Origin of the sequence: Sphingopyxis sp. H073 (genome assembly GCF_001468395.1) — a bacterium.
Classification (GTDB): Bacteria; Pseudomonadota; Alphaproteobacteria; order Sphingomonadales; family Sphingomonadaceae; genus Sphingopyxis.
In genome coordinates, this window is record NZ_LNSG01000004.1 from 1 (window position 1) to 226,789 (window position 226,789).

Consider the following 226,789-nt stretch of genomic DNA (forward strand, 5'->3'; position numbering starts at 1 on the left):
TGCCTTTGGAATGCTGGAGTCGTCGACGCATAGAGTCGACCCATAAGTGCGCGCAGAGACGCTTAGCGTATATCTGTGCCCGTTCTATGTCCTGACCCCGACTTGCCATATCAGCCGAACAGATACGCAGATTTGGGCATCGCGCCGCCCGCCGCGTTGTTGAGAATGGCCCAGTGAACCGCTTCGTCTGTGCTAAGTTGCGCGAAGAGATGTGCCAGCTTGTGGTCCTGCAACGCAGCGATCTGGCCGACATAGGCGTTCGTCGCGCCCTGTTCGAGGCCGGCAGCAAACTTAATGACATCGCCTTCTGACTTGAGCGCGCCGATGTTAAGTGCCGAAATATACTCGGCATCGGTCTTGGGTTCGACAGGCTTTGCACCAGCCGTCGCGATCAGCTTGGCAAGTGAATCGCGGTGCCCCTCGTGATGGCCGAGGAAAACCAACGCAACGTCGAGCACGCCTTTGCTGAGCAGCCCGCTTCCGCCGGCAATGCGATACGCAGCGATACCTTCATGTTCAAGTGCAAGAGCACCCTGCATCACGCCGACATCTGAGCTGACGGTATCGCCGCGGCGCGCTATCTTGCGTGGCGCGGCCAGCAACGGTGCGTTAAGGGTGGCGAGCCCAAACCCAGCCGCGGCAATTCCAGCTGAACGGAACAGGGCACGGCGGGACTGGATGGCAACTTCATTTTCATTGGACATGAGATTTCCCTCTGTTGGAGTAGTAAATTACCCGCCCGCTGTGCGCCGGGATTCAAGTCGAAACGGAGCCAATCGGGTCGCCCGAGATCAGGCCTGGGTGTAGTATTTTTCTGAGACGATCTTGCCGTCCCGCCAGGTGCGCACGAGCGTTTCGTGCCAGATGATCGGGCTGCCATCATCGGCCGTCATCTTGAACGTCCATTCGCTCGCCGAGAAATTGTCCCCGACGGCCTGGCCGTGCAACGTCGCGCTTTCGAAGCTCTTCAGGCTCGCGAAAAAGCCTTCAAGATGTGCGCGCTCTGCAGCCTTCGAAGTGCGGCTTGCGCCATCGGGTTCGATGAATACGCAATTGTCGGCATAGTACTGGTCGATCGACTCAAGGATTCTGCCCTGAGCGGTGAGCGCGTTTGATGCGCTTTCGGCAGCTTCTATTGGATTGGTCATTGGCTTTTCCTTCGGATTGAATGTGATTGAAGACTGAGTTGGGCCGGTTCGCTGGGGGCGGCGAACCGGCCCGTTCGGGTCGCCTAAACAAACAAGGCGCTCCGCGAACGCATCAGCGGGAGATCATTTTCGGTCCCCGCGATATGGTTGAAGTAGTTCGTGAAAATGCTGAGTGTGATGTTCGCGACAGTCTCGACACCGGCCTCATGATCGAAACCGGCGTGGTGAGCGTTGCGAGTTGAGCTGCCGTTGTCTGGCCACGTAGGCGAACGACTTCGCATGTGACGCCCGACAGAGCGGCGGTCTTGGGATATGACGATCTGCCAATCAAATTCCTGGCCATTTCGTCGGACGAAAGACCTGCTCCCTTGCCGCATCCCGTATGCACCGAAGCGCAATAATCGCACACATTGGCACCGGCGACAGCGAGCGCAATCTGCTTGCGGTTCACATTTGACAGGCTTCCTGCGGCGAGTGCCCCGGCAACTCCAGGACAACCACTGCGCCCGGCCGGTGATTGCGCCATGGTGGCAAAAATTTTTGGCAAGCCGCCCATCTGCTTCTTCACCGCATACAGCAGGTCTTGGGTTTTCGACGGCGCAGACGCGGCATCAGTCTGGGGAATGGTCTCCACTACAAATCTCCGGGGCGGTTCCTGGCGAAGGGTTAGCAGTTCCGTCGATGCTTGGTTGCGCTTCGGTGGGAGGTAACGCAATGCCGTGGCGCGATTTTACGATTTCTGGTCAATTCATTGGGATGACCTGCAACGTTTCACGAATAGTCTTGCGGATTTAGCGGACGCCGGTGCTATGCAACCAGCATGACCGATGTACTCAGCGACGTGCTCGACACAGTAGCACTGAAAGCCGCAATTTACTTTCGCACCGATTTTTACCCGGCGTTTAGTATCGCCGTCCCTAGCTACAGGCGTGCAGCGCGCTTTCACCTGGTGGTACAAGGGACGTGCTACGTCACCCTCGCCGATGGGACGCGCACAAAGTTGCGAGCTGGCGATCTTGCCCTTGTTCCCGGCGGCGCTGGCCATTTGCTGTCGAGCAGCGAAACCGTTGAAGGGCAACCGCTTGGCGATGTCATACAGCAAGCAGGCTTCACGGGCTCGGGGCCGTTCATCGTCGGGAGCGGCGAAGCCGGCGAATCCTGCCAAATGGTATGCGGCCATTTCTCCTTTGCCGATGGTGCAGACCACCCGTTGCTGCGTTCGATACCGGACTTGTTGCATGTTACCGCAGCGGACCGTGCATCACGGCCCATGCTTGACGACGTTCTGCGCCTGCTTGTGCGCCGCATGTTTGAGGGCGAACCGGGAGCCACAGCCAGCGTCAGCCGCCTGTCCGAGGTGCTGTTCATCGAGGCGATACACGCCGGCATCGCGCAGGCGCCCGAAATCAGCCGTTTGATGTCCGCTGTCTACGATCCTCAGATCGGCAAAGCACTCAGCCTTATTCACGGTGATGTCGCCCATGGATGGACTGTCGAAAGCCTAGCGGCGGCCGTGGGGATGTCGCGCAGCCGCTTTGCCGAGCGCTTTCGCGAGCTGGTTGGCAGTGGCCCGATGGCCTATATAGTGGACTGGAGGCTTCAGCGTGCGCTCAACCTACTCGCGGAAAGCAATGTCCCGATAAAGACGGTTGCCAATCGCGTTGGCTATCGCTCGGCTGCCGCTTTCACGCGCGCGTTTTCAGAGCGCTTCGGCTGTTCGCCCAAAGAGCGAAGGATGAGCAGCAACGCAGCGTAGAAGTGGCGAAGCCATCGCGGTCGACCGCATAAACTAATTCTTGCTTTTGCTTTATCAACTCGTCGAGCCTGTTCATGACTTTTAGAATATTGATGTATTTTCCCGAATTCAAACTATTGATAGGCGATCTAATCAGCCGGTGACGAAAGATACGGCAAATGCTGTATCTGAGCAATAGGGTGGTGCATGGGCGTCAGACCTGAATACGCCTAGGGTCCCGCATCCTCGAGCAATTCCAGTCGCCGCGTGAAGTTATCAGGCTCCCCGTCATGCAACTCGAGAAAGCGATTGGCCTCTTTGACAATCCGCGCCACTACCACCGCTTCGCGGTCGATTTTTGCCTGGGCGTGGAGCCACTCGGTGACTTCCAGCCAATCCCAGAGAGGACTGTTGGAGGTGACGCGCGCAACCGGATTGGGGAAGCCCGAGCCACGTTCCGCCTTGGTGTAAAGCGAGATCGCCTGACGGGTGAGGCCGGAACGCTCGGCAATGTCACTGAGGTTCACCAGATAATCCGGCTCGACCCGTTCGATCTTGGCACCCGTTTTGAGCATATCCCTATAAGCGGTTACAACAGCTTTGGAAAATGACACAGCTTCACGGGCGAACTCGGCGATAATCACGCCCTTCTGGAACGAAAGAGTCGCGTCGTCGCAACCGGCCTCGAAGAAGCGGTCTTCGTAGCCGTCCGCCTCGGGATCGAGGCCGGAGGCGACAATCGTGAACTCATGCGTCTTCATCTCACTCACTCCGCTTGCCCGTGCGGGCACCGCGCCACATCCCGTCGTATAGCCTTGGCATGGTTCTCCGCATTGCGCGGCGTGCTCCACACCGAGACCATGCAACCGTCCGGGTCAGCCCAAGCGCAGTAGAGCCGCCCCCAGGCGTGGCCACTGATCGGAACGACCCGCCAGCCCAGCGTTTCCGCATGGGCAACAGCCGCTTCAATCTCCTTGTTCGGATGGCGTGGCCTAGCCATTCAACCGACTTCCTTATCGTCTAACTGTTGACAAATGTCAACGGTATTTGCGGTACCGCTTTGGTTGCACTGCCGTGCTGCTGCGCTACGTTCGTCACGGGCCGAGAGGCGAAGCAAGCCATGCTCTGGAATCAGACCCTGCGTCTCATTGGCCTATGTCGACAGGAGGGACCGCAACTTCGCGTCCCAAGCATCGAGAGCGGTGCGCTTCTCATCGTCATATCTGTAGCGGTTGTAGATCCCCGCGACCCCTGCCCTTGTTCCGCTGATATGGTTGAGCACGCTTTCTGTCACCTCGACGGGGACTCTCAACGACTGGAGATGGGTTGCGCCGGTTCGGCGGATATCGTGCAGCCGCCAGTTTGGAACCTCCACCTCTGCTGGGTCACCGCCCTCCTCGACCTGCTTCGCCTTCAGATATGCAATCATGTCCTTATGGAGCGCCGCCCTTCCCTTAAAGAATCCCGAGACGGGGGTCGTGCCAGTGGTCGTGAACACGAGGCCCTTGCGCTTCGGGCCAAGCAGCTGCAGCTCTGCCAAAGCGAGGCTTGTCAGCGGTATGACATGTTCCTGGTCATTCTTGGCCCGATCGGCCGGCAAGGTCCATCGGCGCGCATCGATGTCGATTTCGGACCAGTCCATCTCTGCAACTTCCTGACGCCGTTGCATCGTCAGAATCAGCATCCGGACAAAGGGTCCCCAAGGCCATCCCGAATTCTCGGTCGCCCTCCACAGGGCGACAATCTCTTCGTCACTGAGCACCCGACGGCGCGACGGGACGGCCTTTGGAGCTTTCATCCCGGCCAGCGGCGAGACATCGATATCCTGCCGGTCGGTTGCCCAGTTGAAGAACTTGCGCAGGAGCGAGTGGATCTCTTTGCGCCTCGCCGGGCGATCGGAATACTCGTCCAGTACCTTCACGATATCGGCGCGGGTGATCTCATGGACAGGTCGGTTGCCCCAGCGTGGAATAAAAACATTGTTGATCGTGCATTGCGCCGAGCCCCACGTCCCCCGCCAGTTTGGCTTGAGATAGAGCTCCACGAACCTCTCGCTGTAGGTCCGAAAGTTCAACGTCTCTTTTTTCCGCTTTGCTTCACGCTTGGCTTCGACCGGATCGATCCCTTGATAGACCTGGACCAGCAGCCGCTCGGCTTCCTTGCGCGCAGTGGCAGGCGTCCATGGACTGCCGACAGGCCCGATGGTCTTGCGGCGGGCTGGCCCGCCATCGACCCGATACTGGAACACAAAGGACTGTGCTCCTCTTGGCGTGATGCGAAGTCCGAAGCCCTTCAGCCGGGGGTCCCACACGTAAATGTCGCGGTGCGGGTCCGGTTTGACTGACTGGATTGTTCGCAGTGTGATTGACTGATTCGGCATGATCTGGCGCTCGTCCACGTAATCGCCACGTAATCAGATGTCGGGATTACGCTGGCGTAGCGAAGGGTAATCCACGGCGGATTTATTCCAACCGTTTCAAGCCTTTGAGCGTAGTCTGGCGTAGTATTGGAAAGGAACGAAAAGGGCACAAAGCTCCGCTCTTAATCAGCGGGTCCTAGGTTCGAGCCCTAGTGCGTCCACCATTTTTCAATAACTTGATCGTTGGCTTAGATTGACGCCGGCCAAGAGCTTGAGCCTCGGCGGCTCCGAACTGTGACCATTTTTGTGCCCTCCCCGCGAAACCGCGAATGAAGGGCTTCTTCTGCTGCCCTCCATCCCTGACGACCGGAACGGCGGCGACGCATTCGTGGCGCGGCGGCTTGGCAGCGGCCGCTCGTTGCCGGCTATCGCATCCCTATCCAGCATGGATGCGCCCCGCCTTCACGGCCCGACGGATCGTGACGGCGGGGGCACGGTGGCGCAATTCGCCGCGGCAAGGTTGGAAGGCCGTACCCCCTCCCCGCCCCCTCCCGCGACATCGTGGTCAGTGCCGGCCGAGTTCGTCGCGGCCGACGACCATGTAATGGACCTCGTCGGGACCGTCGGCGAAGCGCAGATGACGCACATCGGCATAGAGCTCGGCAAGCGGGGTCCAGTGCGAGATGCCCGTCGCGCCGTGGATCTGGATCGCCTGGTCGATGATCTGGCAGGCGCGCTCGGGGATCATCGCCTTCGCCATGCTCACCCAGACCCGCGCCTCGCGGTTGCCGAGCAGGTCCATCGCCTTGGCGGCCTTGAGCACGATCAGGCGCATCGCTTCGATATCGCAGCGCGCTCGCGCGATGACTTCCAGATTCTTGCCGAGCTGCGACAGCGGCCTGCCGAAGGCAGTGCGCGAGTTGCCGCGCTTTACCATCAGGTCGAGCGCGACCTCGGCCTTGCCGATGGTACGCATGCAGTGATGGATACGGCCCGGCCCCAAGCGCATCTGCGAAATCTCGAACCCCCGGCCCTCGCCGAGCAGAATATTCTCGCGCGGCACGCGGACATTGTCGAACCGCATGTGCATATGTCCCTGCGGCGCATGGTCGGCGCCGAACACGCGCATCGGGCCGAGCACCTGCACGCCCGGCGTGTCCATCGGCACCAGGATCTGCGAATGCTGACCCTTGCGTGATGCTTCGGGGTTGGTCTTGAGCATGCAGATCAGGATCTTGCAGCGCGGATCGCCGGCGCCGCTGATGAAATATTTCTCGCCGTTGATCACCCATTCGTCGCCGTCGAGTACCGCACTCGTTTCCAGATTGCTGGCATCCGACGAGGCGACGCCGGGTTCGGTCATGACATAGGCCGACCGGATTTCACCATTGAGCAGCGGCTTAAGCCAACGCTCCTTCTGCGCGGGAGTACCGACCATTTCGAGAACTTCCATATTGCCGGTGTCGGGCGCCGAGCAGTTCAGCGATTCCGATGCGAGCGGCGACTTGCCGAGTTCGGCCGCGATATAGGCATAGTCGAGGTTGCTGAGCGGCGTTCCCGTGTCGCCGTGCGGGAGGAAGAAGTTCCAGAGGCCCGCGGCCTTTGCCTTGTTCTTCGCCTCTTCGAGCAGTTCGAGCTGGCCCGGCGCCCAGCTCCAGCGATCAGCGCGATTCTCGCCCAATCGGAAGAATTCTTCGGTAATCGGGTCGACGTTTTCTGCGATATGACGTTTCACAGCGTCGAAGAGCGGCTGAGCATCCTTCGACATACGCAGGTCGTTAAGTTCCGCTTGAAGTTCGATTTCGGTCATGGACGGCTCTCCGCTGAAGCTGGCGCGATGCTAGTCGCGCTCAACCATCGATCAAAATGATAGGTCGGAATATATGGTATTCGTCTGACGAATAGTCAGTCGGGCTTGGCCATCTCGTTGATGATGATCCTGCGTAGCCATTCGAGCGCCGGGTCGGCCTGCGCCGCCTGATGCCAGTAGAGGTAGGTTCCGCCCCGATCGACCGGCAGCGGCAGGTCGAGAAGTTGCATCGGCCACACCGCGTCGAGCACCTCGGCATGCGAGCGCGGCAGCGAATAGAGCATGTCGGATCCGGCGATGATCTGCCACGCGGTAATCGCATGTTGGCAGCGCACGGCTACCCGGCGGCCAAGCCCCATCCGCTCCAGCGCCATATCCTCGATCCCCGGGCCGTGCGGACGCGCCGTCGCGACGACATGATCGAGCGCCAGATAGGTATCGAGGTCGATCGCGCCATCGACTCGGGGATGGCCCCTGCGTGCGACGACGACGAGCGGCTCCGTGCCGAGAAAGTGGCGGCACAGCCGCTCGTCGGTCGGAAGCGCAACATCGAGCGCGAGGTCGAGATCACCGTTCGCAAGCGCCGTCACCAGGTCGCGGCGGCGGAAGGTCACGCTGGCGAGCGCGACGTGCGGCGCATCATGCCGTACGCGGCCAACCAGCGACGAGAAGCGCGGCATTTCGCCCGACAAGCGGACGCCGATGCGGAACTCGCGCGTCGACTGCACCGGATCGAAGGATGCCGCCGCATCGAGCGCCGCGTCGAGCCCGCGCAGCGCCTCGCGCACCGGCCCGGCGATCGCCCGCGCCGCGGGTGTCGGCACGAGCTTGTTACCCTGCCGTACGAACAGCGGGTCGTCGAAGGCGTCGCGCAGCTTCGCGAGTGCATGGCTGATCGCGGGCTGTGACAGGTTGAGGTGGCGCGCGGCGGCCGATACGCCGCCTTTGGAATGGATCGCGTCGAATATCTGCAGCAGGTTAAGGTCGAAGCGTGCCAGCCGCCGCATTATTTCACCTGCCGTTTCTCGAGCTTCCGCGCCAATGTGCGACGATGCATCCCCAGCCGCCGCGCGGCCTCCGAAATGTTGAAATTTGCTTCGACCAGCGTCTGATGGATATGTTCCCACTCGACGGTCTTGATCGACGACGGCCTGGCATCGAGCGGCGCATCGACGTCGCCTTCCGCTCGGTCGAACGCCGCTTCGATATCGTCGGTGTTCGACGGCTTGGCGAGATAATAGGACGCCCCCAATTTGATCGCCTCGACCGCGGTCGCGATGCTGGCGAAGCCGGTCAGCACCACAATACGCATCGCGGGATCGACTGCGCGCAGCATCTGGACGCAGGCAAGCCCCGAAGCATTGCCGAGTTTCAGATCGACGACCGCAAAGCCCGGCTGCCAGTCGTCAAGCAACGCCGCCGCCGCCTCGGGACTCGACGCGACCCGCACTGCATAGTCGCGCTTTTCGAACGAACGCTTCAGCGTCCGCGCGAAGACATCGTCATCCTCGACGATCAGCAGTTGCCGCCGGCCACTCACACCGCCTCTCCTTCGGCGGCGACCGCCGACAGCGGCAGGACCACGCGCACCACCGCGCCGCCGGCATCGCGGTTGGCGACGCTAGCGCTGCCGCCAAGCTTGCGCAGCACATTGACGAGCAGGAACAGTCCCAGCCCGCCGCCCGGCCGCCCCTTGGTCGAGCTGTAGGGTTGGCCGAAGCGCTCGATCATCTCGTCGCTGAATCCCGGCCCGCGATCCGAAATCTCGATCACCGCCATGCCGCCGTCGCGCGACGCGGTGAGGGCGATCCATTCGGGCGAGACTTCGGAGGCATTGTCCAGCACGTTACCGATCACCTGCCGCAAGGCAGGGTCCGAGATGATCGCGAGGTCGGCACCGAACAGGTCGTTGAATTCGACCGTCCCCGGCATTCGCCCCGCCCGCGCCTCCTCGACCAGGGCAGTCAGAAAGGCGCGCATCGTCGTGACCTGCGGCGCCTCGCCGCGTGCCTCGCCCGCCGACATCAATATGCCGCTGACGATCGCCTTGCAGCGCCGCACCGCCGCATCCATGTCGGCCAGATCCTGTTGCAAGTCGGTATCGCGGGCGATCGCCGGCGCCGTCTTCCAGTCACCGATCAGCACCGACAAGGTCGACAGCGGGGTGCCGAGTTCATGCGCCGCGCCCGAGGCGAGCAATCCCATGCGCACGATATGGTCCTCCTCCACCGCGCGCTGGCGACTCGCGGCAAGCGCAGCGTCGCGCTCGCGCAAATTGCGGCTGATCCGCGTCACGAACGCGACGAGCAGCACCGCGATCAGAAGGAAGCAGACGAGGCTGCCTTTGAGGTAGAGCCCCATCGGATCGGCGGCATAGGGAGGGGGCAGCAGGAGCGGCGTCGGGTCGACCGCAAGCACCCCGATGGCCGCCAGTGCTGCGACGACAATCGCCCACGACGATGCCGGGGTCAGCAACATCGCGCCGATCACGACCTGCAACAGGAACAGCGAGGCGAAGGGATTGGCCAGACCGCCGCTGTGATGGAGTTGCCAGCCAAGCGCGGCGACGTCGAAGAGCAGCACGGCCGTCAGTTCGGCGTTCGTCACCGCGCGCCCGCGGCGGAGCAGGGCGAGACTGGCGAAATTGATCGCGATCAGGACAAGGACTGCAGCGAGCAGCGGCGCCCGCTGAAGCGAAATTCCCATCGGCCCGGTCACGATACCGATCGTCGCGAGTTGCCCGCCCACGGCGAGCCAGCGGAGCTGGATCAGCAGCGCCATGTTGCGGCGGCCGGCATTCGCTTCGGCGGGGGCCTCGGCCGCCACGGTCGGCAGGGTTGCGGTACTGGTCATCAATCCCGGATACGCCACAGCCGCCACGCAAAAAAGAGGCTGAGCGCGCAAAGCGCGAACCATGTCAGCGCATAGACCAGGTGATTGTCGGGAAAGCCGACGATGGTGAGCCCGCCAACCGGGTAGCCGCCACGGTTGGGCGCGCCATCGGCATCGACGAAATAGGGCGCGGTCTCCCCAAGCCCCCTCGCCTTCGCGATCGCTGCAACGTCGCGCGAATACCAGCGGTTCGCGGCGGGATCGTTAGTGCGCAGGAAGGCGCCGCCCGGTTCGGTCACGCGGAGCAATCCGGTAACCTCGACCTCGCCGGGCGGATTGCCAGTCGCTCGCGCCGCGGTTGCTTTGCGGTCCTTCGGCACAAAGCCGCGATTGACGAGCAAGGTGAAGTCCGGCGTCTCCAGTGGCGTCAGCACCCAATAGCCCGCACCGCGCTCCGTAACCGCCTGTACCAGGGTTTCGCGGTCGTGAAGGAAGCGCCCGGTTGCGCTCACGCGTCTGTAGGCGTCGTCCTTCGCATTGATCGTCGGCCATCGACCTGGACCGGGCGCCGCAACCGGCGGTGCATGAATGCGCGCATCGACCGCCGCGACAAGTTCATGCTTCCACGCCCGCCGTTCGACCTGCCAGATACCGAGCGCCGCGAGGCACGCCGCCGCAACCAGCGCCGCGGCGGCGAAGGCCGCCCGGCGGGGGCGCGTCACGGCAATTGGCTCACATCGTGCGGCGGCATCATGTTGGTGTTGAGATGGTGCATCACCCACAGCGAGCCCGCGAGCATGATCACCACGACGATGATCGTGAAGGTCAGCGAAGTGATCGACCAGCCGCCCTCGGCCTTCGGAGACATGTGGAGGAAATAGACCATATGAACGACGATCTGGATCGCCGCGAACGCCATGATGATCGCCGCGGTTGCTCCCGCCGAGAACGGCCGCTCCATCACCAGCCAGAAGGGAATGGCGGTCAGGATCACCGACAGGACGAAGCCGATCACATAGTCGCGCATCGACGCGTGCGGCAGCTCGATCTCGTCATGACCGGCGGCGTGGGGATCGGCGCTCATCGCAGCACTCCCATCAGATAGACAATGGTGAAGACGCCGATCCAGACGACGTCGAGGAAATGCCAGAACATGCTGAGGCACATCACGCGGCGCTTGTTCGCGGCGATCAGACCATGCTTGCCGAGCTGGACCATCAGCACGACCAGCCAGACGATGCCGAAGGTGACGTGCAGCCCGTGCGTGCCGACCAAGGTGAAGAAGCTCGACAGGAAGGCGCTGCGCTGCGGCGTCGCGCCGATCTCGATCAGGTGATGGAACTCGTAAAGCTCGATGCCAAGGAACGCGAGGCCGAAGAGACCCGTGATCGCGAGCCAGAGCTGGACGCCCTTCACCTTGCCCTGCTGCATCTGCAGCACCGCAAAGCCGTAGGTGATCGACGAGAAGAGCAGCATCGCGGTGTTGAGCGCGACGAGCGGCAGGTCGAACAGATCCTTCGGCGCCGGGCCGGCGGCATAATTGCCGCCGAGCACCGCGAAGCAGGCGAACAGGATCGCGAAGATGAGGCAGTCGCTCATCAGGTAGATCCAGAAGCCCAGCATCGTGCTGTGCCCCTCGGGATGGGCGTGCTCGTCGAGGTCGTAGAACCGGACAGAATCGCCCGCAGTGACGGTGTTTGCGCTCATCGGATCAGGCTCCGGCCGCCAGCTGGCGGGTGCGCGCCTCTTCGACTGCGGCGACCGTGGCCGCCGGAATGTCGAAGTCGCGCTTGTAATTGAAGGTGTGGAAAATCGCATAGGCGATGGTCGCGGCGAAGCTGGCGATCACCAGCCACCAGATATGCCAGACCAGCGCAAAGCCCATCGCCAGGCAGAAACCGGCAAGGATGATCCCCGTCCCCGTATTGCTCGGCATATGAATATCGCGGAAGCCGCCGACCGGACGTTCGTGCCCGCGCGTCTTCATATCGTGCCACGCATCGAGATTGTGGATCACCGGCGTGAAGGCGAAATTATAGTCGGGCGGCGGCGAACTGGTCGCCCATTCGAGCGTCCGGCCGTGCCAGGGATCGCCGCTGTCGTCGGCCAGTTCCTTGCGCTTCCAGATGCTCACGCCGAACTGGATCAGCATCGCGGCGATTCCGCAGGCAATCACCCCCGCACCGATCGCGGCAATGACGAACCATATCTGGAGACCCGGGTCGTCGAATACGCGCATCCGCCGCGTCACACCCATCAGGCCGAGGATATAGAGCGGCATGAAAGCGAGCCAGAAACCGACCACCCAGCACCAGAAGCTGACCTTGCCCCAGAAGACGTTCAGCTTGAACCCGAAGGCCTTCGGCCACCAATAGTTGATCGCCGCGAATAGTCCGAACAGCACGCCGCCGATAATCACGTTGTGGAAATGCGCAATGAGGAACAGCGAATTGTGCAGCACGAAGTCGGCGGGCGGGACAGCGAGCAGCACGCCGGTCATGCCGCCGACGACGAAGGTCAGCATGAAGGCGATCGTCCACATCATCGGCAGTTCGAAGCGGATGCGGCCGCGGTACATGGTGAAAAGCCAGTTGAAGAGCTTCGCGCCCGTCGGGATCGAGATCACCATCGTCGTGATGCCGAAGAAGCTGTTGACGCTGGCGCCCGACCCCATGGTGAAAAAATGGTGCAGCCAGACGAGGTAGGACAGGATGGTGATGCACACGGTCGCATAGACCATCGACGTGTAGCCGAAGAGCTTCTTGCCCGAGAAGGTCGAGGTGACTTCGCTGAACACGCCGAACAGCGGCAGGATCAGGATATAGACCTCGGGGTGTCCCCAGATCCAGATCAGGTTCACATACATCATCGGCGAGCCGCCGAGATCGTTGGTGAAGAAGTTCGTGCCCGCATAGCGGTCGAGGCTGAGCAGCGCGAGCGTCGCGGTCAGGATCGGGAAGCTCGCAACGATCAGGATGTTCGAACAGAGCGAGGTCCAGGTAAAGACCGGCATCTTCATCAGGCCCATGCCCGGCGCGCGCAGCTTCAGGATCGTCACGATCAGGTTGATGCCCGACAAGGTCGTACCGACCCCCGCTATCTGAAGCCCCCAGATATAATAATCGACCCCGACATTGGGGCTGTAGGCGATCCCCGACAACGGCGGATAGGCGAGCCAGCCGGTCTGCGCATATTCGCCGACGAACAGCGAGACCATCGTCAGCGCGGCGCCCGCGGCGGTCATCCAGAAGCTGAAATTGTTGAGGAACGGAAAGCTGACGTCGCGCGCGCCGATCTGCAGCGGGACGATATAGTTCATCAGGCCCGTAATGAACGGCATCGCCACGAAGAAGATCATGATCACGCCGTGCGCGGTGAACACCTGGTCATAATGGTGGGCGGGCAGATAGCCTTCGGACCCGCCGAACGCCATCGCCTGCTGCAGGCGCATCATGATCGCGTCGGCGAAACCGCGCAGGAACATGATAAGGCCAAGGATCATGTACATGATCCCGATGCGCTTGTGGTCGACGGTGGTGAACCAGTCCTTCCACAAATAGCCCCACAGGCGATATCGGGTGATCAGGCCTAGGACGACGAGGCCGCCGACGGCGACGCCGAGGAAGGTAAAGATCAGGATCGGTTCGTGCAGCGGCAGCGCCGCGAGCGACAGCTTGCCGAAGACGGGATCGGTCGGGGGAAGCGGAGGCGGGGTCATGACAATCTTGGCTGCCTTCAGGACATCGGTCGGGGGGTAGATGCGTTGAGCGCCGTGCGCTCGGCTTCGCCGGGGCGCGAAAGCCCCTCGCCCTTCAGCGGCGCGGGGTTCACCGGCCTGGCGTCGGGGCGGTCGGCCGACTTCATCTGCTGGCTGCACAGCGCCGCGACATAGCGCACGCTCCAGCCCGCGAGGTTGCCGGTGCCGCGCGCGGCAAACTTGTCATAGGCGACCGACCGGACATTCTGGATGCCCGCAATGCCCGCGCCGCCCCGGGCGTCGATCGCCATCATGTCGTGCATGCACATCTTGCCCGGTTCGACGCACATGTTGACCACCGCGTCGAAAAGCTGCGGGTCGACGGTGGCGAAATGGCGCACCGGCTCCTTCTCGCTGGGCACTTCGAGCTTGAGATAGGTCGCGCGATCAAGGCCGCCATCGGTCGACGCCTTGGCATCGGCGACCCATTTGTCGAAATCGGCGGCCGGCAGGCTCTTCACTGCGAAGCGCATATGCGAGAAGCCCGCGCCCGAATAATTGGCGGAAAAGCCTTCATACTCGCCGGTCTTGTCGAAAATTCCGTGCAGCTTCGTTTCCATGCCCGGCATGGCATAGATCTGCCCCGCGAGCGCCGGGATGTAGAAGCTGTTCATCACCGACGAGGCCGAGATGCGGAAGCGCACCGGGCGATTGACCGGCAGCGCCAATTCGTTGACCGTCGCGACGCCCTGTTCAGGGTAGATGAATAGCCATTTCCAGTCGAGCGCGACGACATTGACGTCGAGCGGCTTGGCGTCGGCCGCAACGACCTGTTCGGGCGTCGTCGCAAGCGGGCGATAGGGGTCGAGCAGGTGCGTCGCGACCCAGGTCAGCGCCCCGAGGCAGATGATGATCAGCAGCGGCGCCGACCAGATGACCAGCTCGAGCTGGGTCGAATGGTCCCAGTCGGGCTTGTAGGTCGCCTCCTTGTTGTTCGCCCGGTAGCGCCACGCGAAAAAGATCGTCAGGGCCATGACCGGAACGATGATCAGCAGCATCAGCACGGTCGAAATGACGATCAGATTGCCTTGCTGGCGCGCGATGTCGCCCGCGGGGTCAATGACGACCAGACCGCAGCCCGAGAGCAGCGGCAGCGCGGCGAGCGGCGAAAACCGAAGTATCCTGGCGAAGAAACGAGGGAGATTGCTTGGCATGACGCGCGCCTAGGCCTCCTTTGTTGCACTGCACATAGGACATTTTGTCCAATCCCGCGAGCGCCGATCATCGCGCAGGGGCAATTTCATAACGGGCGCTTTTGCCCTATGATCGACTCGCGCCGCAAACCGGCGCCAGCAGCAGGACGCCAACTATGTCTGCCGAAACCGCGCCTTCGACGACCCCGGCCGAACGCGATGCCCGCGCGCTTCACACCGACGGCCATCCGATTTCTCCGGCCGAAATCGCTATCGGCGTCATCATAGGCCGAACGTCGGAATTTTTCGACTTTTTCGTTTATGCGATCGCGTCGGTTCTGGTGTTTCCCAAGCTGGTGTTCCCGCATCTCGACCCGCTGGAAGGCACGCTCTGGTCGTTCGCGATCTTCTCGCTCGCCTTCCTGGCGCGGCCGGTCGGCACCTTCATCTTTTCGTGGATCGACCGGACTTATGGCCGCGGCGCCAAGCTGACGATCGCGCTTTTCCTGCTCGGCGGGTCGACCGCAGCGATCGCTTTCGTGCCGAGCTATCATTCGGCAGGCATCGGCGCGGCGCTGCTGCTCGCGCTCTTCCGCATGGGTCAGGGCGTCGCGCTCGGCGGGTCGTGGGACGGCCTCGCCTCGCTGCTCGCGGTCAACGCGCCCGAGGGCAAGCGCGGCTGGTACGCAATGATCCCGCAATTGGGCGCGCCGCTCGGCCTGATCGTCGCCAGCCTGCTTTTCATGTTCCTGATCGCCGCCCTGCCTGCCGAGGATTTCCTCGACTGGGGCTGGCGCTATCCCTTCTTCGTCGCCTTCGCGATCAACGTCGTCGCGCTGTTCGCGCGGCTGCGCATCGTCGTGACGCCCGAATATGCCGAACTCTTTGAAGATCGCGAACTCGAACCCGCGACGATCACCGACACGGTGAGATCCGAATGGCGCGTCATCGCGGTGGGCGCCTTCGCCCCGCTCGCCAGCTTCGCGATGTTCCATATGGTGACGGTGTTCCCGCTGTCGTGGGTCTTCTTGTTCACCGAGGAAACGCCGATCCGCTTCCTGATGATCGAGGCGATCGCGGCGGTGGTCGGCGTGCTGTCGATCATCGCCTCGGGCTATCTCGCCGACCGTATTGGCCGCCGCACGCTTCTGGGCGGCACGGCGGCGGCGATCGCGGCGTTCAGCGGGTTCGCACCGCAACTCCTGGCGGCGGGCGAGGCCGGCGAAGCGGCATTCATGATCCTCGGCTTCCTGATCCTCGGCCTGTCGTTCGGCCAGTCGTCGGGGGCGCTGTCGTCGAATTTCTCGCCGCGCCATCGCTATACGGGTTCGTCGCTGACCTCGGACCTCGCCTGGCTGTTCGGCGCGGGCTTCGCGCCGATGGTCGCGCTGTGGTTGTCGAGCGAGTTTGGCCTGCTTGCGGCAGGCGGCTATCTGCTCTCCGGCGCCATCGGCACGCTCGTCGCGCTGTGGCTCAACCGCGAACTGGCGCGCACGATTGACTGACGGGCCCAAGACACGAACCGCCGGCGTCGTCCTCGCCGGCGGCCGGTCGGAACGCTTCGGCAGCGACAAGGCGGCGGCGCTGTGGCGCGGACGCTCGCTCGTCGACTGGTCGGTCGCGGCGTTGGCGCCTTACTGCGATATCATCTTCATTTCGGGACGCGATCATCCCGCGCACGTCCGCGTGCCCGACCGGCCGGAACCCGGCCTCGGCCCGCTGGGCGGCCTTGCCGGAGCGTTGTTCGCGGCGCAGGAACGGGGCTGCGACCGCATCCTGTCGCTTCCTTGCGACACCCCCGAAATACCGGCAGGATTGCTCGACAGGCTCTGCGCGCAGGATAAGGCCGCATATGTCGATTCCTGCCCCGTGATCGGCATCTGGCCGGTCGCCGACGCTGCGCGGCTCGAAGGCTGGCTGGCGTCCGGGAAGCCGCGTGCAATGCGCGCCTGGACCGATGAAATCGGCGCCATCCCCGTCTCCGCAGGCGGTCGGATCGTCAACGTCAACCGCCCCGCCGATCTCGCGCATCTCGATCGCGGCTGACCGGTTGCCAAGCCTGCAGGCGCCCGATAGGGGCTGGTGCAGTGAACAGCAGCATCGAAATCGGAATCGACGAACGGGGAACCGCGGTTCACGTCAACGTACAGGAACTGCTCGCGACGCGCCTGCTCGTGCAGGGCAATTCGGGGTCGGGCAAGTCGCACTTGCTGCGCCGCCTGCTCGAAGAGAGCGCGGGGCTGGTCCAGCAGGTCGTGATCGATCCCGAGGGCGATTTCGTGACCCTCGCAGACCACTACAGCCACATCGTCGTTAACGCGGGCGACTATAGCGAGCGCGAGATCGCGGCGATGGGCGCGCGCATCCGCGAGCATCGCGCATCGGTGATCCTCGCGCTCGATACCCTCGATATCGAGGCGCAGATGAGCTGCACTGCGATCTTCCTGAACGCGCTGTTCGACGCCCCGCGCGAGCACTGGTTTCCGGCGCTGGTCGTCGTCGACGAAGCGCAGATGTTCGCCCCCAGCGCGTCGGGCGACGTGTCCGACACGGTCCGCCGCGCGAGCCTTGCCGCAATGACCAACCTGATGTGCCGCGGACGCAAGCGCGGCCTCGCCGGCGCGATCGCGACGCAGCGGCTCGCCAAGCTCGCGAAGAATGTCGCGGCCGAGGCAAGCAATTTCCTGATGGGCCGCACCTTCCTCGACATCGACATGGCGCGCGCCGCTGACCTGCTCGGCATGGAGCGGCGGCAGGCCGAGGCGATCCGCGACCTTGAGCGTGGCCATTTCCTTGGGCTTGGCCCGGCGATTTCGCGGCGGCCGGTCGCGGTCAAGATCGGATCGACGCAGACCTCTACGCGCGCCGGGACGCACGGCCTGCTCCCGCTCCCGAGCGCCGAGCCACAGGATATGCGGACGATGCTGTTCGCCGAGTTGGAGACGCAGCCGCTGCCGACCCCGGCTGTTGCGCCGCAACCCGTTGCGGCGCAGGACCTGATCCGCCAATTTGCCGAACAGGAGGCCGACGACGAAGCGCCCGTGGCCGCGCCCACATTGTTTCCCGAGGTCGAGGCGCTCGACGCCGAACCCGCGATCATCGCCGCGCTCGAGGAAATGCTCGCCGATCCCGACTGCGCCTTTCATCCCGAATCCTTTCTGTATCAGGACTTTTCGGTCCGTTGCCGGATGCAGCGGCTCGGCCGCGTGCCGCTCGACCTGCCGCAATTCCGGCGGCGCTTCGCGCTCGCCAAGGGCGGCGTGTTCGATCCCGCCGACGCCAAGTGGCGCGAACTGCTCGAGGCCGCGAGCCGCCTCCCCGACGACATGCTCGCCCCCTTCGTCCAGATCGCGCGTGCGGCGATGGAGGGCAGTCCCTGCCCCGACGACGACGCGCTCGGCCGCGCCTATGGCACGCGCTCGCCGGGGCGCATCCGGCGGCTCGTCGAATATATGGAAAAGCAGGGCGCGATCGTCGTCCGCTCCGATTTCGGCGGCCGGCGTTCGATCGGCATCCCCGAACTGGGGCTGAGCACCGAGGCGGAGTAATCGAGACAGCGGGCCACCGCGAAGGGTCAGCCGATCCAACCCGCCGTCTGCGCGAGCACCCAAAGGCCGATGACCAGAAACAGGGCCGCCGCCGCGATCCGGACCTTCGCGAGATCGACGCGTCTCAGCAGCGCATTGCCCAGGAACACCGCCGGCACATTGGCGATCATCATCCCCAGCGTGGTACCCGCCGTCACCAACGCCACATTGTGATACTGCGCGCCAAGCGCGACGGTCGCGATCTGCGTCTTGTCGCCCATCTCGACCAGAAAGAAGGCGACAAGCGTCGTCAGGAACGCCCCGAAACGCGGCTTTGGCGCGTCCTCATCCTCGAACTTGTCGGGGATCAGCGTCCACGCCGCCATCGCCACGAACGACAGGCCGACCGCATAGCGAAAAACCGGGCTATCGAGGAAAGCCGCCGCCTGTGCGCCCAGCAGCGCGGCAAGCGCATGATTGGCAAGCGTCGCGACCAAAATTCCCAGGATGATCGGCAGCGGACGGTTGAACCGCGTCGCGAGCAGCATCGCGAGCAACTGCGTCTTGTCGCCGACTTCGGCGAGAGCGACGATCGCGGTCGAGGTGAACAGGGCTTCCATGAACAGACTCCGGGGCCGGGCGGCAGGCAATTCCAACGGACATCGTTCCCCGCCGCCCGGCCCGGACGGAAGGTTCGATGCCATTGGTCTCGCCCAAGCGGTGATCCGCTTCCTCCGCACCACGGCCTCTCGACCGAGTATGTTGACGCGGTGGCCCGTCCGATACCGGACGGCTGGCTACTCCCCAGATGACGGGCGCGCGTTAGACGGCTTTGCTGCCTCTGGCAAGGCTTGCGGTGTTTCGTCGGACGCGGCGGCCGCTCTGTCTGCCTCGGCGATATCGGCGTCCATCCGCTTTGCCCGCGCCTCGACCTCCTTCGCCGCCTTGTCATAGCGCTCGTCGAAGCTCGGCTCGTCATGGCACGCCGCCAGCAGGAGCATTGGCAGAAGGACGAGCCCCCGCATCAATAATCCTTCCGGTAGCGGATGCTGACGTTCGTCTGCCCCGACCCGCCTGCCTGGCTGAGCAGCGACAGCGCGCGCGTCAGGCTGATCTCGAGCTGCGTCGCGGTATAGCCGCGCGCGTCGGTGATCACCTCCAGATAGATGTCCTTGGTGATGTACTGCCCAGCGGCAAGCGCGGTCCCGCGCCCCGTCACATCGTCGGGACCGAGCACGCGCAACCGGTCGATTCCCGCCGCCGACTGCAGCGCACCGAGAGGGCTGAGGCCCCCGCCTCCGCTGCTCAGCGCGTTGAGCGATGCCGCGAGTTGAACCGCCTGCAGCGGCGACAGCGACGTGATCGAATCGCCGAACAGGATCCGCGACACGATCTCGTCCTGCGGCAGCCCCGGGACACTGGAAAAAGCGACCTGCGGATTGCTCGCGCGGCCGGTGACCGCGACGGTCACGGTTACATTGTCGAAAGTGTCGCTCGCGAGCAGGCGCAGCGCGGGGTCGAAGGCGTCACCGGTGGGGAAGGTCACGCGCCCTTCCTCCAGCTCGAACGAGCGCCCTGCGAAATCGAGCGTCCCGCGCACCAGTTCGATCTCGCCGTTGACGCGCGGCGCGACCGTCGTGCCGCCGAGCTGGACGTCGGCCTGCCATTCGGATTCGAGCCCCATGCCCTTGACGTAGATCTGGTCCTTGGCGCGCATCCGGATATCGAGCCGGATCAGATCGAACAGGCTGCCCCCGACCGCCGCGAGCCCGTCGCCGCTGATCCGCCTGCGCCCGGTCGGCAGCTTCCGGCGCACGCCCGTCAGCACCGGCACGCTCGCCGCGCCTTCGCGCACGATGCGGTAGCGCGTCTCGGGAAGGCGCAGATCGCCCGAGAGCAGCGCGGCCTGTCCCGCGACCTTTTCGAGACGCAGCGTCCCCGTCGCGCGCGCGGCGATATTCTCGCTCTTCGCGAGCCGCGCATTGTCGAGCGTCGCGCTGATATCCATCGGGTAGCCGTCGGCCTGCGACAGGCTGACGAAGCCTTTCGCCTGCACCGTCCCGTCGCCTGCCTTCGCGGTCAGTTGCTCGATTTCCAGCCGGTTGCCGGTGAAACGGCCGTTCACGACCATGTCGGTCAGGCGCGTACCATAGGCCTGGTTTTCATAAACCATCGCGTTGCCGCGCACGACGCCCTGCAAGCAGGGATCGCTGAGCTGGCAGCTGAAATCGGCGGCGACCGCGACCGGCCCCGATATACCCTGGTTGGCCGGTCCGGCGAAGGAGTAGAGCGTATCGGCAGGGCCATTGTAGCGCAGCCCGCCGCTCAGCGGCGCGGCACGCAGCCGCGTCAACCAGTCGCCAGCGCCGGGTCCGAGCGGACGCAGCGATGCCTGCAACCGTCCGATCACGCTGCCGCGCTTGCGCACGACCGCGCGCGCTTCGCCGCCGTCGCTCAGCAGCTTACCCGCGAAATTGATATCGACCGGCTGGCTGACCGAGGCGGCGGTTGTGCGTGTGAAGCCGGTGACGGTCAGCCGAGCATCGGCGCGCGGGAAAGCGTCGGTGTGCGCCTGTTCGAAATCGATACTCCCCGTCGCGCGGCCGCCGAGCCCGAGGCCGGGATAGATGGCGTTGACGATCGCCATATTTGCGCGGTCGAGACGGCTCTGGATCATGATCCCCTCACCGAAGCGGCCGGCGATGCGCGCGCTGCTGCCGCGTTCGAGCGCGACCGTCGTCGGCAGAAGTTCGTAATAGTCGCGATGCGGAACGATGCGCGCGGGCGAGGTGGTGCGGAAATCGACGCCGGTCGCACGGCCGACGACCGACGCGCGCCACAATTCGGGCTGGAGGTCGGCGTTCGCGGCGATGCGGAACGGCACCCCGCTCTCCCCCTCGACCAGCGCCTGCGCTTGCCCGCGCCCGTCGCGATAATCGATCTTCACGCGTCCGACGGCGATGTCATATTGGCGGATCTGCGTGTCGGCGACCTGGATGTCGGCGACGATATGCGGCTTGTCGTAGAGGACGATATCGGCGTCGACGACCGCCGAACCGACCGCGAGATTTGCGGCGCCGGGCAGAACGACGTTGTTCGCGCGAACATTGACCGCGGCCGCCTGATATCGCCCCTGCCCGCTCAGCCGGACAAGGCCGCCAAGCCCCTGTCCCGACGCGTCGAGCCGCCCGACGAACGGCCCCGCCGCGCTCTTTTCCAGCCGCCCGCTGAATCCGATCCCCGACAGATCACCGCGTTCGATATCGATCGTCAGCGGCCCTGCCGCCGTGAGCAGCACGACGTCGGCCGAGAGCGGGCCATAGTCGGTCTCGCCCGTCGCGGCGAGGCGATATCCGTTCGGCGCGCCGGTGATCCGCGCAACCAGCTTCGCGAGCCCGATGCCCAGACCCGGCCGGTCCGCGGTCACGACCGCGCGCGGGTCGCTGACCGTCCCGGCAAGCTGGACCCCGACCGGTCCATAGTCGGTCGAATGCGCCCGCGCCGCGAGCTGGATCCGGCCACCCGGCGCATAGGTCCCCTGCCCGCCCGTCACGCGGAGCTTCGGCGCCGTCAGCCGCAGATTGGCGAAGCGGACGATCCCGTCGGTGCCATAGCGGACGTCACCCGACGCAGTCGCATTGCCGCCTAGGAAATCGCGCACTCCGGAATTGAAGAGTTTGGTCGAACGCGCCCGGACGCGGCCGGCGATCTCGAACCCGCCGCGCGGCGCGGTCTTGAGGTCGGCGTCGGTATCGATGTCGAAGAGGCCGACGCTCTCGATCCGATAGTCGTTCACCCGCCCATCGATCGCGCCGGTGTAGAACCCCTTGTTCAAATCGGCGATGACGATTGCCTTCGCGTCGATGCGCGGCGAGCGCAGGCGCAGATTGTCGCTGAGGATACGGCCGTCCTTATAGGCAAGGTCGCCGTCGAGCCGCACCTGCACCAACGTCCCGCCCGCGACGGTGTCGAGCCCGCGGATCCGTACCGCGCGCCCCGCCACGGGCACGAAAATCTGGTCGGCATCGACGCGCGCCTTGCCCGCCAGGCTCAGCGTTTCGACAACAATATCGTTGAACGCGAGACTGTTGGCATTCGCCTGATACGCCACCGTCGGCAGCGCGAAGGCGCCGTCAAGCGCAGCGGTCGCGCGTAGCCCGCTGCCACGCACCGATTTCGCAAGCGCATCGGGGCGCAAAATGTTGAGCGCGAGCCTCAGATCCTCGTACCGGTTGTTGCCCAGATCGACGCCCCCGCTGACGCCGAGCCGGACAGCGTTCGACGACAGCCGTCCGTCGATGTCGGCCTTTCGTTTGTCGAGCCGCGCGGTCAGGTCGATCGCGGTCTCGGGGCCCAGCAGCACCGCCGTCTGCCCCGCGAACAGCCGCGACGCCTGTGTCACACCTTTCATCGCCACCGTCCCGTCGCGAGCCGAGAGCGCGAGGTTGGCGAGCGGTCCGGCGCCGAGATTGGCGGTCAGCGCACCGTCCCAGCGCTTCCAGTCGCCGCGCCCGTCGAGCTTCGCGGTCAGCGTCTCCTTGAACCCGCCCATCGCCGCAAGCACGCCGCCCGCCGGAGCATGGAGGTCGAGCGTCATCGCCAGCCGGTTCTTGTCGGGCACGGCATCGAGAACGAGCGCGAGCTTGTCGCCCTTTGCCGCCCGGCCGATCGTCTCTGCGTTCGCCGTCACCTGCGCGCGGCGGTCGGCGATTGCGATCTTGCCATCGATCGTCGCGACCTGCCGCTCGCCGGTGATCGCCGGCTCGAACACGAGCCGGTCGACGCGCACCTTCCGCACGTCGATATCAATGTCGGGCAGCAGGGGCTCACCGGTGTCGGGGACCGGCTTGAACGCGGGCAATCGCTCGACCACCAGCGTCTGCGCGGTCGCCGAGCGGATGTCGATATGATTCTTCAGATATTTGAACGGCCGCCAGTCGATCCGCACTTCGGGCGAGCGGAGGAATATGCCCTTGGGATCGCCGAGGGTGAAGTCGCGGATGACCATCTCGCCGAACAGCGATCCGTCGAGCCGGCCGATGCCGATCTTCATCCCGTTCTCGAACCGATATTTCTCGACCTGGTTCGCGACGAAGCGCCGCCCCGCATCGCTGTTCAGCCCGGCAAGGAACAGGCCGACGAGCACGACCAGCCCGAGCAACGTCAGGCCGATCCATTTGGCGATCCACAGCGGCCAAGACCGGGTCGCCGTCTTGGGCGCCTCCTCCTCGCCCGCGATGATCGCGTCGTCGCCCATCAGAACGCCTGCCCGATCGAGACATAGACGGTGATCCGCGCCTCGCCCGGACGCCGGTTGATAGGCGTCGCGAGGTCGAGCCGCATAGGCCCGAAATTGGTATAGAAGCGCCCGCCTATCCCGGCGCCGAAGCGCAGGTTCGAAAAATCGGGGGTGGAGCCACGATAGACCTGCCCGGCGTCGAGGAAGCCGACGACGCCCCAATTGCCGAAGCGATAGCGCGCCTCGACCGCCGCCTCGTTCAGGCTGCGCCCGCCGATCGGATCGTCGTTGGGATCCTTGGGACCGAGCTGCAGATAGCCATAGCCGCGCACCGACCCGCCGCCGCCGGCATAGAAACGCCGCGAAGGCGCCAGCCGCTCGCGCGCCGCGCCGATGATCGACGCGACACGAACGCGGCCAGCCAGGACGATGCTGTCGGTCACCGGATAATAGGCGCTGCCGTCGATTTGCGTTCGCGCATAAGGCGAGAAGCGGCCGGCGAGCGAGCCTTCGGGCTGGACGAGCGCGGTCAGGCGAAAGCCCTTCGTGGGATCGAGCAGGCTGTTGCTACGGTCGATGCCGACCTGCCCGCTGACCCCGAAGATCGTGTAGAAATCATTTTCGCGCACGCCGCGCGTAAAGTCATAATCATCTTCGCGCGTCGCGATCAGTTCGGCGCCGAGGGCATAGGTCAGCTTCTTCTGCCAGATCGGCGTCGAATCATAGCTCATCCGCGCCGCAACGCGCCCGGTGATCGCGTTGAACGCGTTATAGCGGCTGCGCGTCGCTTCGGTGATCAGCTCGAACGTCCGGTCGCGCTTGCCCGCGTTCGAGCGCCGCAACGTGACGCCGACGCCCTGTTCCTTCGTCCCGATCACCCCGCGCGCGATCAGCGCCCCTTCGGGCGGGAACAGGTTGCGGTGTGTCCAGCTGCCCTCGATCCGGATGCCCTCGCCGGTCCCGTAGCCCGCGGTCGCGGCGATCGTGCGCGGCGGTCCCTTTTCCTGCGTGACCAGCACCGTCACATATTCGGTGTCGTCCCCGGCGCTTTCACCGGTCGGCTGCGGTTCGACCGACACGGCGGCGAACAGCCCCGTCGCAACGAGCGCCTGCCGCAGATCGTCGGCCATCCGGCTGTCGTAGAGATCGCCACGCTTGAACCGCGCCAGCACGCCGACATGCTCGCCGTCGAATGCGAGCTTGCCCGTCGTCTCGATGCCGCCGAAGCGGCCGCGCGGCCCGATATCGACCGGCAATGTATAGAGCCCCTTCCCCGTATCCCCGTCGAGAAGGACGTCCCGCTGCCCCACCTTGGCAAAGGGATAGCCTTCCTCGGGCAGCTTGAGGGCAAGCGCTGCCTCCGCGCCCTGCACGCGCTGCGCAACGATTGGCTCGCCGACCGCGAGCGGGAAATTATCTTCGATCAGCTTTGGCGGCACCGTCGGCTTCGCATCGATGACGATGTCGGAAAAGCTGTACCGGACCCCCGGCTTGACGTCGATGAGCGCGGTAATCGGTTGGCTGCGCGCCGCCTCGACCGCCGCCGCATCGCTGCGGTCGGGCCGATCGCCGCGATCGATCCGCGTATTCACGACTGCATCGTAATAGCCTTCTGACGCCAGGATGCGCGACATCAGCTCGGCGTCGGCGGACAATCGGGCACGCAGCATCGCGATGTTGTCGGCCTTTCCGTCGCCATCGTAGAGAGCGGACAGATCGCCGAACAGGTCGGCGAGATCGGCATCGGTGCTGTCATCGGGCGCCTCGAGCCCGGTGACCTTCACCGCATAGGCGATGCTGCGGCTTTCGCTGGCGTCTTCGGGCTCGGCGAATTCCACCGGGGTGACATCGAAACTGTCGAGCGGTGGCAACGGCGCTGCCAGCTCGGCGTCGCTGATCGGCGCGTCGCCAATCGCCTCGATGCTGTCTCCGTCGGCGAGCGCAGGCACCGGGGCGCCATCGACCTTCGGCACGTCGCCTTTGCTCGCAGCCTCTTTGTCCGAGCTCTCGCGCGCCTTCGCAGCCTCGGCCTGCCGCCGCTCGAACTCGGCGATCGATTCGAGCGGCTTGTCGAGTTCGGGATCGTCCTCGGCGCTGATCGGCGGGATCGACGCCTTGAACTCCTCGTCCGAAATGATCGGCGCGACCTCTGGCAGCGCGACGTCGGCAGGCGGCGGGGTCGGCGCTGCAATGTCGGGAACCGAAGGTTTGTTCTCGACCTTTTCCGCAGCGGGCTGTGCCGCTGCGGTCGTTTCCGCCTGCTGCGCATTCGCCGCATTCGCCGCGGCGACGCAAAGCAGCGGCGCCGACAGGATCAGGAGCCGCCGGGCCGCCACGGACGAAGATGCGCCATATTCGCGAGTGTTTTCAATCTGTGGCATCTGTTTCCGGCCGATGCCGACTTTTGGCTTGCGTGATGTGGCTGCGCAACCCAATTCTCCCCTTCTGCACAGCCAACGCTCCGCTTATGGGACAGTTCCGGCGAGGCCTCTCGCCTCACCGCAAATTGCTACGGCATTTCAGGCGTCTGCGCCGAAGAGGTCGCGGCTATAGACCTTGTCCTCCACATCCGCGAGGTCGCTCGTCACGCGATTGGCGATGATCACGTCGGCCTCGGCCTTGAAGGCATCGAGGTCGCGGATGACGCGCGAGTTGAACAGCCGGTCCTCCTCTATCAACGGCTCGTAGACGATGACCTCGATCCCCTTCGCCTTGACCCGCTTCATCACGCCCAGGATGCTGCTCGCTCTAAAATTGTCGGACCCGGCCTTCATCGCGAGGCGGTGAATGCCGACGACGCGCGGTTGCCGCTTGATGATCTCCGACGCGATGAAGTCCTTGCGCGTCGTGTTCGACGACACGATCGCCGCGATCAGGTTTTGCGGCACGTCCTTGTAGTTCGCCAGCATCTGTTTCGTGTCCTTGGGCAGGCAATAGCCGCCATAGCCGAAGGACGGGTTGTTGTAGAAGCTGCCGATACGCGGGTCTAGGCACACGCCCTCGATCACCTGCCGCGAATCGACGCCGTGCGTCGCGGCATAGGTGTCGAGTTCGTTGAAGAAAGCGACGCGCATCGCAAGATAGGTGTTGGCGAAAAGCTTGATCGCCTCGGCCTCGGTGTTGCCGGTCTGGAGGAGCGGTGTAGCGGGTTCGAGCGAGGCGTCGAGCAGCAGCCGGGCGAATTTACCCGCGCGCGGATGCGTGTCGCCGACGATGATCCGCGACGGATGGAGATTGTCGTACAGCGCGCGACCTTCGCGCAGGAATTCAGGCGAAAAGACGATCGCATCGCTGCCGAGTTCCGCGCGCATCCGGTCAGTGAAACCCACCGGAATCGTCGACTTGATCACGATCAACGCCTGCGGGGCGAACTTCAGCGCGTCGGCGATCACCGCCTCGACCGTGCTGGTGTTGAAATAATTGGTGTCGGGATCATAGTCGGTGGGGGTCGCGACAATGACGAAATCGGCACCGGCATAGGCCTCTTCGCGATCAGTCGTCGCCACCAGGTCGAGCGGCCGGGTCGCCAGATACTCCTCGATCTCGGGGTCGGCGATCGGCGAGGTCTTCGCATTGATCATCGCGACCTTGCGCGCATCGATGTCGAGCGCGACGACGCGATTGCGCTGCGCCAGCAGCACGGCGTTGGAAATTCCGACATATCCCGTGCCGACGACGGTGATCTTCACTGATCTTGGGGGCAAGGCTTCGTCCTCTAGATGGTGCCGCGGCGTCCCTAGCAATTGCGATCCGGTCGCTCAACCGAACTCGCCGTCATCGGGTGCAATCGATATCTCGGGCTCCAATTATGCCCGATTCGTAGCAATCTGGGGCAGAAATGCCGGTGGCCAGGCCCGACTTTTCAATTGGCCTGCCATTTTCCGGACGGTAAGGCCCCCATATGGTTCCTCTAACTGGCCGGTTTTCATCATGATTCCGCAATTGGTGACGCCCCGCCGTTTCGGCGACGACAGGGGATGGTTTTCGGAGACTTACCACGAGCAGCGCTTGCGCGACCTCGGGGTGACGGCAAAGTTCGTGCAGGACAACCACAGCTATTCGAAACAGGCGGGAACGATCCGCGGTATCCATTTCCAGCGCCCCCCACACGCGCAGGCGAAACTCGTTCGCTGCATCCGCGGGCAAATATTCGACGTTGCAGTCGATTTGCGCCGGGGGTCGCCGACCTTCGGCCGCTACGTCGCCGCCGAACTTTCAGCAGACAATGGGCGCCAGCTGTTCGTCCCGGTCGGATTCGGACACGCCTTCCTGACGCTCGAGGCGGATTGCGAGGTCATCTATAAGGTGGACGACTATTATGCTCCCGAAACCGAGGGCGGCATATGCTGGAACGATCCATCGATCGCGATCGCGTGGCCGGGGATTGACGGCGCGGAAACCTTTCCGATGCTATCCGCCAAGGATGCAGCCCTGCCCTTCCTGTCGGACGCCGATTTCGATTTCCCCTATGACGGCACGCCGCTCGCACCATTGTACGAATAAGGAACACGCACGGGCATGACTGCTTCCAAGACCATATTGATCACCGGCGGCGCCGGCTTCATCGGCTCGGCGCTCGCGCGGCACCTGATCGAGGAGAGCGGCCATAGGGTCGTCGTGCTCGATGCGCTGACTTATGCGGGCAACCTGTCATCGCTCGCGCCGGTCAGCGGCAGCGACCGCTTCCGTTTCGTGCGCGGCGACATATGTGACCGCGCGCTCGTCGAAAGTCTGATCGCGGACGTGCGACCCGACATCATCGCCCACCTCGCCGCCGAAAGCCATGTCGACCGGTCGATCGACGGCCCTGCGGCCTTCATCGAGACCAACATCGTCGGCACCTTCACCATGCTGTCGGCGGCAACCGATTACTGGCGCGCTCTTCCCGATCCAGACAAGGCCGGCTTCCGCTTCCACCACATCTCAACCGACGAAGTGTTCGGCGCGCTCGGCGACGAGGGCTTCTTCACCGAGACCTCGCCCTATGACCCGCGCTCGCCCTATTCGGCGTCGAAGGCGGGGTCGGACCATCTCGTCTCCGCGTGGCACCACACCTATGGCCTGCCGACGCTCGTCACCAATTGCTCGAACAATTACGGGCCCTATCATTTCCCCGAAAAGCTGATCCCGCTGATAATCATCAAATGCATCGCCGGCGAGCCGTTGCCGGTTTACGGGCGCGGCGACAATATCCGCGACTGGCTGTTCGTCGACGACCATGTCCGCGCGCTGCGCACCGTGTTCGAAAAGGGCGTCGCGGGCGAAAGCTATATGGTCGGCGGCAACAACGAACGCACCAATTTGCAGGTGGTCGAGGTCATCTGCGACACGCTCGACGGCATCGAACCGCGCGCCGACGGCCGCAGCTACCGGGAGCAGATCAGCTTCGTCGCCGACCGGCCGGGACATGATTTTCGCTATGCCATCGACGCGGGCAAGCTGCAGTCGGAGCTCGGCTGGGCGCCGCGCGAGAATTTCGAGAGCGGCATGGCGCGGACGATCCGCTGGTATCTCGACAATCGCGACTGGTGGCAGGACATATTGTCGGGCCGCTATCGGGGCGAGCGCCTGGGAATCGCGAAGTCCGCCTGATGCTGGACTTGCCGCTGCTGATCACCGGAGCCAATGGGCAGGTCGGAGGCGCGGCCGCGCGGTTGGCGCGCGAGCGCGGTATCGCGTGCGAAACACCGTCGCGCGCCGCGCTGGACCTGGCCGACGCGGCGTCGATCCACCGCTACATGGACGGCAGGCGCTGGCGCGCCATACTGAACTGCGCCGCCTATACCGCGGTCGATCGCGCCGAGAGCGAGCCCGAGCTGGCCCACGCCGTCAACGCGGTAGCCCCGGGCATTCTCGCCGACCACGCCGCCCGGCAGGACTGTCCGATCGTCCATGTCTCGACCGATTATGTCTTCGACGGCACCAAGGCCGAGCCCTATGTCGAAACCGACCCCGTCGCGCCGCTCGGCGTTTATGGCGCGTCAAAAGCAGCGGGTGAGGATGCGGTGCGCGCCGCCGCGCCCGTCACGCATGTCATCGTCCGCACCGCCTGGGTGTTGAGCGCCGGCGGCGCCAATTTCCTCAACACGATGCTGCGCCTGGGCGCCGAGCGCGACCAGCTGGGCGTCGTCGCCGACCAGCATGGCTGCCCGACCAACGCCGACGACCTCGCCGACGCGCTGCTCGCGATGCTGGACAGGGATCGCGCCCCCGGAACCTGGCACGCGGTCAACGGCGGCGAGACGACATGGCATGGCCTCGCCTGCCATATCTTCGGTCGCGCCGCCGCCGCCGGGCTCAAGGTGCCCGAGGTCCGCGCGATCGCGACCGCCGACTATCCGACGCCCGCGCGTCGGCCGGCGAACAGCCGGCTCGCGACCGGAAAATTGCACGATGATTTTGGCCTGACGCTGCGCCCATGGCAGGATGCGGTCGACGCGATCCTGGCCGAGCGGCTGGCACGATAGGGGGAAGACAAGATGCGCGGAATCATTCTGGCCGGCGGATCGGGAACGCGGCTTCACCCGGCGACGCTCGCGATCAACAAGCAGCTCCTGCCGGTCTATGACAAGCCGATGATCTATTATCCGCTGTCGACGCTGATGCTCGCCGGCATTCGCGAGATATTGATCATCTCGTCGCCCGAATATCTCGACAATTACCGCCGCCTGTTCGGCGACGGCAGCGACCTCGGCCTCGCGATCGAATATGCGCTGCAACCGCGCCCCGAAGGGCTCGCGCAGGCGTTCCATATCGGGGCCGACTTCATCGGCGACCAGTCGGCGGCGCTCGTCCTCGGCGACAACATCTTCTTCGGTGCCGGTTTCCAGAAACTGCTCGCGAATGCCCGCGACCGGCAGCAGGCGGCCACCGTCTTCGCCTATCAGGTCGCCGACGCCCGCGCTTATGGCGTCGTCGAGCTCGACGACGACGGCCGCGCGCTCAGCATCGAAGAAAAGCCGGCGCAACCGCGATCGAACTTTGCCGTCACCGGCCTCTATTTCTATGACAACCGGGTCGTCGACCTCGCGCGGCAGATCCGTCCCTCGGCACGCGGCGAACTTGAAATCACCGACCTCAACCGCCTCTATATGGAGGCAGGCGACCTTTATGTCGAACAGATGGGGCGCGGCTATGCCTGGCTCGACACCGGCACCCACGACAGCCTGGTCGAGGCATCCGAATTCGTTCGCGTTGTCCAGAAGCGCACAGGCCAGATGATCGGCTGTCTCGAGGAAATCGCCTACAGGCAGGGCTTCATCGATCGCGACCAGCTGATCGAACGCGGCAAATTCTTCGCGAAAACGACCTACGGCCAGTATCTGCTCGAGCTCTCCGAATAAGCCTCCGCCTCAAGTACCGCAAAAGGTCTTGTATGGGCCGAACTCGGCTGGCGCCGGCGCCTCGAACAGCGACCATTCGGGACGGCGCGCATAGGGGTGGCGCACCACTTCCAGCAATTCGGACCATGGCGCAAGATCGCCCGCCTCCGCCGCGCCGAGCGCCGCCTCGATCAGATGATTGCGCGGGATATAGAGCGGGTTCTCGCGGTCCATCGCGTCGGCGCGGTCGAGCGGGCTGCCGCCGCCCTCGATCCGTTCCCACCATTCGGCGATCCATGGCGCCATCGCATCGGAGGCTGGAAGAAGCCCCTCCAGCGCCCTGCCCTCGCCGCGCAGCAGCATCGCGAGCGCGCGAAAGAAGGAGGTGAAATCGATCCTATGCTCCTCGAGCCGGTCGAACAGCGCGTCGATCAACGCGCCATCGTCGGCGGCGATGCCCTCCAGCCCCAGCTTCGCGCGCATCCGCGCGTGCCATTCGGCGCGAAAGCGCTCGGGGATCGCGTCAACCAGCTGTTTCGCGCGTTCGACATCGTCGGGGTCGACCGCGTGGATTGCAGGCAGCAGCGCTTCGGCGAAGCGCGCCATGTTCCAGTGCATGATCTGGGGCTGGCGGCCATAGGCATAGCGGCCGTTCGCGTCGATCGAACTGAACACGGTGTTGACCGAGAAACGGTCCATGAAGGCGCAGGGCCCGTAGTCGATCGTCTCGCCGCTGATCGCGACATTGTCGGTGTTCATCACCCCGTGGATGAAGCCGACGCCGAGCCAGCGCGCGACCAGATTGCATTGCAAGCCGATCACCCGGTCGAGCAGCGCGAGATGGGGGTTTGGCGCAGCGCCCAGGTCAGGAAAATGCCGCCGAACGCTGTAGTCGGAGAGTTGCACGACATGGTCGACACCGAAGTGCGCGGCGAAGAACTGGAAGGTGCCGACGCGGATATGGCTGCTCGCGACGCGCGTCAGCACTGCACCCGGATGCGCCTGCTCGCGCTGCACGCGGTCCCCGGTTGCGACCGCGGCGAGCGACCGGGTGGTCGGGACGCCCATCGCGGCCATCGCCTCGGATATCAGGAATTCGCGCAGCACCGGTCCGACCGCGGCCTTGCCGTCGCCGTTGCGCGAAAAGGGCGTCGGTCCCGACCCCTTGAGCTGGATATCGAAGCGCGCGCCATCGGGCGCGACCAGCTCACCGAGCAACAGCGCGCGCCCGTCGCCGAGTTGTGGCGAGAAATGGCCGAACTGGTGCCCGGCATAAGCGAGCGCGAGCGGGTTGGCGCCGCCGGGCATCTCCTCGCCCGAAAAGAGCCGCGCGAGTTGATCATCGCTCGCGTCGGAGACGTCGATACCGAGCCGGTCGGCGAGCGGCCGATTGAAAACCAGCAGCCGCGGCGCCGATGGCTTCGCGGCTTCGGCGGGGGCGTAGAAGCCTTCCATGGAATCGTGAAAACTATTGTCGAACGCAATATCCATGGCGCCTTGTCGAGCGTTGACGTCCCGAATGCAAGTGGCCGGGCGGCACCTCATGCAGCCCGGCCAGCCTGGCCGTCAGCCGTCGATATCGAGGCCGAGCGCGAGACGTCCCGCAAGCTCGAGCTGCGCTGGCTCCTGCAACGGATGGAAGCGCGCGCCCTGGATGTCGCGGAAGGCACGCTCGATCGGCGACTTGCGATAGAAGGCGCCGCCGCCCCCCACTTCGAGCGCCAACTCCACGGTGCGGATCGCGGCGCGACCCGCGACGGTCCGACCGGTCATCACGCGGCTCGTGGTCTCGGGGCCCGGCTGCGCGGTCGCGGCGGTCGCTATCATCGCGGCGAGCGCGGTCTCGGCGGTCCAGACCGCATTCTGCATCTCGCCGGTCAGCGAGACCAATCCCGCATTCGCCGGTTTCTTCCGCGCCATCTCCAGCGCCGCGTCGCGTGCGCCTTCGGCAACGCCCAGATAGGCCGAATAGATCAGCGGGAAGGCGATCATGCTGATGATGTGGAACAGCGGATGCCATTTGCCCTGCGGGCGGCGGCCCGACACCGCCGCGTCGGCGACGAACACCGCCTTCAGCTCGACATCGTGCGATCCGGTGCCGCGCATCCCCATCGTGTCCCAGGTGTCGAGGATCGTTACCCCTTCGGCCGAAAAGGGAATGGCGAAATGCAGGACCGTCGCGCCCGCTTCGGGATCGTCATAGACCGCGCTCGTCATCAGCAGACTGCCGGCTTGGCACCCGCTCGAAAAGACCTTGCGCGCGTCGATCCGGAAGCCGCCCTCGACCTTCGTCGCGGTCCCCGCCCCCTGCAGCCAGTCCGATCCGCCGCTCGACACGAGCACGAGATTCTCGGCCGCAACGCGCCGCAGCAGCCCATCGGTCGGCGCCTGTGTATGCTGCCAGCGCCACGCCGCGACCGCGACCTGATGACAGTGCATCGAAAAGGCGAGCGCGGTCGATCCGCACGCCCGGCCGATCCGCCGCACCACGCCGCACAGCGTCGCGTGGTCCATCCCGTCGCCGCCAAGCTCGACGGGCACCGCCGCGCCGATCAGCCCCGATTCGCGGAGCAGGTCGTAATTCTCGGCGACAAAACTGCCATCGCGATCGTGCGCGGCCGCGGTCTCCCCGATCTTCGCGGCGATCCGGTCCGCGATGCCATACCAATATTCCGGGGTCTTTTCTTCAGTCGCTACCAACATGTTCATCTCCATGAATGTCCCTTGATGGCGACGGGTAATGACGGCTCGCGGCGATCGGAGATAGTTCAGGAACTGAATCGCCCCCGGTACAGAAACTGAACTCGCGCCGAACACGACTCCTGCGATATGATGCGTACAGGAGGAGCATAGCATGGCGAACGCCAGTTACGGTCAATTCTGTCCGGTCGCGATGGCGGCCGAGATATTGTGCACGCGCTGGACGATCGTGCTGGTCCGCGAACTGGCCGCAGGTTCCACGCGTTTCAACGACTTGCGCCGCGGCGTCCCGCGCATGTCGCCCGCGCTGCTGTCGCAGCGGCTGAAGGATCTGGAGGCGGCGGGGATCGTCCACCGCACGCCGGTCCATGGGGAATCGGGTGTGTTCGAATATCGCCTGACCCGCGCCGGACAGGAGCTCGCGCCGGTGGTCGAGGCGTTCGGTATCTGGGGCAAGCGCTGGATCGACGGCGACCTCTCGCTCGAGAAGCTCGATGTGCAGCTTCTGATGTGGGACATGCGCCGCGGGCTCGTCCTCGATCCGATGCCCGACCGCAAGACGATCGTCCAGTTCCGCTACACCGACCTTCCCGCCGACCGCCGTTCATGGTGGCTCGTCGTCGAGCCCGGCGCCGAAACCGAGCTCTGCTCGGTCGATCCGGGCCACGACGTCGACCTTTATGCCGCCACCGACCTGCGCACGATGACCGCGATCTGGATGGGCTATGATTCGGTTGCGGCGGCCACGGCCGATCGGCGCCTCCTGCTCACTGGTGACGACGGACTGACTGCCAGCATCGAGGCATGGCTCGGTCTCAGCCCCTTTGCCAAGACCCGTCCGGTCGAGGTCATCGCTGCGGGCTGACGCCGGCGATCTTCATCTTTTCGTGTTCTTTGAGCTATATGGGCGGCGCTCGAAGGATCGGCAGCAAAACACGGGCGCATCGAAAGGAACGTGAATGAAGGTGTTCGTAACCGGCGGGGCTGGCTATATCGGCAGCCACACGCTGGTCCAGTTGCTCGCCGCCGGGCACGACGTCTGCGTCTTCGACAATTATTGCAACAGTTCGCCGGTCGCCCTCGCGCGCGTCCGTCAGCTGACCAATCGCGACGTCGCCATGGTGGAGGGCGATATCCGCGACGCCGACGCCCTGACCGCCGCACTGGTCGATTTCGCGCCGGACGCCGTCATTCACTTCGCGGGGCTGAAGGCGGTCGGCGAATCGAACGAAAAGCCGCTTCTCTATTACCAGACCAACGTCACTGGTTCGACCAATCTGCTGGCGGCGATGGATGCCGCAAACTGTCGGCGCATCGTCTTCTCCTCGTCCGCCACCGTTTACGGCGAAGCGCAATATCTGCCCTTCGACGAAGAACATCCGATCGGTCCGACCAATCCTTATGGGCGCACCAAGGCAATGGTCGAGGGGATCATCAGCGACTGGGTCCGCGCGACGCCCGACGCCTCGGCGGTTCTGCTCCGCTACTTCAACCCCGTCGGTGCGCATGAATCGGGCAGGATCGGGGAGGATCCGCAGGGCATTCCCAACAATCTCATGCCGTTCGTTGCGCAGGTTGCCGTCGGTCGGCGCGCAAAACTCTCGATCTTCGGCGACGACTATGACACGCGCGACGGCACCGGCGAGCGCGACTATATCCATGTCGTCGACCTCGCCGACGCGCATCTGGCGGCGCTCGACTACACCGGCCGCGCGATGGGGTGCGAGGCGATCAACGTCGGCACCGGGCAGGGCGTAACGGTCAAGGAACTCGTCGTCGCCTATCGGCGAGCGAGCGGCCGGCCCATTCCTTTGGAGATCGTCCCCCGCCGTCCCGGCGACGTCGCCAGAAGCTACGCCGCGACCGCCAAAGCCGAAAAGCTGCTGCACTGGCGCGCGGCGCTCGACGTCAACGCGATGTGCGCCTCCTCATGGCGCTGGCAGTCGGACAATCCGCAGGGTTATCCCATGGCAGGCGAGGTCTGACCATGGCTATCCTGGTCACCGGTATCGCAGGATTCATCGGAATGCATGTCGCGGCAAGGCTGCTCGCGCGCGGAGAAACTGTCGTAGGCATCGACAATTTCAACGATTATTACGCCGTTGCCCTGAAGAACGCCCGCATCGCAGAGTTGGAACGCTGCGGCGCCGACCGGCTCACCGTCCACACCGCCGATATCGGCGACGAGGCGGCGCTGGCGTCGGCGCTTGGGACTGTGAATTTCGACCGGATCGTCCATCTCGCCGCGCAGGCAGGGGTGCGTTATTCGATCGACAACCCCGCTGCCTACGTCCGTTCGAACCTTGCCGGGCATCTCAACATCCTCGAACTCGCGCGTCATCGCAACGTGGCGCACCTCGTCTATGCCTCCTCTTCCTCGGTCTATGGCGCCAACAAGAGCATGCCTTTCAGGGTCGAAGACCGCACCGACCATCCGATCTCGCTTTACGCCGCGACGAAGCGCGCCGACGAATTGATGAGTGAAACCTACGCGCATCTGTTCCGCATCCCGCAGACAGGGCTGCGCTTCTTCACCGTCTATGGCCCGTGGGGACGCCCCGACATGGCGCTGTGGAAATTCACGGCGAACATCCTCGAGGGCAAGCCGATCGACGTCTACAATCACGGCGATATGCAGCGCGACTTCACCTATATCGACGATATCGTCGACGGTGTGCTGCGCAGCCTTGATCATCCCCCGGCCGACGACGGCAAGGAAAAGGCGGGCGGCTTTACCACCCCGCACCGAATCTATAACATCGGTAACAACCAGCCCGAGCCTCTGATGGATCTGATCGCGACGATCGAGGCGGCGTGCGGACGCAAGGCGGCGCTCAATTTGCTGCCGATGCAGGATGGCGATATCTCCGCCACCTATGCCGATATTGACGCTATTGGCGCCGATCTCGGCTTTGTGCCGTCCACCGGCATCGAAACCGGCGTACGCAACTTCGTCGACTGGTATCGAGCCTATTCGGGCGACTGATTAAATATCAAATATATCACGGATAATACTAATTTTATTTACATTTTCCATGCCGAGCAGCAAGGGTGGAAAACGAGTGCGCGATCCAGATGTTCCTCGGTAGCCAAGCGATCGGGCCTGTGCTAGACGCGCGCCGCCCAGTGGAGTTTTGACTGAATGTTCCTACGCTTGATTCCTGTTTTTCTTTTGATTTCCCTAGCAGGATGCGCGGGGGTCCGTCCGCTTGGCGGGCCGGAAGGGATCAAGGTTGTTCAAGCGTCCGACCTGCCGCCACCACCGGGGATCGAACCCGGCCAGCCGGTCCGGCCGTATCGGGTCGGCGTCAACGATGAACTGCTCGTCGATGTTATCGGCTTCGAGGAATTGCAGGACCGCAAGTTCGTCGTGGATTCGACCGGCCACATTTCTGTACCGCTCGCTGGATCGGTCATGGCCCTTGACCGGACACCCCGTGAAATTGAGGATGAACTGGTTGACCAGTTGCGTCGCAATCATGTGCGCAGCCCGATTGTAGCGGTCAACATGTCGATCAACCGCAGCCGGCGCGTGACGGTCGACGGACAGGTCAAGGAACCCGGCCTCTATCCCGTCTCCGCCAGGTTGACGCTGATGCAGTCGGTAGCGCTGGCCAAGGGCGTCGAGGAATTCGCCAAACAGGAAGATGTTGTGGTTTTCCGCACGGTCGGCAACGAACGGATGGTCGCGCTGTACAATCTGGCTGCCATTCGGCGCGGCGCCTATCCCGACCCTGAAGTCTTTGCCGACGACGTCGTCGTCGTCGGCGAATCGCGCGCTCGGCGCCTCTTCCGCGACATCATCCAGAGTGCGCCGCTCCTCGTGAGTCCGCTCGTGGCGATTCTGAACGACAATAATTAGGATGGACCACTCCGCGCCTGAATCCTCACGATTCGCATAGAGCTGTCTTCGTACCCCTAGATTTTTACTGAGTGGCTGCCCCGGCGGTAAGCATTTTCGAGATTGAACGACGATCATGAATTACGTGAAAGACATGCCAACCGCCGCGACCGACACCGGAGCCGCGATTCCACCGCTCCTGCATTATTGGCGTATCTTCATCCAGCGCCGCTGGATCATCCTCGCCATCGTCAGTTCGACGCTGATCGCGGCCATTATCTATACCCTGCTTTCGACGAAACTCTACACCGCGACGACGCGGATCGAGGTGGCACGCGAGGAGGCGAAGGTCACGAACGTTCAAAGTGTGCAAGCTGACGTCAGCAACGACGATCTCGAATTCTACCAGACGCAATACAGCCTTCTGGAAGCGCGCTCGCTTGCCGAACGTGTGGCCCGCGAGTTGAAGCTCGCGCGGAACAAGGAATTCATCAAAAACGAGAATATCCGCCTGTCGGGAATCGACTTTTTCAGCGACGTCGATCCTGCCGAACTGACGCGGGCGCAGCAGGAGGAACTTGAGGCGAAGATCGTGAAGGCGCTGCGCAACCGCCTGTCGATCAGCCCGATCCGCCAGTCGAGCCTGATCGACATCAGCTATACAAGCAACGATCCGGAGCTTGCGGCGCTGATCGCCAATACTTGGGCCAAACAGTTCATCGCGTCGAACCTCGACCGCCGCTTCGCTTCCACGGCGGATGCGCGACAGTTCTTGCAAACGCGGATCGACGAGCTTCGCGAGCTGCTCGAACGGTCGGAACGTAGCCTCGTCGGCTATTCGGCGGATAAGGAAATCATCGCGCTGACCAGCGAAGAAGGCAATGACGGCAGGACGCGCACGTTGAAAACGCTCGCCTCGGCGAATCTGGAGGCGCTGAATAACGCGCTTGCCGAAGCGACCGCGGCGCGCGTCGAAGCAGAGAGTGCGGCGAAACAGTCGGGGATCAACACGGCGACGCTGACGAACCTCGCGCTCAACGGCATGCGCGAAAAGCGCGCGCAGGTCGCGTCCGATTATGCACGCGTCCTGGTCCAGTTCGAGCCCGACTACCCCGGAGCAAAAGCGCTGAAATCGCAGATCGATGCCCTCGACCGCTCAATCGCGGCCGAAGAGCGCCGGATCCTGTCCAGTTCCAACACAACCTATCGTCAGGCGTTGCAGCGCGAGAATGACCTGCGTGTCCGCGTGAACAAGCTGAAGGCGGCGCTGATCGACCAGCAGCGGTCCGGCATCCAGCTCAACATCATCCAGCGCGATGTCGACACCTATCGCCAGCTCTATGACGGCCTGCTCCAGCGCTACAAGGAAATCGGCGTTGCTGGCGTGGGGCAGAATAATATTTCGGTGATCGATCGTGCCAAGGTGCCCGACAAGCCGTCGCGCCCCAGCATGCCGATCAACCTTGCGTTGGGCCTGCTTGCCGGCCTGCTCCTGTCGGGCGGCGTGATCTTCGCGCTCGAACAGATCGACGACAGCATCCAGGATCCTTCGGACGTCAGCCGCAAGCTAGGTCTCCCTCTGCTCGGGACCGTTCCGGCGCAGGACGAGGATACGCTGCGCGATGATATCCGCGATCCCAAGACAGACATTTCCGAGGCGGTATTGTCGTTGCAGACGAACCTGTCCTTCCTCACCGATCACGGCGTACCGCGATCCTTCATGCTCACCAGTTCGCGAGCGTCCGAAGGCAAGTCGACCACCTCGCTCGCGCTGGCAATTTCGCTGGTTCGCATCGGTCGCAAGGTTCTGCTCGTAGATGCCGACATGCGATCTCCCTCTGTCAACGAATTGCTCGAGCTCGCCAACGATCACGGTCTCAGCAACTTTCTGGCCGGCGCCGACGACTGGCGGGCTCTGATCCAGCCGACCGATATCACGGGTCTTTCCGCGCTGACCGCCGGGCCGATCCCCCCCGCTTCGGCCGCCTTGCTCGCAACGCAGCGCTTCAACGGGCTCATCGCAGAGGCTTCGGGTGCCTATGATCATATCGTCATCGACGCCCCGCCGGTGATGGGTATGGCCGACGCGCCGCTGCTGTCGCAGAAGTGCGAAGGCGTGATCTTCGTGATCGAATCGGGTGGCGTCCGCGTCCGTGGCCTCCAGAATGCCATCGGTCGCCTGAATTCCGTCAACGCAAAGCTCTTCGGCGCTGTCGTCACCAAGCTGGACGTTCGCAAGCAGGGTCTGCTCTATGGCTATGGCTATGGCTATGGATACGGCTATGGTGCGGATCGCTGGGAAGAGGACGACCGCGACTGATGCTCGGCATCCGCCCAACGGGACGAAGCAAGATTCAGGTTGGACATGTCAAAAATCACTAGATTCTGGCCCCTCCTCCCCGCCATATTGCTGGCGGCGGTGGCAGGATCGAATTCGGTCTCCAATGTGTTCAAGCGTTCCTCTCCCGAACTCGCCATCGCGGCGTGGCCGGGACAGGCGGTCGCCTACAACAGCATCGCCGATCGGTTCGGAGAGACCCAAAAGCCATCGCAGGCCCAGCTGCGCCGCAGCGTTTCGGCCGCCCGAAACGCGCTGGCCATCGAGCCAAGCAACGCCCGCGCGCTCCGGACCATGGGCTTGCTTGCCGAGCGCAAGGCGGTCGATCTCGACCCCAAGCGCCTGATGTCGCTCGCTTCGCGCTATTCGCGGCGCGATCTGGCGACGCAGATATGGTTGATCCAGGATGCGGCAAAGCGGCGTGATTATGCTGCCGTGGTCTCGCATGGCGACGCCGCGCTCCGTACCAACGAGGGCAGCCGCAAGCTGATCCTGCCGGTATTTGCCGCGGCCTTGGCCGACCCCAATATGGCGCCTCCCATTGCCGCGCGCCTGCGCCGTCCCACGACCGATTGGGCCCAGCATTTCTGGGCAACCGTTCCCAAGACGCCGCAAAGCTTTTCCAATGTTCCGGCGTTGCTGCGCTCGCTGAAGGCGACCAATGCCCTCCCCGACCCCGGCCTGTTGGCGGACATCGTTGCCGCGATGATCTCGCGCGGACAGTTGGCTATCGCCGCCGATACGGTCGAAGCCGCGCTGCCGGGCAAAAATATCATCGTACGCAGCGGCATGAACGACCGCCAGTTCGCGCCGGGCAAGGGGCCTGCACCCTTCGAATGGCAATATGTCGAGACCGGCCAACTGGATGCGAAGCCCGTCCGCGACGGCGGCCTCTTCATTGACGTTTCACGCAGTGGCGGCGGCATGGTCGGCCGGCGACTACTCGCCTTGCGCCCGGGCCTCTATACGCTGCGCGCAGAAATCAAGGCGGAAGACGCGCCGCAAAAGGAAGTGCCTTTCATCCGGCTCCGCTGTGCCGAGGGTCGCACGGCTCGCGACTTCGCCTTCACCAACGACAAGGGCCGCTTGCTTGTGAATAGCAAGGTCGATGTCGCGCCGGAGTGCCGTTTCCAATGGCTGGAACTGCAGTCGCCCGCCGTCGAACGTATCGACATCCGGTCCAGCGAACTGGTCCATCTGGAGATCCGCCGTGCTAGCTAAGCGCAAGACCCGAGGCACGATATTTCCGAAACGGGCGCCCGGAACGGCGATCCCGAAGCAGTGGCGCAGCTTCCTGCTTGTCGGACTGTTTCTGTTTTTCATCTTTCTGACCGGCGGAGCATCGCGAAGCGAGGTCATGTCGCTTCCCTTCCTTCGCGGCGTCAGCGCACTCGTCATCGGTTTCGCGCTTGTCGGCATTTCGCGCGACGAGCTTCAGTCGGTGCGCCAGCCATTGATGCTATGCGGCCTCATGGCGGTGTTGATTGCACTGCAACTGGTTCCGTTGCCGCCGGAAATTTGGAGCAGTCTGCCTGGACGCGCCCCGCTTCTTGATACTTACGCGGCCCTTGGAACCGAACCCGGCTGGCGGCCGCTGAACATGGTTCCCTATCTGGGCTGGAACAGCCTGTTTTCGCTGGTGGTCCCCGTCGCGGCGCTGCTCGCCTTCGCTCGGCTCCACTGGATCGATCGGCGGCGCGTCCTGCTCGTGATCGGCGCGATCGCGCTGGTTTCGGCGCTTTTTGCGGTGATCCAGATCAGCGGCGAGCCAGGCGGTCCTTTCTATCTCTATGCAATCACCAACCCGACCACCGGCGTTGGCCTGTTCGCAAACCGTAACCACCAAGGCTTCCTGCTCGCGACAACGATCCCCATTCTCGTTGCCTGCTGGCAGCTTAGCCGGGGAAGCAACGGAATGCCGCGCTTCCATATTTCGGTCGTGGCCGGGCTCGTCATCTTCCTGTTCGTTTTGCTCATGGCGACCGGCTCCCGCGCAGCGTTGCTGCTCGGCGGCGGCGCCCTCTTGGTTGCGCTCATGCTGGTCGAACCCTCGGCCCGCATCCTGACGATCGGCAAGAAAAACCGACAGCGCAGGATCGACTTGCGCATCGCCGTGCCCGTTGCCGCCATCATCCTCGCCGCGACGCTGACCCTGCTGACCGGACGGACCGAAGCAGTGGACCGTCTCGCCGGGCAGAGCTTCGACGAGGAACTGCGCTTTGCCCTATGGCCGCCGATAGGAGACATGCTTCACGCATCATTCCCGTTCGGTTTCGGCGTCGGCACCTTCGCCGAAATGTATCGCTGGTTCGAACCCGAACCCCTGCTTCGCCTTTCCTATGTCAACCAGGCGCACAATGATCTCTTCGACCTGTTCCTGTCTTTCGGACTGTTCGGGGCCCTGCCCCTTCTCTTCGGACTATTCTGCTGGTTCCGCGCGTTGCCGGCTGCCCTGCGCGGCGCCACCCCCAACGATACGTTCGACGACATGCTGATGCGCCGGCTCGGCCTGCTTCTGATTCTGATCCTCGCGGCGGCGTCGCTGGTCGACTACCCGCTCCGCATCCCGTCGCTAATCACGCTGTTCATGCTGGCAATGGCCTGGGCAAGCGGCGCGGCATCGAAACCCGTCAACGGTCTGGGCCGGTAAGGATGATGCAACAGCCGGGGATCGAGGCCACCGCCACGCCGCCGACGGCTTCTGTCATAACCGCCGGCAAGCGCTGGAGCACAATGCAGCCCTTTCGCGACGCCCTTCTCGTGCTGCTCGTGTCGCCCTTGTTGCTACCCCTCGCGATTGCCACCGGCATCGGGGTTGGTCTCCGGCTCGGACGCCCGATCCTGTTTCGTCAGGAACGGCTCGGCCTGAATGGAGCGCCGTTCCACATCGCCAAGTTCCGGTCGATGAGCGACGCGCGCGATGCGTCGGGTGCGCTCCTCCCCGACTCGCAGCGGCTCGACGCCTTCGGGCGCGCGATCCGGCGCTTCCGGGTCGACGAGCTCCCTGCCTTTTTCCAAATTCTGTCGGGCCGCATCGCCCTCGTCGGCCCGCGCCCACTTCCCGCTTCATCGATTGACATCCATCCGCTCGGCCACCTCCGCCTTGCGGTGAAGCCCGGCTTCACCGGTCTCGCCCAGATTTCGGGCAACACCCTGCTCGACACTGACGAGAAATTTGCGATCGACTGCCTCTATGCGGCGAACCAGAGCCTCGCCGGGGACGTTCGAATCCTGTTTATGACCGTCGTCACCATCCTGCGCGGAGAGCGGCGCGACGAGCTGGTGATCGCCGAAGCGCGGGCAAAGTTTCCGGATTTTTTCGGCGGGGACGAACCGCGATGAAGAGTGTAGTCATTGGCGCAGTCGAATCCACAAGGATCACGCTGGAGTCGTTGGCCGCCGCGGGTACTCCGGCATCGCTGCTGATCACCCTGCCCCACACGCTTGCCGCCAACCACAGTGACTTTGTCGATCTCGCGCCTACCGCGGCGGCGGCGGGAACGCCGTGTCTTCGCGCCGCCGACGTAAACGCTGACGACATAATTGCCGAAGTTGCGGGGATCGCGCCCGACATCATTTTCGTGGTCGGCTGGTCGCGGCTGGTCAAGGCGCCGTTGCAGGCTTTGGCTCGTACCGGGGTCATCGGCTATCATCCGACGTTGCTGCCACTGATGCGCGGGCGGGCAGCCCTTGCCTGGACGATCCTGCTCGACGTTTCGACGACCGGCGGCACGCTGTTCTGGATCGACGATGGCGTCGACAGCGGCGACATAGCCGCCCAACGCGAGTTCGCGCTGTCGGGACGAGAATATCTCGGCGACCTGATGACGATGCAGATGGACGCGCTCCGGTCGATGTTGGAAGAGCTGGTACCGCGCCTCGCCGAGGGCGAACGACCGGCCCGCGCGCAACATCATGAACTCGCGACCTACCTCGCGCATCGCCGCCCCGAGGATGGACTGATTCTGTGGGACCAGCCGGCCGAAACAATCTGGAGGCAGGTGCGCGCCGTGTCGCGCCCATACCCCGGTGCCTTTACGCGCGTCGACGATGGCGTCATGAAGATCTGGCGGGCAAGGGTCGCCGACCATCCCGAATGGCACGCGCAAACAGGACAGATTTTCATGACAGTCGACGATTGTCCCGTGGTGCGCTGCGGCGACGGGCGCGACCTGGTGATCGAGGAATTGGAAATGGTGCGCGCGAAGAAGCCGATCGGTCAGAAACGATTGGGGCGCCCGTGACGGACCACGTGCGCCGATCGCTCGTCATCGCCCCGCATGCCGACGACGAAACGCTGGGGATGGGCGGAACGATCGCACGAAAGCTCGCCGCTGGCGAAGTGGTGACGGTGGCCGTCATGACCGGCCACGGCGACGCGCCGCACCCGCTCTGGAAACCCGAATTGTGGGATGCCATCCGTGCCGAAGCCGCACGCGCGATGAGCGCGCTCGGCGGCGCCAGACTGGTCTTCCGCGAATTGCCCGCGTCCTGCCTGTCCGAACATCCGGCACATGCCATCAACGCCGCGGTCGCCTCGGTGATCGCCGAGGTCCGGCCGCACGAACTCTACCTGCCCTATTACCACGACTTGCATCAGGATCATGGGGCGCTTTGCTATGCCGGGCTCGTCGCGGCGCGCGCCTATCTCCCGGCGAGCCGGGAGATCGCTCTCGTCGCCATGTACGAGACCCCGACCGAAACCCACTTGATGCCTGCGAGCCTCGCGCCGCCCTTCACACCCAATCATTATGTCGAGATTGGCGCAATGCTTGACAAAAAGCTCGCCGCCTGGCGGCAGTACGAAAGCCAGCAGCAAGAAGGACCCGCGCCCCGATCACCCGAAGCGCTCACGGCACTGGCGCGCTGGCGCGGCGCGGAAATCGGCGTCGATGCGGCAGAAGGCTTCATGATCGTCCGCAACGTCCTGCGGGCGGATTGAGGAACTTCGCAGCGCTGCGTTCTACCGCTTCGCTTTCTCCAACACCGTTGTAACCACTTCGAGGATCCGCGCGAGTTGAGCATCGGTGATCGTGGGATGTGTCAGGAACATCAGGCTCGTCTCGCCGAGTTCCCGCGCAGCAGGCAACCTTTGGAGCGGACGCAGGCCGGTATCGTCGAAGGCCTTTTCCAGATAGACTTCTGAGCAGCTGCCGTGAAGCAGCGGAACGCCCATTTCGACGACCTCCTGCACGATGCGATCGCGGGTCCAGCCGGTCGCCAGCGCAGCCCCGTTCACATAGGCATATTGGCGGTAATAGGCGTGCGAATGTCCGGCCGGGGGGACCGGCACCCGGACGATATCGGCAAAGGGCGCGAGGGCGTTAGCGATCGCTCCGCCGATCGCGCCGCGACGCGCGGACCATTGCGGCATCCGCCCCAGTTGCAGGCGACCGATCGCCGACTGCATCTCGAGCATCCGCCAATTGGTACCGAAACTGTCATGCACCCACCGAAACCCCGGCGAATGCTGCTTCTCATAGACCGAGGACCAGTTCTTCCCATGATCCTTGTACGACCACATCAGGCTCCACAATTCCTCGTCATCAGTCGTCACCATGCCGCCTTCGCCGCCGGTCGTCATGATCTTGTCCTGGCAGAAGGACCAGGCGCCAATACGGCCGAAGGTGCCGACCGATTTGCCGTGGATCGCAGCGCCATGCGCCTGCGCGCAATCCTCGATCACCGCGATCCCGTGTGATTCGGCAAGGTCCATAATGGCGGGCATGTCAGCAGGCCAGCCGGCAAGATGTACGGGAATGATTGCCCTGGTCCGCGGCGTGATCCGCGGCGCGATCGTCGCGGCGGAGATATTGCCACTGTCGCGATCGACATCGGCGAAAACCGGGATGGCGCCCGCCGTGACGACGCACGAGATGGACGCGATGAAGGTTCGGGGGGTAACAATCACCTCGTCCCCGGGTCCGATGCCGAGCGCACGAAGGGCAAGATCCAGCGCCAGCGTGCCGTTGGCGACAGCAACCCCACGCCGCGCGCCACACCAGTCAGCGAACTCGCGCTCGAAATGCCGCCCTTCTTCGCCCGTCCAGTAATTGACCCGGTTCGACAGCAGGACGTCCCTGACGCGATCGGCTTCCTCGCTGGTGAAACTCGGCCAAGGTGCGATGGTCGTATTAAGCAATGATTTCCCTATCGTGGTTGTCGAACGCCCCCCTCGCGGCGCGTTAGCGAAGTGACGGGATCGAGGCAATCGCAATGGCGACCTGTCGCCGCCTACCGCTTGTCTTCGCCCACCCTGTGCGTTAACGGGCAGCTTCGCTTTTAATGGCCGCTGCGCCGATGCCCGTTCCCATCCAGGAAATGATGATTTTTTATGAAGATAGCGATTATTACTGGAATCACCGGACAGGATGGCGCCTACCTGGCCGCATTGCTTCTTGAGCGCGGTTACAAGGTCGTTGGCACGTTCCGCCGGGCAAGCTCGACGAACTTCTGGCGCATCGAGGAATTAGGGATCGCGCAGCACGAAAATTTCGAACTTGTCGAATTCGACCTGACCGATCAGGGGTCAGCTATCCGACTTGTGTCGAAATACCAGCCGGACGAACTCTATAATCTTGCGGCTCAAAGCTTCGTCGGCGTTTCGTTCGACCAGCCAGCGACGACGGCCCACATCACCGGTGTCGGTGCGCTCCATCTGCTTGAGGCGATCCGGATCGTGAAGCCGAATACGCGCTTCTATCAGGCATCGACCTCGGAAATGTTCGGCAAGGTGCAGGCGATTCCGCAGAATGAAGCGACGCCCTTTTATCCGCGCAGCCCCTATGGCGTGGCGAAGCTATTCGCGCACTGGACAACGATCAACTACCGGGAATCATTCGGGATATTCGGATCGTCGGGTATCCTGTTCAACCATGAATCGCCGCTTCGAGGGCTCGAATTCGTGACGCGCAAGATCACCGACGGGACAGCCCGGATAAGTGCTGGGAAGCTCGACTGCCTCGAACTCGGCAATCTCGATGCCGAACGTGACTGGGGCTATGCCAAGGATTATGTCGAAGGCATGGCGGCTATGCTCCAGCATCCTACGCCGGGCACCTATGTGCTTGCGACCAACCGAAAGGCCAGCGTGCGCGATTTCGTGACGATGAGCTTCGCCGCAGCGGGGATCGAACTCGCCTGGTCCGGATCCGGGATCGAGGAGACCGCGCGCGATACCGCGAGCGGTGAGACGCGCGTCCGCGTCAATCCGAAATTCTACCGCCCCGCCGAGGTCGAGCTGCTGATCGGCGATCCCGCGCTCGCCCGTAACGATCTCGGGTGGCAGGCCAAGACCTCGCTCGACGAATTGTGCCGCCTGATGGTCGAGGCCGATATCCGACGGGTTGGCGAGGGTCGGAGTTTCTAGGATGCGTGTCGTCCTGACCGGCGCGTCGGGGTTTACTGGGCGCCACCTGATCGAACGGCTGAAGCGCAAGGGCAGCGAAGTCTTCGCGCTGGGCATGGAATACGTCGACGGCGTCGAGGGGAATCTGGTCGCCGATCTTCGCGACCACGACCGCATGGCGGCATGGCTAAAGGATGTCCGGCCGACGCATATCATCCACCTCGCCGCACTCAGCCATGTCGAGGGCGATGCGCTCGATTTCTACCGCGTCAATGTGATCGGCACCGAAACATTGCTGCTCGCCGTCAAATCCGCAGAGCTCACGCCCGACAGGGTCGTAATCGCGAGCAGTGCCAATCTGTACGGCAACTCACGCCACTCGCCGATAGCCGAGACCGCGCCGGTCAATCCGGCCAATCATTATGCAGTGAGCAAGGCGGCGATGGAATTGACCTTGCTACGCTATCGTGACCGGTTGCCGATCATTGTCACGCGGCCGTTCAACTATACCGGGCCCGGCCAGTCCGAACGGTTCGTCTATGCCAAGATAGCGCGCACCTTTGCGCGCCGTGACCCGGTACTCACGCTCGGTAACATCGCGGTGGCGCGTGATGTTTCAGACGTGCGCGACGTGTGCGAGGCCTATGCGCGCCTCCTCGATGCGCCAGTCGACAATCTGCCAGTGAACATCTGTTCGGGAACTTCGCTCTCGCTCGAACGGACGATCGCGATCCTGCGTGACATCACCGGCCACAGCCCCTCGATCGAGGTCGATCCGGCGCTGATACGCGGCTCGGACATCCGCGAACTCACCGGCGATCCCAGTCGTCTTTATGAACTTGTCGGCAGCTGGGATCGGGTCGACATCCGGCAAACGCTCGCCGACATGCTGGCGGACTGACCCCGATTCGGGGTCGGTAAGGGTCGACGATCATGCGCATCTGCTTCTTCGCCAATCTTTCGCAGCACGCCAACTGGCGAGAAATGTTCGAGAAAGTCGAATTCTATCGGGTCGACATCGAACTGCTCCGCTCGCTGGGGCACGAGGTCGTTCTGGCCGGGACGCCTAGAGGAATTGACTGGTCGGCCGACCTCTATTACGGCTGGTGGTGGGGGCACGCCCCCTTCCTCCTCCCTCCCGCGAAGCTGCGTCGCCGTCCCCTGATCGTGACAGGGGCCTTCGATTATGCGACCTGCCGCGAGGAACTGCCAGGGCTCTGCTATCTGGATCGCCCGGCGTGGCAGCGGACGATATTGTCGTCGATGCTCCGCCTTGCTGACGCCAACCTGTTCATTTCACAATATGAATTCAATGAGGTGACCGACAATCTGAAGGTCCGCAATCCCGTCTCGGTTCCGCTGGCGATCGACACCGATCTCTGCATCGTCGACGATGCGGCGTCTCCGGGCGACTATTACTTCACCGTATCGCTGCAAAGTCGGGAGAATGCGGTCCGGAAAGGTCTGCCACAGGCGATCGAGGCTTTCGCCAGGGTTGCACGCCAACGCCCCGAAACGCGGCTAATCATCGCCGGCAAGCGGGGCGATTATACCGCGACACTCGCCGCGCAAGCGGAGGCGCTCGGTGTAGGCGACCGGGTAGAATTCCCGGGCATGATTAGCACCGAAGACAAGCTGCGCGCCTTTCGCGAATGTATCGCCTACGTCCAACCGACGCTCTATGAGGGCTTCGGGCATGCGGTCGGCGAAGCCTTGGCCTGCGGGGCCGACGTCGTCGCCGCGAGCCGCGGGGCGGTTCCCGAAGTGACCGGCGGTCTCGCCCAAATAGTCGACCCGAAGGATGTTGACGCGATTGCCGATGCGATGCTGGCCTGCGCCGCGAACCGGGCCGACGGCGCGACCCGTCACGCGCGGCACAACTGGATCGTGTCGAATTTCGGCATGAACGTCCGGCGCGAACGACTGCGCCGCGTCATCAGCGACGTGACGGGGCGATAGTGCGCAATCTCCTGCAACGACTGCCGGCACTGTGGCAGAGCGAATATGCGGCTCTCCTCGTCCTGATCGTTTCGATTCAGGGCACTGTGCTCGTCAGCCAAGCGGTCGCCGCGATCTTCTTCGATCCGGTTTTCATTGGCAAGATCCGGACCTTTGAAAGCGGCTTTTCGGTCATGCTGCTGATTGCCGGGTTCGGGGCTCCCGGGCTCGCGATCCGTGAACTCGCCGCGTCCCGTCACGACCCCGAACTCGCAGGCACGCAGTTTCGCAATCTCATATTGCTGCCGGTCATGGGCGCTGTGATCGCGCTCGTCGTCGCCGTTCCGCTACAGCACGTCGCCCACCCAGCCTTTTCGATCGGTTTCCTCTCGCTTGCCGCGGCAGCGTTGCTTCTCGCGCTCGTCAACACCGTGCGCCTGCTGAGCGCGGTCGGCCAGGCGATAGGCGCAACGCGAACTATAGCCTTCGCGGTGCTCGTCGGCGCGATGCTCAGCGGCATGGCGCACCTCGCCGGTGCGCTGGGTGGGACGCTCGAAAGCTGGCTCATGGGCCGCGTCGCGGGAGAGACGATTCTGCTGATCTTTCTGATCATGTCATTCCGCCGTTTCCTTCCGACGAGCGCGGGCTGGCGCTTTCACTCGACCCGCTTTCTCCGGCTTATCGCACGATCGACGACGGTGAATCTCGGACTGATTACGCGAATGGCGGCCGATAGCGCGCCGATCCTGATGTTGGGCTTCGCTGTCGCTGCGGCCGTCCACGCCGGGACGGGCGACGAGATCGCGCTAAGATCCAATGTCGGCTATTTCGGCATCGCAACCCTGCTTTTGTCGCTCGGCATGCTTCCGATTTCGGTTGTCTGCCAGCAGGCGATTCCTTACCTCACCCGCGCCGAATCCGGCGATGACCGCCTGACAATTCGGCGCGCAACCTTGCTCCGCGCGGTGGCGGTCGCACTGTCGGGAGCGTGGCTCATCGGAATGGCACTGCTCATCCTGACCTTGGTGGGACTAGTGGACTGGGCAGCAGCCTCGGCGGCACTGGCGCTCCTGCCATCGCTGTTCCTCAAGGCGATCGCGGCGACCTGCGGAAGCGTGCTGCTCGCGTCCGACCGCCTGTCTCCGCCTATGTGGGTCAACTTGGCCGAACTCGGTGCGATCGCAGGCGTTTTCGCTTGTGCGGACCAAGCTTATGGTGTTTCGGTCGCCGTCGTGGCGACCTTGATTGGCAGCGTAATCTCCGCGGGCGGCATGCTGATGATCGAGCTTACCGGAGCGAAGAAATGAACCGTATCGACTGGCTGTCGCCCAAGCCATTGTTCTTAATCATTCTGCTCCTCGGCGTCTATGTTCCCGCCTACGCGTTCCTCAAATATGACGACTGGTTCAGCAAGATCTGGCCGTTCCTGTTTTTCAACAAGCTGAAGACGACGCTGGAGGTGATGGGCATTTATGCCGCGGTCGCCGCAACGTTCGTCGTCGCGCATCGCCGCGCCGTCCGAAAGCCGTACACCGGAGCGATCCGGCCGATCCAGCACCACATATTCCACCGCCTGAACTTCATCCTGATCGGGGCCGGGCTCGGCACCATCGGATTGATCCTGTTCTTCGTCGGCGGCATCGGCGGCCTGCTTGAGGGCGCGTCGGACCGGACGCGCGCCTTCGCTGGCATCCAGGGGCTGTTCCTGTTCCTCAACACCCTCGCCTCTGCGATCATTGTCTGGTCGCTGCGCCTGATGACGCGGCCGACTCTTCTGTCGGAAAAGGTCTCTTTTCTCGGCTTTCTGATGGTGGCGCTGCTCATCCTCGCGCTTCAGGGCCAGAAGAGCACGCTGTTCATCCTGATTGCCGCGGTGGGCATCATCTTCCATGTCCGGATTCGCCGCTTCACCCTACCCGAAATCCTGATCGCGACATTCGCGCTCTATTGCGCGCTGATGTCCTACCACATCTACAAGCAAGAATATCTGGTCCTTGGCCGCGTCGTGTCGCTGTCGAGCGGCGGGCAGTTTTGGGACACCTTCTACCAGTTCCTGAACCAGCAGTTTTTCGGCAACTTCATGCAGTTGCAGACGATGGCGGTGCTCGTCGAAGGCATGCCGATCCCGCTGCAATATCAATATGGCGCGACCTATTGGGCGGGCATCACGCTGTTGATTCCGCGCTCGCTCTATCCGGACAAGCCGCTGCCCTCGACAGGGACGTTCACCGAGGCATTTTGGCCTGACGCATGGCGCGCAACGGGAACGACGCTGCCAGCCGGGGTCTTCGGCGAAGGCTATATGAACTTCGGCATCGCCGGGGCGCTGTTCGTCGCGTGGATCGCGGGCACATTTTACGGACGGATCGAATGCCGTCGCAAGGCCGATGTCGATGATGATTTCGGTCTGATCCTCTACGCCGTGATGGTCGCAGCGATGCTTCACTATTTCCGCGGGGAGCTCGCATCGGTGACCTATACCGCGCTGTCGATCGTGCTGCCCTGCATCGTCGTCACACGCCGGTTGAAGGCGGCCGCCTGAAACCCGTCAGCCATGCGAGCAGCTGGGCCGCATCGGTCCGGCGGGATTGCCGACGACAGTGGCAAAATCGGGAACGTCGCTGACGACCACCGCGCCCATGCCAACGGTCGCCCCGCGCCCGATCCGGATATTCTGACGGATCAACGCGCCCGACCCGATATAGGCATGATCCCCGATTTCCACCCCGCCGTTACAGCAGGCTGCGGGCGCGAAAGTCACAAAATCGCCGATCCGACAGTCGTGCGCGACATAGGCGTACATGTTGCACTGGAACTGCCGCCCGACCACTGCCGCCGCGTTGATCATCGTGAAATCGCTCACCAGCGCCCCTTCGCCAAGCGTCGCGAACGGGCTGACCAGCGCGGTCGACGCAATCATCGATCCGATACGGCACCCCATTGTGACCAGTCGCCGCTCTATTTCTTCCCGCGCGCTGCCGCTTCCGACCGCGATATAGATCGTGTCGTCAGGCCCCAGTTCGGCAGAATCGAGGACGGGCAGGTCGAACATCGCGCCGCCGCCGCCGTCGGTCGCAAAACAGATGGTCTCGCTGGCTGCAAGCCTACGCCGCAGCATGTCCGCGACTTCCCTGCCGTGTCCGCCATTCCCGAAGATGATGTGCCGCATGGACAGGGCATGCTTCAAGGCGAATTCTTCGTCAAGTTCAGGCGCCTGAGGTTGCGCGGCAGGGGCAGGATCGCTAGGGCACGCCCCGGATCAATCAGGAGAATCTGCCTTGTGCGGGATTTATGGAGTGCTGGGTCAAACCAGGCACCCCGAACGCGGGCTTGCCGCCATTCGCCGGCGCGGCCCCGATCAGGCAGGACGCTGGTTCGACGGCGAGGCGGCGATATGGCTCGGCCATCGCCGCCTTTCGATCATCGATATTTCCCAAACCGGCGCCCAGCCCATGCATTCCCCCGACGGCCGCTACGTGATGGTCTATAATGGCGAGGTCTATAACTATCGCGAACTGAAGAGCGAACTGGAGGCGGCGGGCGAACGCTTCGCCGGGACGAGCGACACCGAGGTGGTGCTGCGACTGTTCCAGCGCGAAGGGCGCGCGGCGCTGACGCGCCTCAATGGAATATTCGCTCTCGCCATTTGGGATCGGGCGGAAAGCCGGTTGACGCTGGCCCGCGATCCGATGGGGGTCAAACCGATCTATCTTGCCCGCACCGCCGACGGCGGCATCGCCTTCGCCAGCGAAATCAAGGCGCTGGTCCGCGCGGGCGACGTCACACCGACGCTGAATAACAGCGCCGCGCTGCACCATCTCGGTTTCCTATGGTCACCGGGACGCCAAACGATCATGGGCGGAGTGGACAAGCTGCTGCCGGGCGAATTTCTTGAAATCGAGCTCGGCCGCGAACCGCGGATCGAAACCTATGCCGATCCCTCATTACCCGATCCCAAAGCCCCTCGCATTGCTTCGGTGGATGACGCCGTCTCGGCGGTGCGATCGGGGGTCGAGGAGGCCGTCAAGCGCCAGCTCGTTGCCGATGTGCCTCTCGGCAGTTTTCTGTCGGGCGGCCTCGATTCCTCGGCGATCGCCACCTTCGCCTCGCGGCATCGCGATGGCCCTGGCGCGTTGCAATGCTTCTCGATAGAGATTGCGACCGGAGATCTCGGCAGCGAGGGCTTCGCCGACGATCTCGGCTATGCACGCCGCGTAGCGGACCATCTGGGGGTCGATCTGCACATTGTCCAGGCGGGGACCGACATGTGCGACCGGCTGCGCGAGATGGTCTATTTCCTTGATGAGCCCACCGCCGACCTCGCCGCGCTCAACACGTTGCTGATTTCGGAGCTGGCCCGCGCGAACGGCATGACGGTTTTGTTGTCGGGATCGGGCGGCGACGACATCTTCACCGGCTATCGCCGTCACTTCGCGCTGTCGCAGGAGAATTATTGGGGCTGGCTGCCCCGCGCTGCGCGTGCCGGCTTGCGCGCGGGCAGTAGCCTGTTGCCTAAAGACCGGCCGTTCGCGCGCCGCGTCGCCAAGGCGTTTCAATACGCCGACAGCGATGCCGATGAACGGCTTATATCCTATTTCTACTGGATCGACCCCGACCATGCGGCGCGTCTGTTACATGCCGACCGCCGTGGTGGGTTTGGCGCGGCCGCGATGGCCGCCCCGATGCGCGAGACGCTCGCCCGTATCCCCGCGGGTGCGTCGCCGCTCGAGCGGATGCTCTATCTCGAATGCCGACATTTCCTGACCGACCACAATCTCAATTATGCCGACAAGATGGGGATGGCGGCAAGCATCGAAATTCGCGTGCCGCTGATTGACCTCGATCTGGTTCGCCTCGCCGGGCGCCTGCCCGACGCGATCAAGCAGCGCGGCCGCGTCGGCAAATGGGTGTTCAAGAGGGCGATGGAAGGGTTGCTTCCCGACGACGTTATCTATCGGCCCAAGACCGGCTTCGGCGTTCCGCTGCGGCAGTGGATCGTGGGCCCGCTCGATCCGCTGGTCCGCGAAGCGCTGTCGCCGGCAAAAGTCGCCGCGCGCGGCCTGTTCGATGCCGACGAGATCGCCCGGTTGATCGACGCGAACCGCGTCGGCCGAATCGACGCCTCCTATACCATCCTCTCGATGTTGTGCCTCGAAATCTGGTGCCAGCAATTTATCGACGGCGATTTCGCAGTCGATCCCGACATCGACGCGCATCGAGATGCGCCCGTTTCCAATACCGAATGTGAGCGAGCATGAAGCAGATCGTACAGAACCTCAGCAGCGGCGAGACGAGCATCGTCGATGCGCCTGCGCCGTCCGTCACGCGGGGCACCGTGCTGATCCGCACCACGACCAGTCTCATTTCGTCCGGAACCGAGCGAATGCTCGTCGATTTCGGCCGTGCATCGCTGTTCCAGAAGGTTCGCAAGCAGCCGGAACGTGTCCGCCAGGTTCTCGACAAGGTTCGTACCGACGGCCTTGCGACGACCTATGAAGCGGTGCGCTCGAAACTCGAGCAGCCGATCCCGCTCGGCTATTGCAACGTTGGCGAGGTGATCGATGTCGGCGCGGGCGTGACCGAGTTCACCGTTGGCGATCGCGTCGTTTCGAACGGCCCGCACGCCGATGTCGTCCGCGTCCCCCGCTTATTGTGCGCGCGTATCCCCGACGGAGTCGACGACGAAGCGGCGGCGTTCACCGTCGTGGCCAGCATAGGCCTGCAAGGCATCCGCCTCGTCCAGCCGACCATCGGCGAAACCGTGGTGGTAACGGGCGCGGGCCTGCTCGGTCTCCTTACCGTGCAACTGCTACGCGCTGCTGGCTGCCGGGTTCTCGCGATCGACTTCGACGAAAGCAAGCTCGCGATCGCTCGCGAGCTGGGCGCCGAGACCTGCAATCCCGGCGGGGGTGCCGACCCCGTCGCCGCAGGTCTGTCGTTCAGCCGCGGCGCGGGAGTGGATGCGGTCATTATCACCGCGTCGACCGACAGCAGCGATCCCGTGTCGCAAGCGGCCAACATGTGTCGCAAGCGCGGACGGATCGTCCTGGTCGGGGTGACCGGGCTCACCCTCAATCGTGCCGACTTTTATGAAAAAGAATTGTCGTTCCAGGTCTCATGCTCCTACGGCCCGGGCCGTTACGACCCGGGCTATGAGGAAGGCGGTAACGACTATCCGCTGGGATTCGTGCGCTGGACCGAACAGCGCAATTTCGAGGCTGTTCTCGATATGCTCGCCAGCGGGGCGCTCGATACGGCGCCGCTCGTCAGCCACCGTTTTGCCTTCGAAGACGCGCCCGGCGCCTACGACGTGCTGACCACCGACAAGTCGGGCCTCGGGCTGATCCTTGAATATCGCAGCGAAAACGAAAGCCGGCTTGCCCGAAACATCAGCTTCGTTCCCGCAGCGACCATACCCGCAGCGCGTGTCGACGGCGCCCCTCGCTTCGCTATGATCGGTGCCGGAAACTACGCTTCGCGCATGCTGATCCCGGCGCTTCGCGGCGCGGGTGCGATAATGGCAACGCTCGTCAGTTCGGGCGGCTTATCGAGCGCGCTCCACGGTTCGAAGAACGGTTTCGAGCAGGCAAGTACCGATCGCGCCGCGGTTCTCGCAGACCCCGCGATCGACGTCGTCGCCATTGCGACTCGCCACGATACCCATGCGGGCTTTGCGATCGACGCGCTCGACGCGGGCAAACATGTCTTCGTTGAAAAGCCACTGGGCATCACGCGCGAGGAAATCGATGCGGTGGAGGCGGCCTATCGGGCAGCGCAGGACCGCGGCGCGGCGCGCCAGTTGATGCTTGGCTTCAACCGCCGGTTCGCGCCACATGTCGTGCGGATGAAGCAACTCCTCGCCACCGTGGCGGAGCCGAAAAGCTTCATGATGGTGATGAACGCCGGTGCAATTCCCGCCGACCACTGGACACAGAATCCGAATGTCGGCGGCGGCCGCATCATTGGCGAAGCATGTCATCATATCGACCTGATGCGTTTCCTTGCCGGAGCGCCCATCACGTCGGTGCGCGCGCAGCGGATCGGCGATTCCGGGGGACTGGCGGTGACCGAGGACAAGGCCGCAATCACCCTCGGTTTCGCTGACGGGTCTTTCGGTACGATCCATTATCTCGCAAACGGCTCCGCAAGTTTCCCAAAGGAGCGGATAGAGGTCTTCGCCGCCGGCCAGGTGCTGCAACTCGACAATTTCCGCAAGCTCAAGGGGTTCGGCTGGCGCGGCTTCCGGTCGATGAACATGTTCCGCCAGGACAAAGGCCAGGCCGATTGCGCAAAGGCTTTCGTTTCGGGGCTCTCCACCGGCACACCGGCGATCGCCGCCGAAGAGATTTTCGAAGTGGCACGCGCCACGATTGAGGCAGCGGAGCAGCTTCGCAGCCAATGAGCCGCCTTGCGACCAGATTCAGAACCCTGCGCGCGCTGGGTTTCGGCAATATCCTGCGGGTGCTGTCCTATCGGGCGCAGCTTCGCCTTGGCCGCTATCCGGCCGAGCCGGCCTCGGGCACCATATTGCCGACCGGTCCGATGTTCCTGCCCCCGGCGCTTCCTCCGACCGGCCTCGGCGCCCCGCACGACTGGACGAACGAAGGTCTGCTGTTCAGCCACCACCCCTTCCCGCTAGGCGACGCCCCCCCCGCCTGGCTGGTCAATCCTTTCACGGGCGAAGATTTCCCGGATCGCGGCCGCCCCTGGTTCCGCATCGGCGATTTCGATCCGCGTTTCGGTGACATCAAACTGGCATGGGAATTGTCACGTTTCAGCTGGGCTCTGCCGATGGCCCAGCGCGCGCGCGAGGGGTCGGGCGACGATTTCGACCGGCTCAATCGCTGGATTGACAACTGGACGTTCGAGAACCCGCCCTATCGCGGTCCCAACTGGAAATGCGCGCAGGAAGCCGGCATCCGGGTGATGCATCTCGCGATGGTGTCGCTGTTGCTGGGGCATCGCGACGCGACGCCGCGGCTCGCTGGGTGGCTCGACTGGCATTTGCGGCGCATCGCCCCGACGATGGCTTATGCGCGCGCGCAGGACAATAATCACGGGACGTCGGAGGCCGCGGCCCTGTTCATCGGCGGGGCGTGGCTGGCGCGGTCGGGTCATCCGCACGCCGAAGGGTGGGCCCGCAGGGGCCGTGCGGCGCTGGAAGAACGCTGCCTCGCGTTGATCGCGCCCGACGGCAGCTTCAGCCAGCATTCACTGACTTATCACCGCATGATGCTTGACACGCTGTCGATGGCCGAACTGTGGCGCCGCGCGCTCGACCTGCCCCCGTTCAGCGCGTCGCTGACCGATCGTGCGACCCGCGCCGCCGGGTGGCTGCACGCGATGATCTTCTCGCCGGATGGCGATGGCCCGAACCTCGGCGCGAATGACGGGGCACAATTGCTGCCGATGTCCGATACACCCTATCGCGATTTCCGCCCGTCCTGCGCATTGGCGCTAACCTTGTTTGCAGATGCAGACGCTTTCGGGGGCGACGTCGCCCGCCACGCCCGCTGGTTCGGCATCGACACGCCGTCCGGCAAGGTGGCGGCCGAACCGGCGCACCGACTGTTCGATGCGGGAGGCTATGCCGTCCTGCGGCAGCAAGGCGCCGTCGCTCTGCTGCGCTACCCCCGCTTCCGCTACCGTCCAAGCCAGGACGATGTGATGCATGTCGACCTCTGGATCGATGGCGAGGCTATCCTGCGAGACGGCGGCACCTACAGCTACAACGATGGCGATGCGTGGATCGACTATTTCGGCGGGATCGCGGGGCATAATAGCATCGAGTTCGACGGCCGCGAGCCGATGCCGCGGCTCGGCCGCTTCCTTCTCGGAGACTGGCTCGACGCGTCGGAATCCGAAACTGGAATAGATGCCGCAGGCCGCCCCGTCGCCCGTGCGGCGTATCGCGACCGACACGGCGCGCTGCATCGCCGTATGATCACCCTGGCGCCCGGCGAAGCGGTGGTGGTCGACGAAGTCTCGGGACTCAGCAACGATGCGACGATCCGCTGGCGCCTGCGGCCCGGCGAGTGGCATCCCATCGCCGGCGGCGTCGCGGCGGGCGGCCTCTCGATCACGATCGAAGGTGATTTCCGCGACGCGCCACGCATCGTAGCGGGCCATGAATCGCTCTTCTATCGCGAAAAACGCGACGTTCCCGTGCTAATCGCGACCGCGGCCGACGCAGGGACGATCCTTACGCGGCTAAGGTGGCCAGCATGAGGATAATCTATCTACACCAGCATTTTTCGACGCCTAAGGGATCCGCGGGCAACCGCTCATATCAGATGGCCCGCGCGCTGGTTTCCGAAGGTCATCAGGTGACGATGCTGTGCGGCAGCTATTCGGGCGGCACCACTGGCCTGACAGGCAATTTTCAGCGGGGCATCCGCCGCGGCATCGTCGACGGAATAGACGTCATCGAATGCAACCTCCCCTACTCGAACGCCACCGGCTTCCTTAGACGGTCATTGCTGTTCCTGCGCTTCATGCTGCGCACGATCGGCTTTGTCCTGACCGAGCGATACGACATCCTGTTCGCCACGACCACTCCGCTGACCGTCGGGGTTCCGGGAATCATCGGCCGCTGGCTGCGCGGCAAACCTTTCGTGTTCGAAGTCCGCGACCTGTGGCCCGAATTGCCGAAGGCGATGGGAGCGATCCGCAATCCAGCCGTGCTTCGGGCGCTCGCCATCCTCGAAAAGGCGAGCTACAGGTCGGCGGACCGACTGATCGGCCTCTCGCCTGGAATCGCCGAGGGGATTGCGCGCGTCGGCGTCGACAAGGAACGGATCGCGATGATCCCGAACGGCTGCGACCTTGAGATTTTCGCGACTGACGCGCCCGAACGTCCGGAGGGCATCGCCGCGTCCCACTTGCTCGCCATCTACGCGGGCACGCACGGTATGGCGAACGCGCTCGACAGTGCGCTCGACGCGGCGGCCGTCCTTCGGCGCCGCGGGCGGGACGACATCAGGATCCTGCTGGTCGGCCAAGGCGGGCAGAAAGACGCGCTTGTCGAACGCGCGCGTCGCGAGGGACTGGACAATGTCCTTTTCCACGCACCGGTTCCGAAGGAAAAGCTTGCGTCGTTCATGGCAGGAGCCGACGTCGGGCTTCAGCTTCTGGCCAATGTGCCTGCCTTTTACTACGGAACATCGCCCAACAAATTCTTCGACTATCTGTCGGCGGGCCTGCCCGTCCTCTGCAATTATCCCGGCTGGGTCGCCGACATGATCGAACGCGATCATATCGGTTTCGCTGTCGCCCCCGACGATCCCGAAGCCTTTGCCGACGCGCTCGAACGCGCGGCGGCGGCAAAGGCCGAGCTGCCGGCGATGGGCAAACGGGCGCACTCGCTCGGCCAACGCGAATTCGACCGGCCCCTGCTCGCCCGCCAGTGGGTCGATTGGGTCACCGGCACCGTTCGTTGAAGGGCCGGGGCAAATGCGACATGCGCCGACAACCGGTCTTTGCCTTCGCGGCGCAACGGCGATAGGAGCGCCTTCCACTTTTCGTCATGGGAAATAGTTAATGGCCGCGAGAAAGATATTGATCGTTTTTGGAACCCGTCCCGAGGCGATCAAGATGGCCCCTGTCGTCCAAGCCCTCGCGGCGGATCCGGCGATCGACGCACGTGTATGCGTGACGGCGCAGCATCGGCAGATGCTCGATCAGGTGCTCGAGCTCTTCTCAATCCGTCCGGAATATGATCTCGACATCATGCGGCCGGGCCAGGGGCTGTACGACATCACCAGCAATGTGCTGCTCGAATTGCGTCCGGTGCTTGAGGCTTTCCGTCCCGAGGTCGTGCTGGTTCATGGCGACACCACGACGACATTAGCGGCGAGCCTTGCGGCCTATTATCAGCAGATCGCGGTCGGCCATGTCGAGGCTGGGCTCAGGACAGGGAACATCTATTCACCATGGCCAGAGGAAGTGAACCGCAAGGTTACCGGCGCAGTCGCGACGCTCCACTTTGCGCCGACTGAAAAGGCGGCAGCGAACCTCCGCGCCGAAGGTGTCCCAAACGACCGCATCTGGGTCACCGGCAATACGGTGATCGATTCGTTGCAGCACGCCGTCGAACTGATCCGAACGCAGCCGGAACGCGAGCGCGAACTTGCCGAGCGCTTCAATCTCGACCCGGCCAAGCGCATGATCCTGGTCACCGGTCACCGCCGCGAAAGTTTCGGCGACGGTTTCGAACGCATCTGCATTGCACTGGCGCGCCTCGCACAGCGCCAGGATGTCGAGATTGTCTATCCGGTTCATCTCAATCCAAACGTGAAGGGGCCGGTCGAAGCCAATCTCGGCAATCTTGCCAACGTCCACCTGCTCGCCCCGCAAGACTATTTGCCATTCGTCTATCTGATGGATCGCTCGACGATCATCATCACCGATTCGGGCGGCGTGCAGGAGGAGGCACCGTCGCTGGGCAAGCCGGTACTCGTGATGCGCGACACCACCGAACGGCCCGAGGCGGTCGAGGCCGGAACCGTTCGCCTCGTCGGGACCGATGTGGAGGCGATCTTGTCCGAAGCGAGCTTGCTGCTGGACGACGCGGAAGCCTATGCAGCCATGTCGCGTGCGCACAATCCCTATGGCGACGGAAAGGCAGCCGGACGGATTTTGCAGGCTCTGCGCGGTCTCGATCGCGCCTGACGTCATCAATATTCAAGGACAATTTCATGGCTTTCGAAACGATTTCGGTCATTGGTCTCGGGTATATCGGCCTGCCCACGGCAGCGATGTTCGCGTCGCTGAAGCGCAAGGTGATCGGGGTTGACGTCAACCCGAATGCGGTCAATGCGATCAACCGCGGAGAGGTACATATCGTCGAGCCCGATCTCGATATCGTCGTGCGGTCATGCGTGTCGGAAGGCATGCTGCGCGCGACCGCGACGCCCGAACCTGCCGACGCATTCCTGATTGCAGTGCCGACGCCCTTTACCGGTGACGATCACCAGCCTGACCTTGCCTATATCGAAAGTGCGTCGAGGGCGATCGCGCCCGTCCTCAAGGCTGGCGACCTTGTCGTTCTCGAATCCACTTCCCCGGTCGGTGCGACCGAGCAGATGGCGGCATGGCTTGCGGAAGCTCGACCGGACCTCCGTTTCCCGCAAGACGCGGGCGAAAACGCAGACATCAATGTCGCCCATTGCCCCGAACGCGTACTCCCCGGCCGCGTGATGCACGAGCTGGTGTGGAACGACCGTGTCGTCGGCGGCATGACCGCGCGCTGCTCCGAGCGCGCCACCGCGCTGTACAAGCTTTTCGTCCGCGGCGAGTGCGTAAAGACCAACGTCCGCACGGCCGAACTTGCCAAGCTGGCCGAAAACAGCTTCCGCGATGTCAACATCGCCTTCGCGAACGAATTGTCGATGGTGTGCGACAAATTCGGCATCGACGTCTGGGAACTGATCTCGCTCGCCAATCGCCATCCCCGTGTCAACATCCTCCAGCCGGGCCCGGGCGTGGGCGGCCATTGCATCGCAGTCGATCCCTGGTTCATCGTCGCCGGCGCGCGCGACGAGGCGAAACTCATCCGCTCCGCCCGCGAAGTCAACGATGCCAAGCCGGGCTGGGTCATCGACAAGATAGAGGCGGCGATCACCGCAGCTGGCGATACCGCGGCGATCGCCTGCTACGGACTTGCCTTCAAACCCGACATCGACGACCTGCGTGAAAGCCCGGCGCTCGAAATCACCCGCGAACTAGGGACGCGTTATCCGGGTCGCGTGCTAGCGGTCGAGCCCAATATCGATGCCCTGCCCGCCGCGCTCTCGGGCATCCAGCTGGTTTCGCTGGCAGAGGCGCAGGTGACGGCCAAGGTCCATGTGATGCTCGTCGATCACCGCGAGTTCAAGGAAGCCGGGGTTCCGACGGGCGAGCTCGTCGACAGTAAGGGCGTCTGGAAGAGCTGACGGGGCAGCAGCCGAGCCGGGGGGGCCCGCGCCATCATCCGTGGGCCAGCAGCTCCGTCACGGTTCCATTCTCAATCTTTGCGGTGCGATACTCGGGGACGAGCTTTTCCATCAGCGCGAGCGCCGCCCCAGCGTCCCCGGCTTCAAGCCGGTCGTGCATCGCTGTCAGGACCGCCTCGAGCGCGGGCCAGGGCAACATCGTTTCGTGGGCGCGAATGATTCGCTCGTGGCCGGTCGGCTGAGGATCGTCGCCGATCAGCAACTCCTCATACAATTTCTCGCCGGGACGAAGGCCAATTTCGACGATCTCGATGTCGCCGGCCGGGTTGTGCGCCGAACGTTCGGTCAGACCGCAAAGCCGGATCATCGAGACCGCAAGATCATAGATGCGAACCGACTGCCCCATGTCGAGAACGAACACCTCGCCGCCCTTCGCCATCGCGCCGGCCTGGATCACCAGCTGCGCCGCCTCGGGAATCGTCATGAAATAGCGCGTGATCCGCCTGTCGGTCAGCGTGATCGGACCGCCGGCGCGGATCTGTTGTCGAAACAGCGGCACGACCGAACCGCTCGAACCCAGAACGTTGCCGAAGCGGACCATCGAAAACACGGTTGCCGAACCGGCGGCCGCGCGAGCCTGAAGGACGAGTTCGCAAATGCGCTTCGACGACCCCATGACATTGGTCGGGCGCACCGCCTTGTCGGTGCTAACCAGAATGAAATGGGATACGCCCACAGCCTCGGCCGCCAGAGCCGTGTGAAACGTACCGAAAACATTATTGCGCAGGCCGGAGATCGGATTCGCCTCGACCAGCGGAACATGCTTGTATGCTGCGGCGTGAAAGGTGGTGTCAGGGCGATACTTTTCAAAGATGCGACGGATCGAGGCCCGATCGGACACGTCGCATAACTCAGGCACCACCTCCGAACCCAGCCCGCCACGAAAGGCCACCGACGAAAGCTCGCGCTCGATTTCATAGAGGCCAAGCTCGGATTGCTCGACCAGGATCAGCCGCGAGGGACGGCACGCCAATATTTGCCGGCACAATTCGCTACCGATCGATCCGCCAGCCCCCGTTACCAACACGACGCGGCCGGCAAGCGTCTTGCCCAGCAACAGTTCGTTCGGCGCAACGGGGTCGCGACCGAGCAATTCTTCGATCTGGATTTCGCGCAGATCGGAAATAGACACTTGGCCTTCGATGATGTTGCCGACGCTGGGCAATGAACGGACGGCGACTCCGCGCTCGGAAAGATCCTCGATGATCTGGCGGCGACGCGAGCGCGCGGCACTCGGAATCGCAAGCAGGACTTCGTCGATCCGATATTCATCGATCAGGGCAGGAAGATGCGCCGACTCATGGACTGGAATACCATCGAGCAGTTGTCCTCGCAGCCGGGGATCGTCGTCGATGAACGCGACTAGTTTCATCTGCGGTTCGTGACGAAGCGCCATCGCAAGCTGCTGCCCGGCCCGGCCCGCGCCATAGATGCAGATACCGTGCCGCTCGAACTGCTTATTTCCGGTATGCAAAAGGTCGACCACAATGAAACGCAGCGCCAGACGGCTGAAGCACAGGAGTGCGAGGAAGGTCATCGGGTATAGCAGTCCCATCGTCCGCGGAATGCCGGGAAACGAGACAAAGGACAGCATGATGACCATCGGCACCGTGAAGATCGCGCATGCGACGGCGAGGCTCATCATCGTACGGCCGCCCGAAAAACGGATCAGCGACGAATAGATATTGCGCGCCCAAGCGATTGGGAACCAGAAACTCGCCCCGAACGCGACGAGCATCCCGAAATAGGGGCCCCAGATGAACCACTTCCCGGTACGGAGCTGGAGCGCAATGATCGCTGCCACGACCAGCAGTCCGGCGTCGATGACCACCGCCATCCATCGCCGTTCAGACCGGGGCCGACCAGCAAGCCGGGTAATCGCTGCCAGCAGCATTTGCTCGCAACGCTCCAATATAGTCACCGCAATCTCCTCGCCGACGGATCGTCAGAGCGTGAAACACCGAAACGGGACCGGAGTTGCGCGCCGCCCCCGGGCGCGACGGGCGTCCCGCCGGGACGGTCTAGGTTGTCAGAAACCATTGTTGGTCTCCTTCGAGTCCGACCGCTGTGAGCCTTCCGGTATAATAAGCGCCCGTGTCGATCCCCAACCGGTTGGGATGAAGATCGATCTCTTCCTTGATCGTATGGCCATGGATGACGAAAAATCCGTGGTCGCGGGCATCGTCAAGAAAGGGCTGGCGGATCCAACGAAGGTCCGATGCCTTCTGATCCATCAGCGCGACGCCCGGTCGGATGCCCGCATGGACAAAAAGATAGTCGCCTTCGCGCACCCAGCTTTCGCCGGTTTCCAGGAATTGGCGATGCGAGGCGGGAACGAGGGCGGCCAAAGCGTCCGAAAGTTCGGCAAGGCTCATCCCCCGATACGCGTCAGGCGCAACGCCATAGCTGAGGATAGTCTCCTCGCCGCCGATCCGGCAAAAAAATTTCAATGCCTCGGAATCGCCCGCCAGAACCTTTGCGAAGACTTCTTCGTGATTCCCCGTAAGCCAATGAAAATCAGTCCATTCCTTGCTCGCTTTAACTGCCGTGTCGAGAACCGCGGCAGACGAGGGACCGCGATCGATCAGGTCGCCGAGCAGGATCAGAACCGTTTCCGCCGCCCCACGTGCGCGATCGTCGGCCCTTATCATATCGAGTAGCGCGACGAGCAGATCGTTCCGGCCGTGGATGTCGCCGACGGCGTATACGCGGCGCCCCGCTTCGACGCGGGGTCGCACCGCCGCAGCGGCCGGGGCACGTCGCCCAAAGAAATTTAAAAAAGACATTTGCACTTAAGCACTAAAAAATTAAAGATTTTTCGGAAATTGGGCGCGACGGGGCGGTGATGGACCAATGTGTACCGTTGGTCAAGGATTAGACCGCGTCTAGATACCCCCGTTACCGGACGAACAAGGGCAAGAAATGCTGAGTCGCTTGCAGACCATCGTAGTAGAAAAACCATGGGGTCGCACCGACATTCCGAGCGAGTTTGGCGACTTCGGCGACAGGCGTATCGGCGAAATATGGTTCGCGCATCCGAACGGCGCTGCTGCGCCGATCATGGTCAAATTCCTCTTCACCTCCGAACGCCTGTCGATCCAGGTCCATCCCGGCGACGAGGCGGGGCGCGCCGCCGGCTATCCGCGCGGCAAGGAGGAGTGTTGGCTGGTACTTGAAGCCGACGCCGGAGCGGAACTGGGGGTAGGACTTATCGGCGAAGCGACGCGAGACGTCCTCCGCAACGCCGCTATCGACGGGTCGATTGTCGACATGATCGACTGGCGACCGGCGCATGCTGACGATTTCGTCTATAATCGGGCAGGCACGATCCACGCCATCGGCGCGGGGCTGACGGTTGTCGAGGTGCAGCAGAACGTCGATTGCACCTATCGGCTCTACGACTATGGTCGCCCGCGCGAACTGCATCTCGACGCGGGCCTCGCGGTGGCCGCGACCAGGCCACACGCCGATCCCCGCGACCGCCGCGTGGCTGCGACCGAGAATTGCCTGCTCGTGGATGGCCCGAGTTTCCGCCTGCTCCACCTGTCCGGCCCCGACGCTTCCGCCTTCCTGCCGCAGGACATCGCGGACTTCACTTTCACTCCGCTGTCGCAAGGATGCAGCCTCGCCGGCGAAGATGTGCGGCTGGGCGAATGCGTCGCCACGGATCGTGCCGACCGGATCGCACTTGCTCCCCGTGCACGTGCGCTGCTCAGTTGGCCCGTCTGATCTCATCCCCAAAAGGTCCGGAAATGAACATGATCGTCCCCGTCATCTTGTCCGGCGGTTCCGGCACACGCCTGTGGCCCGTATCGACCGGCACCGCGCCAAAGCAGTTCCAGCCGCTGACCGGGAAGGGGAGCATGTTCTTGCAAACCCTCGAACGCGCGGCCGATCGCGGACGCTTCGCCCCGCCGCTCGTGGTCTGTGGCCCGGCACACGTCGCGCATGTCGAAGCAGACCTCGCAGCGGCGGGCATCGCCGATGCGCGCATTATTATAGAACCGGCGGCGCGCAACACCGCCCCCGCGATCGCATTGGCGGCGCGTGTCGCACTTGCCGACGACCCTGCCGCAACGATACTCGTCATGCCCGCCGATCACGTCATGACCGACGTCCCCGCCTTCCTCGCCGCGATCGAAGCCGCACTTCCGGCAACCGACGCGGGCGCACTGGCGACGTTCGGCATAGCGCCGTCCCATCCGGAGACGGGCTATGGCTATATCGCGATGGGCGATCCGTTTCTCGGCGCGCCGGGCGTTTACCGAGTCCGGCGCTTCGTCGAAAAACCGCCCCGCGACAGGGCCGAGGCGATGCTGGCCGAGGGCGGTCATTATTGGAACGCGGGCATCTTCCTTATGCGTGCCGACCGCTTCCTAACCGAACTCGAACGCCAACAACCCGCAATGGCCTCGTCCTGCGCAACCGCGGTTGCAAACTCGCGCGAGGATGGCGCGCGGTGCCATCCGGACGCCGAAGCCTTCCTTGCCAGCCCGTCGAACTCGGTCGACTATGCCGTGATGGAGGGCGCCGAACAGGTGGTGGTCGCTCCGGTTGATCCTGGCTGGTCCGACGTCGGCGGCTGGGCAGCACTGCACGAGCTTGGAGACAAGGACGAAAGCAACAACGTCCGGCTCGGCGATGTCATCGCGATCGACGCGAGGGGCAATTACCTCCGTGCCGACGGCGGCAAGCGCGTCGCCGTAGTCGGGGTCTCCGATCTGATCGTCGTCGCCCATGGCGAAGACATATTGATCATCCCGAAAGACCGCGCGCAGGAGGTCAAGGCGATCGTCGAATATCTGGCCGCGAACCCGCCGCCGACAGCCTGACGTCACCTCCCGCAGGCGCGTCCCTTGCCCCTCCCCTTGCGGCGCACCGACCCATCGCCCATATCCGGCGCATGACCAATCCCCATGCGCAAAGTGCCGCACCCTGGCACGGAACCACCATCCTTTCCGCCCGCAGTGCCGACAAGGTCGTCGTGATCGGCGACGGCCAGGTATCGATGGGCCAGACCGTGATGAAGCCGAACGCGAAGAAGGTGCGCCGCCTTCACGACGGCCGCGTCATCGGCGGTTTCGCGGGCGCGACCGCCGACGCCTTCACGCTCTTCGAACGGCTCGAGGCCAAGCTCGAACGTCACAACGGCCAGCTCCTCCGCGCCGCGGTCGAGCTGGCCAAGGACTGGCGCACCGACAAATATCTCCGCAATCTGGAGGCGATGATGATCGTCGCCGACAAGGAGGTGACGCTCGTCATCACCGGCAACGGCGACGTGCTCGAACCCAAGGGCGGGATCGCCGCGATCGGCTCGGGCGGCAATTTCGCCCTCTCCGCCGCGCGCGCGCTTGCCGACTATGAAAAAGATCCCGAGGTGCTGGCCCGGAAGGCGATGGAAGTCGCCGCCGACATCTGCGTCTATACCAACGACCAGTTCACCTCCGAAACCATCGAAATCCGGAAATAAATATGAACAAGGATCTGACTCCGAAGGCCATCGTGGCCGCCTTGGACACGCATATCATCGGCCAGGCCGCCGCCAAGCGAGCGGTTGCCGTCGCGCTTCGCAACCGCTGGCGCCGCCAGCAGCTCGCGCCTGACCTGCGCGACGAGGTGAGCCCCAAGAATATCCTGATGATCGGCCCCACGGGCTGCGGCAAGACCGAGATCTCGCGCCGCCTCGCGAAGCTCGCCGACGCGCCCTTCATCAAGGTCGAGGCGACCAAATTCACCGAGGTCGGCTATGTCGGCCGCGACGTCGAACAGATCGCCCGCGACCTCGTCGAGGAAGCCGTCCGGCTCGAAAAGGACCGCCGCCGCGAGGCCGTGCGCGCCGCCGCCGAGGAGGCCGCGATGGAGCGGCTGCTCGATGCCCTCACCGGCAAGGGCGCGAGCGAGGCGACGCGCGAAAGCTTCCGCCAGCGCTTCCGCGACGGGCATCTCGAACAGAGCGACGTCGAGATCGAGGTCAGCGACGCGCCGTCGATGCCGTTCGAACTCCCGGGGCAGCCGGGACAGGTCGGCATGATCAACCTCTCCGACATGCTCGGCAAGGCGCTTGGCGGCGGGCCGAAAAAGCGCCGCCGCATGAAGGCGATGGAGGCGTGGAAACGGCTGCTCGAAGAGGAGCAGGACAAGCGTCTCGACCAGGATGATGTCGCGCGCGTCGCGCTCGCCGATGCCGAAGCGAACGGCATCGTCTTTCTCGACGAGATCGACAAGATCGCGGTCAGCGACGTGCGCGGCGGCTCGGTGAGCCGCGAGGGCGTCCAGCGCGACCTCTTGCCGCTGATCGAAGGCACGACCGTCGCGACCAAATATGGCCCGATGAAGACCGACCATATCCTCTTCATCGCCTCGGGCGCGTTCCATGTCGCGAAGCCGAGCGACCTGCTCCCCGAACTGCAGGGCCGGCTGCCGATCCGCGTCGAGCTCGGCGCGCTGACCGAGGAGGATTTCGTCCGTATCTTGAGCGAAACCAAGGCGGGCCTCCCCGAACAATATGCTGCGCTGCTCGGCACCGAGGGGGTGACGCTGAACTTCAAGCCCGAAGCGATCGCGCGCGTCGCCAGACTGGCCGCAGACGTGAACGAAAAGGTCGAGAATATCGGCGCGCGCCGCCTCCAGACGATCATGGAGCGGCTGGTCGAGGAAATCAGCTTTACCGCCGAGGACGCTCCCGGCACGACGCTCGACATCGACGCCGCCTATGTCGACAAGCAGCTCGCCGATGTGGTCGGCGACACCGACCTCAGCAAATATGTGCTGTAGCGTGGGGTGACCGATTTCGGTCGGAAGCTGCCATAAGATCCTCCCCATCGACTTGCGATGGGGAGGGGGACCGCCGCGAAGCGGTGGTGGAGGGGCGGCGAGCGTTAGCGAGCGCTGCGCGCTCGGCCCCTCCGTCAGCCCTGCGGGCTGCCACCTCCCCATCGCAAGTCGATGGGGAGGACCATAACGTCCGCTCCCCACCCCATTTCGGCCGTCCGCCGCCAATCTGGCGGCGATGACCGGAATCGACCGGTTTCGGACATTCGTTCCTCCCTGTGCCGTGGGCATGGGGAGGTGGCAGCGCGAAGCGCTGACGGAGGGGCTTTTGCGCCGACGTCGCGGCCCCTCCACCACTCGCTTCGCGAGCGGTCCCCCTCCCCATGGCTACGCCACAGGGAGGATAATTCCCTCTTCGTCATCCCGGACTTGATCCGGGATCCATCCCCGCGTCGAAGTCGTGGACCCCGGAGCAAGTCCGGGGTGACGAATGTCTGGAAACCACCCCTTTCCGGACCTTCAACAAGCCATATCGATCTTCGCTGCCCTTCCCCAAACGCCATGCCCAAAAACCGCTTTCCTACAATATCCAGTCATGCTTCAAGCTGGCGGACGAACAGTCCCTTCCCGATCCGCCACGCCACCCATTCGTCCGCACCCCGCGCGGCACAGATTCGACGGGTTCGCCATTGGGCTGACCTTTCCTGAACTTTGACGGGTCGGTGTCGGCGGCGTGATGCCCCTTTCGCAGATGCAGCATTTGGGTTAAACGCGCCGCCGATCCAGTTTTCCCCTACGGAGTCTCATGCCATGACCGCCACCGATCCCGTCGTCTTCCTCTCCTATGCCCGCACCCCGATGGGCGGCATGCAGGGCGCCCTGTCGGACGCGAGCGCGACCGATCTCGGCGCCACCGCGGTCAAGGCGGCGGTCGAACGTGCTGGCGTCGCCGGCGACGATATCGAGCGCATCTATATGGGCTGCGTGCTTCCCGCCGGCCTCGGCCAGGCGCCGGCGCGTCAGGCCGCGATCAAGGCCGGCCTGCCGAAGTCGGTGCAGGCGACGACCGTGAACAAGGTCTGCGGCTCGGGCATGCAGACGGTGATCATGGGCGCCGAAGCGCTCGCCGCCGGCAGCGTCGATGTCGTCGTCGCGGGCGGCATGGAATCGATGACCAACGCTCCTTATTTGCTCAAGAAGCATCGCTCGGGCGCGCGCATCGGCCACGACACCGCCTATGACCATATGTTCCTCGACGGGCTGGAAGACGCCTATGAAGCCGGCCGCGCGATGGGTACCTTCGCGCAGGATACCGCCGACGCCTATCAGCTCAGCCGCCAGGCGCAGGACGAATATACCCTCGAATCGTTGAGCCGCGCCAAGGCCGCGATTGCCGATGGCGCCTTCGCCGCCGAAATCGCACCGGTCACGATCGCCGGCCGCAAGGGCGACGTGATCGTCGACACCGACGAAGCCCCCGGCAAGGCGATGCCCGACAAGATCCCGACGCTGAAGCCCGCCTTCGCCAAGGACGGCACGATCACCGCCGCAACGAGCTCGTCGATTTCGGACGGCGCCGCAGCGGTGGTGCTGACGCGCCAGTCGGTCGCCGACGCCAAGGGCGCGAAGCCCGTCGCAAGGCTTGTGGCGCACGCCGCGCATGCGCAGGAACCGAAGGACTTCACCGTCGCACCGGTCGGCGCGATCAACAAGCTGCTTGCCAAGGCGGGCTGGTCGATCGGCGACGTCGACCTGTTCGAGGTCAACGAAGCCTTCGCCTGCGTCGCGATGTTCGCGATGCACGACCTCGGCATCCCGCGCGAAAAGATCAACGTCCACGGCGGCGCGACCGCGCTCGGTCACCCGATCGGCGCCAGCGGCACGCGCATCATCACGACGCTGATCGCCGCGCTCCAGCGCCACGGCAAGACGCGCGGCATCGCGAGCCTCTGCATCGGCGGCGGCGAAGCGACGGCGGTGGCGGTCGAGCTGGTCTGAACCGCTTTCGGCGAAAGTTCCGGGGCGTCGTCGCAAGACGGCGCCCTTTCGTCGTTTGGGGCGCGACAAATTGCGACACTAATGACCTGAAAATAAACGCGTCATTCCGGTTTGGTTCAAACCGGCGCGCCTATTCCATGCTTGTCATCGGGCAGATCCCCTCCCCCTGACGATGCAAAGGAATGGCACAATGAAGAGCAAAATTCTCACCGCCGGCCTGATCGCCGCGATGATGGTCCCGGCGATGGCACAGGCCCAGACCGGCGAACTCCGTCGCGACCGTCAGGACATCCGCCAGGAACAGCGCGACCTGAACCACGCCAAGCGCTACGGCGATCGCGGCGACGTCCGCGATGCGCGTGACGATGTGCGCGATGCGAAGCGCGAATATCGCGAGGACAAACGCGACTGGCGCCGCGACGCGCGCTATCAGAATTATCGCGCTCCGTTCCGCTACCAGCAGTTCCGGGTCGGACAGGCGCTGCGTCCCACCTATTACGCCCCGGCCTATCGGCCCGCATGGGACCGCCGTTGGGGCGTGCCGCGGGCGGGTGCGGGCCTGACCTATGTCCGCCACTATAACGATCTGCTGCTGGTCAACGTGCGAACCGGCAAGGTGGTCAAGGTGTATCGCAACGAGTTCCGCTGGCGCTAAATGACGGCGGATCGGGAAGGGCCGGGCGCGAAAATCGTCCGGCCCTTTTCGCATTTGCTTGCCGCGTCGATCGGCGTAGCTTCGCCTCACCTTGGATGGGGAGAGGTCCGATGAAGAAAATCGTCCTGCTGGCTGCGCTTTCGATGCTCGCCGCCTGTTCGCAAAAGACTGAAGAGAAAAAGGAAACGCCTGCCGAACCGGTCGCCGAAGCGGCGCCGGCACCGGCAGCCGACTCGGGAACGGCTCCGGGCACCTATGACGTGAAGATGGCCGACGGCACGATGGGTACGACCACGATCAACGCCGACGGCACCTATGTCGACACCGATGCCAAGGGCAAGCAGGTGAAGGGACTCTTCGCCGCCCACGACGGCAAGGATTGCTTCGATCCCGAAGGCGACGAGATGGGCATGTGCTGGGCGGTTTCGAAACCCGCCGCCGACGGCAGCTTCACCGCCACCGCCGACGACGGCACGGTTGTGACGGTGACCCCGAAGAAGCAATGACGAGGCGCGCCTGAGGTCTGCCGCAGGGGCGCGATCAGTCGCCCCAGATATGGTCGGTCTGGATCCAGCCCTTGCGGCCACCGACGTTGAACAGGCACCAACCTTTCTGGCAGTCGGTGATCCGGCCGACGACGCCCGGCTGCGCGCGAAAGGCGACCGCGGCGGACGTATCGGGCTCCTCGCGCATCGGACGGATCTCGCCGGTCACGATCGCGGTGCGCGTGCGGCTCAGTAGCCGTGCCGCCATCCAGCCCTGTGTGCCGTCGGGATCCTCGATCTTGCGCCAGGTCTCGTGCCGCGCGATCACCTTCACCGGCAGATCCTTGCGCCGATATTCCCAGGTGACAGGGACGTCGGGCGACGGCCCCTTGCGCATCCGCGCCTCGTCGACGCTGATCGACGCCCAATAGGGCAATTCGACGTCGGATTGCGCGGCGGCCGGTCCCACGGCGGCAAGCAGCATCAGGCTGGTCAGGATCTGGCGGCTGGTCATACCCCTGCCTTGTCAAAGTCGTGCCGGCATTTCAACCGTTCGCCGCGCAAAAGGATGCGTTCGTCCCCAGCCTTTTCGCGCCGCCCCCTCTTGACCCCCGTGCCGCGGCGCGCTCTACCCGCGGCCATGCCCGATTCATCCCGCCCGAAGCGCCCGCGCGTCATCGTCACCCGCCAGCTGATGCCGCATGTCGAGGCGCGCATGGCCGAATTGTTCGACGCCCAGCTTTCGGCGCACGATCACGCCTTCACCAAGGACGAATTGAAAGCCGCGGTCGCGGACTGCGACGTGCTGGTGCCGACGGTGACCGACGAGATCGACGCCGAAGTGATCGGCGCGGCCGGCGAGCGGCTTAAGCTTATCGCCAATTTCGGCGCCGGCGTCGACCATATCGACCTTGCCGCCGCGCGCGCGAAAGGCATCATGGTGTCGAACACCCCGGGCGTCTTCACCGAGGACACCGCCGACATGACGATGGCGCTGATCCTCAGCGTTCCCCGCCGCCTTGCCGAGGGCGAGAAGCTGATGCGATCGGGCAAATGGGCCGGCTGGGCACCGAGCGCGATGCTCGGCCACCGCGTCGGCGGCAAGCTGCTCGGCATCATCGGCATGGGGCGGATCGGGCTGGCGGTCGCGCACCGCGCCCGCGCCTTCGGCTTGTCGATCCATTACCACAACCGCCGCCGCCTGCCCGAAGCCATCGAGGAGGAACTGGGCGCGAGCTACCACGCCAGCGTCGACACGCTGCTTCGCATCAGCGACGTGGTGACGATCCATTGCCCGCATACGTCCGAAACGCACGAGCTGGTGAATGCCGCGCGGATCGGGGCGATGAAGCCGACCGCCTACCTGATCAACACCGCACGCGGCGAGATCGTCGATGAAAAGGCGCTGATCGCGGCGCTCCAGACCGGCCGTATCGCGGGCGCGGGGCTCGACGTCTATACGCACGAACCCGCGGTCGACCCGGCGCTGCTCGCGCTCGACAATGTCGTGCTGCTGCCGCACCTCGGCTCGGCGACGATCGAGGGCCGCGAGGCGTCGGGCGAAAAGGTTATCGCCAACATCCGCGCCTGGTGCGACGGGCATCGCCCGCCCGATCAGGTGCTGGAGGGCTGGGCCTGAGCCCAGCCTCGCGGGGGGGCGCAAGACCGCTCTGGATTGCTTCGCTTCGCTCGCAAGGACGGGGGAGATCAATCCCCCGTCAAAATCCGGTCGACGAGCTGCTTCACCGTCGGGGTGAAGTTGTTCGAATAAAAGGGATCGGTCTTGAAGTTGAACGCGGCGTGGCCCGCGAACATCAGATTCTGTTCGACATCGCCGCCGTGCGCGATGTCCTGCAGCGTCTTCTGGATGCAGAAGCTGCGCGGATCGGCGAGGTAGCCGGTCGAATAATCGTCATGGTCTTTCCATGCCGAGAAACCGCAGTGCGATAGGCAGCCCATGCAGTCGGCCTGATCCTTGCGAATGACGCTTTTGTCGGTGTCGGTGACGAAGACGACGGTGTTGTCGGGGGTCTTGAGCGCTTCGGTATAGCCCTCCGCGACCCAGTCGCGCGCGCGGTCGCGGTCGTGCGGGGTGACCCAGAAATTCTTGCCCTTCACCCCGACGTCGAGCTGGACGACATGATCGCCCGCTTCCTGCTTCGAATAGGGAATCTGGCGTTCCGAGCGCGCTTCGAGATCGCGGAGGAACGGGTTGCGCACGGCGCTCGAATAAAAGCCGGTCGGCGAGAAGCGGTGGAGCAGCACGTCGCCCTCGTCGAGAGTGCGGAGGCGGTCCTTCCATTCCTGCGGGATCGGGCTTTCCTCGGTCAGCAAGGGCCGCGTGCCATATTGGAAGACGATCTGGCCGAGTTCGGGATTGTCGATCCAATGCTCCCAGTCGCGCAAGTACCAGACTCCGCCGGCCATCACGATCGGCACGTCGTCCGAAATTCCCTCGGCGCGCATCGTGTCGCGCAGCGCCTTGACACGCGGATAGGGATCCTCGGGCTTGCGCGGATCCTCGGCGTTCGACAGGCCGTTGTGACCGCCCGCAAGCCACGGATCCTCGTACACCACCGCCGCCATCAGGTCGGCGACCTTGTGATAGGCGCGCTTCCACAGCGCCCGGAAGGCGCGCGCGGACGAGATGATCGGCAGGTAATTCACATTGTGCTTCGCCGCGATCTCGCTGAGCTTGTACGGCATCCCCGCGCCGCAGGTCACGCCGGTCACGAGGCCCCTGGTCTTTTCGAGCACGCCCTCGAGCACCTGCTGCGCGCCGCCCATTTCCCAGAGCACATTGATGTTGATCGCGCCCTTACCGCTCGCGATGTCATAGGCGCGCCGCACCTGTTCGACCGCGCCGTCGATCGCATATTGGATCAGTTCCTGGTGACGCTCCTTGCGCGTCGCAGCGCGATAGATTTGCGGAATGACATTGCCGTCGGCGTCGTAGCTGTCGGCATTGACCGCCGAAACGGTACCGATCCCGCCCGCCGCCGCCCATGCGCCGCTCGACATATGGTTGGTCGCCGATACGCCCTTGCCACCCTCCACGAGCGGCCACACTTCACGGCCACCGTAAAGGATGGGCTTCAAACCTTTGAACACACTAAACCTCTTTCTCTCCGCCCGGCCTTCGTCGCGCCGGAACCCCCGTTTACCGCTTCCGTAAGCGGAAGCCGGCCATGAAAGTCAATGGGGGCGCCCCCTATTCCCCGGAGAAAAGGCTGCGACCCTTGAGCGCGCGACCATAGAGATTTTCATAGGCCGCGACCATGATTGATTCGTCGAAGCGCGCCGCCGCGACATCGCGGTTTGCGTGGCCAATGCGCGCGCGAAGTGCAGCGTCTTCGGTCAATGTTGCCAAGGCCTTGCGGAAGGCGGCCTCGTCGGCAGCGACGAAGGGGAAATTCTGCCCCGACACCATTGCCGCGACGTCGCCGACGTCGGGGCTGACCACGGGCAAGCCTGCCGCCATCGCCTCGATCACCGCGATCGGCGCCTGTTCGCTCCGCGACGACAGCGCGAGCATATCGAAATGGCCGATCCAGCGTGCAGGCTCGGCCATGAAGCCGGGCATGACCAGCCGGTCGGCGATCCCGGCAGCGGCCGCCTCGGCGGCGATCGCCGCACGCTCGGGCCCTTCGCCGACGATCACCAGCCGGACTTTACCGGGCAGCGTGGCGACGGCGCGGACGAGCCGCGGCATATCCTTGACCTTGCGCAGCCCGGCAACGGTGCCGATCACCACTTCGCCCTTCCGCCGCTCGAACCCCGGGATCGGCACGTCGGGACCGCGCGCGTAAGCGGCAACGTCGATCCCGTTGCGGATCAGTTGCACGCGCCGCCGTTTGCGCCATTCGTCGGCGGCGATCCGTTCGAGTTGCGTCGACGGCACAACCAGCGCCTCGGTCGTCGGCAGCGCGACATAGCGGAACCAGTTGCGCTTCCGGTTGCGACGGAGGCTCTCATCCTCGTTGAAGCCGTCCTCGTGGTGGATCATCGGCGGCAGGTGCAGGAAGGGCGAGAATATACGGTGCGCCATCACCCCGTCCATCGCGCCCCAATTATAGCTGAGTACCAGATCGAAGCGCCGCATATAGCGCGCGAGCGCGCGATAGCGCGACGGCCCCGGCTTGCCATGGAGCGGAGGTGCATCGGCTGGGAAACGCACGTCGATGCCGGGGTCAATCGCAGCGCGCGCGTCCAGCGCGTCGGGCATCGCCGACAGGATGACATGCCGCGCACGCGGCCCCATCAGGTTCATCAGCCGGACAGCGCGCGCCTCCTTCCCGCCCAGCGAAAAGCCGGAATGGAGGTGCAAGATCCGCACGGGGGCGCGGTTGCCCGTCACGTCGGCGGCAGGTCCGATATCCACATATCGATCGCGGTGCGCGCCTCGCCCTCGTCCATCGTCGGGGCGTGGCCGACGTGCGGCACCTCGACAAGCCGCGCTTTGGGCAAGGCATCCGCCATCTTCCGTGCCGCTCCGGCCGACACGATGTCCGACAGCGCCCCGCGCAGGATCAGCACCGGAACATCACCAAGCGCCTGATAGGCCGGCCACAGGTCGACCCCCGCATCGCCGCCGTTCGGTACGCGCAGCGGCGCGGCGATCTGCTTGTCGTAATCGGTGACGATCCGCCCTTCCTGCGTCAGCCGGTGGGTGCGTTTGGTGATGCGCAGCCAGTCGTGGATGTCATAGGCGGGATAGATAGCGGCGTTGAGCTCACCATAGGCACGCGCCGCGTGGATCCACGTCGGCTGGCTGCCGCCCGCGCCGATATAGTCGCGGATACGGTCGAGCCCCGCCTTTTCCAGCTCGGGCCCGACGTCGTTGAGCACCGCCCCGACGATCCGTCCCGGCTGGGTCGCCGCGAGAAGCATCGAAACGAGTCCGCCCAGCGACGTGCCGACCGTCGCAAACCGCTCGATCGTCAGCTCGTCGAGCAGCGCGACCACGTCCTGCACATAGGTGAGCGGGACGTAGGTCATCGGATCCTTGGCATAGGCGCTCTCGCCGCGACCGCGGAATTCGGCGACGATCACCCGCCGTTTCGCCGCCATGTGCGGGGCGAGCGCCTCGAAATCGCGGGCGTTACGCGCGAGACCCGGCATACAGAGGATCGGCGGGGCGGCCTCGCTGCCCTTCGGCCCCGCATAGATGCGCGCGTGCAGGCGGACGCCGTCGTGCGACCACCAATAATGGTCGTCCCAGTCGCGCATGATGTCCTGCCTTGCCGAAATCGCGCGTCCCTTTCTCGTCGCCGCAACCATCGCCCCTCGCGCGTCTATCGCCGCCCAGCGCGCCCGGCGCAAGCCATCCGTCGCATCGGCGCGGTCAGGCCGGTTGCCGCCATCTGCTTTCACCGATAAGAGGCGGGGGACCATGAGCGACACGCTGCTTTCCTTCGAACCCGCGACCGGCAACGAACTGTGGCGCGGGGCGGCGAGCGATGTCGACCGGGAAGTCGCGATCGCGCGCGGCGCTTGGCCCGCATGGGCGTCGAAGGCGGTTGCCTTCCGCTCCGAAGCGCTCCGCCGCTTTGCCGACCGGGTGAAGGCCGAAGGCGAAGTGCTCGCCGACCTGATCGCGCGCGAGACGGGGAAGCCGCTGTGGGAAGCCCGCACCGAAGTCGAATCGGTCGCGAACAAGGTCGATATCTCGATCAAGGCCTATGCCGAACGCACGCCCAACCGCCGTATCGAGGGCGCCATGGGGCTACGCAACGCGGTGCGCCACAAGCCGCACGGCACGCTTGCGGTCCTCGGCCCCTATAATTTTCCGGCGCATCTGCCGAACGGCCATATCGTCCCCGCGCTGCTCGCGGGCAATTCGGTGGTGTTCAAGCCCTCCGAAAAGACGCCCGCGGTTGGCGCGAAACTCGTCGAGCTGTTCCACAGCGCGGGCGTACCCGAAGAGGTGCTGCGCCTGGTCGTCGGCGGCCCCGACGCCGGCAAGGCGCTTGCCGGCCATGACGGGCTGGACGGGCTGCTGTTCACGGGATCTGCCCGCACCGGGGTCGCGCTCAACCGCCAGTTCGCCGACAAGCCGGGCAAGATCCTCGCGCTCGAAATGGGCGGCAACAACCCGATCGTGGTGTGGGACACCGCCGATATCGCGACCGCCGCCATATTGGTGGTGCAATCGGCTTTCCTCAGCGCGGGGCAGCGTTGCAGCAACGCGCGCCGCCTGATCGTCAAGGAAAGCATGGCGGAGCCGCTTCTCGAAGCGGTCAAGACGCTGTCGAACCGGCTGATCGTCGACCATCCGCACGCCGACCCCGCGCCCTATATGGGGCCGGTGATCGACAATGAGGCGGCCGACCAACTGACCGAAAGCTTCCTGATCCTGATGTCGAACGGTGGGCAGGTCATCCGCCATATGTCTCGGCCGGTCGCTGGTAGGCCTTTCCTCACGCCCGGCATCATCGATGTGACGGCAATGCCGGAGCGACCCGATGTCGAGCATTTCGGCCCGCTGTTACAGGTGGTTCGCGTCGAAAGTTTCGAGGCCGCGATCGCCGAAGCGAACAATACGAGCTTCGGCCTCTCGGCCTCGCTGATCGGCGGCACGCCGCAGCTTTACGACCAGTTCTGGGCGAATGCGCGCGCGGGTGTGATCAACTGGAATCGCCCGACCAACGGCGCATCCTCCGCCGCCCCGTTTGGCGGGATCGGGCTGTCGGGCAACCACCGCCCGAGCGCCTTCTACGCCGCCGACTATTGCGCCTACCCCGTCGCGAGCGCCGAAAGCGACGCGATGCGGGCGTCGATCGGGGTCGGGCTTCGCGATCCCGAAGGGTCGCAGCTTGTAACCAAGAAGTATCTTTAGGGTCCTGACCCTGAGACAGTCTCGTCACCCCGGACTTGATCCGGGGTGACGGCGTATTGAGGCAATTTTACCTTCATCACCGTCAATAAAGCCTGCTTTGCCATTCGCGGCATGCTGGACCACCTATCATGCCATGGAAAAGTCTCTCCCTTCTGCGGGCAAGCTCTGGCTCGTCGGCGCCGGTCCGGGCGACCCCGACCTTTTGACCTTGCGCGCCGCGCGACTGCTGCAGAGCGCCGACCTTGTCGTTCATGACGGGCTGGTTGGCGACGGCGTACTCGCGCTGATCCCGGCGCACGTCGAACGGATCAGCGTCGCCAAGCAGCGCAGCCGCCACACGATGAAGCAGGAGCTGATCAACGAGTTGCTCGTGCGTGAAACGCTCGCGGGCAAACAGGTCGTGCGCCTGAAGGGCGGCGATCCGTTCATCTTCGGGCGCGGCGGCGAAGAGCTCGACGCGGCGCGCGAAGCGGGCATCGCGGTCGAGGTCGTCCCCGGCATTACCGCCGCGGCGGGCTGCGCCGCGCAGGCCGGCCTCCCCCTCACCCACCGCGAGGATGCGAGCGCGGTCACTTTCGTCGCGGGTCAGTGCAAGGATCTGACCGATCAGGACTGGTCGGGGCTCGCGGGACATGGCCGCACCCTGGTCATCTACATGGGCCTTGCGACCGCCAATGCGATCGCCGACAAGCTGATCGCGGATGGCGTTTCGCCCGACCTGCCCGTCGCGGTGGTCGAGCGCGGGACCACCGCCGAAGCGCGCGTCCTTCGCACGCTGCTGACCGATCTCGGCGACCTCGTCGCGCGCGAACGGGTCGCCAGTCCGGCGCTGATCATCGTCGGCAAGGTTGCAGCGCGCGCAGACGCGCTCGATTGCCTCGGCGCACCGGGCGTCGCGGCTCAAATAAGGGACTTCACATGAAATTGCTCACGGGCAACGACCTGAAGACAGGATTTGTCACCTGGTGGACGGGAAGCGACTGGTCGATCCACATCGAGGACGCGGCCGATGTCGGCGAGCATGGCGAAGCGATCCTCGCGGTCGAGGAGGCCGCGCGCCGCGTCAACGCACCCTATATCATTGCGGGCGAGAAAACCGCCGACGGCCCCCGCCCCGCGCATATCAAGGACCGCATCCGTGCGCTCGGGCCGACCGTGCGCCCCGACCTGACACTGAAACCCGCCGACCCCGCGGCCGGCGACTGGGTGATCTGACATGTATAAATATGACGAATATGACCATGCGATGGTCGCCGCCCGCGTCGCCGAGTTTTCGGACCAGGTGAAGCGCCGCCTTGCCGGGGAAATCACCGAGGACCAGTTCAAGCCGCTGCGCCTGATGAACGGGCTCTATCTCCAGCTCCATGCCTATATGCTGCGCGTCGCGGTGCCCTATGGCACGCTCGACAGCCGCCAGATGCGGATGCTCGCCCACATCGCGCGCAAATACGACCGCGATTACGGCCATTTCACCACGCGCCAGAATATCCAGTATAACTGGATCAAGCTGGAGGACGCGCCCGCGATCCTCGCCGACCTCGCATCGGTCGAAATGCACGCGATCCAGACGAGCGGCAATTGCATCCGCAACATCAGCTCGGACCAGTGGGCCGGCGCCGCTGCCGACGAAATCACGGACCCGCGTCCGTGGGCCGAGTTGCTCCGCCAATGGTCGAGCTTCCACCCCGAATTCAGCTATTTGCCGCGCAAATTTAAAATCGCCGTGATTGCTGCGGACGAAGATCGCGCCGCGATGCGCCTGCATGATATCGGCATCCAGATCGTCGAGCGCGACGGTGTTCACGGCGCGGCTTTCTACGTCGGCGGCGGAATGGGCCGCACGCCGATGATCGCGCCGCTGATCAAGGAATTCGTGCCGCTCGAGGATATGCTGAGCTATGCCGAAGCGTGCCTGCGCGTGTACAACCGCTACGGCCGCCGCGACAATATCTACAAGGCGCGGATCAAGATCCTGATCCACGAGCTCGGCGCCGACGAATATCGCCGGCAGGTCGAGGAAGAATTCGCGCATGTGAAGTCGTTGGGCATCGACCCGCCCAAGGCTGAATTCGACCGCATCGCGAAGCAATTCGCGCCGCCCGCGCTCGACGCCTCGGCCCCCGACGCGATCGACCGCAGCGATCCCGACTTCGCGGTCTGGGTCGACCAGAATGTCGCCGCGCACAAGGTGGCTGGCCACGCGATCGTCAACATCAGCCTGAAGCCGATCGGCGGAATCCCCGGTGACGCCAGCTCGGCCCAGATCGACCTGATGGCCGACCTTGCCGAGCAATACAGCCACGACGAACTCCGGGTAACCCACGCGCAGAACATCGTGCTGCCGCATGTCCGCAAGGCCGACCTCTACGCGATCTGGCAGGCGCTCGACGCAGCGGGGCTCGCGACGCCGAACCTCGACCTGATCAGTGACATCATCGCCTGCCCCGGCCTCGATTATTGCAGCCTCGCCAACGCCCGCTCGATCCCGGTCGCGCAGAAGATTGCGGCGCGCTTCTCGGACCTTGGCCGCCAGAAGGAACTCGGCGAGCTGAAGCTCAAGATTTCGGGCTGCATCAACGCCTGCGGGCACCACCACGCCGGCCACATCGGCATCCTCGGGGTCGACCGCAAGGGCACCGAAAATTACCAGCTGCTGCTCGGTGGATCGGGCGCGGAGGATGTATCGCTCGGCACGATCACCGGACCCGGTTTCGACGAGGACGGCATCGTCGACGCGATCGAGCGCGTGACCGACAGATATCTCGCCGAACGCGCAGAAGGCGAACGCTTCGTCGACACCTTCCGCCGCGTCGGCATGGCCCCCTTCAAGGAGGCGATCTATGGTTGAGCATCTGCATAGCGACGGCGAAGAACCCTGCGTCACGCTCGACGCCTTCCTGTCGCAGTCGAACGCCACCGCGGTGCGGCTCGAGCCCGACGAGGATGCGCGCGCGCTGATCCCGCATCTCGACCGGCTCGCGCTGATCGAAGTCGCCTTCCCGAAATTCCGCGACGGCCGCGGCTACAGCTCGGCGCGCATCCTGCGCGAGGCCGGTTATACCGGCGAACTGCGCGCGCAGGGCGACGTCCTCGTCGACCAGATCGCCTATATGAAGCGCTGCGGCTTCGACACGTTCGCGCCCGAAAAACCGCTCAATCCGGCCGACGTCGAGGCGGCGCTGACGCGCTGGCCCGAACATTATCAGGGCGCCGCCGACGGCGCGGTGCCGATATGGAAATTAAGGCATGGCTGACGTGAAAGTCTCTCCCCCCGCGGCCGGCGACCGCACCCGCGACCGGATCGACGTGGCACCGCGTTTCACGCAGGCCGACGTCATCCGCCTCAACAATCTTTTCCGCGGCCAGGACGCGGCGGAGGTCGTCGTGAGCGTGATCGGCGCGGGGTTGCTGGGCGAGACTGCGATCGTGTCGAGCTTCGGTGCCGAAAGCGCGGTATTGCTGCATCTGGTGAGCCGCGTTGCGCCCGACATGCCGGTGCTCTTCCTCGACACCGGCAAGCATTTTCCCGAGACGCTCGCCTATCGCGACGAACTGGCTTCGAAGCTCGGCCTCAATATCGTCAATCTGACGCCCGACGCCGAGGAACTGGCGGCAAAGGATGGCACCGAGCTGCGCTGGTCGTACGACCCCGATGGCTGCTGCGAAATCCGCAAGGTGAAGCCGCTCGAAAGGGCCCTGGCCGATTTCGACACCTCGATCACCGGACGCAAGGGCTTTCAGTCCTCGACTCGCACCGGCCTGCCGCGCTTCGAGCTCGACGGTAGCACCGGCCGCCTGAAGTTCAACCCGCTCGCCAACTGGAGTCGCGACGACCTCGACGCCTATTTCGACGCGCACGACCTGCCGCGCCATCCGCTGGAATCGCAAGGCTATCCCTCGATCGGCTGCTCGCCGTGCACATCGAAGGTCCAGCCGGGCGAAGACCCGCGCTCGGGCCGCTGGCGCGGCTGGGACAAGACCGAATGCGGTATCCACACCGCGGTGACACCGATCGACGACGATCCCGCGAACGATCCGGCGTTTTAGAAACAATCCGTCATCCCAGCTTTCGTTGGGATGACGTGTTGGCGATGGGGCTATTCATAATCCGCATAGGCCTGACTCTCGTCCGCCAGATCGCTAAACTTCGTCGTCTTCGCCTCGAAGTGCATCCGAATCTTGCCCGTCGAACCGTGACGCGATTTGGCGACGATCACCTCGGCGAGGCCAAAGACGCGTTCCATCTCGGCCGCCCATTCCTCGTGCGCGGCGTGGATCTTCACATCGTCGCCCTCGACCGGGCGCTTGGGCTCGCGCGCGGCGACATAATAATCCTCGCGGAACACGAAGAGGACCATGTCGGCGTCCTGCTCGATCGAGCCCGATTCACGAAGGTCGGACAGCTGCGGGCGCTTGTCCTCGCGGCTTTCGACCTGTCGGCTGAGCTGCGACAGCGCCATCACAGGGACATTAAGTTCCTTCGCCAACGTCTTCAGACCGCGTGAGATTTCCGAGATTTCCTGCACGCGATTATCACCGCTCTTCGACGAACCCTGGAGCAGCTGCAGATAGTCGACGATGATGAAGCCGATGCCGTGACGGCGCTGCAGGCGGCGCGCGCGGGTGCGCAGGCTCGCGATCGTCAGGCCCGGCGTATCGTCGATGAACAGCGGCAGGGTCTGGAGCGCCTGCGCGGCGCGGCTGAGCTGCTGAAACTGCTCCTTGCTGATCTTGCCCATACGCAGCGCCTCGCCCGACACCCCCGACTGTTCGGCGAGGACGCGCGTCGCGAGCTGATCGGCCGACATTTCGAGGCTGAAGAAGGCGACTTTCGCGCCCATATTCTTCTCGGGCGGAATACCGTCCTCTTCATCGCGGCGGAAACGCTCGGCGGCATTGTACGCGATGTTGGTCGCAAGCGAGGTCTTGCCCATACCCGGACGCCCGGCGAGGATCATCAAGTCCGAATTGTGCATACCGCCGATCTTGGCGTTCATGCTGGCAATGCCGGTGGTGATCCCCGACAGGTGGCCGCCCGAATTGAGCGCACGTTCCGCCGCCTGCAGCGCGGTGAGGCTCGCCGTGCTGAAGCTCTTGACCGATCCCATCTCGGCCTCGCCGCCCGCGACGCGATAGAGCGCGGTTTCGGCCTCCTCGATCTGCGCGTGCGGATCGACGCTCTCGCTCGTGTCGAGCGCGCTGTCGACGAGCGTGCGGCCGACACCGACCAGTTCGCGGAGCAGCGCGAGGTCGAAAATCTGCCGCGCGAAGTCACGCGCGCCGATCAGGCCCGCGCCGCTGCCGGTCAGCTGTGCGAGATAGCCGACCCCGCCGACCGCCTTCATCGCCTCGTCATTCTCGAAGAAAGGTTTCAGCGTGACCGGCGTCGCGATGCTGTTTCGCTCGATCAGCGCCATCGTCTGCGCGAAGATGCGGCCGTGCAGCGGCTCGAAGAAATGTGCGGCGTGCAATTGCACGGGCAGATCCTCGACGACTCGGTTGTCGATCAGGATCGCACCGAGAAAGGCCGCTTCTGCCTCGATATTCCGGGGTAATTGGCGTTCTTCCCCGGCGGGAGCCGGGGTGGGAATCAGGGCTAGTTCTGGCATGGCGACCTTCATGCGTTGCCACCTCTGGCGGTGCAACAAGCGATGCCCGCTTCCCTAACATAGTTGTGGGTTGCTGTGAATAAGTCGCCCCCTTGCCCTTCACGCCCGGCCAAGTAGAAGCTCTTCGCAACATGACCGACGCCGATCCCTCGCAGCAGCGCATCATCTCGATCGACCTCGACGAGGGGTCTATCGTCTGGCGCAACCCCGATGTCGAGCAGGAGCGGCGCGTCGCGATCTTCGACCTGCTCGAAGAGAATAAGTTCGTGCCCCAGCGCGGCCACCCCGACGGCTATGCCGGCCCCTATCGGCTGAGGTTGCGGGTCGAGGAAGGGCGCCTGATCTTCGAGATCAGCCGCGAGGACGGTTCGCCGCTGGAAGCTATCATCCTCGGCCTTGGCCGCTTTCGCCGTCCGATCCGCGACTATTTCGCGATCTGCGACTCATATTATCAGGCGATCAAGACCGCGACCGCGCAGCAGATCGAGACCGTCGACATGGCGCGCCGCGGCCTCCACAACGAGGCGGCGGAGATGCTGATGGACCGGCTCGACGGCAAGATCGCGGTCGATTTCGACACGGCGCGGCGGCTGTTCACGCTGATCTGCGTGCTCCACATCAAGGGCTGAGCATGGCGACGCGCGCAGCGAAACGACCGGTCAAGGCAGACGGCAACTGGCGCGGCGCGATCGCGCATTTCCTGCGCCGCACCGCGGGACTGATCCTGCTCGCCGTCCTCTTGGCGGGCCTTGCCCTGTGGTGGGCGGCGCGCTGGGCCCCGAGCCGCGACATCTATCCGCTGCAGGGCGTGACGATCAGCGCCGACAATGGCGAGGTCCATTGGGGATCGATCAAGGCCGCGGGCGCCGATTTCGCCTATGTCGCCGCGACAGATGGCGCGAGCGGGGTCGACCCGATGTTCGCGCGCAACCTGTCGGGCGCGCGCGAGGTCGGTATCCAGGCAGGCGCGATCCATCGCTACAGCCTCTGCCAGCTTGCGACCGATCAGGCCGCGAACTTCATCCGCCACGTCCCGCGGCGCGCCGACGCGCTGCCCGCCGTCGTCTGGCTCGACTATGACGACCGCTGTCCCGACCGGCCGACGCGGGCGCTGCTGCTATCCGAGCTCGCGACCTTCCTCGCGCAGATCGAGGCGCATACCGGCAAGCGCAGCCTGATCGCGCCCGGCCCGTCGTTCGAAGGCGATTACAAGGTAACGCGGGGAATCGCGCGCACCACATGGCTGCGCCGCGATTTCTTCGAGCCAGACTATGGCGCGCACCCCTGGGCGATGTGGCAAGCGAACCACTATATTCGCCTGACCGGCGCCGACGGCACCGTCGGCTGGAACGTGCTGCGCCCGGAAGGAGAGACGCCATGAGCGAGACCCGCGATGCCCTGATCGCCGCCGCGCGCGACGCCGCAAGCCGCGCCTATGCCCCATATTCGGGCTTTCACGTCGGCGCGGCGCTGTTGCTCAAGAACGGCGATGTCGTCACCGGCGCCAATGTCGAGAATGCGAGCTATGGCCTTACGCTCTGCGCCGAGACGGCGGCGGTCGCGAAGATTGCCAACGAAGGCTGGATCGGCGAACTCGCCGAGGTCGCGATCATCGGCGGGCGCCCGGACGGCGGCGACCTGATCGGCGGCGATCCGGTCAATCCGTGCGGCCGCTGCCGCCAGATATTGAACGAGGCCGCAGAACGCTCGAAGGTCGATGTCCTCGTCCACTGCGCCTCTGGCGACGGCTCGGCGGTGAAGAGCTACAGGCTCAGCGAATTGCTTCCAGCCGCCTTCGGACCGAAGGATCTGGGGATGATCCCCGACTGACCGCTTGCGCGAAGCGCGGCCGCTCGACAAGACAGCGGGATGAGCATTCTTTCCGACAAATGGATTCGCGAAGCCGCCCTCAATCAGGGCATGATCGAGCCTTTCGTGGAGGCGCAGCGCCGCGACGGCTGCATCAGCTACGGCCTCTCCTCCTATGGCTATGACGCGCGCGTCGCGCCCGAATTCAAGATATTCACGAACATCGACAGCACCACGGTCGATCCCAAGGCGTTCGATCCCAAAAATTTCGTCGACCGCGAAACCGACGTCTGCATCATTCCGCCGAACAGCTTTGCGCTCGCCCGGACGGTCGAGTATTTCCGGATTCCGCGCGACGTGCTCGTCATCTGCCTCGGCAAGTCGACCTATGCGCGCTGCGGCATCATCGTGAACGTCACCCCGCTCGAACCCGGCTGGGAGGGGCATGTGACGCTCGAATTCTCGAACACGACGCCCCTGCCGGCCAAGATTTACGCCAACGAAGGCGCGTGCCAGTTTCTGTTCCTGCAGGGCAACGAGCCGTGCGAGACGAGTTACGCCGACCGCGCGGGCAAATATATGGGGCAGAAGGGCGTCACCCTCCCCAAACTCTAATTCATCGTCATTGCGAGCGCAGCGAAGCAATCCCGCGCGTGTTACGCAAACCCTGGATTGCCGCGTCGCCTCCGGCTCCTCGCAATGACGAAGATTGGTTGCGCCCCGCGCCAAAATTGATAACGTTCTCATAAATCCATAACCGGGGACGAGGACATGAAATTCGGGTCGATTGCGCTCGCGCTCGCAGCGCTGCTTTCTTCCGCCAACGCACGAGCCGAAGGCTGGCTGAGAGTCGACGGCACGCAGATCGTCGATGACAGCGGCCAGCTGGTCATCCTGCGCGGCATGGGACTCGGCGGCTGGATGCTGCAGGAAGGCTATATGCTGAAGCTCGGTGAACTCGGGCAGCAGCATGTGATCCGTGCGAAGCTCGTCGAACTGGTCGGCGAAAAGCGCACCGCCGAATTCTACCGCGCCTGGCTCGATAATCACACGACCGAGGCCGACATCGACCAGATGGCGAAATGGGGCTTCAATTCGGTGCGCCTGCCGATCCATTTCGACCAGCTCACCCTGCCCTCCGACAAAGAGCCCAAGGCCGGTGAAGATACCTGGCTCGAGGATGGCTTCCAGCGCATCGACCGCCTGCTCGAATGGAGCCGGAAGCACGGCATCTACCTGATCCTCGACCTCCACGCCGCGCCCGGCGGCCAGGGCAACGATCTCGCCATCTCGGACCGCGACCCGACCAAGCCTTCGCTATGGGAGAGCGCGGAGAACCAGCGCAAGACCGTCGTGCTGTGGAAGAAGCTCGCCGCCCGCTACAAGGACGAGCCGTGGATCGGCGCCTATGACGTGATCAACGAGCCCAACTGGAGCTTTGCGACGCCCGGCAAGGGCAATGGCTGCGACGAGACGGAGAACAAGGGCGTCTGGGAGCTCCAGCAGCGGATCACCAAGGCGATCCGCGAGGTCGACCAAAGGCATATCGTGATCATCGAAGGCAATTGCTGGGGCAATAATTACAGGGGCTTGCCACCTGCGTGGGACGCCAATATGGCGATCAGCTTCCACAAATACTGGAACCGCAACGACCCTGCGAGCGTCAGCGCGATCGAGGAATTGCGCGACCGTTATAACCGCCCGGTCTGGCTGGGCGAGTCGGGCGAAAACAGCAATGTCTGGTTCCGCGATTCCATCGCGCTGGTCGAGGGCGACGGGATCGGCTGGGCCTTCTGGCCGCTCAAGAAGATCGGCTTCAACCAGCCGCTCGAAATCGATCCAGGGCCGGGCTGGGCGAGGATCGTTGCATGGGCGACCGGCAAAGGGCCGAAGCCGGGCGCCGACGAAGCCTTTGCCGCGATGATGCAGCTGGCCGAGAACAGTCGCTTCGACCGCAACATTCCCAAGCCTGACGTGATCGACGCGATGATGCGCCAGCCGCACGATTCGGCGGCGCGGCCCTTCATCACGCGCCTGCTGGGCACTGCGCCGCTGACGATCCGCGCCGCTGATTACGATCTCGGCACCGCGGGGGTCGCCTATTTCGACGCCGCGGACGCCAATTATCACGTCGCGACCGGCGGCGAGCGGACCCTCTGGAATAACGGCACGACCTATCGCAACGACGGCGTCGATATCGCCCGCGAGGCGGACGGCACACCCTATGTGACCGAGTTCGTGACGAGCGAATGGATGCGCTTCAGCGCCGACGTCGCGGTAGCGGGCCGCCGGTCGGTGACGATACGCGCGCGCTCCGCCAAAGGCGGGCGCGTGGGAATCGATGAACGAGGCGCCGCCATTGCCGCGGGGACCGACTGGCAAACGCTCGACCTCGGCTCGATCGATCTGCTCGCGGGGCGCGGGTCGGTCGTGCTGCGCGCGATCGATTGCAGCGACTGCGAGATCGAGAGCCTGACCCTCGCGCCGCGCTGACCCCTGACGCTCGTAGGGGAACCCTTCGCCTCCCCGCGCGTCCTCTCTGCACCAGCGGGCGGGGCGCACGTGGAGGATGCCCTATGTCCATGATCGCCGTCTTCATCGGCCGCCTGTTCATCGCCGTGATCTTCATTGTGTCGGGGATCAACAAGCTGATCCATGTTTCCGACACCAACGCGATGATATCCGCCGCGGGCCTCCCCGGCGGCCTCGCTGTTCCCACAGGGCTGTTCGAGCTGATCGCCGGCATCTGTATCGCGCTCGGCATCTACGCACGTCTCTTCTCGATCCTGCTCGCCGGTTTCGTGCTCCTGACCATTCTCTTCTTCCACCGCGACTTCACCGACCCGATGCAGGCGATGGCGGCGATGAAGAATCTCGCGATTGCCGGCGGTCTCCTTTGCCTGTTCGGCTATGGCAACACGCGCTGGAGCTATGATGCCCTCCGCCGCCGCCGGCACGACGAGATCGCGGCGCATGAGGCCGAACTCCGCGCAGTTCGTGCGGAAGGGCGCGCCGAAGCCATCGATGCGCCGGTGGTCGCCCGCCGCCCCTGGTAGCGCCGCTGACGCTTCGCGCTTGGCATCGCGCACGGTCTGCGCTAGCCTCTACTTAACGTTTACGTAAAGGGAGAGTCTGCCATGACCGCGAGCCGCGATCTCGACATCATCGTCTATGGCGCCACGGGCTTCACCGGCCGCCTCGTCGCCGAATATTTCGCGCACCACTACAAGGGTCGCAAGGATGCGCCGAAATGGGCGATGGCGGGGCGCAGCCTCGAAAAACTTGCCGAGGTGCGCGACCTGATCGGCGCCGACGAGGAAACGCCGCTGATCGTCGCCGACGCCAGCGATCCGGCGAGCCTCGACGCGATGGCCGCGAGCACCAAGGTCGTGCTGACCACCGTCGGCCCGTATCAGCTTTACGGCAACGAACTCGTCGCCGCCTGCGTCCGCGCGGGTACCGCCTATGCCGACCTTTGCGGTGAGCCGGGCTGGATGCGCGAGATGATCGACACGCATGAGGCTGCCGCCAAGGCCTCCGGTGCGCGCATCACCTTCTCGTGCGGCTTCGACTCGATCCCCTTCGACCTCGGGGTCCATTTCCTGCAGGCGGAAGCGGTGAAGCGCCACGGCAAGCCCGCGCCGCGCGTCAAGGGCCGCGTTCGCAAGATGGCGGGCGGCGCCTCGGGCGGCACGATCGCGAGCCTGACCGAAACGCTCAAGGCGATCGCGAAGAAGCCCTCGCTCGCGCTGTTGCTCAAATCCTCCTTCGCGCTGACCCCGGGCTTCGAGGGACCGTCGCAACCGACCGGCCTTGTTCCCGAATATGACAGCGCGACCGGCACCTGGACCGCGCCCTTCGTGATGGCGCCGATCAACATGAAGAATGTCCACCGCACCAACTTCCTGCTCGGTCACCCCTGGGGCGAGGATCTCGTCTATGACGAGATGGTGATGACCACGATTGGCGACGCCGGCAAGGCGATGGCCGAAGCGATGGCGAAGGCGAACCCGTTCGATCCGAGCATCAAGCCCGGTGAAGGCCCGAGCAAGGAGGAGCGCGAGAACGGCTTCTATGACGTGCTCTTCATCGGCGAATATCCCGACGGCACGACGGTCCGGACGAGTGTGCAGGGCGACCGCGATCCGGGCTATGGTTCGACGTCGAAGATGCTCGCCGAAACCGGAATGGCGCTGCTCGAAAACAAGGGCGCGGGCGGTATCTGGACGCCGGGGGCGCTGCTTGGGGACAAGCTGATCGAACGGCTCACCGCCAATGCCGGACTGACGTTCCAGATCGAAGAATAGGATAAAGATGACGACCTCTCCCAGCGCGCTCGACGCGCTTCTCTCCACGCTGCGCGTCGAAGGCGACGCCGCGACCGCGCATATCGACGAGGGCTGGATGCAGGGCCGCACCGCCTATGGCGGGATCAGCTCTGCGGTTGCGCTGGCAGGCACGATGGCGCTCCATCCCACCGAGGCGCCGCTGCGCTATGCGCAGATCAGCTTCGTCGGCCCGGTCGGCGGCGATTGCACGGTGAATACCCGCGTGCTGCGCCAGTCGAAGTCGAGCCTCTTCATCGACGCGGGCGTGTCGAGCGACCAGGGCTTTGGCACCGCTGCGGTCTTCGCCTTCTCGGGCGAGCGCAAGAGCCACCTCGATCACAACCGGCTGACGATGCCCGACGCGCCTGCTCCCGAAACACTCGAGCCGGTCCCCGAGCACAAGGCGCGCCCGTCCTTCGTCCGGCATTTCGACATGCGCCCGACCACCGGTCCGCGCTTCGCCTGGAAAAGCGATGTCGGCGAATATCTGACCTGGGTGCGCTTTGTCGAGCAGCCCGAATGCCACCCGGCGGTCCAATTGCTCGCGCTCGGCGATGCCCTGCCGCCTGCGGCGATGGCGCTGTTCACCGAGTTCGGGCCGATCAGCTCGATGAACTGGACGGTGAATATGCTCGGCGGGACGCCGACGACCGATGACGGCTGGTGGCTGCTTTCGGCGAAGACGGGCTATGCGCGCGGCGGCGTGTCGGTGCAGGACATGATGCTGTGGAACCGCGCCGGCGAACCGGTGCTGAGCGGTAGCCAGGCGATCGCGATCTACGCCTGAACCGGCAGCTCGATCACTGCATCGAGCCCGCCGCCGGCACGGTTCGCCAGCGTCAGCGCCCCGCCCTCGCCCTCGGCAATCTCGCGCGCGATCGAGAGGCCGAGCCCCGCACCGCCGGTCGCCCGGTTGCGCGATTGCTCGCCGCGCGCGAATGGTTCGACAAGCGTCCGTATCTGTTCCTCGGTCAGACCCGGACCATCGTCGGAGACGATGATCTGCGTCCGGCCGGCTGCAGCGGTCACCGACAGCCGCGCGCGCGCCCCATAGGCAAGGGCGTTGTCCGACAGATTGCGCAGCGCGCGCTTGAGCAGCATCGGGCGAACCAGGACACGGACGTCGGCGACATCGCCGACCGCCACATCCTTGCCGCGCTCCTGATAATCGGCCGCAAGTTCGCCGATCAGTTCCCGGATCGGGACGCGTTCCTGCGCTTCAGTCCCGGCGCCCGATCGCGCGAGCGCCAATATGTCGGTCAGCATCGCGGTCATCTCGTCGATGCTGGTGATCATCTTGTCGCGCAATCTGTCGTCCTCGACTCCCTCGACGCGGACGCGGAGACTGGCCAGCGGCGTGCGAAGATCGTGGCCGACCGCACCGAGCATCCGGTCCTTGTCGGACAGCATGGTCGCAATGCGCGTGCGATAGGCGTTGAACGCCGCGATCAGGTCGCGCACGTCGGACGGCCCTTCCTCCTCGAGCGGGGTCGTGTCGCGCAACGCCGGATTGCTGCGCGCCGCGCGCGTCAGGTCGCGCAGCGGGCGCGCCGCGCGATATGCGATCACCATGATCGGGATCAAGAGCAGCAGGTAGAGCGTCAACGTCTGCCAGACCAGAAATCCCGACAGGCGGTTGCCCCCGGCCGCGATGCGCGAGCGCACCGCGAAATAGCGCCCGTCGACCTTGGCGACGACGACGACCGCGCGGTCTGGAAAGGCGGCGCGTTGCAGCCGCTGCCGCGACTTCGGCGGGAGCGCCCAGGCCTCGACCATATCGGCATGGATATTCGTGTCGTCGAGCAGCCCCGCAACATAGTTCGAAAGCTCGGGAAGACGCACTGCCCCCACGGGAAGCTGCGGCGGCGTTTCGGAAATCATCAGCTTTTGCGCGCGCTCGCGTGATTCTTCGTCACGCGGCGGCCCGCGAAACTCGCCGCGCCGGTCGCGCTCGATCGCGTCGATGACGCGCGCGACCGCCATGCCACCGCCGTGCGCCAGCGTCTGCTGCTTCATCCCGCGCGACAGCAGGACGAAATTGATCGCCTGCGCGAGAAACAGCATCACCGCGACCGCGAAAACGAGCTGGCCGACAAGGCTGCGGGGCCAAAGACGGAGTTTCACGCGGCCGGGCCCAGGCGCTTGACCTCGCAGGCGAGCGTGTAGCCCCCGCCCCACACGGTCTTGACGATTTGCGGATGCGCCGGATCGTCCTCGATCTTCTTGCGCAGGCGGCTGACGAGATTGTCGATCGCGCGGTCGAAGATATCGGCCTCGCGCCCGCGCACCAGGTCGAGCAACCGGTCGCGGCTCATGACCTGTCGCGGGTGACGCAGCAGCGCCTGCAGCAGATGATATTCGCCCGACGAAAGCGCGACCTCGTCCCCCGCCTCGTCGACGAGCACGCGCTCGACCTCGCGAAGAACCCACGGCCCGAAGGCATAACTTGTGCCGTTGCTGTCGACCGCGCGGCCGCCCGACTGCGTGCGGCGAAGGACGGTCCGGATGCGCGCGACCAACTCGCGCGGGTTGAAAGGTTTGACGACATAATCGTCGGCGCCGATTTCCAGCCCGATGATCCGTTCGGTATCCTCGGCGCGCGCGGTGAGGAGGATGACGGGAATACTGCCCGTCTCGCGCAGGTGCCGCGTGAGCGACAGCCCGTCCTCGCCGGGCATCATGATATCGCTGACGACAAGATCGACCGCCTGCGCGCGCAGCACCGAACGCGCCTCCGAAGCATTGGCGGCATCCGTAACGACGAAGCCCTGCGCTTCGAGATATTCGGATAGCGGTTCGCGGATCGAGGGCTCGTCGTCGATCAGCAATATGCGCGGCGTGTCGGTCATCATCTGTCCGTAAAATGCAGTAGTTCGCCCACCGGTCGATTGCGACCGGTGGGCGATGCTGGCAGGGGCCGGCGGCAAAGGCAATGCCGGGAGGGGGAGGATAGCCTGCCCGTCACCGCGGCCCCGCGCCATGGGGTTATTCGCTGGCGGGTGCAGCCGGAGCGGCGGCGCGCTTCGCGCGCCATTCGCCGGCCTTCGCCTTCCACGCCTCACGCTGCGCGGCGCGTTCCTCGGCGGTCACCTGGCCATCCTTGTTCGCGTCGGCCGCGTCGAAACGCGCGAGCGCCGCGGTCTGGAACTCGGCCTGGCTGATCACCTTGTCGCCATCGGTATCGGCGCGCGCCACCATCATGCCGTGACCGCCACGCTTGCCGTGATGACCGCGCATCCCGCGCTTGCCGTCACCGGCATCGGCGCGCTTCTCGGCGCGCTTCGCCACGCGATCGGCGCTGTGCTGGTCCCATTCGGCCTTGCTGATATTGCCGTCCTTGTTTGCGTCGAGACGCTCGAACATCTTGGCCTGCATATCCGCGCGCTTGGCGCTACGGTCACTCGCGTCGAGCTTGCCGTCCTTGTTGACGTCCATCCTGGCGAACATTTCGGTCGCATGCGCCTGCGCCTCGGCGCGCGTCAGCGTCCCATTGGCATCGGCGTCGCCCTTTGCCACCTGACCGGGGGCGGCGAAAACGGGTGCGGCGATCAACGCGGCACCCAGCGTCAAAAGCGAAATCTTTTTCACGTCACGAACTCCTCATGCGGGAACAAGCGATGTTCCGATAAGGGCGTTCTAGTTACGATTTGTCCCATTCAAGTGCCGGATAGGCGAAAAATTGTCGCAAATTGTCGCAAAAGCACAGCGGCGTTCATCTTGGCGCAAGTCGCTGCGCCCCGATTGCGGTCAGCCGGCTCGGTAAGCGCCCACGCCCTCGCCCAGATAGACATTGTTCGCCTCGCGCTGCGCCGCGGCGTCATCGTCGTACAGGAAAGGCAGAAAGGCGTAACGGCGCCCGCGCGTCACCGGCGTGGCCTCGTGAAGCAGGCCACAGCCGAACACGATCGCTCCGCCGGGCGGCGCGCGATAGGTACGCGATCCGAACTCGGGAAAGCGCAGCTCGCCACCGTCGAATTCGTCGTTCAGGTTGATCGTTACCGCGAAGCGGCGGTGCGCGGTCCCCTTGGTCGTATTGTCGCGATGCGGCCTGAAATGTCCGCCAACCGACGCATCATAGCAGGCGACGATATAGCGCTCCATGCGCGTCGCATCGAAATTATAGGCCAGATTGACCGCCGGCCGCACGCAGTCGTTGATCCGGCCAACGAGCGAGCGGCGCAATTCCATATCGGCGATGGTATAGTCCGATCGCCGCTTGTGCCCATGGTCGATGATCGAAACGGTCTTTCCCTCGACTTCGCGCATGAACCCCGAATCCTCTCCACCATCGGCCTCGTACAGGTCGATAAGGTGGCGGCAGGTGGCGCGGTCGAGCACACGGGGAATGCGAAGCACCGGCGCCCAGTCATCGGGCTGCTCTTCGTCGACCAGACGGTCTGCAAGCGCGAGCGCTTCGATCGCCTGCGACGGCGGATATCGCCCCGCAACTCTCAGTTGGCGGTCGAGAACGACGATATAGGCCTCGTAACGATCCGACCCTTCACGGCACGCGCCGTACGTCGTGCTGATCGCACGGTCATAGTCGAGGAAATGGCGCACCCCATATTGTCCCGAGGCGATCCGGCCCGAGGACACATCCCCCGCGTCGTGCGTCACGGTAAACAGGCAAACGCGCGAACCTTCATAGCGGTCGGACGCGAGGAGACTATCGAGCGCGGACTTGATCCCGGCATCGCGAGCCGACCCCATGAAGAACAGGATCGCGACGCGTCCCGCGATCGTATGGAAGGAATATCGCGGATTCCCGTCGAGCACCGGTGCCTTGAACCAGGGCGCGGGCACGCCGAACGCCGGCTTCGGTATCGACATCGTTACAACGGAAGATTTCTGCACCGCATCGCCCTCACCCGTTTTGAAGGCGGCATCCTACCATCGCGCGAAATGGGGGCACAAATGCCCAAAAGGGGTAAGCCCCGCCGCATTCCCGCGGCGGGGCTCGTCGATTCCGTCCCGGAGACCGGCGCCAATGCCGCCTGCCCCGATCAGGGAGGATTGTGAAACGACCGGTCGCCGTCAAACAACCTTGCGGCCAGCGACCACGCCGAGAATCAGGAAAAGCGCCACGAGCGCCAAACCGACGAAGAACAATATTTTCGCCACCCCCGCGGCGGCCCCGGCGACACCGCCGAACCCGAGAAGTGCTGCCAACAACGCGATCACCGCAAAGATCAAAGCCCATTTGAACATCAGACATCTCCTATCCGGCGGGCACGGAACGCCGCCTTCCGGAGAGGCAAGAAAACGGCCCTCCGAAAGCCGGGCGATCCATCGTCGCGCCGCCTGTTCCTGCATTTCGTGTGCGCTATTAGAACGAGAGGCAGCGCCGAAAGTTCCTGTCGACCGATCGGCATCGGCGCATTCCGCGTGACCCGTTGCCGCGACACGCGTAGCATGGCCCCGTCACCGAAGAAGGAGAGGGCGCATGGTCACGCAGCCGTTTCGGTTCCCCGGCTCGGCGGGCAAGACATTGTCGGGACGGATGGAGCTTCCCGGTGGGCGCGTGCGCGGCTGGGCGATTTTCGCGCATTGCTTCACTTGCGGAAAGGATAACCGTGCGGCGGTCCGGATCGCGCGCCTGCTCGCGCGCGAAGGAATCGGGGTGCTGCGGTTCGACTTCGCCGGCCTCGGCGAGAGCGAGGGCGATTTCGCGGACAGCCGCTTTTCGTTCGACGTGCAGGATCTCCAGGCGGCCGCGCGGGCGCTCGCGGACGACGGCAAGGCACCGTCGCTGCTGATCGGCCACAGCCTTGGCGGTGCGGCCGCGATTGCCGCGGCGGTCGACCTGCCCTCGATCCGCGCGGTCGCGACGATCAACGCGCCGTTCGATGTCGCCCATACGCTCCATCAGTTCGATCCCGCCGCGATCGCGACGATCGACGCCGAGGGCGCCGCCGACGTCCTGCTCGCCGGACGGCGCTTTCGCGTCGGGCGCGGCCTGATCGACGATTTGCGCTCGCAGGACCAGGGCGCGCGCATCGCGGCGCTGCGCCGTCCGCTACTCGTTATGCACGCGCCGCTCGACGATACGGTCGGCATCGAGAATGCCACCAAAATCTACGTCGCGGCACGGCACCCCAAAAGCTTCTTTTCGCTCGACGACGCCGACCATCTGCTCAGCCGTCCGCAGGACGTCCAGCGCGTCGGCTCGATGATCGCGGCTTGGGCCAGCCCCTATCTGACCCCGCCGCCCGAAGCGCCCTTGCCGCCGGTCGATGCCGAAGCCGAAGAGACGGGCGACGGAAAGTTCCAGGTTGCGATCAGCACGGGCGACCATGTGTTCCTGGCCGACGAGCCGGTCAGCGTCGGCGGCGGCGGCACGGGCCCCAGCCCCTTCGACCTCCTCTCCGCCGCGCTCGCCGCCTGTACGACGATGACGCTGCGCCTCTATGCCGACGGCAAGAAATGGCCGGTAACGCGCATCCGCACCGCGGTCGGCCACCAGAAGGAACTCGCCGATCCCCAGCCCGACCTTTTCAACGTCCGCATCTCGATCGAAGGCGCGATCGACGCCGAGCAGCGCGCCCGAATGATGGAGATCGCCGAACGCTGTCCCGTTCACAAGACGCTCGAACGCGGCGCGCGCTTTACGACGGCCGAAGGCGATCCACCCGCCCCGTGCGAACCGCCCGAGGCGCATATGGAGGCGATGGACCGCGCGACCGGCTGAAGGCGTGCAGCCGATCCGGCCTGCATTGGCCAACGGCGGACTCAGGCGGCCAGTGCCGGCGCAGACCCAGGTCCGAACATCACTGCGCATTGTGCCGGATTCATGAAATCGCGATAGCGTGCGGCATCGACGCTGGTCAGGACTTCGACGAGGGTCATATTGTCGATCCAGAGCTCGATCAGGCCGAAAACGCCGCCCCGTTCGCAGCGGATCGCCCGAATTCCCGCTTCCCGCGCCAGCGCGAAAATCTGTTCGTCATCGAGGCCCGTGACGATGGCGATATGGAAGGCTGACGGGCGCATAGGGTGGCCATCGGAAATAATCTGATCCTCCCACGGCATCTGCGCCGGTTCCTCGGGAACGAGCAGAGGGTCGGCTTCCCCGACGCCGGGATGATGAGCGATGCCGACGGGATAGACCTCCACGGCCGTTCCCGACCCATCGCGCGCAACGGCGATCCACGCGCCCGGAACGACAGGAAATGTGAAAGCCTGTCCATCGATGAGGGCCGAGAACAAAAGCGCGGTCGCTTGAGGGTCGGCGGAGGGAATCGAAACATGGGCAATCATTTCATAGGATCCTTGATTTGTTCTAGAATCAGTTCGATCAGCCAGCGCGTGGCCTCGGCCGCTTCGGCGCCGTGCAAGTCCCACTGCTCGCGCAGCGAGGCCCAGGCATAGGCACTGTGGAGAAGCTGGAGCAGCGCGGCGACTTGCCGCTTGCGCTTGCCTTCAAGCTCGGGCGCGGCATCCGCCACAATGGCAAGAAAGGCTTCCTGTCGTTCCCCGTTCAGCGCGGCGCGCATTTCGCGTCCCTGTGGCGTCGCGATGGCGGCGATGATCTGGGGGGCGACCCGATCGAAGCCCGCATAGAGTTTGTCGTGCTGGCCCCGGAGCTCGCCGACGCTCGTCGGCATACCGATCCCGGGCCCCATCCGGGCGTTGATGCGTTCCCATATGCCACGCAGCAAGGCTTCGCGATTGGGGAAGTGGCGATAGACCGTCATTTCGGTAACCGCCGCACGCTCTGCAACCGCCCTGAACGTAATGGCGCTCTGGTCCCCGTCCTCGCCAAGCAGCCCGGCGGCGGCGTCGCAAATCCGTTCGCGGGTCAGCGCCGTCTGCGCCCTGCGCAGCGAAGGCTTGGTCGGTTCAATTGATGTTTGTTCTGATACCACAATGATAGTTTTACTAACGTCAATATGGCTCCTGGTCAAGCCACGTGGCACGCCCGGCAGAGGAACGGCACGGCGCAGCGGCCGATCAAAGCGGCCTTGCGAGGAATTCAGACGATAAAAAGGGGATGGAGCGGGTAGCGGGAATCGAACCCGCCTAGCTAGCTTGGAAGGCTAGAGCATTACCACTATGCTATACCCGCATCTCCAAGGTCGGCGGCGATTGCCAGTTTGACCGCGCGGCGTCAAGCGCGCCCTTGCACGGAACATTGAGAACATTTCGGCAACATGCTAGACCATCGGCGTGAAAAATGGCGAAGATCCAGTTCCCAACGACGGGCCCGACCCGCCCGTTCGCAAGATCATCCATGTCGACATGGATGCCTTTTACGCGTCGGTCGAACAGCGCGACGATCCGGCACTCCGCGGCAAGCCCGTCGCAGTCGGCGGCTCGTCGCGGCGCGGCGTCGTCGCCGCCGCCAGCTATGAAGCGCGCAAGTTCGGGGTGCGATCAGCGATGCCCAGCATCACCGCGAAGCGCCAGTGCCCCGACCTCATCTTCGTGCCCCCCCGCTTCGAGGTCTATCGCGACATCTCCCACCAAATTCGCGCGATCTTCCGCGACTATGCCGACGAGGTCGAGCCGTTGTCACTCGACGAAGCCTATCTCGACGTCAGCCGCGACAAGGCCGGACTCGGCAGCGCAACCGCGACCGCGAAGCTGATCCGCCGGCGGATCCGCGAGGAGACGGGGCTCACCGCCTCGGCCGGCGTCTCGTACAACAAGTTCATCGCCAAACTCGCATCGGACCAGAACAAGCCCGACGGGCTGACCGTCATTCGCCCCGGCGAAGGCGCGGCCTTCGTGCAGACGCTGTCGATACGCCGCTTTCACGGCATCGGCCCGGTGACCGCGGCGAAGATGGAGGGACTCGGCATCTTTTCCGGCGCCGATCTCGCGGCGAAGGACATGGCCTGGCTTGCCGAGAATTTCGGAAACAGCGCAGAGTGGCTCCACAATCTGGCGCGCGGAATTGATCATCGGCGGGTGAAATCGAACCGGCCGCTGAAGTCGCTCGGCGGCGAGCGCACCTTCTTCAACGACCTGATCACCGACACCGAGATCCGCGAGGCGCTGGCGCATGTCTGCACCGTGGTGTGGGACCGCGCGGCAAAGAAAGGCGCGCGCGGGCGGACCGTGACGCTGAAACTGCGCTACGCCGATTTTCAGACCATTACGCGCGCGCGGACCGTTCCCGCGCCGATCGTCGACGGCACGGCGCTGCTCGCCGCAGGCGAGGCGATCCTGGCCCCGCTGCTGCCGACCGGGCAGGGCATCCGGCTGCTCGGCATCACGCTGAGCAAGTTCGAGGGCGAAGAGGATGAGGAAGCGGCAGAAGCCGCACCCGCCGATCTCCTCAGCCTGCTCTGACATCCACCCCGCGATCGCCCGCCGCGGGATAGTGTGCCATCGCTGGCCGCCTTTATCGCCAAGGCGAAATTAACGCCGATTCTCGTCGCGATTAGCGCACGCCGACCCTGTCTTTGCCTTGACCGGGCCGGGGGCGGAGCGCAGCCCTCGCCGCGGACGAACATGAGGTCGCATCGCTGCCCGCCCCCTCAAAGGGCAGCACGTCCGGTTTTCTGACAAACTGGAGAGACATCATGGCCAAGCAACCCAAAAGGCTCGAGAAAAAGATCGAAATTGTGGAAGGCAAGAACTTCCACAAGGAGCTGAAGATCGAGAAAATCGAAAAGATCGAGCACAAGGAACTGAAGCACGAAAAGCTCGAAAAGAATGAGCTCAAGGAGAACAAGAACGAGAAGATCGAGCACAAGGAATTCAAGGAGTTCAAAGAGTTCAAGGAGCATGGCGAAAAGCCGATCAAGGAAAAGGACGGCAAGGAACTCGTCGAAAATCCCGGCGACATCTTCGACCCCGTGCTCCAGATCGAGGCGCTGAAGGCGCATCTCGAACAGCTCGAAAAGGCCGCCGTCGAAGTCCGGCACTTCATCGAAAGCGCCGAACGTCCCGACCTGGGCGAGGGTGCGCTCAAGAATGAAAAGGACAAGAGCGGCTGACACGGGGCGGAGGCACCGGCAATGAAGCCCCTGCTCATCCTGTATGAAGAGTATGACCTGTCCGCGGCATGGCTCGCGGACAGGCTCCGCGCCCGCGGCCGCGCGGTCCGCGCGCTGACCGCCGCGACGCTCGGTACCGAAACGCTGCGCTGGCATCACCGGCTCGGAGCGGGCGGCGTCGATTTCATCCTCACCCATTCGAACGGGCAAACCCTGTCGCCGGACGATTGCGGCGGCGTGGTCAACCGCCTCCACTATCTTCCCCTCGCACTGCTCGCGCGCATCGGCGGCGAAGACGAGGATTATGCGCGCAGTGAGCTTTATGCGCTGTTCCTGAGCTGGATGGCGGCGCTCCCCACCCCCATCCTCAATCCGCCGACGCCGCAGGGGCTCGCAGGCAACTGGCGCCATCCGTCGGCCTGGACGATACTTGCGCAGGCGGCCGGACTGCCCGTGGTGGCGTGGCGGCAGGACAGCGCGGGCGAGCCCGAACGCGACTGGACGATCGCCGAGCAACCCGGCGAGATTTGCGTGGTGGCGGTCGGTGGCCGGCTGGTGCAACCGGGCTGGCCCGCCACGATCGATCTGACTGCGGCGGTCGAGCATGGCTGCATCGCGCTCGCGCGCGCGGCGGGCGTCGGCCTGCTCGGCGTGCGCCTGATCCCCGACGACGCCATTCCGGAAGGTTGGCGCTTCGTCGGCGCCAACCTGCTCCCCGATCTCGCCGCCGGCGGCGAACCGATGGTCGACGCCATCGACGCGGCCTTTGCGTCATGATCCTGCTCGCCGGCATCCCCAGCGAAACGCCGCTCCGCCTCGTCCGCGAGGCACTCGACGCGCGCGGCGCCGATTATCGCCTGTTCAACCAGCGCGAGGTCGCCGTCTGCGATTTCGCCTTTCACATCGACGACGGCGGCCTGGACGGCAGGCTTACCCTGGGCAGCGACCGCATCGCGCTCGGCGACATCGCCGCCGTCTATCATCGGATGATGGACGATAACCGGTTGCCGGAGGTCAAGCCGCTCGCGCCCGATGCCCCGCCGCGCCGCCGCGCGCGCGCCCTCCACGACGCGCTCTACCGCTGGTTCGAGGTTGCGCCGGCGCGGATCGTCAACAGGTCTGACCCGCAGGGATCGAACATGTCGAAGCCCTTTCAGGGGCAGATCGTGCGCCGCCACGGCTTCGACATTCCCGAAACGCTGATCAGCAACGATCCCGATGCGGTGCGCGCCTTCCACGCCGACCACGGCCCGCTCATCTACAAATCTATCAGCGGGGTACGATCGATCGTCGCCGAGCTCGACGTCACCGACCGCGACCGGCTTGAACGCATTCGCTGGTGCCCGGTGCAGTTCCAGCAGCGCGTCGCGGGAACCGATATTCGCGTCCATGTCGTCGGCGAGGATGTGCACGCGACCGAGATCGCGAGCGACGGCGTCGACTATCGTTATGCATCGCAGCGCGGCGGCCGCACCGACCTTTCGGCGATCACGCTTCCCGACGAGATCGCCGAACGCTGCGTCGCGATGACCGCAGCCATGGGCCTGTCGCTGTCGGGCATCGACCTGCGCCGGGCCCCCGACGGGCGCTATTATTGCTTCGAGGTCAATCCGAGCCCGGCCTTTTCCTATTACGAGCTCGACACCGGCCAGCAGATCGCCGCGTCGATCGCCGCGTTGCTTATGGCCGGGCCGCCGGACTCGCCACCAGTGCGGGCGCAAAACGCCGGATCGCCGCCTGCATCTTTGGCGACAGCGTCCTGAAATCGCAGCGGATCAGCGTCTCGTCCGATTCCTGTATCTCGTCCTGAAACGGCGCCCCGACGCGATAGAGCGCGCGGCCGGGGCCAAGCAGCTTGATGCGGAAATAGCCCGCGCCGTCATAGCCGCCGAACTGCATCTGGGTAAAACCGCCCGCGACAGCCCGCGCCTGCGTGATCGGCTCGAGTTCGGCGGCCGGCCCCATGCTGCCGTTGGGACCGTAATAATAGAGGGCGCCCCAGCGTTTGCCGTCGAATATATAACCGTGACGGACGGCCGTGCATTTTTCCGTGTCGTTGGTCCAGAACCCCGGCGCGACCGGAAGCTTGATCCCCTGTGCCGCCACCGGCGCGGTGCCCGCGGCCATCGCCAGCGCCAAAATCCATCCGCGCATCGATACCCCCGCCATGACCGACCTTGACGTCATGGTGCCGGACTTGGCGGACCCGATCAACCCGCGTCGGCGAAAACGCGCTCTTTCGTCGCGGTGAAACGGATCGCCGGGTGGCGTTGGGTCACATAGCCGACTTCCCACGCATCCTTCGCCATGAAAACCGGCGCGCCGTCGCGGTCGGCGGCGCTGGCGCCGCGGTGGTCGGCCTGGAAGGCTTTCAGCGCGGCGGGATCGTCGCTCGCGATCCAGCGCGCCGTGTCCCAGGGCGATGCCTCCAGCTTCGCCTCGACCTTGTATTCGGCCTCGAGCCGGCTGATCAGCACTTCGAGCTGAAGCTGGCCGACCACCCCGACGATCATGTTCGACCCGATCTCGGGATAGAAGACCTGGATGATCCCCTCCTCGGCCATATCGTCGAGCGCCTTGCGAAGCTGCTTGGTCTTGGTCGGATCGACGAGCGCGACGCGGCGCAGGATTTCGGGGGCGAAGTTCGGCAGGCCCGTGATCGTGATGTCGGTGCGTTCCGACAAAGTATCCCCGACGCGCAAGGTACCGTGGTTCGGAATGCCGATGATGTCGCCGGGATACGCCTCTTCGGCCATTTCGCGGTCCTGCGCGAGGAACAGCATCGGGCGGCTGATCGCGATCGCCTTGCCCGTCCCGCCCTGCATCAGCCGCATCCCGCGCTCGAACTTGCCCGAGCACAGACGCATGAAGGCGATGCGGTCGCGGTGCGCCGGGTTCATGTTCGCCTGCACCTTGAAGACGAAGCCGGTGACGGCCTCGTCGTCGGGCTGTACCGGCGCGGGCTCGGCGGGCTGCGCGCCGGGTCCGGGGGCGTGCGCCGCCAGTGCATTGAGCAGGTCGACGACGCCGAATTCCTTGAGCGCCGATCCGAAATAGACCGGCGTCAGATCACCATTCCGATACGCCGCCGGGTCAAAGGGCGCATAGCAAGCCGACGCCAGCTCGGTCTCTTCCTTGAGGTACGCGAGCGCGTCGGCGCTCAGCTGCGCCGCGAGTGCGTCATCGTCGAGCCCCGTGACGCCGACGCGATCACCCTCATACATGCGCGACGCATCGCCGCCGGGCTTCATGATCGCGGGATCGACCAGGTCGTAAATCCCCTCGAACTGCCCGCCCATGCCCGCGGGCCAGTTCATCGGGCAAACGTCGAGCGCGAGCCGGTCAGCGACCTCGTCGAGCAATTCGAACGGCGGCAGGCCTTCGCGGTCGACCTTGTTGACGAAGGTGATGATCGGCACCGAGCGCAGGCGGCAGACCTCGAACAGCTTCAGCGTCTGCGGCTCGATGCCTTTTGCGGCGTCGATCACCATGACCGCGCTGTCGACGGCGGTGAGCGTGCGATAGGTATCCTCGCTGAAATCCTCGTGCCCCGGCGTATCGAGCAGGTTGAAGACGAGCCCGTCATGTTCGAAGGTCATCACCGACGAGGTCACCGAAATCCCGCGCTGCTGCTCGATTTTCATCCAGTCCGAGCGCGCGCGCCGCGCCTGGCCGCGCGCCTTGACCTCACCCGCCATATGGATCGCGCCGCCCGCGACGAGGAGTTTCTCGGTCAGCGTCGTCTTGCCCGCGTCGGGGTGTGAGATGATGGCAAAGGTGCGGCGGTCGGGATGCTTGGACATGGCGCGGGCGCCTAGCAGGGTGCGGGGCAAGTGGAAAGGGGCTGGCGCGATGCCGTCGCCGCGCGCAGTATCGCACCATGCGCCAGCTTCTCCTCGCCATCGCTCTTCTCGCCGCTCCAGCGATCGCACAGGACAACGCCTTCGTCGGCGAATATGGCATCGCAGAAGGGCCCGACGTCGGCGGCGGGCTGCTGATCCGCGGCGACGGCCGCTTCCAATATGCGCTCGCGGCAGGCGCGCTGGACGAACGCGCCGAGGGACGCTGGGAGGCGCGGGGCGACGGCATCTGTCTGACGACCGAACCCAAGCCGGTGCCGCCGGCCTTCGAGAAGGGGGTGCCGATCGCGGTCGAGGGCGCCATCCCCACCCTCCTCGTCACCTGGCCGAACGGCGAAGGCATTCCGGGAGTCGATTTTCGTATCGGGTTCGACAGCGGCGATCCCGCCGAAGGCTATACCCAATATTATGGCTGGACGATGCCCGAAGACGACCATCGCTTGCCGCGCTGGGTCGAGGTGAGCGAGCCGATCCACGGCGTTACCGCACCGCGCTTCGAGCTGTCCGGCGCCGACCGCGGGAAGCTTCGCCTGACGCTAATCCCCAATGATATCGGCGTCGTCGATATGGAGAGTGCATGCGTCGAAAAAACGGATCGCGGCGTCGTCCTGCACCGCAGGGACGGCGACATCCGTTTCGTGCGATTGGGGAGCGAGAGAGGCGAATAAGTGATGGCGTTCGCCCTCGTCGTCAGCCCTCGGCGCGCGCGCCATGTTTGCCGGGGTGGACCGTTCCGCAGTGCCCGCAGGTCCGCAGGTCCTCACTGGCATAAAAGGCCTCGAACAGGGGGGGCAGGTCGCGCACGATACTCTGGAGCTGGACCTCGACGCGGTGGACGATGTGGCCGCAATCGTCGCAATACCATTGGAAGGCGTCGACCATTCCGTCGGGCCGCTTGCGCTCGATGACGAGCCCTACGCTCCCTGCGACCGGGCGCTGCGGCGAGTGCGGGACATGCGGCGGCAGCAGGAAGATGTCGCCCTCGCGGATCGGCATGTCCTTCGGCCCCTCGTCGGTCCACAGCCGCAGGTTCATGTCGCCTTCGATCTGGTAGAAAAACTCCTCGAGCGGATCGTCGTGATAGTCGGTGCGCTGGTTGGGACCGCCGACGACGGTGACGATGAAATCGGCGTCCTCCCAGATTTGCGTATTACCGACAGGCGGCTTCAGCACGTCGCGATGCGCCTCGATCCACTCGCGGAAGTTGAAGGGCAATCCATAGGTCAGCATGGTGTCATCCTTTAGGGGGGCGCGGAATGAAGGCGGTCGCCTTGATCTCGATCAGCAAATGCGGGTGCGGAAGCTGATGGACAGCGACGGTAGTGCGCGCGGGGCCGGCCTCATCGAAATATTCGGCATAGACGCCGTTGTAGCCGCCGAAATCGTTCATGTTGACGAGGAAGCTGGTCACGTCGACGACATCGGCAAGCGAGCCGCCCGCGTCGGCGAGGATCGCGCCGATATTCTCGATCACCGCGCGCGTCTGTTCGGCGATGTCGAGGCTGACCGTTCCGAACTCGTCGGCCGATGCGCCTGCGAAGCTGTTGTCCGGGCGGCGCGAACTGGTGCCCGACACGAACACGAAATCGCCCGCGCGGCGATAGTGCGGAAAACGCCCGCGCGGGCGCGCCTTGCCCGGAATCACCCGTCCTTCGCTGCTCATGCCGCATCCCCCTCGATGATGAACCCTACCCGGCCGAGGTGGCCCGCGTCGAGCGACACGGTGCGTGCCGAACCGATCGCCGCTGCTGCGGTCGCCCCGCCCAGCATCACCGTCCAGCCGGGCTGGAGGATCAGCCCCTCCGCATCCGCCAGTCGCGCCGCGGCGATGAGCGATCGGATCGGATCGCCAAGAATCGCCGCGCTCGTTCCGGTTTCGGCGACCGCATCGTCGACGCGCATCGTCATCGCGACATCGGACACGTCGGTGTCGGCGGAAAGCCATGGCCCGACGACGAAGGCCGAGGAAGACGCATTGTCGGCGACGACATCGCCGAGCGCGAAGCGGAAATTCTCGTAGCGGCTGTCGATGATCTCGAGCGCCGCAGCGACCGCATCGACCGCCGCAAGCGCCTCCTCGCGCGACACCTCGCCCGACAGCGGCGCCTTCAGCCGCACCGCCACCTCGGGCTCGACGCGCGGGTGGATGAAGCGCGCACGGTCGATCGTCGCGCCGTTGGTGACGACCATGTCGGAGGTCAGCCGGCCCCATATCTGGTCCTTGAGCCCCATCTGCGCCATCTTGGCTTCGCTGGTGAAGCCCATCTTGACGCCAACCAGCGTCGCGCCGCGCGCGAGGCGATGATCGATCGCGGCGCGCTGGATGGCATAGGCGTCGGCGAGCGGCAATTCGCCCCCCTCGCCCGTGATTTGCGGGATCGCCCTCGCCTGCCTTGCGGCATCGTCGAGCCTTGCAGCGATTGCGGCAATGTCGGCCATCGTCTTACCTTTACAGCTTCACGCAGATGTTGGTCGGCTCCGAATAGAAGCCCAGCGAATGTTCGCCGCCTTCGCGCCCGATGCCCGAGAGCTTCATCCCGCCGAAGGGTGTGCGGAGGTCGCGCAGGAACCATTCGTTGACCCAGACGATCCCCGTTTCCATCTGCGCCGCGACGCGGTGCGCGCGCCCGACGTCGCGCGTCCAGATCGCGGCGGCGAGACCATAATCGGTGTCGTTGGCGAGTTCGACCGCCTCGTCCTCGCTGTCGAAGGGCGCGATGTGGCAGACGGGACCGAAAATCTCCTCGCGCACGCAGCGCGCATCGGGCCCGAGGCCAGTGAGGATTGTCGGCTCGACAAAAGCTCCATGCGCGAGCGCTCCTTTGAGTTCGGGAACCCCGCCCCCGGTCACCACAGTCGCCCCTTCTTCACGCGCCAACGAATAATAGGAGAGCACTTTCTCCCGGTGATCGTGCGAGATCAGCGGCCCCATGTCGGCGCCCGACCAGGGATCGCCGACGGTGAGCGCCTTCGCGCGTTCGGCGAGCGCGGCGACGAAGCGGTCGAAGATCGGCCGCTCGACATAGACGCGCTCGGTGCAGAGACACACCTGCCCGCAGTTCGAGAAGACCGAGCGCACCGTCCCCGCGACCGCCTCGTCGAAATCGCAGTCGGCGAAGACCAGCGCGGCATTCTTGCCCCCGAGTTCGAACGACACGGGTTTCACGCCCGCAGCCGCGACGCGCATGATCGCACCGCCGGTGGCGGACTCACCAGTGAAGGTAATCGCGTCGATATCGGGATTCGCGGTCAGCCATTCGCCGGTGGACTTCGCCCCGAAACCGTGGACGAGGTTGAAGACCCCCGGCGGCACGCCGACGGCGTCCATCACCTCTGCAAGCAGGGTCGCGGTCGACGGCGTTTCCTCGCTCGGCTTGACGACGACGGCATTGCCGCACGCGAGAGCGGGCGCGACTTTCCACGTCATGAGCAGCAGGGGCAGGTTCCACGGCGAGACGATCGCGACCACGCCCAGCGGCCGCGCGATCGCATAATTGATCGCGCTGCGCCCATCGGGAAGGTCGGTGCGGAAACTCGGCATCGCGCGCGCCTCGGCGATCGCGGCGAAGGCGCGGAAATTGGCGGCGCCGCGCGGAATGTCGATCGTCCGCGCCTGATGCAGCGACTTGCCGGTGTCGGCGATCTCGGCGGCGGCGAATTCGTCGAAGCGTGCCTCGATCCCCTCGGCGACCCGGACAAGCAGCTTGCAGCGCTCGGCCTGCGACATCCTGCCCCACGGCCCCTTGAGCGCCGCGCGCCCGGCAGCGACGGCGCGGTCCACGAGGTCGCGGCTCGCGAGCGATACGCGGGCCGCGACGCTGCCATCGACAGGGTTCACATTGTCGAACCAGCCATCGCCCTCGACGAAGGCGCCGTCGACATAGTTCAGCACCGGGCGCTCAGAGAAGGGGTAGGCAGCGACGGGATAGGCAGCGCCAGTCATGCCGCACCCCCGACCGGAACATAGCCCGCGGCATTGCTATGCGCAGCGCCTGCCGTGCCGACATGGCCAGCCATCTGGAGCAGCGACAATATGGTGTCGTTGAACTGCACCGGCGCTTCGAGGAAAGCCGAATGACCCGCGTCATTGACCTCGACAAGGAAGGAACCAGGCACTTCGGCCTGCGCAAGTCGCACCGCCTCGATCGGGAAAAGGATGTCGTCGACGCCCGCGAGGAAGAGGATCGGAAAGCCCTTGCCGCCCAAGTCCGCGGCAGGACGCGCGTCGAAGCTGCCGGTCAGGCTGTGCCGGTCGACGGCGTTGAAGCTCGCGATCTGGCGATAGAGCACCGCCAGCTCGGGTGGCGCCCCCGCCCCGAGCACGCGTTCTATCTGACCGAGCGGCGCGGTCTTCACACGCGCCGCGTCCATGATCGCCTTGACCTGCGCGCTCTCGGCAATGCCGTGAAGGCTGTCGCAGATCGCGAGCGCGGCGACGCGGCCGGGCGCACGATGAGCGAAGCCGATGCAGGTGCCGGCGCCCATCGACTGGCCGACGAGCGCCGCTTTCTCCACGCCGAGATGATCGAGCAGCGCGGTCAGATCGTCGATAAAGGCAACGCGCCCGCGCCCGTCGAGATCACGCGACAGCCCGAAACCGCGATGGTCGAAGGTGATGACGCGGTTCGATCGCGACAGGGTATCGATCTGGCGATACCAGATCGCATGATTGCCGCCGATCCCGTGCGCCAGCACGACCGCTGGTCCTTCGCCATGCGCCTGCCAATATATCTCGGCGCTCGCGGTCGCCAGCACACCGCTTTCCATCACGCTACCCCCATCAATTTGCTGAGCCGCACGACATAGTCGCCGAACGCCGGATCCTCGCGCGTGGCGCTGGGATCGCGCGGGCGCGGCATGTCGATACGGACATCTTCGATAATCGTCCCTGGCCGCTCCGACATCACGAGCACGCGGTCGGACAGCAGCACCGCTTCCGAAATGCTGTGGGTGACGAGCAGCACCGTCTTGCGGTCGCGCTGCCAGATGCGCAGCAGTTCCACATTGAGGCGGTCGCGCGTCAGCGCGTCAAGCGCGCCGAAGGGCTCGTCCATCAGCAAGACTTGCGGGTTGCGCGCGAGCGCCTGCCCGATCGCAACGCGGTGACGCATTCCGCCCGACAGTTCGCTGGGATAGCTCGTCTCGAACCCCGTGAGGCCGAGCGTTTCGACAAGCGCGGCGAACGCGGCTTCGTCGGGCCGCCGCGCCTGCGGGTCGAGATCGACGCCGAGCAGCAAATTGTCGCGCACATTGCGCCAAGGCAGCAGGTTCGAGGTCTGGAAGACGAACCCCATTTCCGCCGTCGGCGCGGTGACATCGGCGCCGCCGAACCGGATACGACCTTCCTCGAACGGCACGAGCCCGGCGATCAGCCGCAACAGCGTGCTCTTGCCGCAGCCCGAGGGACCGAGGATCGAGACGAATTCGGCGGCGCCGATTTCGGCGCTGACGTCCTGCAGCACTTGCCGACCGCCGAACAGCTTGCCCGCACCGGAGAGAGAGATCACCGATTTCATGCTGCGCGCCACCAGATGAAGCGTTCCCAATAGGCGACGCCGTAGAAGAGAAGAAGCGACAGGACCGTCACCGCGATCAGCGCCGCGAAGGTCAAGGTCGTGTGCCCGGATCCCGATGCGGTCAGGATGAGATTGCCGAGCCCGTCGTTCGATCCGACGAATTCGCCGACCACCGCGCCGATCACCGCGAGCGGCATCGCAACCTTGCAGCCGTCGAGGAAGCTCGGCAGCGCGGCGGGGACGCGGAGGCGCCAGAAACTCTGCATCGGGCTGGCGCGGAGCGCGCGGAAATGCTCATCAAGATGCGCAGGCGTGCTCGCCAGCCCGCCGAGCGTCGCGATGATGATCGGGAAGAACGCGAAGAGGAACGCCATGATCAGCTTCGACGCGAGGCCATAGCCGCACCAGACCACGATCAGCGGCGCCAGCCCGATTTTCGGGATGCTCTGCAACGCGACGAACAGCGGATAGACGGTCCGTTTAGCGGTGGGCGAGAAATAGATCAGCGCCGCGATCGGCACGCCGAGCGCCACAGCGATGAGGAAGCCCCAAAAAACCTCGGTCAGCGTGACGAGGCTCTGCGAAAGGATCGCACCGCGCGAGGTCCAAAGCTCGCCAAGGATCGCGCTCGGCGGCGGGAGCAAATAGGATTGGACGCCCGACCAGCGAACGCCATATTCCCATGCCAGCCCGAGCGCGAGGAAGAAGCCCGCGCTGGTCGCCGTATCGCGATTGAACCGTCTGCTCACGCGTCGCCCTCCCTCTTTTCGGCCGCGTCCAGCAGCGCCTGGATGCGCGCCGGTGGCGGCACGAGGAAGCGACCGAGATGCCAGCGGTCGAAGGTTTCGAGATCCTTCCCGTCCCACACCGACGGCTCATACGGGCTGTCGGCGGTGATTTGCGTCATGTCGGTGTAGAATTCGACATTGTTGCCGTCGGGGTCGCGGAAGACGAGGAAGCTGTTCGCCCCCGGCCCGTGCTTGCCGATGCCGCGGTCGATCGGGATACCGCGCGCGATCAGCATCGCGGCGACCCTTTCCATCTCCTCCATCGTTTCGAGGCGGTAGGAGAAATGCTCGACCGCCGGGTAGTGCCCCTCGGGTGCAGCACCATGTCCTGGCGGAAGCTGGAGCAGCGCAAGATCGTGATGATCCGCGCTGGCCCGCAAGAAGACCATGTTATGATCGATCCAGTCGGAAACCTCGAGCCCCATCACCTCGGTGTAGAAAGCAAGGCTGCGGTCGATGTCGCGCACCTTGAGCACGAGGTGGCCGAGCCGCGTCGGACGCGGTCGGTAGGAAGCAGGATCGGTCATGGCTGATTCCCCATCGGTACGAAGGCGTTGGTGAAGAGCTGCGGCGCCTGATCGAAGCCCTGAAGCTGGCCGCTCGCCTGCAGATAGGTGACGGTACGCTCGACCTTTTCGGGCTTCAGGCGAAGCGACCCATCCTCGGCCGTCATCAGTTCGGCGGTCTCGCGGATCTGGCGCTCGGTCACCGCCTCGTCGAGCAAGGGATAGGCTTTGCGGATGATCGCGAGCGCCGCCTTCGGGTCGCGCGCGGCGTCGGCATAGCCGCGATAGGCGGCCTTCAGAAAGGCGCGCACCAGTTCGGGATCCTTCTCGATCAGCGCGTCCCGCGTCGCGAAGCCGCTGCCGTAAACGTCGAGCCCGAAATCGGCGTAGCCGATGCGCCCGATCGTCACGCCCTTCGCCTTCGCCGCCTTGTCGAACAGCGCAAGCGAATTGCCGAGCCAGCATTCGGCGGCGTCGATCCGGCCCTCGACGAGCGAGGAGACGACGATCGCGGGGTCGAGCTGGATCCGTTCGACGCGCGCGGGATCGACGCCATTAGCCTTGAGCCAAGCTGGGAGCAGCGCCTGGATCATCGAGCTTTGCCCTGCACCGAAACGCAGCCCCGCAAGGTCGGCCGGCCTTTCGATCCGGTGGCGTTCCTTGACGAAGCAGGCGCCGGCGGGAAGCCGCATGTTGATACCGCCGATCATCCGCACCTTGCCGCCCTTCGAACGATTGAGCGCGACCGACAGCGGGTCGATATAGGCGAATTCGAACATGCCCTGGTCGAGCTCGTTCGCGGTACGCATCCCGCCAAAACCGCGCACCGGTTCGACGTTGATCCCCGCTTCGGCGAAATAGCCCTTGTCGATCGCGACGAAGATGCCCGCCATGCTGCCCTGCGGAAGCCAGGCCATGTTGAACCGCACGTTGCGTGCGCTTTCGGACTGTACGGTGCGCGGCGCGCTGCCGCCGAAGGCGCTCCACAGGGTCAGCGCGGTGACCGCCGCGACGACGAGCAGCGGGACGATCAGCGACCGGCGATGGAAGGCAACCATTTCGCTCACCCCCTCGGCAGGTGCGGCGCGGCGACCGGGTTGCGCAGCTCGCCGATCCCCTCGACCCACGCATCCATGACGTCGCCATCCTTCAGAAAGACGCCCCGCCCCATTCCGACCCCAGCGGGGGTCCCCGACGCGATCAGGTCGCCGGCACGAAGTTCGAGGATCGTTGAGAGATAGGCGATCTGTTCGTAGATGTTGAAGATCATCTCGGACGTATTGCCGTCCTGCATCGCCTCGCCATTGACCTTGAGGCCAAGGCGGATGTCGTGCGGATCGCCGAGGCAGTCGCGCGGCACAAACACCGGGCCCAAGGGCGTGAAGCTGTCGAAGCTCTTGCCGCGGAACCAGTCGTGCGAGAAGGGAAAGTCGGTCCGCCGGGTGCGGTCGCGCGCCGACACGTCGTTGACGATCGTATAGCCGGCAATCAGATCGTGGGCGGCATCCACGACGACATTCTTGCCCGGCTTGCCGAGCACGACACCCAGCTCGACCTCCCAGTCGGGACGCGAGACCTGCGGCGGCACCACGACCGTATCGCCCGGCCCGACAACACTCTCGATCGTCTTCAGGAAGATATAGGGCTCGCTCTCCGCCTTCGCGGCGAGCTTGGTCTGCATTTCCTCGGCATGTTCGATGAAATTCGACGCGGCGGCGAAGATGCGGCGCGGCTCGAACGGCGCGACAAGCTTCGGCGCGTCGAGCGCCGCCGAGGAGCCGCCCACCGCGCTGGCGAGCGCGAACAAGCCGTCACGGCGCGCGTCCCAGTCGCGGATGATCGTGGTGACGTCCCCCGCAACGGCAGAATAGCCGTGCGCCGCCGCGGCATCGACAAGATCGTGAAAGGCGTCACCGACCTGGATCGTGGGGCGCGGGCCTTCGGCCGTGGCGCGGGTGGCAAGGGCAAACCGAGTCATGCGTCGATCTTTCTTTCCGGTGGAATGGGCGAACGCCGGCGATGCGCGGCCGAGCGCGATGGCGCCCCCGATCTGCGCGAGCGCGGCGCGGCGATCCAATATGCGTTGCGCATAGAGCGGGCCGATTTTCTTATAGGGCGGGTTTTTGCGGGGCCTGGGCATCGCATCTCACCCGAACGCCCTGAGCAGCATCCGCACCGCGACGACGGTCAGGAACAGACCGAACATCAGGCTCAACTGCCGCTTCGACAGCGCATGGGCGATCCGTGCGCCGAGCGGTGCCGTCAGGTACGAAACCGGCGCTATGATCGCGAGGCCGATCAGGTTGACATAGCCGAGGCTGCCCGGCGGCAAGCCCTCGACGTTCCAACCGGTAGCGATGAAGGCAATGGTCGCGGGCGCGCTGATCAGCAGGCCAAACAGTGCTGCCGTGCCGACTGCGCGGTGGATCGGGAAGTTGAACAATGTCATCACCGGAACGCTGAGCGTGCCGCCGCCGATCCCCATCATGCTGGAGATGCCCCCAATCGCGAAGGGAATGAGCTGCCCGCCCGCGCCGCCCGGCACCGCTTCGGCAATATGCTTGCCCTCAAGCGGCAAGAGCATCTTGATCGCGACGAGCAGCGCAACGATCCCGAACACCGCCGACAGCGTATCGCCCGAGGCGCGCGAGGCCAGGATGACCCCGGCGATCGCGCCTAGAAAGATCGCAATGCCCCAGCGTTTCAGCTGGTCGTGATCGACCGCGCCCTTCGCTTCGTGCGCGCGCGACGAGGAGATGGCAGTGGGGATGATCGTCGCGAGCGAGGTCGCGACGGTAACATGCATCCGAATGTCGGAATCGATCCCGAGCGACGACAGAACGAGGTCGAGAACCGGGACGATCACGATGCCGCCGCCGACGCCGAGCATCCCGGCGATCACGCCGCCCGCTGCTCCGGTGACGAGCATCATCGCCGCCAGCGTCAGCATTTCCCCGTCCAGCATATCGAGCATCGGCTTCCCCCAAAGGTCGGCCTTCCTTGTGCGTCGCACTGCATATGCGGTCAAAGATAGAAATGCGGGGTATCTATAATCAAAATTATATATCTGGCCCCACCCGCTCTCCTTATATGATTTTGGAAATAGCGCCCCCGCCAATCAATATTATCCTGTATATGGCGAACACCGTAGCGCGGTCGGCATGACACAAGTGGGCATCGCCGGATTCGGCACCATCGGCCGCGTCGTCGCGCGCCATATCGAAGCAGGCGGGCCGCCGCTGACCCTCGCCGCCGTATCCGCGGGCGACCGGGCGCGCGCCGAAGCCGCGATGACCGCGTTGAAACGTCCGGTGCCGGTCGTCGGCACCGAAGAGCTTGTCGCGCTGTCCGACGTTGTCGTCGACAGCGCACCGACGGCCGCCTTTCGCGATATCGCCACCGCGACGCTCGCCGCCGGCAAGACGCTGGTCACGGTCAGCGGCGCGGCGCTGATGCAATGGCCCGAGGCGGTCGATATCGCGCGCGCGCATGGCGGTCGCATCGTCCTTGCCACCGGCGCCCTGCTTGGCCTCGATGCCGTCCGCGCCGCCGCGATCGGCACGATCCACTCGGTGACGATGGTGACGCGCAAGCCGGTAAAGTCACTGGTCAAGGCCGAGCATGTCGTGCGCAACAACATCGACCTCGCCGCCCTCGCCGAACCGCTCAAGATCTTCGAGGGCAGCGCGCGCGAGGGCGCCATCGCCTTTCCCGCCAACGTCAATGTTGCAGCGGCGCTCGGCCTCGCGGGCATCGGCCCCGACCGGACGCGGCTCGAAATCTGGGCCGACCCCGCGCTCGAACGCAACACGCACCGCATCGTCGTCGATTCCGACAGCGCGCGCCTCGAACTCGCGATCGAGAATATTCCCACTGTCGAGAACCCCGGCACCGGCCGGATCACCGCGCAAAGCATCGTCGCGGCGCTCCGCGATCTCGTCAGCCCCCTCCGCATCGGAACCTAGAAAGGCCAAACCCATGACCACCCGTCTCCGCCACGTCGCGATCGCATCAGCCGACCCCGACAATTCGGTCGGCTTCTTCACCGACGTGCTCGGCTGGACCCTCGCCGGCAAGATCGATAGCCGCAACGCGCGCGGCTATTATGTGACCGACGGCCACATCAATATCGCGCTGCTCTGCTTCAAGAACCGCCCCGCCGCCGGGATGGAGTTTCCCGAGGGCTACACGGGGCTGCACCACATCGGCTTTCAGTGCGACGACATCGCTGCGGTCGTCGAGCGCTTCGAAAATTCGGGCTACGCGCCGCGCCACGACGTCAATCTGGCGCAGGGTCTTGGCAAGAATCCGGCGAAGGACAATGCCGAATACAAGATGACCGGGCCGGAGAATGTGATGGTCGACGTTTCCGAACGCGGCTGGGCCGGGACCGAAAGCTTCAAGGGCGCGCCGCCGGCCGCCTGACAGGCGAGGCCTCCCCCTCGAAACTCGAAGGCCGCCGGAGCATCGCTCCGGCGGCCTTTCCTTGTTCGCTGCTGAGGTTCAAAGATTCAGGAAGGCGCGCGAATTGCCGCTGAAGATCTTCGCCTTCTGTGCCGCGGTCAGCCCGTTATGCCCGCGCACCAGCGCGCCTATGTCCTGCTCGCCGAGCGGAAAGGGATGGTCGGAGCCCAGAAGCACGCGATCCTCGCCCATGACGTCGATCAGCAGGCTCAGTGCGCGCGGATCGAAGACCGCTGAATCGACGAAGAAACGGTCGACGTAGCTCGAGGGCGGATTGGGGCAGTCGGCGCGGACGATGTCGCGATATTTCCACGCATTCTCGACCCGCCCGAGCAGGAAGGCGAAGCTGCCGCCGCCATGGCCGAAACAGATGCGCAGGCTCTTGGGCAAGCGATCGAAAGCACCTGACAGGATCAGCGACAGGATCGACAATTGCGTCTCGGCGGGCATCGCGACGAGCCAGGGCAGCATATATTTGGGCATACGCTCGCGCGCCATCATGTCCCACGGATGGACCAGCACCGCGGCGCCGATCTCGGCGCAATGCGTCAGGAAGGTCAATATGCCCTCGTCGTCGAGGTTGCGCAGCCCCATATGGTTGCCGATCTGGACCCCCAGATGACCGCTCTCCATCGCCCGGCTCGCTTCGGCGCACGACAGCTCGATGTCCTGCAAGGGCACCTGCGCCAGCGCCTTCATCCGGCTCGGCGCATGGCTGCAAAAGACCAGCGCCTCGTCGTTGAAGCGGCGCGCGCAGTCGAGCGCCAGACCGGCCGGGCGGCTGTAGCCGAACATGATCGGGGTCGCGCAGATGATCTGGAGGTCGATGCCCTGCTCGTCGAGCGCCTCGACCCGGCGCGCCGGATCCCAGAGAATATCGTCGACCGGGCGGAACTCCTTGTCGCCTTGCATGATGAAGCCCTTCCCCGCCCCATCGTCACGCAGCCAGGGCAGTCCCTCCACCTGCGCACGCGCGCGATAGGCCGCGTCCATCGCGGGAAAGAAGTGGCTGTGCATGTCGATCACCGCCGCCTGCCTTGCGCCATCGTCCGTCATGATTGTCGCCGCACCCCTGTCCCATGGTCATCCCGCCGGTCGCCGATGCGCGCGGGTCATGAGGGTGAGTAACCCCGCTCAGCTATCAACAATAATCCAGAGACTTGCCCACGCTATTACAAAAAGGCTATAACTGTCCCCAACGGGGCGGGAGATGCGCGATGCCTAAATTTCACGAGAATTTCCTGCTGAGCCGGCTGAAGCTGCGCCAGCTCCGCCTGCTCACCGCGATCGCCGACGAGGGCACGGTTCTCAAGGGTTCGCAGGCACTCAACATCGCCCAGCCCGCCGCGACGAAAAGCATCAAGGAGCTGGAGGACGCGCTCGGCGTCCAGCTTTTCGAACGCTCGTCGCGCGGTGTGACCCCGACCGATTTCGGCCGCGTGATGATCAAACACGCCAAGCTGATCCTCGCCCAGCTCCGCCACGCCAGCGAGGAACTGCAATCGCTCGAGGAAGGCCTGTCGGGGCGCGTCCATGTCGGGACGTTGCTCGCGGCCTCGACCTCGCTACTCCCGCGCGCGCTTGCGCGGCTCCGCGAGCGACGGCCGGGGATCGCGGTGACCGTGGCCGAGGGGACGATCGACCGGCTGATGCCGGGCCTACGCACCGGCGACATCGATGTCGTCTTGGGACGCCTGCCCGAATATCGCGAGCGCGAGGGACTGAGGCAGGAAGTGCTTTATCTCGACACCGTGTCGATCATGGTTCGCGAAGGCCACCCGCTCACGACCCGTGCATCGCTCACCCTCGCCGACCTCGTCGATCAGGCGTGGGTGATGCCGCCGACGCAGACGTCCCTACGTCGCCAGATCGACCAGGCGTTTCGCCACGAAGACCTGGAACCGCCGCTCGACGTGATCGAATCGGTCTCGATCCTGACCAACCACGCCCTGTTGAAAAATACCGACATGCTCGCGGCGATGCCGCATCAGGTGGGCATAGGACAGGCCGGGCTCGTCGCGCTGCCAGTGACGCTCGAAGGCGCGAATTCCAGAATCGGCGCGACGATGCACGCCAATGTCGAGCTATCCGCGGCGGCCGCCTATTTCATGGAGGTCGTCGGTGAGGTCGCTGCGGAGATCCGCGCCGAGCTGGGCCAGGATCAGGACGGGCTCGCCGAGCCGCCCGCCAGTCGCCGCCAGACGAAATAGGCCGCAGTGATCGCGATCAGCCATGGAACGCCCGCGAACACCGCGACCTGCCAGTCGGCGTCGATCGCCATCGTCACCGTGATCGCGCCGAGCAGTCCGAGACCCAAAATCTGCGCATAGGGGAAGAAGGGCATCCGCACGGGCAAGCTGCTCGCGTGATGCCGGCGCCGGAACCGCAGGTGGCTGACGAGGATCGCGCTCCACACGAGCAGCCCGCCGAAGAGCACAATCCCGAACAGATAGTTATAGGCGTAGGGCGTCAGGATCGACAGCGACGCCGCGGCAAGGATGCCGATGCCGGTGACGATCGTCGCGCGCATCGGCACATGCTGCGCGTTGAGTTCGCCGAACGCGCGCGGCGCATAACCGCCGCGCGCCAGCGAAAAGAGCATCCGCGACCCGAGGTAAATGCTGGTATTCATCGCCGACAGCGCCGCCGAGGCGACGACGAAATTCATGATCCCCGCCGCATAGGGGATGCCCGCGCTCGCGAACATCTTCACGAAGGGGCTTTCGGTGACGACCTTCGCCCCCGACTGGGTCCACGGCAGGAAGGCGACAATGATCAACAGCGCGAGGATGTAGAATAGGAACAATCGTCCCGCCATCGTGCGCAGCGCGGCAGGAATCGCGGTCTTCGGATCCTTCGCCTCGCTCGCGGTGCCGACCACGAACTCGAGTCCCATGAAGGAGAAGAGCGCCATCAGCACCGCCAGCCACACCCCCGAAAAGCCATTGGGCAGGAAGCCGCCGGGAAGCCCGGTCACATTGTGCAGGCCGATCGGATCGCCGACGATCCCGGCGATGCGGCTGAGGCCGACGATGATGAAGGCGACGATCGCCGACACCTTGATCACGGTCAGCCAATATTCGACCGACCCGAAATTATGCACTGCGCGCGTGTTGACCCAGACGACGGTTGCGGCGCTACCGAGCGCCCACATCCACACCGGCATATCGGGGAACCACCAGCCCATATAGATGCCGACCGCGACCGCCTCGCTGCCGATCAGCAGCATCTGCTGGATCCAGTAGGTATAGCGGACAACGAAGCCTGCGAGCGGCCCCAGGTAGATTTCGGCGTAGGTGCCGAACGAACCGGCGGTCGGATGGACCACCGCCATTTCGGACAGGCTGAACACCATGATCACCGCGATCAGGGCCGCGATCATATAGCTGACCAGGACGCCCGGCCCGGCATAGCCGATCGCGATGCCCGACCCCATGAACAGGCCGGTGCCGATCGCCCCGCCGAGGCCGATCATGATGATCTGCGCCTTGCTCAGCCCGCGCTCGAGCCCCGCTTCGCGGTCCAGATAGGCCTGTTCTTCCATTTTCGCTCCCTCGCGCGCCGTTCAGGTGACGGCTTCGCGTGCCTGATATTCGGATTGTTTCCAAATGTCGCCGTCCATGATCGCCACGAGACGGTCGACGGCGTCCCATACATCGACAAAGCGGACATAGAGCGGGGTGAAGCCGAAACGCACCGTATCGGGGGCGCGGAAATCGCCGATCACGCCCGCCGCGATCAGCGCACGCATGATCGGATAGCCCTCGACGTGCGCGAAGGATACCTGGCTGCCGCGCGCGGCCGCCTCGCGCGGCGAGGCGAGCGTGAAGCCGTGCCCCGCGCAGCGCGTCTCGACGAGGCGGATGAACAGATCGGTGAGCGCCATCGACTTGGCGCGGATCGCCGCCATGTCGGCTGCCAGATGGATGTCGATCCCGGTTTCGACGAGCGCCATCGACAGGATCGGCTGGGTGCCGATCAGGAACTGGCGAATATCCCGCTGCGGGCGATAGCCGGGTTCGAAAGCGAAGGGCGCGGCGTGACCCCACCAGCCGGTCACGGGCTGCAGCGCCTGTCCCTGGTGCCGCTCCGCCGCGAAGAGGAACGCGGGCGAGCCCGGGCTTCCGTTCAGATATTTATAGGTGCAGCCGACCGCGAAGTCGGCACCCGCGCCATTCAGGTCGACCGGCATCGCCCCCGCGCTGTGGCACAAATCCCAGATCGCGAGCGCCCCTGCGGCATGGGCGCGTTCGGTGATCGCCGCCATGTCGTGGATATGACCCGTCTTGTAGTGGACATGGGTGATCGCGACCGCAATCGTGTCCCCGTCTATGGCGCCCGCAATCTCGTCCTTTTCGCAGAGACGCACCGTCACGCGCCCTCCGGTCGCCGCGGCGACGCCCTCTGCGATATAATTATTGGTCGGGAAATTGCTGCCCTCGAGGATCAGCACGCTGCGGTCGGGGCGCAGCGCGACCGCAGCGGACAGCACCTTGAACAGGTTCTGGCTCGTCGAATCGCAGATCACGACCTCGCCCGGCGCGGCGCCGATCAGCGGCGCCAGCTTGTCGCCGAGGCGCACCGGCAGGTCGAACCACCCGGCGCTGTTCCAGCTCTTGATGAGGTCGATGCCCCATTCGCGCGTCACGACATCCTGCGCGCGCGCCGCTGCCCCCTTCGGCATCGCGCCGAGCGAATTGCCGTCGAGATAGATCATCCCCTCGGGCAGGGCGAAACGGTCGCGCAGCGGCGCCAGGGGGTCGGCGCGATCGAGCGCCGCGCAGGCAGCGCGGTCGAGATTGGCGGCATCAAGCGTCATGAAAACATATTACCTTCGTCTGCGACATTTCGCGCGCGGCGAAGCGCACGCCTTCGCGTCCCATATTGCCCCGCCCTGCCCCGCCGAACGGCATGGCGTCGAGCCGGTAGTCGGTCGAATCATTGACCATCACCCCCGCCGCGCGCAGCCGCCCGGCGGCATGGCGCGCAGTGCGGAGCGATTCGGTGAACACCGCCGCGTGGATCGCATAGTCGGCGCGATTGGCCGCATCGATGGCTTCGTCAAGCTCGGCGAAGCGGAACAGGCTGGCGACCGGACCAAAGGCTTCGTCACACGCGACGCGCGCATCGCCCGGAACATTTTCGAGCAGCGTGGGCCGAACCAGCGTCCCAGCCCGCTCGCCGCCTGTCAGGAGCGTCGCCCCGCGCGATACCGCCTCAACCGTCCACGCGACGATCCGCTCGGCCTCCGCTACCCCGATCATCGGACCGACGTCGGTCGCGGAATCGGTGGGGTCGCCGACATGCAGTGCGCGCGCCGCCGCGACCAGCGCATTGCGAAACGCATCGTAGATCGCGTCGTGGACATAGATACGCTGGACGCCGATGCAATTCTGCCCGGCAGCGCCGAATGCGCCCGATGCGCAGGCGGCGGCAGCCCGTTCGATATCGGCGTCGTGCATCACGATCACCGGCCCGTTGCCGCCGAGTTCCATCGCGAGACGCTTGATCCCGGCAGCGCGGCAGATCGCTTCGCCGACGCGCGCGCCGCCGGTGAAGCTGATCATCGCGACGTCGGCATGACCCGTCAGTGCGTCGCCGAAATCCTCGCCGCGCCCGGTCAGCAGGCAGAGCGCTTCCTTGGGCAGTCCGGCGGCGAGCAACAGCCGCGCCAGCATGATCGCGACGAGCGGCGCCTGTTCGGCAGGCTTCAGTATCACCGCATTGCCTGCGGCGAAGGCCGGGCCGAGCTTGTGGCAGACGAGGTTGAGCGGATCGTTGAACGGCGTGATCGCTGCGATCACTCCGACGGGCTCATAGACATAATGGCCCGAGCGTGCTTCGCCGCCCGGAAAGCCGTCGAACGCGATTGTTTCGCCCGCGAGCCGTACCGCCTCTTCGGCCGAGAGGCGCAGCGTGTTCACCGCACGCGCCACTTCGTGCCGTGCGCTGCGGATTGGTTTGCCCGTCTCGGACGTGATCGCGGCGGCAAATCGTCCGGCATCGCCTTCGAGCGCGGTTGCGGCGGCATGGAGGATGCGCCCGCGTTCACCGGTCGACAGCAGGCGCATCGCCTCGGCCCCGCGCAGCGCGCTCGCGACGGCGCGCTCGACATGCCCGGCGTCCGCGCAGGCAACTGCGTCGATCGGCCGCCCTGTCCACGGATCGACCACCGCCATCGTCTCGTCCGCCGCCTCCCAGCGACCGTCGATCAGCAGCGATCGGCCCCCGCCCACCGCGGCATGCATCATGGCTTGTCCCTGCGCAGCACCAGTTCGTCATATTCGCGGCTGTCGAGCAGCGCCTCGACGATCACCGGCCCGTCGGCGGCAAAGCCCGCCTCGAGCGCCGCGCGGAACTCGGCGGGATCGCGCGCGACCGTCACCGGAACGCCGAACAGCGACGGGCCGCCGATCGTCCCTTCGGCGCGCACCGGCGTGCCGTAAATCGGGTTCTGTTTCTTTTCCTGCTTGATGCGGATCAGCGCGAGATCATTGTCGGTGAAGATCACGATGACCAGCGGCAGCTTCTCGCGCACCGCGGTCGCCAATTCACCGGCGGTCATCAGGAAGCCGCCATCGCCGAGCACGCAGCACACCGGCGTATCGGGGCGGCTGAGCTTCGCCGCGATCGCGGCAGGGAGTCCGAAGCCCATCGCCGACCAGCCGTTGGTCATGATCTGCGTGCCGGGCTTCGGCGTCCGCCAATGCTGCCCGATCAGATGCGTGTGCGCACCGACGTCGCAGGTCATGATGCCCTCGTCGGGCAGGACGTCGCGCAGCACATCGAGCGCGGCGCAGGGACCGAACGGCCCGTCGCGGCCGACGAGCTTGGCGAACATCGCCGCCTTGCGCTCCGCAAGTGCCAGGAGATCCCATGCCTTGGGCCCGGCCGGCAGCGCGATCAGCGCGTCGAGCGCGGGGGCGATCGCCCCGACGACCTCGGCGACGACGGGATGCATGTCGCGATCGATATCGGCGGGGACGACGTCGATGCTCGCAAGCGCCAGCCCGTCCTTCATCCAGCTTTCATAATTGAACTCGATCGGGTCATAGCCGACCGCGACGACCAGATCGGCCTCGGCATGGGTTTTCCCGACCATGTCGGACAGCGCGTGGAACAGGACGCCGGCATAGTTGGGGTGATCCTCGGCCACCATGCCCTTCGCCATCGGGGTCAGCAGCACCGGCAGGCCAAAACGCTCGGCGAGCGCGACGATGCGGTCCTCGATCCGCGCATGGACGGCGCCGAGGCCGATCGCCAGAACGGGTTTTTCGGCCACCGTGAAAGCGGCGACCAGCGTATCGATGTCGGCCGTTGCGGGAGCAGGCACGGGATCGGCAGCAATCGTGCCGATGGTCGCCGCCTCGACCGCATCCGCGCTCATGCCCTGCGGCAGCCCGACGTGGACCGCGCCGGGACGGCCCGACAGCGCGATGCGCGCGGCATCGGCAAGCGTCGCCACCGCGCCGTCGGCCTCGATCCGCATGGTCGCCTTGGTGAGCGGCGCGAACAGCGCCTGATGGTCGATCGCCATCTGTACCGTTCGGCCGCGCAGCGATGCGGGCATTTCGTCGGTCAGCGCGAGCATCGGCGAGCGGTCGAGCGTTGCCCCGCCGACCCCCGTCGCGAGGTTGGTCGCACCGGGCCCAAAGGTGCCGAAGCAGACGCCGGGCACGCCGGTCAGCCGGCCGCAGACGTCCGCCATGAAGCCCGCGCCGCCCTCGTGGCTCGTCAGCACGAAGTCGATGCCGTCGGTGGTGCGGATCGCCTCCATATAGTCAACCCATCCGCCGCTCGGCACGCCGAAGACGTGGCGCACGCCCATGTCGCGGAGCGCGCCCACGACATTGCGGGCAACATTGGTCGATTTCATGCGCGATCCTTCATGCAAGAGCCGTTCTGGCAATCGGCCTAGGCGCGTCCGCCATAAACAAATAATACCGAATGACCGCCGCGATATACCTATGCGTTATATAAAGCGGTTCGCGATCGTCCCGACGCCCTCGACCCCGCCCTCGACCAGGTCGCCGGCGACGATACGGCCGACGCCCGCCGGCGTGCCGGAGTAGATAAGGTCACCCGCCTTGAGTTCGACGTAGGTCGACAGTTCGGCGACGATATCGGCGACCGGCCAGATCATGTCGGCGATGTCGTCCTCCTGCCGCGCCTCGCCATTGACCGTCAGCCAGATCCGCGCCTTGGCGGGATGACCGATCTCTTCGGCGCGGCGGATCGGCGAGATCACGGCGCTGGCGTCGAAGCCCTTTGCCATGTCCCACGGCCGCCCCGCTGCCTTCGCGTCGGCCTGCAGATCGCGGCGCGTCAGGTCATTGCCGACCGCGTAGCCGAAGATCGTTTCGACGGCCCTGTCCTGCGCGATGTCGCGCCCGCCGCTGCCAAGCGCCACAACCAGTTCGATCTCGTGATGCAGGTTCGCGGTGCGCGGCGGCATCGCGATATCCGCGTTCGCTTCGACCAGCGCGTCGGCAGGCTTCGAAAAGAAGAAAGGCGGCTCGCGATCGGGCGCACCGCCCATCTCGCGCGCATGCTCGGCATAATTGCGGCCGACGCAGAAGATGCGCCGAACGGGGAAACGGTCGTCGCTTCCCGCGATCTCTACGGTCGGCACGGCAACGGAAAACGGCAGGCTCATGGCATGATCCTCGGCATCAGGCAGGCGGATAGAGCGCCGCGCGACACTGGCCGGAATCGGCGCCTTCTAGGCCGCCTTCCCGCACCGCGTTCCACGGGCTCCCCATCTTGTCTTCGGGGCGATACCAGAAGCCATAGAGCTTGCCGTTCGCCGCGACCAGCGTCGCCGAACCGATGCTGCCCTCTTCCCTCGAAAACCAGGCGAGCCGCATGATCCGGCCGAAGATCGTGCCGCGCAGCGTACCCAGCCCGTCATTGTAGCAGCCGAAAATCTCGTTGCCCTTTTGCCGCAGCGCGATCGGGCCATATTCATGGCCATAAACGCCGCTGACGTCGGCGACGGCGGCGGCGCCGCGCTGGTCGAGCGTGCCGATGACGGCAAGGTCTGAGAGCCGCGTCGGTCCCTTGCCCGACCAGTTGCTGTCGATCCTCAGGCGGAGCCAGCGCGCCGAGCTTTCCTTCGGAAGTTTCACGACCGTCTGAGCGTCGGCCTTGGCCTCCCCTTCGACGAGCGTCTCGAACGGCCCCTCCGGCCCCTCGGTCGAGCCCAAGAGCGCGAAGCGACGAACCGGCGAGCCTTCGGCGGTTTGCGACATCGATCCGTCCTCGCGCACCACGGGCTCAAACCGGTTGTCGAGCGCGACGGCAGCGATCTTGCCGTTACCCGCGAGTTCGAAATTGAGCGCGTGCGGCAGCGTCGTGCCCTTGTCGGACAGCCAGCCATAAGCCGTGCCGCCATCGACGAGGTTGATCGTCCAGGTCGACCAGTGCCGCTTCGCCTCGCCGGGATCGGCCTCCGCGATCCCGCCCCAACTGATGTGGAGGATATTGTCGCCCGCAGGTTCCGCAGGCTTATCCGCCGCCTTTTTGGCGGGTGCGTTCGAGCATCCGGCAAGGAGCAATGCTCCCGCCAGCGCGATAGTCCATGCGCGCATAATCTATTCTCCGGTCAGCGGGTCAGCGGCGTTCGGGCCAGATCTTTTTCGGGGCACCAAGGTTCGGCTTGCCAAGCAGCGGGCTCGACAGCGCGTAAACCCCGTTCACCGAAAAGGCCCAGATGATGTTACGGTCATATTCGGTGTACACGGCAAAGGTCGAATTGCCGAACGTATAGCTCGGCAACTCCTTCTCGGTCGGGAAGCGCGGGACGAAATAGCCCGCGATCGCCGGCTTCGCCGGGTCCTTGACGTCGAAGATCTGGATGCCCGCGTTGTAAAACGCGTAGATGGCAATTCCCTGATGCCCGCGCTCGGGCTGGCCGAGCCCGCCCGACCGCTTCGGCCCGAAGCTGCCGCGGCGTTGGCAATAGTCGGTAAAACCCGCCCCTGGCGGCGGCACCGGCCGCGGGAATTTCGCCGCGACCTTCGGATGCGCGGGATCGCGCACGTCGATCGAGAAAATATCCTTGTACGGCTCGAAGCAGCTCTCGTTCATCGGGTAGCCGTTCGAGAAGACGAAGCCGGTGCGGTCGTACTGGCTGACATCGACATTATCGAACTCGGTCCCGGCGTAGCTCGGCGGGACGGTCAAATGGCCGAGCGCTTTCGGCTGCGCCGGATCGCTGAGGTCGAAGGTGTAGAAGCCGAGCCCGCCCATCCCGCCGAAGCCGATCTTGCCGCCCTGCTCGACCGGCTTAGTAAGCACGATCGGGTTGCGCGACCCCATCCAGCTCGTCCGGTTGCCCGCGCGCGGATTGGCGCGGTACGCCGCCTCGCTCGCCTTGTCGCCGATCACCTGGCCCGGCACGGTGATCTGCGAAACGAACTTCGGGTTCGCCGGATCGTCCATGTCCCAGACCTGATAGCCCGGCGAATAGAGATAGTCGGGATATTCGGTGAGGCCGTAGCTGTCGTCGGGCGCGGACGAGAGCAGCATATATTTGCCGCCCCACCAGGTGACCGCATCGAGCGCGCCCGATCCCTGTTGCTCGCCGATCGGCGCGTCGGGATGCCTGTAGTCGGTCGTCCGCGTCGCGATGAGATCCCATTTATCGGGCGTCGGCCCGTTCATCGCGAAGACCTTGAAGCCCTTCAGCGAATTATAGTGGCGCTGCGCCGCGACCTTGTCGGGCTCGCGCCTTTTGTCCTCGAGCAGGCCGAAGCGACCGATTTCGTATGAGGCGATCAGGACGTTGCGCTGGAGCTTTTTGTTCCATGCGACGGTGACGCCACCGAAGTAATCGGTAACGGCCGCCGCGTCCCAGTCCTCGCTCGATCCATCGGCACCCCAGACGCCCCCTTTCGACCAGACGATCTTCGCCTTGCGCGGATCGGTGACGTCGAGGATGCGCAGATAGTCGCGGTCGTGCGTGTAGAGATACCGCCGCCCGCCGAAATCGACGACATTCGCCCAGGCGTGCCACGGCGAGGTCACCGCCGGATAGAAGGCGATGACCTCGACATTCTTGGCGTAGCTCTTCTGGTCCCAGTGTTCGAGCTGACCGGGAAAACCCGGAACGTCGGTGGTCAGTCGCGTCGAGGCGGGATGGCGGAAGCTGCCATCGGGATTCATCCCGTAATCGACGCCGGGCACCGGGTCGGCGGGCGGGTTCTCGGGCGTCGCCTCCTGCCACGCCTTCAACCACGGATCGGTGATATTGATGGGACCGGCAGGTTTCTCCTGCCAGTCGGAGGCGGAAAGCGCCGCGGGAGAGAGCAGCGCCGCCAGCATCGCCGCGCCGCCCGTCCAATATCTGTTGTTGCCCGTCATCGACGACCCTTTCTGCCTAGAAGCGGAACCGCGCGGTCACGCCATAGGTGCGCGGCGGAATATAGGTCCCATAGATCGTGCCGAACAGCTCAAGCTTGCTCGTGTAGTTGAGCTCGTTCGTCAGATTCTTCGCCCACGCCGTCAGCTCCCATTTGTCGTCGGCGTCCCGCACGCCGATGCGGGCATTGAGCAGGATTTCGCTGTCGAACTTCAGGATCGGCGTGTTGGGATTGTCGAAGAAATTGGCGCCGGTGTACTGGAAGTCGCTGCCCGCGACGAGCACCAGGCTGTCGCTGATCGGCTGGTCGAGGTTCGCCGCCACACTGAAGGCATGTTTGGGCGTGCGGCGACAGCTGTTGCCGTCGAGGTCGGTGCCGTCGTCGTCGATGATCAGCTCGCCGGTGAAGTTGCACTTCGAATAGGCGTAATTCCCCGACAGCGTGAAGCGTTCGGTCACCCGCGCCTGGAAATCGAGTTCCAGACCGTAGGCGCGCGTGCCATTCTTCGCGTTGAACACGAAATTGTCAGGCGGCAGCCCCGGTCCCGGCGACAGGAACTGGTTGGTCTGGAGATTGTCGTAGGTGGTGTAATAGGCGGCGGCGTTCAGGAAGATGCGCCGGTCGGCGAGCGCCAGCTTGGCGCCGGCCTCGAAACTGTCCGCAGTTTCGGGGTCGAACGACACCAGCGCCTCTGCCGGGGTATTCGCATCCTCACCGGTCCAGCCGCCCGGCTTGTATCCCTTGGCGTAGCGCACATAGAGCGTGACATCGTCATTCGGCTCGAACCGCAGCGTCGCGCTGGGTAGCCAGGCGTCCCAGCTCCGCGTTTCGCCGACCACGAAGTTGACCGGCGCCCCCTCGAACGACACGCCCGACCGGTTGTTCGAATAGACCTTGCGGTCATAGGCATAGCGCAGCCCCGCTTCGAGCGTGAGCTGGTCGGTCAGATCGTAGCTGAGTTCGCCGAAGACGCCGATATTGTCGTTTTTCGACGTCGTCACCGTATGGTTGGAGCCCGGAAACGGCGTCCCCGGCGTGCCGCCGAAGGCCATCGCAAAGGCGAATTCCTCGATCGCCTGATAGTCGGGGAACAGGAAATTCACGTCCTCGGCGCGGCGAATTTTTTCGCGCAGATAATAGACGCCGCCTTCGATACGGAGCGGTCCGCCATCGTCCCAGCGCAACCGCAGCTCCTGCGAGAATTGCTTGACGTCCTCGGCCTTGCCGCTGTCGAAATAGCTGTCGGGGACGGTCGCGAGATAGGTGTCGATCCCGGCCAGCATCGCGGGCGTGATATCGGGCGCGTTCGTCGCCGGATCGATCGCGAAATCGAAAAACATCCCCGACCCATCCTCGCGCGCCGCCAGCGATGAATCGCGGTAGGCGGTCTGCGTGGTGATGCTGAGCGCCGAACTTGGCTGCCAGTCGATGCTGCCGCTGACACCGTACATGTCCGAATTCTGGAAGCCGGTAAAATTATGCGCGCCCGACCGGCGCTTGGCGCTCTGGAACGGTGCGTTGCGGTTCGGTAGTACGAAACCGGGCAGGCCGGCGATCGGCGGCGCATAGAAGCCGAGGTAGGTGACCTCGTTGCTGTCGGCGGGGTCGATGATGTCGACCCAGCGCGCACCGTCGCGGTGGCGCGTATAGTCGGCCGAAAGATTGATATCGAGCGTCGCGTCGGGCTGCCAGCGGAGCTGCCCACGCACCGACTGGACATTCTGGTCCTCCTCGTCGCCGCCGCGCGTGTTGGTCGCATAACCCTCGTGCTTGCGCGAACTGACCGTCAGGCCGAGGCCGAGCGTGTCGGACACCGGTCCGCGCACCGACGCGGCGACGTCGAGCTTGTCGTAATTGCCATAGGTCGCCTCGAAGCGCCCCTCGAACTCGTTGCCCGGCTTTTTCGTCACATAGTTGATCAGCCCGCCGACGACGCTTTTCCCAAAGCGCAGAGCCTGCGGCCCCTTCAGCACCTCGACGCGTTCGAGGTCATAGAGATCGAGCAGCGATCCGGTGCCGCGCGACAGATAGGCGCCATCGAGGAAGATGCCGACCGCGCCGTCGGCGCCCGCGCCCTGGATGTCGGAACCGATGCCGCGGATGAAAAGTTCGGTGTCGACCGCACGCTCGGCGCTGAGCTTGAGACCCGGAACGCGATACGCAATCTCGGAGAAATCCTTGATGCCCGAGCGTTCGAGCGCGGCGCTGCTGAACGCCTGCACCGAAATCGGCACGTCCTGCAGGCTTTCCTCGCGCTTGCGCGCGGTGACGACAATCTCGTCGCCCGACGCCTCGACGCCGTCATCGGGAGCGGCCTGGGCCTGCGCCGCGGCGGGTGCCGCAAGGGTGGCGACGGTGGCAAGAAGTGCCCAACGCAGGGCCCGTGTCGATTCCATCATGTCCTCTCCTGCAGCCGGACGCGCCTTGTCCTCTACGGGAAAGCATCTCCGCCGGCCTGATTGAATGGCAGGCCGGTTCTTAGTCGCCGTTGTATATCTAGATAATAGATTATGCATCTTATGATATTGCATAATCGCTATATCGTCGCTCGATGACGCGGCGACGCCGGCCACACGCGAGGTGCGTTATTCCCATGCGATTATAATGACCCTGCCATAGGATATTGGATCGCCGCCCCCACAAGGCTGACAAGTCTGGCGGGATTATGGCTCGGGAGGTCTCCATGCGCGACAGGGTGAACAACTACGCTGGCGCCGCGTGCGCCCTTGCGCTCGCGATGGCGAGCATGGCGCTGCCCGCTTTTGCCGGGGAACCGCCGGAAAGCACGGCCAAGGAGCCCCCGCTCACGGCACAAGAAAGCGACATTCCCGATCCAGATATCCGCGCGTGGTGGAACCTCACCTACAATCGCAAGCCCGCGCCGCCGGTGCCCGGCAAGGATTATGGCATGGACCCCGTGACGGGTCGCTTCACACATCCCAAAGCGACGCCGCTCGTCCGGCAGGCACCGAATTTCCCGGGCCAGCTCGGTTACTGGGACCAGAAAAGCTATGCGAAGAACGTCGAGGTACTGGCGTTCTACAACTTCATTCCGTCGACCGGCCACACCTGGCAGTCGATCGCCGATTTCGACGGTAAGCGCTACATGTACACCTATTATCGCGCGGGCATGGGGGTGTTCGATATCACCGACCCGCGCAAGGCGAAGCTCGTCTATCGCCGCGGCCAGCGTATCGGCGCCTATGGCAAGCCCGACATCGTCAACCCCTATGGCAAGGGCGAGGGTTTCGGCGCCGCGAACATTTCGTGGCACAAGGGGCTCGGCAAATATGTGATGGTGCAGGCGTTCGAAGTGCCGCGCTATGGCATCATGGACGAGAAATATCTCGAACCCGAGGGTGTCGAAACGCTGAAGCGCTGGAAAGGCCTCAAGGGCTTTCGCGTCTATGTGATGGACGGCCCGCTTCCCGACCAGTGGAAGCTCGTTGCCGAGCGGACGACCGATTATCGTCATCCGGACGCGCCGCCGGGACAGCAGCAGGGATCGGGCGCGCTCGACATTCCGGCATGGACGGGCGGCAAATATATGTTCCTGTCGACCGCCCCCGACGACCACTTCATGCTGACCGAGTTCGCCGACTATATCTACACGCCGGGTTACCAGGTGTGGGATATGAGCGACCCCGCGAATCCCAAATTCGTCAGCCAGTTCGCGGCACCGGGTCAGATCCTTGGCGACGCAGAGCATGAGGCGGCCTATCTGATGAACCCGCGCGCGGGCAACCGCACCTCGTGGTTCGGGTCGCGGATGCCGCCGTTCATGACCAAGGCTCCCGACGAGGGCGGCCGGATCGCCTTCGGCGCGATGGCGGGGCTCGGCCTCTATTCGCTTGACATCAGCGACCCCACGAACATCCGCATCGTCGGCCATGTGAACCAGGTGCCGAAGTTCGCCGGGACCGAATTCGATAACGTCGACCTCAGCCAATATGAGCGCACGGGCTATATCTTCACCAACGGCTATCCGATGAACGACGAATGCTATGAGCCGTACAAGGATATTCTGGTCGTCGATGCGCGCGATCCGGCGGACCTGAAAATCGCGGCGAAATTCCCGCGCCCGACACCCCCCGCCGATGCCGCCTTTACCGACTTCTGCCAGCGGCGCGGCAGCTTCGGCCCGAAACGTTCGGGCTACCTCACCCAACCGGGACGGTTTCGCGACGGCATCGTCGCCTATGCCTTCTACAATGGCGGAGTGCAGATCTTCGACGTCAAGGATCCGACCAAGCCGGTGATCGCGGGCTATTTCGTCCCGCGCTTTCCGACCGAGGCAGAAACCGGCGGCCAGTCGCAAGGCAATCTGACCTATGGCATCTTCGCCGAATATGACCGCAACATACTGTGGGCGTTCACCAATCACGGCTTCTATGCGCTGACATCGCCGCTGCTCGGCAAGCCGTCGTTCAAGGCGCCCGCGAAACCCTGGCCGCCGCGCGATTAAGGTCAGGACCCTAGCCGCGCGGCGGCAGGTGGCGGTCGACGAGCAGCATCGCGACCGCCAGCACCAGCAGCGCCGTGGCGACCAGCGCGAAGAAGAGCAGCAATCCGTTCGGCTGCGCGAGCAACAGCCCGGCGCCGAATGCGCTCGCGATTGCGCCGAGCCGCCCGACGCTGATCGAATAGCCGATCCCCGCCGATCGGCACTCAACCGGAAACACGTGCGCCGACAGAGTGAGCAGCAGCACCTGCAACGACAGGACGCCAGCCCCCGCCAGCGCGACGCCGATCAGGATCGCTGCCTGCGGAACGCCGGGCATCGAGAGCAAAGCCGCCCACACCGCGAGCGCCACCAGGCCGCCGCAAATCGTCCCGATCATCGTGCGCCGCGATCCGATACGCAGCATCAGCCAGGTCAGTGCGAATGACGTCGCGACCCCCGACAGGTTCAGGATCATCGCCCCGCGGATTGCGCTCGCCATTTCAAAGCCGGCGCCCGTCAGCAGCACCGGCACCCAGCTCAGCAGCGCATAGACCGCCATCAACGCCGCGAAAAAGGCGAGACTCATGCCGATCGTCGAACGCCGAAGCGACGGCGCGAAGACATGTCCGCCCTGCGCGACGACCGGCGGCGGTGCGAAGGGCCCGGTCGCCGTGCCGCCTGCCTGCGCGACAAGCTGTGCGATCCGGTCGTCGGCATCGCCGCGCCGCGCGAGCAGGATCGGCGATTCGGGTAGCGCCCCGATCATGACGAGACCGAGCAGCAACGGCAGGCCGCCCCCGACCAGAAAGGCGGCCGGCCAGCCGTAAGCGGGGATCAGCCAGGAAGCGAGCGCGGCGCCGACGATCCCGCCGCAAGGCACTCCGACCGAGATCACGGTGAGCGCGTAGTTGCGCGACCTTTCGGGCATCCATTCGGCCACGAGCGCCGTCGCGTTCGGTACCGCCGCCCCGAGGCCGAGGCCGGTGATGAAGCGCAAGATGGAGAAGCTCGTCACATCGCGGCAGAGCGCGGTCAGCATCGCGGTAACGCCGAACCAGAAGGCGGCGCCGATGAGCGCCGCGCGGCGCCCGTAGCGGTCGCCGATCCGCCCGCCGACGCTTGTCCCGACCGCCATGCCGAGCAGCGACGCCGCCATCACTGGCGCGAGCGCCGCCGATCCGATCTGCCAGTCGGCGAGGATCGCCGGAGCAGCGAAAGCCGCGAGTTGAATGTCGAAGCCGTCGAGCAGGATCACCCCGGCAACCAGCGCGAGCACGCGCACATGGAAAGCCGTAAAGCCCAACCCGTCGATGACTGGCTGGATCGGAACGGCTTCGCCCGGTCTCATACGAACGCCATCGCACCCGAAGCACCGACGACGCGGCGCACCGAAGCATGCACTGCCGCCGGCATTTCGCTACCCGACACGCCGCGCGCCGGCTGCCGGCGGCAGATCGACAGGCTCGACCCGTCGCGCCCGCGCGCCTCGACCGCAAGCTCGAGATGGTCGATCGCGGGATCGGCGATCAGCCGCGCGCGGCAGCGGTCGAGCCCGACCGTCGCGAGCGCGCAGGCGACCATTGCGTTGACATTATGCGGATAGCGCGCCGCGATGTCGCGGACGCTGCCGTCGAAGAGCAGGCTTTCGTGCGTCGTAGGGCTTCCGGTCAGGCCAAGGCTCGCGGGCGGCTTGCGGAAGCTGATCGCAACCTCGTCCCACATCGCGCGCCATTCTACGAGACTGTCGAGCCCGACGAGCGCACCATGCGCGACCAGCAGCGAGCGCACCGACCGCGCGGCGGCCGCGGTCAGCCGCTCACGCAGCCCGTCGTCGGCGAGCGCGGTCAGCGACAGCGGCATATAATGCGCGAAGCCCAGAAATATCTCGCCGTGGCGGTGGCTGATCTCCGGACCTGCAATCTCGACGATCAGATCGGGTGCGGACTCTGCCGCCTTCGACAGATCGTCGAGGATCAGTTCGCGGGGCAAGCCCGCCAGCCGCTCGCGCGATCGGCTGTGAACAAAGACGATCTCGCCCGGCCCGCCTTCAGCGGCGATGCGCCGGTAGAGTTCGGCCCCGATGAACCCGAAGCCGATCAGCCCGATACGCATCGCCGCTCGCCCCGCTTGCGGCGTCAATATTTCCAGCGGAGCGTCGCGCCATAAGTGCGCGGCGGATTGTACGAGACGAGCACCGACCCGATCACGTCGCTCTAGCCCGCTTCATACAGCTCGTTGGTCAGGTTCTTTGCCCAGACGCGGAATTCCCATTTGTCGTCCTCGGTCGCGACACCGATCGATCCGTTGAGTACCCCGACCGACTTCTGCAACGTGCGCGGGCTGTTCTCGTTGTCGAAGAAGAAATCGTCGGTCCAGTTGTAGTCGGCGCGGACGAAGGCGTTGAGCCGGCTGCTCACCGGCACCGTGACGTCGCCGCCGATGCTGAACGAATTTTCGGGCGATCGGCGCAGGACATTCCCCTTGAGGTTCGTCGGCACCGGGACCGAGCAGAAGCAGCTCGGATCGTACTGGAGTTCGGTGCTGATCAGGTCGCCGGTGATCTTCGCGTCCATGTATGTGTAGTTGGCGAAGAGGGTCAGCCCGCTGACCGGCACCACGGCGGTTTCGAGTTCGATCCCCTTCACCCGTGCCTTACCGGCGTTCGAGATGACGTTATCGGCAGGCAGGTTCGGATCGAAGATCACGAACTGCTGAGTCTGCAGATCCTCATATTCGGTCCAGAAACCGGTGATGTTGAAACGCAGCCGGTTGTCGAGCCAGGTCGTCTTGGCGCCGATTTCATAGTTCCACGCATATTCGGGGTTGTAGGCGACGCGCGCCTCGCCCGGGTTGGTCGCATTCTCGCCGTTCCAGCCGCCCGACTTGTAGCCCTTCGACACGAGGCCATAGAGATAGACGTCCTTGGCGGGCTGCCAGTGCAGATTGAGGCTCGGCGTCCACGCGTCCCAGCTCCGCTTGTCGGAAGCAGAAAAGGCGCGGGTGAAATTGCCGTTTTCGTCCTCGAATTCGGCGCCCAGAAAGTCGCCGATCGTCTCGCGATAAACCGAGAAGCGTTTCTTGTCCTTGGTGTAGCGGATCCCCGCGGTCACGCCGAGCGTGTCGGTAATGTCGAACGTGCCCTCGACGAAGGCCGCCCAGGTGTCGCTTTTGAGCCGCGTCTCCGCGATCTCCTTCCCCTGCGCATAGAATTCGACGAAAATATAATCGGCGATCTCGGTGCGATCGACCGTCTCATGCTGGTAGAAAAGGCCGGCGAGGAGGTTGAACGGCCCGTCGAAGTCCGAGCGGAAACGGATGTCCTGCGAGAAGCTCTTCGCGGTCTCATCCTTGTCGTTGATATAGTAATCATCATTGAACAGCGAATGGTCGATCGCGCCGAAATCGATGCGGCCGTCGGGTCCGTAAATCATCTTAGTGAAGTCGATGAAGCTGCCTGCATCGTTGTTCAATGACGCGAACTGGCCCTCGCGCCACGCCGTCACCGAGGTCAGCGTGCCGACGCCCGTATCGTAATTGACGCTGAGGTGTACGCCGCCAAGATCGGCGTCCTGCTTGCCATCGATATTGTTCGGCCCGCGCCGTCGCTCGGCATTCACGAACGGGATATTATGGTCCGACGGGATCTGGATATCGACCCACTTGCCGCCGCCGCGCCGCCGGGTCAGGTCGCCGGTCAGCAGGATGTCGAGCCGGTCGCCCGGCTGGTAGCGAAGCTGCGCCATCACGCCATAGGCGTCGAGATCCTCGACATCGTTGCCGGTGAACGTGTTGCGGGCATAGCCGTCATGATGCCGCGCGCTCGCCGCGATGCTGCCCGACAGGCCTTCCGCCAGACCGCCGGCGACATTCGCCTTGACGTCGAAGCTGCCGTAATTGCCGATCCCGGCCTCGGCGCCGGCGCGGAATTCATCGGTCGGCTTGCGCGTGATGAAGTTGATCGCGCCGCCGACGACATTCTTGCCATAGAGCGTGCCTTGCGGTCCGCGCACGATCTCGACGCGTTCGAGGTCGAACAGTTCGATCGCGGTGCCCTGCGCGCGCGACAGATAGACGTCGTTGAGGAAGAAGCCGATCGCCGGGTTCGACGCGGCGCTTTCGATGTCGGTCCCGATCCCGCGCAGGAAGATATTCGGTTCGGACACGTTATCGGGGTTGAAGGTAAAGCCCGGGACGCGGCTGGCGATCTCCGAAAACTCGTCGATCCCCGATTTTTCGAGCGCCTCGCCGCTGAACGCCGCAACCGAAAGCGGCGCGGTCTGCAAATTCTCTTCACGCTTACGGGCCGTGACGATGATTTCATCAAGCCCGCCGCTGTCCGAAGCCGACGCATCCTGCGCGAATGCGAGTTCGGGCACGATCAACGCGGACACCGCCCCCATCAACACCGCCATCCGGCTCTTGCGCGAAATCCCCTTCATTTCCCAGCCCCCTCTTTTTTGCCGGACAATCGCCCCGCAGCTACCCCAGAGACAGAAAATGACGCGCCATCACCTATCTGAATAATAATAATGCATGTCTGCTCTATATGATTTCCCTTATATATGGACCGAAATGGGCTCGCGGCCTCCAGGTCGGCGACGAGCAGATACCGGGCCAAAAGTCGGGATAATCGCCAATGTGCAAGGCCGCCGCGTCGGATGACAGCCGGCGGTGCGGGCTGATCCTGACACCGCTCCGATCAACGGTCCGCGCGCTCAGGCGACAAAATGCGGAAAATCGCGGGTGGAGATCCTCACTCAAAGGCTGCTTTTGTATCTGCGCCAAGATAAGCGGACGCATATCATTCAAGCTGCTTGCCGGACGCGACCGATGGTCGGTGCCTTTCGCTGCGACCGCGCTGCCGATGGATGCTCGCAACGCGGTTGCGGGCGGTGACCCGATCGGCAATTCGCTCAGCGACGCGATCTGCTAGTGGCAATGGCCGACAGCGCCCGGCGGATCTCGCGATCTAAAGGCTAGAGGACGATGAATATCCTCCGGAACCGAAAAGCAAAACCAGTCTGGCGGAAATTCCGGCAATCATGCTCAGGGTGAAGACTCGAACTCAGCGCTGGCAACGCCTGCGGCGTTATAGACAGCACCCTCCCGCTCAACCGCAAATTTGCGGCTAACCGCGTTGGTGATGCCGAATTGCGAGATATGGTCGAGCATGCCGCGATATTGCGGGCCGGCAAGGTGCATGGCCAACGCATCGGCGCTTTCCCATTCTTCAAACACATGAACGCGCGAGGGATGGTGCGGGTCGGCGGTCCAGAAATAGCCCAGGCAACCGGCCTGAGCCTGAGCCCCTTCGATCCATGGCAGAGCCCCGTCCAATGCCTCGGCTCGGCGCGCCGCGTCGATATCGACCTTTGCTTCGACGATGATCTTCATGGCAGACCCTTTCATGATTTCCGAAATATGCGCCGGAACGGACGGCTCATTGCGCGACCCGCCGCCGATGCAGCGCGCGAAAGCGGCGGCAGACAAAATACCAGCGTCCTTCGATCTTTGAGCAAGTATCCGTATATTCGCCAAGATCGTTCTGGGTATGTCCGTCGCGGGAGTAGGTTTCGGCGGTGTAGGACCGCATCGTGGCGCGATCGCCTTCAACGATCATCTCGCCAGGCCAGGCCTGGAATATGATACCGGGAAACCCCTTCATCGCCGCGCGCCAGGTTTCGACGACCAGAGCCTTGCCGCGAAAAGTCCCGAAGCCTTCGAGTTCCCATTCGCAACCTTCGGCCCAGGTTGCTGCCCAAGCATCCGCGTTGTGACGACAAACCGCGTCGGCATAGCTGTCGAGCAACTCGCGAAGGGCAATCCGATCTTCCAGCGAACCTGAAAAGGCCATCCCGCCCTCCTTGTACCGTCGCCCGCGTTGTGCGGATGGACGAGGAAATATGGAGGGCGATGCGCCACAGCGGCACTGTTAAATGCGTTAATCGGCGCGATTTGACTTTAGACCCCCATCATCCCCGCAGTCGTCGCGCCGTCGATCACATAATCGGCGCCCGAGATGAACCCGGCCTCGTCGGACGCGAGGAACGCGACCAGCGCGCTGATTTCGTCGAGTTGCGCCATGCGCTTCATCGGCGCCATACCCTCGAACGCTTCACGCGCTGCCGCGGGATCGGGCGAGCGATCTATGACGCCGCGGATCATGTCGGTTTCGACCACGCCGGGAAGGATCGCATTGGCGCGGATTCTATAGCCCTTGCCCGCGCAGTGGATCGCCGCCGATTTGACGAGCGCGACGACCGCCGCCTTGGTCACCGAATAGGCGACATAATTGCCCATCGCGCGGTGTGCGTTCATGGATGAGTTGACGATGATCGATCCGGTCGGTCCTTGCGGGTTCTTGGCCATCGCGCGGATCGCATGCTGGACGGTCAGCATCGCCCCGGTCTGGTTGACCGCGACGATATGACTCCAGGCGTCGATGCCGATGTCCTCGACGCTGGCGTCGCCCGCCTCGGTCCCGGCATTGGCGAAGGCGATGTCGAGCCGGCCATATTCGGCCTCGATCTCGGTCATCAGGGCATCCCAGGCCGAGGCATCCTCGACGCGGTGGGCCCGGAAGATGGCGCCGGTCCGGCCTTCGACGCGCGCTGCCGCTTCGGCATTCGAGCCGGTGAAGACGACCTGCGCGCCCTCCTTGACCAACCGCTCGACCGTTGCCGCGCCGATCCCGCTCGTCCCGCCGGTGACCAAAGCGACCTTGCCGCCCAGCCTCTGATGCATCGCGCCTCTCCTCTCGCCTGCCCTCTTGCCAGTTTCATGGTCTTCGGGAACCTATCAATACAGCAAGGTGACGGCGGCGCACCGCATTCGCATGATGGCGCCATAACAGGAGGAGAGGATCGGCGATGAGCGACAGCGAACATCCACCACGCATCAACTGCGTGCTGATCTGCGGCGGCGTCTGGCACGACATGGATTTCGCGCGGCTCGAGCTGCTCAAATTGCTCGCCGAGGACCAACGCGTCCGCACGCGCGTGTTCGAGAATTACGACAATATCGAGGCGATCGAGGGCGCCGACATCCTCATCACCTACACCTGCGATGTTACCCCGTCGCTGCCCGCGCAGGAGGCGCTGAAGCGCTGGCTCGCGAAAGGCGGGCGCTGGTATGCGCTCCACGGCACCAACTCGATCCTCCGCCTGCTCGACACGGGCGTATGGGATGCGCCGCGCTGGGCCCCGCTTATGATGGACCTCCTGGGGTCGCAGTTCATCAGCCACCCGGCGATCGAACCCTATACCGTCCGCGTCGTCGATCCCGATCACCAGCTCACCAAGGGCATCGAGCCGTTCGAGACGACCGACGAGCTCTATCACCTCGAAACCCACGGCGACCTGCACGTGCTGATGGATACCGAGTGCACCGGGCCGGGCACGGGTTTCGTCGAGGCCGAGGATGCGCCGGGCACCTACCCTGTCTTCTACATCAAGCGGCATGGCGCGGGAGCGGTGCTCTACCTCACGCTCGGTCATTGCCGCGGCCATTACGACCTGCAGCCGATGATGGACTGGTGGCCGACGGTCGACCGCTGCGCGTGGGATCTGCCGGTCTTCTACGACCTGCTGCGCCGGGGGATCGGCTGGCTGAAGGAACGCGAGAGCGCCTAGGCGACCGCGCGCAATTTACACCGATCCTCGCGGATTAGCCCGCTGGCGCGCAAGGCCAAGGCCATGGCCGGGGCATTGGTGTTGCCTGTCACCGGCGACGGCATCACCGAGCAATCGACGACGCGAAGCCCACGCACGCCATTGACGCGCAACCGCGCGTCAGTGACGGCCCGATTGTCGCCGCCCATCCGGCACGTCCCGACCCCGTGGAGGCCGCAGGTCGACAGGCGGCGGAAGGCGGCGAGGATTTGGGCATCGCTCTGCACCGCCGCGCCGGGAAGCAGTTCGCGCTCGACGAGGCCGACGAGCGCCGGTTGCGCCATATAGCGGCGCATCGCATGCACCGCGGCGATCGCAGTGCGCTCATCCTCGCGCGTCGAAAGCCAATTGGGCTTGATGTCGGCAGGCGCGTCGCTGCCCGGCCCGGTGATCATGATACTGCCCTCGCTCGTCAGGCGGAGGAGCTGGCCATAGATGGTCATGCCTGGCTTGCGGTCGATGCTGCTGAGCGGCACCGGATGCTTGTCGTCGCCGAGCGCGAAGGTGTAGCCGCCAAGATAGAGTTGCAGGTCGGGCCGCGCGTCGCGGCTGGTCAGGTTCAGAAAGGCACCGACCTCGAAGGGCCCCGTCGCCATGATCCCGCCGCGCGTCAGCATATATTGGGCCATCGCGCGCAGCAGCCCGATGCCGAAGAAGCTGCGGTTGCTGCCGACATCGCGCGACAGGCGATGCGGCATCGAAAAGCCCAGATGCTCGCGCATCCGCCCGCCGACATCCGGAGCATCGACGACCGGATCGACCCCTGCCGCCCGCAGCACTTCGGCCGGCCCGATCCCCGAGCGCTGCAGCAGCAGCGGACTTTCCAAGGCGCCCCCCGAGACGATAACTTCGCCGACGCAGTCGAAACGCAGCGGCTGGCCCGCGACCTTCGCCTCGACCCCGACGGCCCTGCCGCTCTCGATGACCAGCCGCTCGGCCATCGCATGCGTCACGACGCGCAGGTTCGGCCGCTTCTTCGCCCGCACGAGAAAGGTCGTCGCCGCGCTTTCGCGCCGCCCGCTCCGGACGTTATGCGCGTAAAAGCCGACGCGATCCGAGGTGGATGCGTTGAGATCGTCGACGGGCTTTAGCCCCAGTTCGACCCCCGCCTGCACCATCGTCTCGGCCAGCGGATAGCTGTGGATTTTCGGCGCCACCCTGACCGGCCCTCCCGCGCCGCGCATCGCGCTGGCGCCGAGACCATGATCTTCGAGCTTGCGGAAAGCATCAGTCATCGCATCGCCGTTCCAGCCGGTGCATCCGAGCTTTTCCCATTCGTCATAGTCGGCCGGTTCGCCGCGGCTCCAGATCATGCCGTTGATCGCCGACGATCCGCCAAGCCCCTTGCCGCGAATCCACACCTCGCCGGGTGCGCTGCCGTCGCCACGCGGCTGCGACACACCATAGGCCCAGATGTGGTCGGGATTGGTGACGAGCTTCGCGACGCCCTTCGGGATTGTGACCCAGCGGCTGTCATTGGAGCCGCCCGCTTCGAGGAGCAGCACGCGGATGTCCGGGTCGGCGCTCAATTGCTCGGCGAGCACGCAGCCCGCGGACCCCGCGCCGACGATGATATAGTCCCAGCTGTCCTCCATGGCGCCTCTCCTGTCCCACCACGATGTGATCCCGACCGGCCGTCCGCCGCACCTAGCGCAATAAATAGTCCCCTCGCCTCGCCCGGGCCATGATAGTGCCGTCGCAAAAGAGGGAGGACAGGATGGAAGGGCAAGGCCGCATTTCGGGCAAGATCGCGTTCGTGACCGGCGGCGCGTCGGGGCTGGGCCTCGACATCGTCCGCCGCTTCGTCGCCGAGGGCGCGAGCGTCGTCATTGCCGATATCGACGTCGAGGCAGGCGAAGCGCTTGCCGCAGAGCTCGGCCAGCGCTTCGTCAGGCTCGACGTGTCGAAGGAGGCCGAATGGCTCGCCGCACTGGCCATCTGCGACCGGATCGACATCCTGGTCAACAATGCCGGGATCACGACGCATGGCTCAATCGAGGATCTGACGCTCGAGGCTTTCCGGCACGAATTTTCGGTCGACGTCGATGGCGTTTTCCTCGGCTGCAAGCATGTGATTCCGAAGATGAAGGCCAATGGTGGCTCGGTGATCAACATGTCGTCGATGTGCGGTGTCCGTGCGCAGGCCGACCTCGCCGCTTACAACGCCGCCAAGGCCGCGGTGACGCATCTCACCAAGTCGGTCGCGCTGCATTATGCGCGCAAGGGTTATGGCATTCGCTGCAATTCAGTGCATCCGGGCGCAATCCACACGCCGATCCTCGAAAAGGTGATGGCGCAGGTCGAGGACGGCCAGGCGCTCTACGACAGCTGGGTCGCGACGCACCCGGTGGGCCGCCTCGGCAGGCCCGAAGAGATTTCGGCGATCGTGCTCTATCTTGCCTCCGACGAATCGGCGTTCGCGACCGGCGCCGAGTTCCGCGTCGACGGCGGCAGCTCGCTCTGATGGCTGGGCGCCTCGATGGCCGTGCTGCGCTCGTCACAGGCGCCGGATCGGGGATCGGTCTCGCGACCGCCCGCCGCCTCGCTGCCGACGGCTCGCGCGTCCTGACCACCGACCGATCTGGCGAGGTCGACATCCTTGCCGACGTGACGGCGCCCGGCATCAACGCAAAGCTGGTTGCCGAAACCGAAGCGCGGTTCGGGCGGCTCGACATCGTTGTCGCCTGTGCGGGGATTACGGGCATGCAGATGCTCGACGGCGCGAGCGACGACTATTTTGACGAGATGGTGGCGGTCAATGTCACTGCGGTGTTTCGCCTGATGCGCGATGCGCTGCCCCTTCTCAAACGATCGCCGCACGGACGGATCATCCTGATCGGATCGGTGATGTCGAGCTTCGGCGAAGCGGGCATGACCGCCTATAGCGCATCGAAACATGCCGTGCTGGGCATGACCAAGTCGGTCGCGGCCGAGGTTGGCGCATATGGCATCACGGTCAATTGCATCCAGCCCGGCGCGATCGAGACCCCGATGACCGCCCCGGCCTTCGCCACGATGCCCGAGTTCCGGCAGAAGTGGGTCGACAAGGCGGCGCTCGGTCGGCTCGGACAGCCGGAAGACATCGCCGACGTCGCCGCCTTTCTGGCCAGCGACGAGGCGCGTTTCATGTCGGGTCACGGCGTCTTCGTCGATGGCGGCGCGACACAGCGGCAATAGAAAGCAAGGAAATCAGCGCATTTCGTGCCGCTACGGCATGCCTGATATTTTTGATGATTGTTGAATCGAGGCATAAAGCGGACCTTGCCCTCAACGTGACCGGCGAGCCTATGCGCCGGCGCGAGAGGGAGGAACGACGATGACCACGCATGCCCGAACGCTGCCTGCCATCCATGCCACTGTGTCGCTCGCTGCACTTGCCATCGCCACGCCGGCCTTTGCCCAGGAGGCACCGGTTCAGGACGACGGCGGCGGCGCGATCCGCGAAATCGTCGTCACCGCACAGAAGCGCCAAGAAAGCGCCCAGTCCGTCCCGGTCGCGATTACCGCCTTGGACGAAAAGGCGCTGGATACCGGCATGGTGCAGGATATTCGCGATGTCGCGGGACGCGTTCCGAGCCTGGTGATCGACAGCGTGTCGGCCGGTCCGAGCGCGGCGGCGATCTCCATTCGCGGCATTTCGTTCGAGGACATCGAAAAAAGCTTCGACCCGACCGTCGGCGTCGTCGTCGATGGCGTGTTCATCGGCACGAACACCGGCCAGCTGCTCGACAGTTTCGATCTCGAAAGCTTGCAGGTCCTGCGCGGTCCGCAAGGAACCTTGTTCGGCCGCAACACGATCGGCGGCGTGATCGAGGTGAAGCGCACCAAGCCCACCGACGATTTCGGCGTCAAGGGCCGCCTGTCCTATGCCAGGTTCGACACCAAAAGTGCCCGGCTGGTCGCCAACAGCGGCAAGCTGGGAGATTTCATCGCGATCAAGGCGTTCGGCTTTTATGACAAGACCGACGGCTTTGTCCGCAACCTCAGCACCGGCGGCCGCGATGGCAAATATGAAACGCTGACCGGCGGGGCGACCCTTTTGATCGAACCCAGCAGCGACTTTTCGGCCGAGATAACCTATGAACATATGCGCGAGCGCGGCGAGACGGTTTCGATCCCGACATCGTCGAGCCTCGACCTGATCTGCCTGGCCGCGGGCGCACCCGGATTTTCGCCGGTTGCCGAATGCAATCGCTTCTCGCTTCCCGATCGCGGCGTCAATTCGACCTATCAATTGGCGCCGCATGACGTCTCCAACGACACCGACGCGGTGACCGGCAACATCACCTGGTCGCTAAGCGACAATATCACGCTCTTTTCGGTGACCGGCTATCGCACCAATGACGAGAATGTCGCGCAGGACTTCGACGGCAGTTCGGCGGATTTCTTCGCCACCCGGCGCATTCAGCAATTCGAACAGTTCAGCCAGGAACTGCGGGTGCTGGCCGAGCTCGGCGACGCGATTAACCTTCTGGTCGGCGGCTACTATTACAACAGCAACTACCAGCTGGACCAGTTCACGCGTCTGGGACCCGTGCCCTCGCAAAGCGCCGCTGGCGCAACGCTTCGCGCCTACACCGACAATAAGGCAAGGTCCTATGCCGGGTTTGCCGACGCCCAGTTCAAGCTGACCGACCGCTTCAAATTGTCGGTTGGCGGTCGCTATACCCGCGACAGAAAGCAAACCTTCAACAACTACGGCCAGGTCGTGGGACTGGTCGAATTGAGCCAGCCGAATTTCGACGGACGGTCCTGCGTCAGCGTAACCGGCGTCTTTGGACCGGGGCCCCTGGCAGGGCTGCCGACTTACGGCCCTGCCACCAATTGTTCGGGCAAGGCATCGTTCGGCAAATTCACCTGGCGCGCCAACGCGACCTACGAAGTCGGCGAAAACAAGATCATATATGGGTCCTACTCGACCGGCTTCCGGTCGGGCGGCTTCAACGGACGCGCCGCATCGCCGACCTCGCTCGGCCCCTATTTCCCGGAGACCGTCGATGCGTTCGAGGTCGGTTTGAAGGCCGACTGGCTCGATCGCACCCTGCGCACCAACATCGCACTGTTCCACACCAAATATGACAACAAGCAGGAAGAGGTCGTCCAGCCCTCGCCACCGGGGTCGGCCCAGCCGCAGGAGACGGTCGTCGGAAATGCGGCATCGGCAAAGATCACCGGCGCCGAGCTGGAACTGATCATGCAGCCGTCCGAATCGCTGAACTTCACGGCATCGGCCAGCTACATCGACGCCAGGTACGGAACATTCCTGAAAGATCTGAACGGCGATAACGTCGGCGACGACGTGTCGACGCTGACCCTGCGCCGCGCACCGAAGTATCAGTTCTCGACTGGCGTCAATTATTCGAAGGAAATCGGCTCCGGACGTTTCGACGCCAATCTGCTGCTCCGCTTCCAGAGCAAGGTGGCCACCTGCATCGTCGCCAACCGGCCGATCGTCCTCGGCGCGGTTACCAACGATTTCCGCTGCTTTACCAAGGATCGCGAAAATCTGTCGGGACAGGTGTCCTACACCTTCCTGACGGGCAGCGGAGAAATCAGCGTCGCAGTCTTTGGCCGCAATTTGACCAATGTGCGCGACATCGGCAGCACCCTGCCGGTCGCCGGCCTCTTCACCTTCTCCGGCTCCATCGAGCCGCGCACTTACGGTGTCGAGCTCGGCTTCAAGTTCTGACGATGGAACGTTCCCGCCAGGGCACGGCGGGGTCGTAAAGGGGGACCAAGGAACAAGGGGCGGCGCATTGCACCGCCCCTTGTTTGGTGGACAGACCAGAGGAACCAGGATGACGCAGGCCTTTTTCGACCATCCCTATCTGTCGGGACATCATCAGCCGGTGCGCTTCGAGGCGACCGCACCAGACCTGATCGTCGAGGGCGAGATCCCTGCCGATCTGGTCGGCGTCTTCTATCGCAACGGCCCCGAACCGCTCTATCCGACGCGCGAGGGCGAGTATCACTGGTTCGACGGCGACGGCATGGTCTATGCCTTTCACATCGCCGATGGCCGCGCGTCGATGCTCAACCGCTGGGTCAGAACCGAGAAGTTCGAGCTGGAAAAGGCGGCAGGCAAGCGCCTGTTCGGGCTGTTCGGAAATCCGATGACCGCCGACCCGTCGGTCGCGGGCAAGCGTTACAACACCGCGAATACCAACATCATCGTCCATGGCGGCAAGCTGCTGGCGCTGATGGAGGGCGCGCCGGCGGTCGAGCTCGACCCGCGCACGCTCGAAACGCTGGGCGAGGAACATTATGGCGGGACGATCACCACGACTTTTTCCGCCCACCCCAAGGTCGATCATCACAGCGGCGAGCTGGTCAACATCGGCATGGCGATCAATGGCCCGATGGGGCCGCCGCAATTGCGGTACGACGTGATCGCGGTCGACGGCAGCGTGCGCAAGGCGGAGGTCATCGACATGCCGCACAACGCGTTGATGCACACGTTCTTCCTGACCGAGAACTGGGTGGTGTTTCCGGTCATCCCGATCGACGCCGACCTCGGCCGCTTCATGAAGGGCGGGCCTATGACCGCGTGGGTCAACGGCCGCCCGACCAAATTCGCGATCATGCCGCGCGAGGGTTCCGCGAGCGACATTCGCTGGTTCGACTACGAGCCGCGCCACATGTTCCACGAACTCAACGTATGGGAACAGGACGGCAAGATCATCGCCGATGTCGCCGCTGCGAACGGCACCGCGCTGTTTCCTGACGAGACGGGCGCGAGAAGGACGCATGGCGACACACAGCAGAGCCTGCGCCGCTGGACGATCGATCCGCGCACGAACGGCAACGGGACGTGGATCAGGGAAGAGACGCTCAACGACCGCGACATCCAGTTCCCGCGCCCCGACGACCGGTTCATGACGCGCGCCTCGCGCCACAGTTTTGCCAATATAAATTTGAACAGCCGCGACGGACGTGCGGAAGGGATGGACGCGGTGCTGCGCTTCGACACGATCAGCGGCCAGGAGGACGTCTATCACTTCGGCAATGGCGCCTCGTGTGGCGAGCTGGTTTTCGCGCCGAAGATCGGCGCCGCGGGAGAAGGCGACGGCTATGCGATGACGCTGGTCCACCGCGCAGGAGCCGCAACCAGCGAACTCGCGATCTTCGACGCGCTCGACATCGCGGCGGGGCCGGTCGCGACGATCCATGTCCCGTTCCGCGTCCCGTCGGGTTTTCATTGCAATTTCTACGCCGCCGACTCCCGTCTCTACCGGCAGGCGTTCGGTCACGCCTGACCAGGGGAGAGGAAGTCAGTGAAGGTTCCAGCCTTTCAGCGGATCGCCGACGTCGCGCGGACCAACGCCCGTGAGCGTCCCGACCGGATCATCTTCCACTTCGAGGGCCGCGCAACGAGCTACGCCGATTTCGATGCGAACAGCAGCCGCGCCGCGAACGGACTGATCGCCCTCGGTCTGAGACCCGACGACCGCGTTGCCTATCTCGGCAAGAACAGCGACATCTATTTCGAGCTCGTGATGGCGGTCGCCAAGGCCGGCGGTGTCATGACGCCGGTCAATTGGCGCCTCGCCGTGCCCGAGATCGCGTGGATTATCGACAATTGCGGCGCGCGCATCCTGTTTGTCGGACCGGAATTCGCCGAACTGGTCGCCGCAAACCGCGACGCCTTCCCCGGCGTCGCGCATGTCGTCGCGACCGAGGGCGCGGCAAGCGGCTTTCCCGATTATCGCGGATGGCGGGGCAGTTTCGCCGACACCGATCCCGACATCCCGCGCGGCGAGACCGACGCGGTGATCCAGATGTACACCTCGGGCACCACCGGCAAGCCCAAGGGCGCGGTACTCACCAACGGCTCGGTGCTGCGCTCGCAACTCGACCGCGACCCGGCGCTGCAGGCCGATTGGGAGCGGTGGGAAGAGGATGACGTCGGGCTCGTCGCCATGCCCTGCTTCCATATCGGTGGCACCGGATACGGCATCACCGTAATGACCAATGGCGCTACGGGCGTGATCACGCGCGAGTTCGATCCCGGCGGGGTGCTCGACCTGATCGAGGCCTATGGCATTTCCAAAATCTTCATGGTGCCCGCGGCGATGCAGATCATCGTCAATCAGCCGCGGGCGCGCGACGTCGATTTCTCGCGGCTGCGCCACATCGCCTATGGCGCCTCGCCGATCCCGCTCGACCTGCTCCGCCAGTGCATCGACGTTTTCCAGTGCGGCTTCGTCCAGATGTACGGCATGACCGAGACGTCGGGCACGATCGCCGCGCTGCCGCCCGAAGATCATGACCCGGCGGGCAACGAGCGGATGCGCTCGGTCGGCAAACCGCTGCGCGGGGTCGAGATGCGGGTGATCGACGCCGGCGGCAACGCGCTCCCGCCGCGCGAAATCGGCGAGATCGCGATCCGCGCGCAAGCGAATATGCGCGAATATTGGGGACGGCCCGAAGCGACGGCGGAGACGATCGACGCCGACGGCTGGCTGCGCACCGGCGACGCCGGCTACACCGATGAGGAAGGCTATTTCTACCTCCACGACCGGGTGAAGGACATGATCATCTCGGGCGGCGAGAATGTCTATCCGGCCGAGGTCGAGAATGCGATCTATGGCCACCCCGCCGTCGCCGACGTCGCCGTCGTCGGAGTCCCCGACGACAAATGGGGCGAGGCGGTGAAGGCCTGCGTCGTGCTGCGCGAAGGTGCGAGCGCCGATGCCGCCGACATCATCGGCTGGGCGCGCGAGCGAATTGCGGGCTATAAATGTCCGAAGTCGGTGGACTTCATCCCCGCGCTACCGCGCAATCCGTCGGGGAAGATCTTACGCCGCGAACTGCGCGCGCCCTATTGGGAAGGCCGCGAGCGACAGATTGGCTAGCGACTGCCCCCCCCCCCCCATCATCTCGTCAGTGCGAGGAGCGAAGCGACGCGGCGATCTAGCGTGGCGTAATCCGCCCTAGATTGCTTCGCCGCGCTCGCAATGACGGCGTGTTTATTGCACCTGCAACTTCGCCATCGCCGCACCGACCGCGGCCGCAATGTCAGCCTCCTGCGGATTGCCCCGCAGCGCCAGCCCGCCGTTCGGCTGCAAATTCTCACCCGTAACGAAAGCCTCGTCGCTCGCCAGCCAGAGGCATGCGTTCGCCACATCCTGCGACGTGTTGAGCCGTCCCAGCGGATAACGCGGCAGGAAGGCATCGACCAATCCCGGAGTGGCAAATGCCCCCTCGGTCATCGGCGATTCCGTGAAGGCGGGCGAAACGATGTTAGCGCGAATGCCGGCCGCCCCGAAATCATTGGCGACGCAGCGGATCAGCGCCTCCGACCCTGTCTTGGTACCGATATAGGCGGCGTGATTGCCGATCGGCGAGCGCGTGGTCGCCGACGAAATCTGGATGATCGATCCGCCGCTCGGATCGTTGGCGAGCATCGCGCCGACAAACGCCTGCAGGAAATGATGTACGCCGGTGAACTGCAACGCGACGATGGCGGCCAGTTCTTCTTCGGTGACATCGAGCAAGGGCTTGAGCAGCCCCCACCCGCTGGCATTCATCGCAATGTCGACCCCGCCCATCTTCGCCTTCGCCGTATCGGCGAGCGCGAAGACCGAAGCCTTGTCGGTGATGTCGCAGAGCGCGGCATGGCCGCCGATCTCGGCCGCCAGTGCTTCGAGCGGTTCGGCCTTGCGCCCCGCGACCATCACCGTCGCGCCCTCGCGCGCGAACAACCGCGCGGTCACCTGCGCCATATTGCCCGCCGATGCCGCGCCTATGATGACGGCGCGCTTGCCTGCCAGCCTGCCCATGTCGATCTCCCTACAGCTTCAACAATTGCTTGCCGCGGTTCTGGCCGCCGAACAGGCGCTTGAGGGTTGCCGGGGCATTTTCGAACCCCTGCTGCACATCCTCGCGATAGGTGAGCCGCCCATCCTGGACGAAGCCCTCCAGCCGTTTCCGGATCGCCGGAAATTCGCTCGCCCAGTCGATCACGATGAAGCCCGCCATCGTGCCGCGGCGGAAGACCAGATTGAAGTAATTCTGCGGCCCCGCGGGCAGCGATCCGGTCTCGTACCGGCTGATCCCGCCGCAGATCACAACCCGCGCGCCGGTCGCGATCTCACCGAGCATGTCGTTGAGAATCGTGCCGCCGACATTGTCGAAAATGACGTCGACTCCCCGCGGACAATGGTCGCGGATCTGGGCCCGCACGTCGCCCGCCTTATAGTCGATCGCCGCGTCGTAGCCCGCCTCCTCAACCAACCAGCGACACTTGTCCTCACCGCCCGCAATGCCGACCGCGCGGCACCCGGCGATCTTCGCCAGCTGACCCACGACCGACCCCGTGGCCCCCGCCGCACCCGAGACGAGCACCGTATCGCCCGCCACCGGCCGCCCGACCTTGAACAATCCGCAGTAAGCAGTGACCCCCGTCGTCCCGAGCACCGACAGCATCGCGGTCGGCGGCAGCGCGGTGTCGATCTTGACCAGCCCTGCGCCGTCCGACCGGTGCCATTCGGTCCAGCCGGTCGACCCCATCACCAGGTCGCCGACTGCAAGGCCCGGATGGTTGCTCTCGACCACTTCGCTGATCGCGCTGCCCCGCATGACGTCGCCGATCGCCATCGGCGCGACATAGTCGGCGATATTTTCCATCCATCCCTTTTGCGCCGGATCGAACCCCAGATAGAGCGTCTTGAGCAGCATTTCGCCGTCGCCCGGCGTGCCGATCTCGGTCTCGACGAGCCGGAAATCGCCCTCCTCGATCCCGCGTCCACGCGGATGTCCGTTCAGCAGCCATTGGCGCGATGTGGGCATCGATACTCTCCCTGTTCCCTGCCGCGAAATTGCGCCCACCCGGCGGCCGCAACCACCGCCAAAAGTGCCAGTCGATTGCGGGGCGCCGAGGCGTAGGGTGCGATCAGGGAGAGATATGATGCCTGAGGTTCGCCGCAGTTTCTGCCGCTTCTGCCATGCCAATTGCGCGATGCTGGTCACGATCGACGAGGGCCGCGTGACCAAGGTGCAGGGCGATCCCGACGATCCGGTCTTCGGCGGCTACACCTGCATCAAGGGCCGCCAACTCGCCGAGGCGCACCATGGGCCGCAGCGGCTGATCGTCTCGCAGAAGCGCGTCGGCGACGCCTTCGAGGATATAGCGACGGACAGCGCGCTCGACGAGATCGGCGCGCAACTCTTAGCCATCATCGCCGAGCATGGACCGCATGCCGTCGCCATTTATGCAGGTACCTATGCCTTCCAGAACAGCGCCGGGGTCGGCAGCGCCATGGCCTTCGCGCAGGGGCTCGGCACCCGCAACATCTATACGTCGGTGACGCTCGACCAGCCCGCCAAAGTCTATACGACGGCGCGCTACGGCAACTGGATGGGCGGCATGCACACCTTCGCCGAGGCCGATGTCGCCTTCTTCATCGGCAACAATCCGATCGTCTCGCACTACGGCCCGCCGGGCGGGTTGCCACCCTTTTCGCCGTCGCGCCGCCTGCGCGATGCGCTCGACGGCGGCCTCAAACTGATCGTCGCCGACCCGCGCGAGAGCGACGTCGCGGCGCTCGCGCATATCCACCTGCCCGTCCGGCCGGGCGAAGACCCCGCGCTGCTCGCCGGGATCATCCATGTCATCCTGTCCGAAGGCCTCTACGACAAGGCGTTCGTCCAGCGCTATGTCGACGGCCTCGACGAGTTGCAGCGCGCGGTAGCGGGCTTCACCCCCGACATCGCTGCAGCACGCGCCGGGGTCGAGGAAAGCCAGCTTGTCGCCGCTGCGCGGATGTTCGCGGGCGGCACCAAGGGCGTCGTCTCGACGGGCACCGGGCCCGAGATGGCGGGCAATGGCACGCTCACCCAATATCTCGTCTCGTCGCTCAACATCATCTGCGGGCGCTTCTGTCGCGAGGGCGAGAAGAGCTCGATCCCGCGCGTCTTCACCCCTGTCACCCCGCGCCGCGCACAGGTCGCGCCGCCGATGGCGCTCTTTGGCGACGGCTTCCCCGCCTCGCGCATCCGCGGCCTGACGCACCTCGGCATGGAGATGCCGTGCAATGTGCTCGCCGACGAAATGCTGACCCCGGGCGAGGGTCAGGTGCGCGCGCTGATCGTGATCGGCGGCAATCCGGTGGTCGCCTTCCCCGATCAGGACAAGATGACGCGCGCGATCGACGGGCTGGAGCTGCTTGTCTGCATCGACGTTAACGCCGGGTCCGCGACGGCGAAGCGCGCCGACTATATCCTCGCCCCCAAAATGTGCCTCGAACGCGAGGACATCAGCAACCTTTCCGAATGGTGGTACGAAATTCCCTACGCCCGCTATACCGAGGCGATGATCGACGCACCCGAAGGGCTGCTCGAGGAGTGGGAAATGCTCTGGGAACTCGCGCACCGTCTCGGCACTGGCCTGCCGCTCGCAGGCGGCGCCTGCCCGATGGACAAACGGCCCACGAAGGAAGCGTTTCTCGACCTTATGGTCGCCGGCTGCTCGGTCGCGCCGAGTGTGGTGCGCGCCGATACCGTCGATGGCAAGGCCGTCATCTACGACGATCTGCATCCGATCGTCGAACCCGGCGATCCCGATGCACCCGGCCACTTCGACCTCACCGCAGGCGCAATGCCCGTCCAGCTCATCGCCTATGGCGAAGCCGACCAACCGACGCCCGATTTCCCCTGGCGGATGGTCTCGCGCCGCAGCCGCCATCGATTCAACTCGACCGGTCAGAATCTGCCCGCGCTGCGCGCCAAGCGCACCACCAACCCCGCTTTCCTGCATCCCGACGATCTCGCCCGCATTCCCTGCAACGACGGCGATACCGTCCGCATCCGCTCGGCAGTCGGCGAAGTCGTCGCGGTCGCGCGCGCGGCGGAGAATATGCGCCCCGGCGTCGTGTCGATGGCGCATGCCTTCGGCGGCCCCGACATCGGCCCCGACGGCGTCCACGAGCATGGCGCCTCGACCAACCGCCTCGTCAGCGAGAGCATCGCCTATGACCCCATCACCGGCCAGTCGCTGCAAAGCGCGATCCCGGTTTCCATCGTCCCCGCCTGAGGAGCTTTCATGCCTGACAACCGCCGCTTCCTGCTCGTCCGCCGCCCCAATGGCGAACCCGTGCGGGCGGACTTCTCGCTCGTGACCGAACCGACGCCCGAGCTCGCCGCCGGGCAATTCCTGATCCGCAACCATTATGCCTCGCTCGATCCCGCGATCCGCGGTTGGATGGACGATGCGCCGAGCTATATGCCGCCGATCCCGCTCGGCACGCCGGTGCGAGCGTCGACCGTCGGCATCGTCGAGGCGAGCAACGCCGAGGGCTTCGCGCCCGGCCAGTGGGTGATGGGCCTCAACGCGATCGAGGATTATTCGGTTGGCACCGTCGGCGGCTTCACCCAGCCGATCGACGCCAGCCTCGTCCCCTCTGTGACCAATTACCTCTCGGTGCTCGGCGCGGTCGGGATGACCGCCTATTTCGGCTATATCGATGTCTGCGAACCCAAGCCCGGCGACGTCGTACTCGTCACCGGCGCGGCGGGCGCGGTCGGGTCGCTCGTTGGCCAGATCGCGAAAATCAAGGGCGCGAGCAAGGTCATCGGCATCGCCGGCGGACCCGAGAAGTGCGCGAAACTGATCGATCGCTACGGCTTCGACGCCGCGATCGACTATCGCGGCAAGGATCTTGCGGCGCTCACCGCCGCGATCCGCGTCGAGGCGCCCGACGGCGTCGACATCATCTTTGAAAATGTCGGCGGCGACATCCTCGACGCCGGCCTCAACAATCTGCGCCACGGTGCCCGCATCGGCCTCTGCGGCCTGATCAGCGAATATAATTCGGTCGAAAAGATCGGCGCGCGCAACATCTGGCAGCTGATCGTCCACCGTGCCTCGATCCGCGGGCTGCTCGTCGCCGATTATATCGCGCGTTTCGCCGAGGGCGCCGCCGAGATGGCGGCGTGGCTGCAACAGGGCAAGCTGATCGCCGACGAGCATGTCGACGAGGGGATCGAAAACAGCTTCGACGCCTTCATGCGGCTCTTCGCGGGGAGCAACCAAGGCAAGATGATCCTCAAGATCGCATGACGGGAACACGCCGCCTTCTCGTCCTGTCGGGCGGCCATCCCTATGAAGCCGAACCCTTCGCCGATCTGCTCGCGAGCTTCGAAGGCTGGACCGTCACGCACCTGAACCATCCAGAAGCCGAGATCGCGGTCGCAGAGGGCGCAGCAGATGCGGCCGACGCGATCCTCTTTTACGACATGCCGGGATATAGCTTCGGCGACGGCAGGGCGGCGACGCGGCCACCATCCTTCACCTATCGCCGTGCCATCACCGACTATTTCGCGCGCGGCGGCGGCGCGGTTGCAATGCATCATGCGATCGCGGGCTGGGCCGAATGGCCCGAATGGGCCGAGATGCTCGGCGGACGCTTTCTCTACGATCCCGGCGAAGCCCACGGCGAGCAGCATCTCGACTCGGGCTATCGTCATGAGGTCCGTTACGACGCCATCGTCCTCGATCCCGCGCATCCGGCGACCGCCGGACTGCCGCCGCGCTTTCCGCTGTGCGACGAGCTGTATCTTGCGCCGATCTGGGGTACGACGAAACCGCTGCTCCGCGCCGATCACGCCTTCGTTCGCGAAAATTTCTATTCGGCATCACAGGCCGTGACGGGGCGCATGTTCAGCAACGACGGTTGGGATCACCGTCCCGAAAGCGACCTGATCGCGTGGGAAAGGCCGGTCGGCACGGGCCGCCTGATCTATCTGCAGCCCGGCGACGGCCCCACCGCTTATGCCGACCCAAACCTTCGCCGGTTCCTCGCCAACGCGCTCGCCCATGTCGCCGCTTCCTAACGAAAATGTGCATCGCGCCGCTGGAGCGGCTGCATATAGTTGCACGCATAATGAGAAGATTGAGGGAAGAGGCGCGTGAACGATATCGCCGCAGGCAGTTTTTTCGAACCGCAGGTCATCGCCGACCCGTTCGACTATTATCGCGCCTGGCTGCCCAAAAGCCCCGTCGTGCAATTGTCGGAAGCGATGTTCCTCGTCCTCTCCTATGATCTGTGCGCGCAGGCGACGGGGGACGTGGAAACCTTCTCGAACAATTTTCAGGGTACTTTGTCCGGCGCGATGGCGGAGGATGGCGATGTCGCCGCAATTCTCGCCGAGGGCTGGCCGCAGGTCGACACGCTGCTCACCGCCGATCCGCCGGTGCACACCCGCTTTCGCAAGCTGGTCAACCTCGCCTTCTCGATGAAGCGCGTCGCCGCAATCGAAGAGGATATGCGCGGCGTCGTGATCGAGCTGATCGAGAAGATGGCGGCAAAAGGTGAGGCCGACTTCGTCCGCGATTTCGGCATTCCCCTGCCCGTCGCGATGATCGCCAGCCAGATCGGCATGACCGGCGACGACCTCGACAAGGTGAAGCGCTGGTCCGATGCCTTCGTCGATCGCCTCGGCCGCATGATCCCCAAGGAGCGCGAACTCGAATGTGCGCGCGAGGTCGTCGAATTCCAGCATTTCGTCAAAGCCAAGATCGACGAGCGCCGTGCCGAACGCACCGAGGATCTGCTCTCCGACCTCGTCTATGCCGAGGTCGACGGCGAGCGCCCGCTCGAAGACGCCGAAATCCTGTCGATCATGCAGCAGTTGATGGTCGCGGGGAACGAGACGACGACCTCGGCGCTCGCCGGCGGGCTCCTCCAACTGATCGAGAATCCCGACCAGATGGCGAAAGCCGTCGCCGCCGCGGACGAAGGAAACGAGCGGGCGATCATCAATCTCGTCGAAGAAGTGCTGCGAACCGAGAGTCCGACCGCGGGCATGTGGCGGATGGTGCTGAAGGAAACCGAACTTGGCGGGGTCAAAATCCCCAAGGGCGCGATGGTCCAGCTGCGCTATGCTGCAGCGAACCGCGACCCGGCGAAATACCCCGATCCCGACCGTTTCGACATCGAGCGCGCCAACGCGCGCAGCCATCTCGCCTTCGGCAAGGGCATCCATATGTGCGTGGGCAATATGCTGAGTCGCAAGGAAATGGCGGTCGCCTATACCGAACTTCTGACGCGCCTGGCCGACTTCCGCGTCGCCGACGGCCATGTGCCGAGCTGGCCGCCGAATATGCTGCTGCGCGGGCTGACCACGCTGCCGATCACCTTTCGGCGGCGCGCATGAACTTCGACCTGGACGAAGACCAGCAGCTGACGCGCGACACGATCGGGCGATTTCTGGGTCCGATCGATGTCGCGGCGCGGCACGCGATGCGGCGCGGCGCCGGCGGCTATACGCGCGCACGCTGGCAGGAGATCGCCGACCTTGGCCTGCTTGCGCTCGCGGCGCCCGAGGCGCTGGGTGGCATCGGCGGGACGATGGTCGACTTGGCGCTCGCTGCCGAGGCGCTCGGCGCGGGGATCGCGATCGATCCTTGGCTCGAAAATGGCGTACTGCCGATCCGGCTCGCCGCGGTCGCCGGCGATGCGGCGCTCGTGGGCGACCTGATTGCCGGACAGCGCCTCGCGGCCGTCGCCTTTGCCGAACCGGGTCGCCGCTATGAAACCACGGCGGTCGGGACGCGGGCCGTGGGCGGCCAGATCGTCGGCGCCAAAATTTTCGTCCTCGGCGCGCCGCTCGCCGATATTCTGCTCGTCACGATCGCGGGCGATCGGCTGGCAAAAGTCGCGCCCGACGCCGCCGGGGTCGTGCGGCAGGATTATCCGGTGATCGACGGATCGAACGCCGCGACGCTCGACCTGCACCGGGTGCCCGCCGACATCTGCGAGCTGCCGGAAACCAAATTCCGGCGCGTCATCGGCGATGTCCAGACGCTCGCCGCCGCCGAAATGCTGGGCCTGGCGCAACGGATGTTCGACGACACGCTTGCCTATGTCGGCGAGCGCCGGCAGTTCGGCGCCGCAATCGGCAGCTTTCAGGCGCTCCAGCACCGGCTCGTCGAATGCTATGCGGCGCTTGAACAGGCCCGATCGATGGTGCTGCGCACCGCGATGCTCGATCCCACCACCGACGACGCCAACTGGCCGCGCATCGCCGCGGGCGCAAAGGCCTTCGTCGGCGAAGCGGCGACGAAGATCGGGCTCGAGGCGGTGCAGATGCACGGCGGCATGGGGCAGACCGACGAACTGGCGATCGGCCACGCGCTGAAGCGGGTTATGCTGCTCGACAAATTGTTCGGCGACCAGGACCATTGCCTGCGCAGCTTTGCGAGGGCGGCATGAGCGCGCTCGCCCCCATCGCGCCAGGCCTATGGACCGACGAGGCCGAACCGCGGCTGATCGGCGGCCGCCGTGCCGATGGCGAGATCGTCTTCCCGGTTCCCGATGGCGATGCCGCGGCGCTGGTCGAACCCGTCGCGCTGTCACGCAGGGGCAAGCTATGGTCGTGGACGACGCAGGCCTTCGAACCAAAAGAACCCTATAGCGGCCCGCAGCCGTTCGAGCCCTTCCTGATCGGTTATGTCGAGCTGCCCGGCGAGGTGATCGTCGAGACACGGATCGTCGATGCCGCCCCCGCAGACCTTGTGATCGGCATGCCGATGGAATTCGCCGTCGTTCCGTTCGACGATGCGAGGTCAACCTACGCCTTTCGCCCGGAGCGCCAGCCATGAGCGACAACGTCTATATCATCGGCGCCGGAATCCACCCCTTCGGCCGCACCGACAGCCGATCGGGGCGCGACCAGGGCGTTTATGCCGTGCGACAGGCGCTGGCAGACGCCGGGGTCGAATGGGGAGACGTCGAATTCGCCTATGGCGGGTCGGCGGCGGCCGGCTCGGCCGACATCATGGTCAATGAACTCGGCCTGACCAGCGTGCCCTTCATCAACGTCGCCAACGGCTGCGCCACGGGTGGCAGCGCGCTGACGGCGGCGCAAAACGCGATCGCGGCGGGCGCGTGCGACATCGCGCTCGCGGTCGGCTTCGACAAGCATCCGCGCGGCGCGTTCAACGCCAAGCCCTCGGATTACGGCCTACCCGAATGGTATGGCGAGACGGGGATGATGCTGACGACGCAATTCTTCGCGCTCAAGATCCAGCGATACATGGCTCTGCACGGGATCAGCCGGCGCACGCTCGGCCTCGTCGCCGAAAAGGCCTTCCGCAACGGCACTCTCTGCGACCATGCTTGGCGGCGCTCGCCGGTCGATCTCGACACGATCCTGAACGCGCCGATGGTCAACGATCCGCTGACCAAATATATGTTCTGCTCGCCTGCCGAGGGCGCGGTCGCGCTGGTGCTGGCTTCGGCCAAGAAGGTCCGCGAGCTCGGCGCCGACGCGGTGCGCATCGCCAGCGTCGCCTTTCGCACCCGCCCCGAAGGCTCGTTCGAGGTCTTCGCGCCGTCGATCAGCGTCAATGGCGGCGGCAAGCCGACCGAAATTGCCAGCAAGGCCGCATTCGAAATGGCCGGGATCGGCCCCGAAGATGTCTCGGTCGCGCAATTGCAGGACACCGAAAGCGGCGCCGAGATCATGCATATGGCCGAAAACGGCTTCTGCGCCGACGGCGAGCAGGAACAGTGGCTTGCCGAGGGCTGGAGCGAAATCGGCGGCAAGCTGCCGGTCAACACCGACGGCGGCTGCCTCGCGTGCGGCGAGCCGATCGGCGCCTCGGGCCTGCGGCAGGTTTACGAAAACACGGTGCAACTGCGCGGTCGCGGCGGCGAGCGGCAGGTGCCGAACAGCCCGAAGGTGGGCTATTCTCATGTCTATGGAGCGCCCGGCCTGTCGGCGGTGGCGATCCTCGAGCGCTAGAAGAGATATGGATCTGGATCTTTCCAACGACGAACTGGAATTTCGCGAGGAGGTCCGCGACTTCCTGCACACGTCGCTGCCGGACTATGTGCGCGATGGCGCGCGGCGGACCCCCGGGGTCTTCGTCGAACCCGACATTGGCCTCGTCTGGCACCGCATCCTCAACGACAAGGGCTGGGTCGCCTATCATTGGCCCGAGGATTGCGGCGGCACCGGCTGGACGCCGATGCAGCGATATATCTTCGAAAAGGAATGCGCGATCGCGGGCGCCCCGGCGCTGTCGGTGCTGGGCCTGCGCCTCGTCGGCCCCGTCATCTGCGCCTTTGGTACGCAGGAGCAGAAGGACCGCTTCCTGCCCGCGATCCGCGCCGGCACCGACTATTGGTGCCAGGGCTATTCCGAACCGCAAAGCGGCTCCGACCTCGCCTCGCTCCGCACCCGCGCGCGCCGCGAAGGCGACGAATATGTCGTCGATGGATCGAAGATCTGGACGACGCATGCGCATCACGCGAACTGGATCTTCTGTCTTGTCCGCACCGACGGCGAGGTGAAGAAGCAGGCTGGGATCAGTTTCTTGCTGATCCCGATGGACCAGCCTGGCGTCACCGTCACACCGATCATCACCATGGCGGGCGATCACGAGGTCAATCAGGTCTTTCTCGACGGCGCGCGCACGTCGGTCGACAACCGCATCGGCGAAGAGGGGCAGGGCTGGACGATCGCCAAATTCCTGCTCGAGAACGAGCGCGGCGGATCGTTCCATGCGCCGCGCCTGATCCGCGCGATCGACCATCTGGAACAACTCGCGGCCGCCGCGCCGAGCGGACATAATGGGGCTTTAGGCAGTGATATCCAGATCGCGACGCGGATCGCGCGGTTGCGGCTCGAGGCCGAAGCCCTCGAGACCACCGAACTGCGCATCCTTGCCGACATCGCCAAAGGCCGCCCGGCCGGGCCGCAGACATCGCTCGTCAAACTGCTCTCCTCCGAGATTCACCAGCGGATCGACGGCGTCGCAATGGATCTGCACGGCTATGACGGCCTGCAATTGCCGACCGTCCGTCCGCTCTACGGCAACGAAGCCCCGTCGGCGATCGGTGACGAGGACGCGCAGGTCGCCGCTGCGCGCTATCTCAACAGTCGTGCATGGACCGTCTTCGGCGGTTCGAGCGAAGTCCAGAAGAACATCATAGCAAAGACGGTGCTACGCCTATGACACATGCATTGCGAGTTGCGAACCAGTGTGAAATAGTCCCGCCGATGGGAGAGAGCGCAGCCAGGCTGCCGGACGACGGGCTTGCACCGCCGATGAATACCAGGGCGCTCGTCGACGCGGTCACGGTCCGCGGCGTGGAGGATATCCACGACGCGGCGGTTGCGCTGCGCGATTTCGCCGCCGCGCATGGCCTTCGCGCCGCGCTATGCGACGATATCGCCTCCAAGGAGACCATGGTCGATGCCGACGGAGCCGTGCTCGCCGCCGACCTGTTCGGCTGGCTGGGCGACGGCGAACGCTGGTGGGAGGATCACAGGCTCGCGCTTCACTCGCCGTTGCCGCGCTCGTGCCGTTATGAAAGCGAGGCCTTCTGGTGCAATGGCCAGGGGTTCCGCACCGCGGTGCCCAACCCGTATCTCGATGACATCGACCTCTCACGCTATTTCGCCGCAAACCAGCGCTACCAGGCGGCGATCGTCGTTCCGGTCCACCTCCCGTTCGGGCAGATTTCGGCGAACAGCTATCACCCTATGGATCCCGAGATCACCGATCTCAGCGACCAGTTCGCCCAGATCGGGCATATCCTCGGCGCCGCGACGCGGCGCTTCATCGCGGGCTATGCCTCGGCGATGCGCACCAAGCGCCGCATTCCCTCGGATTGCGAGCTGTCGAAGCGCGAGGTCGAATGCCTGCGCTGGGCCGCGATCGGCAAGACCGACCGCGAGATCGGCATGATCATCTCGCTGAGCCACGCGACGGTGCGCTATCATGTTCACCGTGCGGGCGAGAAGCTGAACTCGGTCAACCGCGCGCAGACGATCTTCAAGGCCGGGCAGCTGGGGTATCTGGGGGCGAATAGCTGAATCGCGTTCCCAAACCTACCGGCCGGTCCGCTTCACCCCAACGACCTTAGCGGCTCGCTCCCGTCCCACCCCATCGCCGCATCGCGCATCATCGCGAACAGCTCGCGCGTGCCTGCCTGCGGTTCCAGCAATTCTACCAGCGTCCCCGGCCCGGTGCCGGGATCCGCGTAGATCACCCCGCCCGTGTCGCCGACCGGCGCCTCGAAGACGATTTCGGCGCCGACCTCGGCGCAGCGGATCCGCGCCTCCGCAATCGAGTCCACCAGCACGCACACGTGGTGCAGTCCCTCGCCCACCGCATATTCGCCCCGATAGAGCGATTTTGCGTCATTCTCGGGCCGGATCAGCTCGATCTGCATCTCGCCCCAATAACCGAGCGCCATCGTGAAGACGGGATCGCTCGCCTCGCCGCGATAGCGTCCGCCGGGGAGCGACACGTTCGGCAGCAGGAAGAACGGCCCCGCGCCCATCACATCGGTCCAGTGCTTCACCGCGGCGTCGAAGTCCGACGGTACGAACGCCAGCTGCATGACGTCCCCGAGCGATGCCAGCGTTGCGGGTGCGGCCATGTCTCTCCCCTCAAAAGCGATAGCGCACAAGCGCCTGCCTTTGTGCGATAAGCTCTTCAAGACCCGGAGTCATACTGGGCAAAATGTGAGGGATAGCCATGGCCGAGTCCGATCCTAAGATCGCAGTGCAGGACTGGTTCGCCGTCCGCAAGCGCAATGCGCGCGCGGGATTGCGCAAACTGGTGGCGATCATCGCCGAGAACCGCACCGACCGCGCCGAGGCGCCGCTGGCGCTGCACAAATCCGTCTATACGAGCGAAGCGCGCAACGCCGCCGAGATGAATCATATCTTCCGGAACGAGCCGATCGTCGCCGGCCTGTCGGGCGACATTCCGAAGCCCGGCGACACGCTGGTCTTCGACTCGGTCGGCCCGTCGATCCTCGTCACGCGCAGCAAAGACGGCGTCGCGCGCGCCTTCCTCAACATGTGCACCCATCGCGGCGCGAAGCTGGTCGAAGAGAAAGAGCCCTGGCAGGGATCGCGGCCGCGTCTGGTTTGCCCCTTCCACGCTTGGACCTTCGACCCCGCGGGCCAGCTCGTCGGCCAGCCTGGCAAGGAGGGCTTCGCGAACTGCGAGATCGGGGCGCGCAACTTGATCGAACTGCCCTGCGCCGAGCGTCTCGGCCTGATCTTCGTGCGCGCCAATCCCGACGGCGCGCCGATCGATGCCGCCGCGCACCTTGGCGATTTCGGGCCGGTGCTCGCGCAGCTGGAACTGCACCGCGCAGAGCCGGTGAAGAAGGGCATCCTGACCGCCGATTCCAACTGGAAATTCGCGCTCGACACCTATGGCGAGGGCTATCATTTCAAGATGCTTCACGCCTCGACGATCGGGGTCACGCACTACAGCGACCGCAACGTCTATGAACCGATCGGACGCCATCACCGCGTCAGCTTTCCCGACCTGTCGATCGGCGACCTCGTCGGCAAGGACGAAAGCGAATGGCCCGAGACCGACTATGGCGGGGTGCATTTCCTGTTCCCCAACACCGTCGTCTTTTTCGGCGCGGTAACGCCTGGCGTTTATTTCACCCAGGTCTTCCGCCTCTTTCCCGATGGCGCCGGCAAGATGTTCTGCCAGTTCGCTGTCTATGCGCCCTTCGGCGTCGAGAGCGAGGAGCATCGCGCGATGTGCGAGATGGCCTATGACGCGACCGCGACCGTCGTCCAGACCGAGGATTATCGCGTCGCGAGCAGCGGCTATGCGAACCTGATGACCGCGCCGGACGACTTCCACGTCGTGCTCGGCGCGAACGAGCCGGCGCTGCACGGCGTCCACCGATCGATTGCCGGTGCGTGCAAGATGCCGCTCGAGCAGATCGCCTGACCGGAGCCCAACAATGAACGACCTTTCGCCTCCCCAGGACCAGAACCGCGACGACCGTTGCCCCGGCACCAGCTACTCCGACATGCTGCACGCCGACACGCGGCGCGTGCCCGACTATCTCTTCGCCGAATCCAATCAGGAGCTTGGCGACGAACCGATCGCGATCGAGCGTTACGTCAGCGAGGACTGGGCAAGACTCGAGCGCGAGAAGATGTGGCCGAACATATGGCAATTCGCGGCGCGCGAAGAGGATATGCCGAACCCCGGCGACACCGTCGTCTATGACATCAACGAAAAGAGCATATTGCTCGTCCGCCAGAAGGACGGGTCGGTCAAGGCGTTCTATAACGTCTGTCTCCACCGCGGCCGCAAGCTGCGCACCGAAAGCGGCCCAGCGGTCAACCTGCGCTGCCCCTTCCACGGCTTTTCCTGGCACCACGACGGCCGCTTCAAGGAAGCACCCTGCGCCTGGGACTTCAAGCATCTCGAGAGCAAGGACATGAGCCTGCCCGAGCTGAAGGTCGAAAGCTGGCAAGGCTTCCTGCTCGTCACCGAGAATCACGACCTGCCGAACTTCCGCGACTGGGTCGGCCCCGGGGTCGAGCATTATGACAATTGGCGGCTCGACGAATGTTACACCGGCGCGTGGGTCGGCCGCGTCATTCCGGCGAACTGGAAGGCGGTTGCCGAAGCGTTCATGGATGCGTGGCACAGCATCGTCACCCACCCGCAGATCCTGGGTTTCACCGCCGACGCCAACACGCGCTACGACCTCTACGGCGACTTTCTCAATCGCGCGATCACCCCCGCCGGCGCGATGTCACCACACATCAAGGGCAAGGACCAATTCTACGTCCTGAAATCGCTCGAGGAGTTCATTGGCGGCGGCGACAGCCGCGCGCGGCGCAGCACCGCTTCGGCCGACGACCTCAAAGGCTTCGACGCAAACGATCCGATGCTGGCGCGCAAGGTGCTGGCGCAGGCGAACCGCGATGCTTTTTCGGCGATGAACGGGCATGATTATTCGGACGCCACCGACAGTGAAATGCTCGACAATTTCACGTACAATGTCTTTCCGAACTGGGCTCCTTGGGGCGGCCTGACGCCGAACATCGTCTATCGCTGGCGGCCGTGGGGCGACACCGACCACAGCCTGATGGAAGTCCGCATCCTGATGCGCACGCCCAAGGGCGAAAAGGCGCCGAAGTCGGCGCCGATGCACCTGATCCCGGATGACCAGCCCTTCGCCAGCGCCAGCCACCTGATCGGCGCCGCGCTCGCCGGCGTGTTCGACCAGGACATGGAAAACCTGCCCTATGTGCAGGAAGGGATGAAATCGTCGCCCAACGGCGTGATCGAACTCGGCCATTATCAGGAAAGCCGCATCCGGCATTTCCACCGGACGCTGAGCAAATATATCGACGGCGAGTTGCCGGGCTGATGGCGCGCGCACTTCCCCTGCTGTCGCTGGCGGCGGGGGTACTGCCCGAATTTTCGCCCGAGCAGACGATCGCAGCCGCCATCGACGCGGGCTGGCCGGCGGCCGGCATCTGGTACGATCCCGAAACCTGGACAACCGCGACGACGGCCGAGGTTCGCGATCGCGCCGCCGACGCCGGTCTGGCGATCCTCGATATCGAAGTGATCTGGCTGAAGCCCGGCGCCGACGATCCGGCGCATTTCGCGGCGATCGACGCCGGCGCCGCGATCGGCGCGCGCAATGTGCTGATCGTCAGTTCGGACGATGATCCGGCAAGCGCCGCCGCCAAACTGAACCGGATCGGCAATCACGCAGCGGCTGCAGGCCTGCGAGCCTGCCTGGAGTTCGCGGCGTTCACCACAGTGGGCAGCATTGAAAGCGCGATCGCGCTAATCGATGCCGCCGATTGCGCGAATCTCGGCCTAATGATCGACCCGCTGCATCTTGCTCGCACGGGCGGATCGCCTGCCGACATCGGCTCGGTCGACCCAAAGCGCTTTCCCTATGCGCAATTCTGCGACGCACCGGCGCTCGGCCCGCCGCCAAGCGACGTGCCGGAAATCATCCGCGAAGCGCTCGATCTGCGCCTGATGCCCGGTGACGGCGGACTGCCGCTTGACGATCTGATTGCCGCGCTACCTCCGACTACCTCGCTGAGCATCGAACTGCGCAGCGCAAAACTTCGCGAAAAACACCCCGATCCTGCCGAGCGCGCAAGAGTGCTGTTCGCCGCGACGCAGCGCTGGTTCGCAGCCTAGCTCCAGTCCTGCCGCGCCGCCCAGTCGGCGAAGGAGGTCGGCGTCACCCCCAGCAGCCGCGCTGCCGGCACGGTATCGAGCGCGACGGGCGACACCGGCTGGTCGTTGTACCAGCGATAGAATTTTGCCATCCCGTCATAGATGCTCGCCGGCTGCACCGCGCGCGCGCCGGTGACGAGTTCGCTCATCCGCGCCGCGAATTCGTCCGGCGACAGGCTCTGGAACCGCACTGGCCTACCAGTCGCGAGGCCTAATCGCTCGGCGACCTCGGCCCCGACCAGCGGCTCGGGCCCGCCCACCGCGATCCGGTCGGCGATCAGGTCCTCGTGCAGCAGCGCCGAAACCATATAGGCCGCCACATCCTCCAGGCAGATCCAACTGATCTTGAGCGTCTCGGCCGCCGGGTAAGCAAAAACCCCGCTGTTCACGATCGCCGGGCGCGACCAGATGCGCGTAATATTGTCCATGAACACCATCGGCTCGATGACCACATAGGGCACGCCGCTGTCATGGATCGCGCGCTCGATATCGCGCCGCCCGTCGTGCGCCGACAGGCCCAAGTCCCGGTCGGCGACGAAGCAGCTCGTGTTGAAGACGATCTTCCGCAGCCCAGCTGCACTCGCAGCGGCCGCGATGTTGCGGCCCATCGTCGCGGCGCGTTCGCGGTCGAATTCGAACGGCAGGTGCATCGCGAGCGCGTCCTGCCCTTCAAAGGCCGCGGTCAGGCTCGCGACGTCGTAGAGGTCGGCGGCGACCTCGGGCACATCGGGATGCACAGTCGCCGCCATCGCGCCCGGCCGCCGCACGCCGGCGGTCGGTTCGAGACCGCGCGCCTTCAGTGCCGTCAGCAACGGAATCCCCTGGTCGGCGGGCGCGCCGAGGACGATGACCTTCTTCATGCCGCACCTTCCAACTGCTTCGCCGATACGCGCGCGGCGTGGCGTCCCGCGAGGAAGCCGAACACCATCCCCGGCGCGATCGTGCCGCCCGGCCCGCCGTAAGTCATGCCCATCGCCGAGGCCATGACATTGCCCGCCGCATAAAGCCCAGGGATCGCCCCGCCATCGACGCTGAGCACCTGCGCATTGGCATCGGTCTGCGGGCCGCCCTTGGTACCGAGCGCACCGCTCTTGATCTCGATCGCGAAGAACGGCCCCTGCCCGATGGGGCCGAGCGTCGCGGCGGTCGAACCGCGCCCGGCGGGATCGCCCCACCATTGGTCATGCGCAGCATCGCCGCGCCCGAAATCGGGATCGCGCCCGGTCGCGCAATGCGCGTTGAAGCGCTCGACCGTTGCATCCAGCGCGTCGGGATCGATCCCCAGCCCCCCCGCCAATTCGGACAGGCTTTCCGCGCGCATCGCCCATTGCGGCGGCGCCACCCCGCGCTCGCCGCTGATCATCCCGAAGCCGAAGCGGTCGATATATTGCTGGTCGAAGATCAGCCAGCACGGCAGGTTCGCATAGTCGAACGCGCTGACATCCTGATCGTGGAACGCCGCACCGATCGCATTGTAATTCGCCGCCTCGTTGGTGAAACGCTGGCCTGCGCGATTGACCATGATCGAATGCGGGAGGCTGCGCTGCCCCGCCACGAGCGTCTTGCCCATCGAGCAATCGCTCTCGGGCACCTCGGCGACCGGCATCCACCACGCCTCGCGCATATTGCCGAGCATCGCCCCGACGCGCATCGCCATCTTGAGCCCGTCGCCGGTGTTGGTCTTCGGGCTGAGCGGATGCGTCAGCGGTCCGCGGATGAAGGCGCGGAGCAGGTCGGCATCCCATTCGAACCCGCCGGTCGCGAGCACTACCGCGTCGGCCGCAACCTCGATCTCACCACCGGCGGTCTCAAATACAACGCCTGTGACGCGGTCCCCGTCCATCAGCAACCGGACCGCGCGATGCCCGGTCTGCAGTTCGATCCCGCGGTCGAGACACGCGCGCAGCAAGCGCCCGACCAGCGCCTGTCCGCTCCCGCGCAGGTCGCCGTCGATCCTGCGCTGCAACTCTTCGGGCGCCAGCGGCCGCGGCTTCGCCTGTCCAAGCGGCGTGTCGTAGATCGAGAAATGCGGCGAGGGATAATAGGGCGATTTGGTCACTCTGTCGGCCCACTCCCCCAGCTCGTGGAACGAGTAGAGTGGGCAGTCGAGCGAACGCCCGCCGTTCGGCATCCCGCCCGGAAATTCGGCATGATAGTCCGGAAATTCGGGGATCGGCCGGAACTGTACCGGGGTGTTCGCCTCAAGGAACGCCACCATTTCAGGCCCATGATCGAGGAAGGCCTCAACGAGATGCTGCTGCATCAGCCCGTGCGACATCGACATAAGGTAAGTCAGCGCCTTGGCACGACTGTCCTCGACGCCGAGCGTCGCCTCATGATGATTGTTCGGGATCCAGATCATCCCGCCCGACCAGGCGGTTGTTCCGCCGACCTGCTCGCCCTTTTCGAACAGCGAGACGTGCGCGCCGGCCTCATGCGCCGAGATCGCGGCGGTGAGTCCTGCGCCGCCGGTACCGAGGACGATGACGTGCGGCGCTTTGCTCATCCGCTATGCCTTCAATTGCTCGACCATATGCGCGGTGTCGAAATAATGGATGCGCATCGACGCCATCTTGCCGGCGTCGTCGAATTCGGTGACCTCGGCGATATGCGTCTCGAAGCGCTTGCCGCTGGACTTCGCGGTCACGGTGAAATGAAGCAAAGCGACGGCATATTTCTCGCCGCCGACCAGTTCCATCCATTTGACGACCGGTTCTTCCCAATAGCCCATGACGTGCGCGTAAAGCCGCTGCAGCGCATCGCGCCCGCGCCATTCTCCGCCATAGGGAAGCGAGGCCGGTTCATGGATGACGAGATCGTCGGCCATGAAATCGGCAACCGCGTCCCACTCGCCGCGCGCGACCGCGGCGTACATCGCCTTGCTGGCTTCGAGCGGGGTCATTCGATCGTGCCGACGAGCGCGCCGACCGGATAGATCTCGCCCTCGACCCCGATCGGACGGATGATCCCGGCGACCTGCGCCTCGACCTCAACCGTCGTCTTGTCGGTCTCCACCGTATAGATGATGTCGCCGACCTCGACGCGTTCTCCGTCGCCGAACATCCATTCATTGAGCGTCATTTCGGTCGCCGACATGCCGATCTTCGGGATGCGCAATTCCTCCGCCATCGCCTCAGCCTTTCCAGTTCACGGCGGCGCGCACCGCATCGGCGATCTTTTCCTTGTTCGGGATCCACGCCTGCTCCAGCGCATTGGCCATCGGCACCGCCGAGAAGGCGCCCCCGATCCGTGTAACCGGAGCTTTGAGCTTGCCGAACAATTTCTCGTTGAGGCGCGAGGCGATCTCGGCCCCGGTGCCGTACTGCTTCACCGCTTCGTGCAGCACCACCGCGCGACCCGTCTTTTCGACCGATGCGGTGACCGTCGCCTCGTCATAGGGTGCGATGGTCCTGAGATCGATGACCTCGACCGAAATCCCCTCGTCGGCAAGCTTGCCCGCAATTTCGAGCGCGTCGAGCACGGTGCGGCCATAGGTGACGATCGTGCAATCGCTCCCCTCGCGCGCGACCGCGGCCTTGCCGAGCGGCACGAAATGGTTCGGTCCCGGATCGTCGGATTTGAGGCCGTAGCAAAGGATATTCTCGATGAAGATCACCGGGTCGTTGCACGCAATCGCCGCGCGCATCAGTCCCTGCGCGTCCGCCGCGTTCGACGGGGTGACGATCTTCAGCCCCGCGACATGCGCGAACCACGCCTCGAGCATGTCCGAATGCTGGCCGCCGAACCCGACGCCGACGCCGGTCGTGGTGCGGATCACCATCGGCACATGGGTCTGCCCCCCCGACATGAAGCGCAGCTTTGCGGCATGGTTGACGATCTGGTCCATCGCGACGGTCACGAAGTTCATCAGCATGATCTCGGCGATCGGGCGGAAGCCCGCGAGCGCCGCGCCGACGCACGCGCCGACGATCGCCTGCTCCGAAATCGGCGTCGCGCGGACGCGGTTCTCGCCATATTTTTCAGTCAGGCCCGCGGAGATTTTGAACACCCCGCCCCCTTGCTTGGCGGCGACATCCTCGCCGAGCAGGATCACGCCTTCATCCTCGGCCATCGCCTCGTCGATCGCGCGGTTGATCGCCTGCGTCATCGTGATCTGGCTCATGCCGCAATCTCCTCTTCGAAGACATCCTTGCGGATTTCCTCAGGGCCCGGCAGCGGGCTGTTCGCGGCGAATTCGGCGGCGGCGTCCATCTGGGCATCGAGATCGGCGACGATTGCGTCGAGCTCGGCCTCGGTAAACTGATGGTCGAGCATCAGCTGGCGCAGCCGCGGCAATGGATCCTCGGCGGCCATTTCGGCGAGATGCTCAGGCGGCATGTAGGAAAAGTCCGCGCCGAAGAAATGGCCCATCATCCGGTAGCACATCGCCTCGATCAGCGTCGGCCCCTCCCCCGCGCGGGCGCGATCCACCGCGGCCTTGGTCGTATTGTACATAGCGATGGCGTCGTTGCCGTCCACCTTCACTCCGTTCATCCCATAGGCCTTGGCGCGGGTGACGATCGAATCGACCTTGGTGTGATCGGCGAAGGCCGTGTGCTCGCCATAACGGTTGTTCTGGCAGAGGAAGATCACCGGCAGCTTCCAGAGCTGGGCCATGTTCATCGCCTCGTGGAAGGCGCCGATATTGGTCGCGCCGTCGCCGAAGCAGACCATCGTCACCTTGCCGTCGCCGCGGTTCTGCGACGCGAGCGCGAGGCCGTTGGCGATCGGCAGCCCCGACCCCACGACGCCGGTGGTCACCATCACGCCGGTTTCGGGATGGGTGATGTGCATCGACCCGCCCTTGCCGCGGCACGTGCCCCCGACCTTGCCGGCGATTTCGGCAAACAAGGGGTTGAGCGGCACGCCCTTCGCGATCTGGTCATGCTGGCCGCGATAGGTGGTGACCAGATAGTCGCTGGGTTCGAGCGCCGCCATCGCCGCCGCCGAGACAAGCTCCTGCCCGCGCACGGTGTAATAGATGACCGCGAGCTTGCCGGTCATCAGCAGCGAACGGAATTTCTCGTCGGCGCGAGCGACGCGCATCGTGCGGGTGTAGATGTCGCGCAGCTTGTCGCGGTCGATCGTCGTGTCGGTCATGCAGGCTCTCCGATGCCCAGTTTGGGGTTGGCGCTGGCGGCGGCGCTGGGACGCGCCGCAACGCGGTCGCGCCAGGCAGCGAGGTTGGCGAGCGCGGGATCGAGCGGTTGCCCGACCATCGCGCCGAACTCCACGAAGGAAAAAAGCAGGATATCGGCAAGGCTGAAGCGATCGGCCGCGAGCCAGGGCCCCGCACCGACAATTCCGTCGACCTTCGCCAGCCCGTCGGCGGCGAGCCGCTTCAGGTCCGCCGCCGCATCGGGCAGGCACAGCATCCGGCTCTGGAACATCGGCAAACCCTCGGCGCCGCGGAAGCCTGCGGTCATCGGCACGACAACAAGCTGGTCGACGATCCGCACGAACATTCGCGTTTGCGCCCGCTCCTCGGCGGTCGCGCCGAGCATCGCATGCCCGCCAACCGTCTCGTCTAGATATTCGCAGATGGCGACGCTCTCGGCGAGGCAAGTCCCGTCGTCGAGTTCGAGCAGCGGTGTGTGACCGAGCGGGCTTTTGGCGCAGAAATCGGGCTGACGGTTCTCGGCCGACATGATGTCGACTAACTGGCGATCGACCGCGATGCCCGTCTCGGCGAGGTACATCAGCACCACGCGCGGATTGGGGCCGAGCGACTGATAGAGCTTCATCGCGCGCGCCCTAAAACTGGACGCGCTTGGTGAAGCCGCCGTCGATGACGAGATGCGCGCCGGTCATGTAGGGACAGGCGGGCGAGGCCATGAAGACGATCGCCTTCGCCACTTCCTCGGGTTCGCCGAAGCGCCCCATCGGCATCTGCGCGAGCGTGCTTTCATAGAGCGGCGGCGCCGCCGACTTGATGACCTCCCAATTGCCGCCCGGATAATAGATCGCGCCCGGCGAAACGATGTTGACGCGAATATTCTGCGCCGCGAGCGCCTGGCTCAATTGCGAGCCATAGGTGATCAGCGCCGCCTTCAGCGCGTTGAACGCCTGCGGCACGATGAAAGTCTCGACCGCGGCGGTCGACGACATGAAGATGATCGATCCCGACCCCGACGCCGCGAGCGCCTCGGTCAGCGTCTCGACGCCGTGCACGGCGCCCATGATATCCATGTCGAGCCCGCGCTGCCAGTCGCCGGTCGCGCCCTGCCCCGACGAGCTTGCGGTGTGGATGAAAATGTCGCAGCCGCCGAGCGTGTCGCGCGCCTTTTCCAGCCAGGCGCGATAGCCGTCGGGATTGCCCGTCATGTCGAACTGTTCGCCAAACACCTTGCCCGGACCCGCGGCATCGATCGTCGCGACCGCGGCCGCGACCTTGTCGGCATCACGTGAGAAGAAGGCGACGTCGGCGCCCTCGGCAGCGAAAATCTTGAGCGCGGCGAGCCCTAGCCCGTGCGCGCCACCGTTGATGATCACTTTCTTGCCGGCAAGACCCAGATCCATCGCATCCTCCTCTTGTGATTTTGACGCGAACCTAGCTGGAACGGCAATCGCGAGACATCAGCAAAAATGTGAGCGCGGCAATCAGCCCACCTTTATCCGCCGCTCGCGCTGGCGACTTACAGATGATCGGCAGTCCTTCCTTTCGCGCCGACCAGCAGGCCGTGACGGCAGAGGGGGCTCGAGATCATTGTCTCGGTCGCTCCGCGGGGCGGGCTCACGACCAAAAATCTACCCGTTCGCGGACGGGCGAGGCTTCCCAATCCGGTTGAGCCTTACCGCCAGACAAAGCCATGACAGGCAAGCCGACAATGAACGCGAGCGCATCGGCGAACTGGCTCAAGACCGGGCAGCGAACAGGGCCGAGTCCCGGCGCATTTAGGATCGCTGCCGCAAGAGAATGGGGAATGAAACGCGAACGGTTTACAATCGGACTGTAAACCAGTTTCGGAGAGCGCCGCTAAGTGATTGAAAACTGGTAGCGGAAGTCCGTAGCGGTCGTTACGTCACCGAAGGCGCTGCCACCTTTTCATATGAGTTTCCTCCCAACTAAGTCTTATGCTGGCCGATCTCGGACTGGCAGCTTTTGAGCGCGCCAACTCCTGGAGGGCCGGATCACAGCAGGCAACGTCGAAGCGGGAGCTCCGATCTTCTCAAGATATTCTGTCCTGACGCGCGGAGAGGCCGAACTGTCGGTGCGACTTTCGGCCTATCTTTTGATCACGCAACATCTTCCCTGCCCGCGCATTGTTGAAGGACACAAGGAGAAATGACATGGCCAATCCCCTCACCCGGCGGCGCATCCTCATCATGGCGACCGACGGCTTCGAACAGTCCGAACTGGAAATTCCCCTCGAACGACTTCAGGATGCCGGCGCCGAGATCGACATCGCCTCGCTCCAGACTGGCGACATCACCGGTTGGGACGAAGATGATTGGGGCGACGAAATCGACGTTGATCTGCTGATCGCCGATGCCAACGCCGACGACTATGACGCGCTGGTGCTTCCCGGCGGTCAGATCAATCCAGACCTGCTGCGTGTCGATGCAAAGGCGATCGCGTTGATCAAGTCCTTCGCCGACGCAGGCAAACCTGTGGCAGCGATATGCCACGCGCCTTGGCTGCTCGTCGAAGCGGGTCTTGCAAATGGCAGGCGAATGACGAGCTACAAGTCGATCCGCACCGATGTCGCCAATGCTGGTGCCGAAGTAGTCGATGAAGAGGTGGTAGTCGACGGCAACATCATCACGAGCCGCTGCCCCGACGATCTTCCGGCCTTCTGCGACGCGATCGTCGCATCGCTCACGCCCGCCAGTGCCGATGCCTGACGGTGGCATTGCGGGAATCGGGATCCACCAAAGGCCATCGAGTTGGCCGACCAGGCTAATCCAAGTGTGCGCATGAAGCCGAACAAGATTGCAGGCGATCAGGCGACCCACTCCAGCGAAATCAGCCAAGCAGTCTCGGGCTCCGCCAACGGGAGCATGACACCTGCCTGCAAGAGCTCCGCCGAGCGAACTGTCCATCGTCCGGTGGGGTCCCGGCAAGCAGAAGACGGATGCGATAGCTGCCCGCGGGATCTACCCCAGGCATCTTGACCGGCGGACATGCATAATGATCCGCGAATCTTGTTTGCGCCGCCAGTGCCAGCCCGCGTGCTTCCAACAACGCGAGATACCCGAACGCACCTGGCACGTTTTCAGCTATCCGCGTCAGCGAACCTCGATGAATAACGTCCCGCCATTCCTTGTAGAGGGCGATATGCGCCGCAAGCAAAGCCCTGTCGGAAGCGGACATCGAGGCCGGATCACGCCGCACGAGTTCGTCGAACGCGCGCGCGTCGATGCCGCGCGCGGGATGCTCAAAGCAAGTGAACGGGCGCTCAAGGCCGTCGCCTTCGATTGCGGCTTTGGCAATGCCGACCCGATGCGGGCGGCTTTCGTCCAACGACTTGGCGTAGCGCCCCATCAGTATCGGTCGAGTTTCAGGCCCGGCGCAAACGCGGCGCATAAATTGTCACAGAGCGAGGGGGTTTTTGCGGAGCCGGGAGGGCGGAAAGTTCCGAAGGGAGCTGTCGGTGACGGCGCGTATCTTTGGCCGTGTTTCAACCGCATTAGTTAAGCAGGCTCAGTGCTTCGTCGATTTCTCGGAATCGTGTCTTGGCCGATTTTGGACTGGCGGCTTTCAACACCGATTTGAAATAAGCGGACACTCTGGGGCCGTATGACGATGACGTGGCCCCTCGTTTCGCAGCGCGACCTGATTGGTACGCGGCAGCAGACGAATCTCGGGCCGTTCTTCCGGCCCCTTTCGCCCACATCCGGTCGCACCGACATTTTTTCGGGCGCGATGTCACAGCGCCGAAATCCCGCTCGTCAGGCCTGATGACGCCGATATCGGCTGAGGAAGAAAGGAAGATCAGATGAATCGGTTGAATTGGTCCGAAGTAGCCCCCGCCGGAGCGAAGGCGCTGTACGTTGTCCACCATTATATCACCAATAACACTGCCCTCCCGGCAGAGCTGATTCACCTTGTCTTCCTCCGAGTTTCACAGATCAACGGATGCGCTCACTGCATCGATCTGCACACCCGAGATCTTCTCAAGACCATGCCGGTGGGCAAGGTCGCACTGCTTCCGGTGTGGGACGAAGTCCCGCATCTGTTCCCTGACCGGTACCGCGCAGCACTGGCGTAGGCGGAGGAGGTCACGCGCGTCAGCGAGACGCATGCTTCGGACAAGGCCTATGCAGCCGCCGCCGAGGCATTCGAGCCGAAGGACCTCGTGGACCTGACGATCGCGATTGCGGCGATGAACGCCTTCAACCGGCTGGGCGCACCATTCCGGCTTCCGGTCGCGGCCAAGCCCTGAAGTGTGAGCGCTGCGCTTTTTGGCGTTGCGGTACAATATCCCTCGTGCCAGCGAAGCTATCCGCGCCATGCGACCCAGGAGGGCTCTTCCTTTCAGGAAACACGGCTCTTCATCTTACGCCCGCCCGGTTTCGATCGGGCGGGCGTTCTTTTGGGAAGCGCAAATCGCTGGTGCTTGCCGATTCCAGTCAGTTCGCTTCGAGGGCGCCAAGCATCGAAAACTGAAGCAGCCTGGATCATGCTGGCTCATCCCCTCCCTTCGATCGCTTGGCCGCATTCGACGCTTCCGGAACACGAGCGCCAAGAGCCACTACAGCTGGTCAAGATAGGAGCGAATCTGCGCGGCTTCGGCCGCGCTTTGTGCAAGTGCGATTGCACGCCCATAGGCGGTAGCCGCTTCATCGCCGCGCCCAAGCTCCGCCAGAAACTGGCCGATGGCGGCATGATAATGAAAATAGCCTTCAAGGGCGGTGGCGAGGGGCTCGGCATGGGCGAGCGCTTCGCCCGGTCCCCGCGACCGCCAGATCGCCACGGCGTGATTGAGGGCGACGACGGGGGTTGGCCACATGTCCTCCAGTACCCGGTACAAGCCTTCGATCTGGTCCCAGCGCGTGTCGGCGAAGGTCGGAGCCCGCGCGTGCATCGCCGCGATCGCCGCCTGCAGCTGATAGGGGCCGGGCTTGCCCATCCGAAAGGCGCGGTCGGTAAGCGCGATGCCTTCGGCAATAGCCGATCTGTCCCACCGGTCGCGGTCCTGTTCCTCGAGGAGGATAATCGCGCCGGCGGCGTCGAAACGGGCATCGCGCCGCGAGTCCTGCAGCAGAAGCAATGCGACGAGGCCCAAGACCTCTGGCTCGTCGGGAAAGAGGTCGAGGAGGACCCGCGCGAGCCGGATCGACTCATCGCAGAGCGGGCGGGCGCGCGCCGCCTCGTGCGACGCGGCGGCATATCCCTTGGTGAACAGGAGATAGATCATCGACGAGACCGCCCCCTGCCGCTCGGCGCGAAGTGCGGGCGACGGCGGTTCGAACCGGATGTCGGCCTGGGCGACCGCTCGCTTCGCCCGCGTGATCCGCTGTTCCATCGCCGCCTCGCTGACGAGGAAGGCGCTCGCGATATCGGCCACGGAGAGGCCACAGACAATACGAAGCGCCAGCGCGATCTGCTGGGTCGCGGCGAGCTCCTTGTGGCAGCATATGAACAGCAGGCGCAGCATGTCGTCGCCATAGGCACGTTCGTCGAGGGTGTCGGCGATCTCCTCTTCGGCATCGCCCGGCGGCGCGGCGATCTCCTCGGGCAGCGAAGTCTCGCGAAGCGCCCGCCGGACGGTGTCGATTCCTGCATTTGCCCCAACGCGAACGAGCCAGGCCAGCGGATCGCGGGGCGTTCCTTGCTCGGCCCAGTGGCGGAGCGCGCGGAGGCAAGCCTCCTGGAAGGCCTCCTCCGCCGCCTCGACGCTGCCGAGGCGGCGGAGGAGCGCTGCCATGGCCCGCGGCCGCGCCGTCCGCAGCACGGTGTCGATCCAGTTCGGGTCCTGGGTCATGTTCGTCTCATCGGCGACCGATCCGCGGGTGCGGGCACTTACATATAGCGACCGTGCTGCTGCTCGATATCCTTGGCCAACTGTTCCGATTGGGCATCGATCTCCGGCGTCGAGACCTCGGCGAAGTCTTCCATACCGAAGAGCGGCCGGATCTCTAGATCCGAATCCGACATCTGGGGGTTAGGGCAGCGCTTGGCCCATGCGATCGCCTCCTCCATCGAGGCCACTTCCCAGATCCAGAAGCCCGCGACCAATTCGCTCGTTTCGGCAAAGGGCCCGTCGGTGACCGTGCGGGTTTCGCCCGAGAAGCGGACCCGGACACCCTGCGAAGAGGGCTTGAGGCCTTCGCCTGCGATCATCACGCCAGCCTTCACCAACTCCTCGTTATAGTTCATCATTGCGGCGAGCAGTTCGGGCTGCGGCATCGCTCCCGCTTCGCTATTCTTGTCGGCCTTGACCAGTACCATCACGCGCATTGTTCATCTCCTTCTCCAGGGGTTGCGGCCCAAGGACGGACGAGCATCAGCGATTCCGACACCGCCGAGGAAGATTTTTCAAGTGCCTCTCAACCGGCCACGATATTCCGCCAAATCTACATGCTGACGTTGGCGGATAGCGCACGATCGGCTCGGAGGTCCGGGGCGCGAAATGCCGTCGATAGGTTTGATCGACGGCATCGCATTGAACCCGCGAGGCGTTAGACAGCCCTTCTCCCGATCGCCGGCAGCATTTTTCCGACACGCTGCTGGTAACGCAGATATTCATCTCCAAACTGATCGAGCAGATCTCGTTCTTCATAGATGAGCGCGATGAAGATGTAGGAGGACATGCCGAGAGCGAAGAGCAGATGACCAACGGTCATCACGGGGGTTGCCCAGAATGCAACCAGGAAGCCGAGGTACAAAGGGTGCCGGACAATCCGGTACAAGAGCGGCGTCCGGAATTGTGGAGCGGCAGCGGCTCTGCCCCGGACGTAAAGCCACGCCTGCTGGAGCCCGAACAGCTCGAAATGATTGATGAGGAAGGTGCTTGCGAGGACAATCAGCCAGCCGGCCGCAAACAGCAACCAAAGGATCGTCTGAAGCAATGCGCTGTGCGCGTGCCAGACATCTCCCTCGATCGGACGCCACAGCACGAAAAGCAACGCCAATGCACCGCTTGCGAGCAGTACATAAACGCTCCGCTCGCTCTGCGCCGGCACAAGACGCTTCCAGGCTTTCTTGAACCAGGGCCGGGCCATGATGCTGTGTTGCAGCCCGAAAAGCGCGATCAGGCCAACGTCGACAAGGAAGGCGATTGCGACCGGTGCCTCCTGCCCGCCCGCATCGACGCGGCGCGGGATCTGGGGCAAGTCGGCGAGAAAGGCTATCAAATACAGAAAGACGCCCAGAAAGAGCGTGTAGGCAGTGCCCGAAAACAGCATGGAGAAGAGCTTCTTCATATCCTGTCTCCCAAAGGTCATCGTGTGGAATATGGACAAACCGGAGGGCAAAGGTCGCGCCGGTTATCGGCCCGACCTTCGCACCGATGCCGCAGGCATCAAATGATCGGCGAGATGTCGATCACCATTCCAAGCAGCATGAATTCGAGCAGCGACGTCAGCGTGACGACGGCTGCAAAGGCGATTTCGATGTATTTTTCCTGAGTCATTGTGGGTCCGATCAATAATAGAAATAGGGGTCGAGCACGCGGACTTCGCTTACGGCATCCACGGGCAGCATGTTGGCGGCGGCGGTTTCGTCGATCGCTTCCGCATCGGGCGCATCATAAATGCAGTATGTCTTGCGCTTGTCGGCGGACACATAGCTGTGGATCCACGTCACACCGCGCGCGGCATTGTTGTTCACGACACCCACACAGGCGGAAGCGCCATCACAGTCGGTGGGGATATTGAGGCCGGCGGGAAACGAGCGTTCGACGAGATAGCGAGGCATTTTCATTCTCCTTGTTGCTAAATGCAGGCTTTATCTGGACGAACTGCGGAGCGAGCACATCGGCGGAACTCCCTATTTTGGGATTCTGAATTCCCTATTTTTGAGCCCCGACTTCTCTTAGAAACCGGCTGTCATGCTGCTGGAACGCGACGTTTACCTCGATCAGCTTGAGGCTCTTCTTGGCGAAGCCATGAAAGGTGCCGGCCGCGCTGCGTTCGTCGCTGGCGAAGCCGGCATCGGCAAGACCAGCCTATTGGCCGCCTTCTCCGAGCGCACAGGGTCAAGCGTGCGGGTCTTGCATGCGGCGTGCGAGGATCTCTCCGCTCCCGAGACGCTAAGTCTTCTTCGCGATCTGACTATCGTCGATCAGCGAGGCCTTGAGAATGCCGAGCGCGGGCAGTCGCGTCTTGCGCTGTTCGCCGAAGTCCTTGCAAACCTCGCCAGCGAGCCGACGGTGCTGATCCTCGAGGACATTCACTGGGCTGACGACGCGAGCCTCGATTTCATTCGCTTCATCGGACGGCGGCTGACGAGTACTCAACTCCTGCTTTTAGCTTCGTCGAGGAACGACGGAAGCGATGCGAAGCAGCGATTGCACCGCGCAGCTGCCGATGTCCCGGCTGCTGCGAGGACATTGATCGAACTGCCGCGATTATCGTCCGTGGCAGTCGGCAAGCTCGCTGCAAAACGCGGCCTGATCGGGCATGCCATCCATGACGCCACGGGCGGCAATCCGTTGTTCGTCAGCGAAATGCTCTCCGCGAAGGGCGAGCGCCCGGCAATGATCGACGATCTCGTCGTTTCAAAGGCGGGCGCACTTTCGAACGCGGCGCGCGCGCTGATGGAGCTGTGCTCGATCTACCCGCGACGGACACCCTATCAAGCGATCGCTGCCGCCAACATCGTCGAAGCCGCGATCGACGAATGCCTTGCCTCGGGCATGCTGGTACCGGCCGGCGACGGGCTTGGTTTTCGGCATGAGTTGATCCGTCAGGCCGTAGAACATTCGCTGCCCCCGTTCCGGCGGCAGCGTTTGCATGCTGCGGCGCTCGCCCAGCTGGAGGTCAACCGGGGAAGTGCTGCGCGGTGTCTGCACCATGCGTTAGGCGCGAAGGAAAGCGCCAAGATCCGGGTGCTCGCCCCTGCGGCCGCCGAAAAAGCTTCGACGATGGGTTCGCACCGGGCGGCCGCACAAGCATGGCGTTCGCTTCTGGACCTCGACGGCCTCGACGGCGAAGCAGAAGCGCAGGCGCGCGAACGATACGCGTTCGAACTTCACATGTTCGGCGCTCTATCCGAAGCTATCGACCAACAGGCTTCTGCCATCTCAATCTATGCAAGCCAGGGCGCGATGCTCAAGATGGGCAATTGTCAGCGCTTTCTATCGCGCCTTCACTATTTAAACGGCCAGCGGGCTGCCGCCGAAGCGATAGGCAGTGAAGCCGTCGCGTGTCTTGAGCCTTTCGGTGAGAGCGCGGAGCTCGCGCTGGCCTATGCAAATCTGGCCCATCTCGCCATGCTTGGCGAAAACATGCAGCAGTCCGTTCACTGGAGCGAGCGGGCGGAGAAGATAGCCCTGCGGTTCGACCGCACCGACATTCTGGCGACGGTCTACAATAACTGGGGCACGGCAATTCAGTTTGCGGACCCGGCGCGTGCGGCGGAGATGGTGGAGCGAAGTATCGAACTTGGACTTGCGACCGGCACCCAGGAGCATGTCGCAAGAGCCTTTACCAATCTGGGCTGGCTCAAGCTCCAAGGACTCGACCTGGAAGCTGCCGAAAAAACGCTCGTGCAAGGTGAATCCTACTGCATCGACAATGAACTCAATGTGTGGCGCGACTATATGGCTGGAACTCGTGCGCTCGCACTCGTCAAACTGGGTCGCTGGGAAGAGGCGGAACAAATCTCCCGGGAAATAGTGGCGCGCGACGACAATACGCTCCTCATGCGCAATCCTGCGGTTCGCGCCCTCGCCCAAATACTCGTCAGGCGCGGAGATCCCGGGGCAGACGTGGTCATTGACGAGCTGCGGCGCCACATGGATCAAGGGAAGGAGGTGCCGCGCTTTGCGCCCTATGCATCATTGTCGGCGGAATTGGCCTGGACTTCCGCAAGGCAATCTGAAGCCGCTTTATCGCTCATCGACGAAGCCATCGATATGCTGGGACCCGACCACAATGCCCATATGCGGAAGGAACTCGAATATTGGCGGAGCAAGCTTCGAGCAGAACCACCGGGACCTCTCGGGCCGGCTGCCATCGCAAAATCGGATGATCTGCATTCCTTGGCCCAGGCCGCGGCCGACCATTGGACCTGCAAGGCAATGCCGTTCGAAACAGCATTGGCCCTCTCGCAAGGAGACGATGCGCAGGCGCGGGTGGCCCTCGAGATACTCGCCAAACTGGGCGCGACCGCCACTGAGGCGAGGGTCCGTTCTGAACTCGCGGCGCGGGGTCTCACGACCGGGTCTCGGGGCCCGCGCGCTTCGACACGCAGCAATCCCTATCAACTAACGCGGCGCGAAATGGAAATCCTGCAGCACCTCGACCGGGGACTGACCAACAAGCAAATCGGAGACACGCTGTTCGTTTCGGCCAAGACCGTCGATCACCACGTAACGTCAATTCTAGGCAAGCTCGACGCAAGAAACAGGGGCGAGGCTGCGGCAAAGGCCCGGCGCGAGAGGTTGATTCCCGAGGCGGATGGCAAGCCCTAACGGGCTTAGCCGTTGTCTTGCGCGGGCAGAATGGCGACAGCGTCGCGGTCGGTTCGTTTCTGGCCGGCTGGCGACTGACAGCTTCTGAGCATATTTCAACGTGAGCAGACATTCGGGGGCGGCATACGCGACACTAGCGGCAGGCTTTTCATTGTCACCTTGCTGCGTGTCGCGCGATGGTGGGATTTTGTCGCTGCATATCAAGACGGTTCCGAACGGCGCATTTTAGTCTCGCGCATCATGGAAATAGTCGCGCGATCGCGCAGCATGCCGGAGCCTCAACGCCGATGCCGAACGACAACTATTCGCCCGACGAAGTGCGTGACGATTTTGTTCCGAAAGAGGTGTATTACGCACAAGACTTCGCCGACCTGGAAGCGGACAAGCTCTGGCCGTTCGTCTGGCAGCTGGCGTGTCGCGCCGAAGAGATACCCAATGTTGGCGACTATGTTACCTACGACATCGTCGACGACTCCATCGTCGTCATACGCGCCAGCGAAACCGAAATAAAAGCCTATCATAACGTCTGCCCGCATCGTGCCCGGCGGCTGACCGAGGGCTGCGGCAACAACAGGCAGTTCGTCTGTCCCTTTCACGGCTGGCGCTTCGGCCTTGATGGCCGGAACATCAAGGTGATCGACAAGGGCGACTGGGGTGACTGCCTTAAGGATGAGGACATCAGGCTGTCCGAAGTCCAGTGTCAGTCATGGGGCGGCTTCGTCTTTATCAACATGGACACGAACGCCGAGCCGCTGCTCGATTTCCTGTCGCCCATGCCCGACTATTGCGAGAAGTTTGAATTCGAAAAGCTGCGATTCCAATGGTATAAAACGGTCGTGATGCCGTCAAATTGGAAGACGGTCCTCGGCTTTTTCAACGAATTCTATCATGTGCAGCAAGCGCATCCGCAATTGCTTGAATTCACCGACGACTATTCGAACAGCGGCGAATTCGGCCGCCATTCGCAGACATGGTTCGAATCCGAAGGCGCGCTTCCGTTCCGCAGATCCCCCCGCCTTCCCCCGCGACCAGAGCCGCCGATGAAGGAGCATATCGTTACCTTCGCCGAGCAGTATAAGGAAGATCTGCGCACCATGTTGACGCCGCGCAACTATGCGGCGGCAATGCGTGTCCGCGACGAGGTTCCGGCCGGGACGGGCGCCGCCGAGACCCTTACCAAATGGGCCGAATTCCAGATGGAGGCGGCGGCCGCCGACGGGTCGGGATGGCCCGAAGGGCTAACGCCCGAGTATATCGAGCGGTCGGGACTCGACTGGCACGTCTTTCCCAACACTATCTTCCTTCACGGCTTCGTCGACGGCGTCCTCTGGTATCGCGTCCGGCCCAACGGCCGCGATCCCGAAAGCTGCATTTTCGATATTTGGTCGCTCGTCCGTTATGGTCCCGGTCAGGAGCCGCCACTCGAACGCGAATATTATGAGAACTGGCGCGACGGCGACTGGGGACTGATCTTCCGGCAGGATTTTGAAAATATTCCCGAGGTCCAGAAGGGCTTCAAATCGCGCGGCTTCAAGGGTGAACGCACAAATCCCGTGCAGGAACGGTCCGTGTCTAACTTTCACAGAGTACTGCGGCAGTTCCTCCGCGATCCCTATGACAAGCCGCCGGTCACCCGACAAAGGTGAGGACGACGATGTACGAAAATTACGAGCATATCCGGTTCGACCGCCGTGGCCGCATTCTGACCGTGACGATGGACAGTCCGCCGCTCAATGCGGTGGGCCGGGCGCTGCACGATGAGCTCTCGTACGTATTTCTCGACGTGGCGCGCGACGAGGAGTGCGACGTCGTCATCCTGACCGGAGCGGGGCGTGCCTTCTCCGCGGGCGCGGATTTGCCCGGGCTGCTCAAGGCGACCGAGGACAAGGCGTTGCGCACCGCCCTGCTTTCGCGTGCGCCCGCGATCGTTCATTCGCTGTTGGGTCTCGAAAAGCCCGTTATCGCGAGGGTGAATGGCCATGCGATGGGACTGGGCGCGACGCTGGCGCTGCTCTGCGATGTCGTGATCGCTTCGAACGATGCCCGTATTGCCGATCCCCATGTCGGGATCGGCCTGTCGGCGGGCGATGGCGGCGCGCTGATCTGGCCGCAACTGATCGGCTATGCGCGGGCACGTCATCATCTGCTGACCGGCGACCCGCTGACGGCGCGCGAAGCCGAAGCGATCGGCTTGATTTACAAGGCCGTCGCGGCCGATTCACTGGACGCCGAAGTCGATGCCTATGCCGACCGGCTGGCAAGCGGCGCCACGATGGCGATCCGCGCAACGAAACGGTCGATCAACATGGAGCTTTGCCGTCAGGCGATCGCCACCGCCGAAGCGCATGCAGGGCTCGAATCCTACACGATGGCATCGAACGACCACCATGAAGCCGTGCTCGCCTTTATCGAGAAGCGTGCACCGGTCTTCAAGGGCGACTAGCCGGCCAATTCCATATAGCGCGCAAGGTGATGCTCGACATCACCGAAGCTGCGCTCGGACACCATCACCCGCCGCAGATAATGACCGACCGGATACTCGGTCGTCATCCCGATGCCTCCATGCAGATGAACCGCCATGCCCGCAATTCCTTTGGCAGCATCGAAGGTCTTGACCCAGCAACTCGACACCGCACGTCGCCGATCCTCGCGGCCGCCGCGATCGAAGACTGCGATGGCGTTGTAGAGGCTGGAACGGATTGAATCGGCGTCGATATACATTTCGACGACGCTATGCTGCAGCGCCTGGAAGTTCGCGAGCGGCTGGCCAAACTGGGTGCGCGTCTTGAGATAGTCAGCGGTGATTTCCACGGCCCGTTCGAGCGCTCCCAGCGTATCGGCACAAAGCGCGAGGCGCGCTTCGTCGAGCACGTCATCGATTGCATCGATTGTCGTGATACCCAGCAAAGCGTCAGGACCGAGCTCGACCTGCTCGAAACGGACGTCGATGGTGTCGGCATCGTCGATCGTCGCATAGCGTGTCGGGAAGATGGCCGCATTCTCCATTGCCGCCAAAAACAGGCCCACAACGCCGTCGCCCAGCAACGCCGTCACGAGCAGCCCGTCCGCACCCGCCCCGCCCGCGATCAAGCTTTTCGCGCCGGACAACCGGTACCCGGCGCCTGACGTCACAGCGCGGACTTCCGGCTCCAGCCTGTAGCGACGGCCGGGTTCATACAGCGCCGGCGCAAAGCGTCGGTCGCCGCTTGCCATCGCACCCAGAAGATCGAGGCGCTGCTGCCCCGCGGCGACCAGATCGACCAGTCCGGTCGCGAGGACGGCCGAGGCGATGTAGGGCTGGAGCGACAAGGCCCGGCCCATTTCTTCGGCGAGAATCAATACATCCTCGATATCGCCGCCCAGTCCCCCGGCATCTTCGGGCGCGAGCAACGCGAGCCAGCCGAGATCGGCATAGCCTCGCCAACCCGCACTGCCTGCCGCACCGTCACCGCGCCGCCGCGTCGCGAAATCATCCGCGAGATAGCGCCGCGCACCGTCGCGCAGCATCTTCTGTTCCTGGCTCAGGGCAAAATCCACTCGCTCAACCTTTCTGTATCCTGCAGGCGGCAGATCATCGGAACAGCGTGCTCCAGATGATGTTGCGCTGAATCTCGTCGGACCCGCCGAAGATCGTCGCGGCCCACCAATAGAGATATTGGGTGGTGCGCCCCGCGGCCGCCGGCGGCGCTCCGGCGACGAGCGGGGCTCCGTCGTCGGGGCCGAACCGCGGTACGACCTGCGGTCCAAGGATCGCCATTTCGAGGTCGGCGGCGCGCAGCAGATACGCTGCCCCGCGGATCGAGATCGCCGACGCCGCGGCGCCCAGCGCCGGGCCCTCTTCCCCGGCCAGCACGCGCAGCACCGACCATTCGAGGGCATCCACATCGATCGCGAGCCGTGCATGACGGCGCCGGTATTCGCCCGCTTCGGCAGCGGGCAAGCCGCGACACAGCTCGTCGTCGATCAATGCCGGAATTCGTGCCAGATACCGCCGCAACATGCCCAGATAGGCATTGTGCGTCCGCTCATGTCCGAGCAGATATTTGGCCTGTGTCCACCCGCTGTTTGGCTCGCCGATCAGATAATGGGCGGGAACGCGAGCATCCTCGATGAAGACCTCGTTGACATGCGCATCGCCGTCGATCGTATCGATCGGGCGCACCGTCACGCCCGGCGCATCCATCGGCATGATGATCATCGACAACCCGGCCTGCGGCTTCACCTCCGCATCGGTTCGCGCCAGGCAGATCATATAGTCCGCCATGTGGGCGTCGGTCGTCCATATCTTCTGCCCGGTAATCACATAGTCGTCGCCGTCGCGCACCGCACGCGTGCGCAGGCTGGCAAGATCCGATCCAGCCTGCGGCTCCGAAAATCCCTGACAGAACCAGCAGTCGCCCTTCAGCATCGGTTCCAGAAACTCTTGCTGGAGCTCTGGGCTACCAAACCGGCACAGCACCGGCCCCGCCATCGACATTGCAATCAGGCTGTATTCGGGAGCGTTGGCGAGGCCGCATTCCAGTTCGAAGATATAGCGCTGGATCGGCGACCAGCCTGCCCCACCGAATTCCGCCGGCCAGTTCGGCGCTGCCCAACCCTTTGCGCAAAGCTTCTGCTGCCACGGATGGACTGTGGCGCGTTTGTTGTGAAAGCCTGCCGCTTCACGCCGCGCCAGCCCGGGCGGCAGCTCGGCGGCAAGAAAGGATCGGACTTCGGCGCGAAACGCCTCATCCTCGGCCGAAAATGCCAGCTTCATATCGCCTTTTCCTTCTCGAGCACTTCGCATGCTGCGATCTGCCGGAGCCGGTCCTTGCGGACTTTGCCCGAGGGCGTTTTCGGGAGATCTTCGACAAGCACCAGATGCTCGGGCGTTTTCTGACGCGCCAACCCCGCCGCGTTCACCATCGCGGTCACATCGGCCAGGTCGACCGACGCTCCGGCCGCCGGAACGATGAAAGCGCAAATGGCTTCACCGGTCCGCTTGCTCGGCATCGAAACGACCGCGACTTCCTCGATCAGCGGAGAGGAAAACAGCACATCCTCGATTTCGCGCGCGCTTATGTTTTCGCCCGCGCGGATGATCAGATCCTTCTTGCGGCCGGTGCAGACGATGTGATCACCGTCGACGAGGCGGCCGAGGTCGCCCATCCGGAAATAGCCTTCCTCGTCATAGGCATCTTCATTGTCTTCGGGCCGCGCATAGCCGAGCGCCATGCTGGGCTCGCGCACCAGTATCTCCCCGTCCTCGCCCGCTTCGAGCGGCATGCCGGTCGCAACATCAACGATCTTGACCTCGCAACGGAGAAGGCGTCCGTCGGTTTCGGCCGCCAGCCTCATATCGTCGCGCGATGCCGGGCCGGCGGTCATCGTCGGCGCTTCGGTCGCGCCGAAAGTCCGGAACGGGATACAATTCGGAAATTGCCGCGCCGCGCCGTAGATCAGTTCGGGCGGGACAGATGCACCGCCGCACAGGAAATAGCGGAGCGACGGCACCGTTTCGTCGCGCGCGCGGGCGACGGCGAGGAAGTCCTGCAGGAAGGGCGTGGCGCCCAGCATGAAGGTACAGTGGTGCGCTTTCACAAGATCGAGCGCACGTTCGGCTTCCCATATATCGACGATCACCGCAGGGACATCGATGATCCACGGCGCGTTGAGCGCCCACAGAAAGCCGCTGACATGCGTGACCGGCGATGGCGAGAACGTGCTGTCGCCAATGCCCAGATCCATCGCCGCGGCCATCTTGACCGAATCAGCGCCGATGCTGTTGTGCGAATGAAGAACACCCTTTGGCCGGCCCGTCGTACCCGAAGTGTACATCAGCAGTTTCACTGCGTCGGGATCGACCGGCCGGGCTGTCGTCAACGGCGCCCCGGCGAGTATCTCGTCGAAGCTCCGGCATCCTTCCGCCACGCCGCGAACGACGATCACTGCAGGCCCGTCGCCAAGATCGGGAGCGATCCGCGCCATCATCGCGGCGTGGTCGAAGCCGCGGAAAGTGCCAGGCACGAACATCAACCGGCTACGCGATTCCCGCAGCATGAAGGTCACTTCGGCGTCGCGGTTGATCGGGACGATCGGGTTCACGACCACGCCCGTCATTGCAGCCGCAAGGTTGATGACCGAACATTCCCACCAGTTGGGCAGCTGAAACGAAACGACCTCGCCCGGTTTCAGCCCGATAGCGTCAAAGTAGCCGGCAAGCCTTTGCGCACTATCGTAGAGATCGCTGCAGGAGAGCCGGCGCTCGCCGTCGATCAACAGGATTCGCCCTGGGTTGGCAGCTACCCGCTCGGCAGCGAGATCGGCGATCGTTCGATTGGTCCAGTCGCCATCGCGGACAGCGCGATCGGCGCGGTCGGGATTCCAGCGCGTTCGCCAGCCACCGGCGTCCTCGCGGTAGTGGCGGTCAGCCATGAAGGCGCCGCGTCGCCGAACGATCGATTTCGGCGCGTCCCTCGGCAACAAATGCCCGGCGGCGGGCGACAACGGGTATATCGGCTAGCACGTCGACGACGCGCGCCGATAGCGGCGCATCGCGGAAATCAGGGCGATGAAAGCGAATGTCGCCGTCGCCAGACCATGCCCGGTCGTAGTGCCACCGCATGACATTCACCATCGGGTGATCGGCGTCGGGTTCGGCCCCGTCACCCGGGATCAGTTTCCAGCCGAAAGTTCGCACCTCCCCCGCGCTCTGGTTCACCCGTGCCAAGGCGTCGTCGGACAACGGACGCAAGCCCGAGACTTTGCCCTCGATCAGGACCGCGTCATATTCGGAAGCCCGGAAGCGACGGCCGTCGTCGCTCCGTTCGATCATATCCATCGCCGCGGGCAATTTCGCAAAGCCCATGAACTCGCGGCCGCTGATAAGCGCGCCGGGCTCGGTCACCCACATCACCGGGGCAAAGCCCGACGGGCGCTCGTCATCGCCATGGAGCGCGCTCACCGAAACGACGATCTCGCGATATCCGCGGCCGCCCAGATAATCCACGTCGCTGTAATCGATGCGGGTGACGGTGACGACCGGCTGCGCGGCGGTTCGGAAGAAGCGCGGCAGCAGCCGTTCGGCCGCCGCGACGCTGGTCTCGAAACCGATCGAGACGACCTCCGCGAAGGATATAAGGCTCCGGTCAGGTACCGGGCTCGGACCGAAAAGAGCCGGCATATCAAATCGCTGCGTCGCCAAAACCATGCTCCCTTCGCCCGCGAATGGGCGTTGCGGCGAACATAATCGAGCGGCTCTGGCGCATCTTGGCGGCGGGCGACATTGACCTGACATCCGGCGACCCTTGCCGCAGAAAACCGCCGGTTTCGGGGCGCGCATCACGGCAACATCATCCTATATCGCCTGTCGGGCAATATCTTGATTTTTGACGACAAAGAGCAGATGATTCGCGCCGTAACGGAGCGCGGCGATTCTTCGCAAATGACGTGCCGGACAAGAAATGGCGTCGAAAAAGGGCGTCAGGGAGAGCGAAATGGCTAGCACTGCAAAGCTTCTCGACAGAGATCACGAGGATGCCAGCGCCAAGACGGCACTGGTTCGTGCGGACATCCTGCGCCTGTATCCGGAGGTCGTAAGCCGGCTGGGCGGCGATCCCGAACCCCTGCTGGCAAAGGAAAATATCTCGCCGGAGATTTTCGGCCAGACGGGCGCGATGATATCCTATCGCCGCGCGATCCGGCTGTTGCACCGGACGGCCATCGAACTTCAGCGACCCGACTTCGGGATGACATTTGCATCGCATCAAGGCGGCACGGCGGTCCTCGGCCCGCTGGAAGTCGCGATGTCGAACGCGCCCACGCTTGGCGACGCCTATCGCTATTGTGCCGACCATTTACGTACTTACAGCCTGGCCAGCGAGCTGACGCTCGAGAATGAACGCGGCAGCGGCCGACCCTATATACGCTGGGAGATTTGCCTCGACCGGCTGCCCCACCAGGAGCAGGCGATCGAACAGGGGATGGCGCTGATGCACCACGCGATCCTCGCGCTGTCGGGCGGAAGCGTGCGTGCGCGCGAAGTATGGTTCGGCCATGATTATATTTCGGCGCCCACGCGCTACAGCCAGTACTTCGGCGCGCGCGTCGAGATGAACGCCCCGTTCAACGCGATTTTCCTCAACCGCGCCGACCTTGCAGCGCCGATCGCCAATCGCAGTCAGCAGCTGTACGACATGGCGACGTCCTTCATCGACACGCAGTTTCCGGATTCGGCGCGACCGCTGTCCGGGCGCGTGCGTTCGGTTGCTGCACGGCTCCTGTCGCATGGCGGTAGTCTGCACGTCGATGTAGCCGCCGCCATCGGAATGCACCCGCGCACGATGCAGCGCCGATTGAGCGAGGAAGGCGTAAGCTTCGAGGATATCAAGGACGAGGTGCGGCGCGAGGCGGCCATTCGCTACCTCGGTCAGCCGACGATCCCGCTGACGCGCGTTGCCGCGATGCTCGGCTATAGCGAGCCATCGGTGCTGACGCGCAGTTGCCACCGCTGGTTCGGCGCCAGTCCGCGCAAGTTTCGCAAGGATATGTCGACCGACGTCGAACTCTGACGCGTTATCCGGCGAGCAGCCGCTTGCCCTGATCGACCGCAGCGCCGAGCCCGCGCGTCACGGTCGCAAGATATTCGCGGCTGAAATGCGAAAGCTCGTGTGCGGTAAAATGGGCCTCCAGCGCGGAGCGGAATCCGGCAAGATCGTGCCCGTGGTTGAGCGATCGCTTCGTCAGGCGAACGCCGAACGGCGGCGCCTCGGCGATGCGCAACGCCAGCGCCATCGCCGCATTATCCAGCTCTGCGACCGGTGCGATCCGGTTGACGAGCCCGATAGCATTCGCTTCGGCGGCGGTCATGCGCTCGCCCGTGAACAGCATCTCCTTGGCACGGCGAAGTCCCATCACCCAGGGATGTACTAGTATCTCGACCGACGCCGCACCCAGGCTGTGAACCACCGGATCGGCGAAATAGGCGTCGTCCGATGCGACTATCAGGTCGCACATGTTCGCCATCATGAATGCGCCCGAGACACAGGCACCCTGCACGCGCGCGATGGTGGGCTTGGGGCAGTCCCAGATTTTCAGGCACAGCCCGTAGAAATGCTTTTCCTCATAGGCCCAGCGCTCTTCGACAGACAGGTTGGCGCGCTTTTCCTCGCCTTCGCGCAGATCATGGCCTGCCGAAAAATGACCGCCGATGCCGCCGATGACGATGACGCGCACCGAAGCATCGGTGGCTGCGCGATCGAGCGCGGCTTCGATCTCGGTCAGCATCAACTGGTTCTGGGCGTTGCGCTTGTCGGGCCGGTTCTGTTCGATGACAGCCACGGCACCGGTCTGGCCATATTTCACAAGGTCGTAAGTCATGGGATGAAAGCCCGTCAGACAAGATCGAAAGCGATTTCAAGCCGGCTGGGACCAAAGGCGAAGAAATGAGCCTGCCAGGATACGCCGGCCTCGCCGCGCGCCAGGCGTAGGTTCTTCATGCGCTGGAGCAGACGGTCGATCGTGATCCTGAGCTCGCCTCGTGCGAGCAGATTGCCGACACAAAAATGGGGCCCGACGCCGAAAGCGAAATGCCGGCGCGCGTTCGTCCGCCGGATATCGAAGCGATCGGGGTCGGGAAACACCGCAGGATCGTAATTGCCCGCGCCAAAGCGCAGCACGATGATCGAATCCTTGGCGATCGGCACCCCGCCGATCTCTGTATCGCAGGTTGCCCGGCGCCAAAGCCCCTGAACCGGCGCCGCAGTTCGCAGCACCTCTTCGACGAAGTTGGCGATGAGCGACGGGTCGGAGCGAAGCTCGTCCTCAAGGCCCGGCGTGGTCGCGATCCGGTGCATCGCGCTGGCAAGGGCTCCCACTGTCGTGTCACTTCCAGCCGGCAGCATCTGCTCGACGATCTGGATGATCTCTTCGATCGCCAGACGTTTGCCGTTGACCTCTGCGTGGACCAGATCGTTGAGGATGCAAGGGCGCGGAACGTCGCGATATTCCTCGATGCGCTCGACCAGGAACTGCTGCAATTCGCAAATGGTGTGCGTGATTTCGACCTGACGTTCTTCGCCGTTGTTGGGGTCAGCCTCCTGGACGATCGCGTCGGCCCAGCGCTTGAAATCGGCGAACCGCTCGCGCGGCAGACCGATCTGGTCCGACAGGACATGATTGGGAATTTTGACTGCGAGATCATAGTAGAAATCGGCAGCACCCGAACCGATGATCTGGTCGATCATTTCGTCGACCACCCCCGCAAGATAGGCTTCCATCCGCTTGACGCTCGACACGGTGAACACCTTGTCGACGAGCGAGCGGTGAAAGCTGTGGATTGGTGGATCGGCCACAACCAGTGCGGTCACCGGCAAATAGCCGTTCTCGCGATAGATGGCGTCGATCCGCTCCTGATAGGGCGCCGTCTTGACGAGCAATTGGCCCGTAACGCTGGAAAAGGTCTTTGTATCCATCGCGGCCTTGCGGATATCGTCATAGCCGGTGACGATGTAGAAGCCGTTTGATTTGTCGTAATAGACGGGCCCCGCCTTGCGGATTTCTTCATAGGCCGCAAAGGGGCAACGCTGGATATCCGGGTCGTTGAAACTGATCTCCGGCGTCACACCTTGCTCCCTCTTGATCGCTGCCGGCATCGTGGTCAGAAATCATATCCGACGGTGATGCCGAACTCGCGCGGCTCTTCATAGGTGGCACGTGCAGCACCGGCCGAAATGGTTGTCGAGCTGAACGACTTGGCATTCGTGAGGTTGTGCACCCACAATGCGAGACGCAAGCCGCTGTTATCCGGCTTGTATGCAATCTCGGTCGCCACGCGCGCATAGGCGCCCTGAACCAGCAGGTCGAACGCGTCATAGGGCAGATATTTGCTCGAGTAGTGGACGCTGGGTGTAATCGTCAGGTCGCCACCCCCGACGCGGCCGGTGTAGGTCACGCTCGCGACCGCGCTGACTTTCGGCGCACGGACCAGCCGCTGGCCGCTGACATCGGCGACCACCGGGGGAAGTCCGCCCGCCGTGATGACCGGCTGATAGCCTGCGGCGTTCGGGAAACTGCGGAAATCCGCCTTGGGCATCCATGTCACCCCTCCCCGCGCGCTGAGCGAAGAGCCGAGATCGACGGTCCCGTCGAATTCGACGCCGAAAATGCGGGCCGAGGCCGCGTTGGTCGGAATGATTGTCGTCCCGGTAAACGACTGAATCTGCAGATCCTTATAATCGTAGAAGAACGCCGCGAGATTCAGCGAATAGCTGGGCTGCGCCGTCTTGTAGCCAACTTCATAGGCTGTGATCTTTTCGGGGTTCACCGGATCGCCGATGGTCAGGATCGGCAGGATACCGCTTTTGAAGCCCTTGCTGAAGGTCGCGTAGATATTGCTGCGGCCGTCGAGCGCATAGCGAAGGCCAACCCGCGGCGTGAAGCTGTCCCAGCTAGGGTTCGCAAAGTTGGTGAAAGGCGAACCGAAGAAGGTGATATAGCCCTTCTTCTTCTCATAGCTGTAGCGCAAGCCCGTGGTCAGTGTGAGCTGGTCCGTCAGATCAATGTCGGCCTGCGCGAAAATGCCGTAGGCGCGGGTCTTGACGCGGGTCGTCGCGATCAGCAGCGGATTGTAGATGACAGCCGGCGCACCCGGCTGGGCGCCCCCGCTGAAATCGCTGATAACCCCCGACAGATCGCCATTGCTGCTGAAGAAGTTGCCGCCCACGACGAATTTCATGCGCCCCATCTGTTCGGACGTGAACAATATGTCCTGAAGGAAATTGTCGTTGGGCTGCGTATCGGCGAACGCGATGCACGCAAATGTCATCGGCGCCGCGGCGAGGCACTGCGGTGAATAGGAAGCGTCGACATCGACGCGTTCGCGATGCCGGCTGAGCGTGTAGCTGGTCGTCGAGGTCAATGTGCCGGCGCCAGTGTCGATATCGATCTTCAGCGCACCGCCATAATTCTTGATCTCGGTCAGCGGATCGGGCGCGTCATATGCATATTCGAAGGGTCGCGTACCGAATACGGCGTCGGGATAGAAAGCTCCCGCGGTCAGACCGCCCACCGGCAACCCGGCGCTACCATGATCGCTCTTGCGGTGCATATAATAGCCGCTGAGCAGAACCGAAACATTCTCGGTAGGCGTAAACAGCAACTTGCCGCGTAGCGTGACCGATTTCAGCCAGTCCATGCGATCGGAGCCATAGGCATTCTGGATTGCCGTCGGCAGACCGTCATAGACAATGTTCGTCGAATAGCCGTCGACATTGCGATAGGCGAAGGACAGGCTGGCGGCGATCTTGTCGGCAACGATCGGACCGCTCACATATCCCTTCACCCCCAGATCATAGGACGAGCGGCTGGATCCCGAGCCGTCATAAAGCCCGGCGGTTGCCGAAATGCTGCCCGTCGGCGTGAAGCTGGGGGTCTTGGTAAATATCTGGATCGCGCCGCCGGTTGAATTCCGCCCGAACAATGTGCCTTGCGGGCCCTTGGACACTTCGATCCTCTCAACATCGGGCAAGTCGATCGAGGCGCCAGCCTGGGTCCCCTCATAAACACCATCGATATAGAGTGCGATCGGGTTGTCCGAACCGGGTCCGGTGACGAGCGTCGTGATCCCGCGCAGCGCCGGCTGCACGAAGTTGCCTTGCGCCTGGAAGGTCAGGCCGGGCGTCACGGCGCCGAGATCGCGCAGATTGTCCACGCCAGCCGTCTCGAGCTGTTCGCCGCTTTGCACCACCACCGAGATCGGCACATCCTGAAGCCGTTCGGCGCGTCGCTGAGCCAGCACGATGATCTCGTTGCCGTCATTCGCGGCCGTCGCGTCGGCTGGCGGCGTGGTGCCCTGCGCCCAGGCGGGGGCCGACGACGACAGCAACACGAGAGCCACGCTTCCGAGTTTGAACCTCATCATTTTCCTCCCCAACCGAGCTCTTCTGATGGTCGCTCTTTTGATCCGTGATCACCGAATAATGAATTTGCCACGCACCGCGCGTCTTTATCTTTGACGACAAAATCCCGATTGCAGGCGGTCCGTATCAGTCGCTTCGACAACGATTTCGAAGCCATCGGGATACAGGCCGGGGGTGTCGTTCCGAGCGCAAAAATTGTCGCGGCCCGTCAAGATGCGCTGCGAACACGCATTCTAACGTCGAGAGCAAGAGAAGAGGTCTGAAACATGCAGGACGATCTGAACGAGATTTTGAACCACCAGCGAATCCGGCTGGTTTTGGAACGATATTGCCGCGGTATCGACAGGCTCGACGCCGAAGCGCTCGCCAGTGTCTATTGGGACGACGCGCATGACAATCATGGCATCTACAACGGCCCTGCGCGCGACTTCGCCGAGTTTATCATTCCCTACATGCGCGATCATTGGACCTCGACCACGCACATGATCGGCCAGTCGAATATCGAAGTGGCCGGTAATCGCGCCGCCGCAGAAACCGTCTTTATCGCGCATCACATCCGGCCCGATGGTGAGGGCATCGCCGACGACGTGGCCGGCGGCCGATATGCCGATGTCCTCGAATGCCGCGATGGCGAATGGCGGCTACTCGATCGCGTCGTCGTGATGGACTGGGTCTATACGCATGCCGGCCTCGCCAGCAGCGCCATCGATCCCGATGTTTTCGTGATCGGCCAGCGTGACACGGCCGATTTTGGCTACCAGCCCTACGACCGGCTTCGCGGCTGAAGGATCTGCACCCGCATGACCAACCGAACCGCCCCCGACGCAGCGACGCTCGTTGCGATCTACCGGCGCATGGCGCTCATCAAGGCCAATGACGAACGGTCGCGCAAGGTGATCATGACCGGCCGGCTCGTCATGCCCTATTATTCACCGCGCGGGCAGGAAGTGATCCCGAGCGCGGTGTCGGCCAATCTGAATGACAACGACTATATTTGCACTATCTATCGCGGCACCCACGATATGCTGGCCAAGGGCGTGCCGCTGAAAGACCTTTGGGCCGAGCTTGCGGGTCGCGTCACCGGAACCTGCAAGGGCAAGGGGGGCCCGATGCACATTACCCATCCGAAATCGGGGGTAATGGTGACGACCGGGATCGTGGGAAGTTCGATGCCGATCGCCAACGGTCTTGCGTGGTCGTCGCAGCTAAAGGGCGACGGCCGAGTGACAGTGGCCTATTTCGGCGACGGGGCCTCGAATATCGGTGCGTTTCACGAAGCGCTCAACCTGGCATCCGTTTGGAAGCTGCCCGTTGTCTTCGTTTGCCAGAATAATGAGTGGGGCGAGCACACCGCCTATGAGAAAGCAACGTCGGCACCGCGTGTCGCGGACCGGGCGGCATCCTATTCGATGCCGGGCATCCGCGTCGACGGAAACGATGTGCTCGAAACCTATGCTGCAGCGCGCGATGCAGTCGAGCGTGCGCGGAGCGGCGCAGGTCCGACGCTTGTCGAGGCGATGACCTATCGTTTTCACGGCCATATTTTCGGCGACACCGATGCTTATATGGACCCCGAGCGCAAAGCGGCGGCAATAGCGGCCGATCCCGTCCCCCGCTTCCGCGAGTGGCTGATCGAACAGGGACACGCCGCCGAAGCCGATCTTGCCGCCATGGAAGCGGCCATCGACGCCGAGATCGACCAAGCGATCGATTATGCGCTGGCAAGCGATTTTCCCGACGTCGGCGAACTGTCGCGCGATGTGTTCGCGGCGGAGGCGGCGTGATGGGCAGCATCACCATCCTCGAGAGCATTAACCGGGCGCTCGTCGACGCCATGGAAGCCGACGAAGCTGTGCTGATCCTGGGTGAGGATGTCGCAGACCCCGAGGATGGCGGCGTCCTCGGAGTTACCAAGGGATTGTCGACGCGGTTCGGCGATCATCGCGTGCGGTCCACCCCGATTGCCGAGCAGGCGATCGTCGGTGCCGCAATCGGCGTATCGCTGGGCGGGTTCAAACCGGTCGCCGAAATCATGTTGATGAATTTCACGACGGTCGCGATGGACATGATCGTCAACCACGCGGCAAAGCTGCGCTTCATGTCGGGCGGCCAGACCAACGTCCCGATCGTGATCCGCACGATGACGGGCAGCGGCTTTGCCAACGGCGGTCAGCATAGCGACTATCTGGAGGCCTGGTTCGCGCACACCGCGGGGATCAAGGTTGTGGCGCCGTCGAACCCGAGCGACGCCTATGGCCTGCTGCGCAGCGCCATCGACGATCCCGATCCGGTGATCTTCATCGAGAATCTGCCGACCTATTTCACCAAGGGCGAGGCGCCCGAAAGCGGGCACCGCGTCCCCATCGGCAAAGCCAGTGTCGTGCGGGAAGGCAGCGACGTGACGGTCATTGCCTACGCGAAAATGGTCCAGGAAGCGGCTGCGGCGGTCGAGGCCCTCGCGAGCCGTGGCATATCAGCCGAACTGATCGATCTGCGCAGCATCGCGCCGTGGGACCGTGAGACGGTGCTGGCGTCGGTGAAGAAGACCGGCCGAGCGATCGTCGTGCACGAAGCGGTCACGCCTTTCGGAGCAGGCGCCGAGATCAGTTCGGTCATTCACGAAAATCTGTTTCACGCGCTCAAGGCGCCCGTACAGCGGTTGGGCGCGGCATTCTGTCCCGTCCCCTTCTCTCGTCCGCTCGAATCCGCGTTCGCGCCCGATGCAGCAGCCATAGAAGCTGCGGTTGGCAGGCTATTGACCTGAAATAGAAAGGAAATCTCTCCATGGCGGTCGAAGTCCTGTTGCCCAAAATCGGCTTTTCGATGAACGAAGGCGAACTCGTCGAATGGCTCGTCGCCGACGGCGGTCAAGCGGTTGAAGGCGAGCCGCTCTATGCGCTCGAGAGCGAGAAATCGACGCAGGAGGTCGAAAGCCCGGCCACGGGAACCTTACGAATTCGCGCTGCGATCGGGGAAACCTATCAGGTCGGCGCTATTCTCGCGGTCATCGAATAGATGGGCCGGCTCGACGGCAAGGTAGCCCTGATTTCCGGAGGCGCGAGTGGCCTCGGCGCGGCCGAGGCCGAACTTTTCGCCCGCGAGGGCGCCCGCGTCGTCGTTGGCGATATCCAGATCGAGGCCGGACAAAATGTCATAGACCGGATCGTTGCCGCGGGCGGCGATGCCGCCCTGACGCCGCTCGACGTCACCAGCGCCGAAAGCTGGCGGCAGGCGGTGCGATTCACCGTCGAACGGTTTGCCGGGTTGACCACGCTCGTCAACAATGCCGGCATTTTTCGCATGGGCGGCGTGCGCACGACGACGCCAGAAATCTGGTCCGACGTGATTGCCGTCAACCAGACGGGAACGCTTCTGGGCATGCAGGCGGCAGTGCCCGAATTGCTCAAGTCCGCGAGCGCGGCGATCGTCAACATCGCGTCGATCTATGCGATTACCCCCAGTCCCGACGCCCTGTCGTATCACGCCTCGAAAAGCGCGGTTCGCATGATGAGCCGGGCGGCGGCGCTCGAATTCGCCCGGCAAGGCATCCGGGTCAACACAATCCTTCCCGGACGGATCGACACGCCGATCGCCGGCAACATTGCGCCGGAGCAACTGGCGGCGGTCAACGCCCGAATCCCTATGGGGTGGACCGGCGATCCCATCGATATCGCACACGGAGTCCTCTATTTCGCTTCCGATGACGCGCGCTATGTAACGGGGGCAGAACTGATCATCGATGGCGGCTGGTATGCCGGCGCCGGATCGATGATCGACGCACCGGAACCGGAAGGAAGCTAGATGGAAATCGACGGCGTCGCCGCCATTGTTACGGGCGGTGGATCCGGCCTCGGCGCGGCGACGGCGAAACTGCTTGCGGCGCGCGGCGCAAAAGTAGCAATCCTCGACCGCGACCCTGTCGCGGGCGAACGGAACGCGACGGAAACAGGCGCCCTGTTTGCGGAATGCGATGTCACCTGCGAAGCGAGCGTAAAGGCTGCTCTGGACGCCGCAGAGGCTCGGCACGGCATCGCGCGCATTCTCGTCAATTGCGCTGGAATCTCGGACCTCGTCAAAACCGTTGATCAAGGCGGAAAACCCCATCCCCTTGATGCCTTCCGACGGATCATCGACATCAATCTGGTCGGGACGTTCAACACACTCTCGCAGTTCGCCGCCAGACTATGCGCTGCCGACCCGATCGGAGAAGAGCGCGGGGTGATCGTCAACACATCGTCGATCGCCGCCTTCGACGGCATCGCCGGGCAGGCCGCCTACAGTGCGTCGAAGAACGCTATAGTCGGAATGTCGCTGCCCATCGCGCGCGATCTGGCTCCGCACAAGATCAGAATTGTCGCTATCGCACCGGGCACATTCCTCAGCCCGATGGTCGAAGCGCTGCCACAACAACATAGGGACGCGCTCGCCGCAGGCGTGCCGCATCCCAGCCGGCTCGGCCGTCTGGAAGAATTTGCGGAATTCGTCGAGACGGTCATAGGCAGTCCGATGCTGAACGGCACCTGCGTCCGCTTCGATGGCGCTGCCCGCCTTCAGTAAACTCGGCGACGATCCGCTGCGATTCCGATTCTGGTGGATTGGAGACTGGCAGCTTTTCGACTAGATCAAGCATAACCTGCTGCCCGTACGCGCGCCTCATCGATCGAGAAGGCAGGGTAGACGCAAAGAATCCGTTCGACGGTTTTGCTGGGCCCCTCAACGAGGCGCCGGAAGCGCCATTGCTTCTTGGCGGGGCCGAAAAAGACAATGGAAAGGCCGGGGACCTCCCGGTCGGCCGGTGAACCGCCCTTCAGCCGGTCAATATGCGTGGGCGTTAGAATGACACTCTCGCTCATGGCAACATCGAGGTGATCGAGGCCATGAAACATTCGCGAAAATTCTCGCGAAAGATGTGTCCAAACCGGTCCAAATCTGTCGTGAGTTGTCCGAATAACTCACTTCTGGAAGCGGAAATGCCGACATGGGAACAGCCTCGAGTACTGGCAGAAAACTGCCGAAAAGCGAGGTTTTGAAGGGGTTAGCGACTGGTAGCGGAGGAGGGATTCACACGAAAAACATAAGATACTGATTTATAACAACGTTCTTGATCGTCGTGCCGATAATTCCGCTCAATCCACCCCCAATTTTACCCCTTCGCGACAGGCCGTGCCGAAATATCGACAGGCCGACATGCGCGATCCCTGCTACGCCCGAGAACGCGGCTGTTTACAGTGTGATCGCAGAAAGGACCGCAGACTATCGACAAACACCACGGTTGCACGGCCGACCTTGGCTGCCTCGATGTCGCCGGAAGCGATGAGCTGGTAGATCTTGGATTTGCTGAGCCCCGTCATCCGTACTGCGTCGGGAATGCGAACGCTTATCGGCCCAATCGGGGGCGCGTCGTCGCCATTCGTTGCAGGCTGCCGGGCCGACATCGGACTATTTCTTACGTGCCCGGCTGAACGAGCGGTCGCTCGCCAGGAAGCCGCTAAGCATGAATGGAATGAGGTCCGGTACGGACTCGCGTCGGCCGTAGGCCGCCTCATAGGCCTCGGCGTAGTCGTTCAGCGCTTCGATGAGATCCGGCATGACGTTGATCGTGATCTTAACCGGCGTCCGATCGGGCAGCCTTGGCAGCTTCAAATCAGCCATGACGGCCTCCCCAGGGTCCGGGCAATATGATGTCTTTGTGCACGACCACCCGTAGCGGCCAGCCGGGGCGAACGCGCAAGGTCGGCTGGATATTGAGATTGCGCGTGACGAGCTGATCGCTGGCGCGCGCGCCGCTCTGCTGCGCTGACTCGCGGATCGCCCGGACAAGGTCGCTTTCGGTGCTGCCGAAGCTCAATTCAGTGCCGACGCCCAGCAATGTCGACAGGGCGACGCCCTTCAGAAGCTGCCAAGTATGCCGGTCGATCCGGTCGGACAGACCCGCATAGCCCTGCGTATCGGTCGCCGGCACATTGTCGATACGAATCGACGAGCCGTCGGGCAGGATGATCCGCTGCCAGACGACCAGCGCACGGCTCTGCCCAAACGCTACAACGCTGTCGTAGCTGCCGATCAGCCGCGATCCTTGCGGAATGAGCAGACCGCGCCCGGTCACACTGTCATAGACGTTCTCCGTGATCTGCGCGGTGACGAGCCCGGGAAGATCCGAGTTGAGCCCGGTTATGAGGCTCGCGGCAATGATGCTGCCGGCCTGCAAGATCCAAGGCGATACGGACTGCGCCAGCGCGTGCGGATTGATGTCGTCGTCGCGATTGGCGCGGCCGACCAATTCGTTCTTGCGCCCCTGGGCGTTAGGATCTCGGTCAGGGTCGAGGAGCGGCTTGGCAGTCTCGGCCGATGCTGGCGGAACACTTGCATCGGTAGTCACCGGTGCAGGGGCGGCGGCGCGACCGCCGCCCGCCAATTGCAGCATGACGCCAGACTCGCGTGCGGCCTTCTGCTCAGCGGCGATGCGCTGGCGCTCGGCTTCGGCTTCCTGCGCGGCCCGGCTCACCGCATCGGCAGCGGGGTCAGGGGGAACCATCCCGCCAAGCTGCCGCTGGCGCTCGAGGATCGGCCGCCCGAGATCACCGGGAAGCGGTGGCCCGAGCTTCGGCACGTCGCCATAGCTCGTCGGCGCGCCCGCGAGCGCATCAGGCGGCGCCTTCGCGCCAACCAGCTTTTCATCGCTTGGTGCGATCAGGCTCAGGGTCGCGGGCTTGAGCGCCAGCCAGGCGACGCCGATGATCGCGGTCGAGCCGGCGGCAGCGATGGCGACGATCGCACCGCGGCGAAAACGGGTGACGCGGCCCGGCGCCGCGCGCAGAACGAGCGTTTCGGGGTCGGCTTTGGGCGCCGCGATCGGCGCGGAAGAAGCGGTTGGATCGGTCACGCGCCCCTCCCGGCCTTGCGCTGCCGGCTCTTCGGCTGGGCGGCGGTGATACGGACAATCTGCTGTTTCTTGCCGCCAAGGCGCAGCTCGGCGACACCGAACAGGCGGTCGACCACATAATAGCGGCCGGCGACGCGATAGTTGACGAGCTGGGCCTCGCCATCCTCGCCAATCACGAACAGCGGGGGCGCCTCACCCACGGCGATCGCGGGCGAGAACTCGATGTAGGTCTGCCGCCCATCGTCGAACGCGCGCAGCGGCCGCCAGGCCGGCTTGTCGCCCGAGATCGCATAGTTGAAGTTGAGGCTTTCGACCGAGAGGCCCGACGCGATCGGCGTCGCCGCCACGGCTGCATCCCGCTGACGCCGGAGCGCGATCAGCTCGTCATGTGGATAGGTCCAGGAGATCGCCGCCATCGCGGTCGCGGGCGTGCTTTCGAGCTGGAGATGGTAGGTCCGGCGATCGGTAGCAATGACAAGGTTTGTGCGTAGGCCCGCCGAAAACGGCTTGACGAGGATGTGCACGCGCTTGCTTTCGCCGATGCCGCTGGTGGTATCGCCGACAGTCCAGCGCACGGTGTCGCCGGCGGCGACGGACACAATCGTTTCGCCCGGCTGCAAGGCAATGTCGGTGATGCGCTCGGGCGCGGCATAGAGCCGGTAGAGCACGCCTTCCGCCCAGGGATAGACCTGGACGGCATATATATATCCCGCGCTCGACGGCTCGCGCAGTGCCGCCCGGTTGGCGGCAGTGACGCGCGCGGTCGGTGACGCGGGTTCGCGGCTCTGCGCAGCGGCGGGCATGGCAAGCGCCATCGCGCTCGCCGCCAGGATGAGGGCACGGATCATTGGTCGGTCCTTTCGGGGGATGGTGCGGCTGCGGGTTGAGCAAGGGTCGGATCGAGCGGCGAGCCCAGCGGAATGTCGGCGGGCGGCGCGACCGGGAGTGATTGTGCGGGATCGGGCACGGCCGATGGTTGCGGCGAAGGTGGCCGGTCCTGCGGCGTTTCCAGTTCGCGGCTCCAGTCGATCGCGTCAACATAGAGACCGAGCGGGTTTTTTCGGAGCACATCGGCCGAGCGCGGCGGCTTGATCTTCACCGTGAGCATCGCCGTCCAGCGTGACGTGCTGGCGAGGCTTCCCCGCTCATATTGCTGCTCGGTCCATTTGACCTGGAAGCTCGTATCTGACGCGCGGACGATGCTCGTCACCTGCACCGAAACCGTCTTGCGCCCGACATCGGCGAACGGATTGGAGGTGCGGGCATATTCGCCGAGGAACAGTGACGCACGTTCGGTCGCGAAATCATAGGCTGATAGCCAGTTTTCACGCATCAATACCGGATCGAGCGAGCGCGCTCGAACGCCGGTGATGAACCGGCCGAGGAACCATGCGATCTGCGGATCGGTCGGCCGATAGTCCTTGGCGGCAGGCGCGACGGCCTGTGCTTGCCCGAGTGCATCGACCTCGACCACATAGGGCACGACGCGGCTTTGCATCGATTGCCAGACCAGCGCGCCCGACAGACCAGTGGTCAGGAACAGGCCGCCGAAGGCCATCAGCCGCCAGTTCTTCGCCTGTGCGCGAGCCGAGCCGATACGCTCATCCCAAAGCTGGCCCGCTCGTTGGTAGGGTGTCTCGGGTTCGGGCGTTCGCCCATAGCGCTGCAATGCGCGTCGAAATTTCATCGCTCAGTCCCTTTCCTTGATGTCTGGAGTGGCGCCAGCGCCGCCGCGGTCGCCGCCCTGGATTGCGTGGATCGCCATCTGACGGCGGTGGCGAGCATTCTGGCTGGCATGAAGCTTCTGCGCCCAGGCGGGTGTTCCTTCAGCTGCGCCTGTCGGCGCGGCTGCGGGGGCGCCGCCGCCGGCACGGGTGCTTCCTGCTTCCCATGCGGCGCGCTGCCCACGATCGGCGGCAGCGCTAACGCCGAGACCGCCGCTCATCCGGTTGGCAGCCGCGCCGCGCATGGCGGTCGCAACGCCGCCGAGGCCCGCGCCGACGCTGGTCGAGCCCGAGGTTTCCTGCCCGAGCTTGTAGGCGGTGGATGCGGCAGACCCCATCGATGTACCGGCGCGGATCGCGCCGAGACCGGCCCCCGCGAGACCGCGTGCCGCGCCGACGGCGCCAGCGCCTGCCATCGCAAGACCTCCGCCGGCAAGCGCGGTAGTGGCGATCACCGATCCGGCGCCGAGCTGCGGCGCGCCGGCGACGAGGCCGGATGCGATTCCCGGGCCGAAGATGGAGAGGCCAAAGATCGCGAGGCTCGCGAGCATCAGCGACACGGCCTGTTCGATCGACACCTCGTCGCCGGTGATCGCACTGGTGAAGTCGGCGAAATAGTTAGAGCCGATGCCGACGATGACCGCGAGCACCATGACCTTGATGCCCGAACTGACGACGTTCCCGAGCACCCGTTCGGCGAGGAACGACGTGCGGTTCCACAGCGCAAAGGGCACGAGCACGAAGCCGGCGAGCGAAGTGAGCTTGAATTCGAGGATTGTGATGAAAAGCTGGATCGCGAGGATGAAAAAGGCGGCGATGACGACGACCCAGGCGATCACCAGCACGGCGATCTCGATGAAATTGTCGAAGAAGGCGATCGGGCCAACCAACTCCTTCGCCTGCTCGAGGAGCGGCCATGCTGCCTCGAAGCCGGTCCCGGCCAGCTTGCCGGGTCGCAATAAATCGTCAGCCGTAATCGCGCTGCCCCCTGCGGTGAGGCCGAGGCCGGCGAAGCTGCGAAAGATGATATCGGACAGTGTCGAGAAGCTGTTGAGGATCAGGGCGAAGACGCCGACATAGAGGATCTTCTTGAGGAACTTGGCGATGACGTCGTCTTCGCCGCCGAGCGCCCAGAACAGCCCGGCGAGAGTGATGTCGATGCCGATCAGGATCGTGGTCAGGAAACCGACGTCACCGCCCAACAGGCCGAACCCGCTGTCGATGTAGGAGGCGAAGGCCTCCATGAACTGATCGATGACATTCAGGTCATCCATATGGGCGGGTTCCTGCTTGAAGTTGAAAGGTGTCGCGGGGACCGGCGGCCATGAGAGGGGCAAGCCCTACGGCCCCCGCGACGAGACAGGTTCGGACCGGGGGGAGCTGGGGGCGCGGTCCTCGCCTGCCTCAGCTCATTGGCGTGGCGTGTAAGCCTTGCCGTCGCCGAGGAAGCGGCGCGTTGACTCGCGTGCCTCGCGCGCGATCTGGCCCCGCTGCGCCTGCTCGACCGATTCCGCCCGGAACTGCGCCGCCATCATTTGCTGAAGCTGGAGCTGCTGCTTGGCGGTGAGCGCGAGAAGCTGGTTCGTGGCCTGCTGCGCCTGAAGCGAGCCTTCCGCGCCCTGGCTGCGCGCGACGATGTCGGCGAGCGCCTGCGTGTCGCTCCGTACGTTGTCGACGATGCGGTTCTGGACCCCCATCGTCTGGCGAAACGCGGACATTGCGGTATCGAGTTGATCGCGTGCGCGAGCCACACGCTGATCGCGGCGGAACACCTGATCGAACTCCTGCGGGTAGAGCTGGCGGAAGCGCTCGTCGAGCTGATCGATGCGGAAGTCGACGCCCTGCGCCTGGCCCATGAGCTGGTCGATCTGCTGGAGGCGCTGGCGAAGCTCCTGAAGTTGCGGGAAATCGATCCTGGTGAGGTTTTTGCCCTGGTTGATCAGCATTTGCGCTTCGTTCTGGAGGCTCTGGATCTGGTTATTGATCTGGGCGAGCGTGCGCGCGGCGGTGAGCAGGTTTTGCGAATAGTTCGATGGATCGAACACGCTGAGCTGGGCCGCGACGGGCGTCGAGGTCAACGCGATGCCGATACCGAGCGAGCCGACGGCGCCGAGCGCGAGAGCAGAGAGGCACGCATATTTGCGGATAGGGATACGGGGCACGGGAAATTACTCCTTGTCTTCTGGGGGGCGGGCGGCAGGGTGACGCCCAAGCAGGTCGGCCGCCCAATCGAGGCCGGCTTGGGAGAGAAAGGTCGCGGCGAAGTCGGCCTGGCCCTTTTCGGCCAGCACCGCGTCTATGCGCTTCTGGCTGTCGGGATCGGACGCGCCGCACAACGCCAGCGCGATCGGGCCTAGCCCAAGCTCGAACAGCCGGTTGCCGCGCGCTGATTGCAGATAATATTGCCGCTTGGGCGTCGCGCGGCTGACCAGTTCGATCTGGCGCGCGTTGAGACCGAAGCGGACGTAGGCCGTCTGGCCCTGCGGCTCGATCGCCCGATCATTGGGCAGCAAGATGCGCTGCGGACAGCTTTCGATGATGGCCGGCGCGATCGTGCTGTCGGCGATATCGGCTAGGCTCTGTGTCGCGAACACGACGCTGACGTTCTTCTTGCGCAGCACCTTCAGCCACTCACGAATGCGCGCGGCGAACAGCGGGTGGTCGAGGAACACCCAGGCTTCATCCAGTACGAGAAGCGTCGGCCGCCCGGTGAAGCGCTCTTCGAGCCGGTGGAACAGGTAGGTCAGCACGGGCGCAACGACGCCCGCCTGCCCCATCAGCGCTTCAGTCTCGAAGCACTGCACGTCGGCGATCGCTAGATCGTCTTCGGCGGCGTCGAGCAGGCGGCCGAACGGTCCTTCGAGCGTATAGGGCGTGAGCGCCGATCGCAGCGGTGCCGATTGCAGCAGCAGCGACAGGCCGGTGAGCGTGCGTTCCTCGATCGGGGCAGTCGCGAGATTGGTGAGCGCCGACCAGACGGCCTCCTTGATCTCGGGTGTGACCAGTACTTTCTCATGGGCGAGCAGCGCGCCGATCCATTCGGCCGCCCAGGCTCGTTCGTTGGAGCGATCGATGTGGCGCAGCGGCTGGAAGGCGATCGTTCGCCCGCCCTCGTCATCGGCATGACCGCTCTCGCCGCCAAGCCCGAGCGCGTGATGCGCGCCGCCCATCGCCAGCACGGCCGCGCGCGCCGAAAATCCCTTGTCGAAGACATAGACCTGGGAGTCTGGATATCGCCGGAACTGAAGCGCGAGCATTGCGAGCAGCACCGACTTTCCGGCCCCGGTGGGTCCGACGATCAGCATATGACCGACGTCGCCGACATGCGTGCTGAGACGGAACGGCGTCGAGCCGCTGGTTTCCGCATAAAGCAGCGGCGGACCGTCGAGATGCGGATTACGCGCCGGTCCTGCCCATACCGAGGACAGCGGCATGAGATGCGCGAGATTCAGGGTGTGGACGATCGGTTGCCGGACGTTCGCATAGACATGGCCCGGCAGGCTCGACAGCCACGCCTCGACCACATTCATGCCCTCGCGGATGCAGGTGAAGCCGAGCCCGTTGACGATGCGCTCGACCGCGCGGACCTTTTCCTCGACGCGGGCGCGGTCGATATCGGCAACGGTGATCGTCGTCGTCAGATAGCCGAACGCGACATGATCGCCGCCGAGCGCCTGCAAGGCCAGGTCGGCATCGACCACCTTGTTGTCGGCATCGCTGTCGAGAAGCTGGACCGGCTGGTTGTAGATGACTTCGCGCAGCAGCGCGGTGATCGACTTGCGCTTGTTGAACCACTGCCGCCGCAGGCGAGTGAGCGCTTTGGTTGCGTCGGTCTTGTCGAGCGCAATGAAGCGCGTCACCCAGCGATAGCCAAAATCCTCATGGTTGAGTCCGTCGAGGATGCCGGGACGGCTCGCGTTCGGAAATCCGAGAATGGTCAGCGTCCGCAGATGCTGGTCGCCCAGCATCGGCTCCAGCCCGCCGGTCAGCGGCGTGTCGGCCAGCAGCCCGTCCAGATAGATGGGCGTTTCGGGCACGGCGACGACATGGCGGCGCGCGGAGATCGCACCGTGGAGAAAGGTCAGCATTTCGCTGTCGCCGAGCGCGCGCACCTCGGGCATGAAGCCTCTGAACAGGTCAAGCGCGCGATCCGTCTCGGCGATGAAGCCGGCAAGCGCTTGTCGCCAGTCGCGGCCCTTCGCGTCGTCGCTGCGCTCGACCAGCGCTCGGCCCGCCGTGTCCGCCTGATCGGGCGGAGGCAGGAAGGTGAGCGTCAGATAATAGCGGCTCTCGAAATGCGCGCCCGCGCTTTCGAACGCCGCGCGCCGTTCCTCATCGACCAGCCACGACGCCGCATCGGGAAAGCTGCTGTCGGGATAACCCAGCGCTTCGCGCCGCTCGGCCTCGAAATGGAGTGCCCAGCCCGAGCCGAAGCGCTTCAGGACATTGTTCGCCCGCGCGCAGGCGGCGACAAGCTCGGCTTCGGTGGCGGATTCTAGATCGGGGCCGCGGAACCTGAGGACGCGCGAAAAGCTGCCGTCCTTGTTGAGCACCACGCCGGGCGCGACAAGCGCCGCCCATGGAAGGTGATCGGCGAGCCGGGCGGCCTTCTGACGGTATTCGCGCAGATTCAGCATGACAGATGCCCCTTCTGGCGAAGGTGGCGAACCAGGACCGGGGCGAAGTCGGGATCGCGTTTGGCGGCGAACACCGCGAGGGTGTGCCCGAACGCCCACATGGCCAGCCCGGCGATCCACTGCTGGAGACCGAGCCCGAGCGCGGCCGCGATCGTACCATTGACGATCGCGATCGCCCTCGGCGCCCCGCCGAGCAGGATCGGCTCGGCGAGCGCGCGGTGCATCGGCGCCTCGAAACCCTCGATATGACTGCCGGAGGCGATCACGAGATGAGCGCTCCACCGCCGAAGCTGAAGAAGCTGAGGAAGAAGCTCGACGCCGCGAACGCAATCGACAGGCCGAAGATGATCTGGATGAGGCGGCGGAACCCGCCTGCTGTCTCGCCGAACGCCAGCGTCAAACCGGTGACGATGATGATGATCACCGCGACGATCTTGGCGACCGGACCCTGGACCGACTCCAGCACCTGCTGGAGCGGTTCCTCCCACGGCATGCCCGAGCCGGCGGCCTGCGCGGTGGCGGCGAGCGCAAGCCCGAGGCCGATGGCGGCTCCGGTGAGGAAGATGCTCCGACGATCAGGAATACGGGCAGGAATACGGGACAAGCGCATGGTCATTCTCCTTGGGGTTCGAGGGCGTGGTCGGGAGTAAGGTCGAGGACGGCGTAGCCGCCGTCGGGATCGAGGCCGGCGACGCGCGCGATCGTGTCGACGCGGCGCGCGAGGCCGCGCCCGGCGATGAACACGATCATGTCGATGGATTCGGCGATCAGCCGGCGCGGAACGGTGACGACGCTTTCCTGCACGAGCTGCTCGAGCCGGTAGAGGGCCGACACTGCCGAATTGGCGTGGACGGTTGCGATGCCGCCCGGATGCCCGGTGTTCCAGGCTTTGAGCATGTCGAGCGCTTCGCGCCCGCGCACCTCGCCAACGACGATGCGATCGGGGCGGAGCCGCAATGTCGAGCGGACAAGATCAGCCATCGTGACGCCGCCGGCTCCGGCAGTGCCGATCGTACGCGTGCGCAGCCCCACCACGTCGGGCGCGGCGCATTGCAACTCACGCGTGTCTTCAATGATGATGACGCGTTCATCGAGGTGCGCCATCTCGGCGAGCAGCGCGTTGGCAAGCGTCGTCTTGCCCGAACTGGTGCCGCCCGCGACCAGGATGTTCTTGCGCTCGACCACGGCCATCGACAGCAGTCGCGCCGTGTCGGCGAGCATGATGCCGTCCCGCACATAGTCGAGCAAAGTGTAGATGCGCGCCGCGGGCTTGCGGATCGAGAAGCATGGCGCGAGGCTGACCGGCGGCAGGATACCCTCGAACCGCTCGCCCGCGCCTTCGCCGTGCGGCGGCAGCTCGGCCGAAACGATCGGCGCATTGCCATGAACCTCGGTGCGCGCGTGGGATGCTACCAGACGAATGATCCGCTCGACTTGCGCGGGCTCATATTTGGTGCCGGTATCGATCCGGCCTTCGCCAAGTCGATCGAGGCGCAACACGCCGTCCGGGTTGACCATGATCTCGATGACCATCGGATCGGCCAGCGCCGCCGCGATAGTCGTCCCCATCGCGGTGCGCAGCATCGCGCGCCGACGCCCTGCGGAATTATCGGAGCCGAAAAGCGTGTCGCTCATCGCCCACCTCCATTGTCTTTCGCGGAGGCAGCAAGCGTGCGCTGGCCGCTGGCGAGCGCTTCGCCGACGCGGGCAATGAACGCCTCGAAGCGGTCTCGGCCGATCGCACGCGCCGCTTCGTCGGCTTCGGCCAAAGGGGCCTGCACCATCAGTTCATAGCGGATGAACAGCGCCAGGCTCTCGAGCAGCACATGCCCGTCACGCTCGACACGCCCCAGCGCGAGCGACATGCGATCGAGCCGCTGGCTGAACTTGTTCTCCAGCCCGCTCGCCGCCTGCCGGTTGAGCCAGGCGGTGAGCGCGTCGGTGAGGATCGCCGATTTGGACGCGCCGGGCTGGCTCGCCAGCGCCTCGAAGCGGTGGCTCAGATCTTCGGGCAGGAAGAGCTGGTAGCGGACGCGGTTGGGTTTGATCGCCGCCATCGTCAGAAGCTCGGCAGTGTGTCGCTGTCGCGACCCTGGTTGATGGTATGGGCGCGGATCAGCGTGCCGGTGGTGCCGGCGCGGTCCATCGCGTGCTTTTCGGCGACGGGATCGGTGTCGTCGCGGTCGAGGCCGAGAAGATCGAGCTGCCTGGGCGGTTCGGGCTTTTTGGTCTGTTCCTCGCCGAGTCCGGGATGGCGCTGCTGTTGCAAGCCGCCGTCCTCATCGGCTTTCGCGTCGTCGTCGGCCTTGCCAAGCCGGCTGTCAGGCGCGCGGACCAGCCCGCTCCAATCGTCGGGGCGGCCCTGCGGGCGATCGGGATAGTCTCCGGGCGCGAGCTGGGGCGGCGGCGCGATCCGCTCGCGGAAATTGCGATCCTCGTAATAGCGCAGCTTCTTCGCGCGGATCGGCGCCATGCCGGAAACGAGCACCAGTTCGTCCTTGGGCGGGAGCTGCATCACCTCGCCGGTGGTCAGGAGCGGCCGCGCCGTCTCCTGCCGGCTGACCATGACATGGGCCAACCACAGCGCGAGCCTGTGGCCGGCGTAGTTGCGCATCGCGCGCTGCTCGGTGGCGATGCCGAGCGCGTCCGAGATCCGCCGCGCCGTGCGTTCGTCATTGGTCGCGAAGGCAATACGGACATGGCAGTTATCGAGAATGGAGTTGTGCTCGCCATATGCCTTCTCGATTTGATTGAGCGACTGCGCGATCAGGAAGGCGCGAACCCCATAGCCTGCAAGAAACGCAAGGCTGGTCTCGAAGAAGTCGAGGCGCCCCAATGCCGGAAACTCGTCCAGCATCATCAGGAGCTTGTGCTTGCCCGCCTTGGCAGGATCGGCATCCAGCTTCTCGGTAAGGCGGCGACCAATCTGGTTGAGCACCAAGCGTACCAGCGGCTTGGTTCGGCTGATGTCCGATGGCGGAATGACGAGGTAGAGCGAGACGGGGTGGCCCGCCTCGACGAGATCCGCGATCCGCCAGTCGCAGCGCGACGTGACCTCGGCGACGGTCGGGTCGCGATAGAGGCCGAGAAATGACATGGCGGTGGAGAGGACGCCGCTGCGCTCGTTCTCGGACTTGTTGAGCACCTCGCGCGCCGCCGACGCCACGACCGGATGCACGATCGGCGCATCCTTCGTGCCGAGATGATTGGTGGTCATCATCCGCCGGAGCGTGGTGACGAACGGCTGCTGGGGGTCCGACAGGAATGTGGCTACCCGCGCGAGCGTCTTTTCCGGCTCGGCATAAAGAACGTGGAGGATCGCGCCGACCAGCAGGCTGTGGCTGGTTTTCTCCCAATGGTTGCGCCGTTCGAGCGCGCCTTCGGGATCGACCAGGATGTCGGCGATGTTCTGGACGTCGCGGACCTCATGCTCGCCGCGCCGGACTTCGAGCAGCGGGTTGTATTTGGCGGAAGCGGGATCGGTCGGGTTGAACAGCAGGACGTGGGAGAAGCGCGCGCGCCAACCGGCGGTGAGCTGCCAGTTTTCACCCTTGATGTCGTGAACGACGGTGCTGCCGGTCCAGCCGAGCAACGTCGGTATGACCAGCCCGACGCCCTTGCCCGAACGGGTCGGCGCGAACGCCATGATATGTTCGGGGCCGTTATGGCGCAGATAACGGCCACGCGAGCGGCCCAGGAACACGCCGGCGTCACCATGAAGGCCTGCCCGCTCGATCTCGTTCGGCTTGGCCCAGCGCGCGGAACCATAAGTGGTGACCTGGCGCGACTGCCGCGCGCGCCAGAGCGAGCCTGCGATCGCCGCGCCGCAGCCGATGAAACCGCTCGCGCCGGCGAGCGCGCCGGCCTTGTCGAAAACATGCGGCGCATAGGCATCGTAGTGATACCACCAGGGGAAGAGCGCCCAGGGACGATAGACCGGCGTGCTTCCAGCCATGAACCAGGCCGGACCAAGTTCGGGCTGGTAGGCGAGCATCGCCGCCGCCCATTGGGTCGCCGCCCAGAGGCCCGCGATCACGATTGCGAACACGACAAGGATCTGGCCGATGAGCAATTTGGTCGGGGTCACGTTGAAGCTCCCGCCCATACCGCCGGATGCGGTCGGGGCGCGGCTTCAAGACTCGGCTATGCGCCGCCCGAAATGAACGGAGCCGCTGGGGGCTGGTGGGTGACCGAAGGAGATCACTCGTCGGCGACTGACTCAATATTCCAGCTCTGTTCTTTTGATCGAGCTATGACCCGAGTTGATGATTCTGCCCTGCCGTTGTCCCTCGAGGTGGCACTGACCACCACACCGCACCGCCGATGACCCGCTACACCCTGCAAAAATCCGAGCTGCAAATTCGGGCTTGCGTGTCGGATTATCAGACATTATATCGCATTTAATGTAGTGAAATCGTGCGAGGCATGCATGGCGACAATCGCTCCTCCGAAGCCCGCGGCAACCGCGTTTCCCAAAGCCGACGCCATTAGGGCGTTGGTCGACGAACTGCTGCAAGTGGCCAGGGCTGAGGCACAGGTGCGCGGAATTGCCCTACCTCCGGAAAACCCGAAGATCATCCAGGCGCCCGTGCCACTCGACTCCTTGTCCGTGGTCGACACGCTTTGCGCGGTGGAGCAGGTCCTCGACATCGAGCTTCGCGACAGCATCGTCCGCACCGGCGGCTACAATTCGATCGAGAAGGCGATTGACGACCTCCTCCCTAAGATCGAACGCGTCTGGGTTAAGAAGAAAGGGTCGAAGCCATGACCAATCTCGCACTCCGCCAGGAAGGCGACGAGCAGGAGCGGCGGCGCTTGGGCGACCGTCTGCGCGAAGCACGGAAATATCTCGGCCTCAAGCAGGAAGAAGTTGCTGCCTATCTCAAGATTCCCCGGACCGCGCTTACCGATATCGAGAATGGCCAGCGCCGCGTTGAAGCGATCGAACTGACGCGGCTTGCCCGTCTTTACCGCCAGTCGGTGGCCTATTTTACCGGCGAAGACGAGGCCTCCGCGAGCCTTCCCGCCGATGTCGCCCATCTGGCGCGACGCGTTGCGGCCTTGTCGACTGAGGACCGGGCCGAGCTGAGCCGGTTTGCCGAATATCTCCGCTCGCGGTCTGGCGGCGAACGGAGCTGATCGATGGCGTCGGATTATGCGAGCGCGGTTCGCGCTGGTACGATGGCAGCGGGCCGCCTGCATCGCGAACTCGATACGCGCGCACTGATCGAGACCCAAGGCGGCAGCGTCGATGTCTTCGGCGCGATCCATGCCGTGGGTCTACCCTTGCTGCTTCGTCCCCTGAAAGGCCTGCTCGGCGCCTATCTCAGCGCACCTGCTCCTGGCGTTCTCGTCACGACGGAACGACCGATGAGCATCCAGCGCTTCACGGCCGCGCACGAACTCGGGCATTTTTCGATGCGACACGAGCCGAGCCTCGACGATGAGAGCATCCTGCGCCGGATGCCGATGTCGCCCGAACCGGGAAACAACTTCGAGGAAACCGAAGCCGACGCCTTTGCGATCGCCTTCATGATGCCGAAATGGCTGATGCTCGCGCACAGCGCGCGACAAGGATGGCAGATCGATCATTTCCGGCGCCCCAATGTCGTCTATCAGCTCTCGCTGCGGATCGGCGCCAGCTATGAGGCGACGTGCCGCACCCTGGTTCGCTACAATCTGATTTCGCCATCGGTGATGACCGACCTGCTCCGGACGCAGCCGCGCAGCCTGAAGGTCGATCTCCTCAAGGACTATCGGCCCGACAACTATCGCGGCGACGTCTGGCTGCTGACCGAGCGCGATGCCGGCTCGCGGATCGATGGCAGTCGCAATGATCTTTTCGTGCTGCGGCTCGAAGAACATAGCGGCGGTGGGTATCTCTGGGATCTCGACCAACTGATCGCCAGCGGCTTCGCCGTCGTTCGCGACGAGCGTGAGGCAATCGACGGCGATGGCATCGGTGGTCCCGTTGTCCGCCGTGTCACCGCGGCGCCCGATGCGCCGCGGCGCGGCCGCATGTCGCTCGACGAGCGGCGGCCGTGGCAGCCTGCGCCGGCCCTCACCAGCCTGACGCTCGATTTCGACCTCACCGGCCCGGAACAGACGGGCCTGTCGCGCGCCGAACGGCGGCACCTGCTCGAGGCCGCCTGACGCCCCATGATCGATATCGTCCGTGACCTTCGGCCGCTGTTCGGACCTGCGCGCGATCAAGGCGCGCGGCCGACATGCCTCGCATTCGCCGCGAGCGACACCCACGCCGGGCTTCGCGACGGCTGGGCACCGCTGTCGTGTGAATTCGCCTTTCATGCCGCGCAGAAACGGGCGGGCAGACCGCCGACGAGCGGCGCACTGCTATCCACAATGCTGGACGCGCTACGGCTCGATGGCCAACCCGACGAGAAAGGCTGGCCGTATCTGGCTGCGGTTCCAGCCGATCATCGACTGTGGACGCCGCCGGCGACCGTTGGCCCGCTCTATGGCCGCAACGGACAGAGGGATGGAACCGACCTGTCATCCATCCTTGCCGCGCTGGACCGTGACACGCCGGTGCTCATGCTGACGATGCTGTCACGGTCTTTCTTCCAGCCGCGCGGTGATGGCGTCGTCGATCCGGCGAACGACGAACTCCCCGAGCCAGCGCAACGGCACGCGGTCGTCGCGGTCGGGCATGGAACCGTGGACGGCATCCCGGCCATTCTCATCCGCAACAGCTGGGGACCAGGTTGGGGCTTGGAAGGCCACGCCTGGCTTACTGAGCGCTTTCTAGCGCCGCGCCTTTTCGCCACGGCAAATTTGACGGAGGAAGTCGATGTATCTTCCCATACCGCCGCAGCCTGACTGCGTTGCTGGCTGGCGCGAGGCGGTCCGGCTCGTCGACCTCGCCACCGGACACCAGGCGCAGAATGTCGTCATCTCCGTGGCCGAGCCGACTGCGCGCGCAACACTCGCCGATCCCGTCGTGGCGGAAGTCGATGCCTTCCTTTCGGGCCATGGCAAGAAGCCCATCGAGACGGTCGCCAACACGATTTTTCCGGCAGCGCTGTACAGGCGCTACGGCGCGCCGCAATTCTTCGACCGGTTTCGCGACAACGTGCTGCCGAAGGTCCGGAGGTCGGGCGCTTGGTCGGGCTATTATTTCGAACGGATGATGGAATTGCCCCGCGCCGACGGCCAGCCAATCAATCAAATCTGGGGCATCGTCGAGCGCCTGCGCAACCCGAACGTCCGAGCGCTCAACAAATTCGAACTGCTGATCTTCGACCCCGCCCGCGACGTGAATGACTCGCCCTACGGCGGTCAGTGCCTGAGCTTTGCCAGTCTCAAGCTGATCGGCAAGGGCGACGATCGTCGCCTCGGCATGACCGCGCTCTACCGCAATCACTACTATATCGAAAAACTGCTCGGCAATCTGATCGGCCTCGGCCGTCTGCTCGAATTCATCGCCAAGGAAGGCGGGGTCGCGCTGGGTCCGCTCACGATCGTCTCGACCAACGCCACGGTCGACACCGCCAACTGGAACCGCGGCGATCTTAAGCAACTCTTTGAGCGCTGCGATCAGGCGAGCGCACATCTCCTTGCTGCGGCGTGAGGCGCGCCCAACGGCAGTTCTAGCGGCTCATCGTTGTCATCCGCGACACCGTACAGGCTGAACATGCCCTCGATGAACTCGCGCTGCCCGCCGTAGCTCGGATGGCGGACCGCGGTGGTCGGAATGTCGAGACCGTCCAGCGCCAGGTGAGCATCGCGCCCGATCGCGACGATCTGGCGGGGCCGGATCATTGACACGAGGGCTTGCAATATCGGCCAGGTCGCCTCGCGCTCGCTTCGCGTGTGGCATCGGTTCGACATCGGATCATCCGCTTCATGGGGATGGAACGGGAAAACGTTCCAGAGCATGACAGGCTGACCGATCCGCTCTAGCACACGCCAGACGATCGCCGCGGTGCGCTCCGCCACGGCGGGTCCCTGCGTCGCACGTTCGAATGCGATGCCGCCCATCAGCGTACCGGCATGTCCGAGGTGAATTTCGTCGGTCAGCGGTACGCCCGTACGCCGCCCCCCGCGATAGCCGAGATCACGCGCGATCCAGATCGTTTCGACGCGATGATCAAGCGCCGCGGTGAGCAGCATTTCGAGATTGTCGCGGCGCCGGGCGGCGGCGTCGCTGCGGTCATGGACCGTGCAGCGATCGCGCCAGGGATTGAACACTGAGGGAAGTTCGGTCGCCGCCAGGGTGGACACAAAGGATTTCGGGGTCATGACGGCAATTCCTTGATACGCAGGCGGCGATTGGCGAAGTCGATCAGGACGCGGCCGCGCCGATGCTCCTGAAGGAAGCGGAAAGCCGTATAGCCCTGGAGGATCGCTTCCTCCCAAAGCCACAGCGGACAGCGTTCTGATTCGTAGCCGGCGACGAACTGGCGGACATGCTTCAGCATGTCCAGCGGAAGGCCACCGCGCTTCACGTTTTCAAAGTACCGGAGTTGCTGCGCTTGTCCGAAAATCCAGGAAGTTATGCCCTCTTCGATGAGAATCGCCCGAGCACCGTCTTCGGCGTCGTCGAGTTTCGGATCGCTCTTGCGCTTGAGACGGAGCAGCGCACGCAGCACTGGCGACCAGCCAAGCACCGCGACATAAGCGTAGTGAAAGACATCGTGGAAGCGATAGTCGTCGGGTTCGAGCGCGTTGTCGGTGAGCCGGTCGCCGACATACACACCGCTTGAGCGTTGATACACGAATGTCTGCCCGCGAACGGTGCGTTCATAGACGTCGATCGCCATCCGCCGCGGCAATTGCTCTTCTGGGTCGAGCGCCGCATCGGTCGGCGCCGGATAGATGCGCTCGCGCGGCCAGCGATCGAAGATCTTGTGAAGATTCTTCACGGCGGCAGCCTCGATGGTAACACCGGATTCGTTTGCCGCCTGGATCAACCGGCGCATGACCGCGACCAGCCGGCCCGCGAGTGCTTCGCGGTCCTTCGCAAGACCGCCCGCCTGGAAATCGTTGATGAGCAGCCCAACGTCGCCTGCCAGCGCGAGCAGGCTATGCTCGAACTGCGGCATCGGTGCCTTGGCAAGCGGAATGTGCTGCGGCTGCAGCGCATGGAAACTGAGCGTTTCGTTGCCGCCCGTCTGCCATTGTCCGCCGTTTGTCGCCGCGGCGGCAGCGATGTCGCTGAGCGCCATGCGGCTGCGCCGTGCGATCGCCGCCAGATACCAAAGGACGTCACCAAGCTCTTCCGCGACGGCGTGAGCGTAACCCAGGTAGGAGGCATCGTCGCGCTGCTTTTTCTTGGCCTCACTGAGCAAGCTGCCGACTTCGCCGAAAAGGCCAAGCATCGAGAAGCCCAGTGCGCGGCCACCGCTGCGTTGATCAGTCCGCGCGGCCTGCTTCGCATAATCCGCAACAGTGAGAGCTTCGAAATCCTCGCTCATCGCCTGCCCTTCCGGCGATCCGATATCGCGTCTGCGGGGACGCTCACGCCATAGGCTTCAAGTGCCCGCAGTACGATCATCCGGATCGGCTCGCGGGAATCGAGCGACCGTTGACCGAGATCGCGTTTCGTAACGGCAGGAATCTGCACCTGAAGATGCTCGTCGCCGACATCGGTTTGCGCTGCGATATTTTTCATGAATCCATGAAAACATAATTTCATGAAAATAGGAAGCCCGAATCCTCCGGATCAGGAGACGCTCGGCCCGCTGCGCTGCCGCCCGAGTGTCCAGTTGATCCCGCCGTCGCGCATGATGCCCGAGACCGATTTGCCGACATGGCGATCGAGAACAGAGCGCCACGGCACCAGCGTGAAATCGCGCGACCGTTCGATGAGCGCATGGCGACCACTCGTCATCTCGACTGCGCGCACGAGCCTGCCTTGAACAGCCTCCCCCTCTCTGGCCTCGGCGAACGGAACGCCTAACTTGTCGGAGAGCTGGCGGGCGACACGCAGCAATTCTCGCCGCTGGAGCGCGGCGAGCATCCCTCGCCGATAGACCGTCTGCCCATCCTGTTCGTCTGCAAGCTGTTCGGTGATCAGCCATTGCCGTCGCATCGCCTGCGCTGAACGAACCTCGCGGCCGAACCCGGCATCGCGCACCGGCGCTGGGCTGGCGGCAACCAGCTCACGATCGAGCCAGGTCGCGGCCTCGGCCGCTGGCAGATTGTCGAGCGGGACGGTCGACAGCGCCTCGATGGCGACGGGCCGGTCGTGGAGTTGGCGCGCCTCGAACCGAACCACCTTGTCAAGATGATCGGGCGTGACGATCCAGCTTCCATCGGGATCGCGTTCGACATTGCGGGCGATCTTCCGCATCGCCTCCAGCCGGCGGACATGGGTTTCGGCGAAGCCTTCACTGGCGCTCGGGTCCTGCTGCAAATGCGCGTCGATCGTGTAGCGTCCGTCGTTCGCGGCGGCGACTTCGACAATCGTGCGATCGACCGGGCGAACGCCGCCCTCACGCGGCACGATCCGGACGATGGCGTTTTCGGGGGTCGGATCGACCATCTCGCCCTCGCCGATCTCGGCATAGTGCGTGCGCCCGTCGATGCCGTCGATTAGCAGATAATGGCGGTCTTCATGCTCGTCCGCCAATCCCCGCATGATAACGCGGCCGATAATCGGCGCGGCTTCCTGCGCCGTCGGATCATAGATGACGCGATCGGCCGCGGCACAGTCGAGCTTCCGCGCGGTCAGCTCGCGCTGCATGGTACGGATGATATCGCCACGCTCCCCGATCCGGCGCAGTGTGTTCGCGAGGTCGGGCTCGAGCCGCCAGGTGTCGCTGCCGATATGCGAGGCGAGTCCCATGCGCCCAAGTTTCTGCAAGCGGCCGACGCGAACCGATTGGTGAAACGGGTCGCTGTCGCTCGCGCTGACCAGGCGCATACTATCCATGTCGCGGATCAGCCGTCGGTCGATCGCGGTCAGCCGCTCCACGCCAGTATCGCTGCGAAGCCGCTCCTCGATTTCAAGGTCGGTGCGCGGCCCGAGGTCGAGGTTGGCGATCTCGATCGCGCGTTGCCTGGCCCCGTGCGAAATATATTCGCGCGCGATCAGCAGATTTTCGCCCCGGTCATTCACGCCGCGCACAACGATATGCGTGTGCGGATGGCCGGTATTGAAATGGTCGACTGCCACCCAATCCAGCCTCGTGCCGAGATCCTGCTCCATCTGCGTCATCAGCCTGCGCACAAAGGGCTTCAAGTCCGGATATTGGTCGGCGTCCTCGGCCGACACGATGAATCGAAACTGGCGGCGGTCGCCGTCGCAGCGTTCGAGGAACACCTTGCCGTCGGCGACATCCTCGTCGGCCGAATAGAGCGCGCCGGGCTCGCCCTCGCGGGTCACGCCATCGCGCTGGATATAACGCAAGTGCGCCTTCGCGCCGCCCATACCTTTCCCGCCAAGTCCAACAGGCCGTATCTTGACGATCACGCGGCGCGACCGGAACGCGCCCAATCGGTCGCGCGATCTGAGCACCCGTGCAACGCTCGCGCCACGTCCGATCCGGCTGCCGTCGAAGCGGCCACGCCTGCCGGTTTTTAGCCCTGCGCGCTTTGCCGCTTTCACGACGCGGCTCAGGTAGCGCTGCTCCTTGCCCCGGCAGCGCATCCGGCCCAGGTGCGGTTCGAACTCATCATCGCGCATAGCGGCGTCCTTCCATACCGGAATGACGCTCCCCGCCGATAAGAATGGCGCGTCCTCGCCAGAGCGCAAGGAGTCTCGCGATTGGGATCGGAAAAGCCCAGAAAACCGCCATTCCTGGCAACCCTGTCTCGCACTCAAAGGGCGAGTCTCGCAAAAGCCTTCAAAAAACGATGTGCAGACAAACACTTACAAAATCGCGAGATTTTGCCTCTATCTTGCCGTCAAGCCCGACTGCCACCTGCCGCCCCAGACGCCCGCTTTGCCTTCCCGCCTTCCCGATTAGAAAAGGGGAGCGGCGCCATGCGGCACCACTCCCGCGAACCTGCCCCTTCAACAGCGCATCGCCTTATTGCCAGCCTGCCTGTTCGGCCTGACGCAGCGCCCGATTGCACCGCTTCAGCCTCTTCTCAGCGGCCCTTAATTCGGCTTCGATCTGCCGCCGTTCTGCCGCGTCATCGCACCATGAAAGCTCCGCGCGAAGCTCCTCGATCTGTTGTTCAACCGACATCTCATCCTCCTGATACAAGCGAAAGATGAGCCATCGCCCGGCGGGGAGCGGGTCGGGTCAACCACCGCGCAGCGGCCGCGAAGCGGGCGACGGGGGAGCCGATTTTCTCGTCGCCGGAGTGGAGCGAAGCGGAACGCAGGTGGCGTGAAAATTGGGGGAACCGTCGATGGTTGAGGCGGTCCGTTCGCCGCCGGATACTCGGTGCTTGCTGAGCGGATTTCTTCCTCTCTGCAGGCCCGCAAGCGCGTTCCGGTGCAGGAAAAGGCCCACGCCGAGCCCTCAAGGCATGAGGAAAGCCCCGCGCCGGGTGACCGGCGCGGGAGCGATCCGGCTCAGTCGCCGGGGTTCCAGATGACAGCGAACGCGTCGTCGTCGTCCTGCCCGGCGGCGCGGCCGAGATTGGCGTAGAGGGTGCGGCCGCCAAGTTCGGGGGCTGACATGGCGAGGCGGACATATTCGCGCTGGCTCACCTCGCCGGTGCGGATCCAGCCGCCGCCCAGTTCGACGCCGTTCGACAGCACGCGGTAGTCGGGCTGGTCCCCGGTCTTACCGCGATTGGGGATGATGGCGATCTCGGCATTGACCGAAAGCGTCTTCAAGGCGCCCCGGAACGAACCGTCGTTCTGGCGCTGGACATGACCGATTGCGGGCATTTCTCGTCTCCTTCACACAGTCGCCCGACCCGATGCCGGGCGATGGGCGGACCGAAGGGACGGCCCTTGAGCGCGCTGCGAACCGCAGGCCGAAGCGAAGCGGAGGACCGGAAGCGCGGGGCTGATTTGGAGCGAAGCGGCCGCGAGGAGCGCCGCCAAAGCGGCGCGGGGAAATCAGTTCCGCGCGATGGTTTCGCGGGGCGCGCGGCCGTCCCAGGTCATGCGCCCAAGGAGCCGGCGACGGGGTGGTGAGACACGAAAGGACGAGATGCGCGCGCGGACAGGAAGCCCAGTCCGGCGTCCTTCCGGGAAGCCATGATTGCTTTCGCGGCCACGAAGCGGCGGCTATAGCCTCACGGCGATGAACGAAGGAACGACGATTGCGGGGCAGATCGAACGGCTGATCGTGCGGCTGGACGGCGCGGCGGTGTGCGATGCCTGCGTGACTGACCGGCTCAACCTGTGGGTTACCGCACAGGCCAATGTCGTCACCCGCGCGCTCGGCGGCACGCGCGGATTCGAGCGGCAGAAGGACGAATGCACGCTATGCGGAAGCACCCGGACGGTGATCCGCCGCACCGCCCGGTAGGTCAGGCGGCGGGGGTTTTCGGCACGCGAGCGCGCGGTGCGGCGCGATTTGGGCTAGTTGCCGTCGCCCGCGAGCGCGCGCGCCAGCGGCTCGTTGGTCGCCTCGATCTCGATGCGGTCTGCGAAAATCGCGCACCAGCCGCTGCCGAATTCACCGATGCGGGGCTTGGAACAGGTCATCGCCCAATCAAAGCCTATCGGCCCCTTGGACAACGTTTCGGCGCAACATCGCTGGACGACCACGGCGATAGCATAGGCGTCGAAATCGTCCATGCTGGCGAAACACACGATCCGCACGGCTGGGTCGTCGGGGCAGGTTTCCGCGATGAAATCGGCTCCGATGGTGGGAAATTCGGGATCGTTGAACGCCTCGCGAAACCCGCTCCACGGCACGTTCGCATCGTCCGGCGGAAAGGCTGCGAGCAGCGCCGCGCTCGGCGGATCGGGCGCGTCGTCATTCGCCAGCGCGTAGCCAGCGTTTGCGACTTCCTCGATCAGCGCGCACTCGGCGGCGGTGCAGCGAAAGGCGAAGCTGCCCTGAATCCAGATGTCAGCCATTGCTCGCCTCCTCCCGTTCGGGCGTGATGACAAGCGGGGGCACCGCGAAGTCGGCCGCATCGAAATGCGCGATGATCGCCGCATAGCTGCCCAATCGCTCGGCGGTGCAGCGCCCCATGAGGATATAGTCGTCCTCGTCGGCAGCGTAGCTTTGCGGTTCGCCGCTGCCGGTGAACACGGTGCGTTCCGCACCCCACTGGCAGGCATAGGCGCCCGACCAGCGCGCGAAGAAAAGCCCATGCGCGATGCAGAAGGCTTCGAGTCCCTCGAACCGCCCCCAGGCGACCTCGTGCGCCATGAGCGCCAAGGGCTCGCCCTCGGGCAGATCGCCGAGCGCGAAGGGTTCGCCGTCCCATTCGGTGGACAGCCCTTCGTTCGCGATGGCCTCGGCGAAGGCGGGAAGCTGGCTGGCGGGGAGCGTCCCGCCGATGGTGATGGATGCCGAAACACGGTCGGCCATGACAAGTCTCCTGTCTGAAATCCGCGCTGCGAGGGCCGCTTGCGGCCGAGCGGCGCGGCGATTTTATGGGGGGCGGAACGGGCGGCGGGTGCGCCGCCGCCCGTCCAGTTTCATGCGGCTTCGCGCTCGGGCTGTTCCTGCGGCTCGGCCTTGGCAGGGGCCGGAAGCGCAATCACCGCGCCGGGGCCGGTCGGTTCCGGCTCGCGGTCGGGGCGCGCCGCGAGCACCTTGGCATGAGCCGCGACGGTGCCGACGCCGCCGCGCGCCGTATAGGCAGCGGGCGGGAACGCCATCCATTTCGGCACCCAACCCTCGACCTTGGGCCGTCCGTTCGTGCCGTCCAGATGGTCGCGGACGATGCGCTTCAAGACCTTGCCCGGTTCCTTCGCATTGGCGGCGGCGACAGGTTCGCCCGCCACCTCGGCGACGATGCGGGTCAGCACCTCCTTGTCGCGGACACACTCGAAAAAGGCGTCGTCGGCCTGCCAGTAGCGGGCCATATCGACGCCGATCTCGCCGCCCACCGCCTCGACGGCGGCGCTGCCGCTGGCGAGCGTTTCGCCCATGACGATCACCACCACGTCCATGACGGCGCGGTCGGGCACGTCGAGCAAGCGGAGGAACACGCCGACAAGTCCGAAGTCGTCGCCGTTGCCGCCGGCCACGGTCGGTTCCTCGGGCGAGAAGCCGAGAAGGTCCAATACGGCGCGGCGCTTCGTATCGAAGTCGGTTTCCGCGCGGCAGGTTTCGACGCTTTCGGCAACCAAATCGTTGCGCGCGGTCTGCGGCTCGGGCTTGATGGTCCAAAGCGGCGAACCGACGATGGCGTGCGCCACCATCAAGCGCAGCGCGACCTTGGGGTGACGGGTCAGCGCGGCGCGCACGGCCGCGTGGCGATGCAGGTCGATATAGGTCTGCATCGTGCTCGTCACCTCGGGGCGCGGCACCTTGGGAGCGGTGTCGATCGGCTCGCCGCGTTCGAGCCGCTTGGCCTCCTTCGACGTGACATAGCCCTCGTAAAAGTCCACCTCGCCGCTCGCGCGCACGTCGATATAGACGCGCGCCCCCTTGCGCTTGGGAGCCTTCACAAACTCGTAGCGATGGAAGTATTCGCCGCGCGGGACGATCACGACATCGCTCCATCCCTCGTCGAGATAGGCTTCGCGGCGATCCTCGATGGCCGCGTCCTGCTCGCGCCAGAAGGCGTCGGCGTCGGCGAAAAAGCGATCCTCGCCGAACAGGTCGGCGATGATCGCGAGCTTGAGCCTCTCGACGTCGAACAGGGCATGTTCGACCTTGATCGACGCGCCGCCGAACAGCCAGTCCTTCAACTGATGGCCGGTCGGGCAATAGGCGTCGGGGTCGCTGAACAGCGCCAGCCATGCCTTTTGCTGGCTCGTGCTCGCCAAGGTCAGGTGCCGGACGGTCGCCGCGTTGATCTCTTCCTTGCGGTAGAGGTCGCGGATGCGCGGCAAGAGATTGCCGAGCGCGAGGATGCGTTTGACGCCAAGCTCGGGGATGCCGAACGTCGCGGAAATATCCGCTTCGTCGCGGCCTTCCTTGACCAGCCGGGTGAAGGTTTCCCAGCGTGTCACCTCGTCGGGCGCGAGCCGCGCGATATTCTCGATCAGCGACGCCTCGATGGCGGCGGCATCGTCGCCGTTCTCGAGAATGGCGCACGGCAAGGGGTCGGCGCTGCCGGTTTCGCCCGCGACGATCTGCGCGGCGGTGAAGCGCCGCGCGCCCGCGACGATCTCGAACGCATCGGGACCGCAATTCGGTCGCACGATCAGCGGCACGAGAACGCCGCGCGCGCGGACGGTCGGAAGGATGTCGGACACGTCCGGCGCCTTCTTCGCGTAGCGCATATTGGCCTTGCTGACGGACAGCTTGCCAAGGTCGATAAAGTCGAGTTTCATTGGTCTGCTCCTTCTGGAGCGCCGGTCCCGTTTGTCTTGCTGGATGGGCGGGACCGGCACTCGATGCGGCGAAACGCGCCGCGCGTCACCCGCCTCGGGGCGGAAGCTCCTTGCCGTTGCGGCTGTCGGCCGCGCGGCGAAGTTCGGTTTCAGCGAAGATGATCGCGCCCGCCCGCCGCGCGGTCTCGGCCCATGTCGAGAGCGGGGCGAACGGTTCGAAATGCTCGTCGCGCTCGATGAACAGGCCGAAGGGCAAGCGGACGCTCGCCATTTCGGACAGGCTGAATGTGCCGAGTTCGGGAAAGCCGAACCCCAAGTCGGCAAGGCCGAACAGCGTGTCGTCATCATCGTAAAGCTCGGTCGCGAGCCATGTTGCCGCGCCCAAGGGATTGAAGAATTTGACCAGCGGAACGGGATCGGGTTCTGGCGCGCCATCGCGCGCGGCGGCGCAGCGGGCCAAGTCGTTCGCGCGCAGCGCGAAGCGCAGTTCGGGGGTCAGCAGGATCATGCCGCCGCCCTCCGCTCGTCGCTTTCGCTGGCCTCGGTATGGCGCGCCATTATCCAGTCGGCGGCCTTGCTCGCCGCGCTCGCGGCGCAGAAGATGGCGCGATTGTCCTCGCGCAAGACCTCCAGCCATGATGCCAGATAATCGGCATGGCGCACGGTCGGTTCGATGCCAAGCGCGGCGCAGAGGAAGGCGCTACCCATTTCGGCGACCAGTTCCTCGCGGGCGTAGTCCTTGCTGCCGAACGGGTTGAGAATCTTGCGGTCGAGGCGCGAGGCGTGGCCGGTCGAATGGGTCAGTTCGTGCAGCGCGGTGCGATAATAGTTGATCTGCTCGAAGAACGCGGGTTGCGGCGGAACCTGCACATAATCATGCGCGGGTACATAGAAGGCACGGTTGCCGCCGATGCGGAAATCGACGCCCGATGCGGCAATAACCGCTTCGGCGACGGGCACGATCTGGCGTTCGGGGAGCGGCGCGGGGCCGGCGGCAAGGCCGGGGCGCAAGCCTTCGCATTGCGCGACGTTGAACACGGTGAAGCGTTTGAGGAAGGGCACGGCGCGGGCCTCGTCGCCGGTCAGGCGTGCGCGTTCCTTCTCGGCCTCGGGGGTGAAGCGGTCGGCATAGACAACGGTGGTCCCGCGCTCGCCCTTGCGGACGTTGCCGCCTGCTTCAAGGGCTTGGCGGAAGGTCAGCCACGATTGCGAAGGATAACCGCACTCGATAACCGCGCCCCAGAGAATGAGCACGTTGACGCCGCTGTAATTGCGGCTGGTGAGCGCATTGCGCGGAAGGCCGGGGGCGGCGGAGAAGCCTTGACCATTGGGGCGGCCCCAAGGCTGGACCCAAGGAACGCGGCCCGCCTCAAGTTCGGCAACGATCCGGTTCGTCACCTCGTCGTAAAGATTGGCGCGCTCTGCCGGGGGCTGGCTCCTGCCAGCTTCTCCGCGCGCGCGATGCTTGCCGCTCTGGCGCATGGCTATCCTCCTGCACCGCCCCAAAAACCCCAGGGCCTCCCCCGGAGCGGGGGTGGGCGGCGAACTGCGACCTGCCGGGCGCGGCCAGAAGGCGGTCCGCACCCGCAGGGCCGCAATGCAATGGAGGAGCCGAGCCCGAGCGCAGTCGAGGGCCGGCTTGCGGGACGCCGGGCCGGGCCCAGAAGGGAGCGCCGTCCACCCGTGCGACGAGGGGAAGGCCCAACGAAAAACGCCGCCGCGCCGGTCAGGCGCGGCGACGACAGGCCGGAGCAAGGCTCCGGCATCCCGCCAGTCCGATCATCACCTTTGGCCGGGACGCGCGAAGCGTGGCCCGGTGGAGCTTGGCGAACGGATGTGAGCCTAGCGGAATAGAGCGGCGGTCGCGCCGCAGGCGCGAGGCGCCCAAAAACCCGGATGCGTCAGGTCAGACCCTGCCGTCTTGACGCACTCTCGCCATGGTCGCCTTACGCGACGGTGACGCGGAGGCGAGCACTCGGCCGACTGACCCGCCGCGGATCAACCGTGCAGCGGGGATCCGTGCGAACCGGTGCGAGCGGTCATCGCGGGCAACAGGCTCATCATGGCGGCACTGGCGATGATGATCGCGCCGACCGCCGCGGCGATGCCGGTCGCGGTCGGCCGCGCGCCGCCGAGATGCATCAGGCCGGAGACGACGCTGTGGCCGGCGATCCCGGCGGGCACAGCGAAGAGAAAAGCGACCGCCCCGCGAACTGGAACCGGCAACCGTGACGCGATGAGCATGCGTCCGATCAGCAAGGCCGCGACGCCGACGACGAGGCCGAGAAGCAGGCCGAGCAACAGCCCCAGCTCGCCACCCGCCGCCCACAGAAAGGTGGCCGCACCCAGCCCGACCGGGAGCGCGAAGACGGCGAGCCGGAACATCGCCCAGGCGAAGAGGACGATGCCGGTGGCGGAAAGGATCAGACCGAGCAGCATGACGACCAACTCCATAGCCTCGGAACATAGCAGAAACACGAATCCGCATGAAGCCCGGATCGGTGCTCACTACGGACGGCCTGGCGCAGCCGTCTCGGGCGGCCCTGCGCGTAGCACGACGAACAGCGTGGCCGCGCCGGCTTCGCTCCGGCCGGCAGGGGGCCGGTCGCCGATCGCGAAGAAGATGGCATTGGCGGTACGCGGCGTTGCACTGGCGGCCGCGACAGCCGACTGGGAATTGACGGGCACTCCGGCGACGCTCGCGAGATAGGCGCGGGTCTCGCCGGGCAGCGCGCGGCCGGTCCGCACGTGCTCGGCATAGCGTGCCGGTCCCGCATTATAGGCTGCGAACAGACCGGGATAGCCGAAGCGGTCATACATCAGGCGAAGATAGAGCGTCCCCGCCAATATGTTGTCGCGCGGGCTATGTGGATCGGACCCGAGCCCGAGCCGCGCGCGCATTTCGGACCAGGTGCCGGGCATGAGCTGCATCAGCCCCATCGCGCCGGCGTGGCTGGTGATCGGGCGACCGTCCAGCATCGTGCGTCCGCCGCTCTCGGCGCGCATGACGCGCTCGATCCATTCTACCGGCACGCCGAAACGCGCCGAGGCTGCCTCGATATAAGGCCGCCAGTGAACGACCGACTGCGCGCCAGCCGGCGCCGCCGCTAGCAGCGCCAAGGCGGTGATGGCGACCCTCAGCCCAGCCACAACAGCCGCGCCTCGCCGATGACGTCGCCGCGCGATGTCGGTCCGAAATAACGCCCGTCGAACGAATCCGGGCTGTCCATCAGGAGGAACAGCGCACCGGTTCTCAGTGTCACACATCCGCTCCACCGCGGCATCGGCCGCCCGCGGCCGTCAGCTTCGCGGCGATCAGTGACTGGGCGGCCATTTACGGAGATATCGCGACCACGGGCGCAAACGCGGTCGCCGGGCACGGCCGCGACGCGCTTCACCAAAGGGACGTTGATCGGAATGTAGCGCCGCTCGGCGGCGAGCCGGCGCCAGCGGTCGGGCACGCGGGCCAGCACCATGTCGCCAGCCGCGATGTCGTGACGGCCGCCAACGGCATAGAGGCCGATCGGCGCGCTGGCCGACACGTTCCAGACCAGCCGCGGCGTCGGGGGCAGCGCGATCGTCGCCGTCAGCGCGGCGACGCCAACACTGATCAGCACGGAGGCCCGAACCGGCAGACGGGAGGGTAACAGCCTAGCCATTTCCGCCATCCCGCATGTTCGCGCGCGACCAGGCCTCGATATCGTCGATATGGTAGCGCCAGACGGTGCCGTGTTTCCGGCAGCACGGACCGCGCCGCTCGCGGCGCATCTTCTTGAGCGTGTCCGCTGCGAGGCCGAGATGGAACGCGGCCTGCTTGGTTGTCAGGAACGGGCAATGTTCGCGTGCCCGCCGGGCGCGCTCCGCGGTCGAAGATACAGCTCCACCGTTCACAGCGGGCGGCGCCACCTCGGTCGGTGTTCGTGCGCCGCCGCCTGCTTTGTCGTTCGGATCGTGTGTCATGGATGCAGCGTCTAGTCCGACGAACCCGCGTTACCCGCCGATCAGGCCCGCACGCGCCGCTTCCTGATCCGCGACGTAGGCGTCCAACATGTCCGCCTGACCGGGAAGCAGCGCGTCGATCGCCGGGAGGCCGTCAATATCGTCGCGGTAAAGCAGCACCGATGGGCACTGGCCTTCGACATTACCGAGATTGGGGCGATGCTGGGCATAGCCGATGAGCGCGGCCAGATCGGGATCGAACGCTCGAGCGATGGCGGGCGGGTAGACGAGATACTGATTCTCGAACGTCCGCAGCCATCCGAGGCAATAGGAGGTGATGACCGCGCGGCGCACATGATCGGACTGGTTAGCGCCGGCACCATGCAGGATCGATCCGAGGAACAGCAGCGCGGAGCCGGGTGGCATTTCGGCGGCGACCGGACGTGCATCGCCCGGTTGCGATGCCGCATCGTGATGGCTGCCCGGCCAGACCAGCGTCGCGCCACTCTCCAGCGTGAACGGATCGATCGGCCAGATGACGTTGATCTGATAGTGCATCCCGGTCTTGACGCCGCCCCAGAGATCCTGGTCGCGGTGCGGCACCTGCGCGAGCGCGCCGGGATGGATTTCGATCGCCTGGGTGAGGTTGAGAACGATACGATCGCACCATTCCCCGAGCACCGTTTCGGCGATACCGCAGATGATCGGGTGCAGCACAAGGCCGGC

At 64.5% G+C, this 226,789-nt stretch carries 216 protein-coding genes, 1 tRNA gene and 1 pseudogene (1 of these 218 cut by a window edge); 99 read left to right on the forward strand and 119 right to left on the reverse strand.

Annotation, left to right across the window (positions count from 1 at the left end; all coding sequences use genetic code 11):
• Positions 1-110 precede the first annotated feature (110 nt).
• From ATE64_RS08045 to ATE64_RS21115, 3 genes are all read right to left on the reverse strand, one after another.
• Positions 111-704, reverse strand: coding sequence for a ferritin-like domain-containing protein (locus ATE64_RS08045; RefSeq protein ID WP_072378602.1), 594 nt, complete (start codon positions 702-704; stop codon positions 111-113).
• An 87-nt stretch (positions 705-791) separates the two neighbouring features.
• Entirely contained in the window at positions 792-1,148 is a 357-nt protein-coding gene (locus ATE64_RS08050) for a nuclear transport factor 2 family protein (RefSeq protein ID WP_058454718.1), read from the reverse strand.
• A 112-nt stretch (positions 1,149-1,260) separates the two neighbouring features.
• A complete protein-coding gene (locus ATE64_RS21115) occupies positions 1,261-1,782 on the reverse strand; it encodes a carboxymuconolactone decarboxylase family protein (RefSeq protein ID WP_082657667.1) in 522 nt (173 codons plus the stop codon).
• Positions 1,783-1,968: 186 nt separating this feature from the next.
• Between ATE64_RS21115 and ATE64_RS08055 the strand changes: the two genes are divergently transcribed.
• The gene (locus tag ATE64_RS08055) at positions 1,969-2,904 is read left to right on the forward strand and encodes an AraC family transcriptional regulator (RefSeq protein WP_058454719.1); all 936 of its coding nucleotides are present in this window, start codon (positions 1,969-1,971) and stop codon (positions 2,902-2,904) included.
• Between the two features lie 209 nt (positions 2,905-3,113).
• Here ATE64_RS08055 and ATE64_RS08060 read toward each other — a convergent pair whose 3' ends face one another.
• From ATE64_RS08060 to cyoA, 11 genes are all read right to left on the reverse strand, one after another.
• Positions 3,114-3,644 carry a hypothetical protein gene (locus ATE64_RS08060; protein WP_058454720.1) on the reverse strand — a complete coding sequence of 177 codons (531 nt, stop codon included), beginning with the start codon at positions 3,642-3,644 and terminating at the stop codon, positions 3,114-3,116.
• Between the two features lie 392 nt (positions 3,645-4,036).
• Positions 4,037-5,281 carry a site-specific integrase gene (locus ATE64_RS08065; RefSeq protein ID WP_082657669.1) on the reverse strand — a complete coding sequence of 415 codons (1,245 nt, stop codon included), beginning with the start codon at positions 5,279-5,281 and terminating at the stop codon, positions 4,037-4,039.
• 526 nt (positions 5,282-5,807) lie between these two features.
• Entirely contained in the window at positions 5,808-7,052 is a 1,245-nt protein-coding gene (locus ATE64_RS08070) for an acyl-CoA dehydrogenase family protein (protein WP_058454721.1), read from the reverse strand.
• A gap of 95 nt (positions 7,053-7,147) precedes the next feature.
• Entirely contained in the window at positions 7,148-8,059 is a 912-nt protein-coding gene (locus tag ATE64_RS08075; protein WP_058454722.1) for a LysR family transcriptional regulator, read from the reverse strand.
• The gene (locus ATE64_RS08080; RefSeq protein ID WP_058454723.1) at positions 8,059-8,592 is read right to left on the reverse strand and encodes a response regulator transcription factor; all 534 of its coding nucleotides are present in this window, start codon (positions 8,590-8,592) and stop codon (positions 8,059-8,061) included. Before ATE64_RS08080 ends, ATE64_RS08075 begins: the two co-directional genes overlap by 1 nt.
• Positions 8,589-9,905 carry an ATP-binding protein gene (locus ATE64_RS08085; RefSeq protein WP_082657670.1) on the reverse strand — a complete coding sequence of 439 codons (1,317 nt, stop codon included), beginning with the start codon at positions 9,903-9,905 and terminating at the stop codon, positions 8,589-8,591. The genes ATE64_RS08080 and ATE64_RS08085 overlap by 4 nt, the downstream gene beginning before the upstream one ends.
• Positions 9,905-10,606, reverse strand: coding sequence for an SURF1 family protein (locus ATE64_RS08090; protein WP_058454724.1), 702 nt, complete (start codon positions 10,604-10,606; stop codon positions 9,905-9,907). The genes ATE64_RS08085 and ATE64_RS08090 overlap by 1 nt, the downstream gene beginning before the upstream one ends.
• Positions 10,603-10,968, reverse strand: a complete 366-nt coding sequence (cyoD, locus tag ATE64_RS08095; protein ID WP_058454725.1) for a cytochrome o ubiquinol oxidase subunit IV — start codon at positions 10,966-10,968, stop codon at positions 10,603-10,605. Before cyoD ends, ATE64_RS08090 begins: the two co-directional genes overlap by 4 nt.
• Positions 10,965-11,591: a cytochrome o ubiquinol oxidase subunit III gene (cyoC, locus tag ATE64_RS08100; RefSeq protein WP_058454726.1), complete on the reverse strand. Its 627-nt coding sequence runs from the start codon at positions 11,589-11,591 to the stop codon at positions 10,965-10,967. The genes cyoD and cyoC overlap by 4 nt, the downstream gene beginning before the upstream one ends.
• Positions 11,592-11,595: 4 nt before the next feature.
• Positions 11,596-13,602, reverse strand: a complete 2,007-nt coding sequence (gene cyoB, locus ATE64_RS08105; protein WP_058454727.1) for a cytochrome o ubiquinol oxidase subunit I — start codon at positions 13,600-13,602, stop codon at positions 11,596-11,598.
• Positions 13,603-13,619: 17 nt separating this feature from the next.
• A complete protein-coding gene (gene cyoA / locus ATE64_RS08110) occupies positions 13,620-14,795 on the reverse strand; it encodes a ubiquinol oxidase subunit II (protein ID WP_058454728.1) in 1,176 nt (391 codons plus the stop codon).
• Positions 14,796-14,950: 155 nt separating this feature from the next.
• On the opposite strand from cyoA, the gene ATE64_RS08115 reads away from it, so the two are divergent.
• From ATE64_RS08115 to ATE64_RS08125, 3 genes are read left to right on the forward strand one after another with little or no spacing between them, the layout of a single operon-like run.
• Entirely contained in the window at positions 14,951-16,279 is a 1,329-nt protein-coding gene (locus tag ATE64_RS08115) for an MFS transporter (RefSeq protein WP_058454729.1), read from the forward strand.
• Positions 16,272-16,820, forward strand: coding sequence for a molybdenum cofactor guanylyltransferase (locus ATE64_RS08120; protein ID WP_058454730.1), 549 nt, complete (start codon positions 16,272-16,274; stop codon positions 16,818-16,820). The genes ATE64_RS08115 and ATE64_RS08120 overlap by 8 nt, the downstream gene beginning before the upstream one ends.
• Before the next feature lie 41 nt (positions 16,821-16,861).
• Positions 16,862-18,322 (forward strand): ATP-binding protein, encoded by a 1,461-nt coding sequence (locus ATE64_RS08125; protein WP_058454731.1) that lies wholly within the window; start codon positions 16,862-16,864, stop codon positions 18,320-18,322.
• A 26-nt stretch (positions 18,323-18,348) separates the two neighbouring features.
• Here ATE64_RS08125 and ATE64_RS08130 read toward each other — a convergent pair whose 3' ends face one another.
• The 5 genes from ATE64_RS08130 to ATE64_RS08150 form a co-directional block, all read right to left on the reverse strand.
• Positions 18,349-18,921, reverse strand: a complete 573-nt coding sequence (locus ATE64_RS08130; RefSeq protein ID WP_058454732.1) for a TMEM165/GDT1 family protein — start codon at positions 18,919-18,921, stop codon at positions 18,349-18,351.
• A gap of 177 nt (positions 18,922-19,098) precedes the next feature.
• Positions 19,099-19,326: a hypothetical protein gene (locus ATE64_RS08135; RefSeq protein ID WP_058454733.1), complete on the reverse strand. Its 228-nt coding sequence runs from the start codon at positions 19,324-19,326 to the stop codon at positions 19,099-19,101.
• Complete coding sequence (locus ATE64_RS08140) at positions 19,326-23,558, reverse strand: translocation/assembly module TamB domain-containing protein (protein ID WP_058454734.1); 4,233 nt, start codon at positions 23,556-23,558, stop codon at positions 19,326-19,328. The genes ATE64_RS08135 and ATE64_RS08140 overlap by 1 nt, the downstream gene beginning before the upstream one ends.
• Positions 23,558-25,921 (reverse strand): BamA/TamA family outer membrane protein, encoded by a 2,364-nt coding sequence (locus tag ATE64_RS08145; protein WP_058454735.1) that lies wholly within the window; start codon positions 25,919-25,921, stop codon positions 23,558-23,560. The genes ATE64_RS08140 and ATE64_RS08145 overlap by 1 nt, the downstream gene beginning before the upstream one ends.
• 138 nt (positions 25,922-26,059) lie before the next feature.
• The gene (locus ATE64_RS08150; protein WP_058454736.1) at positions 26,060-27,229 is read right to left on the reverse strand and encodes a nucleotide sugar dehydrogenase; all 1,170 of its coding nucleotides are present in this window, start codon (positions 27,227-27,229) and stop codon (positions 26,060-26,062) included.
• A 241-nt stretch (positions 27,230-27,470) separates the two neighbouring features.
• Between ATE64_RS08150 and rfbC the strand changes: the two genes are divergently transcribed.
• Genes rfbC through rfbA form a run of 4 tightly spaced genes read left to right on the forward strand, consistent with a single transcriptional unit; the run spans position 27,471 to position 30,883 of the window.
• A complete protein-coding gene (rfbC, locus tag ATE64_RS08155; RefSeq protein WP_058454737.1) occupies positions 27,471-28,043 on the forward strand; it encodes a dTDP-4-dehydrorhamnose 3,5-epimerase in 573 nt (190 codons plus the stop codon).
• A gap of 15 nt (positions 28,044-28,058) precedes the next feature.
• Positions 28,059-29,132, forward strand: coding sequence for a dTDP-glucose 4,6-dehydratase (gene rfbB, locus ATE64_RS08160; protein WP_058454738.1), 1,074 nt, complete (start codon positions 28,059-28,061; stop codon positions 29,130-29,132).
• Positions 29,132-30,007: a dTDP-4-dehydrorhamnose reductase gene (rfbD, locus tag ATE64_RS08165; protein WP_058454739.1), complete on the forward strand. Its 876-nt coding sequence runs from the start codon at positions 29,132-29,134 to the stop codon at positions 30,005-30,007. Before rfbB ends, rfbD begins: the two co-directional genes overlap by 1 nt.
• A gap of 12 nt (positions 30,008-30,019) precedes the next feature.
• Entirely contained in the window at positions 30,020-30,883 is an 864-nt protein-coding gene (gene rfbA / locus ATE64_RS08170) for a glucose-1-phosphate thymidylyltransferase RfbA (RefSeq protein ID WP_058454740.1), read from the forward strand.
• Positions 30,884-30,892: 9 nt separating this feature from the next.
• Here rfbA and ATE64_RS08175 read toward each other — a convergent pair whose 3' ends face one another.
• Together ATE64_RS08175 and ATE64_RS08180 are read right to left on the reverse strand one after the other, a co-directional pair.
• Positions 30,893-32,353, reverse strand: coding sequence for a protein adenylyltransferase SelO (locus tag ATE64_RS08175; RefSeq protein WP_058454741.1), 1,461 nt, complete (start codon positions 32,351-32,353; stop codon positions 30,893-30,895).
• A gap of 75 nt (positions 32,354-32,428) precedes the next feature.
• Positions 32,429-33,565 (reverse strand): acyl-CoA dehydrogenase family protein, encoded by a 1,137-nt coding sequence (locus ATE64_RS08180; protein WP_197410124.1) that lies wholly within the window; start codon positions 33,563-33,565, stop codon positions 32,429-32,431.
• 151 nt (positions 33,566-33,716) lie between these two features.
• On the opposite strand from ATE64_RS08180, the gene ATE64_RS08185 reads away from it, so the two are divergent.
• From ATE64_RS08185 to ATE64_RS08230, 10 genes are all read left to right on the forward strand, one after another.
• On the forward strand, positions 33,717-34,427 hold the full coding sequence (locus ATE64_RS08185) for a helix-turn-helix domain-containing protein (protein WP_058454742.1): 711 nt from the start codon (positions 33,717-33,719) through the stop codon (positions 34,425-34,427).
• A 94-nt stretch (positions 34,428-34,521) separates the two neighbouring features.
• Positions 34,522-35,547, forward strand: a complete 1,026-nt coding sequence (gene galE / locus ATE64_RS08190) for a UDP-glucose 4-epimerase GalE (protein WP_058454743.1) — start codon at positions 34,522-34,524, stop codon at positions 35,545-35,547.
• A gap of 2 nt (positions 35,548-35,549) precedes the next feature.
• The gene (locus tag ATE64_RS08195; RefSeq protein WP_058454744.1) at positions 35,550-36,548 is read left to right on the forward strand and encodes an NAD-dependent epimerase/dehydratase family protein; all 999 of its coding nucleotides are present in this window, start codon (positions 35,550-35,552) and stop codon (positions 36,546-36,548) included.
• Between the two features lie 156 nt (positions 36,549-36,704).
• The gene (locus tag ATE64_RS08200) at positions 36,705-37,424 is read left to right on the forward strand and encodes a polysaccharide biosynthesis/export family protein (RefSeq protein WP_058454745.1); all 720 of its coding nucleotides are present in this window, start codon (positions 36,705-36,707) and stop codon (positions 37,422-37,424) included.
• A gap of 115 nt (positions 37,425-37,539) precedes the next feature.
• On the forward strand, positions 37,540-39,723 hold the full coding sequence (locus tag ATE64_RS08205) for a polysaccharide biosynthesis tyrosine autokinase (RefSeq protein WP_058454746.1): 2,184 nt from the start codon (positions 37,540-37,542) through the stop codon (positions 39,721-39,723).
• A 45-nt stretch (positions 39,724-39,768) separates the two neighbouring features.
• The gene (locus ATE64_RS08210) at positions 39,769-40,962 is read left to right on the forward strand and encodes a hypothetical protein (RefSeq protein WP_156418165.1); all 1,194 of its coding nucleotides are present in this window, start codon (positions 39,769-39,771) and stop codon (positions 40,960-40,962) included.
• Entirely contained in the window at positions 40,952-42,391 is a 1,440-nt protein-coding gene (locus ATE64_RS08215) for an O-antigen ligase family protein (RefSeq protein ID WP_167541757.1), read from the forward strand. The genes ATE64_RS08210 and ATE64_RS08215 overlap by 11 nt, the downstream gene beginning before the upstream one ends.
• Before the next feature lie 2 nt (positions 42,392-42,393).
• The gene (locus tag ATE64_RS08220; protein ID WP_058454749.1) at positions 42,394-43,083 is read left to right on the forward strand and encodes a sugar transferase; all 690 of its coding nucleotides are present in this window, start codon (positions 42,394-42,396) and stop codon (positions 43,081-43,083) included.
• Positions 43,080-43,985, forward strand: a complete 906-nt coding sequence (locus ATE64_RS08225; protein WP_058800292.1) for a formyltransferase family protein — start codon at positions 43,080-43,082, stop codon at positions 43,983-43,985. The genes ATE64_RS08220 and ATE64_RS08225 overlap by 4 nt, the downstream gene beginning before the upstream one ends.
• Positions 43,982-44,683 carry a PIG-L deacetylase family protein gene (locus tag ATE64_RS08230; protein ID WP_058454751.1) on the forward strand — a complete coding sequence of 234 codons (702 nt, stop codon included), beginning with the start codon at positions 43,982-43,984 and terminating at the stop codon, positions 44,681-44,683. The genes ATE64_RS08225 and ATE64_RS08230 overlap by 4 nt, the downstream gene beginning before the upstream one ends.
• A gap of 21 nt (positions 44,684-44,704) precedes the next feature.
• On the opposite strand, the gene ATE64_RS08235 is transcribed toward ATE64_RS08230, so the two are convergent.
• A complete protein-coding gene (locus tag ATE64_RS08235) occupies positions 44,705-45,883 on the reverse strand; it encodes a DegT/DnrJ/EryC1/StrS aminotransferase family protein (RefSeq protein ID WP_058454752.1) in 1,179 nt (392 codons plus the stop codon).
• 192 nt (positions 45,884-46,075) lie between these two features.
• On the opposite strand from ATE64_RS08235, the gene gmd reads away from it, so the two are divergent.
• From gmd to ATE64_RS08260, 5 genes are read left to right on the forward strand one after another with little or no spacing between them, the layout of a single operon-like run.
• Positions 46,076-47,110, forward strand: a complete 1,035-nt coding sequence (gene gmd / locus ATE64_RS08240; protein WP_058454753.1) for a GDP-mannose 4,6-dehydratase — start codon at positions 46,076-46,078, stop codon at positions 47,108-47,110.
• A 1-nt stretch (position 47,111) separates the two neighbouring features.
• Positions 47,112-47,990: a GDP-mannose 4,6-dehydratase gene (locus ATE64_RS08245; RefSeq protein WP_058454754.1), complete on the forward strand. Its 879-nt coding sequence runs from the start codon at positions 47,112-47,114 to the stop codon at positions 47,988-47,990.
• A 32-nt stretch (positions 47,991-48,022) separates the two neighbouring features.
• A complete protein-coding gene (locus ATE64_RS08250) occupies positions 48,023-49,048 on the forward strand; it encodes a glycosyltransferase (RefSeq protein ID WP_197410125.1) in 1,026 nt (341 codons plus the stop codon).
• Positions 49,048-50,334, forward strand: a complete 1,287-nt coding sequence (locus ATE64_RS08255; protein WP_058454755.1) for a hypothetical protein — start codon at positions 49,048-49,050, stop codon at positions 50,332-50,334. The genes ATE64_RS08250 and ATE64_RS08255 overlap by 1 nt, the downstream gene beginning before the upstream one ends.
• Complete coding sequence (locus ATE64_RS08260) at positions 50,331-51,569, forward strand: O-antigen polymerase (RefSeq protein ID WP_058454756.1); 1,239 nt, start codon at positions 50,331-50,333, stop codon at positions 51,567-51,569. The genes ATE64_RS08255 and ATE64_RS08260 overlap by 4 nt, the downstream gene beginning before the upstream one ends.
• Before the next feature lie 6 nt (positions 51,570-51,575).
• On the opposite strand, the gene ATE64_RS08265 is transcribed toward ATE64_RS08260, so the two are convergent.
• Entirely contained in the window at positions 51,576-52,196 is a 621-nt protein-coding gene (locus ATE64_RS08265) for an acetyltransferase (RefSeq protein ID WP_058454757.1), read from the reverse strand.
• A gap of 109 nt (positions 52,197-52,305) precedes the next feature.
• Between ATE64_RS08265 and asnB the strand changes: the two genes are divergently transcribed.
• The 6 genes from asnB to wecC all read left to right on the forward strand — a co-directional run bounded on the left by asnB (position 52,306) and on the right by wecC (position 61,959).
• Entirely contained in the window at positions 52,306-54,285 is a 1,980-nt protein-coding gene (gene asnB / locus ATE64_RS08270) for an asparagine synthase (glutamine-hydrolyzing) (RefSeq protein WP_269433204.1), read from the forward strand.
• A complete protein-coding gene (locus tag ATE64_RS08275; RefSeq protein ID WP_058454758.1) occupies positions 54,282-56,429 on the forward strand; it encodes a bi-domain-containing oxidoreductase in 2,148 nt (715 codons plus the stop codon). The genes asnB and ATE64_RS08275 overlap by 4 nt, the downstream gene beginning before the upstream one ends.
• The gene (locus ATE64_RS08280) at positions 56,426-58,255 is read left to right on the forward strand and encodes a heparinase II/III family protein (RefSeq protein WP_082657674.1); all 1,830 of its coding nucleotides are present in this window, start codon (positions 56,426-56,428) and stop codon (positions 58,253-58,255) included. Before ATE64_RS08275 ends, ATE64_RS08280 begins: the two co-directional genes overlap by 4 nt.
• Positions 58,252-59,466 carry a glycosyltransferase family 4 protein gene (locus tag ATE64_RS08285; protein WP_058454759.1) on the forward strand — a complete coding sequence of 405 codons (1,215 nt, stop codon included), beginning with the start codon at positions 58,252-58,254 and terminating at the stop codon, positions 59,464-59,466. Before ATE64_RS08280 ends, ATE64_RS08285 begins: the two co-directional genes overlap by 4 nt.
• A 100-nt stretch (positions 59,467-59,566) precedes the next feature.
• Positions 59,567-60,697, forward strand: a complete 1,131-nt coding sequence (gene wecB / locus ATE64_RS08290) for a UDP-N-acetylglucosamine 2-epimerase (non-hydrolyzing) (RefSeq protein ID WP_058454760.1) — start codon at positions 59,567-59,569, stop codon at positions 60,695-60,697.
• Between the two features lie 26 nt (positions 60,698-60,723).
• Complete coding sequence (gene wecC / locus ATE64_RS08295) at positions 60,724-61,959, forward strand: UDP-N-acetyl-D-mannosamine dehydrogenase (protein ID WP_058454761.1); 1,236 nt, start codon at positions 60,724-60,726, stop codon at positions 61,957-61,959.
• A 34-nt stretch (positions 61,960-61,993) separates the two neighbouring features.
• Here the strand turns inward: wecC and ATE64_RS08300 are convergent, their stop codons facing one another.
• Positions 61,994-63,850, reverse strand: coding sequence for a nucleoside-diphosphate sugar epimerase/dehydratase (locus ATE64_RS08300; protein ID WP_231729047.1), 1,857 nt, complete (start codon positions 63,848-63,850; stop codon positions 61,994-61,996).
• Between the two features lie 190 nt (positions 63,851-64,040).
• On the reverse strand, positions 64,041-64,805 hold the full coding sequence (locus ATE64_RS08305) for a metallophosphoesterase (RefSeq protein ID WP_058454763.1): 765 nt from the start codon (positions 64,803-64,805) through the stop codon (positions 64,041-64,043).
• 148 nt (positions 64,806-64,953) lie between these two features.
• Between ATE64_RS08305 and ATE64_RS08310 the strand changes: the two genes are divergently transcribed.
• The 7 genes from ATE64_RS08310 to ATE64_RS08340 all read left to right on the forward strand — a co-directional run bounded on the left by ATE64_RS08310 (position 64,954) and on the right by ATE64_RS08340 (position 71,949).
• On the forward strand, positions 64,954-65,748 hold the full coding sequence (locus ATE64_RS08310; RefSeq protein WP_231729048.1) for a class I mannose-6-phosphate isomerase: 795 nt from the start codon (positions 64,954-64,956) through the stop codon (positions 65,746-65,748).
• 23 nt (positions 65,749-65,771) lie between these two features.
• Positions 65,772-66,851 carry a mannose-1-phosphate guanylyltransferase/mannose-6-phosphate isomerase gene (locus ATE64_RS08315; protein ID WP_058454765.1) on the forward strand — a complete coding sequence of 360 codons (1,080 nt, stop codon included), beginning with the start codon at positions 65,772-65,774 and terminating at the stop codon, positions 66,849-66,851.
• Between the two features lie 71 nt (positions 66,852-66,922).
• On the forward strand, positions 66,923-67,489 hold the full coding sequence (gene hslV, locus ATE64_RS08320) for an ATP-dependent protease subunit HslV (RefSeq protein ID WP_058454766.1): 567 nt from the start codon (positions 66,923-66,925) through the stop codon (positions 67,487-67,489).
• Between the two features lie 2 nt (positions 67,490-67,491).
• Entirely contained in the window at positions 67,492-68,793 is a 1,302-nt protein-coding gene (gene hslU / locus ATE64_RS08325) for an ATP-dependent protease ATPase subunit HslU (RefSeq protein ID WP_058454767.1), read from the forward strand.
• Between the two features lie 807 nt (positions 68,794-69,600).
• Positions 69,601-70,788 carry an acetyl-CoA C-acyltransferase gene (locus ATE64_RS08330; protein WP_058454768.1) on the forward strand — a complete coding sequence of 396 codons (1,188 nt, stop codon included), beginning with the start codon at positions 69,601-69,603 and terminating at the stop codon, positions 70,786-70,788.
• Between the two features lie 190 nt (positions 70,789-70,978).
• On the forward strand, positions 70,979-71,443 hold the full coding sequence (locus ATE64_RS08335; RefSeq protein ID WP_058454769.1) for an RcnB family protein: 465 nt from the start codon (positions 70,979-70,981) through the stop codon (positions 71,441-71,443).
• Positions 71,444-71,553: 110 nt separating this feature from the next.
• Positions 71,554-71,949: a hypothetical protein gene (locus tag ATE64_RS08340; protein ID WP_058454770.1), complete on the forward strand. Its 396-nt coding sequence runs from the start codon at positions 71,554-71,556 to the stop codon at positions 71,947-71,949.
• Between the two features lie 34 nt (positions 71,950-71,983).
• On the opposite strand, the gene ATE64_RS08345 is transcribed toward ATE64_RS08340, so the two are convergent.
• Positions 71,984-72,442, reverse strand: a complete 459-nt coding sequence (locus tag ATE64_RS08345) for an SH3 domain-containing protein (RefSeq protein WP_058454771.1) — start codon at positions 72,440-72,442, stop codon at positions 71,984-71,986.
• Positions 72,443-72,568: 126 nt separating this feature from the next.
• Between ATE64_RS08345 and ATE64_RS08350 the strand changes: the two genes are divergently transcribed.
• Positions 72,569-73,567, forward strand: coding sequence for a D-glycerate dehydrogenase (locus ATE64_RS08350; protein WP_058454772.1), 999 nt, complete (start codon positions 72,569-72,571; stop codon positions 73,565-73,567).
• Between the two features lie 68 nt (positions 73,568-73,635).
• Here the strand turns inward: ATE64_RS08350 and ATE64_RS08355 are convergent, their stop codons facing one another.
• From ATE64_RS08355 to ATE64_RS08365, 3 genes are all read right to left on the reverse strand, one after another.
• Positions 73,636-75,039 (reverse strand): nitronate monooxygenase, encoded by a 1,404-nt coding sequence (locus tag ATE64_RS08355; protein ID WP_058454773.1) that lies wholly within the window; start codon positions 75,037-75,039, stop codon positions 73,636-73,638.
• A gap of 100 nt (positions 75,040-75,139) precedes the next feature.
• Positions 75,140-76,309: a glycosyltransferase gene (locus ATE64_RS08360; RefSeq protein ID WP_231729049.1), complete on the reverse strand. Its 1,170-nt coding sequence runs from the start codon at positions 76,307-76,309 to the stop codon at positions 75,140-75,142.
• Positions 76,282-77,157 (reverse strand): alpha/beta hydrolase, encoded by an 876-nt coding sequence (locus ATE64_RS08365; protein ID WP_058454954.1) that lies wholly within the window; start codon positions 77,155-77,157, stop codon positions 76,282-76,284. The genes ATE64_RS08360 and ATE64_RS08365 overlap by 28 nt, the downstream gene beginning before the upstream one ends.
• A 163-nt stretch (positions 77,158-77,320) precedes the next feature.
• Here ATE64_RS08365 and astD point away from each other — a divergent pair, with 163 nt between their 5' ends.
• The 6 genes from astD to ATE64_RS08395 all read left to right on the forward strand — a co-directional run bounded on the left by astD (position 77,321) and on the right by ATE64_RS08395 (position 82,813).
• Positions 77,321-78,766 (forward strand): succinylglutamate-semialdehyde dehydrogenase, encoded by a 1,446-nt coding sequence (gene astD, locus ATE64_RS08370; RefSeq protein WP_058454774.1) that lies wholly within the window; start codon positions 77,321-77,323, stop codon positions 78,764-78,766.
• A gap of 133 nt (positions 78,767-78,899) precedes the next feature.
• Positions 78,900-79,688: a uroporphyrinogen-III C-methyltransferase gene (cobA, locus tag ATE64_RS08375; protein ID WP_058454775.1), complete on the forward strand. Its 789-nt coding sequence runs from the start codon at positions 78,900-78,902 to the stop codon at positions 79,686-79,688.
• Positions 79,685-79,981 carry a DUF2849 domain-containing protein gene (locus ATE64_RS08380; RefSeq protein WP_058454776.1) on the forward strand — a complete coding sequence of 99 codons (297 nt, stop codon included), beginning with the start codon at positions 79,685-79,687 and terminating at the stop codon, positions 79,979-79,981. The genes cobA and ATE64_RS08380 overlap by 4 nt, the downstream gene beginning before the upstream one ends.
• Before the next feature lies 1 nt (position 79,982).
• Entirely contained in the window at positions 79,983-81,614 is a 1,632-nt protein-coding gene (locus ATE64_RS08385) for a nitrite/sulfite reductase (protein WP_058454777.1), read from the forward strand.
• Positions 81,607-82,020 (forward strand): DUF934 domain-containing protein, encoded by a 414-nt coding sequence (locus tag ATE64_RS08390; RefSeq protein WP_058454778.1) that lies wholly within the window; start codon positions 81,607-81,609, stop codon positions 82,018-82,020. Before ATE64_RS08385 ends, ATE64_RS08390 begins: the two co-directional genes overlap by 8 nt.
• Positions 82,013-82,813 carry a phosphoadenylyl-sulfate reductase gene (locus tag ATE64_RS08395; RefSeq protein ID WP_058454779.1) on the forward strand — a complete coding sequence of 267 codons (801 nt, stop codon included), beginning with the start codon at positions 82,013-82,015 and terminating at the stop codon, positions 82,811-82,813. The genes ATE64_RS08390 and ATE64_RS08395 overlap by 8 nt, the downstream gene beginning before the upstream one ends.
• A gap of 50 nt (positions 82,814-82,863) precedes the next feature.
• Here the strand turns inward: ATE64_RS08395 and ATE64_RS08400 are convergent, their stop codons facing one another.
• Complete coding sequence (locus ATE64_RS08400; protein ID WP_058454955.1) at positions 82,864-84,375, reverse strand: replicative DNA helicase; 1,512 nt, start codon at positions 84,373-84,375, stop codon at positions 82,864-82,866.
• A gap of 131 nt (positions 84,376-84,506) precedes the next feature.
• On the opposite strand from ATE64_RS08400, the gene ATE64_RS08405 reads away from it, so the two are divergent.
• The 8 genes from ATE64_RS08405 (at position 84,507) to ATE64_RS08440 (ending at position 91,299) form a co-directional block, all read left to right on the forward strand.
• On the forward strand, positions 84,507-85,004 hold the full coding sequence (locus tag ATE64_RS08405; RefSeq protein ID WP_058454780.1) for a UPF0262 family protein: 498 nt from the start codon (positions 84,507-84,509) through the stop codon (positions 85,002-85,004).
• 2 nt (positions 85,005-85,006) lie between these two features.
• Positions 85,007-85,756 carry a GH25 family lysozyme gene (locus ATE64_RS08410; RefSeq protein WP_058454781.1) on the forward strand — a complete coding sequence of 250 codons (750 nt, stop codon included), beginning with the start codon at positions 85,007-85,009 and terminating at the stop codon, positions 85,754-85,756.
• On the forward strand, positions 85,753-86,205 hold the full coding sequence (locus ATE64_RS08415) for a cytidine deaminase (RefSeq protein WP_058454782.1): 453 nt from the start codon (positions 85,753-85,755) through the stop codon (positions 86,203-86,205). The genes ATE64_RS08410 and ATE64_RS08415 overlap by 4 nt, the downstream gene beginning before the upstream one ends.
• 39 nt (positions 86,206-86,244) lie before the next feature.
• Positions 86,245-86,799, forward strand: a complete 555-nt coding sequence (dcd, locus tag ATE64_RS08420) for a dCTP deaminase (RefSeq protein WP_058454783.1) — start codon at positions 86,245-86,247, stop codon at positions 86,797-86,799.
• A gap of 156 nt (positions 86,800-86,955) precedes the next feature.
• A complete protein-coding gene (locus tag ATE64_RS08425) occupies positions 86,956-88,677 on the forward strand; it encodes a cellulase family glycosylhydrolase (protein ID WP_058454784.1) in 1,722 nt (573 codons plus the stop codon).
• A gap of 83 nt (positions 88,678-88,760) precedes the next feature.
• Complete coding sequence (locus tag ATE64_RS08430; RefSeq protein WP_058454785.1) at positions 88,761-89,240, forward strand: DoxX family protein; 480 nt, start codon at positions 88,761-88,763, stop codon at positions 89,238-89,240.
• 81 nt (positions 89,241-89,321) lie between these two features.
• Positions 89,322-90,491 (forward strand): saccharopine dehydrogenase NADP-binding domain-containing protein, encoded by a 1,170-nt coding sequence (locus tag ATE64_RS08435; RefSeq protein WP_058454786.1) that lies wholly within the window; start codon positions 89,322-89,324, stop codon positions 90,489-90,491.
• A 7-nt stretch (positions 90,492-90,498) separates the two neighbouring features.
• Positions 90,499-91,299: a thioesterase family protein gene (locus ATE64_RS08440; RefSeq protein WP_058454787.1), complete on the forward strand. Its 801-nt coding sequence runs from the start codon at positions 90,499-90,501 to the stop codon at positions 91,297-91,299.
• Here ATE64_RS08440 and ATE64_RS08445 read toward each other — a convergent pair.
• From ATE64_RS08445 to ATE64_RS21125, 5 genes are all read right to left on the reverse strand, one after another.
• The gene (locus ATE64_RS08445) at positions 91,290-92,636 is read right to left on the reverse strand and encodes an ATP-binding protein (RefSeq protein ID WP_231729050.1); all 1,347 of its coding nucleotides are present in this window, start codon (positions 92,634-92,636) and stop codon (positions 91,290-91,292) included. The genes ATE64_RS08440 and ATE64_RS08445 overlap by 10 nt on opposite strands.
• Entirely contained in the window at positions 92,633-93,361 is a 729-nt protein-coding gene (locus ATE64_RS08450) for a response regulator (protein WP_058454957.1), read from the reverse strand. The genes ATE64_RS08445 and ATE64_RS08450 overlap by 4 nt, the downstream gene beginning before the upstream one ends.
• Positions 93,362-93,497: 136 nt before the next feature.
• A complete protein-coding gene (locus ATE64_RS08455; protein WP_058454788.1) occupies positions 93,498-94,100 on the reverse strand; it encodes a hypothetical protein in 603 nt (200 codons plus the stop codon).
• Between the two features lie 159 nt (positions 94,101-94,259).
• Entirely contained in the window at positions 94,260-95,366 is a 1,107-nt protein-coding gene (locus ATE64_RS08460) for a 2OG-Fe(II) oxygenase (RefSeq protein WP_231729051.1), read from the reverse strand.
• A gap of 180 nt (positions 95,367-95,546) precedes the next feature.
• Entirely contained in the window at positions 95,547-95,720 is a 174-nt protein-coding gene (locus ATE64_RS21125) for a DUF1328 family protein (protein ID WP_082657675.1), read from the reverse strand.
• Positions 95,721-95,955: 235 nt separating this feature from the next.
• Between ATE64_RS21125 and ATE64_RS08465 the strand changes: the two genes are divergently transcribed.
• Complete coding sequence (locus ATE64_RS08465) at positions 95,956-97,200, forward strand: bifunctional alpha/beta hydrolase/OsmC family protein (RefSeq protein ID WP_058454790.1); 1,245 nt, start codon at positions 95,956-95,958, stop codon at positions 97,198-97,200.
• A 41-nt stretch (positions 97,201-97,241) separates the two neighbouring features.
• Here the strand turns inward: ATE64_RS08465 and ATE64_RS08470 are convergent, their stop codons facing one another.
• The 3 genes from ATE64_RS08470 to ATE64_RS08480 all read right to left on the reverse strand — a co-directional run bounded on the left by ATE64_RS08470 (position 97,242) and on the right by ATE64_RS08480 (position 98,577).
• Positions 97,242-97,769, reverse strand: coding sequence for a hypothetical protein (locus ATE64_RS08470; RefSeq protein WP_058454791.1), 528 nt, complete (start codon positions 97,767-97,769; stop codon positions 97,242-97,244).
• Positions 97,766-98,416: a TetR/AcrR family transcriptional regulator gene (locus ATE64_RS08475; RefSeq protein ID WP_167541758.1), complete on the reverse strand. Its 651-nt coding sequence runs from the start codon at positions 98,414-98,416 to the stop codon at positions 97,766-97,768. Before ATE64_RS08475 ends, ATE64_RS08470 begins: the two co-directional genes overlap by 4 nt.
• Positions 98,417-98,503: 87 nt before the next feature.
• Positions 98,504-98,577 (reverse strand) — tRNA-Gly (locus ATE64_RS08480).
• Positions 98,578-98,678: 101 nt separating this feature from the next.
• Here ATE64_RS08480 and dinB point away from each other — a divergent pair.
• From dinB to ATE64_RS08500, 4 genes are all read left to right on the forward strand, one after another.
• The gene (gene dinB, locus ATE64_RS08485) at positions 98,679-99,806 is read left to right on the forward strand and encodes a DNA polymerase IV (protein ID WP_058454792.1); all 1,128 of its coding nucleotides are present in this window, start codon (positions 98,679-98,681) and stop codon (positions 99,804-99,806) included.
• A gap of 233 nt (positions 99,807-100,039) precedes the next feature.
• Positions 100,040-100,456, forward strand: a complete 417-nt coding sequence (locus tag ATE64_RS08490) for a hypothetical protein (RefSeq protein ID WP_058454793.1) — start codon at positions 100,040-100,042, stop codon at positions 100,454-100,456.
• A gap of 21 nt (positions 100,457-100,477) precedes the next feature.
• Positions 100,478-101,233, forward strand: a complete 756-nt coding sequence (locus ATE64_RS08495) for a hypothetical protein (protein ID WP_058454794.1) — start codon at positions 100,478-100,480, stop codon at positions 101,231-101,233.
• Positions 101,230-102,219, forward strand: coding sequence for a hypothetical protein (locus tag ATE64_RS08500; protein ID WP_058454795.1), 990 nt, complete (start codon positions 101,230-101,232; stop codon positions 102,217-102,219). Before ATE64_RS08495 ends, ATE64_RS08500 begins: the two co-directional genes overlap by 4 nt.
• Here ATE64_RS08500 and ATE64_RS08505 read toward each other — a convergent pair.
• On the reverse strand, positions 102,137-102,610 hold the full coding sequence (locus tag ATE64_RS08505; protein ID WP_156418166.1) for a hypothetical protein: 474 nt from the start codon (positions 102,608-102,610) through the stop codon (positions 102,137-102,139). The two genes, ATE64_RS08500 and ATE64_RS08505, sit on opposite strands and share 83 nt — an antisense overlap.
• A 56-nt stretch (positions 102,611-102,666) precedes the next feature.
• Positions 102,667-104,259, reverse strand: a complete 1,593-nt coding sequence (locus ATE64_RS08510; RefSeq protein WP_058454797.1) for a peptide chain release factor 3 — start codon at positions 104,257-104,259, stop codon at positions 102,667-102,669.
• A 77-nt stretch (positions 104,260-104,336) separates the two neighbouring features.
• Between ATE64_RS08510 and ATE64_RS08515 the strand changes: the two genes are divergently transcribed.
• Complete coding sequence (locus ATE64_RS08515; protein ID WP_058454798.1) at positions 104,337-104,984, forward strand: hypothetical protein; 648 nt, start codon at positions 104,337-104,339, stop codon at positions 104,982-104,984.
• Between the two features lie 22 nt (positions 104,985-105,006).
• On the opposite strand, the gene ATE64_RS08520 is transcribed toward ATE64_RS08515, so the two are convergent.
• The 11 genes from ATE64_RS08520 to ATE64_RS08570 all read right to left on the reverse strand — a co-directional run bounded on the left by ATE64_RS08520 (position 105,007) and on the right by ATE64_RS08570 (position 114,100).
• Complete coding sequence (locus ATE64_RS08520; protein ID WP_058454799.1) at positions 105,007-105,546, reverse strand: 3-hydroxyanthranilate 3,4-dioxygenase; 540 nt, start codon at positions 105,544-105,546, stop codon at positions 105,007-105,009.
• 4 nt (positions 105,547-105,550) lie between these two features.
• The gene (locus tag ATE64_RS08525) at positions 105,551-105,979 is read right to left on the reverse strand and encodes a RidA family protein (RefSeq protein WP_058454800.1); all 429 of its coding nucleotides are present in this window, start codon (positions 105,977-105,979) and stop codon (positions 105,551-105,553) included.
• The gene (locus ATE64_RS08530) at positions 105,976-106,755 is read right to left on the reverse strand and encodes a fumarylacetoacetate hydrolase family protein (RefSeq protein WP_058454801.1); all 780 of its coding nucleotides are present in this window, start codon (positions 106,753-106,755) and stop codon (positions 105,976-105,978) included. Before ATE64_RS08530 ends, ATE64_RS08525 begins: the two co-directional genes overlap by 4 nt.
• Before the next feature lie 10 nt (positions 106,756-106,765).
• Positions 106,766-108,259: a 2-hydroxymuconic semialdehyde dehydrogenase gene (locus tag ATE64_RS08535; protein ID WP_058454802.1), complete on the reverse strand. Its 1,494-nt coding sequence runs from the start codon at positions 108,257-108,259 to the stop codon at positions 106,766-106,768.
• Positions 108,256-109,083, reverse strand: a complete 828-nt coding sequence (locus ATE64_RS08540) for an alpha/beta hydrolase (protein ID WP_058454803.1) — start codon at positions 109,081-109,083, stop codon at positions 108,256-108,258. Before ATE64_RS08540 ends, ATE64_RS08535 begins: the two co-directional genes overlap by 4 nt.
• The gene (locus tag ATE64_RS08545) at positions 109,083-109,832 is read right to left on the reverse strand and encodes an ABC transporter ATP-binding protein (RefSeq protein ID WP_058454959.1); all 750 of its coding nucleotides are present in this window, start codon (positions 109,830-109,832) and stop codon (positions 109,083-109,085) included. The genes ATE64_RS08540 and ATE64_RS08545 overlap by 1 nt, the downstream gene beginning before the upstream one ends.
• Positions 109,829-110,581 carry an ABC transporter permease gene (locus ATE64_RS08550; protein ID WP_058454804.1) on the reverse strand — a complete coding sequence of 251 codons (753 nt, stop codon included), beginning with the start codon at positions 110,579-110,581 and terminating at the stop codon, positions 109,829-109,831. Before ATE64_RS08550 ends, ATE64_RS08545 begins: the two co-directional genes overlap by 4 nt.
• Positions 110,578-111,147, reverse strand: a complete 570-nt coding sequence (locus tag ATE64_RS08555; protein WP_058454805.1) for a VOC family protein — start codon at positions 111,145-111,147, stop codon at positions 110,578-110,580. The genes ATE64_RS08550 and ATE64_RS08555 overlap by 4 nt, the downstream gene beginning before the upstream one ends.
• On the reverse strand, positions 111,144-112,184 hold the full coding sequence (locus ATE64_RS08560) for an ABC transporter substrate-binding protein (protein ID WP_231729052.1): 1,041 nt from the start codon (positions 112,182-112,184) through the stop codon (positions 111,144-111,146). Before ATE64_RS08560 ends, ATE64_RS08555 begins: the two co-directional genes overlap by 4 nt.
• A gap of 5 nt (positions 112,185-112,189) precedes the next feature.
• Complete coding sequence (locus tag ATE64_RS08565; RefSeq protein ID WP_058454960.1) at positions 112,190-113,104, reverse strand: fumarylacetoacetate hydrolase family protein; 915 nt, start codon at positions 113,102-113,104, stop codon at positions 112,190-112,192.
• 168 nt (positions 113,105-113,272) lie between these two features.
• Positions 113,273-114,100 (reverse strand): sulfite exporter TauE/SafE family protein, encoded by an 828-nt coding sequence (locus ATE64_RS08570; RefSeq protein ID WP_058454807.1) that lies wholly within the window; start codon positions 114,098-114,100, stop codon positions 113,273-113,275.
• A gap of 187 nt (positions 114,101-114,287) precedes the next feature.
• On the opposite strand from ATE64_RS08570, the gene ATE64_RS08575 reads away from it, so the two are divergent.
• Together ATE64_RS08575 and ATE64_RS08580 are read left to right on the forward strand one after the other, a co-directional pair.
• Complete coding sequence (locus ATE64_RS08575) at positions 114,288-115,091, forward strand: aspartate dehydrogenase (protein ID WP_058454808.1); 804 nt, start codon at positions 114,288-114,290, stop codon at positions 115,089-115,091.
• A 13-nt stretch (positions 115,092-115,104) separates the two neighbouring features.
• Positions 115,105-115,551, forward strand: coding sequence for a VOC family protein (locus ATE64_RS08580; protein ID WP_058454809.1), 447 nt, complete (start codon positions 115,105-115,107; stop codon positions 115,549-115,551).
• 78 nt (positions 115,552-115,629) lie between these two features.
• Here ATE64_RS08580 and ATE64_RS08585 read toward each other — a convergent pair whose 3' ends face one another.
• Positions 115,630-116,646 (reverse strand): amidohydrolase family protein, encoded by a 1,017-nt coding sequence (locus tag ATE64_RS08585; protein WP_197410126.1) that lies wholly within the window; start codon positions 116,644-116,646, stop codon positions 115,630-115,632.
• Positions 116,647-116,807: 161 nt separating this feature from the next.
• Between ATE64_RS08585 and ATE64_RS08590 the strand changes: the two genes are divergently transcribed.
• Positions 116,808-117,800, forward strand: a complete 993-nt coding sequence (locus ATE64_RS08590) for a LysR family transcriptional regulator (protein ID WP_058454810.1) — start codon at positions 116,808-116,810, stop codon at positions 117,798-117,800.
• On the opposite strand, the gene ATE64_RS08595 is transcribed toward ATE64_RS08590, so the two are convergent.
• From ATE64_RS08595 to ATE64_RS08630, 8 genes are all read right to left on the reverse strand, one after another.
• The gene (locus ATE64_RS08595) at positions 117,752-119,134 is read right to left on the reverse strand and encodes an amino acid permease (RefSeq protein WP_058454811.1); all 1,383 of its coding nucleotides are present in this window, start codon (positions 119,132-119,134) and stop codon (positions 117,752-117,754) included. The genes ATE64_RS08590 and ATE64_RS08595 overlap by 49 nt on opposite strands.
• 21 nt (positions 119,135-119,155) lie before the next feature.
• The gene (gene kynU, locus ATE64_RS08600) at positions 119,156-120,409 is read right to left on the reverse strand and encodes a kynureninase (protein WP_058454812.1); all 1,254 of its coding nucleotides are present in this window, start codon (positions 120,407-120,409) and stop codon (positions 119,156-119,158) included.
• A complete protein-coding gene (locus ATE64_RS08605; protein ID WP_231729053.1) occupies positions 120,399-121,841 on the reverse strand; it encodes an aldehyde dehydrogenase family protein in 1,443 nt (480 codons plus the stop codon). Before ATE64_RS08605 ends, kynU begins: the two co-directional genes overlap by 11 nt.
• The gene (locus ATE64_RS08610) at positions 121,838-123,466 is read right to left on the reverse strand and encodes a thiamine pyrophosphate-binding protein (RefSeq protein ID WP_058454813.1); all 1,629 of its coding nucleotides are present in this window, start codon (positions 123,464-123,466) and stop codon (positions 121,838-121,840) included. The genes ATE64_RS08605 and ATE64_RS08610 overlap by 4 nt, the downstream gene beginning before the upstream one ends.
• Before the next feature lie 96 nt (positions 123,467-123,562).
• Positions 123,563-124,246 (reverse strand): fumarylacetoacetate hydrolase family protein, encoded by a 684-nt coding sequence (locus tag ATE64_RS08615; protein ID WP_058454814.1) that lies wholly within the window; start codon positions 124,244-124,246, stop codon positions 123,563-123,565.
• Positions 124,247-124,262: 16 nt separating this feature from the next.
• Positions 124,263-125,180, reverse strand: coding sequence for a hypothetical protein (locus tag ATE64_RS08620; RefSeq protein WP_058454815.1), 918 nt, complete (start codon positions 125,178-125,180; stop codon positions 124,263-124,265).
• A 22-nt stretch (positions 125,181-125,202) separates the two neighbouring features.
• Positions 125,203-126,954 carry a hypothetical protein gene (locus tag ATE64_RS08625; protein WP_058454816.1) on the reverse strand — a complete coding sequence of 584 codons (1,752 nt, stop codon included), beginning with the start codon at positions 126,952-126,954 and terminating at the stop codon, positions 125,203-125,205.
• A gap of 16 nt (positions 126,955-126,970) precedes the next feature.
• Positions 126,971-129,352, reverse strand: a complete 2,382-nt coding sequence (locus tag ATE64_RS08630; protein ID WP_167541759.1) for a TonB-dependent receptor — start codon at positions 129,350-129,352, stop codon at positions 126,971-126,973.
• Between the two features lie 284 nt (positions 129,353-129,636).
• Here ATE64_RS08630 and ATE64_RS08635 point away from each other — a divergent pair, with 284 nt between their 5' ends.
• Positions 129,637-131,418 carry a hypothetical protein gene (locus ATE64_RS08635; RefSeq protein ID WP_058454818.1) on the forward strand — a complete coding sequence of 594 codons (1,782 nt, stop codon included), beginning with the start codon at positions 129,637-129,639 and terminating at the stop codon, positions 131,416-131,418.
• A gap of 10 nt (positions 131,419-131,428) precedes the next feature.
• On the opposite strand, the gene ATE64_RS08640 is transcribed toward ATE64_RS08635, so the two are convergent.
• The 6 genes from ATE64_RS08640 to ATE64_RS08670 all read right to left on the reverse strand — a co-directional run bounded on the left by ATE64_RS08640 (position 131,429) and on the right by ATE64_RS08670 (position 138,141).
• A complete protein-coding gene (locus tag ATE64_RS08640) occupies positions 131,429-132,745 on the reverse strand; it encodes an MFS transporter (protein WP_058454819.1) in 1,317 nt (438 codons plus the stop codon).
• Entirely contained in the window at positions 132,742-133,509 is a 768-nt protein-coding gene (locus ATE64_RS08645; protein WP_058454820.1) for an aspartate dehydrogenase domain-containing protein, read from the reverse strand. The genes ATE64_RS08640 and ATE64_RS08645 overlap by 4 nt, the downstream gene beginning before the upstream one ends.
• A 101-nt stretch (positions 133,510-133,610) precedes the next feature.
• Positions 133,611-135,836, reverse strand: coding sequence for a TonB-dependent receptor (locus ATE64_RS08650; protein ID WP_058454821.1), 2,226 nt, complete (start codon positions 135,834-135,836; stop codon positions 133,611-133,613).
• A gap of 607 nt (positions 135,837-136,443) precedes the next feature.
• Complete coding sequence (locus ATE64_RS08660; protein ID WP_058454823.1) at positions 136,444-136,791, reverse strand: antibiotic biosynthesis monooxygenase; 348 nt, start codon at positions 136,789-136,791, stop codon at positions 136,444-136,446.
• Positions 136,792-136,837: 46 nt separating this feature from the next.
• Positions 136,838-137,251: a nuclear transport factor 2 family protein gene (locus ATE64_RS08665; RefSeq protein WP_058454824.1), complete on the reverse strand. Its 414-nt coding sequence runs from the start codon at positions 137,249-137,251 to the stop codon at positions 136,838-136,840.
• Between the two features lie 107 nt (positions 137,252-137,358).
• A complete protein-coding gene (locus ATE64_RS08670) occupies positions 137,359-138,141 on the reverse strand; it encodes an SDR family NAD(P)-dependent oxidoreductase (protein WP_058454825.1) in 783 nt (260 codons plus the stop codon).
• Positions 138,142-138,266: 125 nt separating this feature from the next.
• On the opposite strand from ATE64_RS08670, the gene ATE64_RS08675 reads away from it, so the two are divergent.
• A complete protein-coding gene (locus ATE64_RS08675; protein ID WP_058454826.1) occupies positions 138,267-139,028 on the forward strand; it encodes a ThuA domain-containing protein in 762 nt (253 codons plus the stop codon).
• On the opposite strand, the gene ATE64_RS08680 is transcribed toward ATE64_RS08675, so the two are convergent.
• Positions 139,025-140,662, reverse strand: coding sequence for a GMC family oxidoreductase N-terminal domain-containing protein (locus ATE64_RS08680; protein WP_058454827.1), 1,638 nt, complete (start codon positions 140,660-140,662; stop codon positions 139,025-139,027). The two genes, ATE64_RS08675 and ATE64_RS08680, sit on opposite strands and share 4 nt — an antisense overlap.
• Positions 140,663-140,784: 122 nt before the next feature.
• On the opposite strand from ATE64_RS08680, the gene ATE64_RS08685 reads away from it, so the two are divergent.
• From ATE64_RS08685 to ATE64_RS08705, 5 genes are all read left to right on the forward strand, one after another.
• Positions 140,785-141,531 (forward strand): glucose 1-dehydrogenase, encoded by a 747-nt coding sequence (locus tag ATE64_RS08685; RefSeq protein ID WP_058454828.1) that lies wholly within the window; start codon positions 140,785-140,787, stop codon positions 141,529-141,531.
• Positions 141,531-142,244: an SDR family NAD(P)-dependent oxidoreductase gene (locus tag ATE64_RS08690; RefSeq protein WP_231729054.1), complete on the forward strand. Its 714-nt coding sequence runs from the start codon at positions 141,531-141,533 to the stop codon at positions 142,242-142,244. Before ATE64_RS08685 ends, ATE64_RS08690 begins: the two co-directional genes overlap by 1 nt.
• Positions 142,245-142,383: 139 nt before the next feature.
• Positions 142,384-144,756: a TonB-dependent receptor gene (locus ATE64_RS08695; protein ID WP_058454829.1), complete on the forward strand. Its 2,373-nt coding sequence runs from the start codon at positions 142,384-142,386 to the stop codon at positions 144,754-144,756.
• A gap of 109 nt (positions 144,757-144,865) precedes the next feature.
• Positions 144,866-146,323, forward strand: a complete 1,458-nt coding sequence (locus tag ATE64_RS08700; protein WP_058454830.1) for a carotenoid oxygenase family protein — start codon at positions 144,866-144,868, stop codon at positions 146,321-146,323.
• Positions 146,324-146,341: 18 nt separating this feature from the next.
• Complete coding sequence (locus ATE64_RS08705; protein ID WP_058454831.1) at positions 146,342-147,922, forward strand: fatty acid--CoA ligase; 1,581 nt, start codon at positions 146,342-146,344, stop codon at positions 147,920-147,922.
• Between the two features lie 114 nt (positions 147,923-148,036).
• On the opposite strand, the gene ATE64_RS08710 is transcribed toward ATE64_RS08705, so the two are convergent.
• Positions 148,037-148,849 carry an SDR family oxidoreductase gene (locus ATE64_RS08710; RefSeq protein WP_058454832.1) on the reverse strand — a complete coding sequence of 271 codons (813 nt, stop codon included), beginning with the start codon at positions 148,847-148,849 and terminating at the stop codon, positions 148,037-148,039.
• Positions 148,850-148,859: 10 nt separating this feature from the next.
• Positions 148,860-149,858: an NADP-dependent oxidoreductase gene (locus ATE64_RS08715; protein ID WP_058454833.1), complete on the reverse strand. Its 999-nt coding sequence runs from the start codon at positions 149,856-149,858 to the stop codon at positions 148,860-148,862.
• A gap of 115 nt (positions 149,859-149,973) precedes the next feature.
• On the opposite strand from ATE64_RS08715, the gene ATE64_RS08720 reads away from it, so the two are divergent.
• The 9 genes from ATE64_RS08720 to ATE64_RS08760 all read left to right on the forward strand — a co-directional run bounded on the left by ATE64_RS08720 (position 149,974) and on the right by ATE64_RS08760 (position 159,893).
• The gene (locus tag ATE64_RS08720; protein ID WP_231729055.1) at positions 149,974-152,100 is read left to right on the forward strand and encodes a molybdopterin-dependent oxidoreductase; all 2,127 of its coding nucleotides are present in this window, start codon (positions 149,974-149,976) and stop codon (positions 152,098-152,100) included.
• A gap of 9 nt (positions 152,101-152,109) precedes the next feature.
• Positions 152,110-153,126, forward strand: coding sequence for an NADP-dependent oxidoreductase (locus ATE64_RS08725; RefSeq protein ID WP_058454834.1), 1,017 nt, complete (start codon positions 152,110-152,112; stop codon positions 153,124-153,126).
• Entirely contained in the window at positions 153,123-153,899 is a 777-nt protein-coding gene (locus tag ATE64_RS08730; protein ID WP_058454835.1) for a ThuA domain-containing protein, read from the forward strand. The genes ATE64_RS08725 and ATE64_RS08730 overlap by 4 nt, the downstream gene beginning before the upstream one ends.
• A 75-nt stretch (positions 153,900-153,974) precedes the next feature.
• A complete protein-coding gene (locus tag ATE64_RS08735; protein ID WP_231729056.1) occupies positions 153,975-155,222 on the forward strand; it encodes a cytochrome P450 in 1,248 nt (415 codons plus the stop codon).
• Complete coding sequence (locus tag ATE64_RS08740) at positions 155,219-156,280, forward strand: acyl-CoA dehydrogenase (RefSeq protein WP_058454836.1); 1,062 nt, start codon at positions 155,219-155,221, stop codon at positions 156,278-156,280. The genes ATE64_RS08735 and ATE64_RS08740 overlap by 4 nt, the downstream gene beginning before the upstream one ends.
• Positions 156,277-156,669, forward strand: coding sequence for an OB-fold domain-containing protein (locus ATE64_RS08745; RefSeq protein ID WP_058454837.1), 393 nt, complete (start codon positions 156,277-156,279; stop codon positions 156,667-156,669). Before ATE64_RS08740 ends, ATE64_RS08745 begins: the two co-directional genes overlap by 4 nt.
• Entirely contained in the window at positions 156,666-157,814 is a 1,149-nt protein-coding gene (locus tag ATE64_RS08750; protein WP_058454838.1) for a thiolase family protein, read from the forward strand. Before ATE64_RS08745 ends, ATE64_RS08750 begins: the two co-directional genes overlap by 4 nt.
• Positions 157,815-157,821: 7 nt before the next feature.
• Complete coding sequence (locus ATE64_RS08755) at positions 157,822-159,030, forward strand: acyl-CoA dehydrogenase family protein (RefSeq protein ID WP_058454839.1); 1,209 nt, start codon at positions 157,822-157,824, stop codon at positions 159,028-159,030.
• A gap of 44 nt (positions 159,031-159,074) precedes the next feature.
• Complete coding sequence (locus ATE64_RS08760) at positions 159,075-159,893, forward strand: helix-turn-helix transcriptional regulator (protein ID WP_082657681.1); 819 nt, start codon at positions 159,075-159,077, stop codon at positions 159,891-159,893.
• 32 nt (positions 159,894-159,925) lie between these two features.
• On the opposite strand, the gene ATE64_RS08765 is transcribed toward ATE64_RS08760, so the two are convergent.
• Positions 159,926-160,462 carry a VOC family protein gene (locus ATE64_RS08765; RefSeq protein WP_058454841.1) on the reverse strand — a complete coding sequence of 179 codons (537 nt, stop codon included), beginning with the start codon at positions 160,460-160,462 and terminating at the stop codon, positions 159,926-159,928.
• Between the two features lie 98 nt (positions 160,463-160,560).
• On the opposite strand from ATE64_RS08765, the gene ATE64_RS08770 reads away from it, so the two are divergent.
• The 3 genes from ATE64_RS08770 to ATE64_RS08780 are packed head-to-tail and all read left to right on the forward strand — an operon-like array spanning position 160,561 to position 164,028.
• A complete protein-coding gene (locus tag ATE64_RS08770) occupies positions 160,561-161,790 on the forward strand; it encodes an SRPBCC family protein (protein WP_058454842.1) in 1,230 nt (409 codons plus the stop codon).
• Positions 161,791-161,803: 13 nt separating this feature from the next.
• On the forward strand, positions 161,804-163,231 hold the full coding sequence (locus ATE64_RS08775) for an aromatic ring-hydroxylating dioxygenase subunit alpha (protein ID WP_058454843.1): 1,428 nt from the start codon (positions 161,804-161,806) through the stop codon (positions 163,229-163,231).
• Positions 163,231-164,028 (forward strand): sugar phosphate isomerase/epimerase, encoded by a 798-nt coding sequence (locus ATE64_RS08780; RefSeq protein WP_058454844.1) that lies wholly within the window; start codon positions 163,231-163,233, stop codon positions 164,026-164,028. Before ATE64_RS08775 ends, ATE64_RS08780 begins: the two co-directional genes overlap by 1 nt.
• On the opposite strand, the gene ATE64_RS08785 is transcribed toward ATE64_RS08780, so the two are convergent.
• From ATE64_RS08785 to ATE64_RS08820, 8 genes are read right to left on the reverse strand one after another with little or no spacing between them, the layout of a single operon-like run.
• Positions 164,025-164,927, reverse strand: coding sequence for an NmrA family NAD(P)-binding protein (locus tag ATE64_RS08785; RefSeq protein WP_058454845.1), 903 nt, complete (start codon positions 164,925-164,927; stop codon positions 164,025-164,027). The genes ATE64_RS08780 and ATE64_RS08785 overlap by 4 nt on opposite strands.
• Positions 164,924-166,573, reverse strand: a complete 1,650-nt coding sequence (locus ATE64_RS08790; protein ID WP_058454846.1) for an FAD-dependent oxidoreductase — start codon at positions 166,571-166,573, stop codon at positions 164,924-164,926. Before ATE64_RS08790 ends, ATE64_RS08785 begins: the two co-directional genes overlap by 4 nt.
• A gap of 3 nt (positions 166,574-166,576) precedes the next feature.
• Entirely contained in the window at positions 166,577-166,969 is a 393-nt protein-coding gene (locus ATE64_RS08795) for a nuclear transport factor 2 family protein (RefSeq protein ID WP_058454847.1), read from the reverse strand.
• Entirely contained in the window at positions 166,966-167,196 is a 231-nt protein-coding gene (locus tag ATE64_RS08800; protein ID WP_058454848.1) for a biotin/lipoyl-containing protein, read from the reverse strand. Before ATE64_RS08800 ends, ATE64_RS08795 begins: the two co-directional genes overlap by 4 nt.
• A 4-nt stretch (positions 167,197-167,200) precedes the next feature.
• A complete protein-coding gene (locus ATE64_RS08805; protein ID WP_058454849.1) occupies positions 167,201-168,190 on the reverse strand; it encodes an alpha-ketoacid dehydrogenase subunit beta in 990 nt (329 codons plus the stop codon).
• Positions 168,187-169,167, reverse strand: coding sequence for a thiamine pyrophosphate-dependent dehydrogenase E1 component subunit alpha (locus ATE64_RS08810; RefSeq protein WP_058454850.1), 981 nt, complete (start codon positions 169,165-169,167; stop codon positions 168,187-168,189). The genes ATE64_RS08805 and ATE64_RS08810 overlap by 4 nt, the downstream gene beginning before the upstream one ends.
• Positions 169,164-169,811 carry a glutathione S-transferase family protein gene (locus ATE64_RS08815; RefSeq protein WP_058454851.1) on the reverse strand — a complete coding sequence of 216 codons (648 nt, stop codon included), beginning with the start codon at positions 169,809-169,811 and terminating at the stop codon, positions 169,164-169,166. The genes ATE64_RS08810 and ATE64_RS08815 overlap by 4 nt, the downstream gene beginning before the upstream one ends.
• A 10-nt stretch (positions 169,812-169,821) precedes the next feature.
• The gene (locus ATE64_RS08820) at positions 169,822-170,586 is read right to left on the reverse strand and encodes an SDR family oxidoreductase (protein WP_058454852.1); all 765 of its coding nucleotides are present in this window, start codon (positions 170,584-170,586) and stop codon (positions 169,822-169,824) included.
• Positions 170,587-170,678: 92 nt separating this feature from the next.
• Here ATE64_RS08820 and ATE64_RS22185 point away from each other — a divergent pair.
• Together ATE64_RS22185 and ATE64_RS08825 are read left to right on the forward strand one after the other, a co-directional pair.
• A pseudogene (locus tag ATE64_RS22185) lies at positions 170,679-170,887 on the forward strand (IS5/IS1182 family transposase); the annotation flags it as partial.
• A gap of 470 nt (positions 170,888-171,357) precedes the next feature.
• A complete protein-coding gene (locus ATE64_RS08825) occupies positions 171,358-171,912 on the forward strand; it encodes a type 1 glutamine amidotransferase domain-containing protein (RefSeq protein ID WP_058454853.1) in 555 nt (184 codons plus the stop codon).
• 121 nt (positions 171,913-172,033) lie between these two features.
• Here the strand turns inward: ATE64_RS08825 and ATE64_RS22190 are convergent, their stop codons facing one another.
• Positions 172,034-172,552 (reverse strand): hypothetical protein, encoded by a 519-nt coding sequence (locus ATE64_RS22190; protein WP_231729076.1) that lies wholly within the window; start codon positions 172,550-172,552, stop codon positions 172,034-172,036.
• Here ATE64_RS22190 and ATE64_RS22195 point away from each other — a divergent pair.
• A complete protein-coding gene (locus ATE64_RS22195) occupies positions 172,442-172,705 on the forward strand; it encodes a hypothetical protein (protein WP_231729071.1) in 264 nt (87 codons plus the stop codon). The two genes, ATE64_RS22190 and ATE64_RS22195, sit on opposite strands and share 111 nt — an antisense overlap.
• Positions 172,706-173,006: 301 nt before the next feature.
• Positions 173,007-173,279, forward strand: coding sequence for a carboxymuconolactone decarboxylase family protein (locus ATE64_RS22200; protein ID WP_231729057.1), 273 nt, complete (start codon positions 173,007-173,009; stop codon positions 173,277-173,279).
• 483 nt (positions 173,280-173,762) lie between these two features.
• On the opposite strand, the gene ATE64_RS08840 is transcribed toward ATE64_RS22200, so the two are convergent.
• From ATE64_RS08840 to ATE64_RS08855, 4 genes are all read right to left on the reverse strand, one after another.
• Positions 173,763-174,995 (reverse strand): DUF6596 domain-containing protein, encoded by a 1,233-nt coding sequence (locus tag ATE64_RS08840; protein WP_058454855.1) that lies wholly within the window; start codon positions 174,993-174,995, stop codon positions 173,763-173,765.
• A gap of 38 nt (positions 174,996-175,033) precedes the next feature.
• On the reverse strand, positions 175,034-175,471 hold the full coding sequence (locus ATE64_RS08845) for a YciI family protein (protein WP_058454856.1): 438 nt from the start codon (positions 175,469-175,471) through the stop codon (positions 175,034-175,036).
• A 221-nt stretch (positions 175,472-175,692) separates the two neighbouring features.
• Positions 175,693-176,436 (reverse strand): methanethiol S-methyltransferase, encoded by a 744-nt coding sequence (mddA, locus tag ATE64_RS08850; protein ID WP_058454857.1) that lies wholly within the window; start codon positions 176,434-176,436, stop codon positions 175,693-175,695.
• A 220-nt stretch (positions 176,437-176,656) separates the two neighbouring features.
• A complete protein-coding gene (locus ATE64_RS08855; RefSeq protein ID WP_058454966.1) occupies positions 176,657-176,929 on the reverse strand; it encodes a DUF4242 domain-containing protein in 273 nt (90 codons plus the stop codon).
• Between the two features lie 133 nt (positions 176,930-177,062).
• On the opposite strand from ATE64_RS08855, the gene ATE64_RS08860 reads away from it, so the two are divergent.
• The 3 genes from ATE64_RS08860 to ATE64_RS08870 all read left to right on the forward strand — a co-directional run bounded on the left by ATE64_RS08860 (position 177,063) and on the right by ATE64_RS08870 (position 182,091).
• Entirely contained in the window at positions 177,063-179,648 is a 2,586-nt protein-coding gene (locus tag ATE64_RS08860; protein WP_058454858.1) for an AAA family ATPase, read from the forward strand.
• 287 nt (positions 179,649-179,935) lie between these two features.
• The gene (locus ATE64_RS08865; protein WP_058454859.1) at positions 179,936-181,294 is read left to right on the forward strand and encodes an aromatic ring-hydroxylating dioxygenase subunit alpha; all 1,359 of its coding nucleotides are present in this window, start codon (positions 179,936-179,938) and stop codon (positions 181,292-181,294) included.
• An 8-nt stretch (positions 181,295-181,302) separates the two neighbouring features.
• Complete coding sequence (locus ATE64_RS08870; protein ID WP_058454860.1) at positions 181,303-182,091, forward strand: enoyl-CoA hydratase-related protein; 789 nt, start codon at positions 181,303-181,305, stop codon at positions 182,089-182,091.
• Here ATE64_RS08870 and ATE64_RS08875 read toward each other — a convergent pair.
• From ATE64_RS08875 to ATE64_RS08890, 4 genes are read right to left on the reverse strand one after another with little or no spacing between them, the layout of a single operon-like run.
• A complete protein-coding gene (locus ATE64_RS08875; RefSeq protein WP_058454861.1) occupies positions 182,088-183,185 on the reverse strand; it encodes an acyl-CoA dehydrogenase family protein in 1,098 nt (365 codons plus the stop codon). The genes ATE64_RS08870 and ATE64_RS08875 overlap by 4 nt on opposite strands.
• Positions 183,186-183,219: 34 nt before the next feature.
• A complete protein-coding gene (locus ATE64_RS08880; protein WP_058454862.1) occupies positions 183,220-184,404 on the reverse strand; it encodes an acyl-CoA dehydrogenase family protein in 1,185 nt (394 codons plus the stop codon).
• Positions 184,401-186,062 (reverse strand): AMP-binding protein, encoded by a 1,662-nt coding sequence (locus tag ATE64_RS08885; protein WP_058454863.1) that lies wholly within the window; start codon positions 186,060-186,062, stop codon positions 184,401-184,403. The genes ATE64_RS08880 and ATE64_RS08885 overlap by 4 nt, the downstream gene beginning before the upstream one ends.
• A complete protein-coding gene (locus tag ATE64_RS08890) occupies positions 186,055-186,810 on the reverse strand; it encodes an acetoacetate decarboxylase family protein (protein WP_058800295.1) in 756 nt (251 codons plus the stop codon). Before ATE64_RS08890 ends, ATE64_RS08885 begins: the two co-directional genes overlap by 8 nt.
• A 313-nt stretch (positions 186,811-187,123) precedes the next feature.
• On the opposite strand from ATE64_RS08890, the gene ATE64_RS08895 reads away from it, so the two are divergent.
• Complete coding sequence (locus ATE64_RS08895; protein ID WP_058454865.1) at positions 187,124-188,197, forward strand: AraC family transcriptional regulator; 1,074 nt, start codon at positions 187,124-187,126, stop codon at positions 188,195-188,197.
• Positions 188,198-188,201: 4 nt separating this feature from the next.
• Here the strand turns inward: ATE64_RS08895 and ATE64_RS08900 are convergent, their stop codons facing one another.
• From ATE64_RS08900 to ATE64_RS08910, 3 genes are read right to left on the reverse strand one after another with little or no spacing between them, the layout of a single operon-like run.
• Complete coding sequence (locus ATE64_RS08900) at positions 188,202-189,005, reverse strand: enoyl-CoA hydratase (protein WP_058454866.1); 804 nt, start codon at positions 189,003-189,005, stop codon at positions 188,202-188,204.
• A 14-nt stretch (positions 189,006-189,019) separates the two neighbouring features.
• The gene (locus ATE64_RS08905) at positions 189,020-190,249 is read right to left on the reverse strand and encodes a cytochrome P450 (protein ID WP_058454867.1); all 1,230 of its coding nucleotides are present in this window, start codon (positions 190,247-190,249) and stop codon (positions 189,020-189,022) included.
• Between the two features lie 35 nt (positions 190,250-190,284).
• Positions 190,285-192,546, reverse strand: a complete 2,262-nt coding sequence (locus ATE64_RS08910) for a TonB-dependent receptor (RefSeq protein WP_058454868.1) — start codon at positions 192,544-192,546, stop codon at positions 190,285-190,287.
• Positions 192,547-192,810: 264 nt separating this feature from the next.
• On the opposite strand from ATE64_RS08910, the gene ATE64_RS08915 reads away from it, so the two are divergent.
• From ATE64_RS08915 to ATE64_RS08940, 6 genes are read left to right on the forward strand one after another with little or no spacing between them, the layout of a single operon-like run.
• Positions 192,811-193,329 carry a nuclear transport factor 2 family protein gene (locus tag ATE64_RS08915; RefSeq protein ID WP_058454869.1) on the forward strand — a complete coding sequence of 173 codons (519 nt, stop codon included), beginning with the start codon at positions 192,811-192,813 and terminating at the stop codon, positions 193,327-193,329.
• Between the two features lie 15 nt (positions 193,330-193,344).
• Positions 193,345-194,328, forward strand: a complete 984-nt coding sequence (locus tag ATE64_RS08920) for a thiamine pyrophosphate-dependent dehydrogenase E1 component subunit alpha (RefSeq protein ID WP_058454870.1) — start codon at positions 193,345-193,347, stop codon at positions 194,326-194,328.
• A complete protein-coding gene (locus ATE64_RS08925) occupies positions 194,328-195,308 on the forward strand; it encodes an alpha-ketoacid dehydrogenase subunit beta (protein WP_058454871.1) in 981 nt (326 codons plus the stop codon). The genes ATE64_RS08920 and ATE64_RS08925 overlap by 1 nt, the downstream gene beginning before the upstream one ends.
• 20 nt (positions 195,309-195,328) lie before the next feature.
• A complete protein-coding gene (locus ATE64_RS08930; RefSeq protein WP_058454872.1) occupies positions 195,329-195,559 on the forward strand; it encodes a lipoyl domain-containing protein in 231 nt (76 codons plus the stop codon).
• Positions 195,560-196,345: an SDR family NAD(P)-dependent oxidoreductase gene (locus ATE64_RS08935; protein ID WP_058454873.1), complete on the forward strand. Its 786-nt coding sequence runs from the start codon at positions 195,560-195,562 to the stop codon at positions 196,343-196,345.
• A complete protein-coding gene (locus tag ATE64_RS08940) occupies positions 196,346-197,101 on the forward strand; it encodes an SDR family NAD(P)-dependent oxidoreductase (protein ID WP_058454874.1) in 756 nt (251 codons plus the stop codon).
• Positions 197,102-197,166: 65 nt separating this feature from the next.
• Here the strand turns inward: ATE64_RS08940 and ATE64_RS08945 are convergent, their stop codons facing one another.
• From ATE64_RS08945 to ATE64_RS09010, 14 genes are all read right to left on the reverse strand, one after another.
• Positions 197,167-197,430, reverse strand: a complete 264-nt coding sequence (locus ATE64_RS08945) for an Arm DNA-binding domain-containing protein (protein WP_058454875.1) — start codon at positions 197,428-197,430, stop codon at positions 197,167-197,169.
• Positions 197,431-197,745: 315 nt separating this feature from the next.
• Positions 197,746-197,979: a helix-turn-helix domain-containing protein gene (locus ATE64_RS22335; RefSeq protein ID WP_051035681.1), complete on the reverse strand. Its 234-nt coding sequence runs from the start codon at positions 197,977-197,979 to the stop codon at positions 197,746-197,748.
• A gap of 4 nt (positions 197,980-197,983) precedes the next feature.
• Complete coding sequence (locus tag ATE64_RS08955) at positions 197,984-198,196, reverse strand: DUF2274 domain-containing protein (protein ID WP_058454876.1); 213 nt, start codon at positions 198,194-198,196, stop codon at positions 197,984-197,986.
• Positions 198,189-199,427, reverse strand: coding sequence for a TrbI/VirB10 family protein (locus tag ATE64_RS08960; RefSeq protein WP_058454877.1), 1,239 nt, complete (start codon positions 199,425-199,427; stop codon positions 198,189-198,191). The genes ATE64_RS08955 and ATE64_RS08960 overlap by 8 nt, the downstream gene beginning before the upstream one ends.
• Positions 199,424-200,275 (reverse strand): P-type conjugative transfer protein TrbG, encoded by an 852-nt coding sequence (trbG, locus tag ATE64_RS08965; protein WP_058454878.1) that lies wholly within the window; start codon positions 200,273-200,275, stop codon positions 199,424-199,426. Before trbG ends, ATE64_RS08960 begins: the two co-directional genes overlap by 4 nt.
• Positions 200,272-201,114: a conjugal transfer protein TrbF gene (gene trbF / locus ATE64_RS08970; RefSeq protein ID WP_058454879.1), complete on the reverse strand. Its 843-nt coding sequence runs from the start codon at positions 201,112-201,114 to the stop codon at positions 200,272-200,274. Before trbF ends, trbG begins: the two co-directional genes overlap by 4 nt.
• A 3-nt stretch (positions 201,115-201,117) precedes the next feature.
• Entirely contained in the window at positions 201,118-202,425 is a 1,308-nt protein-coding gene (gene trbL / locus ATE64_RS08975) for a P-type conjugative transfer protein TrbL (RefSeq protein ID WP_058454880.1), read from the reverse strand.
• A gap of 135 nt (positions 202,426-202,560) precedes the next feature.
• The gene (gene trbJ / locus ATE64_RS08980) at positions 202,561-203,313 is read right to left on the reverse strand and encodes a P-type conjugative transfer protein TrbJ (RefSeq protein WP_058454881.1); all 753 of its coding nucleotides are present in this window, start codon (positions 203,311-203,313) and stop codon (positions 202,561-202,563) included.
• A 6-nt stretch (positions 203,314-203,319) separates the two neighbouring features.
• Positions 203,320-205,788, reverse strand: a complete 2,469-nt coding sequence (gene trbE / locus ATE64_RS08985; protein ID WP_058454882.1) for a conjugal transfer protein TrbE — start codon at positions 205,786-205,788, stop codon at positions 203,320-203,322.
• Complete coding sequence (locus ATE64_RS08990) at positions 205,782-206,012, reverse strand: VirB3 family type IV secretion system protein (protein ID WP_051035683.1); 231 nt, start codon at positions 206,010-206,012, stop codon at positions 205,782-205,784. Before ATE64_RS08990 ends, trbE begins: the two co-directional genes overlap by 7 nt.
• Before the next feature lie 38 nt (positions 206,013-206,050).
• Positions 206,051-206,404 carry a TrbC/VirB2 family protein gene (locus ATE64_RS08995; protein ID WP_017499935.1) on the reverse strand — a complete coding sequence of 118 codons (354 nt, stop codon included), beginning with the start codon at positions 206,402-206,404 and terminating at the stop codon, positions 206,051-206,053.
• Positions 206,401-207,423, reverse strand: coding sequence for a P-type conjugative transfer ATPase TrbB (gene trbB, locus ATE64_RS09000; protein WP_058454883.1), 1,023 nt, complete (start codon positions 207,421-207,423; stop codon positions 206,401-206,403). The genes ATE64_RS08995 and trbB overlap by 4 nt, the downstream gene beginning before the upstream one ends.
• The gene (locus tag ATE64_RS09005) at positions 207,420-207,845 is read right to left on the reverse strand and encodes a hypothetical protein (protein ID WP_058454884.1); all 426 of its coding nucleotides are present in this window, start codon (positions 207,843-207,845) and stop codon (positions 207,420-207,422) included. The genes trbB and ATE64_RS09005 overlap by 4 nt, the downstream gene beginning before the upstream one ends.
• 2 nt (positions 207,846-207,847) lie before the next feature.
• Entirely contained in the window at positions 207,848-209,875 is a 2,028-nt protein-coding gene (locus tag ATE64_RS09010; RefSeq protein ID WP_058454967.1) for a conjugal transfer protein TraG, read from the reverse strand.
• A 342-nt stretch (positions 209,876-210,217) separates the two neighbouring features.
• On the opposite strand from ATE64_RS09010, the gene ATE64_RS09015 reads away from it, so the two are divergent.
• From ATE64_RS09015 to ATE64_RS09035, 5 genes are read left to right on the forward strand one after another with little or no spacing between them, the layout of a single operon-like run.
• Positions 210,218-210,556: a hypothetical protein gene (locus ATE64_RS09015; protein ID WP_058454885.1), complete on the forward strand. Its 339-nt coding sequence runs from the start codon at positions 210,218-210,220 to the stop codon at positions 210,554-210,556.
• A complete protein-coding gene (locus ATE64_RS09020; RefSeq protein ID WP_017499940.1) occupies positions 210,553-210,927 on the forward strand; it encodes a helix-turn-helix transcriptional regulator in 375 nt (124 codons plus the stop codon). Before ATE64_RS09015 ends, ATE64_RS09020 begins: the two co-directional genes overlap by 4 nt.
• 3 nt (positions 210,928-210,930) lie before the next feature.
• Positions 210,931-211,941 carry an ImmA/IrrE family metallo-endopeptidase gene (locus tag ATE64_RS09025; RefSeq protein ID WP_082657683.1) on the forward strand — a complete coding sequence of 337 codons (1,011 nt, stop codon included), beginning with the start codon at positions 210,931-210,933 and terminating at the stop codon, positions 211,939-211,941.
• A gap of 6 nt (positions 211,942-211,947) precedes the next feature.
• A complete protein-coding gene (locus ATE64_RS09030) occupies positions 211,948-212,628 on the forward strand; it encodes a C1 family peptidase (protein WP_058454886.1) in 681 nt (226 codons plus the stop codon).
• Positions 212,600-213,379 (forward strand): hypothetical protein, encoded by a 780-nt coding sequence (locus ATE64_RS09035; protein WP_058454887.1) that lies wholly within the window; start codon positions 212,600-212,602, stop codon positions 213,377-213,379. The genes ATE64_RS09030 and ATE64_RS09035 overlap by 29 nt, the downstream gene beginning before the upstream one ends.
• Here the strand turns inward: ATE64_RS09035 and ATE64_RS09040 are convergent.
• The 5 genes from ATE64_RS09040 to ATE64_RS09060 form a co-directional block, all read right to left on the reverse strand.
• Positions 213,346-214,050, reverse strand: a complete 705-nt coding sequence (locus ATE64_RS09040) for a uracil-DNA glycosylase (RefSeq protein ID WP_017499944.1) — start codon at positions 214,048-214,050, stop codon at positions 213,346-213,348. The genes ATE64_RS09035 and ATE64_RS09040 overlap by 34 nt on opposite strands.
• Entirely contained in the window at positions 214,047-215,225 is a 1,179-nt protein-coding gene (locus ATE64_RS09045; protein WP_017499945.1) for a nucleoside triphosphate pyrophosphohydrolase family protein, read from the reverse strand. Before ATE64_RS09045 ends, ATE64_RS09040 begins: the two co-directional genes overlap by 4 nt.
• A 248-nt stretch (positions 215,226-215,473) precedes the next feature.
• Positions 215,474-217,438, reverse strand: coding sequence for a relaxase/mobilization nuclease RlxS (gene rlxS, locus ATE64_RS09055; RefSeq protein ID WP_058454888.1), 1,965 nt, complete (start codon positions 217,436-217,438; stop codon positions 215,474-215,476).
• A gap of 346 nt (positions 217,439-217,784) precedes the next feature.
• Positions 217,785-217,946: a hypothetical protein gene (locus tag ATE64_RS21990; RefSeq protein ID WP_167541760.1), complete on the reverse strand. Its 162-nt coding sequence runs from the start codon at positions 217,944-217,946 to the stop codon at positions 217,785-217,787.
• Between the two features lie 332 nt (positions 217,947-218,278).
• Positions 218,279-218,599: a DUF736 family protein gene (locus tag ATE64_RS09060; protein WP_058454889.1), complete on the reverse strand. Its 321-nt coding sequence runs from the start codon at positions 218,597-218,599 to the stop codon at positions 218,279-218,281.
• Positions 218,600-218,960: 361 nt separating this feature from the next.
• Here ATE64_RS09060 and ATE64_RS09065 point away from each other — a divergent pair, with 361 nt between their 5' ends.
• A complete protein-coding gene (locus ATE64_RS09065) occupies positions 218,961-219,188 on the forward strand; it encodes a hypothetical protein (RefSeq protein ID WP_058454890.1) in 228 nt (75 codons plus the stop codon).
• Positions 219,189-219,241: 53 nt separating this feature from the next.
• Here the strand turns inward: ATE64_RS09065 and ATE64_RS09070 are convergent, their stop codons facing one another.
• From ATE64_RS09070 to ATE64_RS09115, 10 genes are all read right to left on the reverse strand, one after another.
• Positions 219,242-219,745, reverse strand: coding sequence for a hypothetical protein (locus ATE64_RS09070; RefSeq protein ID WP_058454891.1), 504 nt, complete (start codon positions 219,743-219,745; stop codon positions 219,242-219,244).
• A complete protein-coding gene (locus tag ATE64_RS09075) occupies positions 219,738-220,205 on the reverse strand; it encodes a hypothetical protein (protein ID WP_017499952.1) in 468 nt (155 codons plus the stop codon). Before ATE64_RS09075 ends, ATE64_RS09070 begins: the two co-directional genes overlap by 8 nt.
• 110 nt (positions 220,206-220,315) lie before the next feature.
• Positions 220,316-222,124: a ParB N-terminal domain-containing protein gene (locus ATE64_RS09080; protein ID WP_058454892.1), complete on the reverse strand. Its 1,809-nt coding sequence runs from the start codon at positions 222,122-222,124 to the stop codon at positions 220,316-220,318.
• Between the two features lie 85 nt (positions 222,125-222,209).
• Positions 222,210-222,632: a DUF2958 domain-containing protein gene (locus ATE64_RS09085; protein ID WP_058454893.1), complete on the reverse strand. Its 423-nt coding sequence runs from the start codon at positions 222,630-222,632 to the stop codon at positions 222,210-222,212.
• Entirely contained in the window at positions 222,629-223,606 is a 978-nt protein-coding gene (locus ATE64_RS09090) for a zincin-like metallopeptidase domain-containing protein (protein WP_058454894.1), read from the reverse strand. Before ATE64_RS09090 ends, ATE64_RS09085 begins: the two co-directional genes overlap by 4 nt.
• A 516-nt stretch (positions 223,607-224,122) precedes the next feature.
• Positions 224,123-224,563 (reverse strand): hypothetical protein, encoded by a 441-nt coding sequence (locus ATE64_RS09095; RefSeq protein ID WP_137775485.1) that lies wholly within the window; start codon positions 224,561-224,563, stop codon positions 224,123-224,125.
• Positions 224,564-224,632: 69 nt separating this feature from the next.
• On the reverse strand, positions 224,633-225,274 hold the full coding sequence (locus ATE64_RS09100; RefSeq protein ID WP_058454896.1) for a lytic transglycosylase domain-containing protein: 642 nt from the start codon (positions 225,272-225,274) through the stop codon (positions 224,633-224,635).
• Positions 225,262-225,783 carry a S26 family signal peptidase gene (locus ATE64_RS09105; RefSeq protein ID WP_058454897.1) on the reverse strand — a complete coding sequence of 174 codons (522 nt, stop codon included), beginning with the start codon at positions 225,781-225,783 and terminating at the stop codon, positions 225,262-225,264. The genes ATE64_RS09100 and ATE64_RS09105 overlap by 13 nt, the downstream gene beginning before the upstream one ends.
• Positions 225,776-226,084, reverse strand: a complete 309-nt coding sequence (locus ATE64_RS09110) for a helix-turn-helix domain-containing protein (protein ID WP_082657684.1) — start codon at positions 226,082-226,084, stop codon at positions 225,776-225,778. Before ATE64_RS09110 ends, ATE64_RS09105 begins: the two co-directional genes overlap by 8 nt.
• A 30-nt stretch (positions 226,085-226,114) precedes the next feature.
• Positions 226,115-226,789: the 3' portion of a phytanoyl-CoA dioxygenase family protein gene (locus tag ATE64_RS09115; RefSeq protein ID WP_082657685.1), read on the reverse strand. It continues 207 nt past the right edge of the window; 675 of the gene's 882 nt are visible here — the last part of the coding sequence; the start codon falls outside the window, past its right edge — the gene reads right to left on this strand; its stop codon occupies positions 226,115-226,117.

What these genes read in the sequence shown, in the direction of transcription:
- ATE64_RS08045 (WP_072378602.1), bottom strand. Translation starts at nt 704, where the DNA reads ATGTCCAATGAAAATGAAGTTGCCATCCAGTCCCGCCGTGCCCTGTTC.
- ATE64_RS08050 (WP_058454718.1), bottom strand. Translation starts at nt 1,148, where the DNA reads ATGACCAATCCAATAGAAGCTGCCGAAAGCGCATCAAACGCGCTCACC.
- ATE64_RS08055 (WP_058454719.1), top strand. Translation starts at nt 1,969, where the DNA reads ATGACCGATGTACTCAGCGACGTGCTCGACACAGTAGCACTGAAAGCC.
- ATE64_RS08060 (WP_058454720.1), bottom strand. Translation starts at nt 3,644, where the DNA reads ATGAAGACGCATGAGTTCACGATTGTCGCCTCCGGCCTCGATCCCGAG.
- ATE64_RS08070 (WP_058454721.1), bottom strand. Translation starts at nt 7,052, where the DNA reads ATGACCGAAATCGAACTTCAAGCGGAACTTAACGACCTGCGTATGTCG.
- ATE64_RS08075 (WP_058454722.1), bottom strand. Translation starts at nt 8,059, where the DNA reads ATGCGGCGGCTGGCACGCTTCGACCTTAACCTGCTGCAGATATTCGAC.
- ATE64_RS08085 (WP_082657670.1), bottom strand. Translation starts at nt 9,905, where the DNA reads ATGACCAGTACCGCAACCCTGCCGACCGTGGCGGCCGAGGCCCCCGCC.
- cyoD (WP_058454725.1), bottom strand. Translation starts at nt 10,968, where the DNA reads ATGAGCGCCGATCCCCACGCCGCCGGTCATGACGAGATCGAGCTGCCG.
- cyoC (WP_058454726.1), bottom strand. Translation starts at nt 11,591, where the DNA reads ATGAGCGCAAACACCGTCACTGCGGGCGATTCTGTCCGGTTCTACGAC.
- cyoB (WP_058454727.1), bottom strand. Translation starts at nt 13,602, where the DNA reads ATGACCCCGCCTCCGCTTCCCCCGACCGATCCCGTCTTCGGCAAGCTG.
- cyoA (WP_058454728.1), bottom strand. Translation starts at nt 14,795, where the DNA reads ATGCCAAGCAATCTCCCTCGTTTCTTCGCCAGGATACTTCGGTTTTCG.
- ATE64_RS08115 (WP_058454729.1), top strand. Translation starts at nt 14,951, where the DNA reads ATGTCTGCCGAAACCGCGCCTTCGACGACCCCGGCCGAACGCGATGCC.
- ATE64_RS08130 (WP_058454732.1), bottom strand. Translation starts at nt 18,921, where the DNA reads ATGGAAGCCCTGTTCACCTCGACCGCGATCGTCGCTCTCGCCGAAGTC.
- ATE64_RS08135 (WP_058454733.1), bottom strand. Translation starts at nt 19,326, where the DNA reads ATGCGGGGGCTCGTCCTTCTGCCAATGCTCCTGCTGGCGGCGTGCCAT.
- ATE64_RS08140 (WP_058454734.1), bottom strand. Translation starts at nt 23,558, where the DNA reads ATGGGCGACGACGCGATCATCGCGGGCGAGGAGGAGGCGCCCAAGACG.
- ATE64_RS08145 (WP_058454735.1), bottom strand. Translation starts at nt 25,921, where the DNA reads ATGCCACAGATTGAAAACACTCGCGAATATGGCGCATCTTCGTCCGTG.
- rfbC (WP_058454737.1), top strand. Translation starts at nt 27,471, where the DNA reads ATGATTCCGCAATTGGTGACGCCCCGCCGTTTCGGCGACGACAGGGGA.
- rfbB (WP_058454738.1), top strand. Translation starts at nt 28,059, where the DNA reads ATGACTGCTTCCAAGACCATATTGATCACCGGCGGCGCCGGCTTCATC.
- rfbD (WP_058454739.1), top strand. Translation starts at nt 29,132, where the DNA reads ATGCTGGACTTGCCGCTGCTGATCACCGGAGCCAATGGGCAGGTCGGA.
- rfbA (WP_058454740.1), top strand. Translation starts at nt 30,020, where the DNA reads ATGCGCGGAATCATTCTGGCCGGCGGATCGGGAACGCGGCTTCACCCG.
- ATE64_RS08175 (WP_058454741.1), bottom strand. Translation starts at nt 32,353, where the DNA reads ATGGATATTGCGTTCGACAATAGTTTTCACGATTCCATGGAAGGCTTC.
- ATE64_RS08180 (WP_197410124.1), bottom strand. Translation starts at nt 33,565, where the DNA reads ATGTTGGTAGCGACTGAAGAAAAGACCCCGGAATATTGGTATGGCATC.
- ATE64_RS08185 (WP_058454742.1), top strand. Translation starts at nt 33,717, where the DNA reads ATGGCGAACGCCAGTTACGGTCAATTCTGTCCGGTCGCGATGGCGGCC.
- galE (WP_058454743.1), top strand. Translation starts at nt 34,522, where the DNA reads ATGAAGGTGTTCGTAACCGGCGGGGCTGGCTATATCGGCAGCCACACG.
- ATE64_RS08195 (WP_058454744.1), top strand. Translation starts at nt 35,550, where the DNA reads ATGGCTATCCTGGTCACCGGTATCGCAGGATTCATCGGAATGCATGTC.
- ATE64_RS08200 (WP_058454745.1), top strand. Translation starts at nt 36,705, where the DNA reads ATGTTCCTACGCTTGATTCCTGTTTTTCTTTTGATTTCCCTAGCAGGA.
- ATE64_RS08205 (WP_058454746.1), top strand. Translation starts at nt 37,540, where the DNA reads ATGAATTACGTGAAAGACATGCCAACCGCCGCGACCGACACCGGAGCC.
- ATE64_RS08210 (WP_156418165.1), top strand. Translation starts at nt 39,769, where the DNA reads ATGTCAAAAATCACTAGATTCTGGCCCCTCCTCCCCGCCATATTGCTG.
- ATE64_RS08220 (WP_058454749.1), top strand. Translation starts at nt 42,394, where the DNA reads ATGATGCAACAGCCGGGGATCGAGGCCACCGCCACGCCGCCGACGGCT.
- ATE64_RS08225 (WP_058800292.1), top strand. Translation starts at nt 43,080, where the DNA reads ATGAAGAGTGTAGTCATTGGCGCAGTCGAATCCACAAGGATCACGCTG.
- gmd (WP_058454753.1), top strand. Translation starts at nt 46,076, where the DNA reads ATGAAGATAGCGATTATTACTGGAATCACCGGACAGGATGGCGCCTAC.
- ATE64_RS08245 (WP_058454754.1), top strand. Translation starts at nt 47,112, where the DNA reads ATGCGTGTCGTCCTGACCGGCGCGTCGGGGTTTACTGGGCGCCACCTG.
- ATE64_RS08250 (WP_197410125.1), top strand. Translation starts at nt 48,023, where the DNA reads ATGCGCATCTGCTTCTTCGCCAATCTTTCGCAGCACGCCAACTGGCGA.
- ATE64_RS08260 (WP_058454756.1), top strand. Translation starts at nt 50,331, where the DNA reads ATGAACCGTATCGACTGGCTGTCGCCCAAGCCATTGTTCTTAATCATT.
- ATE64_RS08265 (WP_058454757.1), bottom strand. Translation starts at nt 52,196, where the DNA reads ATGCGGCACATCATCTTCGGGAATGGCGGACACGGCAGGGAAGTCGCG.
- ATE64_RS08275 (WP_058454758.1), top strand. Translation starts at nt 54,282, where the DNA reads ATGAAGCAGATCGTACAGAACCTCAGCAGCGGCGAGACGAGCATCGTC.
- ATE64_RS08280 (WP_082657674.1), top strand. Translation starts at nt 56,426, where the DNA reads ATGAGCCGCCTTGCGACCAGATTCAGAACCCTGCGCGCGCTGGGTTTC.
- ATE64_RS08285 (WP_058454759.1), top strand. Translation starts at nt 58,252, where the DNA reads ATGAGGATAATCTATCTACACCAGCATTTTTCGACGCCTAAGGGATCC.
- wecB (WP_058454760.1), top strand. Translation starts at nt 59,567, where the DNA reads ATGGCCGCGAGAAAGATATTGATCGTTTTTGGAACCCGTCCCGAGGCG.
- wecC (WP_058454761.1), top strand. Translation starts at nt 60,724, where the DNA reads ATGGCTTTCGAAACGATTTCGGTCATTGGTCTCGGGTATATCGGCCTG.
- ATE64_RS08305 (WP_058454763.1), bottom strand. Translation starts at nt 64,805, where the DNA reads ATGTCTTTTTTAAATTTCTTTGGGCGACGTGCCCCGGCCGCTGCGGCG.
- ATE64_RS08315 (WP_058454765.1), top strand. Translation starts at nt 65,772, where the DNA reads ATGAACATGATCGTCCCCGTCATCTTGTCCGGCGGTTCCGGCACACGC.
- hslV (WP_058454766.1), top strand. Translation starts at nt 66,923, where the DNA reads ATGACCAATCCCCATGCGCAAAGTGCCGCACCCTGGCACGGAACCACC.
- hslU (WP_058454767.1), top strand. Translation starts at nt 67,492, where the DNA reads ATGAACAAGGATCTGACTCCGAAGGCCATCGTGGCCGCCTTGGACACG.
- ATE64_RS08330 (WP_058454768.1), top strand. Translation starts at nt 69,601, where the DNA reads ATGACCGCCACCGATCCCGTCGTCTTCCTCTCCTATGCCCGCACCCCG.
- ATE64_RS08335 (WP_058454769.1), top strand. Translation starts at nt 70,979, where the DNA reads ATGAAGAGCAAAATTCTCACCGCCGGCCTGATCGCCGCGATGATGGTC.
- ATE64_RS08340 (WP_058454770.1), top strand. Translation starts at nt 71,554, where the DNA reads ATGAAGAAAATCGTCCTGCTGGCTGCGCTTTCGATGCTCGCCGCCTGT.
- ATE64_RS08345 (WP_058454771.1), bottom strand. Translation starts at nt 72,442, where the DNA reads ATGACCAGCCGCCAGATCCTGACCAGCCTGATGCTGCTTGCCGCCGTG.
- ATE64_RS08350 (WP_058454772.1), top strand. Translation starts at nt 72,569, where the DNA reads ATGCCCGATTCATCCCGCCCGAAGCGCCCGCGCGTCATCGTCACCCGC.
- ATE64_RS08365 (WP_058454954.1), bottom strand. Translation starts at nt 77,157, where the DNA reads ATGCGCGACTGGGACGACCATTATTGGTGGTCGCACGACGGCGTCCGC.
- astD (WP_058454774.1), top strand. Translation starts at nt 77,321, where the DNA reads ATGAGCGACACGCTGCTTTCCTTCGAACCCGCGACCGGCAACGAACTG.
- cobA (WP_058454775.1), top strand. Translation starts at nt 78,900, where the DNA reads ATGGAAAAGTCTCTCCCTTCTGCGGGCAAGCTCTGGCTCGTCGGCGCC.
- ATE64_RS08380 (WP_058454776.1), top strand. Translation starts at nt 79,685, where the DNA reads ATGAAATTGCTCACGGGCAACGACCTGAAGACAGGATTTGTCACCTGG.
- ATE64_RS08385 (WP_058454777.1), top strand. Translation starts at nt 79,983, where the DNA reads ATGTATAAATATGACGAATATGACCATGCGATGGTCGCCGCCCGCGTC.
- ATE64_RS08390 (WP_058454778.1), top strand. Translation starts at nt 81,607, where the DNA reads ATGGTTGAGCATCTGCATAGCGACGGCGAAGAACCCTGCGTCACGCTC.
- ATE64_RS08395 (WP_058454779.1), top strand. Translation starts at nt 82,013, where the DNA reads ATGGCTGACGTGAAAGTCTCTCCCCCCGCGGCCGGCGACCGCACCCGC.
- ATE64_RS08400 (WP_058454955.1), bottom strand. Translation starts at nt 84,375, where the DNA reads ATGCCAGAACTAGCCCTGATTCCCACCCCGGCTCCCGCCGGGGAAGAA.
- ATE64_RS08405 (WP_058454780.1), top strand. Translation starts at nt 84,507, where the DNA reads ATGACCGACGCCGATCCCTCGCAGCAGCGCATCATCTCGATCGACCTC.
- ATE64_RS08410 (WP_058454781.1), top strand. Translation starts at nt 85,007, where the DNA reads ATGGCGACGCGCGCAGCGAAACGACCGGTCAAGGCAGACGGCAACTGG.
- ATE64_RS08415 (WP_058454782.1), top strand. Translation starts at nt 85,753, where the DNA reads ATGAGCGAGACCCGCGATGCCCTGATCGCCGCCGCGCGCGACGCCGCA.
- dcd (WP_058454783.1), top strand. Translation starts at nt 86,245, where the DNA reads ATGAGCATTCTTTCCGACAAATGGATTCGCGAAGCCGCCCTCAATCAG.
- ATE64_RS08425 (WP_058454784.1), top strand. Translation starts at nt 86,956, where the DNA reads ATGAAATTCGGGTCGATTGCGCTCGCGCTCGCAGCGCTGCTTTCTTCC.
- ATE64_RS08430 (WP_058454785.1), top strand. Translation starts at nt 88,761, where the DNA reads ATGTCCATGATCGCCGTCTTCATCGGCCGCCTGTTCATCGCCGTGATC.
- ATE64_RS08435 (WP_058454786.1), top strand. Translation starts at nt 89,322, where the DNA reads ATGACCGCGAGCCGCGATCTCGACATCATCGTCTATGGCGCCACGGGC.
- ATE64_RS08440 (WP_058454787.1), top strand. Translation starts at nt 90,499, where the DNA reads ATGACGACCTCTCCCAGCGCGCTCGACGCGCTTCTCTCCACGCTGCGC.
- ATE64_RS08450 (WP_058454957.1), bottom strand. Translation starts at nt 93,361, where the DNA reads ATGACCGACACGCCGCGCATATTGCTGATCGACGACGAGCCCTCGATC.
- ATE64_RS21125 (WP_082657675.1), bottom strand. Translation starts at nt 95,720, where the DNA reads ATGTTCAAATGGGCTTTGATCTTTGCGGTGATCGCGTTGTTGGCAGCA.
- ATE64_RS08465 (WP_058454790.1), top strand. Translation starts at nt 95,956, where the DNA reads ATGGTCACGCAGCCGTTTCGGTTCCCCGGCTCGGCGGGCAAGACATTG.
- ATE64_RS08470 (WP_058454791.1), bottom strand. Translation starts at nt 97,769, where the DNA reads ATGATTGCCCATGTTTCGATTCCCTCCGCCGACCCTCAAGCGACCGCG.
- ATE64_RS08490 (WP_058454793.1), top strand. Translation starts at nt 100,040, where the DNA reads ATGGCCAAGCAACCCAAAAGGCTCGAGAAAAAGATCGAAATTGTGGAA.
- ATE64_RS08495 (WP_058454794.1), top strand. Translation starts at nt 100,478, where the DNA reads ATGAAGCCCCTGCTCATCCTGTATGAAGAGTATGACCTGTCCGCGGCA.
- ATE64_RS08500 (WP_058454795.1), top strand. Translation starts at nt 101,230, where the DNA reads ATGATCCTGCTCGCCGGCATCCCCAGCGAAACGCCGCTCCGCCTCGTC.
- ATE64_RS08505 (WP_156418166.1), bottom strand. Translation starts at nt 102,610, where the DNA reads ATGCGCGGATGGATTTTGGCGCTGGCGATGGCCGCGGGCACCGCGCCG.
- ATE64_RS08510 (WP_058454797.1), bottom strand. Translation starts at nt 104,259, where the DNA reads ATGTCCAAGCATCCCGACCGCCGCACCTTTGCCATCATCTCACACCCC.
- ATE64_RS08515 (WP_058454798.1), top strand. Translation starts at nt 104,337, where the DNA reads ATGCGCCAGCTTCTCCTCGCCATCGCTCTTCTCGCCGCTCCAGCGATC.
- ATE64_RS08520 (WP_058454799.1), bottom strand. Translation starts at nt 105,546, where the DNA reads ATGCTGACCTATGGATTGCCCTTCAACTTCCGCGAGTGGATCGAGGCG.
- ATE64_RS08525 (WP_058454800.1), bottom strand. Translation starts at nt 105,979, where the DNA reads ATGAGCAGCGAAGGACGGGTGATTCCGGGCAAGGCGCGCCCGCGCGGG.
- ATE64_RS08530 (WP_058454801.1), bottom strand. Translation starts at nt 106,755, where the DNA reads ATGGCCGACATTGCCGCAATCGCTGCAAGGCTCGACGATGCCGCAAGG.
- ATE64_RS08535 (WP_058454802.1), bottom strand. Translation starts at nt 108,259, where the DNA reads ATGACTGGCGCTGCCTATCCCGTCGCTGCCTACCCCTTCTCTGAGCGC.
- ATE64_RS08540 (WP_058454803.1), bottom strand. Translation starts at nt 109,083, where the DNA reads ATGGAAAGCGGTGTGCTGGCGACCGCGAGCGCCGAGATATATTGGCAG.
- ATE64_RS08545 (WP_058454959.1), bottom strand. Translation starts at nt 109,832, where the DNA reads ATGAAATCGGTGATCTCTCTCTCCGGTGCGGGCAAGCTGTTCGGCGGT.
- ATE64_RS08555 (WP_058454805.1), bottom strand. Translation starts at nt 111,147, where the DNA reads ATGACCGATCCTGCTTCCTACCGACCGCGTCCGACGCGGCTCGGCCAC.
- ATE64_RS08560 (WP_231729052.1), bottom strand. Translation starts at nt 112,184, where the DNA reads ATGGTTGCCTTCCATCGCCGGTCGCTGATCGTCCCGCTGCTCGTCGTC.
- ATE64_RS08565 (WP_058454960.1), bottom strand. Translation starts at nt 113,104, where the DNA reads ATGACTCGGTTTGCCCTTGCCACCCGCGCCACGGCCGAAGGCCCGCGC.
- ATE64_RS08570 (WP_058454807.1), bottom strand. Translation starts at nt 114,100, where the DNA reads ATGCTCGATATGCTGGACGGGGAAATGCTGACGCTGGCGGCGATGATG.
- ATE64_RS08575 (WP_058454808.1), top strand. Translation starts at nt 114,288, where the DNA reads ATGACACAAGTGGGCATCGCCGGATTCGGCACCATCGGCCGCGTCGTC.
- ATE64_RS08580 (WP_058454809.1), top strand. Translation starts at nt 115,105, where the DNA reads ATGACCACCCGTCTCCGCCACGTCGCGATCGCATCAGCCGACCCCGAC.
- ATE64_RS08585 (WP_197410126.1), bottom strand. Translation starts at nt 116,646, where the DNA reads ATGACGGACGATGGCGCAAGGCAGGCGGCGGTGATCGACATGCACAGC.
- ATE64_RS08590 (WP_058454810.1), top strand. Translation starts at nt 116,808, where the DNA reads ATGCCTAAATTTCACGAGAATTTCCTGCTGAGCCGGCTGAAGCTGCGC.
- ATE64_RS08595 (WP_058454811.1), bottom strand. Translation starts at nt 119,134, where the DNA reads ATGGAAGAACAGGCCTATCTGGACCGCGAAGCGGGGCTCGAGCGCGGG.
- kynU (WP_058454812.1), bottom strand. Translation starts at nt 120,409, where the DNA reads ATGACGCTTGATGCCGCCAATCTCGACCGCGCTGCCTGCGCGGCGCTC.
- ATE64_RS08605 (WP_231729053.1), bottom strand. Translation starts at nt 121,841, where the DNA reads ATGATGCATGCCGCGGTGGGCGGGGGCCGATCGCTGCTGATCGACGGT.
- ATE64_RS08610 (WP_058454813.1), bottom strand. Translation starts at nt 123,466, where the DNA reads ATGAAATCGACCAATGTTGCCCGCAATGTCGTGGGCGCGCTCCGCGAC.
- ATE64_RS08615 (WP_058454814.1), bottom strand. Translation starts at nt 124,246, where the DNA reads ATGAGCCTGCCGTTTTCCGTTGCCGTGCCGACCGTAGAGATCGCGGGA.
- ATE64_RS08620 (WP_058454815.1), bottom strand. Translation starts at nt 125,180, where the DNA reads ATGCGCGCATGGACTATCGCGCTGGCGGGAGCATTGCTCCTTGCCGGA.
- ATE64_RS08625 (WP_058454816.1), bottom strand. Translation starts at nt 126,954, where the DNA reads ATGACGGGCAACAACAGATATTGGACGGGCGGCGCGGCGATGCTGGCG.
- ATE64_RS08630 (WP_167541759.1), bottom strand. Translation starts at nt 129,352, where the DNA reads ATGATGGAATCGACACGGGCCCTGCGTTGGGCACTTCTTGCCACCGTC.
- ATE64_RS08635 (WP_058454818.1), top strand. Translation starts at nt 129,637, where the DNA reads ATGCGCGACAGGGTGAACAACTACGCTGGCGCCGCGTGCGCCCTTGCG.
- ATE64_RS08640 (WP_058454819.1), bottom strand. Translation starts at nt 132,745, where the DNA reads ATGAGACCGGGCGAAGCCGTTCCGATCCAGCCAGTCATCGACGGGTTG.
- ATE64_RS08645 (WP_058454820.1), bottom strand. Translation starts at nt 133,509, where the DNA reads ATGCGTATCGGGCTGATCGGCTTCGGGTTCATCGGGGCCGAACTCTAC.
- ATE64_RS08650 (WP_058454821.1), bottom strand. Translation starts at nt 135,836, where the DNA reads ATGAAGGGGATTTCGCGCAAGAGCCGGATGGCGGTGTTGATGGGGGCG.
- ATE64_RS08660 (WP_058454823.1), bottom strand. Translation starts at nt 136,791, where the DNA reads ATGAAGATCATCGTCGAAGCAAAGGTCGATATCGACGCGGCGCGCCGA.
- ATE64_RS08665 (WP_058454824.1), bottom strand. Translation starts at nt 137,251, where the DNA reads ATGGCCTTTTCAGGTTCGCTGGAAGATCGGATTGCCCTTCGCGAGTTG.
- ATE64_RS08670 (WP_058454825.1), bottom strand. Translation starts at nt 138,141, where the DNA reads ATGCATCAGAGGCTGGGCGGCAAGGTCGCTTTGGTCACCGGCGGGACG.
- ATE64_RS08675 (WP_058454826.1), top strand. Translation starts at nt 138,267, where the DNA reads ATGAGCGACAGCGAACATCCACCACGCATCAACTGCGTGCTGATCTGC.
- ATE64_RS08680 (WP_058454827.1), bottom strand. Translation starts at nt 140,662, where the DNA reads ATGGAGGACAGCTGGGACTATATCATCGTCGGCGCGGGGTCCGCGGGC.
- ATE64_RS08685 (WP_058454828.1), top strand. Translation starts at nt 140,785, where the DNA reads ATGGAAGGGCAAGGCCGCATTTCGGGCAAGATCGCGTTCGTGACCGGC.
- ATE64_RS08690 (WP_231729054.1), top strand. Translation starts at nt 141,531, where the DNA reads ATGGCTGGGCGCCTCGATGGCCGTGCTGCGCTCGTCACAGGCGCCGGA.
- ATE64_RS08695 (WP_058454829.1), top strand. Translation starts at nt 142,384, where the DNA reads ATGACCACGCATGCCCGAACGCTGCCTGCCATCCATGCCACTGTGTCG.
- ATE64_RS08700 (WP_058454830.1), top strand. Translation starts at nt 144,866, where the DNA reads ATGACGCAGGCCTTTTTCGACCATCCCTATCTGTCGGGACATCATCAG.
- ATE64_RS08710 (WP_058454832.1), bottom strand. Translation starts at nt 148,849, where the DNA reads ATGGGCAGGCTGGCAGGCAAGCGCGCCGTCATCATAGGCGCGGCATCG.
- ATE64_RS08715 (WP_058454833.1), bottom strand. Translation starts at nt 149,858, where the DNA reads ATGCCCACATCGCGCCAATGGCTGCTGAACGGACATCCGCGTGGACGC.
- ATE64_RS08720 (WP_231729055.1), top strand. Translation starts at nt 149,974, where the DNA reads ATGATGCCTGAGGTTCGCCGCAGTTTCTGCCGCTTCTGCCATGCCAAT.
- ATE64_RS08725 (WP_058454834.1), top strand. Translation starts at nt 152,110, where the DNA reads ATGCCTGACAACCGCCGCTTCCTGCTCGTCCGCCGCCCCAATGGCGAA.
- ATE64_RS08730 (WP_058454835.1), top strand. Translation starts at nt 153,123, where the DNA reads ATGACGGGAACACGCCGCCTTCTCGTCCTGTCGGGCGGCCATCCCTAT.
- ATE64_RS08740 (WP_058454836.1), top strand. Translation starts at nt 155,219, where the DNA reads ATGAACTTCGACCTGGACGAAGACCAGCAGCTGACGCGCGACACGATC.
- ATE64_RS08745 (WP_058454837.1), top strand. Translation starts at nt 156,277, where the DNA reads ATGAGCGCGCTCGCCCCCATCGCGCCAGGCCTATGGACCGACGAGGCC.
- ATE64_RS08750 (WP_058454838.1), top strand. Translation starts at nt 156,666, where the DNA reads ATGAGCGACAACGTCTATATCATCGGCGCCGGAATCCACCCCTTCGGC.
- ATE64_RS08755 (WP_058454839.1), top strand. Translation starts at nt 157,822, where the DNA reads ATGGATCTGGATCTTTCCAACGACGAACTGGAATTTCGCGAGGAGGTC.
- ATE64_RS08760 (WP_082657681.1), top strand. Translation starts at nt 159,075, where the DNA reads ATGGGAGAGAGCGCAGCCAGGCTGCCGGACGACGGGCTTGCACCGCCG.
- ATE64_RS08765 (WP_058454841.1), bottom strand. Translation starts at nt 160,462, where the DNA reads ATGGCCGCACCCGCAACGCTGGCATCGCTCGGGGACGTCATGCAGCTG.
- ATE64_RS08770 (WP_058454842.1), top strand. Translation starts at nt 160,561, where the DNA reads ATGGCCGAGTCCGATCCTAAGATCGCAGTGCAGGACTGGTTCGCCGTC.
- ATE64_RS08775 (WP_058454843.1), top strand. Translation starts at nt 161,804, where the DNA reads ATGAACGACCTTTCGCCTCCCCAGGACCAGAACCGCGACGACCGTTGC.
- ATE64_RS08780 (WP_058454844.1), top strand. Translation starts at nt 163,231, where the DNA reads ATGGCGCGCGCACTTCCCCTGCTGTCGCTGGCGGCGGGGGTACTGCCC.
- ATE64_RS08785 (WP_058454845.1), bottom strand. Translation starts at nt 164,927, where the DNA reads ATGAAGAAGGTCATCGTCCTCGGCGCGCCCGCCGACCAGGGGATTCCG.
- ATE64_RS08790 (WP_058454846.1), bottom strand. Translation starts at nt 166,573, where the DNA reads ATGAGCAAAGCGCCGCACGTCATCGTCCTCGGTACCGGCGGCGCAGGA.
- ATE64_RS08795 (WP_058454847.1), bottom strand. Translation starts at nt 166,969, where the DNA reads ATGACCCCGCTCGAAGCCAGCAAGGCGATGTACGCCGCGGTCGCGCGC.
- ATE64_RS08800 (WP_058454848.1), bottom strand. Translation starts at nt 167,196, where the DNA reads ATGGCGGAGGAATTGCGCATCCCGAAGATCGGCATGTCGGCGACCGAA.
- ATE64_RS08805 (WP_058454849.1), bottom strand. Translation starts at nt 168,190, where the DNA reads ATGAGCCAGATCACGATGACGCAGGCGATCAACCGCGCGATCGACGAG.
- ATE64_RS08810 (WP_058454850.1), bottom strand. Translation starts at nt 169,167, where the DNA reads ATGACCGACACGACGATCGACCGCGACAAGCTGCGCGACATCTACACC.
- ATE64_RS08815 (WP_058454851.1), bottom strand. Translation starts at nt 169,811, where the DNA reads ATGAAGCTCTATCAGTCGCTCGGCCCCAATCCGCGCGTGGTGCTGATG.
- ATE64_RS08820 (WP_058454852.1), bottom strand. Translation starts at nt 170,586, where the DNA reads ATGGATCTGGGTCTTGCCGGCAAGAAAGTGATCATCAACGGTGGCGCG.
- ATE64_RS08825 (WP_058454853.1), top strand. Translation starts at nt 171,358, where the DNA reads ATGGCCAATCCCCTCACCCGGCGGCGCATCCTCATCATGGCGACCGAC.
- ATE64_RS22195 (WP_231729071.1), top strand. Translation starts at nt 172,442, where the DNA reads ATGCTCAAAGCAAGTGAACGGGCGCTCAAGGCCGTCGCCTTCGATTGC.
- ATE64_RS22190 (WP_231729076.1), bottom strand. Translation starts at nt 172,552, where the DNA reads ATGGGGCGCTACGCCAAGTCGTTGGACGAAAGCCGCCCGCATCGGGTC.
- ATE64_RS22200 (WP_231729057.1), top strand. Translation starts at nt 173,007, where the DNA reads ATGAATCGGTTGAATTGGTCCGAAGTAGCCCCCGCCGGAGCGAAGGCG.
- ATE64_RS08840 (WP_058454855.1), bottom strand. Translation starts at nt 174,995, where the DNA reads ATGACCCAGGACCCGAACTGGATCGACACCGTGCTGCGGACGGCGCGG.
- ATE64_RS08845 (WP_058454856.1), bottom strand. Translation starts at nt 175,471, where the DNA reads ATGCGCGTGATGGTACTGGTCAAGGCCGACAAGAATAGCGAAGCGGGA.
- mddA (WP_058454857.1), bottom strand. Translation starts at nt 176,436, where the DNA reads ATGAAGAAGCTCTTCTCCATGCTGTTTTCGGGCACTGCCTACACGCTC.
- ATE64_RS08855 (WP_058454966.1), bottom strand. Translation starts at nt 176,929, where the DNA reads ATGCCTCGCTATCTCGTCGAACGCTCGTTTCCCGCCGGCCTCAATATC.
- ATE64_RS08860 (WP_058454858.1), top strand. Translation starts at nt 177,063, where the DNA reads ATGCTGCTGGAACGCGACGTTTACCTCGATCAGCTTGAGGCTCTTCTT.
- ATE64_RS08865 (WP_058454859.1), top strand. Translation starts at nt 179,936, where the DNA reads ATGCCGAACGACAACTATTCGCCCGACGAAGTGCGTGACGATTTTGTT.
- ATE64_RS08870 (WP_058454860.1), top strand. Translation starts at nt 181,303, where the DNA reads ATGTACGAAAATTACGAGCATATCCGGTTCGACCGCCGTGGCCGCATT.
- ATE64_RS08880 (WP_058454862.1), bottom strand. Translation starts at nt 184,404, where the DNA reads ATGAAGCTGGCATTTTCGGCCGAGGATGAGGCGTTTCGCGCCGAAGTC.
- ATE64_RS08885 (WP_058454863.1), bottom strand. Translation starts at nt 186,062, where the DNA reads ATGGCTGACCGCCACTACCGCGAGGACGCCGGTGGCTGGCGAACGCGC.
- ATE64_RS08890 (WP_058800295.1), bottom strand. Translation starts at nt 186,810, where the DNA reads ATGCCGGCTCTTTTCGGTCCGAGCCCGGTACCTGACCGGAGCCTTATA.
- ATE64_RS08895 (WP_058454865.1), top strand. Translation starts at nt 187,124, where the DNA reads ATGGCTAGCACTGCAAAGCTTCTCGACAGAGATCACGAGGATGCCAGC.
- ATE64_RS08900 (WP_058454866.1), bottom strand. Translation starts at nt 189,005, where the DNA reads ATGACTTACGACCTTGTGAAATATGGCCAGACCGGTGCCGTGGCTGTC.
- ATE64_RS08910 (WP_058454868.1), bottom strand. Translation starts at nt 192,546, where the DNA reads ATGATGAGGTTCAAACTCGGAAGCGTGGCTCTCGTGTTGCTGTCGTCG.
- ATE64_RS08915 (WP_058454869.1), top strand. Translation starts at nt 192,811, where the DNA reads ATGCAGGACGATCTGAACGAGATTTTGAACCACCAGCGAATCCGGCTG.
- ATE64_RS08920 (WP_058454870.1), top strand. Translation starts at nt 193,345, where the DNA reads ATGACCAACCGAACCGCCCCCGACGCAGCGACGCTCGTTGCGATCTAC.
- ATE64_RS08925 (WP_058454871.1), top strand. Translation starts at nt 194,328, where the DNA reads ATGGGCAGCATCACCATCCTCGAGAGCATTAACCGGGCGCTCGTCGAC.
- ATE64_RS08930 (WP_058454872.1), top strand. Translation starts at nt 195,329, where the DNA reads ATGGCGGTCGAAGTCCTGTTGCCCAAAATCGGCTTTTCGATGAACGAA.
- ATE64_RS08935 (WP_058454873.1), top strand. Translation starts at nt 195,560, where the DNA reads ATGGGCCGGCTCGACGGCAAGGTAGCCCTGATTTCCGGAGGCGCGAGT.
- ATE64_RS08940 (WP_058454874.1), top strand. Translation starts at nt 196,346, where the DNA reads ATGGAAATCGACGGCGTCGCCGCCATTGTTACGGGCGGTGGATCCGGC.
- ATE64_RS08945 (WP_058454875.1), bottom strand. Translation starts at nt 197,430, where the DNA reads ATGTTTCATGGCCTCGATCACCTCGATGTTGCCATGAGCGAGAGTGTC.
- ATE64_RS22335 (WP_051035681.1), bottom strand. Translation starts at nt 197,979, where the DNA reads ATGTCGGCCCGGCAGCCTGCAACGAATGGCGACGACGCGCCCCCGATT.
- ATE64_RS08955 (WP_058454876.1), bottom strand. Translation starts at nt 198,196, where the DNA reads ATGGCTGATTTGAAGCTGCCAAGGCTGCCCGATCGGACGCCGGTTAAG.
- trbG (WP_058454878.1), bottom strand. Translation starts at nt 200,275, where the DNA reads ATGATCCGTGCCCTCATCCTGGCGGCGAGCGCGATGGCGCTTGCCATG.
- trbF (WP_058454879.1), bottom strand. Translation starts at nt 201,114, where the DNA reads ATGAAATTTCGACGCGCATTGCAGCGCTATGGGCGAACGCCCGAACCC.
- trbL (WP_058454880.1), bottom strand. Translation starts at nt 202,425, where the DNA reads ATGGATGACCTGAATGTCATCGATCAGTTCATGGAGGCCTTCGCCTCC.
- trbE (WP_058454882.1), bottom strand. Translation starts at nt 205,788, where the DNA reads ATGCTGAATCTGCGCGAATACCGTCAGAAGGCCGCCCGGCTCGCCGAT.
- ATE64_RS08990 (WP_051035683.1), bottom strand. Translation starts at nt 206,012, where the DNA reads ATGCACCGCGCGCTCGCCGAGCCGATCCTGCTCGGCGGGGCGCCGAGG.
- ATE64_RS08995 (WP_017499935.1), bottom strand. Translation starts at nt 206,404, where the DNA reads ATGACCATGCGCTTGTCCCGTATTCCTGCCCGTATTCCTGATCGTCGG.
- trbB (WP_058454883.1), bottom strand. Translation starts at nt 207,423, where the DNA reads ATGAGCGACACGCTTTTCGGCTCCGATAATTCCGCAGGGCGTCGGCGC.
- ATE64_RS09005 (WP_058454884.1), bottom strand. Translation starts at nt 207,845, where the DNA reads ATGGCGGCGATCAAACCCAACCGCGTCCGCTACCAGCTCTTCCTGCCC.
- ATE64_RS09015 (WP_058454885.1), top strand. Translation starts at nt 210,218, where the DNA reads ATGGCGACAATCGCTCCTCCGAAGCCCGCGGCAACCGCGTTTCCCAAA.
- ATE64_RS09020 (WP_017499940.1), top strand. Translation starts at nt 210,553, where the DNA reads ATGACCAATCTCGCACTCCGCCAGGAAGGCGACGAGCAGGAGCGGCGG.
- ATE64_RS09025 (WP_082657683.1), top strand. Translation starts at nt 210,931, where the DNA reads ATGGCGTCGGATTATGCGAGCGCGGTTCGCGCTGGTACGATGGCAGCG.
- ATE64_RS09030 (WP_058454886.1), top strand. Translation starts at nt 211,948, where the DNA reads ATGATCGATATCGTCCGTGACCTTCGGCCGCTGTTCGGACCTGCGCGC.
- ATE64_RS09035 (WP_058454887.1), top strand. Translation starts at nt 212,600, where the DNA reads ATGTATCTTCCCATACCGCCGCAGCCTGACTGCGTTGCTGGCTGGCGC.
- ATE64_RS09040 (WP_017499944.1), bottom strand. Translation starts at nt 214,050, where the DNA reads ATGACCCCGAAATCCTTTGTGTCCACCCTGGCGGCGACCGAACTTCCC.
- ATE64_RS09045 (WP_017499945.1), bottom strand. Translation starts at nt 215,225, where the DNA reads ATGAGCGAGGATTTCGAAGCTCTCACTGTTGCGGATTATGCGAAGCAG.
- rlxS (WP_058454888.1), bottom strand. Translation starts at nt 217,438, where the DNA reads ATGCGCGATGATGAGTTCGAACCGCACCTGGGCCGGATGCGCTGCCGG.
- ATE64_RS21990 (WP_167541760.1), bottom strand. Translation starts at nt 217,946, where the DNA reads ATGTCGGTTGAACAACAGATCGAGGAGCTTCGCGCGGAGCTTTCATGG.
- ATE64_RS09060 (WP_058454889.1), bottom strand. Translation starts at nt 218,599, where the DNA reads ATGCCCGCAATCGGTCATGTCCAGCGCCAGAACGACGGTTCGTTCCGG.
- ATE64_RS09065 (WP_058454890.1), top strand. Translation starts at nt 218,961, where the DNA reads ATGAACGAAGGAACGACGATTGCGGGGCAGATCGAACGGCTGATCGTG.
- ATE64_RS09070 (WP_058454891.1), bottom strand. Translation starts at nt 219,745, where the DNA reads ATGGCTGACATCTGGATTCAGGGCAGCTTCGCCTTTCGCTGCACCGCC.
- ATE64_RS09075 (WP_017499952.1), bottom strand. Translation starts at nt 220,205, where the DNA reads ATGGCCGACCGTGTTTCGGCATCCATCACCATCGGCGGGACGCTCCCC.
- ATE64_RS09080 (WP_058454892.1), bottom strand. Translation starts at nt 222,124, where the DNA reads ATGAAACTCGACTTTATCGACCTTGGCAAGCTGTCCGTCAGCAAGGCC.
- ATE64_RS09085 (WP_058454893.1), bottom strand. Translation starts at nt 222,632, where the DNA reads ATGATCCTGCTGACCCCCGAACTGCGCTTCGCGCTGCGCGCGAACGAC.
- ATE64_RS09090 (WP_058454894.1), bottom strand. Translation starts at nt 223,606, where the DNA reads ATGCGCCAGAGCGGCAAGCATCGCGCGCGCGGAGAAGCTGGCAGGAGC.
- ATE64_RS09095 (WP_137775485.1), bottom strand. Translation starts at nt 224,563, where the DNA reads ATGCTGCTCGGTCTGATCCTTTCCGCCACCGGCATCGTCCTCTTCGCC.
- ATE64_RS09105 (WP_058454897.1), bottom strand. Translation starts at nt 225,783, where the DNA reads ATGGCTAGGCTGTTACCCTCCCGTCTGCCGGTTCGGGCCTCCGTGCTG.
- ATE64_RS09110 (WP_082657684.1), bottom strand. Translation starts at nt 226,084, where the DNA reads ATGACACACGATCCGAACGACAAAGCAGGCGGCGGCGCACGAACACCG.